The organism is Burkholderia ubonensis (genome assembly GCF_902833085.1).
Taxonomy (GTDB): domain Bacteria; phylum Pseudomonadota; class Gammaproteobacteria; order Burkholderiales; family Burkholderiaceae; genus Burkholderia; species Burkholderia ubonensis.
The window spans coordinates 165,302-393,595 of record NZ_CADFEB010000008.1; the positions used below are offsets into that span (position 1 = coordinate 165,302).

Genomic DNA, 228,294 nt, shown 5'->3' on the forward strand with positions numbered 1-228,294 from the left:
GGATGCCCGCGATGCCGTGCGCGCCGTGGCGGCGCGCGTCGGCGAGCTGGTCGCGGGTCATTCCGCCCAGAGCATAGACGGGCACCGCGACCTGCGCGGCCCATTCCGCGAAGCGGGCCCAGCCGAGCGTCGGCGCGCCGGGATGGCTGAGCGTCGGCAGCACCGGCGACAGCGTGACGAAGTCCACGCCGATGTGCTCGGCATGCTTCAGGTCGTCGAGCGTATGGCACGCGGCGGACACGAGCCGCGCGGGCGGCAGCGGCCGCCGTGCGGCCGCGCGCAGCGCGGCGCCGTCGAGGTGCCAGCCGGCGCCGCCGAGTTGCGTCAGCGTTTGCGCATCGATCCTGCCGTTGAGCACCAGCCGGGCGCCGCTCGCTTCGCAGCGCGCGAGCGCGTCCGCCGCGAGCCGCGCGAACGCCGCCGCGTCGAACGACTTCACGCGCAGCTGCACCAGCGTCTCGCCGCGCGCGAGCACGGCCGACAGCCGGTCGAGGAACGCGCGGCAGTCCGCGTCCGACGCGGAGGCCGGCTCCGGCGTGATCACGCAGCAGGGCGGCAGCGGCGTGCTCATCGCGCGCCGCGCCGGCGGCCGGGGCGGCGGGCGCGTGCCGTCATTCGTCGGCTTCCTTCGCGACCTTCGGATACACGCGCACGAGCACGATGCGCGGCCCGTTCATCTTCTTCACGACGACGTCGAAGCGGTCGAACGACACCCGCTGGCCTTCGCTCGGCAGGTCGCTCAGCGCCTGGATCACGAGGCCGCCGACGGATTCCGCGCGCCCCTCGTCGATGTCGATGCCGAGCGCCTGCTCGAGCGACACGACGGGCAGGCTGCCCCTGCCCATCAGCGTGCCGTCGTCGAGGCGGGCCCAGTCCGAGTCGCCCTGGCGGAATTCGTCGTGGATCTGGCCGACGAGCGCGCCGAGCAGGTTGTCGAGCGTCAGGTAGCCGATCGGCTTCTCGCCCTTCTTGCCGACCAGCGCGAAATGCGGCGCGCCCTTGCGGAAGCGGCGGAACAGGTCCAGCGCCGGCGTGTCCGGCTTCACGTACTGCACCGGCCGCACGTAGTCGGACAGGTCGTCGAGCGCCGCGCCCGCGTGGCGCGCGAGCAGCAGGTCCTTCAGGTGGATCAGCCCGCTCACCTGTTCGCGCGACGCGTCCTCGAACAGCGGGTAGCGGCTGAACCGGTGCCGCGCGACGATCTCCATGTTGTCCGGCAGCGGGATGTCGCGACGCAGGCCGATCATCTCGTGGGCCGGCCGCATCAGGTCGGACACGGTCATCGACGAGAAGTCGAGCGAATGCGCGAGCGTGTTCCACTCGTCGTTGCTGTACGCGCCGCGGGCCGGCTGCGACGGGTTGCCGGCGGTGCTGCGGCGGCTGCGCAGGATCAGCTTCAGCTCGTCAGTCGAGTAGTGCGCGTCGCCGCCGTGGTCGGCCGACAGGCCCGCGAGCTTCAGCACCGCGTTCGCGCTGTTGTTGAGCACCCAGATCGCCGGGTACATCGCCCAGTAGAACGCATAGAGCGGCAGCGCGACCCACAGGCCGACCTTCTCGGCCTGACGGATCGCCATCGATTTCGGCGCAAGCTCGCCGACGACGATGTGCAGGAACGAGATCAGCGAGAACGCGAACGCCAGCGAGATCAGGTGCACGAGCTGCTCCGACTGCACGCCGATCAGGTCGAGCAGCGGGCCGATCAGTTGCGCGAACGCGGGCTCGCCGATCCAGCCGAGGCCGAGCGATGCGAGCGTGATGCCGAGCTGGCACGCGGAGAGGTACGCATCGAGACGGCCGTGCACGACGCCGAGGATGCGGCCGCGCAGGCCGTGCTTGCGGGCAAGTGTCTTGACGCGCGTCGCGCGCAGCTTGACGAGGCCGAATTCGGCCGCGACGAAAAAGCCGTTGAGGGCTACCAGGAACAACGCGCCGATCAGCGCGAAGATCTGAACCAAGGATTTGCTCCGGAAATGTCAGGCCCGTCAGTATAGGGCCGGAAAGGTAAACGTAATATTGGATGTCGCTGCAGGCTTACACGGGCGCCTCGCACGGGAAGTCGAGCGCGAGGGTGACCGCCGCGCCGTCGGCGAACCGGTCGTGCGTGAACGTGCCGCCGTGCGCGAGCGCGACGCGCTGCGCGAGTGCAAGCACCCATGCAACGCGTTTCGCATCGCGTTCGCGCAGCATCTCGCGGCGCGCGAAGGTCTCGAACACGTGCGGGCGGGCCGGATCGGCGAGCGCCGCGGCATCGACGCCGCAGGCCACGCGCGCGACGAGCCGCGCGCCGTCGCGCGCGCACGAGAACGCCACGCGGCCGCCGGCGGGGCTGGCCTCGACGGCGGCGACCAGCATGGTCCAGAGCGCCTGCGCGAGTCGTTCGCGGTCGGCGGTGAGCGACGGCGCGCCGTCGGGCGTCGTCACGTCGAGCGTCACCTGCCGCGCGTCGGCGAGCGCGAAGCGGGCGAGCGCGAGCACCTCGTCGAGCAGCGGGCACAGCGCGAACGGCTGCGGCGCGAGCACGAGCGTGCGCGTCTCGGCGCGCGGCGCGTCGAGCGCGTCGTCGATCAGCTTCACCTGCTGGTCGATGCCGGTGCGGATGCCGGCGAGCGCGCGCTGCAGGCCGGGATCGGCGTTGGCGAGCTGGCGCTCCAGCACATACGCCCAGCTGTGCATCGCGTTGAGCGGGCTGCGCAGGTCGTGCGACGCGGTCGACAGCGCCTGGTCGCGGAGGAACAGCGCCGCCTGCGCGGCATAGTGCGCTGCGCGATCGCGCAGCGGGTCGGCGGGGTCGGGCGTCAAGGGGCGGGCCTGTCGGAAGCGGTTGGACGTGAATCGTGAAGTGAATCGGGAACCGCCATTATAGGGATCGGGCGCGTCACGCCGGCACCGCGTCCTCGTCCTTCTTCTCCACGTCGCCGCGCGGCAGCAATTGGCACGCGAGCAGGCCGGCGAGCATCAGCGCGCAGCCGACCAGCGCGCGCAGCGTCAGCGTTTCGCCGAGCGCCGCCCAGCCCGCGATCGCGGCGAACACGCCTTCCATGCTGAAGATCACCGCCGCATGAGCGGGCGCGGCGTCGCGCTGCGCCACCACCTGCAGCGTGTAGCCGACGCCGACCGACAGCAGGCCGCCGTACAGCAGCGTCGGCAGCGCGCCGCGCAGCATCGCGCCGTTGAGCGGCTCGACGGCGAGGCCGACCGCGAGGCACAGCACGCCGCAGGTCGCGAACTGCAGGAACGCGAGCACGAGCGGATCGTGGCGCCGCGCGAGGTGGCCGACCGCCATCACGTGCGCGGCGATGATGACTGCGCCGGCCAGCTGGAACCAGTCGCCGTACAGGATCGAGAAGTGTTCGTCGATGCTCAGGAAATACAGCCCGATTGCCGCGAGCAGCGCGCCGAACCACGTGCCGGCGCCGATCCGGTGGCGCGCGAACACGCCCATCAGCGGCACGAGCACGACGTACAGCGAGCTGATGAAGCCGGCGTTCGCGATCCGCGTGTATTGCAGGCCGACCTGCTGCAGCGAGATCGACGTCGCGAGCAGCGCGCCCAGCGCGAGGCCGGGCAGCAGCAGCGCGGGCGCACGGCGGATTGCCGCGAGGTGCGTGCGCGACGCCGCGTTGAGCGCCAGCAGCGGCACGAGCACCAGCGCGCCGAGCAGGAACCGCAGCCCCGTGAACAGGAACGGCCCGATCACGTCGAGGCTCAGCCGCTGGGCGACGAAGGCCGATCCCCAGATCGCGGCGGCGCCGAGCATCAGCAGGTTGGCGCGGAGGTGTTGGCGTGCGGTGGGCGTCATGACGAAATGTAAGCCGGAGGACTGACGAAACCTGTCAGTTTACGCCGAGATTGCAAGGCTGTCGGCAAATCGCCGCAGCGCGGCCACCGAGCGGGCGTCGCGCACGCGTGCATAGAGCATGACCTGCGAGTGCGGCAGCGGCGGCAGCCCGAATTTCGCGCCGACGTCGACCAGCGTGCGCGGCGCGACGCGGCGCGCCAGCGGGCAGACCGCGAGCCCCGCGGCGGCGGCCGCCGCGACTGCCGCGACGCCGCCGCCCGTGAAGCGTTCGCGCCACGGCTGCCCCGCGCGGTCGAGCGCGCGCAGCGCGGCGGCCCGCACCCCGCACGGGCCGGCCAGCACCGCGAGCGGCAGCGGCTCGCCCGCGCGCGGCGCCCAGTCCGGGGCCGCGAGCCATGCGAGCGGCTCGGTGAACAGCAGCGTGCCGTCGTCGCGCGGCGGGTCCTCGCCGGGCTCGTGGCGCACGATCGCGGCGTCGAGGCGGCGCTCGTCGTACAGCGCGAGCAGGCTGGCGGACATGCCGAGATGCATCTCGAGCGACAGTCCCGGGTCCTGCCGGTGCAGGGACGTGAGCACGGCCGGCAGGTCCGGCACCGCGACGTGCTCGCTGACGCCGAGCGACAGGCGTCGCGTGCCGGCCGCGATCGCGCCGAGCGCGTCGTCGTGCGCATCCAGCAGCGCGCGGGCCGCGGGCAGGAAGGTCTCGCCGTCGGCCGCCAGCTTCACGACCCGCGGCGTGCGCTCGAGCAGCGGCTTGCCGAGATGGGCTTCAAGCCGCTTCAGCTTCAGGCTGACGGCAGATTGCGTGGTGCCGAGCGCGTCGGCCGCGCGCGTGAAGCTCGCGAGGTCGGCAACCAGCACGAACGCCCGCACCGCATCCAGGTCGAGGACTTTCATTTCAAATGAAAATGAATGAAATATGCATTGATGACTGTTAATTATAGTTCGGCGTCTTTAACCTGACGTGGCGTTTCCATCCCTCAACGTCACCGCCAGGAGAACCACCATGCCATTCACCCGTATCGCATTGCGCGAAGGCAAGCCGGCCGAATACCGCGCGGCGCTCGTCGACGGCGTGCACCGCGCGCTGATGCGCACCTTCAACGTGCCCGAGGACGACATCTTCATGGTCGTGACCGAGCATGCGAACGAGAACTTCGTGTTCGGCCGCCATTACCTCGACATCGAGCGCAGCGACGATCTCGTGATGATCCAGATCACCGCGAACAACACGCGCACGCTCGAGCAGAAGCAGGCGCTGTACCGGACGATCGCCGACAACCTCGCCGAGCGGCCCGGCGTGCGGCCGCAGGACGTATTCATCAGCCTTGTCGAGGTGCTGAAGGAGGACTGGTCGTTCGGCAACGGCATCGCGCAATACGTGGTCTGACGCACGGCAAGCGGCCGGCCGCGCCCGGCTCGCGTGCGGTTTTGTGCCGTGTACTATGAAGACTGCATCACGAACGACGCCGGCTCAGGGGAGACGCCGGCGATTCAATATGAGCGGGAGCCTCCATGTCGCGGGTGCTGGAAGTCGTGTTGTGCATGTCGTTGGAAGGTTGGCCGGCTGCATCGGGGAGCCGGGCCCGGAGCGCGCAGCGCGACTTCGGTGCCGAGCTTGGCCGTGCGTGGCGGATCTGTCCGCAGGTCAGGATGAAGCGCGGCCATGAACGCGTGACGATCGAGCCGTGCGAGGCCGTCGAGGCCGAGCCGAGCCCCGGCGAGAGCTGGTGGAACTGGGTCGAATCGACCGCGCGGGAGCGGCGCGTCGTCGCGGCGCGCACCCGGACGCTCGCGCCCGGCGTAACGTTGCGCGACGTGTTCGACACGGAACACGAGGGAATCGTCGTTGCGGCGCCGCAGCCGGAGGCGCCTGCGCCGGACGGTCCGTCCGATTCGAACCCGTCGTCCGATGCCGACGAGGCCGAGGCGGCGGACGTGGCCATTGCCGTCGCGAGCGAAACCCCCGTGCAGGCCGACGCTGCGGCCGCGCGCGTGCGGCTCGTCAGCACGCGGCGGCGCGGGCGGTGGGCCGACGACAGCGGCGTGGCGGTCGAGATGACGCTCGACGACGTCGAGATCCACGGTGTCGACGCGTCGCCCCGACGGTACTGCGAACTGCGTCTCGTCGCGCCCGACTGGGAGACGCCGGACGCACGCGCCGCCGCGCTGCGCGCGCTGTTCGCCGCCGCGCGCGAGCTGAGCGGCGCGTGGCCGGCGTTCGTCCAGCTGACGAGCGTGATCGACCGCGCGTGCGCGGGCGCGCTGGCCGACGCCGCGCCGGTGAAGGCGCAGCTCGTCGACCTGGGCGGTGTCCGCACGCAGCGCGCGGCGCTGTTCGCGCTGTCCGGCGACATCGCCGCGCAGTGGCTCGGCAACGAAGGCGGCGTGCTCGACCACGAGGATCCCGAGTTCGTTCATCAGATGCGCGTCGCGCTGCGCCGCCTGCGCACGCTGATGCGCTTCTTCCCGCGCTATGCGAACGAAGGCTGGAAAGACGCGTTCGGGGCGGACCTGCGCTGGCTCGCGTCGCTGCTCGGCACGGTGCGCGACTGGGACGTGTTCTCGACGGAAACCCTGCCCGCGCTGATCGCGGCCGACGGCGACAGCGCCGATTGGACGGGCACCCTCGACGCGGCGCGTGCGCAGTGCGCGGCGGCGCGCGTCGAGCTGCGCCAGGGGCTGCATTCGGCGCGGTACGCGCGGCTCACGCTCGGCTGGCTCGAATGGCTGAGCGCGTTCGCGCTGCCGCCCGCCGAGGGCGACGATGCGCCGTCATTGAAGCGGCACGTGACCAAGCGTGTGCGCCGGCTGTTCGGCCACCTGTACGGCGCGCCGTCGCTCGCGACGCTCGACGCCGCCGCGCGCCACCAGGTGCGGATCGACGCGAAGCGGCTGCGCTACGCGCTGGAATTCTTCGCGTCGCTGGCCTCGCACCGCACGCGCACCAAGACGACCAAGACACTCGCGCGCGTGCAGAGCGTGCTGGGCGAGGCGAACGACACGGTGGTCGCGCTGCATCGTCTCGAACAACTCGCGGCGCCGCCGTATCAGACCGGCTTCGTGCGCGGCTACGGCGCGGCGCTCGAACGGCGCGCGGTGCAGGACGCCGAAGCGCTGCTTGCCGGCCTGCGTCCGCCGAAGCTCGGCGGCAAGACGGTGGCCGGTCGCGGGCGCTGACTATAATGGCGGCCCGTCCTTGCCACGCCGACCGATGAGCGCCGAACCGTCACCGCCTTCCCGTACCGAGCCGCTCGAACTGGGCGGCGAGCTGTGGCTGCGCGCGGGCGCGCAGATGCTCGGCGGCTCGACGCGCATCGCGCTGCTGGCGGCGATCGGCGAGACCGGCTCGATCACGCGCGCCGCGAAGGCGGTCGGCATCAGCTACAAGGGCGCGTGGGAAGCGATCGACACGATGAACAACCTCGCCGGCGAGCCGCTCGTGCTGCGCGCCACCGGCGGCAAGGGCGGCGGCGGCACGACGCTGACGCCGCGCGCGGCGTCGCTGATCGCCGCGTTCCGGACGATCGAGCGCGAGCACCGCCGCTTCATCGATGCCGCGAGCGCGGCAGTGTCCGGCTTCGACGTCGACTGGGCGCTGATCGGACGAATCGGCATGAAAACCAGCGCACGCAATCAGCTGTTCGGGAAGGTCGCGTCGATGCGGCGCGGCGCCGTCAACGACGAAGTGGCGCTGACGCTGCCCGGCGGCCAGACGATCGTCGCGGTCGTCACGCATGAAAGCACCGAGGCGCTCGGCCTGCAGGTCGGCGCCGACGCCTGTGCGCTCGTCAAGGCGTCGTGGGTCATGCTCGCGGCCGACGACGGCGCGCCGGTCAGGGTGTCGGCGCGCAACCAGCTGCACGGCGCCGTCGAGACCGTGAAGGGCGGCGCGGTGAACAGCGAGGTGACGCTCGTGCTCGACGGCGGCGGCACGCTGACCGCGGTCGTGACGAACGACAGCGTCGACGCGCTGCAGCTCGCCGCCGGGCGGCGGGCGATCGCGCTGTTCAAGGCGTCAAGCGTGATTCTTGCGGTGACGGGCTGACGCCCGGCGCCCACGCCGGTTGCCCGGCTTCCGTTACACGTGTCTGTTACACGCGTCTGTTACACGTGTGTCGTTACACGACGCGCGTCGGCCACGCGGCGTGCGCGCTCGCGGTCCGCACGCGCCCGTCGCTCAATTGCACGACCTGGTCGCCGAACGCGGCGACGTCGTCCGGATCGTGCGTGATCAGCACCATCGGAATGTCGAGCCGCGCCTGCAGCTCGGCGAGCTCGTGGCGCATCCGCTGGCGCATCGCGCCGTCGAGCGCCGCGAACGGCTCGTCGAGCAGCAGGATGCGCGGCTGCGCGATCAGCGCGCGCGCGAGCGCGACGCGCTGCTTCTGGCCGCCGGACAATTGCGCCGGATACTGGCTCGCGAGCGCTTCCAGCTCGAACGCGTGCAGCCAGTACGCGACTTCCGGCGGCAGCGTCTTCGCGCGCGGATTGCGCAGCCCGGGCGTGAGCCCGAACGCGATGTTCTGGCGCACGTTCAGGTGCGGAAACAGCGCGTAGTCCTGGAACAGGTACGCGACCCGGCGAGCGCGGGTCGGGACGTCGATGCCGCGCGCGGCGTCGAACAGCGGCTCGCCGTCCAGCGCGATCGTGCCGGCGTCGGGCGCCAGCAGCCCCGCGATCGCCTGCAGCGTCAGGCTCTTGCCCGCGCCGGACGGCCCGAACAGCACGACGCGCTGCGACGTGGCCGCGAACGACACGTCGAGCGTGAAGCGGCGCTCGGCGCTCGCGTAAGTCTTGCGGATGTCGACGACGAGGCTCATGTCAGCCTCCGCCGGGCCGTCCCCTCGGGGGACAGCGCGTAAAGCGAGCGTGGGGGCCGTTTCATCATCGCGCTCCGCTCAACGCGCGCGACGGCACGAGCCGGCCCGCCGCGAGCAGCACGACCACGCACGTGATCGACGTCACCAGCACGAGCAGGTTGGCGGTGCCGTCGTCGCCCGCCTGCACGGCCGCATAGACGGCGACCGACAGCGTCTGCGTGCGGCCGGGCAGGTTGCCCGCGATCATCAGCGTCGCGCCGAATTCGCCGAGCGCGCGCGCGAACGCGAGCAGCGCGCCCGCGAGGATGCCGCGCGCGGCGAGCGGCAGCGTCACGCGGAAGAACACCGCGGCTTCTCCGAGGCCGAGCGTGCGCGCGGCGCGCTCGAGCTGCGGATCGACGCCTTCGAATGCCGCGCGCGCCGACTTCAGGATCAGCGGGAACGCGACGACCATCGATGCGATCACCGCGCCTTGCCACGTGAACACGAGCTGGATGCCGGCCGAATCGAGCCATGCGCCGAACACGCCGCGCCGTCCGAGCAGCACGAGCAGGTAATAGCCGAGCACCGTCGGCGGCAGCACGAGCGGCAGCGTCAGCAGCGAGTCGACCACGTCGCGCGCGGGCGAGCGCCAGCGCGCCAGCCCGAACGCGGCGGCGACGCCGAGCACGATGTCGAGCGCGGTTGCCCAGCCGGCCACCTTCAGAGACAGCAGCAGCGGAATCCACGCGTCATGCATGTCGCAACTCGCTTGTTACTTGCCGACGGCCGGCTTGAAGCCGAACGTCGCGAGCACCGCCTGACCTTGCGGCGACGTGACGAAATCGACGAACGACTGCGCCTGCGCGGCATGCCGGCTGTCCTTGACCACCGCGATCGGGTAGGTGATCGCGGTCTGGGTCGGCACTGTCAGCGCGACCTTCACGCGGCCGGGCATGACCGCCGCGTCGGTGCCGAACACGAAACCGGCGTCGACCTCGCCGCGCGCGACGTAATCGAGGCTCTGGCGCACGTTGGCCGCCAGCACGCCCTTCGCGCTGATCGCGTCCCAAACGCCCGCCGCGCGCAGCGCGCCTTCGGTGTAGCGGCCGACCGGCACCGACGCCGGGTCGCCGTACGCGATGCGCTTCACGCCGGGCGCGGCCAGGTCGCGCAGCGATGCCGGCGCGGGGGTGCGGCTATCGGCCGGCACGATCAGCACGAGCGAGTTCGCGGCGAAATCACGCCGCGTGCCGGGCGCGATCACCTTCTCGTCCGCCGCGCGGTCCATCGCCTTCTGGTCGGCGGACGCGAACACGTCGGCCGGCGCGCCCTTGACGATCTGCTGCATCAGCACGTCCGACGCGCCGAAGTTGAACAGCACCTTGGTGTCAGGATGCTGCTTCTCGTATGCGTCGCCGACGGCCTTGAACGCGTTCGTCAGGCTGGCGGCCGCCGACACGACCAGTTCGTCGGCGGCGCAGGCGGGCGCGTTGAGCGCGATGCCGCCGGCGAGCGCGGCGAGCGGCAGCAGGCGAATCAGGGTGCGACGGAGCGGGCGGACGGGTGAGCGCATGGCGAATCTGGTTCGGATGACGGAAACCGTAATCGTAATATAGGGCGGGTTATAACGCTCGGCATAATGCACATTCAGTGAACGGCATGGTCATGTTGCGGAAGCGGGAAGCGGGCCCGATGGGCGCACGCCGCCGGCCGGGCTGCGGCGACGTGTCGCGGGTTACGCGTGCAGTGCGCCGGGCTGCGCGCCGGGCAGTGAGTTGGTGCGCTGCAGCGACGACGGCTGCGACGCGGGGCGGTAGTTCGGATTCGCCTTCCAGCGCGCGCGCACGAACGGCCGCTCGTGGCCGGACAGGTGCAGCGCGACCTGGGTCACCCAGCGATGCGACGGCACGGTGACGCCGTGCAGCGCGACGGTGACGAGCGCGAGGCTCACGATGACGGCCGGCACCGACCAGCGGTGCGGCTCGGCGCGCCACGAAGCGGCGATGAAGACCAGCGCGGCGAGCGCGCCGACGATGCAGCCCGTGACCGACTCGGATGGTGAATGCGCGGCGAGCGCGACGCGCGACACGCTGACCGCGACGCCCGCCGCCAGCCCGAGCGCGATGCCGAGCAGCCGCAGCGGCGTGCGCGCGCGAATCAGCGCCAGGAAGATTGCAACCGGATAGACCGACGTCGACAGCATCGCGTGGCCGCTGAAGCCGGTGAAGTCCCACGTGCGGATGCCGATGCCCCAGCCGAGGAACGCGATCTTCGTGAGGGCGACGACACCGATCGCGCACGCGAGGACCGCGAGCCATCCTGCGGCGCGCTGCCACGAATAGCCGAGTGCGAGCCAGACGGCGATCGTGATGGCGAGCGGCAGCGTCAGGCCGGCGCCACCGAACGCGGTGATCGAGATCCACAGGTGAGACGGCAGGTCGAACATCGGGCAGGAGAGCAAGCAGGGGCGGGACGAATGCTTAATTAACGCGCGAGCCGGGGAGAGCGACTACAACGGATACAAGCGGCGAAACACCAGTATAGCGTCGCGTATGCATGGAGCCCGATTTTTGCGCGGACGGGAACTATCCCCGCGCAGGATAAATCCCACAAACAGTGTTATTGTGCATTGCACAAACTCCGAACGATGCGCTCTTTGTAGCGTCCCCAATTCCTGACTGCGAGCCCGATCAATGACCAAAAGTCTGACGAAGATGTGGCTGGGCGGCGTAAAACGCATGCTGTCCCCGCCTGCCAAAGGCGCGGCGCGCGACGCGCAGCGCATGGCGCTCGACGTGATCGAAGCCGCCGCGCCGCCCGCCGCCGCCGATTCGCCGCCCGTGCGCGAGTCGCGGGTCCGGCCACGTGCGGCCGCGTGGGCGGCCGGCGAGTGGACGCGCGGCGAACATCCGATGGCGCCCGCGATCGGGCGCCTCGTCCAGCAGCTCGCGTACGCGCTGTACGTGCCGCCCGGCCGCCGGCGCGGCGGCATGCCGCTCGTCGTGATGCTGCACGGCTGCACGCAGACCGCCGACGGATTCGCGCAGGGCACCCGGATGAACCTGCTGGCCGACCGGTACGGATTCGCGGTGCTGTATCCGGAGCAATCGCTGCGTGCGCATTCGCACGGCTGCTGGCACTGGTACGAGGACACCGACCGCGCGGGCCGCGGCGAGGCCCACGCGGTCGCGTCCCTCGTCGATGCGCTGGTCGACGCGCGCGGCTTCGACGCGTCGCGCGTCTATGTCGCCGGGCTGTCGGCCGGCGCGGGCCTCGCGTCGCTGCTCGCGCTGCATTTCCCGGACCGCTTCGCGGCGATCGCGCTGCATTCCGGGCCGGCGTTCGGCGAAGCGAATTCCGGCATCACCGGGATGGACGTGATGCGGCGCGGCCTGCGCCAGAACCCGGTCGCGGCCGTGGACGCACTGATCAGCGCGAACGACGCGCATCCCGGCATGCCCGCGCTGATCGTGCACGGCGACGGCGATCACGTGGTATCGCCGAAGAACGCCGATCAGCTTGCGATCCAGTTCCTGCGGCTGAACGGGCTGGCTGACAGCCGCGGCGCGTTGCGGGGCGGCGAGCGGGTCGACCTGCCCGAGCGCGGCGCGCAGATCCGCGACTATCGCCGCGGCGGCGCCTCCGTCGTCCGGCTGTGTCACGTCAAGGGGCTCGACCACGCGTGGGCGGGCGGCGACGAAGCCGTGCCGTTCCATGCGGCGGTCGGTCCTGACGCGAGCGAGATGATCTGGTCCTTCTTCGACGCCCATCGCCGCACTGTGGCGGCAGAACGACGCACCGTCTGATCGACGCTGGTCAGATGCTAGGGTTTTCCCTATAATTCGGGAAAACCCTAGTCCAAGACCTTTAGATTTGCGAGATCGATCATGTTCATGCTGAGCCGTCTGTTCCTGATGCTGACCAAGAATGCCGAGCAGGCCGCCAAAGAGCGCGCCGATACTTACCTCGCCGGCGCTTCCGACCTGTATGACCTCGAATTCCGCATGCGCAAGCTCGATCGCGAAGGCGTGTCGGGCCGTCCGTCCTGGATGACCGCGCGTTAATCGTCAGGCGGGGCGCAGCCCGCCATCCGATCCGGCATTGCGCAAAAAAGGGCGCGTGCGGCATGCAAGCCGCACGCGCCCTTTTTGCATTTGGTGCCGCTGGCGTCAGATGACCGTCAGGCGCACCGGCACGTTGTTGCGCGTCGCGTTCGAGTACGGGCACACCTGGTGTGCCTTGTCGACGAGCGCCTGCGCGGCGGCCTTGTCGAGGCCCGGCAGCGACACGCGCAGTTCGACGTCGAGCGCGAACCCGCCCGCGTCGTTCGGGCCGATGCCGACTTCGGCCGTGACCTGCGTGTCGGCCGGGATTGCCTGCTTGCTCTGGCCGGCGACGAATTTCATCGCGCTCAGGAAGCACGCCGAATAGCCTGCCGCGAACAGCTGCTCGGGATTCGTGCCTTCGGCGCCGGTGCCGCCCAGCTCGCGCGGCGCGGCGAGCTTCACTTCCAGCTTGTTGTCTGCCGATACTGCGCGGCCGTCGCGGCCGCCCGTGCTCGTTGCGCTCGTCTTGTACAGAATGTTCATGGTGCAGCTCCTGTCGGGATAGAGGGAAGCGGTCCGGTCAGATACGTTGCTACCGGCCACGGACAAAATATAGAACACAAATGATTTGCGTGCAAACTAAATTTCAAAAAAATTGCCCGGCGAGGCCGGGCTCGGTGGTCAGCGGTCGTTGGAGGCCGCCAGCGCTTCGCGCAGCTGCTTCAGATCAGTGCGCAGCCGGACCAGGAATTCCGGCGTCTGCTGCATTGCGCAAAACAGGTCGGCGGGCACCGAGCGCGCCTTTTCCTTGAGCGCGCGGCCGTCCGTTGTCAGGCGTACGTTCACGACACGCTCGTCGGCCGCGCTGCGCACGCGTTCGACGTAGCCGAGCGCTTCCAGCCGCTTGAGCAGCGGCGTGACCGTGGCCGGATCGAGATCGAGCCGGGCGGCGATGTCCTTGACTGCGATGTCGTCGCGCTCCCACAGCACCAGCATCGCGAGATATTGGGGATAGGTCAGCGACAGCTTGTCGAGCAGTGGCTTGTACGCTTTCGTCATCGCGTGCGAAGTCGCGTAGAGCGCGAAGCACAATTGCTCGTCGAGCGTCTGCGGCAGGGTGGGCGGGCGGTCCATGATGCGGCGTGCGGTGTCGGCGCAAAAGATTTGCATGCAAATGATTTTGCGCGCAAATGATTCGCTTGAACAGGGGCGAAGCCGGCGACGGATGCGCCGGCCGTGGGGGAGGATCAGCGGCCCGACGACGGCGTGGCCGGCGCGTCCGGCTCCTGCACGCCGAAGCAGCCGCGATAGGTCGCGTAGAACGAGCAGTAGACCATCGCGCCGATGATGGCCATCAGCACCGGCATCATGAGCTTGAGCGTATCGATGCCGGCGCCGACCGCCTGCAAGACCAGCGACAGGACGAGCGACGTGCCGAGCATGACGCCGAACCACACCAGGCCGTAGACGACGAACGCGCCCCGGTTGCGCCAGCAGCTGACGATGCTGAAGAACATCGCCTTCACGGGCGGGATGTCGTGCCATGCGCTGAGCACGGGCGCGAACCAGAACAGCATCGAGACGGGCACGTAGACCAGCGACGCGACCAGCAGCGAGAGGAGCGTGCCCGGCGGCACCACGAGCGCGTCCGGGCTCGTGTTCGTGCTCGTGCTTGCGTCGCTCGTTGCGCCGACCATCGCGTTCAACATCGCGCCGCTGTCCACCATTGCCGCTGCCGCGACCACGAGCACCATCGCCGCGACATAGATCGCGCCGAGCACGAGCAACCGCTGGGTCGCGACGGCGCCGTACGAATGGAAGCCGTCGACGAGAATCGTCGGCAGCACGTGCTTGCCGGCCACGGTGTCGCGGCACGCGGCCATGAAGCCGACCGTCAGGCCGGGAATGAGCAGCGGCGGCAGCGCCGCGCCGATCACGGGCACCCTCGATACGAGCGCAATGGCGAGCATGTACGTCACGAACAGCGTGATGAACGCCAGCGGGTTCCGGCGGAACAGCCAGATGCCTTGACGGAACCAGACGTAGCCGGTCTTCGCGGGGACTTCGATCAGTTGCATGCGGGTTGGGTCTCGGGAAGCGCGGGCATATGCGCGATACGCTCGCGCAGGATGCGTTCGAAATGGCCGGGATCGTGCGGCTTCAGCATCTCGGCCGCACGGGGCAGGTAGAAGTCGTACAGGCGCGACACCCAGAAGCGGTACGCGCCGGCGCGCAGCATGTCGCCCCAGTGGTGGCGCTCCTCGGCCGTGAACGGCCGCACCGTCTGGTACGCACGCAGCAGCGCGTCCGCGCGTGCGTGGTCGAGCACACCCGTCGCGAGGTCGACGCACCAGTCGTTGACGGTCACCGCGACGTCGAACAGCCACTTGTCGCAGCCGGCGAAATAGAAGTCGAAGAAGCCGCCGAGTGTCACGTTATGGCCCGTGTCCGGCGCCGCGTGCGCGAACAGCGCGTTGTCGCGGAACAGGTCGCAGTGGCACGGCCCGCCCGGCAGCGCCGCATAGTCGGCGGACGCGAAGAAGCGCGCCTGATGCGCGAGTTCGCCTTCCAGCAGCGCGAGCTGCCCGGCGCTCACGAACGGCGCGATCGCCGGCACGTTCTCCTGCCACCACGGCAGGCTGCGCAGGTTCGGCTGCGTGCGCGGATAGTCGCGGCCCGCGAGGTGCAGCCGCGCGAGCATCTGCCCGACCTCGATGCAGTGCTCGACGCCCGGCGCCAGTTCGGCCGCGCCGTCGAGCTTCGTGACGATCGCGGCCGGCTTGCCGTGCAGCTCGCCGAACAGCGCGCCGTCGTTGCGCGGGACCGGGTCCGGCACCGGCACGCCGTGGCCGGCCAGGTGGCGCATCAGGTCGAGATAGAACGGCAGTTGTTCGGCCGTGAGCTTCTCGAAGATCGTGAGGACGTATTCGCCGCGGGTCGTCGTCAGGAAGAAGTTGCTGTTCTCGATGCCGGACGGAATGCCGCGGAACGCGACGACGTCGCCCAGTGCGTAGTGGCGCATCCAGTGCGCGAGATCGGAGTCGGAAACAGCGGTGAATACAGCCATGCGAGGTGCGTCGAGTCAGGTTGGGCGGGCACGCGTGCCGCGTGCGTCGCGAAAGGGAAGCGGGGAGAGCCCGTGCGCCGCTGCCGGGGCCGGCGCGGCGCGGGCGGAGCGTCAGTAGTGCAGGTTGATCGACGGCAGGCGCGTGATCGGAATGCTCGCGTCGTGCGGCTTCGGCGACGTGTCCGGCGACGCGCTCATCTGGTAGCGGGTGCCGAAGTTCGACTTCACGTCGATTTCGACGGGCTTGCCGCGATCGCGATATTCGGTGACTTCGGTGCCGTTCTTGCTTTTTTCATGGAAGCTCGGCGTGCGGCGGACGTCGGCGAAATCGACTTTCGACGTGACTTCGGCGCCGGGCCGGTTGATCTTCCGGAGGTCCGGCAGGCCGGCGGCTTCGTTGGCGTCGGCCTGGGCCTGAGCATCGGCGCTCGGCGTGCCGCCGGCGGCGTGGGCGACGCTGGCGACGACAAACGCGGCGGCAGCGGCGACGAGAATGAGCGGCTTCATTGTGACTCTCCCAATTAACTGCTCAATTTTAGCAAATACTGCGCGCTGTCCGGCTGTCGGCTTGGCGGGGCGCGACCGTCTGCGTGACAAGGTTCCGTGGTAATGTCGACTGATCAGACGAGGTGATGAACATGAAGAACGATTTGAGCCGCAGACACCGGATGCTGACCCCGGAAAGCCCGCCCGTCGAAGGATTCGACGACCCGATCGCCGCCGTCGCCCGGCTGTCCGCGATCTACGAGGCCAACGCCGGCTTCCTGCGCGACGCCTTCGCGCGCTATCGCCGCCACGAACCGATCACCGAGCACGTGCGCGCATGCTATCCGTTCGTGCGGGTGCGCACCGAGGTCAACACGCACGTCGATTCGCGCCGCTCGTACGGCTTCGTCGCCGGCCCGGGCGTGTTCGAGACGACGGTGACCCGCCCCGATCTGTTTGCGAACTACTATCGCGAGCAATTGCGGCTGCTTGCGAAGAACCATCAGGTCAAGATCGAGGTCGGCGTGTCGTCGCAGCCGATTCCGATCCACTTCGCGTTCCCCGAAGGCATCCACCTCGAAGGCGAGCTCGACCGCGACAGCCTGCTCGCGATGCGCGACGTGTTCGACACGCCCGACCTGTCGTATCTCGACGACCGCATCGTCAACGGCACGTTCGAGCCGGCGCCGGGCGAGCCCCATCCGCTCGCGCTGTTCACGGCCGCGCGGGTCGACTTCTCGCTGCACCGGCTGCGCCACTACACCGCGACGTCGCCGACGCACTTCCAGAACTATGTGCTCTACACGAACTACCAGTTCTACATCGACGAGTTCGTGAAGCTCGGCCGCACGATGATGACGGAAAGCGACGACCCCGAGGTGCGCGCGTACCGCAGCCAGTACAGCGCGTTCGTCGAGCCGGGCGATGTCATCACGTACAACGAGAACCTCGGCAGCGAGCCGTCGGAAGGCGCGGCGCCGCCGCGTCTGCCGCAGATGCCCGCCTACCACCTGAAGCGCGCGGACGGCAGCGGGATCACGATGGTCAACATCGGCGTCGGGCCGTCGAACGCGAAGACGATCACCGATCACATCGCGGTGCTGCGTCCGCATGCGTGGGTGATGCTCGGCCACTGCGCGGGCCTGCGCAACACGCAGCGTCTCGGCGACTACGTGCTCGCGCACGGCTATGTGCGTGAGGATCACGTGCTGGATGCCGACCTGCCGCTGTGGGTGCCGATTCCGGCGCTCGCCGAAGTGCAGCTTGCGCTCGAGCGCGGGGTCGCTGACGTCACGCGGCTCGACGGCGCGGAACTGAAGCGCGTGATGCGGACCGGCACGGTCGCGAGCGTCGACAACCGCAACTGGGAGTTGCGCGATCATCGCGAGCCGGTGCAGCGTCTGTCGCAAAGCCGCGCGATCGCGCTCGACATGGAAAGCGCGACGATCGCGGCGAACGGCTTCCGCTTCCGCGTGCCGTACGGCACGCTGCTGTGCGTGTCCGACAAGCCGCTGCACGGCGAGCTGAAGCTGCCGGGGATGGCCGATCAGTTCTATCGCGCGCAGGTCGACCAGCATCTGCAGATCGGCGTGAAGGCGATGGAGATTCTGCGGACCAACGGGCTCGACAAGCTGCATAGCCGGAAGCTGCGCAGCTTCGCGGAAGTGGCGTTTCAGTAAAGCGTACGGCCTGCGGGGATGTCGATGCCCCGCAGGCCTTCACGGCGGCTGACGCGCGCCTGCGTCACCCGCCTGACCGCGTTGATGCTCGCCGCGTTTTTGGCGATTTTACTATTTGTAGTTCTTATCATTACGAATAGGCTCTCCTGCGTGGCGTTATCCGACGCCCGCACCAAGGACCGACGAACCGTCGAATCCGGTTGATTCTCATCTTATTGAGAGTGGAGATATCCTATGAAAATCAAAATCCTGCTGGCTGCCCTGATGCTCACTTCATCCATGTCGGCCATGGCCGCGTGCGCGGTGGTAGGGCCGTCCAAGGACCCTTGCAAAATCGCGGTAGTCGGCCCTAGCAAGTGCAAGTGCCCTTGGCCGGGCAGGTGATGAAACAGGCGCGCCCGTCCTGGGCGCGCCTCACGTTTTCTTTCTCGGTTCCTCGTCAGCGACCGCCACGGTTTCCGTCTTGAGCGACGCCATGTAGGCGTGCCTGCCGGCATTATCCGTGCATGCCGCGGCGCACCGCATTTACCGCGACGGAGTCGCCATGTTGATGGACTTTCTGGCCGCACGGCCTGGCGCGCATCCCGACCTTGCGCCGCTCGCGCTGGCGGATGCGGGCGCGTGACGCCGCCGGGACATGCGGGGATCGGCGTGCCGCCGAACACGACAAGGCCGCCCGGCGCCGAAGCGCGCGGGCGGCCTTGCTGTCTGTCGGCCGATCGAGCCGTGTCGCTCAGCACTCGCCCTTCTTCGCGTGTCCCGGCGGGCAGTGGTAGCCGCCGTGGCCGCGATGGCGCTCGTGATCTTCCCACTCGCGGCGTTCCCAGTAGCGGCGGCCGTCCCAGTAGCGGTCGCCGTGCCAGCCGATGATGACGGCGGGTGCAGGCGCGACCACGACGGGCGCGGGCGCCGGCGCAATGATGACCGGCGCGGGCGTGCCGATGTTCACGTCGACGTTCACGGCATGGGCGAGACCGGACAGCGAGAGGCCGAGACCGGTGAAGGCAAGGGCGATCAGCGAGCGTTTCATGTTGTTTTCCCGAATGGCGTGGAGTTCGCGGCGCGACGAAGCGGATCGCCGGAGGCAGCGGATCTGTTCCGCGCCGCAATGCGCACCGTTGGACTGCAGTGTGCCGTTGCGTGGCGGGAAAAGCGAACGGGTTCTGTTACCGCAGATTGACGGCGCGTCGCCGACGCGGGGCCGGGCGGGACGAGGTGATTTGACAATGGCGCGCTGCAATGCTGCATTTGCTGTAGCGCAGCATGCGGCGAACGGCAGCCGGATTTGACGTTTTCGCGCCGAACGGCTTCGCGCGGCGTTACAAAATGACGCAAATCGCACGCTGCCGGGCACGGCGTGGCGGGCAACCGCGCAGCGCGAGCCCGGCGAGCCCCGGTGGCGAGGCTCGGGCCGGGCGATTTACAGATAGAACATCCGGTCTTCTTCCGGACGCGGCGGATGCGCGTCCTCGCCTTCCTCTTCGCCGCGGTCCTCGTAGAACGCGAGCACGGCGTCGAGCACCTGGTCGGGATCGTCGATCACCTGCATCAGGTCCATGTCTTCCGCATTGATGAGGCCGTTCGGGATCATCTGGTCGCGGAACCACTGCAGCAGCCCCTGCCAGAACGTGCTGCCGACGAGGATGATCGGCACGAGGCGCGACTTCTTCGTCTGGATCAGCGTGAGCACTTCGGACAGCTCGTCGAGCGTGCCGAAACCGCCCGGCATCACGATCACCGCATCGGAGTTCTTCACGAACGTGACCTTGCGCGTGAAGAAGTGGCGGAAGCGCAGCGAGATGTCCTGGTAGTGGTTGCCGGCCTGCTCATGCGGCAGCTCGATGTTGAGGCCGACCGACGGCGCCTTGCCGGCGTGCGCGCCCTTGTTCGCCGCTTCCATGATGCCGGGGCCGCCGCCGGAGATCACCGCGAAGCCGGCGTCGGACAGCTTGCGCGCGATCTGCACCGCGAGCTTGTAGTGCGGCGTATCGGGCTTGAGACGGGCAGAACCGTAGATGCTGACGGCCGGGCGGATCTCCGACAGGTACTCGGTCGCCTCGATAAACTCTGCCATAATCGTGAACATCTGCCACGATGCGCGCGCCTTCTTGGCGGTCGCGCGTTCTTGATCTGCGAGCGAACGCAGACTCGGAATCACTTTTCTCTTGTTCATAATGCCTGAAGAACGAAATCTGGAAGGTAAGACCCTGCTATTGGTTGACGGTTCGAGCTATCTGTATCGGGCTTACCATGCGATGCCTGATTTGCGTGGCCCTGGCGGGGAGCCGACCGGAGCGCTCTACGGAATCATCAACATGCTGCGCCGTATGCGCAAGGAAGTCAGTGCAGAGTATAGCGCTTGCGTGTTCGATGCAAAGGGCAAGACGTTCCGCGATGACCTCTATGCCGACTATAAGGCAAACCGCCCGTCGATGCCGCCCGATCTCGCGTTGCAGGTCGAGCCGATCCATGGCGCCGTGCGCGCGCTCGGCTGGCCGCTGCTGATGGTCGAGGGCGTCGAAGCCGACGACGTGATCGGCACGCTCGCGCGCGAAGCCGAGCGGCACGGGATGAAGGTGGTCGTGTCGACGGGCGACAAGGATCTCGCGCAGCTCGTCACCGATCGCGTCACGCTCGTCAACACGATGACCAACGAGATACTCGACCGCGACGGCGTGACCGCGAAGTTCGGCGTGCCGCCGGAGCGGATCATCGACTACCTGGCGCTGATCGGCGATACCGTCGACAACGTGCCGGGCGTCGAGAAGTGCGGGCCGAAGACGGCCGTGAAGTGGCTGACGCAGTACGACAGCCTCGACGGCGTGATCGAGCACGCGGGCGAGATCAAGGGCGTCGTCGGCGACAACCTGCGCCGCGCGCTCGATTTCCTGCCGCTCGGCCGCAAGCTCGTGACCGTCGAGACCGCCTGCGATCTCGCGCCGCATCTCGAATCGATCGAGGCGACGCTCGCGACCGACGGCGAGGCGCGCGAGCTGCTGCGCGACATCTTCGCGCGCTACGGTTTCAAGACGTGGCTGCGCGAGATCGACATCGCGCTCGAGCAAAGCGGCGACGCCGATGCGCCGGAAGGCGAGCCGGCGCCAATCGTGACGGCTGTCGCCGTCCGCGAATACGAAACGATCCAGACCTGGGCGCAGTTCGACGCATGGTTCGCGAAGATCGACGCGGCCGCGCTGACCGCGTTCGACACCGAGACGACGTCGCTCGACCCGATGGTTGCGCGGCTCGTCGGCCTGTCGTTCTCGGTCGAGCCCGGCAAGGCCGCCTACCTGCCGGTCGCGCACCGCGGCCCCGACCTGCCCGAGCAGCTTCCGCTCGACGAGGTGCTTGCACGCCTGAAGCCGTGGCTCGAATCGGCCGATCGCAAGAAGGTCGGCCAGCACCTGAAGTACGACGCACAGGTGCTCGCGAACTACGGGATCGAGCTGAACGGCATCGAACACGACACGCTGCTCGAATCGTACGTGCTCGAATCGCACCGCACGCACGACATGGACAGCCTCGCGATGCGTCATCTGGGCGTCAAGACGATCAAGTATGAAGACGTCGCGGGCAAGGGCGCGAAGCAGATCGGCTTCGACGAAGTGGCGCTCGCGCAGGCCGCCGAATACGCGGCCGAAGACGCGGACATCACGTTGCAGCTGCATCACGCGCTGTACCCGCAGGTCGCGCGCGAACCGGGCCTCGAGCGCGTGTATCGCGAGATCGAGATGCCGGTGTCGATCGTGCTGCGCAAGATGGAGCGCACGGGCGTACTGATCGACGACGCGCGCCTGCAGGCGCAGAGCACCGAAATTGCGAGGCGCCTCATCGAGCTTGAGGCGCAGGCGTACGAACTGGCCGGCGGCGAATTCAATCTCGGTTCGCCGAAGCAGATCGGCCAGATCTTCTTCGAGAAGCTGCAGCTGCCGGTCGTGAAGAAGACGCCGAGCGGCGCGCCGTCGACCGATGAAGAAGTGCTGCAGAAGCTCGCGGAGGATTATCCGCTGCCGAAGCTGCTGCTCGAGCATCGCGGGCTGTCGAAGCTGAAGTCGACCTATACCGACAAGCTGCCGCGGATGGTCAACCCGGAAACGGGGCGCGTGCACACGAACTATGCGCAGGCGGTCGCGGTCACGGGCCGCCTCGCGTCGAACGATCCCAATCTTCAGAACATTCCGGTGCGCACCGCCGAAGGCCGGCGGATCCGCGAGGCGTTCATCGCGTCGCCGGGCCACCAGATCGTGTCGGCTGATTATTCGCAGATCGAACTGCGGATCATGGCGCACATCTCGGGCGACGCGTCGCTGCTGCGCGCGTTCTCGAACGGCGAGGACATCCACCGCGCGACCGCGGCGGAAGTGTTCGGCGTGACGCCGCTCGAAGTGACGACCGACCAGCGCCGGATCGCGAAGGTGATCAACTTCGGTCTCATCTACGGGATGAGCGCGTTCGGGCTCGCGTCGAACCTCGGCATCACGCGCGACGCGGCGAAGCTGTATATCGACCGGTATTTCGCGCGCTATCCGGGCGTCGCGCAATACATGGTGGACACGCGCGAGATCGCGAAGGAGAAGGGCTACGTCGAAACCGTCTTCGGCCGCCGTCTGTGGCTGCCGGAGATCAACGGCGGCAACGGTCCGCGCCGCCAGGCGGCCGAGCGTGCGGCAATCAATGCACCGATGCAGGGCACCGCGGCCGACCTGATCAAGCTGTCGATGATCGCGGTGGACGACTGGCTCACGCGCGACGGCCTCGCGTCGCGGATGATCATGCAGGTGCACGATGAACTGGTGCTCGAGGTGCCCGAGGCCGAGCTGCCGCGCGTGCGCGAGAAACTGCCGGAAATGATGTGCGGCGTCGCGAAGCTGAAGGTGCCGCTCGTCGCCGAGGTCGGCGCCGGCGCGAACTGGGAAGAGGCCCACTGACCGGCGCCGCTACGCGCCCCCTGTGACCTGCGACATATTGTTGCAGAAGCATCACTTCTTGAAACTGTTTGCTTGTGGTCAACGCGCAAGCTCCCGGACAATGCAAGTCAGGCATCGCCTGACGGCGAAGCGCGGCGCGCTTCGTGCGCCGGGAGCGGGCGCGCGGATGTCGTTCGAACTGCACATCAATGATGTTCGAACTGGTTCGCCACGGAGTCGCATAGCCGCGATCGGTATCGCGCGGCCGCGGCCGGTTTTGAACAGCAAGGGGGAATCAGATGCATCGGATCATCATCGTAGGCGGGGGCGCGGGCGGCCTGGAACTGGCGACACGGCTCGGCGATCGATATGGCGCGCGCGGCAACCGTCCCGCGCAGGCGCTCGTCACGCTCGTCGATCGTTATCCGACGCACATCTGGAAGCCGCTGCTGCATGAAGTGGCGGCCGGCAGCATGGATCCCTTCACGCAGGAGCTCGAATATGCGGCGCAGGCGCGCTGGCACGGCTTCGAATTCCAGCAGGGCGAGCTGATCAACCTCGATCGCGTAATGAAGCGGATCACGCTGTCGCCGGTCAACGACAGCGACGGTGCGGAACTGCTGCCGCAGCGCACGCTCGACTATGACACGCTCGTGATCGCGATCGGCAGCACGACGCATTTCTTCGGCGTGCAGGGCGCGCAGGAGAATGCGATCGCGCTCGACACCGTCGCGGAGGCGGAGCGGTTCCGCAAGCGGCTGATCGCCGCGTGCATGCGCGCCGAGCATCAGAATCCCGCGCCGGCGGAAGCGTCGGGCGACCCGTCGGCGCCGGCCGAGCCGCGCATCCAGGTGGCGATCGTCGGCGGCGGTGCGACCGGCGTCGAACTGTCGGCGGAACTGCGCAATACCGCGCAGGTGCTGTCCGCGTACGGCCTGCACAAGCTCGACCCGCGGCACGACGTCGGCATCGTGCTGATCGAATCCGGTCCGCGGATTCTCCCTGCGCTGCAGGAGCGCGTTTCGACCGCGACGGCCGAGCTGCTCGAAAAGCTCGGCGTGCGGCTGATGCTGAGCGAGCGCGTGACCGAAGTCGCGCCGGGCGTCGTGCGCACTGCGAGCGGCAAGTCGGTGCGTGCCGACCTGACCGTCTGGGCGGCCGGCATCAAGGCGCCGGCCGTGCTGGCGCGGCTCGACGGCCTGCAGGTCAACAAGCTCGGCCAGCTGGACGTGCGCCGCACGCTGCAGACCGCCAATGACGACAACGTGTTCGCGCTCGGCGATTGCGCCGCATGCGCATGGCCGGGCAACGAACGCAACGTGCCGCCGCGCGCGCAGGCCGCGCACCAGCAGGCGAGCTTCCTGCTCAAGGCGATCGGTTGCAAGCTGGAGGGGCGGCCGCTGCCCGAGTTCACCTATCGCGACTTCGGCTCGCTCGTGTCGCTCGGCCACTTCAGCGCGGTGGGCAACCTGATGGGCGGGCTGATCGGCGGCAACATGCTCATCGAAGGGCTGTTCGCGCGCTTCATGTACATGTCGCTGTACCGGCTGCACATCGCGGCGCTGCACGGCTATCCGCGGATGATGCTCGATACCGTCGCGCACTGGCTGCGGCGTACGACGCTGCCGCGCGTCAAGCTGCACTGACGACGGCGTGATGCGGTCCTGGCGGGCGGGGAATGCGCGACGAGCGGATTCCCCGCCCGTCGCCGTTTTGGGGCGTACGCGCGCCACCGGCTTCAGTCGTTCCGGCGACGCGTGCCGAGTGCGTCGGGCCTGATCGGGCGATACGTCGATTGCACGTATCGAGATGGTCTCTTGCGTTCGGACAGTTGACGTGACAACCGATTATTGGGCATCGTGTGCGGGTTTCCGCTTGCGGCGTGTGCCGACAACCGCGGCGCCCGCGTCGCGGGCCGGCGCGATGCCCCGTCATGCCGAAGCCGTCGGCGTGACGGCGGCGCTCAATCGAGGAGTGCATTCATGTTGAAACCCGAAGTCGACAGCCTGGTTCCCCACGTTCCGTTTTCGCGCCGCAAGTTCATGCAGGCTGCGCTCGGCGGTGCCTTCGCGGCGGCGGTGCTGCCCGTGTCGGCGCAGACGATCACGACCGACAGCGCCGGGCTGGACGCCGGCACCATCGAGATCCGCTCAGGCGATTCGAGCGTGCCGGCCTATCGCGCGCAGCCGGCGGACAAGACCAACCTGCCCGTGGTGATCGTGATTCACGAGATCTTCGGCGTGCATGCGCACATCGCCGACGTCTGCCGCCGTTTCGCGAAGCTCGGCTATCTGGCGATCGCGCCCGACCTGTTCGCGCGGCAGGGCGATGCATCGAAATATCCGACGATCAAGGAACTCGTCGACCACGTCGTCAGCAAGGTGCCGGACCGGCAGGTGACCGAGGATCTCGATGCGACGCTCGCGTGGGCGGGCAAGAACGGCGGCGACCTGGCGCGCGTCGGCGTGACGGGGTTTTGCTGGGGCGGCCGTCAGGCGTGGCTGTATGCGGAGCACAATCCGGGCGTGCGCGCGGCGATCGCATGGTACGGGTTCGTCGAAGGCAAGACCGACGAGATGACGCCGTTCAATCCGGTCGATCGTGCGTCGATGCTCAAGGTGCCCGTGCTCGGCCTGTACGGGGAGAAGGACACGAACATCACGCAGGCATCGCTCGCGGACATGCGTGCGCAGATCCAGAAGAGCGACTCGAAGCTTGCGCGCGAGTCGGAGATCGTCGTGTATCCCGATGCGGGCCATGCGTTCTTCGCGGATTACCGGCCGAGCTATGTGAAGGCCGATGCCGAGGACAGCTGGAAGCGCGCGATCGCGTGGTTCCACAAGTATGGCGTGATGTAAACGGAACGCGGCGGCCGAGGCCGCCGCGTCGTCGACGTGAGTCCGCCGGATGGCTTATGGATTCGGGCCGGTCGCGATCGGCCGCGACGGATCGGCGCACCATTCGCTCCACGAGCCGGGATAGAGCGACGCGCCGTGCAGGCCCGCGATTTCCATTGCGAGCGCGTTGTGGCAGGCGGTCACGCCCGAGCCGCATTGCAGGATCGCGAGGTTCGGCTCGGTGCCGGCCAGCAGCGCGGAAAACGTCTCGCGCAGTTCGTGGCCGGTCTTGAAGCGGCCGTCCGCGGCCAGGTTGTCCTTGAAGAAGCGGTTGCGCGCGCCCGGAATGTGGCCGCCGACCGGATCGATCGTTTCATTCTCGCCGCGATAGCGGTCCGCCGCGCGCGCATCGATCACGAGGCGCGCATGCGACGTCAGGTTCGCGAGCACGGCCTGCGCATCGACCGTCGATTCGAGCGGCGCCTGCGCGCGGAAGTCGCCGCGCGACGGATGCCGTGTTTCGGGCGTCAGCGGCTGGCCGGCCGCTTGCCACGCCTGCAGCCCACCGTCGAGGACGGCAACCGAATCGTGGCCGAGCCAGCGCAGCATCCACCACAGGCGCGCCGCATAGGAGCCGCCCTGCGCATCGTATGCGACGACCTGCTGGCCTTGCTTGAGCCCCCGGTCGACGAGCGTGGCGACGAGCGCGTCGCGCGTCGGCAGCGGGTGGCGGCCGTTGGTGCCGGTCTTCCGGCCGGACAGGTCGCGATCGAGATGCAGGTACTGCGCGCCCGGGATGTGTCCGGCTGCATACGCGGTTTCGCCCGCGCCGATATCGGCGAGATCGAAGCGGCAATCGAACAGCGCGACGCTGTCAGGCGCGGCCGCGAGGCGTTCGGCGAGATTGGCCGCGGAGATGAGCGTGGTGTAATGGGTATGTGGCATGACGGCTCCTGATTGAGCAAACGGCCTGATGTTCTAAGTCTAAACAAAAAAAGACGGGTCGCAGCCCGTCTTTTCGTCATGCATCGTGATGCTTGAACAGCATGCCGGCGTCAGATGTCGCCCAGCTGGCGGCGCAGGAATTCGTGGAAGTGCTGCATGCCGTCTTCCATCGGGCTCTGGTACGGGCCGACCTGCGATTCGCCGCGCTCCATCAGCGCGCGGCGGCCGGCGTCCATGCGCATCGCGATCTCGTCGTCCTCGATCGCCGTTTCCATGTATGCGGCGCGTTCCGCCTCGACGAACTCGCGCTCGAACAGCGCGATTTCCTCGGGATAATAGAACTCGACGATGTTGGTCGTCTTCTGCGGCCCGCGCGGAATCAGCCACGACACGACGAGCACGTGCGGATACCACTCGATCATCAGGCCCGGGTAGTAGACCATCCAGATCGCGCCGAACTCCGGCGGCACGCCGTTGCGGAACTTCAGCACCTGCTCGTGCCACTTCTTGTACGTCGCGCTGCCCGGCTTCGCGAGCGCGTTGTGCACGCCGACCGTCTGCACGCTGTACCAGTCGCCGAACTCCCACTTCAGGTCGTCGCACGACACGAAGCTGCCGAGGCCCGGGTGGAACGGGACGACGTGGTAATCCTCGAGATAGACCTCGATGAAGGTCTTCCAGTTATAGTCGCACTCGTGGACTTCGACGTGATCGAACTGGTACTCCGAGAAATCGAAGTGGTGTTTCGTGCCGAGGTTCGCGAGATCGCGCGCGACGTTGCGGCCTTCCGCCTCGAACAGCAGCCCTTGCCAGTTCTGCAGCGGCGACTTGCCGAGGTTCAGGCAAGGCTTGTCGGGGAAGTGCGGTGCGCCGAGCAGCTGGCCTTCCAGGTCGTACGTCCAGCGGTGCAGCGGGCACACGATGTTCTGCGCGTGGCCGCGTCCGTTCAGCATGATCGCCTGCCGGTGGCGGCACACGTTCGACAGCAGTTCGACCTGGTTCGCCGGGTTGCGGACCAGCACGCGGCCTTCCTTCTCGGACGGCAGCGCAAAATAATCCCCCGCCTCGGGCACCATCAAATCGTGCCCGACGTAGCGAGGTCCTTTCTTGAAGAGTGTTTCGATTTCGCGCGCTAGCAGCGCCTCATCGAAGTATGCAGTGACTGGAAGCTGGCTGTGAGCCGACTTCAACTGAAGCGCATCGCTCAGATTGGACATTCCCACTCCCGGTGATAGCGTGAAAGCAGTGAACAACCCAACCATCGAAAAATCGATTTAGGGAAACGGAGAATTATACCCGGTTCCCTCGGCAAGGCCAGTATTAAGTGCCTGATTTGTGTCAATTTTTTGTCGGGCGGCCATTCGGTGGGGCACAATTTGCACTAAAGGTGGGGCCGGAGCGTGCGCCTGGCGCACCAAGTCGGCAGGTCGGAAAATTCTCTTTTGCCGTAGAATGTCCGACTTGTTTTGAAATTTGACACTTTGTCCATGGCGAAAACCGCATCCCCAGGCGCCACGCCGCCCGGCAATGGCAGCGAGCCGTTGCCGGACAATTACGAGATGGCGCTCGCGGAGCTCGAGACGCTGGTTGCCCGGATGGAAGGCGGCGCGTTGAGCCTCGAGGATTCGCTCGCGGCCTATCGCCGTGGGGCCGCACTTGTTGCGTTTTGCCAACAGCAGCTCGAAAAAGTGGAGCAGCAGGTGCGCGTGCTTGACGGCGCGACCCTGAAGCCGCTTTCGGCCGGAGCGGCCGCCACGGACGGCGAAGACGACGATCTATGACATTCGAACAATGGATGCGGTCTGTGCTTGACCGTGTCGAGGATGCACTCGGCCACTACCTGCCGGCCGAAACTGTAGTGCCCGCACAACTCCACGAAGCGATGCGCTACGCGGTCCTCGGGGGCGGCAAGCGCGTGCGTCCGCTGCTGTGCCATGCAGCGGGCGAGCTGACCGGCGCCACCGAGGCGGCGCGCAATGCGGCGGCAGCGGCGCTGGAGATGATTCACGTCTATTCGCTCGTGCACGACGATATGCCGTGCATGGACGACGACGCGCTGCGGCGCGGCAAGCCGACCGTGCACGTGCAGTACGACGAGCCGACCGCGCTGCTGGTCGGCGACGCGCTGCAGTCGCAGGCGTTCGTCGCGCTGACGGACGCCGACGCGCTGGCGCCGGCGCAGCAGGCCGCGCTCGTGCGCGAGCTGGCGCTGGCGAGCGGCTCGATCGGCATGGCCGGCGGGCAGGCGATCGACCTGGCGAGCGTCGGCATGAAGCTCACGCGCGAGCAGCTCGAGACGATGCACCGGATGAAGACGGGCGCGCTGCTGCGCGCCGCCGTGCGGATGGGCGCGCTCGCGGGCGAGACCCCGTCCGCGGACGCGATGGCTGCGCTCGACGTCTATGCTGCCGCGGTCGGCCTGGCGTTCCAGGTCGTCGACGACATTCTCGACGTGACGACCGACTCGGCGACGCTCGGCAAGACGGCCGGCAAGGACGCCGCGAACGACAAGCCGACTTACGTGTCGATTCTCGGCCTCGATGCGTCACGCGAGCTGGCTGCGCAACTGCGCGCCGACGCGCACGCCGCGCTGCAACCTTTCGGCGCGCGCGCGCAGCGTCTCGCCGAACTTGCCGACCTGGTGGTGAACCGGGTCAGCTGACGCGAAAGCCCGCCGCCGCGCACACGCTACGGTGCGTGCAAAAGAATGCGGGCGCGTTTGATTTCCTACAATGGAACGACGATGTACGACTTGCTGAAAACTATCGACGATCCGGCCGACTTGCGCCGTCTCGATCGCCGCCAACTTCAACCGCTCGCCGACGAGCTGCGCGCGTTCGTCCTCGACAGCGTGTCGAAGACGGGCGGCCATCTGTCGTCCAACCTCGGGACGGTCGAGCTGACGATCGCGTTGCACTACGTGTTCAACACGCCGAACGACCGCATCGTCTGGGACGTGGGTCACCAGACCTATCCGCACAAGATCCTGACGGGCCGCCGCGACCAGATGCATTCGCTGCGCCAGTTCGACGGCATCTCGGGCTTCCCGCGCCGCTCGGAATCGGAATACGACACGTTCGGCACCGCGCACTCGAGCACGTCGATCTCCGCCGCGCTGGGCATGGCGATCGGCAGCCAGCTGAACGGCGACGACCGCTTCTCGATCGCGGTGATCGGCGACGGCGCGATGACCGCCGGCATGGCGTTCGAGGCGATGAACAACGCCGGCGTGAGCGAGGACGCGAAGCTGCTCGTGATCCTCAACGACAACGACATGTCGATCTCGCCGCCGGTCGGCGCGCTGAACCGCCATCTCGCCCGCCTGATGTCGGGCCGCTTCTATGCGGCCGCGCGCGCGGGCGTCGAGCGCGTGCTGAGCGTCGCGCCGCCGGTGCTCGAGCTCGCGCGCAAGCTCGAGGAGCACGCGAAGGGCATGGTCGTGCCCGCGACGCTGTTCGAGGAGTTCGGCTTCAACTACATCGGGCCGATCGACGGCCACGATCTCGATTCGCTGATCCCGACGCTGCAGAACATCAAGGAACTGCGCGGTCCGCAGTTCCTGCACGTGGTGACCAAGAAGGGGCAGGGCTACAAGCTTGCCGAGGCCGATCCGGTGCTGTACCACGGCCCGGGCAAGTTCAATCCGGCCGAAGGCATCAAGCCGTCGGCGACGCCCGCGAAGAAGACCTACACGCAAGTGTTCGGCGAATGGCTGTGCGACGAGGCCGAACGCGATTCGCGCGTCGTCGGCATCACGCCCGCCATGCGCGAAGGCTCGGGCATGGTCGAATTCGAGAAGCGCTTCAAGGATCGCTACTACGACGTCGGCATCGCCGAGCAGCATGCGGTGACGTTCGCGGGCGGCCTCGCGACCGAAGGGCTGAAGCCCGTCGTCGCGATCTACTCGACGTTCCTGCAGCGCGCGTACGACCAGCTGATCCACGACGTCGCGCTGCAGAACCTGCCGGTCGTGTTCGCAATCGACCGCTCGGGCCTCGTCGGCGCGGACGGCGCGACGCACGCGGGGGCATACGACCTCGCGTTCATGCGCTGCATCCCGAACATGACGGTCATGGTGCCGTCCGACGAGAACGAATGCCGCCAGATGCTGCACACCGCGCTGCTGCAGCCGAACCCGACCGCGGTGCGCTATCCGCGCGGCGCGGGCACGGGCGTCGCGACGGTGAAGGAATTCACCGAGATCCCGCTGGGCAAGGGCGAAGTGCGCCGCCGCACGTCGCAGCCGCAAGGCAAGCGGATCGCGATCCTCGCGTTCGGCACGATGGTCGCGCCGTCGCTCGCCGCGGCCGAGGAACTCGACGCGACCGTCGCGAACATGCGCTTCGTGAAGCCGGTCGACGCCGCGCTCGTGCGCGAGCTGGCCGAGACGCACGACGCGCTCGTCACGATCGAGGAAGGCTGCGTGATGGGCGGCGCGGGTTCCGCGTGCGTGGAAGCCCTGATGGAGAGTGGGGTTATCCGACCCGTACTACAATTGGGCCTCCCTGACCGCTTCATCGATCACGGTGACCACGCGAAGCTGTTGTCGCAATGCGGCCTCGACGGCGCGGGCATCGCGAAATCGATTCGTGAACGCTTCCTGAATCCGGCGGCCGACGTCGCCGACCAGGCCAAGCGCGTCGCGTAAGCCGGCGCCGCCGCAAGGCGGCGTCGACGCGACTGGCGCAGCACGGTCTTTCATTGATGCGGAAAACATGGGCCTGCGGGCCCATGTTGTTTTTCCGGCCTGCCGCTTGCGGCGGCGCGCGCGAAGTCCCGCGCGCGGCTTAAAAGGATTGAACAAGATGAACCAGATGAATCCCGCCTTCGTGATGCCCGACGTGCAGAGCACGGTGGATACCCGCCAGATTCCGATTCAGCGCGTGGGCGTGAAGGCGGTCCGGCATCCGTTGACGGTGCGCACGGAGAGTGGCGACGTGCAGCCCTCCGTCGGTCTCTGGAACCTCGACGTCCATCTGCCGGCCGACCAGAAGGGTACGCACATGTCGCGTTTCGTCGCGTTGCTGGAAGAGCATCGCGCGCCGCTGACGACCGGGCTGTTCCGCACGATGCTCGCGTCGATGCTGGAGAAGCTCGAGGCCGAGGCGGGCCGCATCGAGGTGACGTTCCCGTATTTCGTGAACAAGACGGCGCCCGTGTCGGGCGTGCAGAGCCTGCTGGACTACGAAGTGACGCTCGCGGGCGAAAGCCGCGGCGGTGTGACCCGGCTGTTCCTGAAGGTGCTGGTGCCGGTCACGAGCCTGTGCCCGTGCTCGAAGAAGATCTCGCAGTACGGCGCGCACAATCAGCGCTCGCACGTGACGATCGATGCCGAGCTCGCGGCCGACGTGCCGGTCGAGGCGCTGATCCGGATGGCCGAGGAAGAGGCGTCGTGCGAACTGTGGGGGCTGCTGAAGCGTCCGGACGAGAAGTTCGTCACCGAGCGCGCGTACGAGAACCCGAAGTTCGTCGAGGACCTCGTGCGCGACGTCGCGCAGCGGCTCGATGCCGACGAGCGCATCGTGGCCTACGTGCTCGAAGCCGAGAACTTCGAGTCGATCCACAATCACAGCGCGTATGCGCTGATCGAGCGCGACAAGCGGCTGGCCGCATAACACGCCGTTTCACGTCGTTTCGTTCGCTCAGGCAGAAAGAGAAAGGCCGCTCATTCGAGCGGCCTTTCGTTTGTGCAGGCTGTTTGCGCGATGCGGGTCGGTGCGCTCAGCGCGCGAGCGACGCGAGATCCCAGCGCGGCTTCACGGTGAACGCATAGTCGGCGTTCGCCTGCTCGGGCCAGCGCGCGAGCCGCAGCGCGCCGGCGAGCGCGATCATCGCGCCGTTGTCGGTGCACAGCGCGAGATCGGGGTAGTGCACGTCGAAGCCGCGCTTCGCGGCGGCGGCCGACAGCGCGGCGCGCAATTGACGGTTCGCGCCGACGCCGCCCGCGACCACGAGGCGCTTGAGCTTCGTCTTCTTGAGCGCCGCCAGCGATTTCGCGACGAGCACGTCGACGGCTGCGTCGACGAAACCGCGCGCGAGGTCCGCCTTCGCGCGCTCGAGCGCGTCGCCGGTCAGTTTCGCGGCCTCGAACTTCTTCATCTGCGTCAGCACGGCGGTCTTCAGGCCGCTGAAGCTGAAGTCGAGATCGCCGGAGTGCAGCATCGGGCGCGGCAGCACGACGGCGCCCGGCGTGCCGGTTTCCGCGAGCTTCGACACTTCCGGGCCGCCCGGGTAGCCGAGGCCGATCAGCTTCGCGGTCTTGTCGAACGCTTCGCCGGCGGCGTCGTCGAGTGTCTCGCCGAGCGTTTCGTACACGCCGACGTCGGTCACGCGCATCAATTGCGTATGGCCGCCCGACACGAGCAGCGCGACGAACGGAAACGGCGGCGGTTCCGCGACGAGCAGCGGCGACAGCAGGTGGCCTTCGAGATGATGGATGCCGACGGTCGGCTTGTTCCACGCGAGCGCGAGCGCATTCGCGATGCTCGCGCCGACGAGCAGCGCGCCGGCCAGCCCCGGACCCTGCGTGAAGGCGATCGCGTCGATGTCCTCGCGCTTCGTGCCACTTTGCGCGATGACTTCCTCGAGCAGCGGCAGCGCGCGGCGGATGTGGTCGCGCGATGCGAGTTCGGGCACGACGCCGCCGTAGTCGCGGTGCATCGCGATCTGCGAATGGAGGGCGTGCGCGAGCAGCCCGCGCTGCGTGTCGTAGAGCGCGAGGCCGGTTTCGTCACAGGAGCTTTCGATGCCGAGAACGAGCATGGTATGGAGCAGGGCGTGCCGCGTCGCGCGGCGTCACCGGAATGTCAACGTAACCGAAAAGTATAGCAGGCGCGCGCTTCCCGCCGCCGGCCGCGGCGCTAGCCGGGCCGGGTACAATCCGCGCCATGGAAACTTTTGATATCGCCGTGATCGGCGCGGGTGCCGCCGGCATGATGAGCGCGGCGGTGGCCGGGCAGCTCGGCCGCCGCGTCGTGCTGGTCGACCACGCGCCGCGACTCGCCGAGAAAATCCGCATCTCGGGCGGCGGCCGCTGCAACTTCACGAACCTGTACGCGGGCCCCGACAACTACCTGTCGGCCAACCCGCATTTCGCCCGCTCGGCGCTTGCGCGCTACACGCCGCGCGATTTCCTCGGCCTGCTCAAGCGCCATCGGGTGACCTGGCACGAAAAGCACAAGGGCCAGCTGTTCTGCGACCACGGCAGCGACGCGATCATCGACGTGCTGAAGCACGAGTGCGATACCGGCGGCATCGCGTGGCGCCGGCCGGTCGTCGTCGACGCGGTGCGCCATGCGCCGGCCGACGGCTTCACGCTGGACACGCAGGCGGGCCCGATCGCGGCGCGCGCGCTGATCATCGCCACCGGCGGCCTGTCGATCCCGAAGATCGGCGCGACCGACTTCGGCTACCGGATCGCGAAGCAGTTCGGCCACAAGCTCGTCGATACGCGGCCCGCACTCGTGCCGCTCACCTTCGCGCAGCAGGACTGGGCGCCGTTCGCCGCGCTGTCCGGCGTATCGCTCGAGGTGCGCGTGTCGACCGGCGACCGCAAGCGCGGCGGCGAATTCGTCGAGGATCTGCTGCTGACGCACCGCGGGCTGTCTGGGCCCGGCATCCTGCAGATTTCGAGCTACTGGCAGCCCGGCGAGCCGATTCGCATCGACCTGCTGCCGCAGCGTGACGTCGTCGCCGATCTGCTCGAAGCGAAGCGCGCGTCGAAGCGCCAGGTCGGCTCGCTGCTCGCCGAGTGGGTGCCGTCGCGCCTCGCGCACGCGTGGCTCGACACGCATCGGGTGGCCGCCGACATGCGACTCGCCGATCTTCCGGACAAGACGCTGCGGCAGGTCGGAGAGGCGCTCGGCGGCTGGACGCTGACGCCGAACGGCACCGAGGGCTACAAGAAGGCCGAGGTGACGCGGGGCGGCGTGGATACGCGCGAGCTGTCGTCGGCGACGCTGATGAGCGCACGGGTGCCCGGCTTGTTCTTCGTCGGCGAAGCGGTGGACGTGACCGGCTGGCTGGGCGGCTACAACTTCCAGTGGGCGTGGGCGTCCGGCATGGCCGCCGGGCAGGCGGCGGCGGAGTTCGCACGCGGTGCTTGACGCAATAATGCGATTGTGTAAAGGGTCTGCTATACTCAATAACCTTTCCCTGCAAACTTTTTTACGTGTCGGGTCATGACGATCATTCGCGTTAAAGAAAATGAGCCGTTTGAAGTTGCCATGCGTCGCTTCAAGCGCACGATCGAAAAGAACGGTCTGCTGACCGAACTTCGTGCGCGCGAGTTCTATGAGAAGCCGACTGCCGAGCGCAAACGCAAGAAGGCTGCAGCAGTGAAGCGTCACTACAAGCGCATCCGCAGCCAGATGCTGCCGAAGAAGCTGTACTGAATGATGTAGCGCCGCGCGGTTCGCTGAGCGGCGCACCGGCGGTTCCGTCGCGAGTCGCCGATGCCGGATTCGAGCAACCCGCTTGAGACAGTGTCCCAAGCGGGTTTTTGTGTTGACGTCCGTCAATGGGCGTCGAATTCACGTTTCCATTCCCGGGTGAAAGATGAGTTTGAAAGACCAGATCAGCGAAGACATGAAGGCGGCGATGCGCGCGAAGGAAGCCGAGCGTCTCGCGACGATTCGCCTGCTGCTGGCCGCGATCAAGCAGCGTGAGGTCGACGAGCAGATCACGCTCGACGATGCCGCCGTCACGGCCGTGATCGACAAGATGATCAAGCAGCGCAAGGATTCGATCAGCCAGTTCCAGGCGGCGGGCCGCGACGATCTCGTTGCGAAGGAGCAGGCCGAGCTGACGGTGCTGAGCGGCTACATGCCCGCGCAGCTGTCGGACGCCGAGGTGGCCGCCGAAGTCCAGGCCGCGGTCGCGCAGACCGGTGCGGCAGGCCCGCAGGACATGGGCAAGGTGATGGGCGTGCTGAAGGGCAAGCTCGCCGGCCGTGCCGACATGACCGCGGTTTCCGCGCTCGTCAAGGCCGCGCTCTCGAAGTAAAGTCCGTGCCCGGCGCGCGCTGACATCGCGCGCGCCGGGTCGCTCCGCATCGTATTTTTCCGTTCGATCCCACGGTGATTCCGCATTCGTTCCTGCAGGATTTGCTGAACCGCGTCGATATCGTCGACGTGGTGGGCCGGTACGTGCAGCTCAAGAAGGGCGGCGCCAATTTCATGGGGCTGTGCCCGTTCCACAACGAGAAGAGCCCGTCGTTCACCGTCAGCCCGACCAAGCAGTTCTATCACTGCTTCGGCTGCGGCGCCCACGGCACGGCGATCGGTTTCCTGATGGAGCATGCGGGGCTGTCGTTCCCGGAAGCCGTGCAGGAGCTCGCGCAGTCGGTCGGCCTGACCGTGCCGCACGAGCCGTCGCCGATGCGTGGCGGCGGCGGGGGCGGCGGCGATTACCCGTCGCAGCCGGCCGTATCGAAATCGGTGGCGACCGCGCTCTCCGACGTGATGGCCGCCGCGTGCGACTACTACCGCAAGCAGCTGCGCGGCGCGCCCACGGCGATCCAGTATCTGAAGAAACGGGGGCTGACCGGCGAGGTCGCGGCCCGGTTCGGCCTCGGCTATGCGCCGGACGGCTGGCAGAACCTCGAGGCGGCGTTCCCCGACTATCGGGACGATGCGCTGGTCGAGTCCGGGCTCGTGATCGTCAGCGAGAAGACCGACGCGCAGGGCGTCGCGCGGCGCTACGACCGCTTCCGCGAACGGATCATGTTCCCGATCCGCAACGTGAAGGGGCAGGTGATCGGCTTCGGCGGCCGCGTGCTCGGCAGTGGCGAGCCCAAGTATTTGAATTCGCCCGAAACGCCGCTATTTAACAAGGGCAGCGAGCTGTACGGGCTGTTCGAGGCGCGGCTCGCGATCCGCGAGCGCAAGTACGTGCTCGTCGTCGAAGGCTACATGGACGTCGTCGCGCTCGCGCAGCTCGGTTTCCCGAACGCGGTCGCGACGCTCGGCACCGCTTGCACGCCGATCCACGTGCAAAAGCTGATGCGGCAGACCGACACGGTGATCTTCAGCTTCGACGGCGACGCGGCCGGGCGCCGTGCGGCGCGGCGAGCGCTCGAGGCGTGCCTGCCGCACGCGGCGGACAACCGGACGATCCGGTTCCTTTTTCTGCCGACCGAGCACGACCCGGACAGCTATGTGCGCGAATTCGGCGCGGACGCGTTTTCCGGGCAGGTCGAGCGGGCGATGCCGCTGTCGCAGTTCCTGCTGAATGAGGCGATCGCCGGCAAGGCGCTCGACCAGCCGGAGGGCCGCGCGAAGGCGCTGTTCGATGCGAAGCCGCTGCTGCAGGCGCTGCCCGCGAATGCGTTGCGCGCGCAGATCATGCACATGTTCGCGGACCGCCTCGACATTCCGTTCGAGGAGGTCGCGGGGCTGTCCGACGTCGATACGCGGCTCGCTGCACCGCCGCGCCAGGCGCCCGCGCGCAGCGATCGGCGCCGCGTGACGGACAACGAGAAGCGCGCGTTGCGCAACCTCGTGATGCATCCGCGCGTCGCCGTGCAGCTCGACGACGAGCAGGTTGCGACGCTGCGGGCGCTGCCGCGCATCGGCGAGCTGTTCGGTGAAGTCGTCGACCATGCGCGTGCGCTGGGCGACGGGGCGGAGTTCAGATTGTTGTCGGATGTGCTGAGGACATCCTCGAATGCGGCGACTTACGAGGAAATCTTCCGCGAAATTCTGGACTATGATGAAAACGTCCGCGATCTGCTGTTACAGAATCCGGACGACGAGACGGTGCCCGAACGGCAGCGTGAGCAGGAACGGATCGCGGGGGAGGAGCTTCAGGCGGCTGTGCTCAAGATGCGCTACGACGCATGTTGCGATCGGCTCGACCGGCTTTCGCGGCAATCCGCCTTCACACCCGAGGAGTTGGCTGAATTGACGGAATTGAACCAGCAGCGGGCCGACATGAAGCGTCGGCTCGGGCTGTAGGCGGCCGGGGCGCCAAGAGAGGGCTCCCCAGCGTGCTATAATATAAGGTTTCCAGCGGTTTGTTTTCTAAGCAGAGGCGAGATTCGCGATGGCAAAGACGACAGGCGGAAAGAAAGCAGCAGGCAAGGGCTCGACGGAGCCGACCAAGAAGGTCACAGCGGCCAAGTCTGCTTCTTCCGCCAGGACGGTGTCTTCCGCCACGACGGCCCCAGCAAGAAAAAAAACCGCGGCCGGCACCGCTCAGGCTGCGCCGGCGCAGGCAGCCAGAACACGGGCTGCCGCCAGACCCGACTCCGGGCCGGCCAAGCCGGTGGCGAAGCGGGCAAGTGCGAAAAGCGCAAGGGACGCGGCTGCCGCGGCGGACGAAACGGCAGTACGTAATACTCATGCACCCACGGTTCAACCGGCTGTCGTCCAGCAGCCGCGAGTCGATTTAGCCGGTACGGCGAACTCCATGACGAAAAAGCTGAACGAAGTATCCGTCGATGACGACGCAAATCAGAGCGACGAGCAGCCTGCTGCGGCTGCCACTGGCAAATCCAAGGTGCGCGATCGCCGTGCCAAGGAGAAGGCGCTGCTGAAGGAAGCGTTCGCGACGAGCACGCCCGGCACGGCCGAGGAGCTCGAAGAGCGCCGCGTGAAGCTGCGCGCGCTCATCAAGCTCGGCAAGGAGCGCGGCTTCCTCACGTATGCCGAAATCAACGACCACCTGCCGGACAACTTCACCGAGACCGAAGCCCTCGAAGGCATCATCGGTACGTTCAACGACATGGGCGTGGCGGTCTATGAGCAGGCGCCGGACGCGGAAACGCTGCTCTTGAACGACAACGCGCCGGCGGCGTCGTCGGACGATGAAGTCGAAGAGGAAGCGGAAGTTGCGCTGTCCACCGTCGATTCCGAATTCGGCCGCACGACCGATCCGGTCCGGATGTACATGCGCGAAATGGGCACGGTCGAGTTGCTCACGCGCGAAGGCGAAATCGAGATCGCGAAGCGGATCGAGGACGGCCTGCGCCACATGGTGATGGCGATTTCCGCGTGCCCGACGACGATCGCCGACATCCTCGCGATGGCCGAGCGCGTCGCGAACGAAGAGAGCCGTGTCGACGAGCTCGTCGACGGCCTGCTCGATCCGAATGCGTCGGATACCGACACCGACGGCTTCTCCGCGAAGGCGGCGGAAGAGATCGAGAACGAGGACGAGGAAGCCGAAGAGGAAGAGGAAGAAGAGGAAGAGGAGGACGATGACGGCGCCGCGCAGGCGACCGCCAACGCCGCCCAGCTCGAAGCCCTCAAGCGCGCATCGCTCGAGAAGTTCGCGCAGATCAGCGAATGGTTCGACAAGATGCGCCGCGCGTTCGAGAAGGAAGGCTACAAGTCGAAGTCCTACCTGAAGGCGCAGGAAACGATCCAGACCGAGCTGATGACGATCCGCTTCACCGCGCGTACCGTCGAGCGTCTGTGCGACACGTTGCGTGCGCAAGTGGACGAGGTGCGTCAGGTCGAGCGCCAGATCCTGCACATCGTCGTCGACAAGTGCGGGATGCCGCGTTCGGAATTCATCGCGCGCTTCCCCGGAAGCGAGACGGATCTCGACTGGGCCGAGAAGGTCGCAGCCGAAGGGCATCCGTACAGCGCGGTGCTGTCGCGCAACATCCCGGCGATCCGCGAACAGCAGCAGCGCCTGCTCGATTTGCAGGCGCGCGTCGTGCTGCCGCTGAAGGACCTGAAGGAAACCAACCGCCAGATGGCGGCGGGCGAACTGAAGGCGCGTCAGGCGAAGCGCGAGATGACCGAGGCGAACCTGCGTCTCGTGATCTCGATCGCGAAGAAGTACACGAACCGCGGCCTGCAGTTCCTCGACCTGATCCAGGAAGGCAACATCGGCCTGATGAAGGCGGTGGACAAGTTCGAATACCGTCGCGGCTACAAGTTCTCGACGTATGCGACGTGGTGGATCCGCCAGGCCATCACGCGTTCGATCGCGGACCAGGCGCGCACGATCCGGATTCCGGTTCACATGATCGAGACGATCAACAAGATGAACCGCATCTCGCGGCAGATCCTGCAGGAAACCGGTCTCGAGCCGGATCCGGCAACGCTCGCCGAGAAGATGGAAATGCCGGAAGACAAGATCCGCAAGATCATGAAGATCGCGAAGGAGCCGATCTCGATGGAAACGCCGATCGGTGACGACGACGATTCCCATCTCGGCGACTTCATCGAGGACAACAACACGGTCGCGCCGGCGGATGCCGCGCTGCATGCGAGCATGCGCGACGTCGTGAAGGACGTGCTCGATTCGCTGACGCCGCGCGAGGCGAAGGTGCTGCGGATGCGTTTCGGTATCGAGATGAGCACCGATCACACGCTCGAGGAAGTCGGCAAGCAGTTCGACGTCACGCGTGAGCGGATCCGTCAGATCGAGGCGAAGGCGCTGCGCAAGCTGCGTCACCCGAGCCGTTCCGACAAGCTGAAGTCGTTCCTCGAAGGGAACTGATCTCCAGCGTTTCCCCTCTGAACGCCACCGGTATCGATACGGTACCGGTGGCGTTTGTCCCTTTTATTGATACAATGCCGGCCCGGCGTCTTTGCCCGGGTGGCGTGCAGCACGCTTCTCTTCTCATCAGGGCCTGTAGCTCAGCGGTTAGAGCAGTCGACTCATAATCGATTGGTCGCGGGTTCGAACCCCGCCGGGCCCACCATCTCCTTCTTCCGCCAGGTTCCACGGCATTCCGCCAGGGTTCCCAAGCCCTTGCTGCAAATGCGTTTCCGCACATCCCCGGTTCTCGGAACGATTGGCTGGTTCCGTTGATTTCCTCCGTTCGATGGGGGTAGCTTTACGGGTAACTCGATGCGGTGGAAAGGAGTTGCCCCATGCGTCAACGGCTGCGGCAGGTGGGCATTCGATCGATCCGGCTGACTACCGGGCTGGTCGTGTTCACCTACGTCGGTACGCACCTGGTGAATCATGCGCTGGGGAATGTCTCGCTCGCGTGGATGGAGCGCGATCTGCTCGTGCAGAAGTTCGTCTGGCAGGGATGGCTCGGCACGACCGTGCTGTATGGCGCACTGGCAACGCATTTCTTCCTCGGTCTATGGGCGCTATACGAACGGCGCGCATTGCACTGGACGCCGGCCGAGCTGGCGCAACTCGTGCTCGGCCTGTGCATCCCGCCGCTGCTCGCCAACCATCTCGTGAACACGCGGATCGCCTTTGCCGAGTTCGGCCTGAACAAAGGGTATGCGCAGCTGCTGTACGCATTCTGGATCGATTCGCCGTTCTTCGGCGGCGTGCAACTGACGCTCCTGGTTGTCGCATGGCTGCATGGGTGCTACGGCATCTGGTTCTGGCTGAGATTGAAGCCATGGTTTGGCGCATGGCGGAGCGTGCTGCTGAGCGCCGCCGTTCTGCTCCCGGTGCTCGCACTGCTCGGCTTCCTGCAGGGCGGACGGGAAGTGGTAGCGCTTGCGCAGGATCCCGTCTGGCGCGCCGCGGCGATTCGGCCGGCCAAGGTCGGCACCGGATCGCAGAACCGGTGGCTCGCCGAATTGCGCAACGACTTCCTGATATTCGATGGCGGGGCGCTGTTGCTGGTGCTCGGTGCGAGACTGGTGCGCACGGTGCGTGAACGCCGCGCAGGTCGGTTCAGCGTCCTGTATCCGGATGGACGAAAGGTATGGGCGCCGCTTGGATTCTCGGTGCTCGAGGCAAGCCGCATGGCCGGCATTCCCCATGCCAGCAGTTGCGGCGGGCGCGCCCGATGTACGTTGTGCCGGGTGCGCGTACTCAGCGATGCGCCGCTGCCCGAGCCGGGCGACGCCGAGCGCCGCGTGCTGGAGCGGCTGGGCGCCGACCTGCAGGCGGTGCGCCTTGCCTGCCAGTTGCGGCCAGCGCACGATCTCTCCGTGTGGCCGCTGGTGCCGCCGGCGGCCTCCGCGGCCTTCCTGCAGCGGCGCCAGCGCGATGTCATGCCGCAAGAGCGATTCGCGGCGTTCATGTTCGTGGACATGCGAGATTCCACGAATCTTGCAGCGGCGCAGCTGCCGTTCGACAGCCTGTTCGTGGTCAGCCGCTTCCTGAGCGCAGTCAGTTCCGCGGTGGTCCAGGCCGGCGGCCTGCCGAACCAGTTCCTGGGGGATGCGGTGCTCGCGATATTCGGCTTGAGCAGCGATCCAGCCGCCGCGTGCCGTCAGGCGCTCGACGCGGTGCCGCTGGTGGCGGCCAATATCGACGCGCTCAACACCGCGCTCGAGCAGCAGCTGAAAGCGAAGATCCGGTTCGGCATCGGATTGCATTGCGGTCGCGCAGTCATGGGCGAGATCGGTTTTCGCGAGCACGTTACCTTCACCGCGATCGGCGATCCGCTGAACGTGGCGTCGCGACTCGAGCAATTGACCAAGGAGGTCGCCTGCGAGGCGATCGTCTCGGACCTGGTCTTCGTGCATGCCGGCATTTCAGCCGAGGGGCTGCCGCAGCTTGCCGCGCGCGTAAGAGGCCGCGATGACCTGGTGCCCGTGCGGGTGCTGTCCAAGGCTGCGCAGATGCCTCGACGCTGATCCTTGATCGGCCGCGCCGGGGCGATTTCGCGATGTCGCCCCGAGCGCGACAAGGTCAATGGCCGGAATAGATGGAACGCAACGGATTCCCCGCCGTTGGCTTCCCGCCTTCGGATGCGCCGTGCTCCGGCATTCCGCCCATCGATTCGGTCGCCACCTGCTGGTTGCTGCTGGCGGCGTCCTGAGCCGCTGCCTTTGCCTCCGCGGCCTGGATATCCGCAGGATAGTTCGCGTCGTCGCTGGCCGACGGATTGTAGCCGGCCCGTTCGAGCCGGATGAGATCGGCGCGCACCTGTGCTCGGGTGAGCGGGGCGGACACGGACTGTGCAAAAGTCGATGTGGAGCTGATGACGACGCCGAACGTCAGCGCCAACAGGGCGATCTTCTTCATGGTTCGGACTCCTTTCAATAAAGCGCTCAATCTTCAAGGGACTGAGCGGACCAGTGGCATGCGGCTCAAGAGCCGGAATAGATATCGCAGAAGCTGACCGGTCCGACGCAGGTCGACGGATCGGACGGAGGCGTTTGCCGTTTGATGCGCCCGGTCTCACTTGTGCCGGTCATGGCGGCGCCCATGCCGCTGTCGCTGCTTTGCTGCTTGAGCCGGTTGACTTGCTGTTCGAAGATCGGTGCAACGACCGGGTACGACGTGTCTGTTATGAAATTCAGGCCGTTGCGCTGAGCGTCGATCAGTTCCTGGCGTACCTGTGCTCGCGTCTTTTCCTGGGCTGGTGCGCTGACGGCAATGCCCGCTCCGGCGAAGAGCATCAGGGCGGCAATCATGGTTCGCTTGTTCACTTTGGACTCCGATATAGATGGCGGGAAGGTGGCGACTTTGAAACAGGAAGTGCGCGGAAATACGAGCGGCTTCGCCTATAAAAGGCAGACCCGACGCAAAGCGACCGTTCGCTGGTACACGGATTGATTGAGCCACGGCACAAACACATACTCGTCGTATGCGTCGCAGCCGATCAGAATCCAGTGGGACAGAACGTTGGACACGGCGGTCTCCTTTTCTCTGCGCGCTTCAATGTGAGGGAACCGAAACGCTGCAGTCGTCATCCGGCGTGCTCACACGACGGTATACCCGGCACGGTCGCCACTTATTCCTGTAGTTCCGCGGGCTTGTACACCCCCCACCTGTCAAAGCGGTCCGCAGTGCCGGCACGCGGCAAATGCGCCGCAGATCGCTGGAATAAATCGACCCGCTATCCGGTATGTCGATCAGGCGCCGAGAGCACACTGGGGGATACGCCGATGAGCGACGAGAAGAGGCTGGCCGCCATGAAGCCCGGGAATGGCACAGATGCCGGAAAGCCGACACCGGGGCATGGCGTGATGCGACAGACCGCAAGAAGGCTGCAACTAGGTTCGGGCATCTTGCTGTGGATTTATATTTCCGTTCACCTGGTCAATCACGCGCTCGGCATCTGGTCGATCGATATCGCGGAGAACGGGCTGACCCTGGCGATCGGACTCTGGCAAAGCCTGCCCGGGACGATCCTGCTATACGGCGCGGCCGGCCTGCATTTCGCGCTGGCGATCCGCACCATCTACAGCCGACGGCATTGGGTGCTGCCGCCCGCCGAATGGCTCCGCCTCTGGGCGGGACTCAGCCTGCCCATGCTGTTGATACGCCATGTAGTCGGAACGCGCGTCGCCACATCGTTTTACGGCTTCGATCCAAGTTACGAGCGGGTCATTGTGTCGCTGCTCACGAGCGGCACGCAGGGCTTGCAGATCGCACTGCTCGCGCCAGGGTGGGTGCATGGCAGTCTTGGCCTCTGGTTTCATTTGCGCCGCCATGCGCTTGTGCGTCGCGCGAAGTTTGTGCTGCTGGCCGTGCTCGTTCTCTTGCCGCTGTTGTCGGCGGCGGGATTCGTTCAGATGGCGCGCGCGATTGCGCCGGGAAATCTCGCCGTACCGGCACCCGACGCGGTGCTGGTCGCGCACCGCACCGGGCTCGACACGTGGCGACATTTTCTCGTCGTCAGCTATCTGTCGCTGATTGGGGCTGCCTTTGCAGGAGGCCTGTTGCGAAACGGATTCTCCAGAGTCGATTCGCACGACGTGCGCAGCGAGCAACGGTGATCGGCGACTGCCAGGATAGTTTCGACAGACAAAACTAAAACACCGTGAGCTCGTATCCAGATTGACCAAGAGAGGGTCAGCGGAATAATTGCGAAAGCGCAAATATCGCTGCGGCGAGTCGAGCGTTGCGATTTTCGAACGACAGTGCTAAATTTTTCGACAGCACTTCCAGCCGCAAAGCCAAGCAAGAAGTTTCGATAGACGGAACTCTCAGGCTGTACGCCACCGTACCGCCCGACAGGAGACAACTGATGGAACATGCCTCGATCGAGCGCGTGCAGGCCGAGCCGCATGCCCGTGGAGCACGATGCGAGCGATGGTCTGCCGCGGTTCACCCATACCAGGAGGCCGCGCAATGAGCCTGCTGATGTCGCGGCGCGATCTCGCGTTCCTGCTGTACGAATGGCTCGATGCCGAAGCGCTCGCGGCGATGCCGCGCTACGCGGAGCACAGTCGCGAGACCTTCGATGCGGTGCTCGACACCAGCGAGCGGATCGCGACCGACCTGTTCGCGCCGCACGCGGCGCGCGGCGATCGCGAGGAGCCGCATTTCGACGGAGAGCGCGTCACGCTGATTCCCGAAGTCGAGCCGGCCGTGCGCGCATTCGCAGACGCCGGCCTGATCGCCGCGGGCCATGACGAGGCGCTCGGCGGCATGCGGCTGCCGAAGCTCGTCGAAGCGGCGTCGTTCCTGTTCTTCCAGGCCGCGAACATCGCGACGTCGGCCTATCCGTTCCTGACCGCCGCCAACGCGAACCTGCTCGTCGCGCACGGCAGCCCCGCGCAGATCGACGCGTTCGTGCGCCCCGAACTGGATGGGCGCTTCTCCGGCACGATGTGCCTGTCCGAACCGCAGGCGGGGTCGTCGCTGTCCGACATCGCGACGCGCGCGGACTTCGAGTGCGAATCGCCGCTCGGCCCGCGCTACCGGCTCACCGGCAACAAGATGTGGATCTCGGGCGGCGAGCACGAACTGACGGAGAACATCGTCCACCTGGTGCTCGCGAAGATTCCCGACGAACATGGCCGGTTGATGCCCGGCACGCGCGGCATCTCGCTCTTCATCGTGCCCAGGTATCTGCCGGGCGCCGGCGACACGCGCGGCGAGCACAACGACGTGGTGCTCGCGGGGCTGAACCACAAGATGGGCTATCGCGGCACGACCAACTGCCTGCTGAACTTCGGTGAAGGCACCCGGTATCGTCCGGAGGGCCGCGCAGGTGCGATCGGCTATCTGGTCGGCGCGCCGAATCACGGCCTCGCGACCATGTTCCACATGATGAACGAGGCGCGCATCGGTGTCGGCGCGGGCGCGGTGGCGCTCGGCTACACGGGCTACCTGCATGCGCTCGACTATGCGCGCAACCGGCCGCAAGGGCGTCCGCTCGGGCCGGCCGGCAAGGATGCCGCCGCGCCGCAGGCGGCGATCGTCGCGCATCCGGACGTGCGCCGGATGCTGCTCGCACAGAAGGCCTATGTGGAAGGCGGCCTTGCGCTGGTCCTGTACTGCGCACGGCTCGTCGACGACGGGCGCGCGCATCGCGACGCGGATGCCCGTGCCGAAGCCGGGCGCCTGCTCGACATCCTGACGCCGATCGCGAAGAGCTGGCCGTCGCAGTGGTGCCTCGCCGCGAACGACCTCGCGATCCAGGTGCACGGCGGCTACGGCTACACGCGCGACTATGCGGTCGAACGGCTCTATCGCGACAATCGTCTCAACCCGATCCACGAAGGCACGCACGGCATCCAGGCGCTCGACCTGCTGGGCCGCAAGGTCGTGCAGGACGACGGCGCAGCGCTGCGCGCGCTCGACGTGCGCATCGCGGCGACCGTCGCACGCGCACGGGTGACGGACGGTGACGCGCGTGTGCAGGCCGATGCGCTGGCGCGGCGCTGGACCAGGCTTTGCGCCGTCACGGATCAACTGGGCGCGCTCGACGATCCGCAGGTGCGGCTCGCGAATGCGAGCGTCTATCTGGAGGCGTTCGGCCATCTCGTCGTCGCGTGGCTGTGGCTCGACGTGACACTTGCCGCGCATGGGCGCAACGGCGAATTCCACGACGGCAAGCGCGCCGCCGCCCGCTACTTCTTCCGCTGGGAGCTGCCGAAGGTGGACGCCCAGCTCGATCTGCTCGCGAGTGTCGACACGACGACGCTCGACATGCGTGATGCGTGGTTCTGAGCGCGCGCCGATGCCGGCACGGCGACTAGAAATGCCCGCCGACGCGCGCGAACACCTCGTCGCGCAGCGCGACGAGCCGAGGGCCGAAATCGTCGATCAGGCGCGCGCGCGTGACGGTCGACACGCGGCCGCTGCAACTGAAGGCGAGGATGCGCGAGCGATCGGCCGACACCATCGGCACGCCGACCGCGAACAGGTCGGGCATCCAGTCGCCGAGCGACAGGCAAAAGCCGAGCTTTTCGTAGTCGTCGCGCGCGGCGACGATCCCGGCCTCGAGTTGCGGCCACTGGTCCGGCGGGCTGCTCGCGCGGGTGGTTCGCAGATAGCGCTCGAACAGCTCGTCCGGCAGCGCCGCGAGATGCGCGCGGCCGAGCGCGGTCGCGCCGTGCGGAACGCGCGAGCCGGGTTCGAACCGCAGCTGGAACAGCGGATCGCCCTGGCACACGTCGAGCAGGATCATCTGCTTGCCGTCGAACTCGCCGAGCATCGCCGCCGCCTGCGTGTACTCCGCATAGGACTGCAGGAACGGGCGCGCGATGTCGACGACCTCGTTGCTCTGCAGGAACGCGTGCCCGAGATTCAGCACGCCGATGCCGAGCGAGTATTTCTCCAGCTCCGCCGAGTAATGCAGGTAGCCGAGTTGCGTGAGCGTGAACGTGACGCGCGACACGGTCGGCTTCGGCAGGTGCGTGCGCCGGGCGATGTCCTGGTTGCCGAGAAAGCGCTCGCCGCGCGTGAAGCAACGCAGCACCGCCATCCCGCGCGCGAGCGCGGTGATGAATTGCGGATGGTCTTCATTGGGGGCGGACAGCAGCGTGATGGCGTCGCGCTTCGGATTACCCATGCGTGTGCGGTGCGGGATGGAGGTGGCCCGGCGCGGCCGGCGAGTGCCGGGCTGCGGGGATTCTACCGGAAAGCGTCCGGCACGCGCGCGGGCGCCGTCCCGACGTCCGCGCTTCGATTGACCGCGCCCGCCGCTGAAACAGGAGCCGAACCATGCCCATCGAAAGGTCGCCGAACTGGCCGGCGCATCTGTCCGGCCATCTGACGTTGCCGGAAACGAACCTGTTCCACAACGCGGAGGTGGCGGCGGCGCGCTATCCCGACAAGCCGTTCATCGTCTTCTACGACACGGCGGTCACCTTCGCGGAGTTCAAGGACGAGGCCGAGCGCATCGCGGGATTTCTGCAGCAGCGCTACGGCGTGCGCACGGGCGACCGGGTGCTGCTGTATATGCAAAACAGCCCGCAATGGATGATCGCCTACTACGGCATCCTGCGCGCCGGCGCAGTCGTCGTGCCGATCAATCCGATGAACCTGACGGACGAGCTGCAGCATTACGTCGAGGACAGCGGCGCGCGCGTGATGTTTGCCGCGCAGGACCTGTATCCGCGCGTACGGCCGCTCGTTGGCGCGAGCGGGCTCGACCACGTCGTCGTCGCGACCTACAGCGACTACCTCAAGCGGCCGTCGGGCCTCGTGCCGCCGGATTTCATCACGGCGCCGCGCAACGCGAGCGGTCCCGGCGCGACGCACTGGCGTGACGTACTGGCTGCGCAGCTCGCGCCGGGGCCGCTTACGGCCGGGCCGGACGACCTGTGCGTGATGCCCTATACGTCGGGCACGACCGGCAGGCCGAAGGGCTGCATGCATACGCATCGCAGCGTGATGTGCACGGCTGTGGGCGGCGTTCAGTGGTTCGGCTGCACGCAGGATGCGACCATGCTGTCGGTGCTGCCGCTGTTCCACGTGACCGGCATGCAGGGCGGCATGAACGCGCCGCTGTACATCGGCGCGACGGTCGTCGTGCTGCCGCGCTGGGACCGCGACGCGGCCGCGTGGGCGATCGAGCGCTATCGCGTGACCAACTGGCAGTCGATCTCGACGATGGCGGTCGACTTCCTTTGGAACCCGCGGCTCGACGAATTCGACCTGTCGAGCCTGCGCTGGATGAGCGGCGGTGGCGCGGCGATGCCGGACGCAGTCGCGCAGCGACTCGCGGAGCGCACCGGTATCGACTACATCGAAGGCTACGGGCTGTCGGAGACGATGGCGGCCACCCATATCAATCCGCCGCAGCGGCCGAAGCGGCAATGCCTCGGCATTCCGGTGTTCGACGTCGACGCGCGGGTCGTCGATCCCGTCACGTTCGACGCGATGCCGCGCGGAGAGACGGGCGAGATCGTCGTGCACGGCCCGCAGGTGATGCGCGGCTACTGGGGGCGCCCCGACGCGACGCGCGACGCGTTCGTCGAGATCGACGGGAAAGCGTTCCTGCGCACCGGCGATCTCGGCTACATGGACGAGGACGGCTACTTCTTCATGGTGGACCGCCTCAAGCGGATGATCAACGCGTCCGGCTACAAGGTGTGGCCGGCGGAGGTGGAGGCGATCCTGTACGGTCATCCGGACATCCGGGAGGTCTGCGTGATCGGCTCGGTCGACCCGTATCGCGGCGAGACGGTCAAGGCGCTCGTCGTGGCGGACCCGACGCAGCGCGGGTTGCTGACGGAAGACGCGATCGTCGCGTGGGCGCGCGAGCACATGGCGTCATACAAGGCGCCGCGCATCGTCGAATTCGTGGATGCGCTGCCGAAGTCGGGCACCGGCAAGATCCAGTGGCGCCGGTTGCAGGAACAGGAAGCGGCTCGCCGGGCCGCGCAAGGAGAGAGGAACGCATGAAAGCTCTGTTGTGTACCGCATTCGGTCCGATCGACCGCTTGCGGATCGAGGATGTGGCGACTCCCGAACCGGCCGCGGGCCAGGTGCGGATTCGCGTGAAGGCGGCGTCGCTCAATTTCCCCGATGCGCTGATCGTTCAGGGGCTGTACCAGGTGAAGCCGGCGTTGCCGTTTTCGCCCGGTGCGGAGTTGGCCGGCGTGATCGACGCGGTCGGCGACGGCGTGACCGGGTGGCGGCCCGGCGACGCGGTGATCGCGTCGACCGGCCACGGCGGCTTTGCGCAACAGTGCGTGGCCGACGCGCGCCAGATCGCCGCGCTGCCGCCGGGGATGGCGTTCGACCAGGGCGCGGCGTTCGTGCTGACCTACGGCACGTCGCTGCACGCGCTGCAGCAGCGCGCGCGCCTGCAGCCCGGCGAGACGCTGCTCGTGCTGGGCGCGGCGGGCGGCGTCGGGCTCGCGGCGATCGAGATCGCGAAGGCGCTCGGCGCGCGCGTCATCGCGGCGGCATCGACGGCCGACAAGCTGGCGCTGTGCCGCGAGGCCGGCGCCGACGAGACGATCGACTACGCGACCGAGGACTTGCGCCGCCGCGTGGACGAGCTGACCGGCGGGCGCGGCGCCGACGTCGTCTACGATCCGGTGGGCGGCGCGTACAGCGAGGCGGCACTGCGCGCGACCGCGTGGCGCGGCCGGTATCTCGTGGTCGGTTTCGCCGCCGGCGAGATTCCGAAGATCGCGCTGAACCTCGCGCTGCTCAAGGAGCGCGACATCCTCGGCGTGTTCTGGGGCGACGCGGTGCGCCGCGACCCGGCGCAGCATGCGGCCAATATGCGCGTGCTCGCCGAATGGTTCGCGGCGGGCAAGGTGCGGCCCGTGATTACCGAGCGGGTGCCGCTCTCCGGCGCGGCCGACGCGATTGCCCGGATGGCGAACCGGCAGGTCAAGGGCAAGGTGGTGATACTGCCGGACGCGTGATCCGGCTTCGTTGCGCGGCCGGGCGATCCGCGCCGCGCGACGCGGGCTTTCGGCAGCGCCGCGCCGCTGATGTGGGCACATAGAAATGCTAATCATGGTCGACGCGGGTGCGTGAATCGCAGACAATTGCCGCCGGATCCGGAATCGGGTCAATCGCATATCGACAGGCCGATAAGAGAGCTGGCGGATGAAACTGACATACGCAAGTGTGACCCACGACGATGCCGAGACGCTGGTGCAGATGCGCATCGCCGCGATGCGCGAAAGTCTGGAGCGCGTCGGCCGATTCGATCCGCAGCGTGCGAGGGCGCGTTTCCTGTCGTCCTTCGATCCTGCATGCTGCCGGTTCATCGTGGCAAACGGCATCACCGTCGGCTTCCTTCTGGTGAGGCCGGCCGACGAGCATCTGATGCTCGAACACCTGTACATCCTGCCCGCGCATCAGGGAAGGGGAATCGGCTCGGCCGTGCTTGAATCGATCTTCGCCGATGCCGATTCGCGCGCGCTGCCGATCAAGGTCGGCGCGCTACGCGGCAGCGATTCGAACCGCTTTTATCTGCAGCATGGCTTTGTGAAAGTCGCTGACGCGGAATGGGATATCTACTATGTCAGACCGCCTTGTGGAACGCGTCAGCAGGATGCTGCACCGATCTGATGCTTTCCTTGTGCAGCGTCGCCAGGCTTTCCCGGCTCCGGTGACCGATGGTGCGCGCCGTGCGTGCTTTACTTTTGCACAAAAACTGAACTATAAAGAGGCCTGTTTTGATTTCAGGTCAACAATGAAAGTCACGCTCGACGAACTCCAGGCATTCGCGACCGTGGTCGACACCGGATCGATCACGTCGGCCGCGCAGCAGCTCGACCTCACCGTATCGGCGACGAGCCGCACGCTCGCGCGGCTGGAGGAAAAGCTGAAAACCACGCTGCTGCGCCGGACCACGCGGCGGCTCGAACTGACCGAGGAGGGGCAGGCGTTCCTGCAGAATGCGCGCGCGATCATCGAGTCGGTCGAGAGCGCCGAAGAGCAGATGACGGCGCGGCGCGAGAAGCCGTCGGGGCGCTTGCGGGTCGATGCCGCGTCGCCGTTCATGCTGCACGTGATCGTGCCGCTCGTGCGCGGCTATCGCGAGCGGTTTCCGCAGGTCGAGCTGGAGCTGAACAGCAACGAAGGGATCATCGACCTGCTCGAAAAGCGCACCGACGTCGCGATCCGGATCGGCCGGCTCAAGGATTCGACGCTGCACAGCCGGCACATCGGCAACAGCCGGTTGCGCCTGCTTGCGAGCCCGGCCTATCTCGACGCGCACGGACACCCGCGCAAGGTCGAGGATCTCGCGAAGCATGCGCTGCTGGGCTTCAATCAGCCGGAGTCGCTGAACGTGTGGCCGGTCCTCGGCACCGACGGCGAGCCGTATCGGATCGAGCCGGCGATCTGGTCGTCGAGCGGCGAGACGCTCAGGCAACTCGCGCTCGACGGCGCGGGCATCGTCTGCCTGTCGGACTTCATGACCGTCCACGATCGCGAAGCGGGGCGGCTCGTGCAGCTCCTCGCGCGCCAGACGCAGGACGTGCGGCAGCCGATCAATGCGGTCTATTACCGGAACACGGCGATTTCGTCGCGGATCGCGTCGTTCGTCGATTACCTGATCGACGCGATCGACGCCAACGGAGCGACGCGGCAGCCGTCCGGATGGGCGTCGCGCCCGTAAGCCGGCGAGTGCGGGAAGCGATGCCGCGCGGGCCTGCCGCTGGGGCGGCCGCTTCGAGAAATAGCGGGCCGGCGAGTCGCCAGCGATGCTCGGCACCGCGTCGTTCCTGCGCGTTTCCGAAACGATTTTCCCGGCACCCTGTTTCAACTCTGAAACATTCCGTCCCTTCGGACCCACGCGTTCCGCGACGTCCGATCACGGAGGCCCGCCAGACATGGCGTTGCGCCAGATGGTGCGTTCCTTGCATATATCCGGGTGCCGCCAGCGTGCATGTCGACCGAACCGGATCGACGATCGCAAGCCGGCGGTCAGGGAGTACTTCTAATCGGGGACAAGATAATGAAAAAAGATCGAGTCGCAAGGCACTGCGTTGCAAGCATGAACCGCCGAAAACCTCGGGTGCCCGTGTCGCTTCCGTCCGAAGTGACCTGATCACGCTCGGCACCGAATCCCGTCCGACAATCCGCGCTCGCTTCATCCGTTCGCCACGCGCATGACCATCCGGCCAGGCGCAAATCGCCGGCGTTAACGGACATCGACGCAGGCTTCGGCCGACGGACGGTCAACCACGAAATTTGCTTTGTCATCCTGATGAACTGGGTGCGGGTCTCGCATGCCGTGCGCCATGCCGGCGGGCGGTGCGGCAGACCCGAACCGGCATCGAGCGCGACGGCCGGGCGGTGTGATTCAAAACCGAAACCGAACGCGCCTGCCGAAGGGAGGCACCTTGAAAGACCTCGGGAGACGACAACCGGAGCGAGCAGGGAGGGGAGGCAGCGTGCGGCGACGCGCATGACACACAAGAATTGGCGTTGACCGGGGATCATCCGCCGAACATGGCTTCGCGGATGCGACAACGCCAGGTTTCCAGTTGATCCACAACCCCGATGGATCAATTGTTCAAGCGCCCATCACCCTTTGGAGGATGGGCGCCTTTTTTTGTGGCGGGCGGATCCGGCATGCCGAGGGCCGCCGGCACCGGGCGCGCCGCGGTTCGGTATCATGTGCAGACATGCAGGCCCGCCGGTGCGCGTTCCCGGCTGGCCGATCCCGCCCGCTCATCCGCCGCCGTCATGACCGATTCCGCCGCGCCCGGCCCGTCTTCCGCCGTTTCCATCGATCCCGCTGCGCTCGATGCGCTCCATGCGTTCGTCGAGCGCCATCCGCGCCTGCTCGTGCTGACGGGCGCGGGCATCAGCACGGATTCCGGCATTCCCGGCTATCGCGACCGCAACGGACAGTGGATGCGGTCCGCGCCGATCCAGCTTCACGAATTCCTCGGTTCCGACGCCGCGCGGCGGCGCTACTGGGCGCGCAGCATGATCGGCTGGCCGGTCGTCGGCAATGCGCGGCCGAACCGGTCGCATGCCGCGCTCGCGCGGCTCGGCGCAGCCGGCCGGATCGAGCGCCTCGTCACGCAGAACGTCGACGGCCTGCATCAGCGCGCAGGCAGCACGGACGTGATCGAACTGCACGGGGGCATCAGCGGCGTGACCTGTCTCGATTGCGGCGCACACCATGCGCGGGCCGCGATTCAGACCGTGCTCGAAGCGGAGAACCCCGAGCTGCTGGGCGCACAGGCGCAGCCCGCCGCCGACGGCGATGCGCATCTCGAATGGCATGCACTCGACGCGTTCCGCATCCCGGCCTGTCCGGCATGCGGCGGCCTGCTCAAGCCGGCGGTCGTGTTCTTCGGCGAGAACGTGCCGCGCGAGCGCGTCGCCGTCGCCGCCGCGGCGCTCGACGCGGCGGATGCGCTGCTGGTCGTCGGCTCGTCGCTGATGGTGTATTCCGGCTACCGTTTCTGCGTATGGGCGCAGGCGCAGCACAAGCCGGTCGCGGCGCTCAATCTCGGCCACACGCGCGCCGATCCGATGCTGACGCTGAAGGTCGAGGCGCCGTGCGCGTTAGCGCTCGACGCGCTGAACGCGCGGCTGGGCATTGCCGATTCCGAAACGGAGTGTTGCGCACCATGACCGGCACGACCCCCGACGATCCGTCGCTGCGGCTATCCGCGCCCGCGGCCGAGCGCAACCGCGGGCCGATCCTCGACGTGCTGCGCCGCGTGCTGCCGGCCCGCGGCGACGTGCTCGAAATCGCCAGCGGCACCGGCCAGCACGTCGTGCATTTCGCGGCGGGGCTGCCCGGCCTGCATTGGCACCCGAGCGACCCCGACGCGCAGGCGCGGCGCTCGATCGCCGCGTGGATTGCGCAGGCGGGGCTGCCGAACATCGACGCGCCGCTCGCGTTCGACGTGCGCGACGCGGCGTGGCCGTTCGCGGCGCTCGACGCGATCGTCTGCATCAACATGATCCACATCGCGCCGTGGGCATGCGCCGAGGCGCTGTTCGCCGGCGCGTCGCGCGTGCTGCGGCCGGGCGGCGTGCTGGTCCTGTACGGCCCCTATCGCCGCGAAGGCCGGCACACCGCGCCGTCGAACGCGGCGTTCGACGCGCAGCTCAGAAGCCGCGACCCGTCGTGGGGCGTGCGCGATCTCGAGACGGTCGTCGCGCTCGGCCTCGATCGCGGACTCGACTGCATCGAAGTCGTCGAGATGCCCGCCAACAACCTGAGCGTCGTGTTCCGGCGCCTGCCGCACGTCGACCAATGACACTTGCCCGCGCATCGCGGCCGGGTTTCCCTTATCCTTTCGCCTGTGCGCGCGACCCCGATCGGGTCGCGCCCTGTTTTTTCCGGAGAATTGACTAATGGGCAAACAAGCAATCGGTGTGATCGGACTCGCGGTGATGGGCCGCAATCTCGCACTCAATATCGAGAGCCGCGGCTACGCGGTATCGGTGTACAACCGCAGCCGCGAGAAGACCGACGAACTGATCGCCGAATTCCCCGGCCGCAACCTGGTGCCGACCTACACGCTCGAGGAATTCGTCGCGTCGCTCGAAACGCCGCGCCGGATCCTGATGATGGTGAAGGCGGGCACCGCGACCGACGCGACGATCGCCGCGCTCAAGCCGCTGCTCGAGAAGGGCGACGTGCTGATCGACGGCGGCAACACGCACTTCACCGACACGATCCGCCGCAACCAGGAACTCGCGCAATCGGGCCTGCATTTCATCGGCACCGGCGTGTCGGGCGGCGAGGAGGGCGCGCTGCGCGGCCCGTCGATCATGCCTGGCGGCCAGCGCGACGCGTACGACCTCGTCGAGCCGATCCTCAAGCAGATCGCCGCGAAGGCGCCGTCGGACGGCGAGCCGTGCGTCGCGTACATGGGGCCGGACGGCGCGGGCCACTACGTGAAGATGGTCCACAACGGGATCGAATACGGCGACATGCAGCTGATCGCCGAGAGCTACGCGGTGCTGAAGGACGTTGCCGGCCTCACGAACGACGAGCTGGGCGCGGTCTACACCGACTGGAACCAGGGCGAGCTGGACAGCTACCTGATGGAGATCACGTCGAAGATCTTCGGCAAGAAGGACGACGAAACCGGCAAGCATCTGGTCGACGTGATCCTCGATCGCGCGGCGCAGAAGGGCACCGGCAAGTGGACGAGCCAGAACGCGCTGGATCTCGGCGTGCCGCTGCCGCTGATCACCGAGTCGGTGTTCGCACGCGTGCTGTCGTCGCTGAAGACGGAGCGCGTGGCGGCCAGCAAGGTGCTGTCGGGGCCGTCCGCGACGCCGCTGCAGGGCGATCGCGCAGCGTTCGTCGAGGCCGTGCGCCGCGCGCTGTACCTGAGCAAGGTGATCTCGTACGCGCAGGGCTTCGCGCAGCTGCGCACCGCGTCGGAGGAATACGGCTGGAACCTCGACCTGGGCACCATCGCGAAGATCTTCCGCGCGGGCTGCATCATCCGCGCGCGCTTCCTGCAGAAGATCACGGACGCGTATGCGACGGATCCGGCGCTCGCGAACCTGCTGCTCGATCCGTACTTCCAGGACATCGCCGCGAACTACCAGGCGTCGCTGCGCGAGGTCGTGATCGCTGCGGTGAAGGCCGGGGTGCCGGTGCCGGCGTTCGCGTCGGCGGTCGCGTACTTCGACAGCTACCGCTCGGAACGGCTGCCGGCGAATCTTGTGCAGGCGCAGCGCGACTTCTTCGGCGCGCATACGTTCGAGCGTACCGACAAGCCGGGCAGCTTCCACGCGAACTGGTCGTAACGGACCCGCGAGGGCGGCAATTGTTGCGAAAACCTATCGTATCGATAGGGTCTTTTCGCATCAGATCGTGACATTGTTGGCTCCGGCGAAACAGTGTTTTCGCGGTTTCATGGTTTTCCCTAGGTGATCTCGGGACTAAACTCTGTTCCATCGCTGCAGACATGGTGTGTGCGGCGGAGCAAAAAATCACGGAGGTAAGTCATGAAATCGCTGATCGCAACGTTCGCTGCTGCTGCCGTTCTCGCTGTTCCGGCCGTCTCGTTCGCCCAACAAAACGGCCCGGTCACCCGCGACCAGGTCAAGGCCGAACTGTCGGCGCTGCAACAGGCCGGCTACAAGCTCGGCAGCGACCGCACCAACTATCCGGAAGGCATCCTCGCCGCCGAAGCGCGCGTGCATCCGCAGCAGAACGTCGCCGCGGCCGATACGAGCGGCTACGGCGCGCAGCCGGCAGCCCGGCAGGAATCGGGCGCGCCGTCGGGCGCCCCGGCCGCAGGCTGGCCGAACGGGATCAAGCGCGTCGCCGACGGCGCGCCGGTCTACAAGGGTCATTGATCGACGCGGCCGCGAGGCCGCGACCGGCTGCCCGCCGGATTCGATTCCCCCGTCCCGGTTGTCTCCCGCAGCCCATCGTTCCGCGATAAGGAACGATGGGCTGTTCTCTTTTGTGGCGCGCGCGGACTGCGCCGACGACCCGGCGTACCGCAAGACTGTTGCCGGCCGCAGGCGCCTGACGCAGCCCCGACCGCCGCAAATGGTATCTTTGCCGGTTGGGACGACGCAAAACGGGCTCACGAACCCGCGCGTCGTTTCCGATTCGGAAACTGCCGGCCGCATCCGCGGTCGGATACTGGTTGGTCCGGCCGCTGCGCCGGACGCCGTGCGACGCACGCCGGAGGGCGGTGAGCGGCGCACGAGGCAAATCCGGGCAAATCCGGGAGGTACGCTTGAGAGAACACAATCCCATCCACTTTTCCCCGCAACGCTGGCTGCCGCGGCTGGCGCTGGCCGCGGCGGCCGTCGCACTGACGGGCTGCACGATGACGCCGTGGACCGATACCTGGCAGCCGTACCGGCCGTCGACGCCGGCCGCGCCGGCGGGCAGCGTGATAGCGGGCTACTACCGCGTGAACCCGGGCGACACGCTCGCGGGCATCGCGGGCGCGTTCGGCCAGCGCGTGCAGGACGTGGCCAGCTGGAACCACATGGCGCCGACCGACACGGTCAAGCCCGGCCAGGTGCTGCGCGTCGCGCCGCCGCCCGCGGCCACGTCGATCACGCCGCCAGCTGCCGCGCCGGCGGCCCAGCCGGGTACGCTGGCGTGGCCCGCAACGGGTGTCGTGATAGCGCCGTTCTCGGCCGGCAAGACGCGCGGGATCGTCATCGCCGCGTCCGGGCCCGACCGGACGGTGCGCGCCGCGGCGAACGGGCGGGTCGTCTATGCGGGGTCCGGCGTCAAGGCGTACGGTCCGCTCGTGATCCTGAAGCACGAAAACGGCCTGATCACGGCCTACGGCCACAACGGCAAGCTGCTCGTCAACGAAGGCGACGCGGTGCGGACCGGCCAGCCGGTCGCCGAGATGGACACCGATGCGAGCGGGCGGGCGACATTCGAATTCGAAGTCCGGCAAAACGGCAAGGTGGTCGATCCGCTGGGCTTCCTGCCGAGGAACGGCGGCTGACCGGGCTGGCCGGGGCGTGCGCGCCGCAGCATGCGCATGCGTCGGCCGCCGCTCATCCCTCTCCCGTCACGGGCACTTCGGCGGCCGGTTTCGAGCGGTTGCCGAGCCAGCAGATCGCCAGGGCGAGGGCGGCCGAGCCAAGCGCGATCAGCGTGCATTGCATCGCGACGGGCAGATAGCCGTGCGGCCGCGGGTCGACGAACGGATACGGATACCAGTTTTCCCAGGCGCCGCGCAGCAGCGTGTACGCGAGGTAGACGATCGGAAAGCCGAGCCACGTGACCGCGCTCTGCCACTGGATCGGCGAGCGCGGCTCCACATACAGCCAGTCGCCGAGCACGACGAGCGGCACGATGCGGTGCAGCACCCAGTTGTTGTAGGCCGGTGTGATGTGCAGGAGCGCGTCGGGCCGAGCGAGCAGCAATTCGTAGACGATTGCGGTGATCAGCATGTACAGCACCGCCGCGCCGCGCATCGACTCGTAGCGCGCGGACCCGATGCGAGCCGCGCGCCGCAGCCCCGCGAACAGCATCGCGGCCGCGTACAGGCTGCTCAGCTGGGTGAAGTAGCTCAGGTAGTTGCCGACGTGAAACATCGGCATGTCCAGGCGGCCTGCGATGCCGTGCAGCGTCGTCGAAAGCGCGAGCAACGCGGCCGTCAGCCGGTAGGCTGCAACGAAGAACGCTTTGCTCATGATGCTGTACGACGGACGACGCTGGAAACTCCATCGTGCCACAGTCGCATCCGCATGGCGCACAATTCTGCACCCTCGTCGCGCAATGCCGGCGCGACCGAATCGTCGGATATTTGATCCTGACCGTCGAATCCCGCCGCTCGTGCCGCTACAATCGCTGCAGCATGCCGTGCACCGGCCGGCCCACGGCAGCCGTCCCACCCCCGCATTCGATACGAGACCGAGCATGAGAAACATCCTCGCGAGACAGGCGCGCTACAGCAGCCCAGCCATCTTCTTTCATTGGGTCATCTTCCTGCTCGTGGCGCTCGCCTATCTGGCGATCGAGATTCGCGGGCCGAAGGGCAGCGACAGCCGCGCGTTCTGGATGAACGTGCATCTGACCGCGGGGACGCTCGTGCTGGTGCTGTCGGCGCTGCGGATCGTCTGGCGGGCGGTCAGCCGCGTGCCGGAGCCGATGCGGCAGCACGCACTGCTGCAATGGCTGTCGCGGCTGACCCACGTCGCGCTGTACGCGTTCATCATTGCGCAGCCGTTGCTGGGCATCATCATGATCAACCTGGGCGGCAAGCCGGTCTCGCTCGACTGGCTCGGCATCTCGTTCACGCTGCTCGGGCCCGACAAGGCGCTGCGGCCGGCCATCAAGGATGCGCACGAGCTGATCGGCAACGCGTTCTATTTCGTGATCGGCCTGCACACGGTGGCCGCGCTCTACCATCACTTCTTCCTGCGGGACGGCACGCTGAAGCGCATGGCGCCCTGATCCGCGGGCGGGCCAGCCGCACAAGCGAACCGGGGGCGCATGGTTGCATGAACAACCATGCGCCCCCGATTCGCATCGTGGATGCGCAGGCTGGCCATTGCGCTGAACATTCTGTAACATCCCGTCTGATTTACATTCCGCTTACCCGACGCCACGCATGCCGAACCGACATCGCACACTGACTGCCTGGCTGGGCATGCTCGCGATCTGGTTCGCGATCGTCGCGCCGCTGGCGTCGCAGTGGCGCGTCGCCGACGCGTCGACGCCCGACGCGATCGTCTGCAGTGCAGAGCATGGCGGCCATCGCGCATCCGGCGCGGGCAGTGCACACCATGCGCTGCATCTCGATGCGTGCGGCTACTGCAGCTTCTTCACGCACAGCCCGGCGATCGGCGGCGTTTCCGCCGCGCCGGCGCCTCTCTCCGTCATTTCCGCCACGTCCGCTGCCGCGCCTGTCGCCGTCGCCGCGAGCGTCGCACGCTATCCGCGGGCCTATCCACGCGCGCCGCCCGAGAACGCCTGACGCGTTTTCTTCCGTTTTCGTTCTTTTGCCGCCATCCGTGCGATCCGTCGATCGCGTGGAGGGCGTTACTCGGGCTTTCGATCATGATTCACTTCCCCTTGCGCGCGCAATCGGCGTCGCGCAATGCTTCGCGCATTACCCGCAATACCACTCGCAATACCACTACGCGGCGCCTGCCGCTGATGCTGAAACTCACGATGCCCGCGCTGGCCGCCAGCGCGATGACGGCCGCCTGCGCGGCGACCGGCGCCGCGCGCGCGGACGACGCGGGGCCGGCCGCGCAGGCCGGCGCAGCCGACCTGCTGCCGCCCGTCGAGGTCGTTGCGTCGCCGCTGAGAACGCCGCTCGTCGTCGTCACGAATCCGAAGACGCCGCGCCAGCCGCTGCCCGCCAGCGACGGCGCGGATTACCTGAAGACGATTCCGGGCTTCGCGTCGATCCGCAGCGGCGGCACGAACGGCGACGCGGTGCTGCGCGGCATGTTCGGCTCGCGGCTGAACATCCTCGCGAACGGGATGCCGACGCTCGGCGCCTGTCCGGGCCGGATGGACGCGCCGACGTCGTACATCGCGCCGGAAAGCTACGACAAGCTCACCGTGGTGAAGGGGCCGCAGACGGTGCTGTACGGCCCCGGCGCATCGGCCGGCACGGTGCTGTTCGAGCGCACGACGCGGCGCTTCGACAAGCCCGGCATGCGTTTCGACGGCAGTCTCGTCGGCGGCTCGTACGGGCGCAACGACCAGAACATCGACGTGACGGCCGGCACGCCGGACGTGTACGGCCGCGTGACCGCGAATCACGCGCATTCGGACGACTACAAGGACGGCAACGGCCGCACCGTGCCGTCGCAGTGGGACAAGTGGAACGCGGACGCGGCGCTCGGCTGGACGCCCGACGACCATACGCGGGTCGAGCTGACGGCCGGCGGGGGCGACGGCTATGCGCGCTACGCGGGGCGCGGGATGGACGGCGCGCATTTCCGCCGCGAGACCTTCGGCCTGTCGTTCGACAAGCAGCACATCGGCGACGTGCTCGAGCGCATCGAGGCGCGCGTGTACTACAACGAAGCCGATCACGTGATGGACAACTACACGCTGCGGATGCCCGACCCGACGAGCAGCATGCCGATGCGGATGGCGTCGGAAGTGCGGCGCCGCACGCTCGGCGCGCGGGCCGCGGCGACGTTGCGCTTCGGCGACGACTTCAAGCTCGTCGCGGGCGTCGACGCGCAGTCGAACCGGCTCGATTCGCGCTCGGCGATGGGGCGGCAGGACTATGCGGACAAGCCGTGGAACGCGCAGACGACGATGTGGAACACGGGCGCGTTCGGCGAGCTGACCTGGTACGCGAGCGACGCGTCGCGCGTGATCGGCGGCGCGCGCGTCGACTATGCGAGCGCGCGCGACAAGCGGCCGACGACGGGCGGCATGATGGGCAAGCCGAATCCGACGTTCGACGACGACCGCTCGCGCGTGCTGCCGAGCGGCTTCATCCGCTACGAGCGGGATCTTGCGGCGCTGCCGGTCACGTGGTACGCGGGGATCGGCCACGCCGAGCGCTTTCCCGACTACTGGGAGCTGTTCTCCGCAAAGCGCGGGCCGGCCGGCGCGGTCAATGCGTTCTCGGCGGTCAAGCCCGAGAAGACCACGCAGCTCGACATCGGCGCGCAGTACCGGAGCGAGCGGCTCGATGCGTGGGTATCGGCGTACGCGGGCTACGTGCAGGACTTCATCCTGTTCAATTACGCGGCCGGCATGATGGGGTCGACCACACAGGCGACCAACGTCAATGCTCAGATCATGGGCGGTGAGGCCGGTGTCGCATGGCGGCCGGTCGCGCCGTTGCGCGTCGAGACGTCGCTCGCGTATGCGTGGGGGCGCAACGTGGCGACCGGCGATCCGCTGCCGCAGATGCCGCCGCTCGAGGCGCGTTTCGGCGTTGAATACACGCACGGCGCGTGGTCGGCGGGCGGCCTGTGGCGCGTCGTTGCATCGCAGCATCGCTACGCGCTCAACGAGGGCAACGTGGTGGGCAAGGACTTCGGTCCGAGCGCCGGGTTCGGCGTGCTGTCGCTGCACGCGCAATACAACGTGAGCAAGACCGTGCAGGTGTCGGTCGGCGTCGACAACGTGCTCAACAAGGCCTATACGGAGCACCTGAACCTCGCCGGCAACGCGGGCTTCGGCTATGCGGCCAACACGCCCGTGACCGAGCCGGGGCGCACGGCGTGGGTGCGCGTCAGCGCGAAGATGTGAACGATGCGCATGCTGTGTGTGCGGCGCAGCATGCGCGCCCGCGGGCGGAGGCCCGCCGGTTTCGGCCGCCCGCGTCAACCGACTAGAGAGCCGTGTCTAAAGGGGGCGCAAACGTTCATCAGCCATGCTTAACTCCCGCATTCGACGCGTGGGCCGGACGAGGGCGCCTGTCGCGTCGAGACGATCTCTCTCGCACCAGCAGGATATAAACAGGAGAACAAGCATGGCCAGATCAATGCGTTCCAGGGTGGTGGCAGGGGCAGTGGCATGCGCGATGAGCGCCGCGCCGTTCGCGGGCATGACCGCGCTCGCGACGGTTGCGACGACGCGCGCGGCGGTGGCGGCAACCGCACCGGCCGACGATTACGCGACGACGCGTTATCCGATCATTCTCGTGCACGGGCTGACGGGCACCGACAAGTATGCGGGCGTGCTCGATTACTTTTACGGCATCCAGCAGGACCTGCAGCAGCATGGCGCGACCGTGTACGTCGCGAACCTGTCCGGCTACCAGAGCGACGACGGCCCGAACGGGCGCGGCGAGCAATTGCTCGCGCAAGTGAAGCAGGTGCTTGCGCAGACCGGCGCGGCCAAGGTCAACCTGATCGGCCACAGCCAGGGCGGCCTGTCGTCGCGCTATGTCGCCGCCGTCGCGCCGGAGCTGGTCGCGTCGGTGACGACGATCGGCACGCCGCACCGCGGCTCGGAATTCGCGGACTTCGTGCAGGGCGTGCTCGCGTACGACCCGACCGGTCTTTCGTCGACAGTGATCGCGGCGTTCGTCAATGTGTTCGGCATGCTGACGAGCAGCACCCACAACACCAACCAGGACGCGCTCGCCGCGCTGCAGACGCTGACCACGGCGCGGGCCGCGACCTATAACCAGAACTTCCCGAGCGCGGGGCTCGGCGCGCCCGGCTCGTGCCAGAGCGGCGCGCCGACGGAGACGGTCGGCGGCAACACGCACCTGCTGTACTCGTGGGCCGGCACCGCGATCCAGCCGACGTTCTCCGCGCTGGGCGTGACGGGCGCGAAGGATACGAGCACGATCCCGGTCGTCGATCCGGCGAATGCGCTCGACGCGTCGACGCTCGCGCTGCTCGGCAGCGGCACGGTGATGATCAACCGCGGCTCGGGCGAAAACGACGGCGTCGTGTCGAAATGCAGCGCGCTGTTCGGGCAGGTGCTGAGCACGAGCTACAAGTGGAACCACGTCGACGAGATCAACCAGCTGCTGGGCGTGCGCGGCGCGTATGCGGAAGACCCGGTCGCGGTGATCCGCACGCACGCGAACCGGCTGAAGCTCGCGGGCGTGTAAGCGATGGCCGCACGTGACGATCGTGCGCCGCGCCGGCGGCGCGCCGCAGCGGTGGCCGTCGTGGCGCTGGTCGTCGCGGGCGGCGTGTGGGTCGTGCGCGGCGCCGCGTCGCATCACGACGCGGAATCCGCGCGCGCGCCGGCGGACGCAATGACGCTCGGCGGTGCGGCCCCGGCGCTGCCGCCGGACGCGGCGAGCGCGGGCCTGCCGTCGTCGCTGGCCGGCTCGAGCGCGCCGCGCCTGCCGCTCGAGGCGGGCGGCCATCTGGCGAAAGCGCGCGCGGTGCGCGATTTCTTCGACTATTGCCTGAGCGCGCAGAGCGACCTGAGCGCGACCGCGCTCGACGCACTGGTCGCCCGCGAGATCGCCGCGCAGCTCGACGGCACCGTTGCGCAGCCGGAAGCGCTCGACGTCTGGCACCGGTACCGCACGTACCTGGCCGAACTGGCGAAGCTGCCGGCCGCGGGGGCCGTCGCCGACAAGTCCGATATCGGCGCGCTGGAGCTCGCGCTCGACCAGCGCGTGTCGATCGCGCGGCGCACGCTTGGCGAATGGAACGAACCGTTCTTCAGTGACGAGCAGTGGCGGCAGCGCTTCGATCTCGCGCGGCTGAAGATCGCGCAGGACCGCACGCTGACCGATGCGCAGAAGGCCGAGCGGCTTGCCGCGCTCGAGCAGCAGCTGCCGCCCGGCGCACGCGCCGAACGGCAGCGCGTCGCGCAGCAGCAGGCCGCGATCGCGCAGATCGCGCAGCTGCAGAAGTCGGGCGCGACGCCGGACGCGATGCGCGCGCAATTGACCCAGTCACTCGGCCCGGAGGTGGCGGAGCGCGCCGCGCGCATGCAGCAGGACGACGACGCGTGGCAGCGCCGTTACACCGACTATGCGGCGCAACGCGACCAGATCGCCGCGTCGGGGCTGCCGCCGCAGGAGCGCGACGCGCAGATCGCGGCGCTGCGCCAGCGGCTGTTCACGAAACCGGGCGACGCGCTGCGCGCGGCGTCGCTCGATCGCGGCGCGGCGTCCCCGCGCTAACCGCGCTAACCGCGCTAACCGCGCCGCGCGGGGGGGCTCATGCCGCGCGCGTCGCGCGTTGCGGCAGGTGGCGCTCGATCGTCGTCGCGAGCGTGTCGAACGCGGGGCCGATGCTCTCGTGCGCGACGCATGCATAGCCGAGCAGCAGGCCCGGCCGCGCGGCGTCCGCGCTGCTGTAGTAGCTCGTGAGCGGGCGCACGATCACGCCGGCGTCGAACGCGCTCTGCGTGACCGCGCGATCGTCGCAGGCGTCGGGCAGGCCGAGCACGAGATGCAGGCCCGCCTCGTCGCCCATCACCGGCAGCGCGTCGCCGAAGCGGGCATGGATCGCGTCGATCAGCAACTGCCGGCGCTCCCCGTACAGCGTGCGCATGCGCCGCACGTGCGAGGTCAGGTAGCCGTCCATGATGAATTCGGCGAGCACGGCCTGCTGCATCAGCTGGCCCTCGCGATACAGCTCCGACAGCCCGGTGCGAAACGTGTCGACCAGGTGCTCCGGCACGACCATGTAGCCCATCCGCAAGCCCGGGAACAGCATCTTGCCGAGACTGCCGACGTAGATCACGCGGCCGCCGTCGTCGAGCCCCTGCAGCGACGCGAGCGGCCGGCTGCCGTAGCGGAATTCGCTGTCGTAGTCGTCCTCGATGATCCAGCAGCGGTGCTGCCGCGCGTATTCGAGCAGCATCCGGCGCCGCGCGAGGCTCATCACCATCCCGAGCGGATACTGATGCGACGGCGTGACGAGCACGAGCCGCGGCGGATGCTGCAGGTCGCTCACGCGCGGGTCGAGCCCTTCCTGGTCGACCGGCACCGGCGTAAGCGTCAGCCCGGCCGCCTGCAGCACGCTGCGCACGCCCCAGTAGCACGGCTCTTCCACCCACGCGCGATCGCCGATGTCGGACAGGAGGCGCACCGCCAGATCGATCGACTGGTGGATCCCCGTCGTGATGATCAGCTGGTCCGGCGAGCATTTCACGGAGCGCGCGACGCGCAGGTAGTCGGCGAGCGCGCGCCGCAGCGGCCGGTAGCCGCCGCCCGGCGCGTAGGTCAGCAGTTCCGGGTTCGCTTCCTTCCACAGCCGCGCCTGCAGGCGGCTCCATGTGCGGCTCGGAAATTCCGCTACGTCCGGCACGCCCGGCATGAACGCGCCCCACTGGCGGCGCGACACGCCCGCATGCTCGATCAGCTGCCGGCCGCGCATCGACAGGCCGCCCTGCGCGTCGTCCTGCTGCGCCGCCGCATCGACGGCGGAAGGCGACGGCGGCGGGCTGCCCGGCGCCAGCATCGCGGCGGCGTCCGGGCGCGTGTCGGCGACATAGGTGCCGCTGCCGGTGGTCGTCAGCACGTAGCCTTCGGCCGTCAGCTGGTCGTACACGTGCAGCACGGTATTGCGCGCGATCGACAGGTCGGCGGCGAGCGTCCGTGAACTCGGCAGCTTGGTTCCTGGCCCCAATTCCCCGGTCAGGATGGCCTGCTGCATCAGCTGCAGCAACTGGCGATACATCGGCTCGGACGAGCCGCGGTCGAGGCGCGCGGAGAGCCAGTCGGCAAGGATCACGGTATCCAAAGTGGTCCTACTAGGAATATTGAAATGGTTCCCTAGTATAGAACCGTGCCAGCCGTATAGTCGTCTGCATCTCAATAAATGCATGGCGCGTTGCAAGGGGACAGCCACGATGAAGACCGATGAAGTGATCGTCAGCTTTCGCGGCGTGCGGAAGACCTACGACGGCGAGACGCTCGTCGTCAAATCGCTCGACCTGGACATCCGCCGCGGGGAATTCCTGACGCTGCTCGGGCCGTCCGGCTCCGGCAAGACCACCTGCCTGATGATGCTGGCCGGCTTCGAGTTTCCGACGGGCGGCGAGATCCGCCTCGAAGGCGAGCTGCTGAACAACGTGCCGCCGCACAAGCGCAACATCGGCATGGTGTTCCAGAACTACGCGCTGTTCCCGCACCTGACCGTCGAGCAGAACGTCGCGTATCCGCTGATGGTGCGCAAGCTGCCGGCCGGCGAGCGCGCCGAGCGCGTCGCGCATGCGCTGAAGATGGTGCAGATGGAGCGCTTCGCGAAGCGCTACCCGGCGCAGCTGTCGGGCGGCCAGCAGCAGCGCATCGCGCTGGCCCGCGCGCTCGTGTTCGAGCCGCAGCTCGTGCTGATGGACGAGCCGCTCGGCGCGCTCGACAAGCAGCTGCGCGAACACATGCAGTACGAACTGAAGGCGCTGCACGAGAAGCTCGGCGTGACCTTCGTGTACGTGACGCACGACCAGGGCGAGGCGCTGACGATGTCGGACCGCGTCGCCGTGTTCGACAAGGGCATCGTGCAGCAGCTCGACACCGTCGACCGCCTGTACGAATCGCCGTGCAACGAATTCGTCGCGAACTTCATCGGCGACAGCAACCGGCTGCGCGGCACGGTCGCACGCGTCGACGGCGAGTTCTGCGAGTTCCGGCTCGACGACGGCACGAAGCTCGTCGGCCGCAACATCGGCAACGCCGCGGCAGGCGCGGCCGCGGTCGCGTGCATCCGTCCCGAGCGCATGAGCCTCGCGCTGCAGCACGGCAACGGCCACGCGAATGGCCACGCGAACGGCGCGGCCGCGAACCTGCTGGCGGGCGAGGCCCGCAGCCTCATCTATTTCGGCGATCACGTGCGCATGCGCTGCGCGGTGCCGGGGCAGGACGAATGCTTCGTGAAGGTGCCGCTCGGCACCGGCGCGCTCGATGCGTTCTCGCCCGGCGCGCCGGTCGGGCTCGCGTTCGCGCCCGAGCACCTGCGCGTATTCGCCTGAACACGGCTTCACGGTTTTTCGCAGCACGTCGTCCATAACAACGGCGCACTTCCACCACGAGAGGAACCATCATGAATCGAGCAAGCTTTACCGCGCGCCGCACCGCCTTCGCGCTGGCGCTGGCCGTGTTCGGCGCATCCGCGTCGGCGGCGGAGATCACGGTCGTCAACTTCGGCGGCGCGAACGGCGATGCGCAGAAGGTCGCGTTCAACCAGCCGTTCGAGAAGTCGACCGGCAACAAGGTCACCGCCGTCGAATACAACGGCGAGCAGGCCAAGGTGAAGGCGATGGTCGAGGCGAAGCACGTCAACTGGGACGTGGTCGAGGTCGAATCGGGCGACCTGAACCGCGGCTGCGACGAAGGGCTGTACGAGAAGCTCGACTGGTCGAAGATCGCGAAGAAATCCGACCTGATTCCGGAATCGCCGCAGACCTGCGGCGTCGGCTTCTTCGTGTGGTCGACCACGCTCGCGTACAACGCGGACAAGCTGAAGGCCGCGCCGGCCGGCTGGGCCGATTTCTGGGACGTGAAGAAATTCCCGGGCAAGCGCGGGATGCGCAAGGGCGCGCGCTACAACCTCGAGTTCGCGCTGATGGCCGACGGCGTCGCGCCGAAGGACGTCTACAAGGTGCTCGGCACGAAGGCCGGCCAGGATCGCGCGTTCAAGAAGCTCGAAGAGCTGAAGCCGTACATCCAGTGGTGGGAGGCGGGCGCGCAGCCGCCGCAGTTCCTGGTCGCCGGCGACGTCGTGATGTCGACCGCGTACAACGGCCGCATCAGCGCCGCGCAGAAGGAAGGCAAGAACCTGAAGGTGGTCTGGAACGGCAGCATCTACGATCTGGACTACTGGGCGATTCCGAAGGGCACGCCGAACAAGGCGCTTGCGGAGAAATACATCGCGTACACGCTGTCGACGAAGCCGCAGCAGGATTACGCGCAGCACATCTCGTACGGCCCGGCGAGCGTCGCCGCGATCAAGTCGCTCGACGCGAAGACGCTCGCGAACCTGCCGAACTCGCCGACCAACGGCAAGAACGCGGTGCTGCAGGACATCGGCTTCTGGACCGACCACAGCGACGAGCTCGAGCAGCGCTTCGCCGCATGGGCATCGAAGTAAGCGCGTCGCAGTCGTGACGCAACCGGCCGCGCGACGCGCACGCGTCGCGGCGCTTCGCGCGGCATGCCGCCGGACTCCGGTCCGGCCGGAGACACCCGTTGGATACGATGACGATCGCCACTTCTTCGTCGACGCAGTCGACTGCCACGCTGAAACGCGAGCTGAAGGCCGCCGAGGCCAGGAAGCGCGCGATGGCGCTGCTGCTGGTCGCGCCGCTCGCGATCTTCCTGCTGCTGATCTTCGTCGTGCCGATCGGCGCGCTGCTGACGCGCGCGGTGCAGAACCCGGAGATCGCGACCGCGCTGCCGAACACGGTCGCCGCGCTGTCCGGCTGGGACCGCAAGACGCCGCCCGCCGACGCCGCGTATGCGGCGCTCGCCGCCGACATGACGCGGGTTGCCGACAGCGAGGCGATGGGCGCGCTCGCGCGGCGCCTGAACACCGAGATTCCCGGCTACCGGTCGCTCGTCGCGAAGACGGCGCGCGCGATGCCGCTCAAGGGCGATAACGGCGAAGCGCTCACGCCCGCGCAGCAGCGCGGCAAGCTCGTCGAGCTCGACGCACGCTGGAGCGACCCCGTGTACTGGCAGGCGATCGCGAAGAACGGCAGCGCGTACTCACCGTTCTACCTGCTCGCGTCGCTCGATCACAAGCAGGACGGCTTCGGCCACGTCGTGCCCGCCGATCCGGACCAGTCGATCTACCTGGCGATCTTCGGCCGCACGCTCGTGATCGGCGTCGCGGTCACGCTGTTCGCGCTGCTGCTCGGCTATCCGCTCGCATACTGGATCTCGACGCTGTCGGAGCGGCGCGCGAACCTCGTGATGATCCTCGTGCTGATTCCGTTCTGGACCTCGGTGCTGGTGCGCGTCGCCGCGTGGATCGTGCTGCTGCAGAGCGAGGGGCTCGTCAACAAGGCGCTGATCGGCAGCGGGCTGATCTCGCATCCGCTCGCGCTGCTGTTCAACCGGGTCGGCGTGTACATCTCGATGACGCACATCCTGCTGCCGTTCATGATCCTGCCGCTCTTCAGCGTGATGAAGTCGATCCCGCCGACCTACCAGCGCGCAGCCGTGTCGCTCGGCAGCCATCCGTTCGCGGCGTTCTGGCGCGTGTACGTGCCGCAGACCTACCCGGGCGTCGGCGCGGGCGCGCTGCTGGTGTTCATCCTCGCGATCGGCTACTACATCACGCCGGCGCTGCTCGGCGGGCCGAACGACCAGATGGTCAGCTACTACGTCGCGTACTTCACGAACGTGACGATCAACTGGGGCATGGCGTGTGCGCTCGGCGGGCTGCTGCTCGCGGCGACGCTCGTGCTGTACGCGGTCTACAACCGCTTCACCCGCTCGAACGTGAGCCTCGGCTGAGCCGCGGGAAACAGGGAAGGGGATTCGATCATGAAACTGCTCGCCAGGCCGCTGTTCGCGCCGCACATGTCGTTCGTCGAGCGCGCGTGGTACGTCGCATTGCGCGTGCTCGTCGTGCTGACGCTGCTGTACCTGATCCTGCCGGTGCTCGCGATCGTGCCGCTGTCGTTTTCGTCGAGCACGTTCCTCGTCTATCCGATTCCGGGCTTCTCGACGCGCTGGTACGAGAACCTGATCGCGTCCGACGAGTGGCGCATGGCGGCGAAGAACAGCTTCATCGTCGCGCCGTCGGCCACCGTCGTCGCGACCGTGCTCGGCACGCTCGCCGCGATCGGGCTCACGAAGGCCGACTTCCGCGGCAAGGGGCTGCTGATGGCGGTGCTGCTGTCGCCGATGATCGTGCCGGTGGTCGTGGTCGGCGTCGGCATGTACCTGTTCTTCGCGCCGCTCGGCCTTGCAAACACCTATACCGGGCTGATCGCCGCGCATGCGGCGCTCGGCGTGCCGTTCGTCGTTACGACGGTGGCCGCGACGCTGCAGGGCTTCAACCACAACCTCGTGCGCGCGAGCCTGTCGCTCGGCGCGAATCCGGTCACGACGTTCTTTCGCGTCACGCTGCCGGTGATCGCGCCGGGCGTGATGTCGGGCGCGCTGTTCGCGTTCGCGACGTCGTTCGACGAAGTGGTCGTCACGCTGTTTCTCGCCGGCGCGGACCAGACCACGCTGCCGCGCCAGATGTTCACCGGCATCCGCGAGAACATCAGCCCGACGATCGCCGCGCTCGCGACGATCCTGATCATCTTCTCGACGAGCCTGCTGCTCGCGCTCGAATGGCTGCGCGGGCGCAATGCGCGGCGGGCGGTTGCGTGACGAGGTGATGCACCGAGGGCGGCGCCTGCTTTCGTTTGGCTGACTGGCGAAGCGGCCGCCTGCAGGATCGATGCGGCTCTGCAACAATACGGAACGCGGCGGCGCGCGCACCGGTTGCACCGGACGACACGCGCGATGCCGAGCCGGTCCAACCGCGACGCATCGCATTGCGTCGCCCGTCAGCAGAGTCACATCTTGTCCGAAACCGCTTCCGCCGCCCGCACCCCGGAGCAGGCCGTCAACTGGCGCGCGATGGCCGCCGTGCTGCTGGCCGTCGCGCTCGCGACGCTCGACACCGCGATCGCGAACACCGCGCTGCCCGCGATCGCCGCCGACCTGCGCGCGGCGCCGGCCGCATCCGTGTGGATCATCAACGCATACCAGCTCGCGATGGTCGCGACGTTGCTGCCGCTTGCAGCGCTCGGCGACATCGTCGGCCACAAGCGCGTGTATATCGCCGGCCTGGTCATCTTCACGCTGGCGTCGCTCGGCTGCTCGCTCGCGTCGACGCTGCCGCTGCTGACGGCCGCGCGGATCGTGCAGGGCCTGGGCGCGAGCGCGATCATGAGCGTCAACGTCGCGCTGATCCGCAGCCTGTATCCCGCGCACCGGCTCGGGCGCGGCGTCGGCCTCAACGCGCTCGTCGTCGGCGTGTCGTTCGCGGTCGGCCCGACGATCGCGTCGCTGATCCTGTCGGTCGCCGCGTGGCCGTGGCTGTTCGCGGTGAACGTGCCGCTCGGCGTGTGTGCGTTCGCGGTGGCGATTCCGTCGCTGCCGCAGACGGCGCGCGGCCGCCACGCGTTCGATCCGGTGGCCGCGCTGCTCAACGTCGTCACGTTCGCCGCATTGATCTTCGCGCTCGGCGAGGCCGCGCAGCGCGGGCCGCTCTCCATCGTGCTCGCCGCCGCCACGCTCGCGCTCGGCTTCGGCTTGCTGCTGATCCGCCGCGAGGCCGGGCATCCTGCGCCGATGCTGCCGGTCGACCTGTTTCGCCGGCCCGTGTTTGCGCTGTCCGCGCTGACCGCGGTCTGCGCGTTCGCCGCGCAAGGGCTCGCGTTCGTGTCGCTGCCGTTCTATTTCGAAACCGTGCTGCATCGGAGCGCGGTCGAGACGGGTTTCCTGATGACGCCGTGGTCGATCGTCGTCGCGCTCGCCGCGCCGCTCGCGGGGCGCTTGTCGGACCGCTACCCGCCCGGGCTGCTCGGCGCGGTCGGCCTTGCGCTGCTGTGCGCGGGTATGGCGTCGCTCGCCACGCTGCCGGCGGCGCCGCACGTGTTCGACATCGGCTGGCGGATGATGCTGTGCGGCGCGGGCTTCGGCTTTTTCCAGTCGCCGAACTTGAGAGCGCTGATGTCGAGCGCGCCGCCCGAACGCAGCGGCGGTGCGAGCGGAATCATCGCGACCGCGCGGCTGATCGGGCAGGCGACCGGCGCGGCGCTCGTCGCGCTGTCGTTCGGGATCGCGGGCCGTCACGGGCCGACGCTCGCGCTGGTGCTCGGCGCGTGCTTCGCGGGCGCCGCGAGCATCGTGAGCGGATTGCGGCTGTTCGTGCCGTCGCATCGGGCCGGCGTAGCGGTTGCATCGGAGCGGGCGACGAAGTGACGCCCGGTCGGTCCGGTGCATCCACGTGAAAAAGCAAAAAAACCGGCGCGCGGAGCAACGTCCCGCGCGCCGGCTCTACACACCTCGCTCAGAACCCGCCTGACTTGACCAGCTGGTTCAGGTTCGCGATGTTCAGGCTGCCGAAGCCGGTCGTGTAGTCCCAGCCCGTGCCCGCGTTGTAGCCGTAGCCCTGGTAGCCGTTGTTGCCCGACGTGACGTCATAGCGGACGAGTGACGGGTGCGACGGAATCGCGTTGTAGAGATTCCCGGCCGGGAACCCGAGGCCCGTGCCGTTCGCGGCCAGGATGCGCGCCCAGAAGCCGGAGAACAGCGGCGCCGACAGGCTCGTGCCGCCGATCTGCTGCAGCTGGCCATAGTTGTAGATGTACGCGCCGGTGCTCTGCGCGGCATCGAACGACACGTCCGGCAGCTGGCGGTTGCTGCCCGACTGCCACGACGGGGCGGGCAGGATCGTGCTGACGCCGCCGCCCGTCGCCCACAGCTTGCCGTTGCCGTCGAGCCCTTCGTTCCAGACCGTTTCGTTCGAGAACGCGCCCGACGAGCTCGTGTACAGCGTCGTGCCGCCGATCGCGAGCACGTGCGGCGACGAGGCCGGCCACGACACCGTGTAGTTCGAGCCGTCCGGATAGCCGCGGTTGTTGCACTCGTACACGCCTTCGTCGCCGGACGACACCGAGAACGTCTGGCCTTGCGCGGCGGCCGTCGTGAAGATCTGCTCCTCGGCATCGAGCGTGCCGTCGGCGTTCGCGTCGGTCTCGCACCAGCCGAGCGACACGTTGATCACCTTCGCGACGTTGTCCGACACCGCGCGGTTGAACGCCTGCGTGAGCCCGGTGTTGCCCGACGCGTTCAGGTCCGCCATGTAGAACACGAGCTTGCCGACCTGGCCGCCTGCCGCGCCCACGATCGACTGGCTGTCGAGATCCCATTCGCCCTGACCGTCCTGGTCGTCGGTGTAGTTGCCGCCGGAGCCGCCGGTTTGGACGGTCTGGGTCGAGACCGCGCGATAGCCATTGCTGGACGTAAAGGTACTCAGGTCCTGCAGCGTTTGCGCAACGCCGCCGATGGTCATGATGCCGACCGAGACGCCGGCCGCAGTCGGCACGCCGGTCGCGCTGTAGAGCGCCGGGAATTCCTTCGGATAGTGGCCGGTCGCGGTGCCCGCGGCGAGCGCCGTCGGCTTCGCTACGTTGCCGATGCGCAGCAGCGGATGCGCGCGCGCGACGTTCTGCAGCCCCAGCACCGAGCCGACGACGTCGCCGAGCGCGCGCGGCACCTGCGCGGTGGACGCGTTCGCGAAGCCCGAGCGGCCCGCGTACTGGAAGTGCACGAGCGACGTGTTGAACGCGGTCTTGACCGTGCCGGCGGTGCCGCGCGCGGAAACGAGCAGCCGGTTCGGCGCAACCTCGATGTCGACGAAGCCGCTCTTGCGCAGATGGTCGACGACCGACTTGACCTGCGCGTCGGTCGGCGCGTAGTTCGCGAGGAACTGGTCATGCGTGAGGAACTTGCGGTACTGCGCACTGCCGGGCCGGTTGACGTCGCGCGCGAGCTGCTTGAGCTGCGCGGCATTGCGCAGCTTCAGGCTGACCACGACGTTGGTCGTTTCGCCCGCTGCCAGTTCGAGCGACGGCGCCGCACTGCGCGCCATCAGCTGCGGGCCGGTCAGGAAGGCCTTCGTATGTGTGTCGACCCAGTCCGTCGCGCCGTGTGCCGCGCCGGCGGCAAGTACGAGCGGCCATGCGCAGGCGAGACGGCGGGGCGACGGCAGAGGCAGGGAAAACCAGGTGTTCCTTTTCATCGGGTGTCCTTTTGAGGAGAGACGACGTTGCTGGAACCCCCGGCCCTTGTGGGGCCGCGAGCGCAAAGGAGCGTAGGACGCCATAACACTTCGGGTAGCTGAGAGAAACATCAGCTGTCAGTTCTGACAAGGCGCCTCCCGCGCGACGGTCGCGCGGGACAGTGGAGGGCGGCGCATCGGGGCGGACTGCGGAACCGGTTCGCGCGTGCACCGCATGGCAGCGGGCGGCGCGTGCGCCAATCGAGCAGGCGCGGCAGCCGCGTGGGCGGCGAAGCGTGCGTTGCGGCGGCGTGCGTGGGTTCGCCCGGCGGTTCGGGCCGTGCGTCGCGTGCGCCGTGCCGCGTCGCACTATGTGGTCGGGGCTTGCGGCAAGCTTTCCGCCATCGCGTGTCGACGTCGCCGGAACATGGAGAAATCCGCGAGAAATCCGCCTGAACGGGGCGGGGCGTGCCGAATGGTGGAACAGCGCGCGGCGCAGTCTTGCAGGCGGCTTTCGGGTTGCGCGTCCGGACCCCACTTTAGAGTGAACGCTCTATCGAGCGCGCGGACGAAAAAAAGCCCGGCACGAGGCCGGGCTTCCAAATCGGCCGCACCCGCCGAAGCGGGATACGGCACCTGCAAAAGCGGAGCGCTTACGCTGCGAGCAGCGAGCGCAGCACGAACGGCAGGATACCACCGTGCTTGTAGTAGTCGACTTCGATCGGCGTATCGATGCGCAGCAGCACCTGCACGCGCTTCGTTTCGCCGTTCTTGTGGTTGATCACGAGCGTGACGTCCTGCTGCGGCTTGAAGTCGTCGCCGAGGCCTTCGATGTCGAACGTCTCGTCGCCGGTGATGCCGAGCGACTGGATGCTGTCCGCGCCCTTGAACTGCAGCGGCAGCACGCCCATGCCGACCAGGTTCGAACGGTGGATACGCTCGAAGCTGCGTGCGATCACGGCCTTCACGCCGAGCAGCTGCGTGCCCTTCGCCGCCCAGTCGCGCGACGAGCCGGTGCCGTACTCTTCGCCCGCGAACACGACGGTCGGCGTGCCGGCGTCGACGTACTTCATCGCCGCGTCGTAGATCGACAGCTGTTCGCCGCTCGGCTGGTGGATCGTCAGGCCGCCTTCGACGCGCGTGCCGTCCGCCTTCGCCGGGATCATCAGGTTCTTGATCCGGACGTTCGCGAACGTGCCGCGCATCATCACGTCATGGTTGCCGCGGCGCGAGCCGTAGCTGTTGAAGTCGGCCTTCTGCACGCCGTTCTCCTTCAGCCACTTGCCTGCCGGCGAGTCTTCCTTGATCGAGCCTGCCGGGCTGATGTGGTCGGTCGTGACCGAATCGCCGAAGATGCCGAGCGCGCGCGCGCCCTTGACCGTGACGATCGCGTCGGTTGGTTCCATCGAGAATTCCTTGCCGAAGAACGGCGGCTCCGCGATGTACGTCGACTTCGGCCAGTCGTAGACCTGGCCCGACTCGCCCTCGATCTTGCTCCAGAGGTCGCCCTTCTTGGTCAGCTTCGCGTAGTTGTCCTCGAACTTCTTCGGATCGAGCGCGTACTTGAGCAGCGCGTGGATCTCGTCGCTCGTCGGCCAGATGTCGCCGAGGTAGATGTCCTTGCCGCCCTTGCCCTGGCCGACCGGCTCGGTCATCAGGTCGCGCGTGATGTTGCCGGCGATCGCGTAGGCGACGACGAGCGGCGGCGAGGCCAGGAAGTTCGCGCGGATGTTCGGGTGGATGCGCGCTTCGAAGTTGCGGTTGCCCGACAGCACGGCCGCCGCGACGATGTCGTTCTTGACGATCGCTTCGTTCAGTTCCGGCGTCAGGTCGCCCGCGTTGCCGATACAGGTCGTGCAGCCGTAGGCGGCGAGTTCGAAGCCGAGCTTCGACAGGTAGGGCAGCAGGCCCGTCTTCGTCAGGTACTCGGTGACGATGCGCGATCCCGGGGCGAGCGACGTCTTGATGTGCGGCGCGACGCTCAGGCCGGCTTCGACGGCCTTCTTCGCGAGCAGGCCCGCAGCCAGCAGCACGCTCGGGTTCGACGTGTTCGTGCACGACGTGATCGCGGCGATCAGCACGTCGCCGTTCTTCACGTCGACGCCGTTGCTCGTCGTGTAGCCGGCGTCCAGGTCTTCCGCCTTCTTCGCGAAGCCGTTTTCCGCGACCGGCTTCGAGAACAGCTCGGTGAACGTCGACTTGACGTTGCCGATCTCGATGCGGTCCTGCGGGCGCTTCGGGCCGGCCAGCGACGGCGCGACCGTTGCGAGGTCCAGCGTCAGCGTCTTCGTGTAGTCGATCTCGCCGGCCTTCGGGATGCCGAACAGGTCCTGCGCCTTGAAGTAGTTCTCGAACGCGGCGATTTCCGCCTTCGTGCGGCCCGTGCCCTTGAAGTAGTCGATCGTCTTTTCGTCGACCGGGAAGAAGCCCATCGTCGCGCCGTATTCCGGCGCCATGTTCGCGATCGTCGCGCGGTCCGGCAGCGCGAGCGTCTTCGTGCCTTCACCGAAGAACTCGACGAACTTGCCGACGACCTTTTCCTTGCGCAGCATTTCGGTGATGGTCAGCACCAGGTCGGTGGCCGTCACGCCTTCGCGCAGCTGGCCCTTCAGCTCGACGCCGACCACGTCCGGCGTCAGGAAGTACACCGGCTGGCCGAGCATGCCGGCTTCCGCCTCGATGCCGCCCACGCCCCAGCCGACCACGCCGATGCCGTTGATCATCGTCGTGTGGCTGTCCGTGCCGACGAGGGTGTCCGGGTAGAAGACCGTGCCGTCTTCGTCCTTCTTCTTGTGGACGCCGCGCGCGAGGTACTCGAGGTTCACCTGGTGGACGATGCCGACGCCCGGCGGCACGACCTTGAACGTGTCGAACGCCTGCATGCCCCACTTCATGAACTGGTAGCGCTCGTTGTTGCGCTGGAATTCCAGCTTCATGTTCAGGTCGAGCGCGTCCTTCTGGCGGAAGTAGTCGATCTGGACCGAGTGGTCGACGACGAGATCGACCGGGACCAGCGGCTCGATCTTCTTCGGGTTCTTGCCCGCGCGCTTCGCGACGCCGCGCATGGCCGCGATGTCGGCGAGCAGCGGCACGCCCGTGAAATCCTGCAGCACGACGCGCGACACGACGAACGGAATCTCGTCGACGCGCTTGGCGGCCGGCTTCCAGTTCGCGAGCTGCTCGATGTGTTCCTCGGTGATCTTCTTGCCGTCGTAGTTGCGCAGCACGGACTCGAGCACGATACGGATCGACACCGGCAGGCGCTCGATCTTCGTCTTCAGTTCCTTGCCGAGCTGCGGCAGCGAGTAGAACTTGCCTTTGCCGGAACCGCTGTCGAATTCCTTGAGGGTCTTGTGGAGATTGTGGGCCATGGTGATTTTCCTGGGTTTGAGGCTAGGAAAGAAACTCCTTGTTCTGTACCTGACGGCTAGATCACATACAGATCGACGTACTCATTGACCGGCATCGCTTCGAGCTTTGCCTGGTCCAGCGACACGTCGAGAATCGCTTGTTGCTGCTTTGCCGGGAAGCGGCGGGCGAGGTTGGTCCTGAACTTCTCGACCAGGAGCGGGATGCCGTCGGCGCGGCGTCGCTGATGGCCGATCGGATACTCGACCGCCACTTCGGCAAGCTTCGATCCGTCCGCGAACTCGATTGTCAGCGCATTCGCGATCGATCGCTTGTCCGGATCGTGGTAATCCTTCGTGAACTGCGGGTCCTCGACGCACGTCGTCTTCGCGCGCAGCGCGTCGATGCGCGGGTCCGCGGCGACCGCGTCCTCGTAGTCGGCCGCGGTCAGCCGGCCGAACAGCAGCGGCACCGCGACCATGTACTGGATGCAGTGGTCGCGGTCCGCCGGGTTGGCGAGCGGCCCCTGCTTGTCGATGATGCGGATCGCCGCCGCGTGCGTGCGGATCGTGATCCGGCTGATGTCGTCGGTCGATTTCCCTGCCGCGGCGAGCTGCGCGTGCAGCTGCATGGCCGCTTCGGCGGCCGTCTGCGCGTGGAATTCCGCCGGGAACGCGATCTTGAACAGCACGTTCTCCATCACGTACGTGCCGTACGGGCGCTGGAAGCGGAACGGCTGTCCGTTGAACAGCACGTCGTAGAAGCCCCAGGTCGGTGCGGTCAGCGCCGACGGGTAGCCCATTTCGCCCGTCTTCGCGATCAGCGCGAGGCGCACCGCGCGTGACGTCGCGTCGCCGGCCGCCCACGACTTGCGCGAGCCCGTGTTGGGCGCGTGCCGGTAGGTGCGCAGCGCGTGGCCGTCGACGAACGCGTTCGATACCGCGTTGATCAGCTCGTCGCGCGTGAGCCCGAGCAACCGGCCGACGACGGCGGTCGATGCGACCTTGACGAGCAGCACGTGGTCGAGCCCGACCTGGTTGAATGAATTTTCGAGTGCGATGCAGCCCTGGATCTCGTGGGCCTTGATCATCGCGATCAGCACGTCGCGCATCGCGAGCGGCGTCTTGCCGGCGGCGACGGCGGTGCGCGACAGCCAGTCGGCCGTCGCCAGGATGCCGCCGAGATTGTCGGACGGATGGCCCCATTCGGCGGCGAGCCAGGTGTCGTTGAAGTCCAGCCAGCGGATCGTCGCGCCGATGTCGAATGCGGCCTTGACCGGATCGAGCTGGAACGACGTGCCCGGAACCTTCGCGCCGTTCGGCACGATCGTGCCGGGTACGACGGGGCCGAGCAGCTTGGTGCAGGCGGGGTAGGACAGCGCCTCGAGTCCGCAGCCGAGCGTGTCGATCAGGCAATGACGCGCGGTCTCCAGCGCGAGCGCGCTGTCGATCCCCGCATTCAGCACGTAGTCGACGATGTCGACGAGTACCGGATCCGGGGCAGGGCGGACGCTGGAGGTCGGGGCGGACATCGAGGGGCCTGGGTGAACGGGCTTAGTTCGTTGCCGGCTTCAGCTCGTTCGATTGCGTCGGCGCCGGCGTGCCTTGCGCCATTTCCGGCGTCACGCACTCGTCCGCGAGGCGCTCGCCGCCGTTCGCGTCGCTGAACAGCATCGCCTTGGTCGGGATCACGACCAGCTTGAAGCCGTTCGCCGGATCGTAGAACGTGTCGGCGCCCGTCGTCGTTGCCTGGCGCGGCAGCTTGTAGTTCCGCTTCGCCCAGTGAACCGTGACGATCTGGTCGCGCTTCATGTCGCCGGCGAGGTCGAACGACAGGCCGTCCTTGCACGCCCACTTCGCTGCGCCTTCCGGCACCGTATCGACCTTGGCCGCGGCACGCGCCTGTGCCTTCTTGCTGCGCGGGATGATGCGCTTGGCCGGCGCCGGGCGCTTGGCCGTTGCCTTCTTCGCGGTCGTGCCCGCTTCCTGGGCGAACGCGCTCGGAGCCGAGACCAGCATCGTGGCGGACAAGGCGCCGATGGCGGTAGCGATCAGGAGTTTCTTCATGGAGTCAGAACCTTTCGATAATCAGTTGACATGGGCCGGCGGCGTGGGGCCTCCGGCCGGGTAGAACTGCACGCGCCCCGGAAGCGCGCAGCGGCCGCTATTTTCACCTATTTGGGCGCGCAAATTTCAGGTTTTCAGGCTCCGTTACGTTTTTTGTCGTTTAGCAAACCGGCGATCGGCTCGCGCTCACGGCGCGTCTGCCGCGGCGGCCGGGCCGAACAGCGGCGCCGCCTCGGCGGGCACCGGCTGGCCGGTGGCCCGCGCGCGGCGCAGCACCGACCAGTAATAGCGGTAGCTCGCGCGGTCGTGCAGCGTGTCGCCGTGCCGTGTCGGACCCCAGTCGGCGGCCTGCGCGGCCAGCAGGATCTCCGCGGCGAGCGCGACTTCGTCGATGCGCGGCGCGAACGCGTCGACGATCGGCCGGATCTGCGACGGATGGATGCTCCACATCCGCGTGAACGCGAACTCGTCGCGGGCGCGGCGCGCGTCGTTCGCGACGACGCTCATGTCGCGCACCTCGGTCGTCACGTTGTGCGACGGCGTCTTGCCGTGCGCATGGCAGGCCGCGGCGATCTCGAGCTTCGCGCGGTGCACGAGCGGATGCTCGAACTGGCCGGGCGAGCGCATCGCGCTGTCGGGAATCGCGCCGTGATGCGCGGAGACGAAGTCCATCAGCCCGAAGCTCAGCGTGCCGACGAGCGGCAGCGCGGCGAGGGCGGCGGCGTGAGCGAGCGCGCCGTGGGTCTCGACCAGCACGTCGACCGGAATCGGCCGCGCGATGCCGAGCTCGCGGCGCGTGCCTTCGATGAACGCGCACATCTCGGCGGCGTCGGCGGCGTTCGCGATCTTCGGCAGCGTGAGGTAGGCCGGCGCCCGCGCCGCGCGCAGGATGATCCGCACGTCGTCGCGCCAGTGGGGGTGGGAGAAATCGTGGATCCGCGCGCCGACCCGCCCGAAGCGGTTGTCGGCGCTGCCGAGCAGGCCGGCGACCAGCTCCGCGTGCGCGGCTTCCCGGCCGACGGCCGCGCCGTCCTCGCAGTCGAGCGTGATGTCGAACACGGGGCCCGTCTCGGCCTGCAGCGCAAGCGACTTGCGCATCAGCTTCTCGCTGCCGGCGTAGTGATCGCAGCATGGCAGGATCGCGGGCGGGGACGCACCGTCGTACAACACTTCTGCAGGAGTAAGCGCGGACATCGTCTCTACGTCTAGAAGGCAGGCCAGCGTGAAAAATCGGATGCGGGCGCGTTCTGGGCCGGTGGCGGCAAAACGCGTCCGGATCGGATCGGGGGCGCAGCGGGCCGGCGGCATGCCGCCGGCCCGCTGCGCAGCCGTGCCGCCCGCGGGCGGCACGGCCGGCGCCTTACTTCAGCAGGTGGGCGACGCCGTCGCGCTCTTCGAGCAGCTCGGCCAGCGTGCCGTCCATCTTCTCGCGCGAGAACGCGTCGATTTCCAGGCCTTCGATGCGCTTGTACTCGCCGTTTTCGCACACGACCGGCACGCCGTAGATGATGTCTTCGGGGATGCCGTACGAGCCGTCCGACGGAATGCCCATCGTGACCCACTTGCCGTTCGTGCCGAGCACCCAGTCACGCACGTGGTCGATCGCCGCGTTGGCCGCCGACGCCGCCGACGACAGGCCGCGCGCTTCGATGATCGCCGCGCCGCGCTTGCCGACGGTCGGGATGAACGTGTCGCGGTTCCACACGTCGTCGTTGATCAGTTTCAGCAGCGATTCGCCTTCGGCGGTCGCGAAGCGGAAGTCCGGGTACATCGTCGGCGAGTGGTTGCCCCACACCGCGAGCTTCTCGATCGACGCGACCGGCTTGCCCGACTTGGCTGCGAGCTGCGACAGCGCGCGGTTGTGGTCGAGGCGCAGCATCGCCGTGAAGTTCTTCTTCGGCAGGTCCGGCGCCGACTTCATCGCGATGTACGCGTTGGTGTTGGCCGGGTTGCCGACGACCAGCACCTTCACGTCGCGGCTCGCGACTTCGTTCAGCGCGGCGCCCTGGACCGTGAAGATCTCGGCGTTCGCCGACAGCAGGTCCTTGCGCTCCATGCCCTTCGAGCGCGGACGGGCGCCGACCAGCAGCGCGACGTCGGCGTCCTTGAACGCGACCTTCGGGTCGTCGGTGATCACGACGCCCGCGAGCAGCGGGAACGCGCAATCGTCCAGTTCCATCACGACGCCTTTGACGGCGGCTTGGGCTTGCGGGAGGTCGAGCAGTTGCAGGATGACCGGCTGGTCCTTGCCGAGCAGGTCGCCGTTCGCGATGCGGAACAGCAGCGAGTAAGCGATTTGACCTGCGGCGCCGGTGACGGCAACGCGCTTTGCGGGCTTAGCCATTGAAAATCTCCAGGACGGGTGAAGCGTGGGACGCTAGGGAAAACGCCATTCTATGCGCGTTATGCGAAGCGTTGCTTTGAAGCAGGGCGGAGGACTCGCGGTTGCATGCGTGGTGAACCTGGAGACGGGCCGAGGCACGTGGCCGGGGACGCGCTTTGCCACCCGCGAACCCTTGCTCGACCCGGAGTTTAGGAGCCGAGGAACGCAAAGTCAAACGGTATCATATGTCTTATATAAGACAGATGTTTTGCGGAATTTGAGTGGACGGAAAAGCGCGGTTTGTGATGAAATGCGCGCCATGACATCGAACCAGGCGAACAACGCGAATCCGACCGGCGCAGGCGGCCCAGGGCAGCCGGGCGCGGCCGAGCTCGCGCCCACGCCGTCCCCGACGTTCAGCCCTTTATACCAGCAGATCAAGGCATTGATCACGCAGAGTCTCGAGTCGGGCGAATGGAAGCCGGGCGAGATCATTCCGAGCGAAGTGGAGCTCGCCGGCCGCTACAAGGTCAGCCAGGGCACCGTGCGCAAGGCGATCGACGAGCTGGCCGCCGAGAACCTCGTGGTTCGCCGGCAGGGCAAGGGTACGTTTGTTGCGACGCACAATGAAGACCGCGCGCAATTCCGGTTCCTGCGCCTGCTGGCCGACGACGGCGCGGAGCACGCGCACGTGAGCCGCCTGCTCGAGTGCCGGCGCACGCGTGCGCCGGCCGAGATCGCCCGCCAGCTTGACCTGAAGCCGGCCGACCCGGTGGTGCAGGTGCGGCGCCTGCTCGAATTCGAGGGCGAGACGACGGTGCTGGACGAGATCTGGCTGCCGGGCGCGATGTTCCGCGGCCTCACGTTCGAGCGGCTCAGCGAGTACAAGGGGCCGCTCTACGCGATGTTCGAGACGGAGTTCGGCACCCGCATGATCCGCGCGTCGGAGAAGATCCGCGCGGTGGCGGCGGAGCCGGCGGTGGCCGACCTGCTGCATGTGCCGACGGGTTTTCCGTTGCTGTCGGTCGAGCGCGTGTCCTATACATATGGTGACCGGCCGGTGGAAGTGCGGCGCGGCTGGTATGTCACAACCGGGTATTACTATCAGAACGACTTGAGCTGACGGTGCGGGTATCGGCTCGTGTCTCGTGCATTCGCGCTCCCCACACTGTCCGCGAAGCACGTTTCGGTGCGCTTTTGTTCGCGTTTGCGTAACGCTCCTGAGCAGGTTTTCGCTGCAGCGCGATATAAAAAGGCGCTAAAATCGCGGATTAGTGTCACAACATAAGTAGGGGTCTAGCATGACTGACGCAGTAAGAAAGCCGAGGCCGGAATACCGGAACATCGGGTTCGGCGACATCACGATGAAATATCGCCTGCCGCTAGCGGCGAAGGTTTCGATTCTCCATCGAGTCAGCGGTGCGCTGCTGTTCCTGTTCCTTCCGTTCCTGCTGTTCCTCTTCGACCAGAGCCTCACCTCCGAGCTCAGCTTCGAAGGCTTCAAGTACTTTCTTTCCAACGTCATCGTCAAGCTCATCGTCCTCGTGTTGTCGTGGGCGTTCTTCCTCCATTTCTGCGCCGGCATCCGCCACCTGCTGATGGACATCAACCACGATGCCGTCACCAAGGAGCGCGGCAAGTCGACCTCGGTCGTCGTGATCGCCGTCTCGTCGCTGCTGACCATCGCCATGGCCCTCAAACTGTTCGGAGCATTCTAAGAAATGGCAGCCAACAACCGAATCGGCTCGAAGCGCCTCGTCGTCGGCGCGCACTACGGCCTGCGCGACTGGATCGCGCAACGCGTCACGGCCACGATCATGGCCGTCTACACGATCATCCTGCTGGTGCTGTTCTTCGGCGCGCACGATTTCTCGTACGAAGGCTGGGCGTCGATCTTCGCCGCGCAATGGATGAAGCTTGCCACCTTCGTGACGCTGCTCTCGCTCTTCTACCACGCATGGGTCGGCGTGCGCGACATCTGGATGGACTACGTGAAGCCCGTCGGTGTGCGCCTGCTGCTGCAATCGCTGACCATCGTCTGGCTGCTCGCATGTGCGGGCTACGCCGCGCAGATTCTCTGGAGAGTGTAAAGAATGGCTGCAATCAAAACTTCCCTCCCGCGTCGCAAGTTCGACGTCGTGATCGTCGGCGCGGGCGGCTCCGGCTTGCGCGCGGCGCTGCAACTGTCGCGCGCGGGCCTGTCGGTCTGCGTGCTGTCGAAGGTGTTCCCGACGCGTTCGCACACGGTCGCCGCACAGGGCGGGATCGGCGCATCGCTCGGCAACATGAGCGAAGACAACTGGCACTATCACTTCTACGACACGATCAAGGGCTCCGACTGGCTCGGCGACCAGGACGCGATCGAGTTCATGTGCCGTGAAGCGCCGAACGTCGTGTACGAGCTCGAGCACTTCGGCATGCCGTTCGACCGCAACGCGGACGGCACGATCTACCAGCGCCCGTTCGGCGGCCACACCGCGAACTACGGCGAGAAGCCGGTCCAGCGCGCGTGCGCGGCCGCCGACCGTACCGGTCACGCGCTGCTGCACACGCTGTACCAGCAGAACGTCGCGGCGAAGACGCAGTTCTTCGTCGAATGGATGGCGCTCGACCTGATCCGCGACGCGGACGGCGACGTGCTCGGCGTGACGGCCCTCGAAATGGAAACGGGCGACGTCTACATCATCGAAGGCAAGACCACGCTGTTCGCGACGGGCGGCGCAGGCCGGATCTTCGCGGCGTCGACCAACGCGTTCATCAACACCGGCGACGGCCTCGGCATGGCGGCCCGCTCGGGCATCGCGCTGCAGGACATGGAGTTCTGGCAGTTCCACCCGACCGGCGTGGCCGGCGCGGGCGTGCTGATCACGGAAGGCGTGCGCGGCGAAGGCGGCATCCTGCGCAACGCGAACGGCGAGCGCTTCATGGAGCGCTATGCGCCGACGCTGAAGGATCTGGCGCCGCGCGACTTCGTGTCGCGCTCGATGGACCAGGAAATCAAGGAAGGCCGCGGCGTGGGCCCGAACAAGGACCACGTGCTGCTCGACCTGTCGCACATCGGCGCCGAGACGATCATGAAGCGTCTGCCGTCGATCCGCGAGATCGCGCTGAAGTTCGCGAACGTCGATGCGATCAAGGAACCGATTCCGGTCGTTCCGACCATCCACTACCAGATGGGCGGCATCCCGACCAACATCCACGGCCAGGTCGTCGGCACGTCGCGCGACCACAAGGAGCCGATCAACGGCTTCTACGCAGTGGGCGAATGCTCGTGCGTGTCCGTGCACGGCGCGAACCGCCTCGGCACGAACTCGCTGCTCGACCTCGTGGTGTTCGGCCGCGCGGCCGGCAACCACATCGTCGAGCACGTGAAGAACCAGCGCGATCACAAGCCGCTGCCGGCCGATGCAGGCGAATTCTCGCTGGCGCGCCTGAACAAGCTCGAGAAGTCGTCGTCGGGCGAATACACGCAGGACGTCGCGAACGACATCCGCGCGACGATGCAGAAGCACGCAGGCGTGTTCCGCACGTCGGCGCTGCTGAAGGAAGGCGTCGAACAGATGGCCGGCCTGAAGGAACGCGTTGCCAGCATCCACCTGAAGGACAAGTCGAAGGTGTTCAACACCGCGCGCGTCGAAGCGCTCGAGCTGGAGAACCTGATCGAGGTCGCCCGCGCGACGATGGTGTCGGCAGAGGCTCGCAAGGAAAGCCGCGGCGCGCACGCGCACAGCGACTACGAGCACCGCGACGACGAGAACTGGCTGCGCCACACGCTGTGGTACAGCGAAGGCGATCGCCTCGACTACAAGCCGGTCCAAATGAAGCCGCTGACGGTCGAATCCGTGCCGCCGAAGCCGCGCACGTTCTAAGCCGAGTCAAAGGAATCCGAAATGGCAAAACGCATTTTTGAAGTCTACCGCTACGATCCGGACAAGGACGCAGCACCGCGCATGCAAACGTACGAGCTGGAGCTCCAGCACGAGCGCATGCTGCTGGACGCACTGGTCAAGCTGAAGGCCGTCGACGAGACGCTGTCGTTCCGCCGTTCGTGCCGCGAAGGCGTGTGCGGTTCGGACGCGATGAACATCAACGGCAAGAACGGTCTCGCGTGCCTGACGAACCTGAACGACCTGCCGCAGAAGATCGTGCTGCGCCCGCTGCCGGGCCTGCCCGTCGTGCGCGACCTGATCGTCGACATGACGCACTTCTTCAACCAGTACCACTCGATCAAGCCGTACCTGATCAACGACGCGCCGCCGCCCGAGAAGGAGCGCCTGCAGTCGCCGCAGGAACGCGACGAGCTCGACGGCGTGTACGAGTGCATTCTGTGCGCGAGCTGCTCGACGTCGTGCCCGAGCTTCTGGTGGAACCCGGACAAGTTCGTCGGCCCGGCCGGCCTGCTGCAGGCTTACCGCTTCATCGCGGACAGCCGCGACACGGCGACCGGCGAGCGCCTCGACAACCTTGAAGATCCGTACCGTCTGTTCCGTTGCCATACGATCATGAACTGCGTCGACGTGTGCCCGAAGGGCCTCAATCCGACGAAGGCGATCGGCAAGATCAAGGAACTGATGGTTCGCCGCGCGGTGTGATATGACGACCCCCAAGCTCACTGCGTTCGCTGCCCCCCGTGGGGGCGTCGACACCCTTGGGGCGGCCCGGCGGGTGTCTCGATGAGCGACACCGCACATCAATCCGACCCGCACCGCCGCGCGCGCCTCCGCTGGCGCGCGCGGCGGGGTCTGCTGGAGAACGATCTGATCTTCGATCGTTTCTTCAGCCGATACGAGCATGACCTCACCGATGCAGACGTAGGTGCGATGACGCGCCTGCTCGATCTGAGCGACAACGACCTGATGGACTTGCTCCTCGCGCGCAAGGAACCAGAAGGCGACCTTGACAGCCCGGAAGTCCACCGGCTGTTGGAGATGCTGCGCAACGTCTAACCGCGTTACGCCCGTTATCGAATCCCGTTTCTATATTTCGATTGAGGATGTGCCATGACTCCGTCTGATGTAAAAGCCACGCTATCGTTCAGCGACAACTCGCCTAGCGTCGAACTGCCGATCTACAAGGGCACGATGGGCCCGGACGTGATCGACATCCGCAAGCTGTACGGCCAGACCGGCAAGTTCACGTACGACCCGGGCTTCATGTCGACGGCCTCGTGCAATTCGGCGATCACGTATATCGACGGCGACAAGGGTGAGCTGCTGTATCGCGGCTACCCGATCGACAACCTCGCGCAGAACGCCGACTTCCTCGAGACCTGCTACCTGCTGCTGAAGGGCGAGCTGCCGAACGAAGCGCAGAAGAAGGAATTCGTCGCGACCGTCACGAAGCATACGATGGTGCACGAGCAGATGCAGTTCTTCTTCCGCGGTTTCCGCCGCGACGCGCACCCGATGGCGATCCTGGTCGCCGCAGTCGGCGCGCTGTCGGCGTTCTACCACGACTCGCTCGACATCAACGACCCGCGTCACCGTGAAGTGTCGGCGATCCGCATGATCGCGAAGCTGCCGACGCTCGTCGCGATGGCGTACAAGTACAGCATCGGCCAGCCGTTCGTGTATCCGCAGAACGATCTGTCGTACAGCGCGAACTTCATGCGCATGATGTTCGCGAACCCGTGCGAGGAATACCAGGTCAACGACGTGCTCGTCCGCGCACTCGACCGCATCCTGATCCTGCACGCCGACCACGAGCAGAACGCATCGACGTCGACGGTCCGTCTGGCCGGTTCGTCGGGCGCGAACCCGTTCGCGTGTATCGCGGCCGGTATCGCATGTCTGTGGGGCCCGGCGCACGGCGGCGCGAACGAAGCCGCGCTGAACATGCTCGAGCAGATCGGCACGCCGGACAACATCCCCGAGTTCATCAAGCAGGTGAAGGACAAGAACTCGGGCGTGAAGCTGATGGGCTTCGGTCACCGCGTGTACAAGAACTACGATCCGCGCGCGAAGCTGATGCGCGAAACGTGCTACGAAGTGCTGAACGAGCTGGGCCTGCACGACGACCCGCTGTTCAAGCTCGCGATGCAGCTCGAGAAGATCGCGCTGGAAGACGAGTACTTCGTGTCGCGCAAGCTGTACCCGAACGTCGACTTCTACTCGGGCATCGTCCAGCGCGCACTGGGCATCCCGACGTCGATGTTCACGTGCATCTTCGCGATGGCGCGTACGATCGGCTGGATCGCACAGTGGAACGAAATGATTGCGGATCCGGAGCAGAAGATCGGCCGTCCGCGGCAGCTCTTCATCGGCGACACGCCGCGCGAAGCGAAGCCGATCGGCGCACGCTGAGCCGTATGCGGCGCGAATGGCCGGCAGGCCGTTCGCGTCGGATGATCGCCATGCCAAGACACCCCGGCGGGTTTGCCCGCCGGGGTGTTTTCATTTGCGCGGCGTTGTTGCCGTCGTGGCCGCGCGTTCCAGCGACGGCGGGCGCGTGTCGAGATCCGCACGCGCATCGTCCGCGGGCGGATGGCCGTGACGCAGGAAGAACTGCCGGTACGCGCCGGGCGTCATCCCGCGGGTCGCGAGGAACTGCCGGTTGAAGTTCGCGGCGTTCGGAATCCCGCAGCGCGCGGCGACGGTCGCGATCGGCCAGTCGGTGCCGACGAGGTGCCGGCACGCATGCGCGATCCGCAGGCGTTGCACGTAGCGGCCGACGCTTTCGCCGAGATGCCGGACGAACAGCCGCTGCAGCGTGCGCTCGGACAGGTGCGCGACGGCGGCGAGCGCGTCGACGCGCAGCGATTCGTGGAAGCGCCGGTCGATCACGTCGAGCACGCGGTCGAGGCGCTCGGCTTCGGGCGCGCCGGAGGCGGGCGTGCGCTCGTCGGGCCGGTCGTACGCCGGTGCGGTCGCGAGCGGCTCGCCATCCGCTTCGGCCAGTTCGGCGAGCGTGTCGAGCGTCGCGGCGAGCCGTTCGCGCGGCGACGGATCGAGCAGTCGAGGCAGCCGGGCCCGCATCGCGCGCGCGGCGTCGGCGTCGAAGCGCAGGCCCGGCGCCGCGCGCCGCAGCAGCGAACGCAGCGGCGCGTATTCGGGGCAGCAATCGACGAGCCGCCGCACCCAGTCGCCGTCGAACCAGACCACCAGCGCGACCTGCGGCGCGTGCGGATCGATGCGCTCGTTCGACGACCACGTGTGCGGCAGGTTCGGCGGCACGAGCACGAGGTCGTCGTCCGCATAGCTCGCGATGTGATCGCCGATGAAGCGCTTGCCGCGGCTGTTGAGCGTCAGCGTCAGTTCGTACTCCGGATGGCGATGCCATTCGAACGGGATGCGCGCAAGCTTGCGGTGATAGACCCGGATCGAACAGCCGGGCGCGAACGTCACGTGCTCGTATTGCGGTTTCATCGCGATCTCCGGGCGACGGCAGGCGGCGCGCCGTGGCATGATCGTGCGTGATCGTCACGACGGAGCAAAGCCGATGTTTTCACACATTTGCGTGGGCGTCAGCGATTTGGCGCGCGCCTACGATTTCTATGCACCGCTGTGCGACGCGCTCGGCCTGCGGCTGAAATTCCACGAGCCGGACGGCTGGACCGGCTGGATGCCGGCCGACACCGACCGGCCGCTGTTCTTCATCGGCCGGCCGCTCGACGGCAGCCCGCCCGCGCCGGGCAACGGCCAGACGATCGCGTTCGACGCCGCCACGCGCACGCTCGTCGATCGCTGTCACGCGCTTGCGCTGCAGCGCGGCGGCACTTGCGAAGGGCCGCCGGGCCTGCGCCCGCACTATCACCCCGACTATTACGGCGCGTATTTTCGCGATCCGGACGGCAACAAGCTCTGCGTGGTTTGCCACCGGCCGGAGTGATGCCCGGTTGTCAGGATTGTATCGATAGTTGACCGGATCGCGGTAAGGGACGGGATGCGGCGGCAATAAGCTTGCATCACGTTCCAACCCCACGACTGGAGACAAAGATGCCACTGACGATCGACGACCTGCCGGCCGCGATTCGCACCGCGAAACGGACGCTGCGCGCGGACTTGCCCGGCTATGCCACCGCGTTCAGGGAACTGGAGGGCGACATCGCGCGACAGGTCGATGCGATTCGTCGCGCGCACGCACGCGGCGACGACGTGATTCCGGTGCTGCCGTTCGCGCATATCGCGAACGGGACGGTCGACCCGCTCGTGATCGATGCGCTCCGCGCGCGCGGCGCGTGCGTGATTCGCGGCGTGTTCGACGCGCAGCAGGCGCGCGACTGGAACGACGAGATCGGCGCCTATCTCGACACGAATCGCCTGGCGGACCGGCTGCACGCACGCGCCGAGGACCGCTACTTCGGCAACCTTGCGTCCGGCAAGCCGCAGATCTATGGCGTCTACTGGTCGAAGCCGCAGCTGGCCGCGCGCCAGTCGCCGGCGCTCACGCAGGCGCGCGTGTTCCTGAACCGGCTGTGGCGTCATGCGGACGGCGCGCGTGCGCACTTCGATCCGGAGCAGGTGCCGGCCTATGCGGACCGGATTCGCCGCCGGCCGCCCGGCTCGACGTCGCTCGGACTGTCGCCGCACGTCGACGGCGGGTCCGTCGAGCGCTGGCTCGGCGCGAACTTCCGCCGGGTCTACCGGCACGTGCTGGCCGGCAACTGGCGCGCGTACGACCCGTTCGACGCGGAATTCCGTCCCGACGTCGAGGAGATTCCGTCGCCGGCCGTGTGCTCGATGTTCCGCACGTTCCAGGGCTGGACCGCACTGACGCCGCAGGGGCCCGGCGACGGCACGCTGCAGCTCGTTCCGGTCGCGAACGCGATGGCGTACGTCGTGCTGCGCGCGCTGCAGGACGACGTGGCCGACGACGACCTGTGCGGCGCGCGCCCCGGCCGCGCGCTGTCGATCCTGCCCGAGTGGCATGCGCCGCTGCTCGACGCGCTGGTGCCGATTCCGCACATGGAGCCGGGCGATGCGGTGTTCTGGCATGGCGACGTCGTACATGCGGTCGAGGATGCGCATCGCGGCAGCGGCGACAGCAACGTGATGTATATCGCCGCCGCGCCGGGCTGCGCGAAGAACGACGCGTATCTGCGTCGGCAGCTGCCCGCATTCCTGCACGGCGAAAGCCCGCCGGATTTTCCGGCCGATCACTTCGAGGTCGGGTTCGACGGGCGGGGCGGGGAAGGGGACCTGACGCTGCTCGGCCGCGCGCAGATGGGGTTCGGGCTGTAACAGCCGGCGCGCCGCCGAATCGGCTGCGCGCCTACGTCAATTCGACGCAATCGGCTGTCCGCGCAGCGGAAATCGACGCAACCGGCCTATTTTGACTCCCGATAATGGTCTGGAACACAGGGCGGCGGCACGGCGCTTCGCGCCGGCCGCCGCTCATGACCAAGGAGGAGTCGATGCAGTTCACGCAAGCCATCGTTCGTCGCCCGGCCGCATCGTGCGCCGCCGGCCTCACGACCGCGCAGCTCGGCGCACCCGATTACGACAGGACGCTGACGCAGTTCCACGCGTACTGCGACACGCTGCGCAAGCTCGGCGTCGCGCTCGTCGAGCTGCCGCCGCTCGACGCGTTTCCGGATGCGCACTTCGTCGAGGACGTGGCCGTGGTCACGCCGGAATTCGCGGTCGTCACGCGTCCGGGCGCGCCCGCGCGGCGCGGCGAAACCGCGCACATCGAAGCGCCGCTCGCCGCGCATCGCGACCTGCTGCCGATGCGCGACGGCCGTCTCGACGGCGGCGACGTGATGCTGGTCGGCAAGCGCTTCTACATCGGGCTGACCGGCCGCACCGACGCCGACGGCATCGCGGCGTTCGAGTCGCTGGTCGCGCCGTATGGCTATACGGTCGTCGCGGTGCCGGTCGGCGAGGGGCTGCATCTGAAGTCGGTCGTCAACTGCGTCGGCGACGACACGCTGCTCGTCAACGAGGCGCTGGCCGGGCACGCCGCGTTCGCGGGGTTCCGGCGGATCGTGGTCGCGCCGGCCGACGAATACGCGGGCAACACGCTGCGCGTGAACGACGCGCTGATCACGCCGGCCGGCTATCCGCGCGTTCATGCCAGCCTCGAACCGCTGGGCCTGCCGCTGCACGTGATCGACACGAGCGAGTTCCGCAAGATGGACGGCGGCCTGACCTGCCTGTCGCTGCGGTTCTGACCGGATGGCATGCGCCGCGGTTCGGCCGGATAATGGGGCGCGCGTGCGAAGCCGGATCGGCTGCGCGCGCCAGCCATCACCCGACTGGAGCGAACGCGGATGCCCGACAAGAAGATGCAGCTCGACAAGATCGATCTCCGGATCCTCGACATCCTGCGCAATGAAGGACGAATCTCGTACCGGCAGTTGTCGGAGCGCGTGAACCTGACGCCGCGGCCATGCCAGGCTCGCGTGGAGCGGCTCGAGGCGCTGGGGATCATCGCGGGCTACCGCGCGGTGATCCACGCGCCGCGCGACAAGAAGTCGATCGTCGTGCTCGCGCAGATCGTGCTCGCCGATCACGGGCGCTCGCAGACGCCGTTCGAAGAGGAGATGCGCACGAATCCGGCGGTGCTCGACTGCTGGCTCGTCAGCGGCACGTTCGACTTTCTCGTGCGGCTTGCTTGCGAGGATCTCGACGAGTATCGCCGGATCGCGAACGCATGGCTCGAGAGCCGGCGCTTCAGGATCGAGAAGATCGTCACGACCGCGGAGCTGCAGGTGATCAAGCGCAGCGGCGCGTAACGTCGCGCGCTGCTTCGAGTCTGAATCCGCAGGCAATCGACGCAAAAGATCATGCCGGTTAATTTGCATACCGAATCAAAATAATCGAATCGGATTTTCCCGGGGTGAACGACATGGATGCATTGCAAGCGACAGAAGGGGCGGCCGCGCCGTCGACGACGACGCTGAAGCGCCGCCTGCAGGGCCGCCACATCGCGATGATCGCGATCGGCGGCTCGATCGGCACCGGGCTGTTCGTCGCGTCCGGCGCATCGGTCGCGCAGGCGGGGCCGGGCGGGGCGATCGCCGCTTATGTCGTGATCGGGCTGATGGTCTATTTCGTCGTCACGGGGCTCGGCGAAATGGCCGCGCTGATGCCGGTATCGGGATCGTTCGCGGTCTACGGCGAGCAATACGTCGACGCAGGCTTCGGCGTCGCGCTCGGCTGGACCTACTGGTACAGCTGGGCCGTGACGATCGCGATCGAGCTCGTGGCCGCACAGATCGTGATGCGCTACTGGTTTCCCGGCGTGCCGGGCGTCTGGTGGGGCGCGGGCTTCCTGGTGCTGATCTTCCTGCTGAACACGCTGTCCGTGCGCGGCTTCGGCGAATCCGAATACTGGTTCTCGCTGATCAAGGTCGTCACCGTCGTCGCGTTCATCGCGGCCGGGCTGCTGATCGCGGCCGGCCTGCTCGGGAACGGGCACGCGGTCGGCTGGCGCAATTTCACGACGGGCGATGCGCCGTTCGTCGGCGGCGTGCACGCGATGATGAGTGTCGCGCTGATCGCCGGGTTCTCGTTCCTCGGCACCGAGCTGGTGGGGATCACGGCCGGCGAATCCGAGCATCCGCGCAAGACGATCCCGCGCGCGGTGAAGCAGATCTTCTGGCGCATCATGCTGTTCTACGTGCTCGCGATCTTCGTGATCGGCCTGCTGATTCCGTACACGGACCCGAACCTGCTGAAAAGCGACGTCACCGACATCGGCGTGAGCCCGTTCACGCTGGTCTTCAGCCATGCCGGTTTTCCGCTTGCCGCGGGCGCGATGAATCTCGTGATCCTGACCGCGGTGCTGTCCGCCGGCAATTCCGGCACGTATGCGGCGACGCGAATGCTGTACACGCTCGCGAGCGAAGGCCGCGCGCCGGCGATGTTCGCGACGCTGTCGCCGGGCGGCGTGCCGCGCAATGCGCTGTACGCGACGATGGCGGTCGGCGGGCTGTGCTTCCTGACGTCGCTGGCCGACAACCAGCGGATCTATCTGTGGCTGCTGAACACGGTCGGCATCACCGGCTTCATCGCGTGGCTCGGCATCGCCGTCTGCCACTACCGGTTTCGCAAGGGCTTCCTGACGCAGGGCTACCGGCTCGACCAGCTGCCGTATCGCGCGAAGTGGTTCCCGTTCGGGCCTTTGTTCGCGATCGCGGTCTGTCTCGCGATTTCGCTCGGGCAGGACTATCAGGCGTTCTTCGCCGAGAAAATCGACTGGATGGAGGTGCTGTCGATCTATGTGTGGATTCCGCTGTTCGTCGCGATCTGGTGCGGCTATCGGCGCGTCCGCAAGAGCCGGCTGGTGCGCTACGAGGACATGGAGATCGGCCCGTGGCTGAACCGGTCCGTCGAAGCGGTCGATGCGGCGTCCGGCGCGAAGCGTTGACCGTACGCCGGGTTTCGGGGCATCGCCAACGCCGCCGCGTCAGCGGGCCTTCTTCAGGTACGCCTTCATGAAATCCACCCACGCGCGCACCTTCTGCGGCACATGTCGCGTCGACACGTACAGCGCGTACACGCTTTGCGGCGGAAAGCGGTAGCCCGGCAGCGCATCGACCAGCACGCCGCGCGCGAGATCGTCGCGCACGAGCCATTCCGGCAGCAGCGCAACACCGCTGCCTTGCCGGGCCAACTCGCGCAGCACCGACGCGTTGTCGACGACGAGCCGTGGTTTCGCGCTCGGCCGGAACACGTGCTCGCCGCCGTCGCGGCTCACGAGGGGCCACGCGGCAACGCGCTCGAGCTGGCTGTGCCCGAGCTGGGGCAGGCGGGCGAGCGCATCGGGCGTGTCGATGCGCGCCGCGCCGGCCGTCGCGAGCAGTGCCGGGGATGCGACCGGCCGGACGTCGTAGCTGCTGAGACACACGCCGCGATACGGCAGGTCCGCGAACTGCTCCGCGCGGCCGAGCCGGATCGCGACGTCGAAGCGGTCGCGCACGAGGTCGACCTGCGACGTATGCGTCTCGAGCCGCACCCGCAGCGCGGGGTGCTGCTGCGTGAACGCGTGCAGCGCCGGCGCGACGACCATCGACGCATATTCGACCGTCGACGTCACCCGCAGGCTGCCGTGCATGCCGCCGTGCTCGCCGCGTGCGTCGTCGATCGCGCTGTCGGCTTCGTCGAGTACGCGCAGGCAGCGCTTGTAGAAGCGCTCGCCCGCGTCGGTCAGCTCGACCCGTCGGGTCGTGCGCGTGAGGAGCGTGACGCCCAGCTCGGCTTCGAGCTGCTTGATGTTGAAGCTGACGGCCGCGCGCGCCTGGTTCAGCGCGGCCGCGGCGGCCGTGAACGAACCCGCTTCGGCCACGGCGCGGAAGACGGCGAAACGATCCAGGCTCACCATGGTTGTGTCGATCTCCGTGCGAAAACGATATCCGGATCGAAGGGTACCGGGAATGCGCGGCGGCGCGCGCGGATTGTCAAAATTTTTCGACCGGACCGTTCGCATCGCCGGCCTTATCCGCGCGGCCTTCGGACCTTACACTGCGGCGTTTCGTTCGAGTTCCGCCGACATGTCCGACCGCTCCAGGATCGCCGCCGTCTATCTGCTCGGCTTCGCGATCGATCTCGCCAACATGTTCATGCTCAACGCCGCGTATCCGGCGCTGCAGCGCGAACTGCACGCGTCGGTCGCGCAGCTCGCGTGGGTCGGCAACGCGTACGTGCTCGGCCTGACCGTCGTGATCCCGCTCGGCGCATGGCTCGCGCGCCGGGTCGGCGAGCGGCGCGTGCTGTCGGCGTCGCTGCTGCTGTTCGGGTGCGCGAGCCTCGGTGTCGCGCTGTCCGCGTCGATCGGCGCGCTGCTCGCATGGCGCTTGATCCAGGGGCTCGGCGGCGGCCTGCTGATCCCGGTCGGGCAGGCGATGACGTATCGCGCGTACCCGCCGGACGCGCGCGCGCATCTGACGTCGGTCGTGATGATGGTCGCGCTGCTCGTGCCCGCGCTGTCGCCGGCGCTCGGCGGCATCGTCGTCGACCGGGTGTCGTGGCGGGCGATCTTCGCCGGCATGCTGCCGCTCGCGGTCGCGACCTGCGGCCTCGCGCTCGCGTGGCTGCCGCCCGACGGCGCGCGTGCGCGGCCCGAGCCGCTCGACTGGCCGGGATTCGGCCTGAGCGCCATGGCGCTCGTCGCGCTGCTGTTCGGCCTGACGTTCGCCGGCCAGCCCGGCGCGGGCCGGCTCGCGATGCCGACGCTCGCGGCCGCGCTCGCCGCCGGCATCGGCTACGCGTGGCACGCGCGCCGCGCCGCCGCGCCGCTGCTCGATCTCGGCCTGCTCGCGCAGCCGCTGCTGCGTGTCGGCGTCGTCATCTATCTGTGCGTGCCGGGAGTATTCGTGGGCGTCAATCTCGTCGCCGCGCTGTACTTGCAGAACGGCCTCGGGTTGAGTGCCACGCATGCGGGCGCGCTGATGGCGCCGTGGGCGATCGCGTCGTTCGCCGCCATCGCGACGACGCGCCGGGGCTTGCCGCGCTGGGGCGCGAAGCCGCTGTTCGTCGGCGGCATCGTGGTGGACTGCGCGGGCATCGTGCTGCTCGCGACGCCGCTGGCCGCGATCGACGCGGGGCGCGTGGCCGCGTTCGCCGCGATGGGGTTCGGCGCCAGCCTGTGCACGAGCACCGCGCAGAGCGCGGCGTTCGTCGACGTGCCGGCGGAGCGCATGGGCGACGCGAGCGCGCTGTGGAACCTGAACCGGCAACTGAGCTTCTGTGTCGGCGTCGCGGTGCTCGGCAGCGCGTTCAACGGGCTGCTGGCGCTCGACGCGGGCGGCCCGGCATTGCTGCCTTACCGGCAGAGCTTCGCGCTCGCGGCCGCGCTGACGCTGATCCCGCTGTGGCTCGTCGCACGGCTTGCAACACGTCCCGCCGTGGTCGCGCAACCGGTTTCCCAACGATCCTGAGGAGCTTGCCTTGAAACTGTCGAATCCGTATTTCCAGGAAGTCGTCGACGCGCACGTCGACATCGAAGCATGGCTGTCCGGCCGCGCGGAGCCCGGGCGGCTCGCGACGCTGCTGGCGCGTTTTTCGCCGCAGTTCTCGATGATTACGGTGCAAGGTGCGCCGATCGGTTACGCGGGCGTCGACGCGCTGTTTTCGCAGGGATGGAATGCGCGCCCCGGGCTGCGGATCGAGATCGACGAATGTCGGGAAATCGCCGCATGCGATGGCGGCGCGGTGATCGGCTACCGCGAGACACAGACCGACGGGATGGGACGATGCACCGTCAGGCGCTCGACCGTCGTATTCGAGCGCGATGCGCACGGGCGCATCGTGTGGCGGCATCTGCACGAAACGCCGGTTGCGGGCTGATGCCGCGTCGGGTGGCCTCCAGCTTGCGCATCGGCAAGAGGAGGACCGGACCTCGACGACGTCATTCCGACTCCGTCCGGGCCGCCCCGCCCATTTGCTTCAGGAATCGCCGCTGCGCGGCGATCAGCTCGCGGTAGGTGAGCACCCGGTATGGCACGCCGTGGCGCGCGGCGATCGGCGCGGCGAGCGCCGCGAGCGCGTCGCAGTGGCGATGGTGCCAGGTCGGGAACAGATGATGGGTCGCGTGGCGGTGCAGCCCGCCGAGCCAGAACGCGAGCCAGCGCGGCTCGGGCAGCCAGTCGACTGCCGTATGCAGTCCATGCTCGCGCCAGCCGTGCGGCAGCGGCTCGCAGTCGGGCGCGCGGTAGAACGCAACGTCGGCCCAGTGCGTGCCGAGCAGCAGCCCGACGACGAAGCACGATGCGCACATCTGCGCGATCACATATGCGGCGATGACACCGCCCCATCCGATGCCTGTTCCGTGTAGTGCCCAGACGGGCAGCGCGAGCATCAGCGCGAAGTGCGTGAGCTTCGCGCCGACGAACGTGAGCCAGCCGCGCACGCCGGGCAGCGGGCGGTGCCGCGCGACGGGCGTCTTGCCGAGCCGATCCGACCAGTCGTAGATCCAGCCGATGTACGGCATCGACAGTGCCGCGATCAGCGGCCAGTACAGGTGCTGGTAGCGGTGGTGCGGGCGGCGCGTCTGGAACGGCGTCTGGCACAGGAAGAAGTTTTCCTCCAGATCGAGATCGCGGCCCTCGATGTTCGCGTACGGGTGATGAAACGCGATGTGGCGTACGCGCCAGTACGCCGGCTCGATCCCGAGCGGCACGGTGACCGCGCGCGCGATCCACGCGTTCAGCCGGCGGCCCGCGGCGGGCGAGACGCGAGGCGGCCCGATCAGCGTGCCGTGCGCGGCGTCATGCATGAAGTTGATCGCGAGCACTGCGAACAGCATCACGAACGCGACGTACCCGAGCGCGAAGCGTGCCGGGCCGCCGGCCGTCAGCGCGACACCGCCTGCGCCGAGTGCGGCGCTCAGCAGGACGGCGCCCTTGAGCCATTGCCGCGCGTCCGCGTAGCGGTGATCGTTTGCCCCGCGCAGGTAGGCGGCGGATGCGATGCGCAGCTCCGCGTCGAACGGCGGCGTGCCTTCGGGCCACACGTGGGTGGCGGGTCGCGGGTCCATCAGCGTGCTCCGAGCATCGCGCGGTGCCGCTCGCGCGCGAACAGGCAGGCGGCGCCGTGCAGTCCGACCAGCGCGACGAGCGCACAGCCGAGCGGATCGCGCCAGCCGAACCCGACGATGAAACAGGCCGGCATCGCGAGCGCCGCGACGCTCCATGCGGTGCGCGCCCACGCGCGTCCGTCCGACAGCGCGCCGAGCGCGATCGTCTGCGCGGCGATCCAGCCGAACAGCAGCGGCTGCTGCGGCGCGGGGAAGGTGCCTTGCCGGTGCACGTAGTAAATGACGACCGCGAACAGCGCGAGCCCGCCCGTCGCGATCCAGCCGTCGCCGATCCGCAGCGGATCGCGCGCGGGCAGCCGGGGCGCCGCGAGCCCGAGGTAGCGCAGCACCGGGATGTTGTTCGCCCAGAACGGATTGTCGGAGCGCACCGCGTCGTGCACGCCGTAGCGGATCGGCGCATGCGGCAGTTCGCGCTGGTAGGTGCCGAACAGCTTGTCCCAGATCAGCAGCGTGCCGCCGAAGTTCTTGTCGATGTATTCCGGGTTCAGGCCATGATGGACCCGGTGGTTCGCCGGCGTCACGAAGAAGCGGTCGAGCCAGCCGGACCGGTAGATCGTGCCGCAGTGGTTGTAGAACTGCACCGAATAGTGAAACCCGCCCACCAGCACGAACGCCTCGACGGGCACGCCGAGCATGGCGAGGCCCGCGAAGAACGGGATCGACGTAAGCGACGAGTACCACGAATTGCGCACGCCGAGCGACAGGTTGAAATGCTCGCCTTCGTGGTGGACGACGTGGACCGCCCACATCAGCGGAATCTTGTGATGCAGCCGGTGCAGCCAGTAGAAGCAGAAATCCCACGCGAAGAACGTGAAGATCCAGACGCCGGGCACGCCGAGCCGGTCGACCCAGTGCAGGTTCGCGTGCGCGGACAGCCACGCGAACACCGCGACCTCGGCGCCGCGGAACAGCCACAGCACGATGTGCCCGGAATTCAGGTTGAAGATCACGTCGCGCCACGGCGCGCGCTGCCCGCGCAGCCAGCGCAGGCCGGCCACGTCGGCGACCACGAGCGCCACCATCACGGCGAGCGGTAAAGCGAACACATTCATCAAGCGGTCCTCCGGGAGAACGCGGGCAGCCTTGCGGCGAGCATCCCGCAGGCGAGCGCGACGAGCACGCCCGCCGAAATGTCGAGCGCCAGGTGGCGGCGCGTCTGTACGATCGAGTAGGTGATCGCCGCGCTCCACAGCACGACGAGCGTGCTGCGCCACGGACGGCGCGTGTCGACGAGTGCGCGCGCCGCGAGGCAGGTCAGCGCCGCGTGCAGCGACGGCAGGCAGTTCTGCGCGGAATCGCCCGCCGCGAGGAGCCGCAACGCGGCGGCGCTCAACGACGCGCCGGTGACGGGCGGGTAGTGCAGCGTGGTCGGGAACAGCACGAAGACGATGCCGGACACGAGCGCGCCGAACTGCATCGCGCGCATCAGCCAAGCCACGCGTGCGGCGTCCGCGCGAAGGTACGCATACGGGATCAGCGCAAAGAACGACAGGTAGAGCCACACGCCGCTCGGATCGAATGGGACGAGCCGGTCGAGCGCGCTTTCGGTGAGTACCGTCCCGGGGCCCTGCAGCAGGCTGGACAGGGTATAGGCAACGCCGACCGCGCCCCAGCCGAGCGCCAGCGCGCGCAGTCGCGGCGGCAGCGCGATCATCGCGCCTCCTTCGCGCGGACGATGCGGCGCCGCTTCTGCGTGAAGTCGCGCGCGGGCACGACCGGGCTCAGGGTCCACGTGAGCGCGTCCGTGGCGACGCCGAGCCGCGCGAACACGTCGACGAGATGCTGCCGGCACGCGGCGAGCGCGCCGGAGCCCGCACCGTCCACGCCCGTGTCGACCGCGAGCGAGAGCGCGGCGGGCGCCGTCTGCGTCAGCCGGTAGTCGGCGTGCAGCGGCAGCGCCTGCGCGAGCGCCCGCGCGCAGACGTCGGCGAACACGGTGCGCGGCGTGCCGTCGTGGCCGGGCAGCACCAGCATGTCGTCGCAGCGCCCCTCGATCCGCTCGATCGCGAGCGCCGGGCTGCCGCAAGGGCAGGGTGTGCGGCGCACCGCGAGCACGTCGTCGAGCCGGTAGCGGACGATCGGCTGCGTGGAACGCGTGAAGTCGGTGATGACCGGCACGAAGCGCGTGTCGTCGAGCCACTGCGGTTCGACGTGGAGGAATTCCTCGTTCAGGTGCAGCGTGCCGTGCGCGCACGTCGCGCCGAGGAAGCCCTCGGTCGCCTGGTAGACCTCGTCGACGCGGCCGAACGTCTCGGCCAGCAGCACGCGGTCGAGCGGCTCCAGCACTTCGGCGACCGCGATGACGCGAGCCGGCCGCACGGCCAGCCGGCCTTCGCGCACGGCGATCGCGAGCGAGCACAGCACCTGGGCCGGCGCGACGACGATCGTCGGCCGGTACGCATCGAGCTGCGCGACCAGCGACTCGAACGGCTCGAACAGGTCGAAGAACCCGAACGACAGCCACGGCGTGCGGACCGCCGTGTACAGCCGGTTGTTCGCGCGCAGGAACAGCGCGACCCGTTCGCGATGCAGCAGCCCGTGCGGCAGCAGCTTCGCGAGCAGCACGCCGGCCCATGTCGCGCGCTCGGCCGGGCTCGCGACGAACACGCCGCGGCTGCCGGACGTGCCCGACGACAGGCCGACGCTGTAGCGCCCGAGCATCGGGCTGAAGTCGCGCGACTGCTCGGCGCGATGCGCGCACGCGAGCACCTCGTCGAGCGTCAGCCCCGCGGTGTTCATCGCGTCGAAGTGCGCGAGCATCGCCGCCTTGTCCATCAGCGGCCATGCGTCGCGCGGCTGGCTCGCGTACGGCGCGAACCACGGGCTGCGCGCGAGCACGGTGCGCGCGAATCGTTCGAGCCCGCGCGCCTGGTGGCGTTCGAGCGCCGCGCGGTCCGCGAAGCGGCGCGTGCGAGTGCGGGCGTAGGCCCACAGCAGGCGGTGCGGCTGCATCACAGTGCGCCCTCGTGTGTAAGCAGGATCGTCGCGCGGCCGCCGGCGTCGAGCTGATGCAGCCGGTCGAGCGTCGCGTAATAGGCGCGCGGATCGTCCATGATCAGGTGCGCGATCCGCGACGGTCCGCGCGGCTCGCGGTAGCCCTGCGGCGACCACGCCGAATCCGACGCGAGCAGCACCCAGCCGCTGTCGGTCGCGACGAACGCGCCGAGATGGCCCGCCGCGTGGCCGGGCAGTTCGACCAGCAGGATGTCGCCGCCGGCGTTCGGCAGCGCGTAGGCGTGCTCGAACGGCGCGAGCTCGGCGGGCAGCGCGACGCGCTCGAAGCTTTCGACGAAGCACGCGCGTGCGTCGAAGTCGTCCGGCATCAGGCCCGGCACGAAGCCGCGCCTGAGCGCCGCGATGCCGCGCAGCGGGCGCGTCGCGCGCCAGCCGTCCCCGGAACAGATCATCGGCACGCCCGGGAAGTCGCGCAGGCCCGCGATGTGGTCGCCGTGGAAGTGCGACACCACGACGCCCGCGAGATCGGCGGGGCGCAGGCCTTCGCGCGCGAGCTGCGCGGCGATCGCGTCGGTGGCGTTGAAGTACACGGGCGTCACCTTGCGGTACAGCGCGAACACGCCGCGCCGCGTGTGGTCGAGGAAGTGCGACGCGTAGCCGGTGTCCCACAGCCAGCGCCGGCCGTTCGCCTGCAGCAGGTAGCAGCGCGACGGGAACGCGCACGCGGAGAAGCCTGCGCCTCGCAGCGCGACGCAGCCGGGATGGGTGCAGTAGCCTGCCTCAAATGCCGTAATGGTTGCCATGCGTACGAATCCAGTCCGCGGTGAGACGTATGCCGTCGTCGATCGAGATCGGCGGCCGGTAGCCGAGCAGTGCGGCGGCGCGCGTGTTGCTGAGCGTCATGTCGAAATGAAGCGCGCCGATCCCGTAGCGCGTGAGCAGCGGCTCGCGGCCGCGCGCGTGGCCGCCCAGCTCGGAAACGCGTGCGAGCGCGTCCAGCAGCGGATACGGCAGCGCGCGGATCCGGTAGCGCAGCTGAAGCGTGTCGCCGAGCAGGCGTTCGAGCAGCGACGCGAGCGTGCACGGCTCGAAGTTCGTGATGTTGAATGCGGCGCCCGATGCGACCTGCGCGTGCGTCGCGACGCGCAGCGCATGCACGACGTTGCCGACGTAGGTCAGGTCGACGAGCGCGGCGCCGCCGCGCGGCAGCGGCAGCACGCCGCGTCGCGCGTGCAGCAGCTGCAGGATGCGCGGCACGATCACGCGGTCGTGCGGGCCGAACAGCCCGCGCGGGCGCAGCAGCACGAAGGTCGTGCCGGGATGCGCGCCGGCGAGCGCGCACAGCTCGTCTTCTGCCTGCGCCTTGGTCGCCGCGTAGTGATTCACGAAGCGCGCGGCGCGATACGACTCGTCGATGTCTTGGTGATGCCGGTAGTCGAAGTAGATCGACGGCGTCGATACGTGCACGAAGCGCGGCACGCCGCGCGCGGCGGCCGCTTGCGCGAGCCGGCGGGTTGCGGTCACGTTCGACGCGACGAAGTCGTCGCGCCGGCCCCACGGCGACGACAGCGCCGCGCAGTGCCAGACCGCATCGACGTCGCGCAGCAGCGCGTCGGCCTGCGCGTCGTCGAGCGTCGCGAGCTCCGCCGGCACGAACTCGGCGCCGGCCGCGCGCAACGCCTCACCCGCTTCGAGATTGCGGCCGGTTGCGCGCACGGCGCGGCCGTCCGCCAGCAGTGCGTCGACGGCGTTGCGGCCGAGCCCGCTCGTCGCGCCGGTCACGAGGATCTTCATGCGACGAGCACCATCCCGCCAACCGTCAGTCCGGCCGCGGTGCCGATCAGCAGCGCGCGGGTGCCGCGCGTGAAGCGTCCCTGCTCGATCGCTTCGTGCAGCGCGGTCGGGATCGACGCCGCGACCTGGTTGCCGTGCTGCGCGTAGATGTCGACGAGCGACTCGGGGCGCATGCCCAGACGCTTGCGGATGTGTTCCATCGCGAGGTGGCTCGCCTGATGCGGGATCACGACGTCGACGTTGCGCGCCGCGTGCGCGTTGCCGCCGAACAGCTGCTCGAGGAAGCCGCCGATCACCGTGGACGCGAGCCGGAACACGCGCTTGCCGTCCATCCGGAACAGGTAGTCGGCCGGCTCGGCGCCGATGCGCGGATTGCGGCGCGTGCCGCCTGCGCGGACTTCGCAGAACGCGTTGCCTGCGGGGTAGGTTTCCATCCGGAACGCCTCGATGCCGGTTGCCGCATCGCCGCGCTCGACGATCGCGGCGGCCGCGCCGTCGCCGAAGATCAGCGATGCTTCCGGGTCGTTCCAGTCGATGCCGCGTGACGCCAGGTCCGACGCGACGATCGCGATGCGCCGGTATGCGCCGCTCGCGAGCAGGCTTGCCGCGACCTGCAGCGCGGCGACGAAGCTCAGGCAGCTCGCGTTCACGTCGAACGCGGCGGTGCCGGCCGGCAGCCCGGCCGGCCCGAGAATCCGGCTCGCGGTGCTGGGCAGCGCCTGCTCGCCGACGCCCGACGCGGACAGCAGCAGGTCGATCGACGCAGGCGCGACCTGGCCGCGCTGCAGCGCGTCACGCAGCGCGGTCGCGGCCAGCCCGGATTGCGTTTCGGCGTCGTCGGCGTAGTAGCGGACGTCGATGCCCGACTTCTTGCGCGAGAAACCCGGCTTGTGCTCGAGCAGCGCGTCGAGCTCGCTGGACGTGACGCGCCGCGACGGCAGCGCCTTGCCGGTGCAAATGATTCGAATGGGAAGCATGGCGTGGGACAGTGGAAGCGGGGTGCCTGCGGTCACGCGCGAACGCGGCGCGCGATGCTTGACTTCGAGGGCCGATGACCGATTCCTGCGGAATGGATGTCAGGCGGGAAGCATTCGATGAAACAGGACACCTTTCTTTCTCTCAGTTTGATTATCTTGATCGTTATCGCGCTGGTGCGGGGAGCGCGCGCTGCTGACGGTTCCCTCTGACGCCGTTGGCCGACGCATGTCGTTCGCGACAGGGAAGCCATGTTGCAGGCCGGCCGAATGCTACCAAAATTGGTCGCCGACAGGGCGGCGTCGTTGTGCAGGGCCGTCTCACGTTACTCGGCGGCACGCATTGTGGTGCTGGCCGGCGTCCCGGGGCAGAAGTCATCGGCGCTGCGCATGAGCACGCACGCGATTGCCGGGTAATGCCGATACAGGTATTGCCACTACCAGCCAAGATGCTGTTTTTATTGGGTTTTTTCTCGTCGTGTGCGCACCGGAGCGCAATCTGCGTGGCATAATCGACCGCATCCGCAAGGCTTGTAAGTCACAACGACCCCGCATACCCATGGCACAGACTCTCTACGACAAACTGTGGAATACCCACGTGGTCCACACCGAGGACGACGGCACGGCATTGCTCTACATCGACCGCCAGCTGCTGCATGAAGTCACGAGCCCGCAGGCGTTCGAAGGGCTGAAGATCGCGCACCGCCCGGTGTGGCGCATCAGCGCGAACCTGGCCGTGTCGGACCACAACGTGCCGACGACGGACCGCAGCCACGGCATCGCCGATCCGGTCTCGAAGCTGCAGGTCGACACGCTCGACGCGAACTGCGACAGCTTCGGCATCACCCAGTTCAAGATGAACGACGTGCGCCAGGGCATCGTCCACATCATCGGCCCGGAGCAGGGCGCGACGCTGCCCGGCATGACGATCGTGTGCGGCGACTCGCACACGTCGACGCACGGCGCGTTCGGCGCGCTCGCGCACGGCATCGGCACGTCGGAAGTGGAGCACGTGCTCGCGACGCAGACGCTGCTGCAGAAAAAGAGCAAGAACATGCTCGTGAAGGTCGACGGCGCACTGCCGCGCGGCTGCACCGCGAAGGACATCGTGCTCGCGATCATCGGCAAGATCGGCACCGCGGGCGGCACCGGCTACGCGATCGAATTCGGCGGCTCGACGATCCGCGCGCTGACGATGGAAGGCCGGATGACGGTCTGCAACATGGCGATCGAAGCGGGCGCGCGCGCCGGCATGGTTGCCGTCGACGACACGACGATCGACTACCTGAAAGGCCGTCCGTTCGTGCCGACCGGCGCGGAATGGGACCAGGCCGTCGAGTACTGGCGCCAGTTCACGTCGGACGACGGCGCGCAGTTCGACCGCGTGGTCGAGCTGAACGCGGCCGAGATCGTCCCGCAGGTCACGTGGGGTACGTCGCCGGAAATGGTCACGTCGATCGACGGCCGCGTGCCCGATCCGGAACGCGAGAAGGATCCGGTCAAGCGCGACGCGATGGAGCGCGCGCTTGCCTACATGGCGCTCGAGCCGAACACGCCGATCGAATCGATCAACGTCGACAAGATCTTCATCGGCTCGTGCACGAACGCGCGCATCGAGGACATCCGCGCGGCCGCGTACGTCGTGAAGAAGCTCGGCCGCCGCGTCGCGCCGAACGTGCGGCTCGCGATGGTCGTGCCGGGCTCGGGCCTCGTGAAGGCGCAGGCCGAGCACGAAGGGCTCGACAAGGTGTTCACGGACGCCGGCTTCGAATGGCGCGAGCCGGGCTGCTCGATGTGCCTCGCGATGAACGCCGACCGGCTCGATCCGGGCGAGCGTTGCGCGTCGACGTCGAACCGCAACTTCGAAGGCCGGCAGGGCGCGGGCGGCCGCACGCACCTCGTCAGCCCGGCGATGGCGGCGGCGGCGGCGATCGAAGGCCACTTCGTCGACATTCGCAAGCTGGGGTAACGGGACACGGATCATGGAAAAATTCACAGTGCATACCGGCGTCGTGGCGCCGCTCGATCGCGAGAACGTCGACACGGACGCGATCATCCCGAAGCAGTTCCTGAAGTCGATCAAGCGCACCGGCTTCGGCCCGAACGCGTTCGACGAATGGCGTTACCTCGACCACGGCGAGCCGGGCCAGGACAACTCGAAGCGTCCGCTGAACCCGGACTTCGTGCTGAACCAGCCGCGCTACCAGGGCGCGTCGGTCCTGCTCGCACGCAAGAACTTCGGCTGCGGCAGCTCGCGCGAACATGCGCCGTGGGCGCTGCAGCAGTACGGCTTCCGCGCGATCATCGCGCCGAGCTTCGCGGACATCTTCTACAACAACTGCTTCAAGAACGGCCTGCTGCCGATCGTGCTGACCGAGCAGCAGGTCGATCACCTGTTCAACGAGACGGTCGCGTTCAACGGCTACCAGCTGACGGTGGACCTCGACGCGCAGGTCGTGCGCGCGCCGGACGGCCGCGAATACGCGTTCGACGTCGCCGCGTTCCGCAAGTACTGCCTGCTGAACGGCTTCGACGACATCGGCCTGACGCTGCGTCACGCGGACAAGATCCGCCAGTTCGAAGCCGAGCGGCTCGCGAAGCAGCCGTGGCTGAACAACAAGCTGGTCGGCTGACGTCGTCCTTCGAGCGGGCGCACGCCGCGCGTGCGCCGCTTCGCATCCACAACCTACCCAGTCAGGAATAACGCATGAAGATTGCAGTGCTGCCCGGCGACGGCATCGGTCCGGAAATCGTCAAGGAAGCGGTGAAGGTGCTGAACGCACTCGGCGAGACGTTCGAGCTCGAGGAAGCGCCGGTCGGCGGCGCGGGCTACGAGGCAAGCGGCCATCCGCTGCCGGACGCGACGCTGAAGCTCGCGAAGGAAGCGGACGCGATCCTGTTCGGCGCGGTCGGCGACTGGAAATACGACTCGCTCGAGCGCGCGCTGCGCCCCGAGCAGGCGATCCTCGGCCTGCGCAAGCATCTCGAGCTGTTCGCGAACTTCCGCCCGGCGATCTGCTATCCGCAGCTCGTCGATGCATCGCCGCTGAAACCGGAGCTGGTCGCGGGCCTCGACATCCTGATCGTGCGCGAGCTGAACGGCGACATCTACTTCGGCCAGCCGCGCGGCGTGCGCGCAGCGCCGGACGGCCCGTTCGCCGGCACGCGCGAGGGCTTCGACACGATGCGCTATTCGGAGCCGGAAGTGCGCCGCATCGCGCACGTCGCGTTCCAGGCCGCGCGCAAGCGCGCGAAGAAGCTGACGTCGGTCGACAAGGCGAACGTGCTCGAAACGTCGCAGTTCTGGCGCGACGTCATGATCGACGTGTCGAAGGAGTATGCGGACGTCGAGCTGTCGCACATGTACGTCGACAACGCGGCGATGCAGCTCGCGAAGGCGCCGAAGCAGTTCGACGTGGTCGTGACCGGCAACATGTTCGGCGACATCCTGTCCGACGAGGCGTCGATGCTGACCGGCTCGATCGGCATGCTGCCGTCGGCGTCGCTCGACAAGAACAACAAGGGCCTGTACGAGCCGTCGCACGGCTCGGCGCCCGACATCGCGGGCAAGGGCATCGCGAACCCGCTCGCGACGATCCTGTCGGCCGCGATGCTGCTGCGCTACTCGCTGAACCGCGCGGAGCAGGCCGATCGCATCGAGCGCGCGGTGAAAAAGGTGCTCGAGCAGGGCTACCGCACCGGCGACATCGCGACGCCGGGCTGCCGGCAGGTCGGCACGGTCGCGATGGGCGACGCGGTGGTTGCGGCGCTGTAAGAAGGCAGTAAAGGGTGCGAACGCGGCCGTGAAAAACGGCCCGTTCGCGCCGGGTTGGCCGTTGTGCGGCCAGACAGGTTTGTGTAGACTCGTGCGATGGCGCTGATTTCCCTGATCTCCCCGGTCTTGAAACTCCACGGCAACACTGCCCGTGCGGTTACGCGCGCCATCGTCATCACGAAAACCATTACCACGAAAACGATCATTAAACGCTGATCGCCGTCGTGCCCGCCTGTTTCCCCGCGCGGTCACGCGGGGACGGAAATGGCGGGGAAGCTCCATTCAAAGCAAAGGGTTAGTCATGAACGTAGGTCTCGTAGGTTGGCGCGGCATGGTCGGCAGCGTCCTGATGCAGCGCATGCAGGAAGAGGGCGATTTCGACCTGATCGAACCGGTGTTTTTCAGCACCAGCAACACGGGCGGCAAGGCGCCGTCGTTCGCGAAAAACGAGACTACGCTCAAGGACGCGACCAACGTCGACGAGCTGAAGAAGTGCGACGTGATCATCACGTGCCAGGGCGGCGACTACACGAACGACGTGTTCCCGAAGCTGCGCGCGGCCGGCTGGAACGGCTACTGGATCGACGCGGCGTCGTCGCTGCGGATGAACGACGACGCGGTCATCATCCTCGATCCGGTCAACCTCGACGTGATCAAGGACGCGCTCGTCAAGGGCACGAAGAACTTCATCGGCGGCAACTGCACGGTCAGCCTGATGCTGATGGCGCTCGGCGGCCTGTTCCGCGAGAACCTCGTCGACTGGATGACGGCGATGACCTACCAGGCCGCATCGGGCGCGGGCGCGCAGAACATGCGCGAGCTGCTGTCGCAGATGGGCACGCTGAACGGCGCGGTGCAGGAACAGCTGGCCGATCCGGCGTCCGCGATCCTCGACATCGACCGCCGCGTGCTGGCCGCGATGAACAGCGACGCGATGCCGACCAGCCACTTCGGCGTGCCGCTCGCGGGCTCGCTGATTCCGTGGATCGACAAGGATCTCGGCAACGGGATGTCGAGGGAAGAGTGGAAGGGCGGCGCGGAAACCAACAAGATCCTCGGCAAGCCGGCGATGGGCGAGCCGGGCTCGATCCCGGTCGACGGCCTGTGCGTGCGGATCGGCGCGATGCGCTGCCACTCGCAGGCGCTGACGATCAAGCTGAACAAGGACGTGCCGCTCGACGAGATCAACGGCATCCTCGCGTCGGCGAACGACTGGGTGAAGGTCGTGCCGAACGAGCGCGAAGCGTCGATGCGCGACCTGTCGCCGGCGAAGATCACGGGCACGCTGTCGGTGCCGGTCGGCCGCCTGCGCAAGCTCGCGATGGGCGGCGAATACCTGTCGGCGTTCACCGTCGGCGACCAGCTGCTGTGGGGCGCGGCCGAGCCGCTGCGCCGCATGCTGCGCATCCTGCTCGACAAGTAAGCCCGAAATGCGGAATCCGGCCCGCGGGCCGGATTGTCCACGCCAGCGCGCCGCGCCGGCCGTGACGATGTCACGGTCCGGCGCGGCGCGTTTTTCATATACGCGTCAGCGCATGTTCAGTACCGCCTGGTCGACCGCCTGCTGGGTCTTGATCGTCTGCGCGTTCGCCTGGTAATTGCGCTGCGCGGTGATCAGGTTCACGAGCTGGACCGTCAGGTCGACGTTCGAGTTTTCCAGCGCGCTGCCCTGCAGCACGCCGTGGTTCGTGCTGCCCGGCGCGGAAATCTGCGGCACGCCCGACGCGGAGCTCTCGGCGTACTGGTTGCCGCCGAGGTTCGTGAGGCCGTTCGGGTTGTTGAAGTTCGCGAGCGCGATCAGGCCGAGCGTCTGCGTCTGGCCGTTCGAGTAGTTGCCGGTCAGCTTGCCGTCCGCGCCGATCGTGAAGGTCGTCAGCGTGCCGCTCGCGAAGCCGTCCTGCGCGAGGTTGTTCACGCCGTCCTTGCCGCCGTACTGGGTCGTGCCGGTCAGGTCGAGCGTCAGCTTCTGCGGCGTCAGGGAGCCGCCGGTGGCCGGGATCGTGAACTGGAACTGGCCGGTCGAGCCGGTGACGGGTGCGACCGGCGTCGTGCTTGCGATCTGGCCCGACGTGTTGAACGCCACCGTGCCGAGATTGGTCGGCGTCTGGCCCTTGACGCCCGAGTAGACTTCCCACTGGCCGGCCGTCGCGCTCTTCACGAAATACATGTCGACTTGCTGCGCGCCGCCGAGCGTGTCGTACACCTGGATCGACGTCGAGTAGTTGTACGACGTGTTGACCGTCGGGCTGAACGGCGTCGTGGCCGGCACCTTGTCCTGCGAGTTCAGGTTGAACTGGCCGGTGATCTTGGTCGTCGCGGTCGGCGCGAGGTTGGTGGTGGGCGCCTGCATCGGCACGGTGGCCGCGGTGTTGATCACGCCGCCCGCGGTCGCGTTATAGCCCATCAGGTTGCGGCCGTGCGAGTCGACGATGAAGCCGTTCTTGTCGCGATGGAACGTGCCGTCGCGCGAATAGGTGACCACGCCGTCGTTCGACATCTGGAAGAAGCCGTTGCCGTTGATCGCGACGTCGAGCGCGTTGCCGGTCGTATTGATCGTGCCCTGGCCGAACTGCTGGTCCACCGACGCGAGCCCCGAGCCGATGCCGATCTGGGTGTTGACCGACGTCGCGACCGAGTTCGCGTACATGTCGGAGAAGTGCGCGCGGCTTTGCTTGAAGCCGACCGTGTTCGCGTTCGCGATGTTGTTGCCGATCACGTCGAGATTGTTCGACGCCCCGGCCAACCCGCTTAAGCCTTGCTGATAGCCCATGTTCGGTCCCCGTAACGAGCTGGTAAAGGAATGCAGTCGTGCGACTGCGCGGTAAAACTCCCTGAAATCTCGCCGCGTCAGTCCGGCCGATCGTAATGGTCGAATCGCGCTGATTCTTGTTTTCGGTTGATCGTAGCGGTGATCGTTATCGAATTTGTGTAGATTTGTGTAATGTGGGTGAATTACAAACGAAAGGTCGTTTTTGGAGGGATTTCGGGGCTCTATGATGAGCTTGAAATCCTTGCTGGGCGGGGGATTTGGTAGGATGAATGGTCAATTCGCCGATTAGATGGGAGGATTGCCTTCTTATCGATAGATTGAAATTATTTTGAATGTGATTGGGGGTGCTGGGGCGGGATTTATTTGAATTTTCGGCCGTGATTTCATTAACGGCAGGTGCGGCGAATTATTGATGGTGACGACGACGCTTTATTTTCGGGCTGCGGGTTTTTCGCCGGCGGTTTGGAGGCGGCGCCGGTCGCGCGCGAAATGCCCGGTGCAAAAACGTGAAAGCCCCGAACCGCTTGCGCGGCCGGGGCTTTCTTGCATCGATTCCTTTGGCACGAGGAGAGGATGCGTCGCGAAGTATAAGCCGGTGGATTCGTTCCCGGCAGGAGGTTAATGTAGGGAGTTGCCGCAATTGCTGAAGTTTTGTTTGCGAACCGGCGGGATGGCCCCGATTGCGCCGCCGGCCGTGCAGGCGCCGCCCGAAACGCCGCGTGCGTGCCGGCCGGTGCGCGGCAACCGGGGACGAATTCGGCCCGAATCCGGGCGCGTGAAGTAAACTACGCGGTTACGACGCGCAGACCAGCGGAAAGCGTCGCGTTCTGCGCGGCGCTTTTGCATTTCTGCGGCGACTTTTTTTGACGCTTCCAAACGCGAATCCGAGCCGCGCGCCAGCGCGGCGATAGAGCCAACGATGTCCCGAATTTTCTTGTTTCCGCGTCAGTCCCGTCTGTCGCGCGCCGTGAGCGGCGTGCTGGCGATCCTCGCGCTCGGCGCTGTCGCGCCCGCCTGGGCGGCCGGCGCCAGCGACGCTGCGGCGCCCGCTGCCGGCGCTGCCGCGCCGCTCACGATCACGGTCCAGCCGGGCCAGTCCCTCAACGACATTGCGATTGCGGCCACGCAGTCGCACGATCCCGGCGTGATCGCCCGGGCCGGGCGCGCGCTGTTCGACGCGAATCCGCAGGCGTTCATGAAACGCGATCCGAGCCGCCTGAAGGTCGGCTCGGCGCTGACGGTGCCGGCGCTCGATGCGACGGGCGCGGCGATCCCGTCCGGCGCGTCGGCGGCTTCCGTGGCGCCGGCCGCGTCCGCCGGCGCGGCGTCCGCGCCGCATCCCGCGTCGGCGGCGCATGCGGCGTCGGCGGTGCAGGGCGCGCCCGCGACGTCCGCCGTTCATCCGGCGCAGACGAGCGACGCGCATGCGGCGGCGGCAACGGCAGGCGCGTCGGCCGCCGTCGGCGCGTCCGCCGCGCACGGCGCGTCCGGGCCCGGCGCAGAGCCTGCGGCGCAGCAGGCCGGCGCGAGCGGGCCGCACGTGTGGAGCGGCTCGATCCAGGCCGCGCCGTCGTCCGCCAGCGAAGCGGCTGCGCCGTCGACGCCGGGCGTTCCGGCGGCCGGCTCGCATGCCGCCCCGGGCGCGGCGCCGGTGGCGGCCGCGTCGCAGGCGCGTCCGTCCAGTCTGCAGCAGTTGCTTGCACTGAAGAATCGCGTGCTGATGGAACTGCAGAAACACGGGATCGGCAAGCCGGCCGCAACCGGCGCGGCGGCCGATGCGGGGCGTCCGCAGACGCCTTCCGCGCCGCGTCCGGCGGCCGGCGACGCAGGCGCGTCCGCCACTGCGCCGGGGGCCAGCGAGGCCGCGGCGACCGGTGGCGCGGCAAGCGCGGCGCAACCGCAGACGCCGCCGGTGCGCCCGGTGAGGACGACCGGCGCGGCCGGGCAGGTCGACTGGCGCCCGGTTGCCGCGGCCGGCGCGGCAGCGGCGCTGCTGGTGGCCGGTCTCATGTGGCGCAAGCGTCGCAATGCGCGGCGCGGCGCTGCCGAGGCAGCTTCCGGCGCCGGCGACGTGAAGCCGTCGGTCGTGGAGGAGTTGCCGATCCAGCCCGAGACGCCGGTGTCGCGCGATGCGGCGGCCGACGTGCATCTGGCGGCCGCGACCGCGGCGGCGGTGGAGACGGTGGAGGCGCACGAAGCCCATGAAGCCCATGAAGCCCATGAAGCCCATGAAGCCCATGAAGCCCATGAAGCCCATGAAGCCCATGAAGCCCATGAAGCCCATGAATCTCACGATGCGCAGGTAGCGCCGCCGTCCGCCGAGCCTGCCCATGCCGATTCCACGCCGCACGCGCAGGAGGCGGGCGAGGTGGCGGAAGGGGTGGACGCCGGCCACGACAAGCAGCCGACCGACGCCCTGGTCGAAGCCCCGGTCAACGCGCCGGCCGACAAGCCGCTCGAAACGCCTGCCCACGCACCGGCCGACACGCCGGCCGCCCCGGCGGCGGACACGCAGCAAGCAATCATGCAGAGCGCGATCGCCGCGCTCGATAGTCTCGATATGCCGCTGCCGCCGCGCGTATCGGACGAAGCGTCGCTGTCGACGACCGAAACAGCCCCGAAGGCAGGGCTTTTTGTCGACGACAAGAGCGCAACTAACGGTCAACCCGCCCCGCGCCCGCCGGTTGGCGATGATGATCAGACCCCGGAACACCTTGCCGAGCAGGAAGAAGAGCCGGAATGGGACGGCGGCGCGACCCTGCACGGCCATTCGGGGGCGACGACCTCGGCATCTGCGTTCGCACCGCTCGGCGGCGCGCAGTTCGGCGCGCTGAAGCTAGACTTCGATCTCGACCTGCCGGCCGCGCCCGGCGCGGTGCCCCCGGCGCTCACGCCGGACGAGCTGGCGCGCATCGCGCGCAACAAGCTCGAACTCGCCGGCGAATACGTCGAGCTGGGCGATCTGGCCGGCGCACGGACGCTGTTGCAGGAAGTGGTCGACGCAAACGACGCCGCGACGCGCGACGACGCGCGCGCGCTGCTGGCGAAACTGGCGGACGAGGCGTGATGCGGATCGCGCTGGGCATCCAATACGACGGCGCGGCGTTTTGCGGCTGGCAGTCGCAGCCGCACGGCAAGACCGTGCAGGACGCGCTCGAGCGCGCGCTGGCCGAGTTCGCGCAGACGCCGCTGCATACGACGGTGGCGGGGCGCACCGACACCGGTGTGCACGGCCTCGGGCAGGTCGTGCACTTCGACACCGAGCTGGACCGCACCGACTTCTCGTGGGTCCGCGGCACCAACGCGTTCCTGCCGTCGACGGTTGCGGTGCAATGGGCGAAGCCGATGCCGGACGCGTTCCACGCGCGCTTCTCGGCGTTCGAGCGCACCTACTACTACGCGCTGTACGTGCATCCGGTGCGCTCGCCGATGCTCGACGCGCGCGCCGGCTGGATCCACACGCCGCTCGACGACGACGCAATGCGCGCGGCCGCGGCGCACCTGATCGGCGAGCATGACTTCTCGGCGTTCCGGTCGTCGGAATGCCAGTCGAAGACGCCGGTCAAGCACCTGTACCAGATCGACATCCGGCGCGCGGGCCACTTCGTGCATTTCCGGTTCCGCGCCAACGCGTTCCTGCACCACATGGTGCGCAACCTGATGGGCTGCCTCGTCGCGGTCGGCCGCGGCCGCTATCCGGCCGAGTGGCTCGCGGACGTGCTGGCCGGGCGCGACCGTAACCGCGCGGCGCCGACCTTCATGGCCGACGGGCTGTATCTTGCCCATGTCGGCTATCCTGCGGAATTCGCCGTTCCGCCCGCGCAGCTCGGCAGCGTGCCGTGGAGCGGCGTCTGGGCTGATCTGGATCCACAACCATGACCGACATCGCGCTCTCTTCCGATCCCGCCGCCGCGCCGCCGCGCACGCGCATCAAGCTGTGCGGCCTGTCGCGCCCCGACGACGTGCTGCACGCGGCGGCGCTCGGCGCCGACGCGATCGGCCTCGTGTTCTATCCGAAGAGCCCGCGCGCGGTGACGATCGCGCAGGCGGCCGAGCTGGCGCGCCTCGCGCCGCCGTTCGTGTCGGTCGTCGGCCTGTTCGTGAACGCGACGGTAGACGAGATCGAGGCGGTGGTGCGCGACGTGCCGCTGACGCTCTTGCAGTTCCACGGCGACGAAACGCCCGAGCAATGCGACGCGCTCGGCCGCGCGGCGCGGCTGCCGTGGCTGCGCGCGGTGCGCGTCGGCCCCTCGACGCAGTCGGCCGATTTGGTAGAATCGGCACTTCATTATTCGAAAGCGCGCGGCCTCCTGTTCGACACCCTCGTGCCGGACTACGGCGGCAGCGGCAAGGTCTTCGATTGGTCACTTATTCCCGCAGAGCTCGCGCGTCGGGCCGTTTTGAGTGGTGGCTTGAACGCGCAAAACGTCGGTGACGCGATCCGCCAGCTGCGTCCATTCGCTGTCGATGTCTCGAGCGGCATCGAAGTGGAGGGCGCAAAGGGCGTGAAGGATCACGCCCGGATGGCGGCGTTCGTGCGCGCGGTGCGCGAAGCGGACGCCGGGTGATGCATGCCGGTGCGGCGCCCCCAGGAACCGGGGCGCGCACCGACCGATCGAGAGTGACACCATGTACAACCTTCCTGATGATCGCGGCCACTTCGGCCCGTATGGCGGCGTGTTCGTCGCCGAGACGCTGATTCACGCGCTGGACGAGCTGCGCGCGGCGTACGAGAAATTCCAGCACGATCCCGACTTCGTCGCCGAATTCGAGCGCGAGCTGAAGCACTTCGTCGGCCGTCCGTCGCCGATCTACCACGCGCAGCGCTGGAGCGACACGCTCGGCGGCGCGCAGATCTACCTGAAGCGCGAAGACCTGAACCACACCGGCGCGCACAAGATCAACAACGTGATCGGCCAGGCGCTGCTCGCGAAGCGGATGGGCAAGAAGCGCGTGATCGCCGAGACGGGCGCCGGCCAGCACGGCGTCGCGACCGCGACGATCTGCGCGCGCTTCGGGATGGAGTGCGTCGTCTACATGGGCGCCGAGGACGTGCGCCGCCAGGCTGCGAACGTCTACCGGATGAAGCTGCTCGGCGCTACGGTCGTGCCGGTCGAATCGGGCTCGCGCACGCTGAAGGACGCGCTGAACGAAGCGATGCGCGACTGGGTCACGAACATCGAGAACACGTTCTACATCATCGGCACGGTCGCGGGCCCGCACCCGTACCCGATGATGGTGCGCGACTTCCAGCGCGTGATCGGCGACGAGTGCAAGGTGCAGATGCCCGAGCTCGCGGGCCGGCAGCCGGACGCGGTGATCGCCTGCGTCGGCGGCGGCTCGAACGCGATGGGCATCTTCTATCCGTACATCGACGACGCGTCGGTGCAGCTGATCGGTGTCGAGGCGGCCGGTGACGGGCTCGACACGGGCCATCACGCGGCGTCGCTGATCGCCGGCAGCCCGGGCGTGCTGCACGGCAACCGCACGTATCTGCTGCAGGACGACAACGGCCAGATCATCGAGACGCATTCGGTGTCGGCGGGCCTCGACTATCCGGGCGTCGGCCCCGAGCACGCATGGCTGAAGGACAGCGGCCGCGCGCAGTACGTGCCGATCACCGACGAGGAAGCGCTGAAGGCGTTCCACGACTGCTGCAGGATCGAGGGGATCATCCCGGCGCTCGAATCGAGCCACGCGATCGCGTATGGCGTGAAACTCGCGCCGACGCTGCCGAAGGACAAGATCCTGCTCGTCAACCTGTCGGGCCGCGGCGACAAGGACATGCACACGGTCGCCGAGCGATCGGGCATTTCGCTCTGACCCCGACCGATGCGTGACCTGATCGAAGAGCCGGCGGGCGGCGCCGCGAGCGAAGCGCAGGCGGTGCAAGCCGCCGTCGCCGAGCCGCGCGCGCTGCGCGCCGGCATCGAATTGCACAACCGCGATTTCCTGACCGAAGCCGCGCGCCTGCCGGACGCGTCGATCGACCTGATCGTCGCCGATCCGCCGTACGGGCTCGGCAAGGACTACGGCAACGACTCGGACAAGCGCTCGGGCGACGACCACCTCGCGTGGACGATTGCATGGCTGGAGCTGGCGATTTCGAAGCTCAAGCCGACCGGGTCGATGTACGTGTTCTGCACGTGGCAGTATGCGCCGGAGATCTTCAGCTTCCTGAAGACGAAGCTCACGATGATCAACGAGATCATCTGGGACCGGCGCGTGCCGAGCATGGGCGGCACGACGCGCCGCTTCACGTCGGTGCACGACAACATCGGCTTTTTCGCGGTGTCCAAGGCGTATTACTTCGATCTCGATCCGGTCCGCATCCCATACGACGCCGATACGAAGAAGGCCCGCTCGCGCAAGCTGTTCGAAGGCAGCAAGTGGCTGGAGATGGGCTACAACCCGAAGGACGTCTGGTCGGTCTCGCGCCTGCACCGGCAGCACGCGGAGCGCGTCGATCATCCGACCCAGAAGCCGCTGGAAATCATCGAGCGGATGGTGCTCGCGAGCTGCCCGCCGGGCGGCCGCGTGCTCGATCCGTTCATGGGCAGCGGCACGACCGCGGTGGCCTGCGCGAGGCAGGGGCGCGACTTCGTCGGCTACGAGATCAACGAAAGTTATTGCGCGATCGCGCACGAGCGCATTGCCGCGCTCGATGCGCAGGCGTGCGCGTGAGTCGCGCCGCCGTTTCGCCGAACGAATCGAGGAAAATTGCCATGTCCCGTATCCAGCAGACCTTCGCAGCGCTCGCCGAACAAGGCCGCAAGGGCCTGATTCCGTTCATCACCGCGGGCGACCCCGATCCCGCGAAGACCGTCGACTTCATGCACGCGCTCGCCGAAGGCGGCGCGGACGTGATCGAGCTCGGCGTGCCGTTCTCGGACCCGATGGCCGACGGCCCCGTGATCCAGCGCTCGTCGGAGCGCGCGCTCGAACGCGGCGTCACGCTGAAGAGCGTGCTCGCCGACGTGAAGCGCTTTCGCGAGACCAACCAGACAACCCCCGTCGTGCTGATGGGCTATGCGAACCCGATCGAGCGGATGGGTGTCGACGCGTTCGCCGAGCAGGCGCATGCGGCCGGCGTCGACGGCGTGCTCGTCGTCGACTATCCGCCGGAAGAGGCGGGGGTGTTCGCGGAAAAAATGCGCGCCGCGCAGATCGATCCGATCTTCCTGCTCGCGCCGACGTCGACCGACGAACGCATCGCGGACGTCGGCAAGATCGCGAGCGGCTACGTGTATTACGTGTCGCTCAAGGGCGTGACCGGCGCCGGAAATCTGGATGTTTCGAGCATTGCGGGTAAAATCCCGGCCATCAAGTCGCGTGTGCCGGTTCCGGTGGGCGTCGGCTTCGGCATCCGCGACGCCGAAACGGCGCGCGCGGTGGCCGAAGTGTCGGACGCCGTCGTGATCGGCAGCCGTCTGGTGCAGCTCCTCGAGAGCGCCGCGCCGGAAGGCGCCGTCGCCGCGCTGAAGGCGTTCGTCGCCGAGGTGCGCGCCGCGCTGGACGGCGCGGGCAGGACGGCCGCGTAAGTAAACAACCTAGCTACCTAGGAAAGCGGGCCCGGGCGCATGTTGCCCGGCCTGCCACGGAACAGGAAACCAAACGATGAGCTGGCTCGACAAACTGTTGCCGCCGAAGATCAAGCAGACCGACCCGAAAAGCCGCAAGGGCATTCCGGAAGGCCTGTGGGTCAAGTGCCCGTCCTGCGAGGCCGTGCTGTACCGCAACGACGTGGACGCGAACCTGCACGTGTGCCCGAAATGCGATCATCACATGCGGATCGGCGCGCGCGAGCGCCTCGATGCGCTGCTCGATCCGGAAGGCCGCTACGAGATCGGCCAGGAGATCGTGCCGGTCGACACGCTGAAGTTCAAGGACAGCCGCAAGTATCCGGATCGTCTGAAGGAAGCGATGGAAGACACCGGCGAGACCGACGCGATGGTCGTGATGGGCGGTGCGATCCACACGCTGCCGGTCGTCGCCGCGTGCTTCGAGTTTTCGTTCATGGGCGGCTCGATGGGCTCGGTGGTCGGCGAGCGCTTCGCGCGCGGTGCGCAGAACGCGCTCGAGCAGCAGGTGCCGTTCATCTGCTTCACCGCTTCGGGCGGCGCGCGGATGCAGGAAAGCCTGCTGTCGCTGATGCAGATGGCAAAGACCACCGCGATGCTGACCAAGCTGGCGGAAGCGAAGCTGCCGTTCATCTCGGTGCTGACCGATCCGACGATGGGCGGCGTGTCGGCGAGCTTCGCGTTCCTCGGCGACGTCGTGATCGCCGAGCCGAAGGCGCTGATCGGCTTCGCCGGCCCGCGCGTGATCGAGCAGACGGTGCGGGAGAAGCTGCCGGAAGGCTTCCAGCGCGCGGAATTCCTGATTAAAACGGGTGCGATCGACATGATCGTCGACCGTCGCAAGCTGCGCGACGAGATCGCGCAGCTGCTCGCGCTGCTGCAGCGCCAGCCGGCCGACGCGCTGGCCTGATCGGCGCCCAGGGTGTGAACCGCGCGCGTCGCCTGGCTCGATCGCCAGGCGGCGCGCTTCGTTTTTTTGCGTAGTGGCGGTACCGATTCAGATTTGATCCGATGAGCACTTTTCCCACTCTCGACGCGTGGCTTTCGCATCTCGAGCGCGCGCACCCGGTCGGCATCGACATGGGCCTCACCCGCATCGGCCAGGTCAAGGCGGCGCTCGGGCTCGAATTCGCGTGCCCGGTGATCACGGTCGGCGGCACCAACGGCAAGGGCTCGACCTGCGCGTTCCTCGAGACGATCCTCGTGCGCGCCGGCTACAAGGTCGGCTGCCACACGTCGCCGCACCTGCTCGCGTTCAACGAGCGGGCGAGGGTGAACGGCGAGACGGTCGCCGACGACGAGCTGCTGCCGCATTTCGAGGCCGTCGAAGCGGCGCGCACGTCGCTGCCGGAGCCGGTGTCGCTCACGTACTTCGAATTCACGACGCTCGCGATCCTGCACCTGTTCGCGGCGCGCGGGCTCGACGCGGTGATCCTCGAAGTCGGCCTCGGCGGCCGGCTCGACGCGGTCAACATCATCGACACCGACTGCGCGATCGTCACGAGCATCGACATCGATCACACCGAATACCTCGGCGACACGCGCGAAAAGATCGCGTTCGAGAAGGCCGGGATCTTCCGGCCGGGCAAGCCCGCGATCTGCGGCGATCCGGCTGTACCGCAAACGCTGATCGACCACGCGGACGCGATCGGTGCGGACCTGTGGCTCGTCGGCCGCGATTTCCGCTACGAGGCGCAGCCCGGCGCGGAGCGCCAGCAGTGGAGCTACCTCGGCCGCGACAAGCGCTATCCGGCGCTCGCATACCCGGCGCTGCGCGGCGCGAATCAACTGATCAATGCGTCGGCGGCGCTCGCCGCGCTCGAATCGCTGCGCGCGGTGCTGCCGGTGTCCGCGCAGGACATCCGGCTCGGGCTCGCGAACGTCGAGCTGCCGGGCCGCTTCCAGGTGCTGCCGGGCAAGCCGGCGATCGTGCTCGACGTCGCGCACAATCCGCATGCGGCGGCCGTGCTCGCGCAGAATCTCGGCAACATGGGCTTCTTCCCGTACACGTACGCGGTGTTCGGCGCGATGCACGACAAGGATATCGACGGCGTGCTGCGGCACCTGAAGGGCGAGATCGACCACTGGTGCGTGACGGACCTGCCGCTGCCGCGCGCGGCGAGCGCTGAACAGCTGGAAGCCGCGCTGCGCCACGCGGGCGTCGAGGACGGCCCGGATTCGAGCGTCACGCGCCACGCGTCGCCGGCCGATGCGTTTCGCGATGCACTAAAAAGAGCATCGGAGAATGATAGAATCGTGGTTTTCGGCAGTTTCCATACGGTAGCTGGCGTGATGGCCTATCGTAAATCGCAGCAACACTGACTGACGGGCAGTTTCGGACTCAGCCATTCATGGGAATTTTCTCGTTCGGCAAGAAAGACGACGACGCGCCCACCCGGCGCGGCGGTCGTACCGGGACCTCCCGGAACGTGCGTAGCGAGCGCACTGAACGCACAGAACGCGTCGAGCGGCGCTCGCGCCGCACCGAGCGTCCGGAATCGGACGCACTGCTCCTCGATCCGACCCTTCCAGAAAAGCAACGCGCGCGCCGCCGCCTCGTCGGCGCGATCGCGCTCGTGGTGGCCGCCGTCATCGTGCTGCCGATGGTGCTCGATTCGCACCCGAAGCCGGTGACCGACGACATCGCGATCGACATTCCCAACCGCCCCGCGCACCATGCGGCCCCGTCGCGCGACGAGGATGCGTCCGACGTGCAGGCCGGCGTCGCGCACGACGAGCCGCCCGCGTCCGACACGGCCGCGACGGCCAATGCCGGCGCGGCCACGGACGTCGCGAAGGATGCCGCCAGGCCGGCGGCGAAACCCGACACCGCCACGACCACCGCAAGCGTCGCGCCGAAGCCCGCTCCGGCGGCGGCCGCACCTGCTCAACCAGCCAAGCCGGCCAAGCCGGCGGCGCCGAAGCCCGCGCCCGCGGCCGTCGCGAACGCCGATGCCGGCGGTGCGGACGGCGGCGACGCGGCGACGCCGTCGTCGCCTGCCGGCGCGCGGTTCGCGGTGCAGCTCGGCGCGTTCAAGGACGACGCGACGGCCCGCTCGTGGGCGACCAAGTTGAAATCGGCGGGTGTGCCCGCATATGTCGAACACCGCAAGCAGGCGGACGGCAGCACGGCTACACTGTTGCGTGCCGGTCCGTTCGCGGATCGCGCGGCGGCGTCCGCGGCGATCGCGAAGGTGCGCGAAGCCGGGCTGACCCAGTAACGCGCGATGCTGACGGCTTTCGACTACGCTGTATTGGCGGTGATTGCGTTGTCGGCGCTGCGCGGTGCGTGGCGCGGCTTCGTGTCGGAGATTTTCGGGCTGATCGGCTGGATCGCGGCGATCGTGATCGCCAGCCGCTACGTCGGGCTCGTGGTGCCGTATATCCCGGCAACCTGGCCGGGCGGCGCGCTGACGCAGTGGGTGCTCGCGTTCGCGCTGCTCGTGATCGGCGTCGTGTTCGTCGCCGGCGTCGCGAACGCGCTGCTGTCGCGGATCGCGCAGGTAACGGGGCTCGGCGGGGTCGACCGGTCGCTCGGCATGATGTTCGGGCTCGTGCGCGGCGGCGTGATGGTAGTGCTGCTGGTCGCCGCGGCGGGGCTGACCGAGCTGCCCAAACAGGAATTCTGGCGCAATGCGCTTTTGCGTCCGCTGGCCGAAGAGGGCGTGCATGGGCTGAAATCGCTCTTGCCCGACGGCATGGCCCAGTACGTGCGCGTGTGATCACCGCGCGGCCGGGCAGGACGGAACCGTTTTTGTATTCTCAGAAGGACATGCCATGTGCGGCATCGTAGGCGTTATTTCCCAATCCCCGGTCAACCAGCTGATCTATGACAGCCTGCTGCTGCTGCAGCACCGCGGTCAGGATGCGGCGGGCATCGCGACGGCGGACGGCAGCAATTTCCATATGTACAAGGCGAACGGCATGGTGCGCGACGTGTTCCGCACGCGCAACATGCGCAGCCTGCCCGGCACGTACGGGATCGGCCAGGTCCGCTATCCGACCGCCGGTTCGGCGTCGAGCGAGGCGGAGGCGCAGCCGTTCTACGTGAACGCGCCGTTCGGGATCATCCTCGCGCACAACGGCAACCTGACGAACTGGCAGCAGCTCAAGGACGAGATGTTCCGGATCGACCGCCGGCACCTCAACACCAACTCCGACAGCGAAGTGCTGCTCAACGTGTTCGCGCACGAGCTGCAGCTGTCGACGACGGGCCTCGAGCTCGATCCGGCCGCTGTGTTCAAGGCGGTCGCGGGCGTCCATCGCCGCCTGGAGGGCTCGTACGCGATCGTGTCGCTGATCGCCGGCTACGGCCTGCTCGCGTTCCGCGATCCGTTCGGCATCCGTCCGCTCTGCATCGGCAAGCTGGAAACCGAGCACGGCACCGAATGGATGCTCGCGTCGGAATCGGTCGCGGTCGAAGGCATCGGCTTCGAGTTCGTGCGCGACGTGCAGCCGGGCGAGGCGATCTTCATCGACCAGGCCGGCAACTTCCACAGCCAGCAGTGCGCGGAGGCGCCGACGCTCAACCCGTGCATGTTCGAATACGTGTATCTCGCGCGTCCGGATTCGTGCCTCGACGGCGTGCCGGTCTACAACGTGCGCCTGCGCATGGGCGACTATCTGGCCGAGAAGATCAAGCGCGAGCTGCCGAACGTGCCGATCGACGTGGTGATGCCGATTCCCGATTCGTCGCGGCCGGCCGCGATGCAGGTGGCCGCGAAGCTCGGCGTCGAGTATCGCGAAGGCTTCTTCAAGAACCGCTACGTCGGCCGCACGTTCATCATGCCGGGCCAGGCGGTGCGCAAGAAGTCGGTGCGCCAGAAGCTCAACGCGATGAGCATCGAGTTCAAGGACAAGCACGTGCTGATCGTCGACGATTCGATCGTGCGCGGCACGACGTCCCACGAAATCGTGCAGATGGCGCGCGACGCGGGCGCGAAGTCGGTGATCTTCGCGTCGGCGGCGCCGCCGGTGAAGTTCCCGAACGTGTACGGCATCGACATGCCGACGCGCGGCGAGCTCGTCGCGCACGGCCGCAGCGACGAAGAAGTCGCGAAGATCATCGGCGCCGACCACCTGATCTACCAGGACGTCGACGACCTGCGCCGCGCGGTGCGCGACATCAACCCGAAGCTCGAGCGCTTCGAGGCGTCGTGCTTCGACGGCAACTACATCACCGGCAACGTGACGCCCGAGTATCTCGATTCGATCGAGCGCGCGCGTCTCGCACCGGCGTCGCAGGCCGACCGCGACACGAGCGGCGAAGGCGCCGCGCGCTCGCAGATGAACCTGCAGCTGTCGGTCGAGTGACGCCGCTGCACGCCGTCGTACAGGCGTGATAGGATGTGGCCTTGCGTCGATTTGATTTCAGCTTGCGGACGCGGGGTTTCATCCCAAAACAGCTAAAGCGAAGGCCGGCGGCAGCCGGCCTGAGTCGACCGCTGTCGTACCGCACGAAGCCCGCTGATGCCGATGCATAGCGGGCTTTTTTGTTTGGTCTGGTCCGTGCGGCGCAGCACGGACATCGAAAACGGAAAAACGGAACATGGACGACTCCCTCAACTTCGACACGCTTGCCGTGCGCGCGGGCACGCTGCGCAGCGACTTCAACGAGCACTCGGAAGCGCTGTTCCTCACGTCGAGCTTCTGCTTCAAGAGCGCGGCCGAGGCGGCCGAGCGCTTCGCGAACTCGGAAGACTATTTCACGTATTCGCGCTTCACCAATCCGACCGTGACGATGTTCCAGGACCGTCTCGCGGCGCTCGAGGGCGGCGAGGCGTGCATCGCGACCGCGTCCGGAATGGCCGCGATCATGTCGGTCGTGATGGCCGCGCTGCAGGCGGGCGACCACCTGGTCAGTTCGCGCAGCCTGTTCGGCTCGACGCTGGGGATGTTCTCGCAGATCTTCAGCAAGTTCGGCATCACGACGACCTTCGTCGATCCGACCGACCTGAACGCGTGGCAGGAAGCGGTGCGGCCGGAAACGAAGATGTTCTTCCTCGAGACGCCGTCGAACCCGCTGACCGAGCTTGCGGACATCGAAGCGATCGGCAAGATCGCGAAGGCCGCGAACGCGCTGTTCGTCGTCGACAACTGTTTCTGCAGCCCCGTGCTGCAGCAGCCGCTGAAGCTCGGCGCGGACGTCGTGATGCACTCGGCGACGAAGTTCCTCGACGGCCAGGGCCGCGTGCTCGGCGGCGCGCTGGTCGGCTCGAAGGAATTCATCATGGGCAAGGTGTTCCCGTTCGTGCGTAGCGCCGGGCCGACGCTGTCCGCGTTCAATGCGTGGGTGCTGCTGAAGGGGATGGAGACGCTGTCGCTGCGCGTCGAGCGGCAGTCGGCGAACGCGCTGGAGATCGCGCGCTGGCTCGATGCGCATCCGGCCGTCGCGCGCGTGTTCTATCCGGGGCTCGAATCGCATCCGCAGCACGCGCTCGCGAAGCGCCAGCAGAAGGCGGGCGGCGCGATCGTGTCGTTCGAGTTGAAGGGCGACACGCCCGAGCAGCAGCGCGCGAACGCGTGGCGCGTGATCGACGGCACGAAGCTGATTTCGATCACCGGCAACCTCGGCGACACGCGTACGACGATCACCCATCCGGCGACCACCACGCACGCCCGCGTCACACCGGAAGCGCGCGCGGCGGCGGGGATCACCGAAGGGCTGATCCGGCTCGCGGTCGGTCTCGAGGATGCGACGGACTTGCGCAACGATCTCGCGCGCGGGCTCGAAGGCTGAGCTCGGCGCGCGGCGTGGTGGGCGGTTGACCGACGCTCGCCACGCCGCCGGAACGCGTCAGACGTGCGCGGCCTGCGCGCCGCGCATCGCGTCCACCATCCACCGCAAGGTCTCGTCGAGCGGCGTGACGGACAGTTCGCCCACCGCGCGCCGCAGCCTGGCGCGCGAGCCGCTCAGGCTCTTTACTTCGTTGTCCCGCACGAAGCGTGGATCGACCGTCACGTCGATCACGTAGCCCGCGATGCGCGACAGCATCGCCAGCACTTCCTTCAGCGAATACGCGCGCTCCGAGCAGACGTTGAACGTCTCGCCGGCCGGCGCCGCCTCGATCAGCCGCAGGTAGGCGGCCGTCACGTCGCGCACGTCCGAGAAATCGCGGCTCACGTCGAGATTGCCGAGCGAGATGCGCGGTTCGTTGCGCGCATAGTGCGCGACGAGCTTCGGCAGCAGGTACGCTTCGCTCTGGCCGACGCCCGTGTAGTTGAACGGGCGCGCGATTACGATCGGCAGCCGGTCGTGCCACAGTTTCGCCGCATATTCCATCGCGAGCTTGCTGACTGCGTAGTCGTTCGCGGGCGCGGGCGCGACGGTTTCGTCGAGCACGCCGGGCGTCGCGTTGCCGTAGACGTTCGCGCTGCTCGCGAGCAGCACCGCGGACGGGCGGCGGTCGAGGCCCGCGACGGCGGCCAGCAGGTTGCGCGTGCCGACGATGTTGACCTGGTACGTCTGCGCCGGATCGTCCTGCGCGACGTGCGCACGGGCGGCGAGGTGCACGACCGCGTCGGGCCGCGCATCGGCGGCCGCGGCGCGCAACGCGTGTGCATCGAGCAGGTCGACGGACAACAGCGTGCAGTTCGCGAGCGCCGGATCGTCGGGCCGCGGCGCGCCGGGCGCCGTCGTGCCCCACACCTCGTAGCCGGCCGCTTCGAGGCGTTGCGCCATGTAGCGGCCGGTGAAGCCGGTCAGGCCCGTGATGAACGCACGGCGCGACGAGGGTTCAATACGTGTCATGGTGGCGATTGCGCATCAGATCCGCTTCGACCATCATCTGGCAAAGTTGTTCGAGCGTCGTCTTCGGCGCCCAGCCGAGCTTGGCTTTGGCCTTGTCCGCGCAGCCGATCAGCAGGTCGACTTCGGCCGGCCGGTAGAACTTCGGATTCACCTCGACGAGCGCGTTGCCCGTCGCCGCGTCGAGGCCGCGCTCTTGCTCGCCCTTGCCGGTCCATTCGATCTGATAGCCGGCGGCCGCGAACGCCATCCGCACGAAGTCGCGCACGGTCTCGGTGCGGTTGGTCGCGAGCACGTAGGTGTCGGGCTCGTCGACCTGCAGCATCCGCCACATCCCTTCGACGTATTCGAGCGCGAAGCCCCAGTCGCGTTTCGCGTCGAGGTTGCCGAGCTCGAGGCGCGTCGCCTTGCCGAGCTTGATCTTCGCGACGGTGTCGGTGATCTTGCGCGTGACGAATTCGCGGCCGCGCAGCGGCGACTCATGGTTGAACAGGATCCCGCTGCTGCCGAACAGGCCGTACGACTCGCGGTAGTTCACGGTCGTCCAGTGCGCGAACAGTTTCGCGACGCCATACGGGCTGCGCGGGTAGAACGCGGTGGTTTCCGTCTGCGGAATCGCCTGCACCTTGCCGAACATTTCGGACGTCGAAGCCTGGTAGAAGCGCGTCTTCGGCGTAACGACGCGGATCGCCTCGAGCAGGTTCAGCGTGCCGAGGCCGGTCACCTCGGCGGTGGTCGACGGCTGGTCGAACGACACGCCGACGAAGCTCTGCGCGGCCAGGTTGTAGAGCTCGTCCGGCTGCGTGCGTTCGAGCAGGCGCAGGCTCGAGCCGGCGTCGGTCAGATCGTGCTCGACGAGGGTGAGGTTCGGATGCGTGTCGACGCCGAGCTCGGCGATGCGCCAGAAATTGACCGAGCTGGTGCGGCGATAGGTGCCCGTGACCTGGTAGCCCTTGTCGAGCAGCAGCTTGGTCAGGTAGGCGCCGTCTTGCCCCGTCACCCCGGTAATGATGGCCTTGCGAGTTTGGCTCATGGCGATGTCCTAGTCGAAACGATGGAAAAATCAGGCGGTGGTGCGCGCCGCCGCCGGCAATGCGCTGCGCACGGGGCCGCGCGTCAGGCGCCGCTCGAAGCCGTACCAGCTCGCGGTTGCATACGCGAGCGTGATCGCGAGCGCGAGCACGGCGGTGAGGTAGTGGTTCAGGTGCAGCGGCCACAGCGCGTACAGCACGCTCAGGTGGATCAGGTACACGGTGTAGCTGACGGTGCCCACGTAGACGAGCGCGGGGTTCGTCAGCACGCGCTGCACGAAGCCGCGGCCGCGCAGCGCGATCACGACGATCGACGTGCACAGCAGCAGCGAGACGCTGTAGAGCGCCGCGTTCGACAGCGGCGTGTTCGCCGCGCGAAAGCGCGGGAACGACAGGTGCAGCCAGCCGAGGATCGCGAGCGCCACGAGCGCGCCGGCGATCGCGAGCGGGTAGAACGGCTCCAGCGCGCGCCGGTCGCGGCGCAGCACGATCGCGAGCAGCGCGCCCGCGGCGAGCAGGTCCATGCGGAACGGCGTCAGGTAGTAGATCGGCCAGAACGAATCGAACCACGGCGTCGCGAGCGCGCGCAGCACCGGCGCCGCGACGATCAGCGCGGCCGCGATCCACAGCAGCGCGCGTTCCGAGCACCACAGCACGACGAACGGCCAGAAGATGTAGAACTGCTCCTCGACCGCGAGCGACCACAGCACGTTGAGGCTGTCGTGGCCGATGCTGCCGAGCGACAGCCCGATGTTGGTCGAGAAGAACGCGAACCACGGCCAGTGCGGCAGCCAGCTCGTGCCGAACAGCAGCGTCGACACGACGAGCAGCAGCGCGTACGGCGGCAGGATGCGGCGCACGCGCCGCGCGTAGAAATGGCTGAAGTAGGACTGCCCGCGCGCCTTGCGCTCGAGCAGGATGCCGGTGATCAGCAGCCCGCTCAGCACGAAGAACAGGTCGACGCCCATCCACAGCGGCGCCTTCAGTGAGTGCTGCAGGAACACCGCGCCCACGGCGATCGCGCGCAGCCCGTCGAGCTGGACGATGCGGCCATGGTGCGGCACGGGCGTGTCGGCTGCGCGCCGCGCAATCGATGCGTGAACGTCATTCATGCGATTTGCTCTGAGAAACCCCGTCGTTCCTCCGAAGGGGACTTCCTTCGGGGCGTAGGATGGGGAGTGAAAGGAGTGCGGCCGAGTGGCCGCTTTTCCCAGGCTTGAGGCCCACGCGAACCTATGACATGGTGTGATGCATGGACATCAAGCGTGCCTACCGATTCCGGTTCTACCCGACGCCCGAGCAAGCAGTGATGCTTGCCCGGACGTTCGGGTGCGCGCGCTTTGTGTATAACCACATGCTGCGGATGCGTACCGATGCGTGGCATCAACGCCAGGAACGTGTCGGCTATCACGAAACCTCCGCCGCGCTCACCGCGCTGAAGCAAACGCCCGAACATGGCTGGCTGAACGAAGTCAGCTCAGTGCCGCTCCAGCAGGCATTGCGCCATTTGCAGACGGCGTTCGCGAACTTCTTCGCCAAGCGCGCCAAGTACCCGAACTTCCGGCGCAAGGACGGTGCGCAATCGGCCGAGTACACGGCGAGCGCTTTCAGATGGGATGGCACTTCGCTGAAGCTGGCGAAGATGGATGCGCCGCTCGCGATCCGCTGGTCGCGCAGGATTCCGTCGGGGGCGAAGGTGACCACCGTCACGGTGTCAAAAGACACCGCAGGCCGATACCACGTATCCCTGCTTTGCGACGACGTGGTTTCCGCAAAATCGGAAGCAATCGGCAAGGTCGGCATCGACTTCGGGTTGACAGATTTTGTCGTTCTTTCGACGGGCGAGAAGATCGCTGCACCGAACGCGTTTCGCAAGAACGAATCCAGGCTCGTCAAGCTGCAACGACGGCTGGCAAGGAAGCAAAAGGGTTCCGCCAATCGCAGGAAGGCGAGACTCAAGGTCGCACGCATGCATGCCCGCATAGCAGATGCCCGCAGGGATTTCCTGCACAAGCTTTCGACGCGTTTGATCAACGAAAACCAAGTGATCGCGATCGAAAGCCTTGTCGTCAGCCACATGCTGAAGAATCGAAAGCTCGCGAAATCGATCAGCGATGCCGGCTGGTCGGAATTCGTGCGGCAGCTGACGTACAAGGCCAGATGGTACGGCCGCACGTTGATCGGCATCGATCGCTGGTATCCATCCAGCAAGCGATGCGCCGATTGCGGGCATACCGTCGCCAGCCTGCCGTTGAAGGTGCGCGCATGGGACTGTCCGGGATGCGGATTAACCCACGACCGCGACATCAACGCCGCGCGTAACGTTTTGGCCGCCGGACTGGCGGTGTCAGCCCATGGAGAAAGCGTAAGTCCCATGTCTCTTTGAGGCGATGTCGGGTTGCATTCGGTGAAGTGGGAATCTCCTTCCTTTGGGGTAAGGAGAGCAGTCAAGCGATTAGGTGATATATCGAATCGAAATCGATTCTAGGGAAAAGAAATCGGCAAAAAAACGCGCGTCATTGGGTTGACGGAAATCATCCGATTTCCTTTCATGCGCATTGCTCGAAGATAATTTCTCGGCCGAAATGCCCGGGCCGGGCGCTCCGGCGCGGCACTTTCTACAGCTTCACCCCCGTCGAGCGGTCGTTCTTGCCGCTTCGCCATGTGTTTCCGAATGGGTTCGGGCTCGATATTTCACGCAGAAACATCCTCAAATATTTCCAAATTTCTTGTGATTAATTTTGCTTGTAACCTGCATCGCGACGTTTGAAACCCATTTAGCGATGCGGCATTCGCGCGGCTGCGGCCGCCGCGCCGGATCGCTGAAGCATCGAGTGGAGAAGCGCATTGCAACGTCTGATACTGGCCGCCATCGCGATGTGCGCGGCATGGCTGACGTGGGCCGCGCCGGCTGAAACGGTGCTGCCCGCGACGACGTCCTGGATCGGCAATACGTTCGGCTACGGCGACGGCTCCTGGACGCAGATCGACATTCGCGCGATCGCGGTGACGCCCGACGGCAAGGTGTATACGAACGCGCCGTGGGACGAGAGCGGCGCGGAAGCAAGCGTCTACCAGGACGGCAGGATGCTCGGCTTCGCCGGCGGCACGCACGGCTGGGGCAACCTCGGCGGCAATGCGGTCGCGGTGAACGGCAAGTATGCGTACGTCGCGATCGGCGTCGGCAACGAGCGCGGCCACCTCGTGTCGCCCGGCATCTGGCCGGACAAGGGCAAGCAATGGTTCGGCATCTCGCGGCGCGCGCTAGGCGACATGAAGCAGCCCGCGCCGTTTCGCGCCGCGCCGCAGGTCGCGGCCGGCGGGCGCGCGGACGCCGGCCGCGCGCGGATGGCCGCGAGCTTCATGATGGTCAACGAAGTGCCGGCCAGCGCGAAGCCGGACGTGGGCGAGCTGAAGGCGGAAGTCGGTGGTCTCGCGGCCGACGACAGGACGCTGTTCGCGACCAATCCGGCGCATGACGAAGTCGTCGTGTACGACGCCGAGACGATGCAGAAGAAGGGCGCGTGGAACGCGCACGAGCCGGGCCGGATCGCGCTCGCGGCCGACGGCACGGTATGGCTGCTGACCGATACGCTGAACGGGCCCGCGCATCTCGTGCACCTGCGCGCGGACGGCCGCCGGATCGACGACGCGCCCGCGCTGCCGGACAACGCCGACGCGGTCGACGTCGCGGTCGACGCGAAAGGCCGCGTGCTCGTCGCCGACAACGGCCCGCGCCAGCAGGTCCTGATCTTCGCGAAAGGCGAAAAGGGCAATGAAAAGGGCAATGAAAAGGGCTACGCGCTGTCGGGCACGCTCGGCGAGCGCGGCGGCATCTTCTCGGGCGCGGTGCCCGGCCGGCCGGGGCCGCAGCGCTTCAACGGGCTGACCGGCGTGGGCGTCGATCGCGCCGGCAACATCTACGTCGCGACCAACGGCATCGGGCCGCGCCACGACACGATCGGCGCGGGCCTCGGCGCGACGCTCGAGAGCTATGCGCCGGACGGCAAGCTGCGCTGGCAAGTGCAGGGCCTGCTGTTCGTCGACGGCGCGTGGATGGACCCGGCGCGGCCGAACAGCGTGTATACGGGCAACAAGCGCTTCGAGCTCGACCTGTCGAAGCCGGCCGGCCAGGAATGGAAGTACGCGGGCTTCCTGTCGAACCGCTTCAAGTATCCGGACGATCCGGTGTTCCACACCGACCAGTGGCCGGGCACGCCGATGGCGCGCCGTCTCGACGGCCGCACGTTCCTGTACCTGACCGACATGTACGCGGATCACCTGAAGATCTACCGCTTCGATCCGAAGCGCGACGGCGAGGTCGCGCTTCCGTCGGGCCTGATCGCGGGCCGCGCGCGGCCGGTCGACAAGGTGCCGAACAAGCCGCCGGGCGGCGACTGGATGTGGCGCGACGCGAACGGCAACGGCCGCCTCGACGCCGACGAGTTCGACATCAACACGACGGGCAAGGCAAAGGCGGGCGGCTGGGGCTGGTGGGTCGACACGAAGGGCGACATCTGGCGCACGAGCGACGTGCGCGGCATCCACCGGTTCCGCTACGGCGGTGTCGACCGCGCCGGCAACCCGGTCTACGCGTACGACAAGGTCACGACCTATCCGATGCCGCAGCCGTTCACGCAGCTGCGCCGCGCGATCTACGAGCCGCAGACCGACACGCTGTACGTGACCGGCTACACGCCCGACGCGCCGCCGCAGCCCGGCATCAACAAGGAAGTCGGCCGCGTGCTGATCCGCTTCGACAAGTGGTCGACCTCGCCTGTCGCGCGCTACACGGTCGCGCTGCCGTGGCAGCCGGACGCGAAGCCGATCCTGACGCTGGCCAGCATCACGGTCGAGGGCCGCTACATCTTCGCGGTGGAGCCGGTCGGCAAGATCCACGTGTACGACAAGGAATCCGGCAAGGAAATCGGCGTGATGAATCCGGGGCCGGAGGTAGGCAAGGCATCCGGCTGGGTCGATGTGCCGTTCGGCATCAGCGCATCGAAGCGCGAGAACGGCGAGTACCTCGTGTTCGTCGAGGAAGACGCGCGCGGCAAGGTGCTGATGTATCGCTGGAAACCGTGACGGGCGGGAGCATGGACAAAGGCATTCTCAAGAACGTTTCGATCAATTTCATCGGGCTGATCCTGCCGACCTTCGTGTCGCTGGTGACGGTGCCCGCGTACATCCACGCGCTCGGCGTCGAGCGCTACGGCGTCGTCAGCCTCGTGTGGACGCTGATCGGCTATTTCGGGATTCTCGATCTCGGGATGAGCATGGCCGCGCAGAACCACATCTCGAAGGCGCTCGCGAGCGGCGACGACGCCGAAAGCGCGCGCGTGTTCTGGAGCGCGTTCTGGCTGAATCTCGGCACCGGCATCGTGGGCGGGCTGCTGATCTACTTCGGCGCGTTCGTCTACACCGCGTATTTCACGAAGGTGACGGCCGCGATGCAGCACGAGGTGTATCTCGCGCTGCCGTGGCTCGCGCTCGCGATTCCGCTCGCGAACGTGTCGTGGGTGTTCGCCGGCGCGATCAACGGCGCCGAGCGCTTCGGCGTGTTCAACACGAACCAGACGATCGGCACGTTCCTGTTCCAGCTGCTGCCGCTCGGCGCCGCGTGGTGGATCGCGCCGAACCTGCAGACGGTGCTCGCCGCGGCGGTCGTCGCACGCCTGATCGCGGCGGTGATGCTCGGCCACGCGAGCATCAAGGTGCTCGGCATCCGCCGCATCGACCCGCCGCAATGGGGCACCGCGAAAGGGCTGTTCAACTTCGGCGGCTGGATGCTGATCGCGAGCACGACCAGCATGATCGCCGACACGCTCGACCGCGTGATGCTCGGCGCGGGCATGGGCGCGAAGTTCGTCACCTATTACACGGTGCCGCAGAACCTCGTCACGCGCCTGAACATGCTGCCGAACGCGCTCGTGCGCACGCTGTTCCCGCGGTTGTCGGCGGTCGGCCGCGATCACGCGGATGCGCTCGCGCGCCAGTCGCTCGAATTCCTGAACGGCGTGTTCACGCCGGTCGCGGTCGTCGCGATCTTCGCGCTCGGGCCGTTCCTGGCGCTGTGGGTCGGCGCAGATCTCGCCGCGCAGTCGGCGCCGGTCGGGCGCGTGCTGGTGATCAGCGTGTGGCTCGTCGGGCAGGCGAGCGTCACGCGCATCCTGATCCAGTCGCAAGTCAATCCGTCCCGCGCGGCGTTCGCCGGGCTCGTCCAGATGCCGTTCTTCGTCGGCGGGCTGTGGCTGGGCATTCACTATTTCGGGCTGATCGGCGCGGCGGTCGTCGTTGCCGCGCGCGCGCTCGTCGATTACGGCGTGCTGCTTTACCTGTCGGCGATCCGGATGCGGGCGATCGTGCTCGACATGATCGCGCACCTCGCGTTCCTGCTCGCGAGCCTCTACCTCGCGCACGCGTGGCCGGGGCTCGTCGAATCGATCGTCATCTGCGCGGTCGTGCTGGTGCTGAACGTCGCGTGGTCGCTCACGATGACGCCCGGCTTACGTGCGATGGCCCGCGGCCTGATCGTCCGTCTCAATGCGAGGAAAACAGTATGAATCGCGATCTGGCGGAACACGCCATCCTGAACGCGGCCACGGCCGAAGCGTTGGTGACAGCCGAAGCGTCGGTGACGGCCGACGCCGTCGCGCCGCGCCAGGCCGCGCCCTACGAAACCGCGAGCGCGCGCCAACCGGCCCGGCCGCTGCGCGTCGCGATCGTCCACGACTGGCTCGTCACGTACGCGGGCGCGGAACGCGTGCTCGAACAGATCATCGCGTGCTTTCCCGACGCGGACCTGTTCAGCCTCGTCGATTTTCTCGACGACCGCGCGTTCGTGCGCGGCAAGCCGGTCACGACGTCGTTCATCCAGAAGCTGCCGTTCGCGCGCACCAAGTACCGCAGCTACCTGCCGCTGATGCCGCTCGCGATCGAGCAGCTCGACGTGTCGGGCTACGACCTCGTGATCTCGAGCAGCCATGCGGTCGCGAAGGGCGTGCTGACCGGGCCCGACCAGGTGCACATCAGCTACGTGCATTCGCCGATCCGCTACGCGTGGGACCTGCAGCACCAGTACCTGGAACAGTCGAACCTCATGCACGGGCCGAAATCGCTGCTCGCGCGGATGATCCTGCATTACATCCGCAACTGGGACACGCGCACCGCGAACGCGGTCGACGGCTTCGTCGCCAATTCCGCGTTCATCGCGCGTCGCATCAGGAAGGTGTACCAGCGCGACGCGGCGGTGATCTTCCCGCCGGTCGACGTCGACGCGTTCTCGCTGAACGCGGCCAAGGAGGATTTCTACCTGACCGCGTCGCGGATGGTGCCGTACAAGAAGATCGATTTGATCGTCGACGCGTTCGCGAAGATGCCGGACCGCAAGCTGGTCGTGATCGGCGATGGGCCGGAGATGCAGAAGGTCCGCGCGAAGGCCGGGCCGAACGTCGAGATCATGGGCTACCAGCCGTTCGCAGTGCTGCACGACCGGATGCGCCGCGCGAAGGCGTTCGTGTTCGCGGCCGAGGAGGATTTCGGCATCTCGGTGGTCGAGGCGCAGGCGTGCGGTACGCCCGTGATCGCGTACGGCAAGGGCGGCGCGCTCGAAACCGTGCTCGACCCGCAGTCGGGCGCACGGCCGACGGGCCTCTTCTTCGACGAGCAGACCGCGCGCGCGATCGTGTCGGCGGTCGACGATTTCGAACGCGCGCCGCAGCGCTTCACGCCGCAGGCGTGCCGCGCGAACGCGGAGCGGTTTTCCGCCGACACGTTCCGGCGGCGCTTTCTCGACTATGTCGAGGCCGCGCTGCCCGGCGCGACCGCGCAACAGGGCACGGGCGCCTCGCCGCCGCCTGTCGCGCGCGGCCCGGCGACGCTGGTGCTCGACCAGAGCGGCGTGCTGGGCGGCGCCGAGCTGTCGCTGCTCGAGATCATGAAGCACATGCGCGCGAACGCCGACGTGCTGCTGTTCGCCGACGGGCCGTTTCGCGCGGCGCTCGACGAGATCGGCGCGCGCGTCGACGTCGTCGAGCAGGGCGCGCTCGCGGGCGTGCGCAAGCAGGGCGGCGTGTCGGCCGGCGCGGTGAAGCAGCTGCTGCGGCTCGTGCGCGACGTCGCGCGCCGCGCGCGCCGCGCCGAGGTGATCTACGCGAACACACAGCGCGCGATGGTGGTCGCCGCGCTGGCCGGGCGGCTCGCGCGCAAGCCGGTGGTCTGGCATCTGCGCGACATCGTCAGCGACGATCATTTCGGCCGCAAGCAGCTGCTCGCGATCAAGGTTTGCGCGCGGCTCGGCGTGACGCGGGTGATCGCGAACTCCGACGCGTCCGCGCAGGCGTTCCGCGCGCTGACCGGCTTCACGCCGCAGCACGTCGACGTCGTGTTCAACGGCATTTCCGCCGAGCCGTTCGACGCGCTGGCCGGCGTCAGCCAGGCCGCGCTGCGCGCGCGCTTCGGGCTGCCCGAGCACGCGTGGCTGGTCGGCTCGTTCAGCCGGCTCGCGCGCTGGAAAGGCCAGCACCTGCTGCTGGAGGCCGCCGCCGGCCATCCGGACATGCACGTCGTGCTGGTCGGCGCGCCGCTGTTCGGCGAGGACGACTACGCGGTGCAGCTGCACGAAACCGTCGCACGGCATGGAATGGACGACCGCGTGCATTTCCTCGGCTTCCAGCGCGACGTGGCCGCGTGCATGAAGGCGGTCGACGTCGTCGCGCACACGTCGATCACGCCGGAGCCGTTCGGGCGCGTGATCGTCGAAGGGATGCTCGCGAAGCGGCCGGTCGTCGCGGCGCGCGCGGGCGGCGTCGTCGAGATCATCGAGCACGACGACAACGGCCTGCTGTGCGAGCCGGGCGACGTGCATGCGCTGGGCGTCGCGCTAGCCGCGCTGCAGTCGGATCGCGCGCTGCGCGAGCGCCTCGTCGCGAGCGGCTACGTGACGGCGCTGCGCCGCTTCGGCACGACGACCTACGTGGAACGCGTCGAGAAGATCCTCGCGGATACCGCGCGGGCGGCGAAGAAATAGCGGGAAGCGCGTCGCGTGCGGGGCCGGCGTTCGGCCCCGGCGGCGAGCGGCGGGATGAATGGGCGGGACGAATCGGCCCCCGCGCGGCGATGCGCTGCACGGGGGCCTTGTTCGTGTGAGGGCGTGCCGAAGGGCGCCGCCGCGGCGATCCGCTCCGGACGCGACAGTGGCCATGCAAAAGCCCCCGCGCAGCGATGTGCAGCGCGGGGGCTTGCTTGCAACCGGCAATGGTCAGCCGATCAGACGGCCCGTTCGGGCGCCGGCGCGACGACCCGCGCGCCGCGTGACGGCTTGAGGCTCGCCGACCACGTCATCGCGGGCCGTTCGAACAGCCGGTAGAACAGGTAGGCGACCGGAATCGCGAGCGCCATGAACGCGAACGACGGCCAGATCGACTGCTGCAGCTCGGAGCGGTAGAGCACCGAACCGAGGCAGACGAACAGCGGCAGATGGATCAGGTACAGCGAATAGCTGAAGTCGCCGAACCAGCCGAGCACGGCGAGCGGCGGCGTGGTGCGCGGCGGCCGGGCGAGCGCGCGGTACAGGAAGCACGCGAAGCCGGCCGCCCACAGCTGGAACGCGCCGTACTGACCATAGCGGAACGCTGCGCAGCCGGCGGCGAGCAGCACCGCGGCCGCGGCGTACCACGCGCGCGACGGCGCGGCGGCCGCATTCTTCTGCTGCGCGCGCACGTCCGCGATCCACGCGCCGATCGTCCACGACAGCCAGTACGACGTGAAGAACTGCAGGTCGTGCCGTTCGAGCAGCCAGGCCGACGCGACGTTGACGAGCGCGATGCCGGCCACGACGGCCGGCATCCCGATGCGCCGCCGGATCGCGAACAGCAGCGGATAGATCGCGTAGAACTGCACTTCGAGCGACAGCGTCCACAGCGCGCCGTTCGAGCCGTACGTGTAGCCGGCGACGCCCTGCAGCGAGAACAGGTTCACGAGGAACGCGCTCAGGCCGACGTCGCGGATCTTGTGGCTGACGGGCTCGATCTGCAGGCTGATCGCGTCGAGCGCGAGCGTGAACAGCAGCGCGGCGAGCAGCACCGGATAGATGCGCGCGAAGCGGCGCGCCCAGAAATTCGGTGCGTTCAGCCGGTAGGCGGGATCGGCGGCGAGCTTGAGCGCCGCGTTGCGGTGGATGCAGTAGCCGCTGATAACGAAGAAGATCGGCACGCCGGCCGAGCCCCACGCGAACGGAAACGTCAGGTAGCCGACGATCACGCCCGGGTCGAGCGCATGGCCGTAAGCGCGATGGAAGCTCTGCATCCCGACCCAGACGACTTGCCGGCAGTGGAAATAGGCGACTAGCAGCGCCGCGAAGCCGCGCATCGCGTCGATCACGTGCTCCTTGTGATCGGCGGCGGGCGGCGCATTCAAAGTCGATCCGCTGAATGCTTGCATGCGATTCGGTTCCTTGCGACGGATGAAGGGGAAGTTTCGCACCATCGTAATCCGCAAGAATTCGCGCAATGAATAAAAAAATCTCGTCGTGGAATAATCGCATTCCGGATTGCGGTTTTATGCAGGGACGATATCGGTTTCAGTGCGCGACCAATTATTTGTCGATTTTTTTCTGATAGCTTGAAGCTCCAGTTGATACACGCAAGGAGCGGCAAGATGGACATGCATTGGATCGCGAGCGCGGCGGTATTGGTGGTCATGGCCGTGGTGTCGGCATACCGCGAAGCGCTGAAGAACGAGCCGATTCGGCCGCGCTTCGAGTGGGGCGGCGCGCCCTATGTCGAGGAATTCGAATCGTAAAAATTTGTATCCGGAAAATCGGTAATTTGTCGCTGGTCGATACGGCTGACCGGCAATATCGACCGGTTGGGCGACGATTATCCATTAATCGAACCGGCAGTGCAATTAAGCGTTGCCGTAAATAGCGGCGGCGGGCTGATTTCAATGTGCCGTTGAATCGTGCCGCGCCATCCGGACATTCATTGTGCCGTGTCGTGAAACGATGCGACGCGGCGCGCTCAAAGCAATCAGGATGCAATCATGTTGAAAGTTACCAAGGCCGTGTTCCCCGTTGCCGGTCTCGGCACACGGTTCCTGCCGGCGACCAAGGCGAGTCCGAAGGAGATGCTGCCCGTCGTCGACAAGCCGTTGATCCAGTATGCGGTCGAGGAAGCGATCAATGCCGGCATCACGGAAATGATCTTCGTCACCGGCCGCAGCAAGCGCGCGATCGAGGATCACTTCGACAAGTCATACGAAATCGAGGCGGAGCTCGAGGCGCGCGGCAAGGAGAAGCTGCTCGACCTGGTTCGCAGCATCAAGCCGAGCCACGTCGACTGCTTCTACGTGCGCCAGCCGGAGGCGCTCGGCCTCGGCCACGCGGTGCTGTGCGCGGAGAAGCTGGTGCACGGCGAGCCGTTCGCGGTGATTCTCGCCGACGACCTGCTGCACGGCGAGCAGCCGGTGCTCAAGCAGCTCGTCGACGTGTTCAACCACTATCACAGCTCGGTGATCGGCGTCGAAACCATCGCGCGCGAGGACAGCCGCTCGTACGGCGTCATCGAGGGCCGCGAGTGGGAGGAGGACATCATCAAGCTGTCGGGCATCATCGAGAAGCCGTCGCCCGAGGATGCGCCGTCGAATCTCGGCGTGGTCGGCCGCTACGTGTTCATGCCGACGCTGTTCGATCACCTGCGCAAGATCAAGCCCGGTGCGGGCGGCGAGCTGCAGCTGACCGATGCGGTGCAGTCGCTGCTCGCGCACGAGCAGGTGCTCGCGTATCGCTACTACGGCACGCGTTTCGATTGCGGCAGCAAGATCGGCTACCTCAAGGCGACCGTCGAGCTGGCGCTCCAGCATCCGGAAGTGAGCCGCGAGTTCGAGGCGTACCTGCGGACCTGTTTGCCCGCGCTGGCTGCCGTCGCTTAGCAGCCCTGCGCGTCACGTTTCAGGTGGTGGTTGTTCCGTTGGCCCCGGCTCGCCCTGCGCGCCGGGGCGTTTTTCATGGGCGCGGGCCAGCCGCAATCCGCCAGGGCGTGTTCGCGCTAACGACGGGCTTGCGCTGGCCGCCAGAAGGGCGGATCGCCGCGTCATGCTCCTTGCGAATACGTTCAGTATCCGTTGCGTCCCATTCCTTGCGCTTGGCCCTTCTGGCGGCCAGCCCCGCGAAAGAATTTCTCGAAATCAGGGGAACGTGCCTTGCCGGCCGCATTGCGGCGTCGCGCGTCGCATGTTTGGCTCGGCCAAACGGCGCTCCTTGCTTCTTGCACTGCAGCCGGCATGGCACGTTCGCAAGCCCGTCATTAGCGCGAACAGACCCGCATGCATCACCGGCTCGTTGCAAGCCGGCCGGCGGGTGGGGTGCTGCCGTCAGCGCGCGGACGTGCGTTGCGGCGCCGCGAAATGGCGCGTCAGACGTTCGGCAATCGGCTTCTTGCGGTCCAGCAGCCGCTTTTCGAGATAGCGCCAGGAAAGATGCGCGAGCAGCACGGCGAGCCCGAATTGCAGCATTTGGGGCAGCACGTCGAGGGCGAACGGCGGCAGTCGCGTGTGCTGGTAGAGCGCCTGCGTCGCGCCGAAGCGAGCGGGAATCAGGTTGTGGAACAGGTAGAAGCCGTAACTGATCGTGCCGAGGTAGACGAGCGGCTGCCACTCCAGCAGCACGACGGCGGGATGGTCGGGCTCGCGGACGATCCACAGCAGCAGCGCGCCGAGCGACGCGGAGAGCGCGAGATCCACGAGCGCCGAAGCGGCGCCCGGCAGCGCGACGCACGCGGGCAGCACGAGGAACGTCACGACGCCCGCCGCCGCGAGCCAGCCGGGCGGCGCGTAGCGCGCCACCGCGGGGCCGTGCTCGGCGAGCGCCATCGCGCCGATGCCGCCGAGCGCGATCAGCGCGAAATTCCACGGGGAAAACGCGTAGATCAGCACCGGCGACGCATCGACGAGATAGAGGCCGAGATGCACGGCCGCGCAGAGCGCGACCGCCGCGACGCCGAGCGCGATGTGCCGCGACGCCCGCGTCGCGAGCAGCGCGAGCGGCGCAATCAGGTAGAACTGCTGCTCGACGGCGAGGCTCCAGAAATGCGACGTGGTGCCGGGCCAGCCGTTCTTGACGACGCCGATCCACAGGTTCGACAGGAACAGCGCATGCCATGCGAGACCGAGGTCGACGCCGCGCTGGTAGAACAGCGCATGCGCGATCGCGAGTGACGCGAGCAGCAGGTAATACACGGGGAAGATTCGCAGCGCGCGCTTGGCGAGGAACAGGCTGAGCGCATGGCGGCGCGACAACGTGCCGCGCTCGACCGCGTGGCGGCTGCGGTGCAGCTCGCCCACGATCAGGAAGCCGCTGATGTAGAAAAACGTCCACACGCCAAGCCTCCCCACGTCGATCGCGAGGACGTGGCCCTTGTGGGACAGGAAGACGAGAATGACCGCGATGGCTCGCAGGCCGTCGAGTCCCTTGACGTGTCTGACTTCGCGCATGAAGGCGTCCTGGCATGGGGCACGCCACTATAGGCGCACAAATATCGAACGTAATTCACGTTTCGATGCATACGTGCAGGCGTTTTCTTGCGTGCCGGGCGGTGTCGCAGTCAGCGGCACGCAACAAAACCTGCAGAAAACCCGCGGAAAACGCATAAAAGTACTCCACGAAGCGTCGACGCGCTTGTAGAATCCGGCGTTGAAGCGCGCACGTTGTGCGTTTCGTGTATCCAACGACCACACCTGGTAGGAGAAACATGGCGACTTCCGCAAAAAAGGTGGCCAAGAAGGCTGCCGCACCGGCCAAGAAAGTGGCTGCCAAAAAAGCAGCGCCCGCGAAGAAAGTAGTGGCCAAGAAGGCCGTCGCGAAGGCGCCCGCCGCTCCGACGCCGCTGAAGGACAAGTTCACGAAGGCATCGCTCGCAGTGCACATCGCTGAGCGCGCAGCTGTCGAAGTGAAGGCTGTGAAGGCAGTGCTGGCCGCACTCGAGAACGTCGTGCTGGGCTCGGTCCACAAGAAGGGCGCAGGCGAGTTCACGCTGCCGGGTCTGCTGAAGATCACGGCGCAAGCCGTGCCGGCAAAGAAGAAGCGCTTCGGCAAGGATCCGTTCACGGGCGAAGAGCGCTGGTTCCCGGCCAAGCCGGCCAGCGTGCGCGTGAAGGCACGTGCGCTGAAGAAGCTGAAGGACGCGGCTGCTTAACTGCGGCGCAACGGTTGCCTGCTTCGTGCAGGTGGCCGTCGAGTGTCCCACGATCCCCGTGCGCGAAAGCGCATGGGGATTTTTTATTGCGGCGCGCAACGGGAAGCGGTTGGGCGACGTGGCGAACGACGGCGGGTGCGATGCGTCGATGCACGCGCTGCCGCACGCGCCGCCATTCGATCAACCGTCCTGCGGTTGATCGGGCGTGTCCAGCGTGAGCTGGTAGAACGCCGCATCGAGCCAGCGGCCGAACTTGAAGCCGACCTGCGCGAGCGTGCCCGCATGCGTGAACCCGAGCCGCGTGTGCAGGCGGATGCTGCCGGCGTTGCTCGCATCGATGCACCCTACCAGGACATGGACCTGCGCATCGCGCGCACGGCGGACCAGCTCGCGCAACAGGCGCTCGCCGAGCCCGCGGCCACGCTGTTCGTGATGCACGTACACGCTGTGCTCCACCGTGTACTTGTACGCGGGGAACGCACGAAACGTGCCCCAGCTCGCGAAGCCCAGCAAGCGGCCCGACGCATCGACCGCGCCGACGACCGGAAAGCCGCCTGCGCGCTTCGTCGCGAACCATGTCGCCATCGCCTGCGTGGGGCGCGGCGCGTAGTCGTACAGGGCCGTGGAATTGACGATGGCCTCGTTCAGGATGTCGAGGATGGCCGCCGCATGCTCGGCCTCGCTGCAATCGACGAGGCGCACGTCGTCGTGGTGTTCGGAGAGGGTCATTAAAGCTCCTGTTGACTGGAGGAAGTGTTGCCCGGGCGGATGAACGCGGCGGCGTGTCCTTCGCACAGGACCACGACGTAGTGCGCGGGACGGGACGTCGGGTTGCTGAAGACCAGCGGCTGATCGAGCCGCATCGCGAGGCAGTCGCCGTCGCGAAGCGCGTGGACCTGATCGCCGAGCGTGACGTCGACGCGCCCGCGGATGACCCAGACCTGCTGATGCACGGCGCTCTCGCGTCCCGCCGCTTCGTACGCGACGCGTGCGCCGGCCGGGAACGTCACCTCGACGAGCTGGATCGGCGAAGGCCAGCCGGGCGGAGAGAGATTGCGCCGCACGTAGCCGGAAGCCGGGTCGCGCCACTGCGCTTGCTGCGCGCGGCGCGCGAGCGGCTGCGCGGGCGCGTCTTCGGGGGCGCCGTCGAACAGGCTGGCGAGCGATACGCCGAGGCCGGCGGCAAGCTTGTCCAGCACGACCGCCGTCGGGCTGGCCGCACCGCGCTCGATCAGCGAGATCATCGACCGGCTGACGCCGCTGCGGGCGGCCAGCGCATCGAGCGTGTGGCCGCGCGTCGCCCGCAATGCGCGCACGCGGCGGGCGATGCGCTCGTTGACGTCGGTGTCGGCAGGGGTGTCGGTGGACACGGGCGGCTCCATCATGATGAATTTGTGGTCCAGTATAGTGGAATATCGCGGCGACAAGCATCCCGGTTGGTTCGAGGCCGTTCGCGTCGGTGAGCGGTGGGGGAATTGCGGTCCGGGCATGAGCCCGCGAAATGCGGGGTGTATCGGCCGTGCTGCGACGGCGCGCGGCGGGAAGCAGGCAAGAAAAAAGCCAGCCATGGCCGAAACCGATGACTGGCTTTGCAGGCCGGCGGCACGGCGTCCGAAGGCGCCGCGTGCCGGGAATGTTGTTTTTAGAACTTGTGGCGGATGCCCAGTGCGACGATTTCCTGCGAGCTCGTGCCGGCGATGCCCGACGAAGAGATCGAAGCCTGAGCGGATTGCGTGCCGAGGGTCACGGAACCGTCGGGGTTGACCGTCACGGTGCGTTGCGACCCGCTTGCGTGCTGGTAAGCGCCGATCAGGTAGACGTCCGTGCGCTTCGACAGCGCATAGCTTGCGCTAGCCGAGACTTGGTGGTACTTCGCGTCCGTATCACCGCTCGCCTTCGTGTAAGCGTAGCCGAGGCCGAGCGTGGCAGCCGGCGTAGCCTGGTACGTCACCCAACCGCGACCCGTGTTGTATTTCTCGTTCGACAGGAACGCCGACGCGCCGTCACGATAGTACTGCGCGTTGCTGTAGCCGAGGCCGAACGCAAACGGGCCAAACGTGTACTGGCCTGCGACCTGTGCGATGCCGATCGAGCTTGCCGTTGCATAGCCGGAATTGATCGGGCCGTTGAAGGTCGCGCCTGCGTCGGCCGTCGGGCTCGTCCACCCTGCGGTGCGCGACGCACCGTTCGTCATGTGCAGGTAGCCTGCGGCAACACCCAGCGGGCCGTTGTTATACGCGAGCGCGGCCGACCACGTCTGGCCCGAGCCCGGCTTGCCGGCGACGCCGCTCAGCGAGTACATGCCTTCGAACTGGAAGCCGCCGAAGACCGGCGACGTGTACTTGACCGCGTTGTTGAAACGAGCGCTGTTGTCGTTGTTGTCGACGTCACCAGGCGTTGCGTATTGGAACGCGATGTTGTCGCCGGTCAGGCCTTGAACCAGGTCGGTGACCGGGTCGTATTGACGGCCCAGCGTCACAGTGCCGTATCGCTCGCTTTGCAGGCCAACGTAAGCTTGACGACCGAAGATGCCCTTGTTTTGGCCCAGGGCGCCGGTACCAGGATTGAAGCCGCTTTCCAATTGGAAAATCGCCTTCAGGCCGCCGCCCAGATCTTCGGCGCCCTTGAGGCCCCAGCGGCTGCCGCTCTCGTTGCCCGACATCATTTGCCACGAGTTATTGGCCTTGCCGTCATTGCCGTGAACCCATGCGATCGACGTATCGATCACGCCGTACAGCGTCACGTTGGATTGAGCGTGCGCAGCACCAGCGGTACCCAGCAGTGCGAGCGAGAGGGTAGACAGAGCGAGTTTCTTCATCGTTGAGTTTCTCCACGCGAGTGAGTCGTTATTTGTTGCGGGATGCAGAATAGCTCAGTGCTATCCACGCGAGAAAGCTCAAAAAATAAAGTGTCTCCAAAACATCACAGCGACGAAAAATCCATATAGATCAAGGACATCGCTGGTCATTCCGTTTTTTGAAATAGTTGACATTTGCTGCGATGCGATTGTTGCGTGTTCCATCGTGGTGCATGAGGGATGGACGGGTTTTGCCCAAGGATGCGAGGAAAGTGGCGTGAGCAAACGTTTGCGGTTGCGTTGGCGCGCGCGATGGATGCGGCCCGCTCGTCACGCGACTGCGTGACGACACGAAGAGACGTGAATGAGCGAATTGTGCTAGTCGCGCAGGCGGAATGCGCCGGCGTCAGTGCGACCGGTCACCCGGCGACGCGTCGGCCTGCGTTTCGGCCCGCCGCTCGCGCACCGCGCCGCGGGCCGCCGCGAACTCCGCGCCGAGCAGCAGCACGGCGGCGGAGAAGTACAGCCACATCAGCAGCACGGCGAACGACCCGGCCGCGCCGAACGCGCTCGCGGTGCCGGCATGCGCGAGATACAGCGCGAACAGCTTCTTGCCGCCGGAAAAGAGGATCGCGGACACGGTGCCGCCGATCGCGGCGTCGTGCCATGCGACGCGCGCATCCGGCAGGAACTTCATCAGCGTCGCGAACGCGCCCGCGAGGACCGCGATGCCGACGAGGAACTGCAGCAGATCGGTGATCACGACATAGGGCGAATCCCCCCACAGCCAGGTGCCGACGAACGTGATCGCGGTGTCGAGCACGAGCGACACGATCAGCAGGAACGCGACGCCGAGCACGAGCCCGAACGAGATCAGCCGCACCCGCACGAGGCCGAGGACGCTCGACCAGCGGCTCCCGGTCGCCGGCCAGATCACGCTCAGCGCGGAACTGAGCGACGAGAACGTGGCCGACGCGCCGAGCACCAGCGCGCCGAACGAGATCAGCGCCGCGAGACCGCCGCGGTTGCCGCTGCGGTGCGCGTTCTGGACGATGGTCTGCACGCTCGCCGCCGCATCGTTGCCGATCAGCTGGTGCGCCTGCTGGAACACCAGGCCGCGCGCGGCGTCGTCGCCGTAGAACCAGCCGGCCACCGCGATCACCATCACGAGCATCGGCGCGAGCGAGAACGCGGAGTAGAACGCGATGCTCGCGGCCATCGTCGTGCAGCGGTCGGACGAGAAGCGCCTGAACGCGTTCAGCGCCCAGTTGGCCTGTTGCCGGGCGAGGCGGGTTGCGTCGGAGGTGATCTGTCGTTTCATGCGTAGTCGGTCGCAGCGCAGTGTGCCGGTGAGGGTTGGAAGCGGGACAAGTTCGAGGCACTCGTTGTCTTTTAATAGGACAATTCCGTATTGATACGAGGATACGACCATAGTTGCGCGAACTGTCTATAATTCCTTTCAGTTTCCCCCCACGATAAAGCCGAGACCATCATGCTACAAATGTCCCGGCGCCAGTTCCTGAAAGTGACCGCCACGTCGCTCGCCGGATCGAGTCTTGCCCTCATGGGCTTCTCGCCGACCGAAGCGCTCGCGGAGGTCCGTCAGTACAAGCTGGCGCGAACCGTCGAAACGCGCAATACCTGTCCATACTGCTCCGTCGGCTGCGGCATCCTGATGTACAGCCTGGGCGACGGTGCGAAGAATGCGCAGTCCAGCATCATCCACATCGAAGGCGATCCCGACCACCCGGTCAACCGCGGCACGCTGTGCCCGAAGGGCGCGAGCCTGATCGACTTCATCCACAGCCCGAGCCGCCTGATGCATCCGGAATACCGCGCACCGGGCTCGGACAAGTGGGAGCGCATCTCGTGGAACGACGCGCTCGACCGGATCGCGAAGCTGATGAAGGCCGACCGCGACGCGAACTTCGTCGAGACGGCCGACGACGGCGCGAAGGTCAACCGCTGGCTCACGACCGGCATGCTGGCCGCGTCGGCGGGCAGCAACGAGGTCGGCTACCTGACGCACAAGGTCATCCGCAGCACGGGGATGCTCGCGTTCGACAATCAGGCGCGTGTCTGACATGGCCCGACGGTGGCAGGTCTTGCCCCGACGTTTGGCCGTGGAGCGATGACGAACCATTGGGTCGACATCAAGAACGCGGACGTGATTCTCGTGATGGGCGGCAATGCAGCCGAGGCCCATCCGTGCGGATTCAAGTGGGTGACGGAGGCGAAGGCGCACCGCAAGGCGCGGCTGATCGTCGTCGACCCGCGCTTTACGCGCACCGCCTCGGTGGCGGACTATTACGCGCCGATTCGCACCGGCACCGACATCGCCTTCCTGGGCGGCGTCATCAACTATCTGCTGACGAACGACAAGATCCAGCATGAGTACGTGAAGAACTACACGGACTTCTCGTTCATCGTGCGCGAGGATTTCGCGTTCAACGACGGCATCTATTCCGGCTACGACGCCGAGAAGCACGCGTACCCGGACAAATCGAGCTGGGATTACGAGCGCGGCGACGACGGCTTCGTGAAGGTCGACCCGACGCTCCAGCACCCGCGCTGCGTCTACAACCTGCTGAAGCAGCACTACGCGCGCTATACGGCCGAGATGGTCGAGCAGGTGTGCGGCACGCCGAAGGACAAGTTCCTGAAGGTCTGCGAGATGCTCGCGACCACATCCGTGCCCGGCCGCGCCGGCACGATCCTGTACGCGCTCGGCTGGACGCACCATTCGATCGGCGCGCAGATGATCCGCACCGGCGCGATGGTGCAGCTGCTGCTCGGCAACATCGGCATCGCCGGCGGCGGGATGAACGCGCTGCGCGGCCACTCGAACATCCAGGGGCTGACCGACCTCGGCCTGATGTCGAACCTGCTGCCGGGCTACATGACGCTGCCGATGCAGGCCGAGCAGGACTTCGACGGCTACATCAAGAAGCGCACGCAGCTGCCGCTGCGGCCGAACCAGCTCAGCTACTGGAAGAACTACAAGGCCTTCCACGTCAGCTTCATGAAGTCGTGGTGGGGCGACGCGGCGACCGCCGAGAACAACTGGGGCTACGACTACCTGCCCAAGCTCGACAAGCAGTACGACCTGCTGCAGACGATCGAGCTGATGAACCAGGGCAAGATCAACGGCTATATCGCGCAGGGCTTCAACCCGCTCGCGGCCGCGCCGTCGAAGGGGAAGACGTCCCAGGCGCTCGGCAAGCTGAAGTGGCTCGTGATCATGGATCCGCTCGCGACCGAGACGTCCGAGTTCTGGAAGAACCACGGCGACTACAACGACGTCGATTCGTCGAAGATCCAGACCGAGGTGTTCCGGCTGCCGACGTCGTGCTTCGCGGAGGAACGCGGCTCGCTCGTCAACTCCGGCCGCGTGCTGCAGTGGCACTGGCAGGGTGCGGAGCCGCCGGGCGAAGCGAAGAGCGACCTCGAGATCATGTCGGGGCTGTTCCTGCGGATGCGCGATGCGTACAAGAAGGACGGCGGCAAGTTCCCCGACCCGATCGTCAACCTGACCTGGCCGTACGCGAACCCGGCGAGCCCGACGCCCGAAGAGCTCGCGATGGAGTTCAATGGCCGTGCGCTTGCCGATCTCCCCGATCCGAAGGATCCGGCCAAGACGCTCGTGAAGAAGGGCGAGCAGCTCGCCGCGTTCGCGCAGCTGAAGGACGACGGCACGACGGCGAGCGGCTGCTGGATCTTCTGCGGATCGTGGACGCAGGCCGGCAACCAGATGGGACGGCGCGACAACTCGGATCCGACCGGCATCGGCCAGACGCTCGGCTGGGCGTGGGCATGGCCCGCGAATCGGCGGATCCTGTACAACCGCGCATCGTGCGACGTCAACGGCAAGCCGTTCGACCCGACCCGGAAACTGGTCGGCTGGAACGGCAGCGCGTGGTCGGGCCCGGACGTGCCCGACTACAAGGCCGACGAGCCGCCCGAGACCGGCATGGGCCCGTTCATCATGAACCCGGAAGGCGTCGCCCGCTTCTTCGCGCGCGCCGGGATGAACGAAGGTCCGTTCCCCGAGCACTACGAGCCGTTCGAGACGCCGCTCGCCGCGAATCCGTTCCATCCGAACAACCCGCAGGCGCTGAACAACCCGGCCGCCCGCGTGTTCCCGGATGACCGCGCGTCGTTCGGCAAGGTCGCGGAATTCCCGCACGTCGCGACGACCTATCGTCTGACCGAGCATTTCCACTACTGGACCAAGCATGCGCGGCTGAACGCGATCATCCAGCCCGAGCAATTCGTCGAGATCGGCGAAGACCTCGCGAAGGAAGTCGGCGTCGCGCATGGCGATCGCGTGAAGGTGTCGTCCAAGCGCGGCCACATCGTCGCGGTCGCGCTCGTCACGAAGCGGATCAAGCCGCTGACGGTCGACGGCAAGAAGGTCCAGACGGTCGGCATCCCGTTGCACTGGGGCTTCAAGGGGTTGACGAAGCCCGGCTATCTCGCCAATACCCTGACTCCGTCCGTGGGCGACGGCAACTCGTACACACCGGAATTCAAGTCGTTCCTGGTGAAGGTCGAAAAGGCGTAAGGGGAAAGAGATGGCTTTGCAATCGCTGGATATCAAGCGCGTCTCGGCCACCACCACGCCGCCGCCCACGGCGCGCGAGCCGGTGACCGGGAGCGTCGCGAAACTGATCGACGTGTCGAAGTGCATCGGCTGCAAGGCGTGCCAGACGGCCTGCATGGAGTGGAACGACCTGCGCGACGAAGTCGGCACCAACGTCGGCGTGTACGACAACCCGGCCGACCTGTCGGAGCACTCGTGGACGGTGATGCGGTTCGCCGAATACGAGAACCCGGACGGCAACCTCGAATGGCTGATCCGCAAGGACGGCTGCATGCACTGCGAGGACCCGGGCTGCCTGAAGGCCTGCCCGTCGCCGGGCGCGATCGTGCAGTACAACAACGGGATCGTCGATTTCCACGAGGAGAACTGCATCGGCTGCGGCTATTGCGTGACCGGCTGCCCGTTCAACATCCCGCGAATCTCGAAGCAGGACAATCGCGCGTACAAGTGCACGCTCTGCTCCGACCGCGTCGCGGTCGGCCAGGAGCCGGCCTGCGTGAAGACCTGCCCGACGGGCGCGATCGTGTTCGGCACCAAGGAGGATATGAAGCAGCACGCGGCCGAGCGGATCGAGGACCTGAAGGAGCGGGGCTTCGAGCATGCGGGGCTGTACGATCCGCAGGGCGTCGGCGGCACGCACGTGATGTACGTGCTGCACCACGCCGACAAGCCGTCGCTGTATCACGGCCTGCCGGACAACCCGTCGATCAGCCCGATGGTGAAACTGTGGAAGGGCTTCGCGAAGCCGCTGACGGTCGCGGGTATCGCGCTGACGGCGCTCGCGGGCTTCTTCCACTACATCCGGGTCGGCCCGAACGAGGTGACCGACGAAGAGGAAGCCGCCGCCCGCGACGAGGCGCGACGCATCAAGGAGGACGTGAAATGAAGCATGACGACCCCAACCTGATCGTGCGCTACACGGCGAACGAGCGGACCAACCACTGGATCACCGCGCTCACGTTCGTGCTGCTCGCGCTGTCCGGGCTGGCGATGTTCCATCCGTCGATGTTCTGGCTGAGCGCGCTGTTCGGCGGCGGCCAGTGGACGCGGATCCTGCACCCGTTCGTCGGCCTCGTGATGTTCGTGTCGTTCGCGGTGATGGTGGTGCGCTACTGGCATCACAACGTGCTCGACCGGGACGACGTGCAGTGGCTGCGCCAGATCGACGACGTACTCGCGAACCGCGAGGACAAGCTGCCGGAGATCGGCCGCTATAACGCCGGACAGAAGCTGCTATTCTTCGTGTTGGTGGCGTGTCTGGCGCTGTTGCTGCTGTCCGGCATCGTCATCTGGCGGCGGTATTTCTCGTTCTACTTCCCGATCGGGGTGATCCGGCTCGCGGCGGTAGTCCATGCCGTCGCGGCGTTCGTGCTGATTGCCGGCATCGTCACGCATATCTATGCGGCGTTGTGGGTCAAGGGCTCGATCGGGGCGATGGTGCGCGGCACGGTCACCCTCGGCTGGGCGCGCAAGCACCACCCGAAGTGGTTCCGTGAAAGCGTGAAGTAGTGCGCCGGGACGGGGTGGCGCGCCGCCCCGTCCGGCGTCGGAACCGCCCGAAGCGCCGATACGTCGGCGCTTGTTTTTTTGGAAGATCTCTCGTGACACAACGCATTCTCGATCCGAATGAAATCTCGGCGCTCGATCATTCGGCGATTCCGCGCTTCCGCCTGCCGGAACGCGCAACGGTTTTCTCCGCGCGTGCCGCGCGCCTGCGCCAGCTCGCCGACCTGAACCCGATCGGCGGCTACCTGCGGCTGATGGCGGTGGTCGCGGACGCGCAGCATGCGGTGCTGCAGGACTTCGCCGCGCAGATGCCGTCGCAGGACGCGATCGCGCGCGCGCAGCAGCATTCGATGCCGCTCGTGCCGGCGCTCGGCGGCGAGCGCGATCCGCAATGGCGGGCCGTGCTGTATGAACTGCTCGACCGTGTCGAAGGCGCCGGGCTCGTCAATCCGCCGCTCGCAAAGCTGCTCGACCGGCTCCGCCTGATGGCGCCGGCCGAGCTCGACGCGCAGGCCGACGCGATCCTCGCGCTGCGCTTCGCCGAAGTCGACCCGGCCATCGCGCCGTTCCTGATGGCCGCGCTGCAGGTGGTCTGGACCGACCTCGCGAGCCGCACGCAGGCGGCCGACGTGCCGTTCCTCGACCAGCCGGGGCTGTGCCCGGTATGCGGCACGCACCCGGTCGCGAGCGTGGTGCGCGTCGGCGGCCAGTACGAAGGCTACCGGTTCCTGCAATGCGGGCTGTGCACGACCGAATGGCACATGGTGCGGACCAAGTGCTCGCACTGCGATTCCACCAAGGGCATCGCGTATCACGGCATCGAGGGCGGCAGCGAAGCCGTCAAGGCCGAATCGTGCGACGAATGCAAGACGTACCGCAAGATCGGCTACCAGAACAAGGACTACGACTTCGAGCCGCTCGCGGACGATCTCGCGAGTCTCACGCTCGACCTGCTGATGAACGAGGCCGGCTACCAGCGCAGTTCGCCGAACCCGCTGCTGTGGCCTGAAGCGCCGCGCGAAGGTTGAAGGTTTTGCATGGAGCGCTCCCCACGTGACTGAACCAGGCCTCAACGAGCTGAACGCGCTGCTGGCGCGCGTGCCGTCCGTCGAGCGCGTGCTGTCGTCGGCGCCGCTCCAGCCGGTGCTGGACGAATACGGCCGCACGCGCGTGCTGCAGGCGGTGCGCACGGAACTCGAACGCTGGCGTACCGCCGCGCAGCATGATCCGGCGGCGGCCGAGCCGCTCGACGAAACGCGCATCGCCGCGGCGGTCGCGCGGACGCTGGCCGCGCAAAGCGCCGGCGCGGTGCGCCCGGTGTTCAACCTGACGGGCACGGTGCTGCACACCAATCTCGGCCGCGCGCTGCTGCCCGACGACGCGGTGCGTGCGGTGGTCGCCGCGCTCACGCAGCCGCTGAATCTCGAATTCGATCTCGCGACGGGCCGCCGCGGCGACCGCGACGACCTGATCGACGATCTGCTGTGCGAACTGACCGGCGCCGAGGCGGCGACCGTCGTCAACAACAACGCGGCCGCGGTGCTGCTGACGCTGTCGGCGCTCGCGCCGAAGCGCGAGGTGATCGTGTCGCGCGGCGAGCTGGTCGAGATCGGCGGCGCGTTCCGCATTCCCGACATCATGAGCCGCGCGGGCGCGCGGCTGCGCGAAGTCGGTACGACCAACCGCACGCATCTGCGTGACTACGCGGAGGCGATCGGCCCGCGCACCGCGCTGCTGATGAAGGTGCATTGCAGCAACTATGCGATCACCGGCTTCACGAAGGAAGTGACGCTGCCCGAACTCGCGCCGCTCGCGCGCGAGCACGGGCTGCCGGTCGCCGTCGATCTCGGCAGCGGCACGCTCGTCGACCTCACGCAATGGGGGCTGCCGCGCGAGACCACGGTGCGCGAAACCGTGGCCGGCGGCGCAAACGTTGTCACGTTCAGCGGCGACAAGCTGCTCGGCGGGCCGCAGGCCGGCCTGATCGTCGGCGACCGCGCGCTGATCGGCAAGATCAAGAAGCATCCGCTCAAGCGCGCGCTGCGCGTCGGCAAGCTGACGCTCGCCGCACTCGAGCCCGTGCTGCGCCTGTACCAGGCGCCGGAATTCCTGCGCGAACGGCTGACCACGCTGCGCCTGCTGACGCGCCCGCAAGCGGAGATCGCGGCGGCGGCCGCGCGCGTGCAGCCGGCGCTGCAGGCGGCGCTCGGCAGCGGCTACGCGGTCGGCGTCGAGGCGATGTTCAGCCAGATCGGCAGCGGCGCGCTGCCGGTCGACCAGTTGCCGAGCGCGGGGCTCGTCGTGCGCACGCCGGACGGCAAGCGCGGCGGCCGCGCGCTCGCGCAGCTCGAGAAGCGGCTGCGCGGATGGCCGCGCCCGGTGCTCGGGCGCATCGCCGACGGCGCGCTGCGGCTCGACCTGCGCTGCCTCGAAGCCGCCGACGAGGCGGCGTTCGTCGCGCAATGCGCGCGCATCGCGGAGCCGTCGGCATGATCGTCGGCACCGCGGGGCACATCGATCACGGCAAGACGACGCTGGTGCGCGCGCTGACCGGCGTCGACACCGATCGCCTGAAGGAAGAGAAGGCGCGCGGCATCTCGATCGAGCTCGGGTATGCGTATGCGCCGCTCGACAACGGCGACGTGCTCGGCCTGATCGACGTGCCCGGACACGAAAAACTGATTCATACGATGGCGGCCGGCGCGTGCGGGATCGACTTCGCGCTGCTCGTGATCGCCGCCGACGACGGCGTGATGCCGCAGACGCGCGAGCATTTCGCGATCCTGCAGCTGCTCGGCGTCACGCACGGCGCGATCGCGCTGACGAAGGGCGATCGCGTCGACGACGCGCGGCGCGCGCAGGTGCGCGACGAGATCGCCGCATGGCTGCACGATTCGACGCTGGCCGAGGCGCCGGTCTTCGAAACCTGCGCAACCGACGCGGCCGATGCCGGCGTCGCGGCGCTCAAGCATCATCTGGCCGATGCGGCGATCGCGTGGCGCGCGCGGCGCGACGACGGGCTGTTCCGGCTCGCGGTCGACCGCGTGTTCACGCTGGCGGGGCAGGGCACGGTCGTGACCGGCACCGCGTTCGCCGGCCATGCGAACACCGGCGAGACGCTCGCGATCGTGCGCACCGGCCGCGCGGCGCGCGTGCGCAGCATTCATGCGCAGAACCGGCCGGTCGACGTCGGACACGCGGGCGAGCGATGCGCGCTGAATCTCGCCGGCGTCGACAAGGCCGACGTCGAGCGTGGCGACACGGTTGCGGATGCGCGGCTCGTCGCGACGTCGCCGCGCATCGACGTCGAGCTGACGCTGCTCGCGGACGCGGGGTTGACGCTCACGCACTGGGCGCCGCTGCACGTCCATCTCGGCACGCTGCATCGCGTTGCGCACGTCGCGCTGCTCGACGGCGATTCGCTCGCGGCGGGCCAGCGGATGCGCGTGCAACTGGTGTTCGACGAGCCGGTGTTCGCGTTGCCGGGCGACCGCTTCATCGTGCGCAATCCGCAGGCGACGCGCACCGTCGGCGGCGGCCGCGTGCTCGATCCGTTCGGCCCCGCGCGCAAGCGCCGCACGCCCGCGCGCCGCGCGTGGCTCGACGCGCTCGCCGCGTGGCTCGACGAAGGGCGGCTCGACGCGCTGCTCGCGCAGGCGCCGCTCGGCCTTCCGCGCGCGACGCTCACGCACCTGACCGGTTTCGCGCCGGACGCGCTGACGTTGCCAGACGACGCGCTGGCGATCGGCCAGCACGGCCCCGCGGCGAACGACGGCTGCGTGATCGCGCGCGAGCACTGGCATGCGCTGCAGGCCAAAACGCTCGACACGTTGCGTGCGTATCACGAGCGCGTGCCGGACGAGCAGGGGCTCGATGCGGCGCGTTTGCGCCGGATGGCGGCGCCGCTCGTCGACGACGTGTTGTGGCGTGCGCTCGTCGATGCGCTGGTCGACGGCGGCGAAGCGGCGCGAAGCGGCCCGTGGCTGCATCTGCCGTCGCATGCGGTGAATCTGGATGCGCGCGAGGAGGCGCTTGCGCAGACGCTGTTGCCGCTTGCGCGCGCGGGACGATTCGATCCGCCGTGGGTGCGCGATCTCGCCGGCACGACCGGCGCGGCCGAGGAGGCGGTGCGCGTGCTGTTGCGCAAGCTCGCGCGGCGCGGCGACGTGCATCAGGTCGTGCGCGACCTGTTCTATCACGCGGACGTGGTGCGCGAACTGGCCGTGCTCGTTGCGCAGCTCGCGCAGGCGCGCGCGAGCGGCGTGGATGCCGCGACGTTCCGCGATGCGACGGGGCTCGGCCGCAAGCGCGCGATCCAGATCCTCGAATTCTTCGATCGGGTTGGGTATACTCGCTTCCACCGCGATCTTCACTTCCTGCGCCCTGATAGCGGCTGGCTCGACACGATGGCGTAGGTATCTGTTTTTCCCCCCGAGGAAGGCATTCGTATCCGGTGGTACGGCTGGACTTCAAATCCAGTTAGGGGCGTCAGACGCTCCTGGGTAGGTTCGACTCCTGCTGCCTTCCGCCACAAGACTTTTGACCGACGTCGCCGTCGCTCAGCGATTGACCAGCCTGGCCGGATACGCGAGCGCCAGCGCGCAGCCGACCAGCATGCACGCGGCGAAGCCGTACAGCCCCGCGCTTTGCGAATGGAACGTGTCGCGCAGCCAGCCGATGAAATACGTGCTGCCGAACCCGCCGAGGTTGGCGATCGAGCACGCGAACGCGATCCCGCCCGCCGCGGCGGACCCCTTCAGGAAGGTCGACGGCAGCGCCCAGACGACCGGCATCGCGGCGGCCGCGCCGGCGTTGATCAGCGAGAACAGCAGCACCGTCGCGAGCGTGCCGTGCGAGCCGGTTGCCGCGACGGCCAGCGCCGCGCCCGAGACGAGAAACGGCACGACGATGTGCCAGCGCCGCTCGCGCGCGCGGTCGGAGCTCGCGCCGCAGTACAGCGTGCCGATCACGGCGGCGGCGTTCGGGATCACCATCAGCCAGCCGATCTGGTACGCGTCCTTCACGCCCGTGTCGCGCAGGATGCTCGGCAGCCAGAAGCTGACCGCATACAAGCCGAGCAGCACACACAGGTCGATGAGGCCGAGCGCCCAGACCTTCGGGTCGGTGAACGCCTTGCCGAGCGCATGGTTCTTGTTGCCGGACGGTTCGCTGTCGAGATTCGCGCGCAGCACCTTCTTCTCGTCCGCGTTCAGCCACGCTGCCGACTCGATGCCGTTCGGCAGCCAGCGCAGCACCGCGAAGCCGAGCACGATCGACGGCAGCGCTTCGAGCAGGAACAGCCACTGCCAGCCGCCGAGCCCGTGCACGCCGTCGAAGAAGCGCATGATCCAGCCGGAGATCGGGCTGCCGATCATGCTCGACAGCGGCAGGCCGACCATGAAGAACGCGACGATCCGCGCACGGCGCGCGTCCGGAAACCATTGCGTGAGATACAGCAGCACGCCGGGCAGGAAGCCCGCCTCGGCGACGCCGAGCAGGAACCGCACGACGTAGAACTGCATCGGCGTGTGCACGAACAACGTCGCGCCGGACAGCAGCCCCCACGTGATCATGATGCGGGCGATCCAGAACTTCGCGCCGACGCGCTGCAGGATCAGGTTGCTCGGGACTTCGAACAGAATGTAGCCGGCGAAGAACAGGCCGGCGCCAAGGCCGTACACGGCGTCGCTGAACTTCAGCGCATCGAGCATCTGCAGCTTCGCGAGGCCGATGTTGATGCGGTCGAGATAGGCCGCGAAGTAGCACAGGCAGAAGATCGTGATCAGCCGGATCGCGACCTTGCGGTACAGGTTGCCGTGCTGCGCGTCGCGCGCAGGGACGGTGGCGCTGGAATGTACGGTAGACATGGGATTGCCCCCTGTTCTGATGTGGCGGTTGGGAAGAATGCCGGTCGACACGGGCGCGTGCTGAACGCGCGCTGGAGTCTGTATAGCACGCCAATTAAATAGCGTACACACTATAAAATGTGATTCGATCGAGACGCCTTGAAGCGGGCTTCGCGGAACGGGTCGATGAGCCTGATTCCATATGAATAAAGGTGTTTTTCGGGGTGTATTGGATCGTATTCCGGTGCGGGGCGAGACAGGGTGATATGCACGTGAATGGTGCGTGTGCGCTTCAAAAACGGGGTGTCGCCGAAGCGGCCATGATCTCCCGCAAGACGGGGCGGGGTACGCGGGCGATGCGTTCAAGTTCAGGGTGTACACTCGTTACCTTTCTGTTTCGGGCCGCGCCGGCCCCCTTACTTTCATGGCGTCTTCCAAGGATTCCTACGACTTTCACGACCAGATCGGGCATTTGCTGCGCCGCGCGTATCAGCGGCACGTCGCCATCTTTCAGGAGGCGATTCCCGATTCCGATCTCACCGCCGCGCAGTTCGTCGCGCTGTGCGCGGTCAAGCAACAGCAGGCGTGCTCGCTCAACGACATCGTCAAGGCGACCGCGATCGATCAGGCGACGATCCGGGGCGTCGTCGACCGGCTCAAGACGCGCGCGCTGATCGAGGTGCTGCACGATCCGAACGACGGTAGAAAGCTGCTGGTGCGCGCGACGGCGGCCGGCCTCGCGCTGATCGACCGGACGGTTCCGTTCGCGAAGCAGGTGACGGAGCGCACCTATGGGGCGCTGAACCCGGGCGAGCGCGTGGCGCTGCAATTCCTGCTGCGCAAGATGATGGAATCCGAAGAGGAATGAGCGATCGCCCCCGCGCGACGCTCAGGCGCAACCCGCCGCCGCGGGTCCGGCCGCTTCGGGCGCGAGCAGCCGGCCTGCCGCACGCAGGCCCGCGCGGATCGTCTCGGGCGTAAAGGGCGGCGCGTAGAAGCGCACGCCCGTCGCATCGAAGATCGCATTCGCGAGCGCCGCCGGCCCGGGCACCGATGCGGACTCGCCCGCGCCGAGCGGTGGCTCGCCCTGCCTCGGCATCAGCACGACGTCGACGGCCGGCACCTCGTCGAAGGTCAGGATCGGATAGCTCGCCCATTCGCGTGACGCGACCTTGCCGTCGACGAACCGCACGCGCTCCTTCAGCGTGCGGCTCAGCACCTGGATCACGTTGCCGTGGACCTGATGGCGCACGCCGTCCGGATTGATCATCGTGCCGGTATCCTGGCCGACGGTGATCCGCTCGACGCGGATCTCGCCCGTCACACGATCGACCGTCAGGTCGACGACCCACGCGGACCAGGCCGCGCCGAATCCCGGAAAGCGGCTGTGCACGTAGCGCGCATACGCGATGCCGCGGCCGTGCGCGACGCGCGCGTCGTCCGGCGCGCGCCGCGGGCGGGGCGTCCATTCCGCGCGCGCGGCGACCGCTTGCAGCAGTTCGGCGGCGCGCGGGTCGTTCAGATGGCGCAGGCGGAATGTCAGCGGATCAACGCCGGCGATTGCCGCGCATTCGTCGGCGAACGCATCGTGCGCGAACGAATTGGGCAGCGCCGACACGCCGCGAAACCACGAGGCGCGGACGAGCGGCGCGAGATCCTCGCAGACGAAACGGCGATTCGGGCACGCGTAGGGCGACACGGCGGTCCGATCGCCCATCTCGAACACGCGCGGCTCGGGCGCGACCACGCCGGTCAACAGCGACGCGAGCAGCGGCGCGTCGTTCGACGGATAGCGGGTCGAGAAGTCGTAGCCGAGCAACCGGCCGTCGCGGCCGACCGTGCCGGTCACCCGCATCACCTGGCCCGCGCCTTTCGGTTCCCACACATGCTCGTCCGCGCGCGACAACTGCACGCGCACCGGTTGCCCGACTGCGCGCGACAGCAGCAGCGCGTCGCCGCACACGTCATCCGCGCCGTTGCGGCCGTAGCAGCCGGCCGCCTCCATCCGCACGATGTCGAAGTCGGCTTCGTCGCGGGCGACGAGGGTCGCGAGGTCGCAGCGCAGCGACGCCGGGTTCTGCGTGCCGGACCACACGGTGGTCCGGCCGTCGCCCGGCGCGTGATAGTCCGCGACCGCGCACGACGGGCCGATCGAGCCGTGCATCTGGTACGGCCACGCATACGTGCGCGACAGCGTGATCGCGCCGGGCAGCGCGCGGGCGGCGTCGACGTCGCCTTCTTCCAGCAGCGGGCGACGCCGCGCCGGGGCGGCCGAGATCGCGGCGGCGTGCGTGTGGAGCGGCGGCAGCGCGGGATGCGGGCGCCACGTCACGCGCAACTGGCGCGCCGCGCGTATCGCGTGTTCCTCGCGTTCGGCGACGACGCCGACGAAATCGCCCGCGACGACGACCGCGCGCAACCCGGGCACGTCGGCGACCGACGCGCGATCGACGTCGACGAGCGACGCGCCGACGAACGGGCCGCTGTCGATTCCAGCATAGGGCGGCCTGACCACGCGGCCGTGCAGCATCCCCGGCACGCGCACGTCGTGCACGAACGTCAGTGCGCCCGTTGCCTTGGCCGGAATGTCGACTCGCGGCGACGCGCGGCCGACGATCCGGTACGTCGCCGGGTCCTTGGTGCGCGCGTTCAGGTCCAGCTCGAGCGCAATGCGCCGCCCGGCGACCAGCTCGGCGAACGTCGCGCGGCGCGCATCCGGCTCGCCTGTCACGAAGATGCAGCCGTCGTTGCTCGACAACCGTGCGGCGGCGACGCCGAGGCGCTCGGCCGCGAGCTGCAGCAGCGCGTGCCGCGCTTGCGCGGCCGCGCAGCGCAGCGGCACCGCGGAAATCTGGATCGTCGCGCTGGCGATGGTCGGGCCCTGGTTCGGCGTCGTCGCGGTGTCGCCGAGCACCATCGAGACACGCGCGGCGGGCACGTCGAGCTCCTCGGCGACGATCTGCGCGAGCGACGTGCGGATGCCGGTGCCGAGGTCGACGTGGCCGTTGAACCCGAGGATGCGGCCGTCGTCGAGAATCGCGACGAACGCCTCGGGCCGGTCGGGCACGTACGACGACAGGCTGCCCGGCTGGCCGGGCGCGGGCTTGACGGGCGGCGCGGGCTGCCGGATCACGGCCAGGCAGCCGTCGCGCGCGAGCAGTTCGGAAGGGTTCACGGTCAGGCGTTCCAGTCGGGCCGATAAGGGGGCCATCGGCGCATGACGCGCCGCGATGCCGCCGTGCCGCCGCATTCGACGCGAACGAATTTAGGCGGCCAAAAGCGGCGCGTCAATCACGCGGCTGCTGCCCTAGCGCGCGTGCGCCGCATCGATCGCCGCGATCGCGGTGTCGAGCGACATCACGGCCGCGTACTTCTGCTGCATGTCGAACAGGTTCGCGTCGTGCGGCGCGATCGCGCGGTCGCCGACGCAGTCGGACAGCACGAGCGGCCGAAAGCCGTGCGACATCGCGTCGACGACGCTCGCGCGCACGCAGCCGCTCGTCACGGCGCCCGCGACGAGCAGCGTTTGTACCGCGCGCTGCGTGAGCCACGCGCTCAATTGCGTGCCGAAGAACGCGGACGGCACGGTCTTGCGCACGACGAGTTCGCCTTTGGCGGGCGCGAGTTCGGGCACGATCGCGCTGTTCGGGTGATCCTCGGTCAATGTCGCCATCCCGGGCACCTTCAGCGAGAACACGTTGTCGTCGCTGCCGTCGTCCGCGTACACGATGCGGCTGTGCGCGACGGGCCAGCCGCGGCGGCGGGCGAGCGCGAGCGCGTGCGTCGTGCGCGCGATCGCCGGCGCGATGTTGCCGCCGCCGAACGTCGCGGGATCGGCGAAGCCGACGACGAAATCGACGATCAGGAGACCGATGTTGCCGTGCGGCGGCAGCGGCGTGCCGAAGCCCTGCTGCTGGTAGACGTGCGCTTCGGCGTGGCGGGAAAGGTCGTTCATCGCGGGTCTCGGTTCGTCAGGCGGGTTGGTCGATCACGCGGCCGTCGCGCACGACGGTCTCGCCGTCGAGCGCGACCGTGCAGCGGCGCAGCGGAATGTCGATGTGGCAGGTCGTCGTGCGGCTGCCGCCGCCTTCGTTGTTCGGGCCGAGCGAGAACAGGAAGTTGCCTTCGAACGCGCGCGCGTCCATCCCGATCGTCGCTTCGCGGTCGTACAGGCCGAGCGTCGACCAGCGCGCGCGCGGCTGCAGCCCCCAGCCGATGTGCGAGATCGCATAGCCCTCCGGGTCCGCGAAGGTCTCCATGTAGTCGCGCAGCAGGTCGGCATCGACGCCGCCTTCGATGCGCGTCGCGTAGCCGCCTTCGACGGTGAGCGCGATCGGCTCGCTGACGTAGTGCTTCTGCGGCAGCAGGATGTCGCCGCGGTCGATCACGATCGTGCCGCGTGCGGTGCGGTCGTTCGGGTAGGTCAGCGCGAAGCCGCTCGGCCAGTGGTCCCAGCGGCCCGGCGCGTCGACGAAGCCGTATTCGGCGGTCGGCGGGAAGTCGCCGAGCGGGCAGGTGAGCGCGGTACCGGCCGCCGAGGTCACGCGCATCTCGCGCGCGGCGGCGATTTTCGTGGCGGCGGCCAGCACGCGCGTGCGGTCGGCCTGCGTCGGCACCATTCGCGCGAGCACTTCCGGCGGCTCGACCGCGAGCAGGATCTTCGTGCCGGACTTCAGGATGTCGTGCTGCTCGGGCGAGAACAGCAGCGTCATCAGGTCGAGCACGAGGTCGCTCGCCTTCAGCGCCGCGATCGCCGCGCGGTTGCCGGTGAGCGGCGTCGTGCCGAGGTAGGCGAGCGGATCGCGGCTGAACGCCTTGTCGCCGTTGACGGGCGGCAGGTCGAGCCGGTTCACGATCGCGCCCATCATCTGCGTCGCGATCAGCGCGCACGACAAGGTTTGCGGGTGCGTGGCCGGGCTCGTCAGGATCGTGACGGTCTGGCCCGGTTCGAGGCGCGACAGCGTGAGCACCTGCTTCCACGCGTCGATCAGTTGGGTATCGCTGACTGGCATCGTCGGCTCCGGTATGTGCGTGAAGGAAAGGGGCAGGCCGCGAGCGGCGCGCCGAGGAATGCGCCGAACGCCGCGTAGAAGCCGGCCGCGTTGTCCCACGGGATCATGTGGCCCGCGCCGGGTACGCGCACGTGCCGCAGCGACGGCGTCGCGCGCTGCAGCTCCGCGACGTCGTCGTCGCGCACGACGTCGCCGTGCTCGGCCGTGATCAGCAGCGCGGGCACGTCGAGCCGCGCGGCGTCCGCGTGGAAATCGTCAGTGTGGAAGCCTTCGTACGACGCGCGCACCGCGCGCTCGTCGCAAGTGTGCAGCCATTCGGCGCGCAGTTGCCGCTCCGCGTCGGTCCAGGTCGGGCAGAACGCGCGCATCCCGTCGGCGTCGGTGCCGGCGCGCGCGAGGGCCATCGAGTCGATGTACCACGGCAGCTTGCCCGGATAGGGGCGGCGGCCGGGGCCCGACACGGGCGGATCGACGAGCGCGACCGCTTCGAGCCCGCGCGGGCGGCGCAGCGCGGCGCGCGCGGCGATCCGCGCGCCCATCGAATGGCCGACGAGGCTGAAGCGCGACAGGCCGAGCGCGGCCGCGAACGCCGCGACGTCGTCGGCCTGCGCGTCGAGGCCGTAGTCGAGCGCGGGCGACGCTTCGGACAGCCCGCGGCCGCGCACGTCGAGCACGTAGGTGTCGAACGCCGCGCCGAACACGTCGCCGACGAAGCCCCACGTGATCGCGGGGCTCGTGATGCCGGGGATCAGCACGACGGCGGGCCGCGCAGCGCGCGCGTGAGTTGCGCCGCCGTAGCGCAGGTAATGCTGGCGGATGCCGTTCGCGTGAACGTTCGCGCCGTACAGGAAGGTCGAGGGCATGAATGGGCTCCGTTCGAGAGGCGGCGCGCGTCAGTACGCGCCGGACAACAGCGCGCCCGCGCCCGGCACGACCGGCTCGAGGTCGAGCTCGCGCAGCATCGCGTAGGTCGTCGCGATCGCGGCCGTGATCACGGGCTTGCCCGTGATCGCCTCGACCTTCGCGACCGCCGGCAGCGACGGCATCTGCACGCATGCGGACAGCACGATCGCGTCGGCGTCCTGCCACGGCAGCGTCTTCACGATGTCGGGCAGGCGCGCGGGATCGTGGCGGCCGACGTCGAGGTTGTCCGGAATCTCCAGCGCGCGGTACGCGAGCACGTCGAAGCCTTCGTTGCGGATGTAGTCGACCACCAGTTCGGTGAGCGGCAGCATGTACGGCGCGACGACCACGATGCGCTTCGCGCCGATCACCTTCAGCGCGTCGACGAGCGCGCCCGCGCTGGTCAGCACGGGCGCCTGCGCGCCGTTGTCCGCGGTGTGCTTCGTCAGGCGCGCCTGCGACACGCGGTGATAGCCGTGGCCCATCGCCATGATCGCGACGAGGCATGCGTAGCCGAGTACGTCGACGCGCGCGTCGCTCAGCTCGAGCGCGCAGCGGTCGGATTCGGCGTCCATCGCCGCGAGTTCCTCCTTGACGACCTTCTTCATCCGCATCCGGCTCGAGTGATACGTGAAGCGTTCGGGGCGAATCGTTTCGCGCAGCCGCAGCATCGCGGGAATCTCGGTTTCCATCGTCGTGTTGGAACTCGGCACGATCTGGCCGATGCGGTAAGTCTTGCTCATGGCGGAAGGCTCCGTGGCGGGTAAGAGTGTCGAGCGCACTCGGGTTCGAACAAAGTCTAGTGTGTACATTTGAAAACTGCAACGTATCAAAAACTCTGAAGCGTGCTTGATGAGCCGTGTGGTGCGGTTTTAAATGGATTAATACGTGTTTTCCCGTATGCGAGGGCAGCAGAAAACAATTTCCTTGTTGGAATTATTATGAGTGTGTACGCTACATCAACACATCATCAACCAGCCCGCTCGAGGACCTTCGGCACAGCGGGATCACGATCAGGAGATCCGCATGAGCAAACCCCGTATCGCAATCATCGGCGCCGGTCTCGGCGGCACGGCCGCCGCCGGCCTTCTGCAGCGCAGCGGCTACGACGTCGCGTTGTACGAGCAGGCGCCCGCGTTCTCGCGCCTTGGCGCCGGCATCCACCTCGGTCCGAACGTGATGAAGGTCATGCGGCGCATCGGCTGCGAGGACGCGCTGAACCGGATGGGTTCGCATCCGGATTTCTGGTACAGCCGCGACTGGCGGACGGCCGACGTGATCGCGCGGATTCCGCTGGGCGACTACGCGCTGAAGACCTACGGCGCGAGCTACCTGACCGTGCATCGCGGCGATTTCCATGCGCTGATGACGCAGGCCGTCACGCCCGGCACGATCCGTTTCGGCAAGCGCCTGGCGTCGGTCGACGACACCGGCGACGCGGTGCGCCTGTCCTTCACGGACGGCAGCGTCGAGACCGCGGACATCGTGATCGGCGCCGACGGGGTGAATTCGCGGATCCGCGAGCACCTGCTCGGCGCCGAGCCGCCGCGCTACACCGGGTATGTCGCGCACCGGGCGGTGTTCCCCGCGTCGCTGCTCGGCAACAAGCCTTACGACATGTGCGTGAAGTGGTGGTCGGAGGATCGCCACATGATGGTCTACTACGTGACGGAAAAGCGCGACGAGTACTACTACGTGACCGGCGTGCCGCAGGCCGAATGGCCGGAAGGCGTGTCGATGGTCGACAGCAGCCGCGACGAGATGCGCGAAGCGTTCGCCGGCTTTCATCCGGACATCCAGCACCTGATCGACGTCTCGCCGTCGATCACCAAGTGGCCGCTGCTCGAGCGCGACCCGCTGCCTTTGTGGAGCCGCGGCCGCCTCGTGCTGCTCGGCGACGCGTGCCATCCGATGAAGCCGCACATGGCGCAGGGCGCGGCGATGGCGATCGAGGACGCCGCGATGCTCGCGCGCTGTCTCGACGAGGTCGGCGCCGGCGATTACCCGGCTGCGTTCGCGCTGTACGAGGCGAACCGCGCGGCGCGCGCGTCGAAGGTGCAGCGCGTGTCGCACGACAACACGTGGCTGCGCGCGAACGAAGATCCGTCGTGGGTGTTCGGGTACGATGTGTTCGACGTGCCGCTCGTGTCGCCGTCGCACGACAAGGTGGCGGCGACCACCTGACGCGCGCGGCGCGGACCGGCCGTCGGTGCGTGCGATTCCTGCCTGCGAGGGGTGGCCTCGCGCAATGCCGGGCGCTGTCGGCGGCACGGTGTGCTGCGAGGCCTCAAGCCCGTTTTCCGGATCAGCCCATGTCGCATTCCACTACCGTCGCGGGGCCGTTCGCGCTCTGCCTCAACGGCGTGCAGCGCGCCGTCGACGAAGCCGCGCCCGATACGCCGCTGCTCTACGTGCTGCGCAACGACTTCGCGCTGAACGGCCCGAAGTACGGCTGCGGGCTCGGCCAGTGCGGCGCCTGCACGGTGCTGATCGACGGGCAGGCGACGCGCTCGTGCGTGGTGCCCGTCGCCGCCGCGGCCGGGCGGACGGTCACGACGCTCGAAGGGCTCGGCTCGCTCGATGCGCCGCACCCGATCCAGCGGGCGTTCATCGACGAACAGGCGGCGCAGTGCGGCTACTGCCTGAACGGGATGATCATGACCACGAAGGCGCTGCTCGATCGCAACCCGTCGCCGGACGACGACGCGATTCGCGACGCGCTGCGCTTCAATCTGTGCCGCTGCGGCACGCATCTCGAGATCATTCGCGCGGTGCATCGCGCCGCGCGATATCTGCGACACGACGATGAACAGTGAACCGACGACGCACGCGCACGGCGCGCCCGACGGCGTGGACGTCGACGCGGCCAGCCCGGGCGGCGATGCGTCCCGATACCGGCACGTGCAATATCGATGGCCGACGGACGATCCGCACGCGCGCGCGGCGCTCGACGTCGAAACCCGTACCGCCTGCGATGGCCGCATGACGACGTGGCGCTATCGCGCGCAGCTCGATCGCTCGTCCGACGAATTGCGCGCGCCGGTTGCAGAGAGTCGCGCGGATGCACCGGCGACGTTCGTCTATCGGCACGCGCACGCGTCGGTCGAGATCGAGGATGCGGGCCGTGCGATTCCTCCACATGCGCACGTGTTCGCGCGTGAGTCGTTCGTCGACGAGTTGGCCGGCGACACGGGGCGCGATCCGGTCGCGCTGCGACTCCAGCATCTCGATCCGCGCGACGATGCCGGTCCGCGCGAAGTCATCCGCATGGTCGCGGAGCGGGCGGCATGGGGCGCGTCGGCCGGATCGGCGAACGCACGGCCGTCATCCTGGCTGCGCGGGCGCGGCTTTGCTTTCGATGGCGCGGTGGCGGCGGTGGGTGGGGCAGGCGTCGAGCGCGCCGGAGCCGGCCATGACGACGCGCACGCTCCCGCCGCGACCGATGATGGCGGGGCGGCAGGCAAGAGCGCGACGGATGACGGGCAGGCAAGCTGGACCGCGTGGGTCGTCGACGTGGACGTCGACCGTTCGACCGGCGACGTCGTCGTGCGGCGCGTCGTGGCGGGGCAGGGCTCGGGGCAGGCGGATAGCGCGACGCTGACCGGATTGCCCGCGTCGCTGATCGAGGCGACGATCTCGCGCGTGATGGGTGCACACCTGTCCGCGCGCCCCGCTCATGATGAGGCGGACAGGCACGCGCGAGCGGCCGTCTCGCACGAACTCGTGGCGATGCGCGACGTCGCGGCGGACGCGCGTCCGCTTGCGCTGTCGGCACGGGACGCGCAACGCATCGACGAGGCCGCCGCGCCTGCTGCGGCGGCGATCGCGAATGCGCTGTACGACGCGACCGGCGTCCGGTTTCGTGCGCCGCCGTTCGATGCCGAAAGCATTCGCGCCGCGTTGACGCGTGCCGTGCCGGTCGACGCGCACGAGCGCGCGTCGTCGAAGTCCGCGATGCATTCCGCATCGCCGCGCTGGCGTCGCTGGCTCGGCGGCGGCGGCGTGGTCGGCGGGCTGATCGGCCTCGCGTGCGCACTGCTGCCCGGCCCCGCGCCGATCGCGCCGGTTGCGGCGGGTGGGGTGGGTGGCGCGGACGGCGCGATGTGGAGCGCGGCGACGCTCGAGCGCGGCCGGCAGATCGCGCTCGCCGGCGATTGCGCGGTATGCCACACCGCGCCGAGTGGCCCGGTCAACGCGGGCGGCCTTGCGCTCGATACGCCGTTCGGCACGATCTACACGACCAACATCACGCCCGATCCGGAAACCGGCATCGGCGCATGGACGTATTCCGCCTTCGCGCGTGCGATGCGCGAAGGCATCGCGCGCGACGGCACGCATCTGTATCCGGCGTTCCCGTATACGGCGTTTGCGCGCATGAGCGAAGCGGACCTGCTGGCGTTGTATGCGTACCTGATGTCGCAGCCCGCCGTGAAGCACACGCCGCCCAAGACGAAGCTGCCGTTCCCGCTCGACCAGCGCCGGCTCGTCGCGGGCTGGAACTGGCTGTTCCACGACGCGCGGCCGTTCGCGCCGGCGCCGGATCGTTCGGCGATGTGGAATCGCGGCAAGTACCTCGTCGACGGCGCCGGTCATTGCGGTGCGTGCCATACGCCGCGCAACGCGCTCGGTGCGGAGCAGGGCGGGCTCGCGTATCTGTCGGGCGGCGTCGCGGAAGGGTGGGCGGCGCCGTCGCTGGTCGCGTCGAAAGCGTCGCCCGTGCCGTGGACCGAGGATGCGCTGTACGACTATCTGCGCACCGGGTTTTCGGCGCAGCACGGCGTTGCCGCGGGGCCGATGGCGCCGGTCGTCGCCGGACTGGCGGCGCTCCCCGAGTCGGACGTGCGCGCGATCGCGCACTACGTCGCGTCGCTGTCGCCGCGGGTCGACGCGATGGCGGCCGCCGCGGCGGCTGCGCGTCAGGCGCGCGGCGCGGAGGCGGCAGCGACACTGGGCTTCGAGAACGGTCGCCGCGCGTTCGGCGCCGCGTGCGCGGTATGCCATGCGGAGTCGGGTGGTGTCGGCCATTTCGGCGTGCGCCCGTTGATGGGGCTGAATACGAGCGTGAGCCAGGACGCGCCGGACAACCTGTTGCGCGTGCTGCACAACGGCATCGCTCATCCGGCGACCGCCGGGCTCGGCTACATGCCGGGTTTCGGCGACGCGTTCGACGACCGGCAAATGGCCGAGCTGGCCGCCTACATCCGCGCGCGCTACGCGCCGGGGCAGCCCGCCTGGCGGGATCTGGAGGCGGCGTCGGCGCGGATTCGCCGGGAGCATTCATGAGAATCGCGCCGGTCGATGACGGGCGCGCGAGTGTTGTCGCGCGGCGGCTTCGGACGCCTGCGCGATCAGGGGCGGGTAGTGAAGCGATTCGCATCACTCGCGGCATTGCGCCGGCGCCGGCGTAGATTTCGCCGGTCGGGCTTGCCGAACGACGCTGCGATATCGCGTCCCGTCTGCTCGGCTTCCTCGATCAGTCAGTCGAGGAATTGCCGGGCGGCAGGCGAGCCCGCGACCCATGCAGGACGGGTGCGGGCCTGCCCGCCGTGTCGCTCGATTGACGACGGCATTCAACAGGCAGCCGGCGAGCTGGTGCACGCGCTATTCACCAGGGGCACGATGTTGCCGCTCGTAAACGGCGACGCGCCTTGTTGTTTGATCGCCGGATCGGTATATCCCCAACTCGTCACGCCGACCACGGTGTTGCGAGCGGACGCACTGCCGAAGCTCGTGCCGTTGAGTACCGGTGCGATGCCAAGATTGACGTGCCACGGCCCGCCGCTCGAACCGCCGGTCATCAACGAACCGATGATCGTATTGTTCGACGAGCCGGAGGCGACGAATCCTTGAGAGTCGTTGCGCTGCATGAGGCCGCCGCCGTCAAGCGCAACCGGGTAGCCGAGCTGGTTGATCAGCGTCGTTCCGGATGGCGTAAAGCCGTAGCCGTTCCAGCCGTAGCCGAACCAGCCGGCACTGTTTCCCGCATACGAGCCTCCTTGCGGGATCAGGACCAGCACGGCCACATCGTCCTGGCAAATGACGCCCGCCTGGGCACATGGGTCCGTGCCGTTCAAGTACGACGTCATGACGGTCGCGGACGCCACGTTCCATGCACCATAGGGCGCCGTTCCATTGCTATACGCAGGCGTGAACACCCAGTTCGAGTAGAACTGCTGCTGACCGAAATTCGCGACGCAATGCGCGGCCGTGACGACGACTCCCGGCTTGATCAGCGAGGCGGAGCACACGTAGGTTGCCGTGCCGATATTGAAGAACAGTTTCCCGGCGGCCCGAAACGGGTAGTAGTACTGGGTATTGTCTCCGTTGGCATTGACCCGGTTCGTCGTGAACGGTTGATTCGACGTGCCGAATTCCTGTGGCTCCACGCCAGGCTGACTCGATTCGACGGCGGGGGCGAGCCGCACTGGCCGCAGCTTGCCGTCTCCGGTGCCGCCGCGTTCGACGCCCGGATTCCCGGGAAAGCGCGGTGGCCCGTACAGCATCGAATCGGTCGATGAGGCGGGCGCGACACTCGGCCTCGGCAGCGGCATCGGCAGCGCATTCTTGAAATCGATCGTAGCCCTCTGGAGTTTCTGTTCCGGCATGGTGATCTGCGTGATATTTCCTTGGATTCTTATTTGCTGCGCGTGAGGGCTCGTCGAAATTAATGAAATTGATGCTATCAAAATGAGTTGATGCCCGGTCCTGTTCATGTCGATCTCCTGCGATCTTGCAATCCGGCGCTTTGCGTGAGGGCGACCATTGGTCGAAATTTAAAGGCGGTGCTCAATGTGTGAGCAAGACTGATGCTCGACGCCGTCGAGGTGTCGTTCCGTGGGAATTTGGAATGCACCCCGTTTTGTGATGCGACGAACGTGGGTCGCAAAAAGATGAAAATTACTGTCGGCTCGGCGTTATTGGTTTTCGAGTGACGGATTTTTTGTGATGTGTTGCCGTGCGCTCGAAACGTTGCGGGTGAATTATTGGAGTAAATTTTTAATTTGAATCCCCGCTTTATTTTGCTTAAGTTGCGTTGAATGGATTCTATGGCAGATTTTATGGATTGAAGGGATTTAAATGTATGATTGATTTGTTGCGGTCGATTGCATTTTGTTGTGGTTGTGTGTCTCGTTTTTAATGGTGATTATTGTTGAGGTTTCGTGATTTTGTTTTAATTTTATCGATGATGATGCTTATTGTTTGATTGGCCGGCGCGTCGAGGGAGCCGAGCTGGAGATTGCGCGGTTGCCGCTTGCCGCTTGCCGAGCGAATGACCCGGCAAGGACGGCACGCCGCGCTCACCACCCGAACTTCAGCTCGACGCCCAGGTACTCGCTGTTGTGGCCGCCCGCGGCCCGGATCGTGTCGCCCACGGCGTAGTACACGCCTTCGACGGCCCCCGTCAGGTGGCTGTTGAACGTGTAGTCCGCGCGCACCTGCGCATACGCGCCGGTCCAGCGCGTGCCGCGTCCGGCCGTGCCCGCGACCGGGTTGACCGGCTGCGTGTAGATCGCGTCGTCCGTCGTCGCACGCCACTGGAGCGCCAGCGCGCCGAGCAGCGTGAGCTTCGGCATCGGCTTGACCGTGATCGACGGCTTCACGTGAATCAGGTTCGAATAGCCGGTGAAGCCGGCGAGCGTGAAATAGTAGCCGTTCGGAAACAGCGGATTGAACGTGCCGAGCGTGCCGTCGCCCGGATGCCGGTCGCCGGACGCCGCGTCGATCTGCAGCCCGATGCGGGGCGTCCACGCGGTCTTCGCGAACGTGTAGCCGAAGCGCGAGCCCGCCGCCCACGCGCGCACGTCCGCGGGGCCGACGCGGCCGGTCTGCCCCATCGCCTCGAGATCCCAGTCGATGCCGTTGGCCGCGCCCGCGAAGCGCGCGTCGAACACGTTGCGGCGTTCGTTGCCGCGCGCGCCGATGTAGCGGGCATTGTCGCGCTCGTACAGCGAGTAGTACGCGGACAGCTCGTTCTTGCCGAGCACCTGGCGCTCGATCCGGATCGTATGGAAGCGCATGTGCGGGTTCGACGTGTCGTCGAACGCCTTGTCGTCGCGATACTGGACCGGCTGGCTGACGAAGCCGATCACGCGCCACGGGCCGCTCACCCAGTTCGCCCAGACCGCGTCGAACGATTGACGCACGTTCGGGCCGTCGCGCGACGACACGAAGCGCTGCAAGTCGAACAGGAAATCCTGCCGCCCGACACGGAACTTGAGCGTGCCGGCATCGAACGGCTGCACGAACGACACGAACGCGAGCCGCAGGTCGAGCGGGTTCTTGTCGGTGGGCGTCACGGTGTTCTTGCCGAACGCGCGCGCGTCCTCGAACTCGGTGTACAGCTCGACGTGCCGGTTGAGGTGCACGTCGACGTTGAAGTGAAAGCGCTGGATCAGGTACGAATCGCCCGCCGTATGCCCGACGCCGAAATTGCCCGCGTCGCTCGATTCGAACCGCTCGCGCAGGCTCGCGCCCAGCGACACGTAGCTGTACGGGTCGGTCGACGACAACGGGATGTACTTGAGGCTGTCGAGCGGCTCGGTGCGCAACGCCGGATTCGCGAGCGCATACCAGCGTTCCTGCCAGCGGTTCGTCATGATCGCGGGGCGCTGCGTCGGCAGCGCGTCCGGCACGATCGGCGCGTCGGTTTCCTGCGCGGCGGCCGGCGTCGGCGAGAGCGCCAGCGCCGCGAGCAAGGGTACGCCGAGCAGCGCGGCGCAGACGCCGGCCGATGCGCGAGGCGGTCGAAACACGGCGTCGGCTGCGCGCATCACGGCTGCGTCACCTGATGAATCTCGGCGACGTAGCCGCCGGGGAACTGCACGATCGCGGCGTCGCGCCCGTCGGCCGAATACGGCGGCACGAGCACGGTCACGCCCGCGGCCTTGGCCTTGTCGAGCGTTTGCGCGAGGCTGGCGACCTCGTAGCCGGTGGTGTCGCGGCCGTACGGATAGGGCAGCTGGCCGTCCGTCACGAGGACGACCATCTTGCCGAACGGCGATTCGATCCGGACCCGGCGATAGTGATCGTCGGGCCGGCCGATCTCGACGCCGGGCGCCCGCGCGACGTCGGACACCACCTTGCCGTGCGAGAAGCGCACGAACCCGCGGATCAGCGCGTTCGCGACGTCGCGCGGCACGTAGACGCGGTTCTCCGGCACGCGCTCGAACGGCGCGTAGTTCGGCGTCGTCGTATGGATGTAGAGCTGCATGTTGACGCCGCCCGGCCACTGGATCACCGCGTCGCGGCCGATCGGATCCGGGAACGTCTCGACCAGCACGCTCGCGCCGGCCGCGCGCGCATCGCGGATCGCGCGGTCCATGTCGCTCACGAGGTAGCCGGTGCGTTCCGCGCCGAACGGGTAGGGCACGGGCGTCTTGAAACCGAACAGCGAGACCGTGCCGACCGGCGTCTGCAGCAGTTGCGACGTGGTCGAGCTCGGCGTCGGCGTGACCGTCGCGACGACCTGAGGCGTGCTCTTGCCGCCGAAGGTCGCGAGGAAGCTCGCGACGAAGCGGTCGACGTCTTCGGGGGCGACGTACACGTGGGTCGTGTCGTACTGCGGCGCGACCGCGACGGTTTGCGCCGCGACGGGCGGCTGGGCGGCGTACGACGTGCCGGTCGCGCCGATCGAAACGGCCAGGCCGAGTGCCGCGGACAGGAGAAGCGCGTTGAGTTTCATGACGGGTTTCTTTGCTTGGTTTGACATGACGGTTGGAGATATGGGGTGAGCCCGCTATCGGGAGCCGGTGGCGCGATCGTCTGCGCCGCGCTCACGCAGGTCGTGAAGCGCGAGCAGCACGAACGCGCACGCGAGGCCGACGTGTTCGAGAAACGCAGCGGTGAGCCCGAAGCGGGCATCGGGCGGTGCGTGCCAGAACGCGTTCGCGACGTACGCGGCGAACAGCGTGAAGCCCGCGAGCACGCCGGCGCCGAGCCAGCGCAGCACGCCGGTGAGAATCAGCAGCGGCGCGATCAGCTCGACCGCGATCACGAGCGCGGCGACCGGCGCGGCCGGCTCGACGCCGAAGTGCCGCATCTCGGCGACGGCCGCGCCGAAATCGCCGGCCTTGTGCAGGCCGCCTTGCAGATACGCGCTGCACAGGCCGAGCAGGGCCAGCCGGCGCACGACGCGGCTGTGCGCGAGCGGCCGCAGCAGCGCGGCCGCGCGTGCGTCGATCCGGCGGATGGCGCCGTTCATCAAACGGCCCAGCACGCGCAGCCGAGTGCGCCCCAGAACGATTTCAGGTCGGAGGCCGGTACGTCGCTCGACCACGCGCGCGCATGCGCGTGGCCGTGCACGCCGCACGCGCTCGCGCAGCCGCACAGTTGCGCGGCGGCCTGCTGCAGCGGCCGGCCTTCCGCGCCCCAGCCCGCATAGCCGCCGAACGCGCGCACGGGCGACCAGTCGGGCATCGCGGGCGGCAGCGGCGCATCGCGATCGGAGAACGGGCCCGCCGCGTAGACGACCTTGCCGCCGACCACGGTCAGCAGCGACGTCGTGTCGGCGATGTCGGCCTCGGCGCACGCGAAGAAGTCGCGGTCCGGCACGATCACGTCGGCGAGCTGGCCGACTTCGATGCGGCCTTTCTTGCCTTCCTCGTTCGAGAACCACGTGACGTTCTCGGTCCACATCCGCAGCGCCGTTTCGCGGTCGAGACAGTTCGCCTGCGGATACAGGCGCAGGCCGCCGACTGTGCGCCCGGTGACGAGCCACGACAGCGACACCCACGGGTTGTAGCTCGCGACGCGCGTCGCGTCGGTGCCCGCGGACACCTTCAGCCCCTTCGACAGCATCCGCGCGACGGGCGGCGTCGCCTCGCCGGCCTTCGCGCCGTAGCGCTCGACGAAATACTCGCCCTGGTAGGCCATCCGGTGCTGCACCGCGACGCCGCCGCCGAGCGCCGCGATGCGATCCATCGAGCGCTCCGAAATCGTCTCCGCGTGATCGAAGAACCAGTTGAGCCCCGCGAGCGGCGTGTCGCGGTTCACCTTCTCGAACACGTCGAGCGCGCGGCTGATCGTCTCGTCGTAGGTCGCGTGCATGCGCCACGGCCAGCGGTTCTGCGCGAGAATCCGCACCACGTCCTCGAGATCGGACTCCATCTCCGGCGCCATGTCCGGGCGCGGCTGGCGGAAGTCCTCGAAGTCGGCGGCGGAGAACGCGAGCATCTCGCCCGCGCCGTTGTGGCGGAAGTAGTCGTCGCCCTGCTTGTAGCGCGACGTCTTCGTCCAGTTCAGGAAATCGTCCTTCTCCTGCTTGGGCTTCTGCGTGAACAGGTTGTACGCGAGGCGGATCGTCAGCTGCTTCGCGTCGGAGAGCTGCTGGATGACTTCGTAGTCCTCCGGATAATTCTGGAAGCCGCCGCCCGCGTCGATCGCGCCGGTCACGCCGAGGCGGTTCAGCTCGCGCATGAAGTGGCGCGTCGAGTTGACCTGGTATTCGAGCGGCAGCTTCGGGCCTTTCGCGAGGGTCGCGTACAGGATCGCGGCGTTCGGCTTCGCGAGCAGCAGGCCGGTCGGATTGCCGTTGCCGTCCCGCATGATTTGGCCGCCCGGGGGCTCGGGCGTGTCCTTCGTGTAGCCGACGACGCGCAGTGCGGCGGCATTGAGCATCGCGCGGTCGTACAGGTGCAGGATGAAGACCGGCGTATCGGGCGCGACCGCATTCAGTTCGTCCAGGGTCGGCAGCCGCTTCTCGGCGAACTGGTGCTCGGTGAAGCCGCCGACGACGCGCACCCATTGCGGCGGCGGCGTGATCGCCACCTGCTGCCTGAGCATCTCCATCGCGGTCGCGAGCGAGCGCACGCCGTCCCAGCGCAGCTCCATGTTGAAGTTGAGCCCGCCGCGAATGATGTGCAGGTGATTGTCGATGAGGCCGGGCAGCGCCGCGCGGCCGCCGAGGTCGACGACTTCCGTGCGGCCCGCCGCGAGCGCCATCACTTCTTGGTCCTCGCCGACGGCCGTGAAGACGCCGTCGGTGATCGCGACCGCGCTCGCGGTCGGGCGCGACGGGTTCAAGGTCGTGAAGCGCCCGTTGCGGAGGATGAGATCGGGCGATTTCGCGCTTGAGGTGTTCATGAACGGTTCTCCGTGGATTGGCTGGCAACCTGGGTGGCCTGGTTCGCGTTGCGGCCCGGCAATGCGCCGAACATGTGCTGATTGCACTTCGAATCGCGCCATGCCGCGTGGAACGCGGTGCCCGACAGCATCTGCTTCGCGACCGGCACGATCTGCTCGCCGGCGAGGATGCCGAGCAGGCCGACCAGCGCGACGAGCGGCGGCGCGGGCGAGCGCACGTGCAGCAGGCTGTAGATCACGCCGACGAGCACGCCGGCGAGCAACGACAGGACATAGATCTTCATCAGCGGGTCCTTTGGCGGTAGGTCGATGGGATGGCCGCGTGCAGCGCGCGCCTGACAATCGCGTGCGGCAAGCGCCGCGACGAACGCATTGTAGGCAGGCAAGACGCCGTTGCGCCGCGCATTGAGGATGAATTAAGGAGGTTTAAGGATATTTAAGCGGGACGTTGCTAGCATGGAAATGACGCCGAAGGGATCGGCATCGTTGATGCGGCGCAAGCCTGCATCCCCCTGACGTTTTTGAAGATTGAGAGGATGAAGCAACCATGAGCAACCCGAAACTCGAAGTTCTCACCCCGGACAACTGCCAGATGATCTTCATCGATCAGCAGCCGCAGATGGCGTTCGGCGTTCAATCGATCGATAGGCAAGTGCTGAAGAACAACGTGGTCGCGCTGGCGAAGGCCGCGAAGACCTTCGACATCCCGACGATCATCACGACCGTCGAGACCGAGAGCTTCTCGGGCTATACGTATCCGGAACTGCTCGACGTGTTCCCGGATCATCCGCTGCTCGAGCGGACCTCGATGAACTCGTGGGACGACCAGAAGGTGCGCGACGCGCTCGCGAAGAACGGCCGCAAGAAGGTGGTCGTGTCGGGCCTGTGGACCGAGGTGTGCAACAACACGTTCGCGCTGTGCGCAATGCTGGAAGGCGGCTACGAAATCTACATGGTGGCCGACGCGTCGGGCGGCACGACGAAGGAAGCACACGACTACGCGATGCAGCGCATGATCCAGGCCGGCGTCGTGCCGGTGACCTGGCAGCAGGTGATGCTCGAGTGGCAGCGCGACTGGGCGCACCGCGGCACGTATGACGCGGTGATGGCGATCGCGAAGGAGCATTCGGGCGCGTACGGCATCGGCGTCGACTATGCGTACACGATGGTGCACAAGACGAAGCAGCGCACGGCGAACGCCCACGAGATTCTCGCGGCGGTTCCCGCGAACGTGAAGTGATGCCCGCACGTCGCGCCGGCATGCCGGCCCGACGTGCAAAAGCGATACAGAGGTAACGAAGCTGCCGCGTCGATGACGCGGCAGCTTTTTTTTCATCGATGCGCGCGCGGCCGGCGAGCCGCCCGCGCGCGGGGCAGGATCAGTGCGCGGCCGCCTCGGGTGCGGCGCGTCGCGCACCGGCCCACCCGATCATCACGAGCAGCGGCGGCAGGAACAGGCACCACAGGCCGGCGGCCAGATAGAGGCCTGCCGCCGCGCCGCAGCCCGCGGCGAACGCGGCGACGCTGACCGTCATCCGGCGCAGCCGCGCATCGTCGCCCGGCTTGCGCGGCGCGCGCGAGCCGATGCGCTCGCCGAGCGAGATCATGATCTGCGTGACGGTGCCCGTCATCAGCGTGGTCGGCGGCGCGTCGGACAGGTGCAGGCGGTGCAGCGCGTTCTGCACGGCCATCGCGACGACGAGCGTCATGCCGGTCGCGAGCGCGGGCAGCGCATCGCTGTCGGGGAACGGCCCGACGCCCACCGCGAGCGCTGCGCCGCTCGCCAGCAGCGCGGCCTGCGCGAACAGCATCACGCGCAGCGCGTTGGCGCCGCGCGCGTTCAGCCGGTTCGCGCAGACGGTCGCCAGCACGATCGCGATGCAGAACACGGGCAGTGCCGCGAGCTTCGCGATCGCGCCGGACGTGCCGGACACGAGCGTGGCGCCGAGCGTGACGAAGTTGCCGGTCACGTGCGCGGTGAAGAGGCCTTGCAGCGCGAGAAAGCCGGCCGTGTCGACGAAGCCGCCGTTGAAACTGAGCAGCACGGGCAGTTTGTTGTCGGTCATGTTCAATCCTGGACTTCAGCGGTTCATGTGCGCGGAACGACGTGCCGCGCATGGTGGGTGAGGGTGCCCGGGCGGGCACGCGGGCGCTCGTCGAGGATAGGCGAACCGGCGGACGCGGTCACATGAATTGTTCTGAATGCTGCGCGAGCCCGCGATGCGCGCGCTCAGCGGCCGGCGCCGCGCCGCCACGCGCCGGGCGCATGGCCGACGACCTTCGCGAACACGCGGCTCAGGTGGCTCTGGTCCGCGAATCCGCAGGCCGCGGCGATTTCCGCGAGCGTCATGCCGGTCGTCTCGATCAGCCGCCGCGCCTGCGTCACGCGCTGCTCGAGCAGCCACTGGTGCGGCGTGCGGCCGGTGGTCCGCGAGAATGCGCGGATGAAATAGCCGCGCGACAGGTCGCACGCTTGCGCGACTTCCGCGAGCGATACGCCCAGGTTCGCCTTTTCCATCAGGAGTTCCTTCGCGCGCGCCGCCGTCGCGGGCGACAGCGTGCCCTTGCGGTGGAGGTCGTCCGTGGCTGCATTGCCGTAGCGCCGCGTGAGGTGGGTGCCGATAGCGAGCCCGATCTGCTCGACGAACAGCGTGGTCAGCTCGCCCGGCGTGTCGAGGCTGTCGGCGACCGCGTGCGCGAGATGGCCGAGCACGGGGTCGCACTGATCGGCCGCGCAGGTCAGGCCGGCGATCAGCGCGCCGCCGTGTTCCTCGCCGAGCCGGTCGAGACAGGCGCGCGACACTTCCACGAGCACGAAGTCGAAATTGCCGTACAGATCCGCCCGGAATTGCTCGGAGAAATCCCGAATGTAGATCGAGTGGTGCTGGAACGCCCGCTCGACTCGCCGCGCACCCCGATACAGCGCGCGACGATGGCCGTCCTGCAGCGAAATGCCGATCAGGAAGCCGCGGTCGCAGGCCGGCATCACGATGCGCTCGAATTGCTCGCCCGGCATGCACTTGCGATGAAACGTCATGCCGTCCGCGGCGCGTTCGACATCCTTGGACAGCAGGCCCGACACGCAGCCGAGCGTGTCCTTCGACGGCGGCGCAGGGGGCGCGATGAGGGCACGGGACATGACGCAGTATCCTTGAAAGGCGCGCGACGCGCGAAAAAATCGGTCGCTAGTTTATACGGGACGCGTGACTGGCCCAAGTCTATTTGAACGAAAGTGCGCTGGCTATCGGGCGCGCAGGCGCCGATTTGTGCAATTCGCGACCGCGCGGCCCACGCGCGGGCTGCGCATTTTCCTTCAAGACATGCCGTTCGAGCCTGCTTACACTCGGATCGCGCGATGGGCGTTCGGCGTCAGGTTTGTGCAGAAGGGGGCGCGCCGCGCCGATTCCCGGCCCGGCGTTGCCGCGTTCGCCGGGTCGTCATCAAGAAGTCGCAGGGGGCAGCCATGGTCCGGATCGGGACGTTGTCGGTGGATTTCGAGCAGCGGGACCTGCGCCGGCATGGCGTGCCGCTGCGCATCGGCGCACGCGCGTTCGAGATTCTCGAGGTGCTGCATCGCGCGAACGGTTCCGTCGTGTCGAAGGACGACATCATGGACGCCGTCTGGCCCGGCGCGATCATCGAGGAGAACCTGCTCCAGGTGCACGTTGCTGCGCTGCGCAAGCTGCTCGGCGAGAGCCGGAACCTGATCAAGACCGTACCGGGCCGGGGCTACCTGCTGGTCGCCGGCTCGCCGGACCCGCGGCCGCAGGACGCGTCAACGCCCGGCGACGGCCCGCCTTTGCGGTCGGCGCCGCTGATCGGGCGGCAGGCCGAAATCGGGCAGATCATCGACATGCTCGACCGGATGCCGGTCGTCACGCTGGTCGGCGCCGGCGGCATCGGCAAGACGAGCGTCGCCGCGCAGGTCGCGCACGACATGTGCAGCCGCGCCCGGTGCGCCGTGCATTGGGTCGAGCTCGCGTGCGCAGCGACGCGCGATGACGTATTGCGCGTGCTCGCGGCCGCGCTTGGCGTGCCGGCGGACGGCGTGCCCGGCATCGACGCGATCGCCGGCGCGGTCGCCGCCGCGCGCTGCCTGCTGGTGCTGGACAACGCCGAGCACGTCGTCGACGTGGTCGCGTGGCTCGTGGAGACGCTCGCGGCGCGCACCGATACGCTGCGCATGCTCGTGACCAGCCGCGAGCCGCTGCATGTCCCGGCCGAGTGCGTGATGCGCCTCGCGCCGCTCGCGGTGCCCGACCGCGACGCGTGCGCCGACGCGATCGCCGGTTGCGCCGCCGTCCAGCTGTTTCTCTGCCGCGTTCGCGCGACGACCGCCGGCCGCGAGGTGGACGAAGGCGGCATCCGGCTGGCCGCAGACATCTGCCGGCGCCTCGAGGGGCTGCCGCTGGCGATCGAACTCGCGGCCGCGCGCGTCGCGACGCTCGGCATCGAAGGGGTCGCGTCGCGCCTCGACGATCGCCTGAACCTGCTGACCGGCGGCTTGCGTTCCGCGCCGCCGCGCCACCAGGCGCTGCGGGCGACGCTCGACTGGAGCCATGCGCTGCTGAATCCCGCCGCGCGTGCGCTGTTTCGGCGGCTCGGCTGCTTCATCGGCCCGTTCACGTTCGATGACGTGCGCGCCGTGGCGACGGCGCCCGGCATGCCGCTCGGCGAGACGATCTGCGGGCTCGGCGAGCTCGTTGCGAAGTCGCTGTTGAGTGTCGAGTTTCGGGGCGCTCGCGCGCAGTACCGGCTGACCGAAACGGCCCGCGCATACGCGCTGGAGAAGCTGCGCGACGCGGGGGAATTCGAACGCGTCGCCGCGTGCCATGCGCGCCATGAGCGCGAGCAATGGGGCGTGACGGCGGCGCTCGTGCCTGCCGGGCCGGGCCCGGCGTCGCAGCCGGAGGAAGGCGGCGAACACGCACAGCCGGCCGGTGCCGGGCCGGCACCGGAAGCCGCGCCGGCTTCATCGCGCACGAGCGTATGCGGCGCGCACCTGCACGGTGGCGCGTCACGTGCCCGGTCGTGCGCGCGGCCGACGCCTCGACGGTGATCGCGGCGCGGGCCATCAGGTTCTCGTGCCGGCCGGACGCGAAGCCGACGCCGCGGTTGTGCTCGCGACCGGCGTGTCGAGCATGCGCGCCGGCATGGCGCGCGGCGCCACGCCGGCGCGCGGCGCGTTACGCCTTCAGGAACGCGAGCAGCTCGGCGTTGATCTTGTCGGCTTCGACGACGCACATCCCGTGCGAGCCGCCCGGGATCACCTTGAGCTGCGCTTGCTTCACGAGCTTCGCAGACAGGCGCGCCGAATTGTCGATCGGCACGATCTGGTCGTCGTCGCCGTGCAGGATCAGCGTCGGCACGTCGAACTTCTTCAGGTCCTCGGTGTAGTCGACTTCGGAGAATTCCCGGATGCACTGATACTGGCCGTGGATGCCGCCCATCATCCCCTGCGCCCAGAACGCGTCGATCGTGCCCTGGGAAGGCTTCGCGTTCGGCCGGTTGAAGCCGAAGAACGGCACCGCGAGATCTTTGTAGAACTGCGAACGGTTTGCGGCGACGTTCTTGCGGATGCCGTCGAACACGTCGATCGGCAGGCCGCCCGGATAGGCGGCCGTCTTCGCCATGATCGGCGGCACCGCGCCGATCAGCACCGCCTTCGCGACGCGCCGCGTGCCGTGGCGGCCGATGTAGTGCGCGACTTCGCCGCCGCCCGTCGAATGGCCGACGAGCGTGGCTTCGCGCAGGTCGAGCGCGTCGAGCAGCGCCGCGAGGTCGTCGGCGTAGGTGTCCATGTCGTTGCCTTGCGACGGCTGGCCCGAGCGACCGTGGCCGCGGCGGTCGTGCGCGATCACGCGATAGCCGTGCTGCAGCAGGAACAGCATCTGCGCGTCCCATGCGTCGGCGCACAGCGGCCAGCCGTGCGAGAAGACGACCGGGCGGCCGGCGCCCCAGTCCTTGTAGTAGATCTGGGTGCCGTCTTTCGTCGTGATGGTGTTCATGGCATGAGCTCCGTGATGGGCAGAAGTGGCGGCCTGTTTCGGCGTGCCGGCGGCGTTTGCCGCCGTGGGCAGCGCGGCGGCGGCGACGGCCGTCGCGCCGGCAAACAGCATCTCGCGGCGCCGGGTCGATTCGACGGCGTCGGTTTGCGTGGAACGCATTGGGTCTCCTTGAGCGTGCGGTGGAACGACACCGCATGAAACGGATGATGAAGGTGATCGGTGCGTGGCGACTTCGCCCGACAACCGGCAAGCGCCCGCCGTCGCGATGCGGTCGCGACGGATACGAACACAGCGGGGAGCCTACACGCGAGCCCCTTGGCGCGTACTGAAGCGATCTGAATTTTCGTGAACGGGGCGTGTTCCGGATTAGAGGAATGATTCGGATTCCTGCCGGTGGTGCGGGAAGTGCCGGAAGTGCCGGAAGTGCGCACCAGAACGATTCAGATTCGCTAAAGGACTATTCATCGCGCAGCGGTTATCGTCGATCCCGTGCCGGCCCCCCGCCGCGCTGTCGGTGCCGGACAGCGATGCGAACGGGGGGCTGCGCCATTTCCAAGGACACGCCGCCATGAACGAATTCAGCCGTTGGGCACGGATGATCACGCTGCTCGACCCATCCGACGATGCCGGCCGCGCGCTGCCGGCATCGTTCCTCGACGCGAACGGTGCGGGCCGCCGCCACCGCAACGTCGCGCCGGTGCCGTCCAGCGGCGACGCGCGCCGCCGCGCCGCGGTCGTCGCGGCCGAGCGGCAGACCGGCTCGTCCGTGCTGCTGTCGTGGAGCGACCCGACGCGGTTCCGCTACGACGAGCAGCGCTGGATCAGCGCGAAATCGCGGATCAGCAGCAGCTGCGCGCTGAGCGGGAAGGGGATCCGGATCGGCGACGCGGTCTACAAGCCGCAGTGGCGCGGCGCGAAGCGGCCGGCGAACTGCGCGGACATGATCCTCGCGACGGAGCTCGACAGTCTCATCGCCCGGTTGGCCCGTCGCTGACGGCGCAGCCTTCAACCCGCAACGCGCGCCGACGACCTCGTGTAATCCAATCCGCTCCGCTAGTCTTTCCAGTTCGACCCGAGCACCCGGCCGCAGAAGTTCATGCGGCGATAGTTCGGGTCGTGGCGTTCCAGCACGTCGGCGCAGACGCTGCCGAACGTCGTTGCCGCGCGCTGCGCGATGCCCTCGGCGAGCGCTTCGAGGATCAGCTCCTTGAAGCCGGCGCCGCGGGGCCATGCATGCAGCACGGCATCGCGTTCGGCGCGGGTCACTTCGTCGAAGTGCGCGCCGAACAGGTCGGTTTCGACGCCCGCGCCGAGCAGCGCCGTCAGCGGCGCCATGTGCGGATGGATGCCGAATGACGTATGCAGCGCAATTGCGCGCCAGGTCTCGGCGGTCTCGGCCGCCGGCACCCCATGCCCGTCGAGGAACGCTTGCGCGGCGTTCGCGCTGTCCACCTCGAACCGGTGGCGCGAATCCCGGTAGCGCCGGGTCAGGCCGATGTCGTGAAACAGCGCGGCGACGTACAGCAGGTCGGCGTCGAACGCCAGCGCGCGACGCCGGCCGATGAGGGACGCGAACAGGAAGACCCGCATCGCGTGCCGGTACAGCAGCGCCGGCTCCTGCGCGGCCGCTGCCGCGGCCCGCGCGAGCGCGCTGTCGGGAATCCGGATGCCGGCGACGCTCTGGCCCATCGTCGGTGGCCTCATCGTGCGAACGGGGCGGTCGGTGCGTCGTTCATGTGGGCGGGCATGGTCCGAGGTCGGTGAAGGATTGCCGCCGGCGCGCGATGACGCGGGCGCGCCGGTGCGCCGAAGCTGGCAGGCAGTCTGCCCGGCCGGTCGCCGAAAGTCCTGAGCCGAACCTGAATTTTTATGAAGCCTGCAGCGCCATGCCGGCAAGAATTTTCATTCAAATTTCGAATAGTGGACGGCCGGACAATTCACCTGAATAAAAAAAGCACGCTTACTTCAAAAAATTCGACTAGATTATTCTGAATATTTAAAGCTTCGGGAAGCGCAAACGACGTAGCATGGACGTCCTGAGCGGCGGCACATCGGGCCGGCCGCCATTGACTCATCTCCGGAAAGACCGAATCGCCATGATCCGCATTGGACCACTTCAAGTCTTTCTCGATAAACGTGAAATTCAAGCGAACGGCCAGCCGGTACGCATCGGCAGTCGCGCGTTCGACATTCTCGAATTGCTGATCCGGGCGAATGGCGCGCTGGTATCGAAAGACGAGATCATGCAGCGCGTCTGGCCGCGCACCGTGGTCGAGGAAAACAACCTGCAGGTGCACATCGCCGCGTTGCGCAAGGCGCTCGCCGACCACCGCGACCTGATCGTGACCGTGCCGGGGCGCGGCTACCGGCTCGCGGTCCGTCGCCACGACGACGCGCCGGTTGCTCGGGACGAGGCGCCGCCGACGTTGTGGCTCGCCGCCACGGCGTCCGCGCTGATCGGCCGCGAGCGGACGATCGCCGAAGTGATCGCCGCGCTCGATGCCGCGCGCGTCGTGACGCTGGTCGGCGCGGGCGGCATCGGCAAGACCCGCGTCGCGGTCGAGGTGGCGCAGCAGGTCGCCGCGCGCTTCGCCCACGGCGTCGCGTTCGTGCCGCTGGCGGCGGTGTCGGACCCGCGCTTCGTGCCCGATGCGATCGCGGCCGCGCTCGGCATCGCGGAGCCGACCGGCTCGGCCACGCTCGAAACCGTCGCCGCGCATCTGGCGGAGCGCCGGATGCTGCTCGTGTTCGACAACTGCGAGCACGTGATCGATGCCGTCGCGCAGGTCGCCGGCGCGCTCGCGGACGCGCACCCGGACCTCCGCATTCTCGCGACCAGCCGCGAGGCGCTGCGCATCCGCGGCGAGTGGCTGCGTCCGGTGCCGCCGCTGAACGTGCCCGGCGACGACGACTGCGGCGATGCGATCCTGGCGACGAGCGCGGTGCAGCTGTTCGTCGCCCGCGCGCGCTCGGCGGATCAGGGCTTTCCGCTGGACCCGCGCAGCCTGCTGTTGATCGCGGCGATCTGCCGGCGCCTCGACGGCCTGCCGCTCGCGATCGAGCTTGCCGCGGCCCGCGCGGCGCTGCTGGGCGTCGAAGTGTTGGCCACCCATCTCGACGACCATTTCCGGCTGCTGACGGGCGGCTTTCGCACCGCGCTGCCGCGCCACCAGACGCTGCAGGCGATGTACGACTGGAGCTACCGCCTGCTCGGCGACCACGAGCGCATGCTGCTGCGCTGGCTCGGCGTGTTCCGCGACAGCTTCTCGCTCGAGGCGGTCGAGGACGTCGTCGAAGGGAAGGGGCTGTCGGAGCCGGACATCCTCGACGCGATCGCCGGCCTCGTCTCGAAATCGCTGCTGATCCGCGAGGACGCGCACGGCGCGCCGCGCTACCGGCTGCTCGCGACGACGCGCGCGTACGCGCTGCAGCAGCTCGAGAACAACGGCGAATGCAAGGCGGCGGCGCTCGCGCATGCGCGGTTTTTCCAGGCGCTGTTCGCGCAGGCGCCGGTCGGGCGCTTCGACGCGCGGTCGGCCGCCTGGCTCGACGCGGTGCGGCACGAGCTCGGCAACCTGCGCGCCGCGCTCGACTGGGCGTTCTCGCCGGTCGGCGACAAGGCGGTCGGCATCGCGCTCGCGGCGGTGGCGGTGCCGTGCCTGTTCGACCTGGCGCTCGTCGACGAATGCTGCGAGCGGGCCCGCGTCGCGCTCGACGCGACGCGCGACCCGGACATCGCGCCGGTGTCCGACGCCACGCGGATGCCGCTGCTCGCCGCGTTCGCGCTGGCGCTCGCTTATACGGCGGGCCCGACGCAGGCGGTGCAGGCGGCGTGGTCGGAGGTGCACGCGCTGGCCGTCGCGGCGGGGGACGCCGAATACGAGCTGCGCGCGCTGTGGGGCCGGTGGAACGCCAGCCAGCAGGCCGGCCACGCGCGCGACGCGTTGCGATGGGCGCGCCGCCTGCGCGCGCGTGCGCAGACGCTCGACCATGCGCCGGCGCAGATGCTCGCGCTGCACGCCGAGGCGACCGCGCTCCACTACGAAGGCGCGCACGAGGCCGCGCACCGCCGGTTCCAGCAGATGCTGAGTGTGTGCGCGTACGGCGAACGGCGCTGGCATGCGGCCGGCCTGCACCCCGAGCAAGGCATCGTCGCGCAGGCGATGTTCGCGCGCGTGCAGTGGGCGCTCGGTGCGCCGGACGAGGCGCTGTGCCTCGCGACGCAGGCGTTCGACCTCGCGTGCGACTACGCGCCCGACACCGTGATCGGCGCCGTGCTGGCCGAGGGGCTGATCCCCGTCGCGCTGCTCACGGGCGCATTCGACGTCGCCGAGCGCGGCATCGCCGCGCTGCGCGCGTGCGCGAGCCGCGCGGGCTTCAAGGTCTGGCTCGCGTGCTGCGAATGCTATGACGAATACCTGAAGTCGGCGGCCGGCGCGGGCGCGGCGTGGGCGCCGCGGTTCCGCGTCGCGCTCGACGCGCTGTCCGACACCGGCTACGGCGCGGTGCAGACGTTCCTGCTTGCGCAGTACGCACGCTGCCTGGCGGCCGACGGCCGCGCCGGCGAAGCGAAGGCCGCGCTCGAAGCGGCCTTGCAGCGCTGCGACGAAACGGGCGAACGCTGGTTCGTCGCGGAGCTCGAACGGCTCGGCGGGATGCTCGCCGGGATCGAGCGTCCGGCGGCCGCACGTTGCTGACCACCTGATGAGACTTGACGAGCGTTTTCGTCAGAGGCTTTCGGTGAACCGCTCGATCAGGTCCGGGCGGTCGAACTGCTCGATCCACCAGCCGAGCGCGCGGCCGATCTCGTCGTCGCGCCACGCGAGGAAGCACTGCGTGACGTCCCGCATCCCGTTGACCTTGCGGGTGATCAGCCGGCCGTCCGCGATCGCGCGCTCGGCGACGCACTCGGGCAGCGAGCCGACGCCGAGGCCCTCGCATTGCGCGGCGACCTTGGCGGCGAGGCTCGACACCGCGAGCACCTGCTGGCCGGGCTCGACGTCGATCGACCACGGCGCCAGTTCGCGCGACGTATCGCTGATGACGATGCGCCGGTGCCGCGCGACGTCCGCCATCGACAGCGGCTCGGGCACGGCCGCGAGTGGATGGTGCGGCGCGATCGCGAACACGTGCCGCATTTCGCCGATCGGGCGCGTGACGATGTTCGCGAGCGGCGGCGGCTCGCCCGGCGCGCCGACGATCAGGTCGGCGCGCCGGGTGATCAGCGCGTCCCAGGAGCCGCCGAGCACTTCGGTCGACAGGCGCAGGCGCGTGTCCATGTTCAGCTCGTCGAATGCGTGCACATAGGGCCACAGCGCCGCGAACGGCATGATCTCGTCGATGCAGATGCGCAGCTCGGCTTCCCATCCCGACTGGATCCGCTGCGCCCTCATTTCGAGCTGGCCGGCGGCGAACAGCAGCCGCCGGCCTTCGTCGACGACCACCCGGCCGGCTTGCGTGAGCTTCGCGCGGCGGCCGCTGCGGTCGAACAGCACGACGCCAAGATCGCTTTCGAGCTTCTGGACGAGATAGGTGAGCGCCGACGGCACGCGGTGCAGCAGTTCGGCCGCTTCGGCGAACGTGCCGGTGCGATCGATCGCATCCAGTGCCTCGAGCGCCTCGAAGGAAAGCTTCATCAGGGGATTCCCATAAAAACGATGCGCCCGTCCGACGGGCGCGTCAGTCGCCGTGTTGTACACGCGGTTGGGAAAAAAGTCGAGGCGTCGGGGCGGACCGGATGCGAACGCGTTCACAGCCCTCGCAGGCTGAGTTCGAGCCGATTCAGTTCGGGTGACGACGTCGCACGCGAGCGACGAGCTGGTTGACCGGCGGCGGTCGAGCCTTCGGTTCTCCGCCATGCGATTGCGTAGATGCCGTCGGCGACGGCTTGCCATGTGTATGCCGCTTCGGCAAGCGCGGGCGCGCGGAGGCCTTCGGCGGGGTGATCGCCGGCCCCGCTGCGGCACGGCTGGCGGTCGATCGGTGCGTTCATGTTGACGAGCTCCTGCGAAGACGTTTCGGTGGGCCGGTTCGAACGCGTTGGCGGTGCGTTCGACGGGACCGAGTGTGCCCGCTTTGCTCTTTAGTGAACACAGCGTCAAAAGCGAATTACTTTTGACTTGAAATCAAGAATTGCGCGCGCCGGGCGGCGTGCATCGTCATGCCGCCGGCGATCCGGTGTGCGAGTCGCCGCCGGATGCCGGATAAGGCGTGCCGTCCTTGTGCAGGAACCGGCCGTCCGCGCTCGGGCTCATCATGTCGACGTCGGAGCAGGTGATGACGTCGTCGGGCGAGCGCGAGCCGACTTCGAGATAGACGGCCATCGCCCCCGACCTGTTGACCAGGTGATGGCCGTTGCCGGCGTTTTTCGGGAACGCCGCGCAGTCGCCGGCGCGCAGCACCGTCTCGCCGCCGTCCTCGATCAGCGTCAGCTCGCCTGCGAGGACATAGACGAATTCGTCCTCGGCCGTATGCCAATGACGCTGGCTCGACCAGTTGCCGGGCGGCACGCGCATCAGGTTGACGCCGAAGTCGGCGAGCCCGCCCGCATCGCCGAGCCGCCGGCGAATGCGTTCGGCGCAGCGGGCATCGAACGGCGGCGGATAGCCGGAGCCCTTGCGCTCCGGGACATTGGCGAGATCGATCTTGGGCATGGACGGCTCCTCGATGTCACGCGGGCAACGCGCATGGCGTCGATTGTAGGCGGTTTCCGTTCCGCGTCTCGAAGGGCCACGACCTTGCGCCCATGACCTCGCGCGTGACTTTCGATCTATAGGCGCGATTGCCTTCGCTCGACACAATGGGACATCGCCGAATCGACATGCCGAGGCTGTCGAGCTGTCGGCCAATCATCCGGCGGTGCTCGCCGCAGTGATCTGAGGGGGCCCGGGCGTACCGCCGTTGTTTCAATACTGGTCCATGCGGATCAGCCAATCAGGAGAGCAAATCATGTTCAAGCGTTCCACTGCGAAGTATCTGTATGTGATGCTGGTTCTGTTCGCCATGGTGGGGAGCGCACAAGCCGAAAGGTGCAATTTTTCACCCCGCTATAAAGACAAAGGGGGGCTGAGCGGTTGGCCCGCCAGGATAAGGAATTCGAGCGACGAAGCGTTACGTAACGCATTCAAGAACGATAAGTGCACCTTCATCATGGGGGAGCACTCTGGTGGATACGTACCCAGAGGTGCGCCCAACAGCAGGCATATCACGGTGAGCCGAAACGGGAGGGCTTGCCACGTATTCAAGAAGCACCCCAACCTTCGGTGGGACGCCCGTTATCCCACGACCTGTTTTTGACGACGCGTGTTCCCGGCGGCGCACGCTGGACGGGGCGCGAAAATCCGCTTGAGCGTGTCGTGGATTTTGCGTCGGCAAGGCTTGCGGGATTTCATTTCGCAAGCCTTATCCGGGTGAAGACATGCCCAGGTTGCCTTCGGCCAGCGCACCGGCCTTGCCGATGGTGCGGGGCGTGTCGAAGTAGCAGGGCGCCGCACGATTGTCGCGAATGGGCTGGAACGATCCTGGAGAAAGATGGACGAAGCAGACACGGGCGTCATGCCCGCGCCCATGCGTCGGCCGCGTTCCGACGTTTTGTCGACACATCGATTCAAGCCCGACATGCATTCAAGCAAAGCAAGCGGCCGGTTCGAACTGCAGGCCGCACTCAACGAGGTAGGCATGGCGCCGAGCACACACAGTGCGCTGCAGGCTTATCGGCGCAATAGCGACCTGCTGGCGGACTGGCGGGTGATCTATGCCGACACCGAAGACCGATCGAACCTCAAGCTCAGGCGACAGCAGTTGTCCGAGACCGGATTCGTCGCGACCGTGTTCCGGGGCAAGTCGCTCTGGGTATTCGACCGGGAGGCGATCGCGACGGATGCCCTCGTTCATTTTGGAATCGGACACGGCACGTTCGTCGATTCCAATGCGGCGAGCTACATCCGATCGCTGGCCTACCGTGAACGGCCGCACGACGCGCTGCTCCAGTGGTGTCGTGCGCTATCCGCGACGATTCCCGCCGACGAGCTCGCCCGCCTGAATCCGTATCTGTATCTGTGGGAGAACCGGAACGACCGCAGCGCGAAGCGGGTGGCCCGGGTGCGCGAGTCGATCGCCGCGATACACGCGTTGTCGCTGATCCGCGAGCCGCTCGATGCGAATTGGGGAATTCGCTACAGGACTTCCTGCCGGGAAATGGCCGAAGCCGCCGCTGACCAGTTGCTTGCCGGGCTTTATCGCGATCTGGAGTCCGGGCTGGCCGATGCGATCGACAGCCAGGTCGATCTCATGGAGGCCGTGCTGGTCAGGACCAAGATCATCGAACTGGCGTCGGGAAAATCGCCCGGGCACAAGCTGGAAGAGCTGGTGCGGTTCATGCACGACGATCTTTCCACGTTCATGCTGCGCGAGCTGTTCGTGTGTGCCGACATTCTGAGCCGCGGCGGACGCTGCCAGCTTTCGGACAAGCTGAACGCGCTGCAGAACCAGGTCGAGCCGCTGGCTTTGCTCCGGAATGCCGCATGGGATCTCGCGATGCCGCGCTTCATGGAGGAATTGACCAACACGCTGAGCGGGCCGGAGCAATCGGCGTTCTACGTGCCGAGCCTGATCACGTTCGACCGCGACGTGGTCGATATCCTGAACCTGACGGCGCTGCGCGCGATTGCGTTGCCGCGCACGTCGCACGAAGCCTTTCCGTTCATTGACGAGCCGCTGCACGAATGGCTGGGCGAGCGCGTTGGAGAACGCCGGATGTCAGGGCTGGCCCCCTTGTTCGGAGAGGCCGCGTTCGACGCGCGAGCCCGACGCCGAAGCCGGTCCCACGTGCGCGACGTGCTTCGCGAGGATCGCCAGCGCTTGCTGTCGCTCCTGGCCCAGGCGAAGCGTTAGCGCGCCGCGAACGCACTTGACGCCCATCGGGAAACGCCGCATCTTCAGCGGATCGGTTCGAGCAGGATCATTCCGCTGCGCGATCGCCGCGACGCAAGCCGCCACGTCGCCCCGGCGCGCCACCCCATCAAGGAGCCCCCCGATGAACCCGTTTCAATTCCGCACCGTGCCGTCGCTGATCGTGGAGTTCGGTGCGGCGCGCCGGCTCGGCGTGCTGCTGCGCGAGCGTTTTCCGGCGCTGGCGCGGCTGTGCGTCGTCACAGATGCGTTCCTGCATCGCAGCGGCGTGCTCGCGCCGGCGCTCGAGAGCCTCGCCGCGCACGGCTGGCAGGTGACCGTGATCGACGACGTGGTTGCCGATCCGCCCGAGCACGTGGTGCTGGAGGCGACCGGGCGGGCGGTCGCGGCCGACGCCGAGATCGTGCTGGGCCTCGGCGGCGGCTCGTCGATGGACGTCGCGAAGCTGCTCGCGGCGCTCGTGCCCGGACGGCAGCCGCTCTCGGAAATGTACGGCGTCGACAAGGTCACGAGCGCGCGGCTGCCGCTCGTGCAGATGCCGACGACGGCCGGCACCGGCTCCGAAGTGACGGCGGTGTCGATCGTGACGGTCGGCGAAGCGCGCAAGATGGGCGTCGTGTCGCCGCACCTGCTGGCCGACGTCGCGATCCTCGACGCCGAGCTGACGCTCGGCCTGCCGCGCGCGGCCACCGCGGCGACCGGCATCGACGCGATGGTCCACGCGATCGAGGCCTATACGTCCGCGCGCCTGAAGAACCCGGTGTCCGACATGCTGGCGCGGCGTGCGCTGACGCTGCTGTCGCGCAACCTGCTCGCGGTCTGCGACGACGGCCGTGACCGCCGCGCGCGCGAAGCGATGCTGGTGGGCGCGATGTTCGCCGGCCAGGCGTTCGCGAACGCGCCCGTCGCGGCCGTGCATGCGCTCGCGTATCCGGTCGGCGGGATCTTCCATGTGCCGCACGGCCTGTCGAACGCGCTCGTGCTGCCGCACGTGCTGCGCTTCAATGCGCCGGCCGCCGCGCCGCTGTATGCGGAACTCGCGGCGATCGTCGCGCCGGCCGCCGCCGGCAGCGACGAAGCGAAAGCCCGCGCGCTGATCGACGAGATCGACCGGCTGATCGCCGCGACCGGCATTCCAAGCACGCTGCGCGAAGTCGGCGTGACGGAGGGCGACCTGCCGCGGATGGCGGCCGAGGCGATGCTGCAGACCCGCCTGCTCGTGAACAATCCGCGCGAGGTGACGCAAGCGGATGCGCTGGAGATCTACCGGCAGGCGTGGTGACGCGGGCCGGCGCGGGCGCCCACCCGCTGCGCCGCGCTCAGCGCGCGTTCGCGACCGTGACCTTGCCCGGAATCAGTTTCAGCGTGCTGAATGCATCGGCGATGCTCTGCTGGTACGCGAGCGTCGCATCCGTGATCGGCTGGACGCCGTAACCCGCGCGCTTGAGCGCGACTTCGAGCGTCGGCGCGTCGAGGCCGACGAGCGGCGACAGCTGCGCGGCGACGTCCGGCACGTGGTCGCGCGCCCAGCGATCGACCGCGTCCACTTCGTCGAGCAGCGCGCGCAGCACCTGCGGCTGCGCGGCCGCATACTTGCGCGCGGCGAGATAGTACTGCGTGTTGCGCACGAGCCCTTCGCCGTTCGCGATCGCGCGCGCGTTCAGCTGCCGTTCGGCGGCGGCGAGGTACGGGTCCCAGATCACCCACGCATCGACGTTGCGCTGCACGAACGCCGCGCGCGCATCCGCGGGCGTCAGGTAGACCGGCTGGATGTCGGCATACGCGAGGCCCGCGTGCTCGAGCGCCTTCACGAGCAGGTAGTGGACGTTCGAGCCTTTGTTGAGCGCGACCTTCTTGCCGCGCAGCTGCGCGACCGAGCGGATCGGCGAATCGGGCGGCACGACGATCGCTTCGCCGCGCGGCGCGGGCGGTTCGCTGCCGATGTAGACGAAGTCGACGCCCGCGGCCTGCGCGAAGATCGGCGGCGTTTCGCCGACCGTGCCGACGTCGATCGCGCCGGCGTTCAGCCCTTCGAGCAGTTGCGGCCCGGCGGGAAACTCGAGCCATTCGACCGCGACGCCCTGGCTCGCGAGCCGCTTTTCCAGCGTGCCGCGCGCCTTCAGGACGACGAAATTGCCGTATTTCTGGAAGCCGATCCGCAGCCGCGCGGCGTTGCGTTGCGCATAGGCGGGCGCACCGGCGAGCGGCGCGAGCGCGAGTCCTGCCAGCCCGGCGGCTGCGCCGTGCAGCAGCCGGCGGCGGCGCGAATCGGCCGGGGCGGTGTCGATCGGGGTGTGACGTTTGCTCATCGGGCAGTCTCGGGGCAGGGAAGCGGAAGCGCAGCGGGAGATGGTGCACTCCACGCGTGACGGACCCAAGACCTTACGTCGGCAGGCGGGCTGCACCAACCAATCTTTGCGCATATCCAAAGCAGCGAATCAGCGAACGCGTCGGCACGCTCCGACGCTTCCTCTGCGATAAGCAATGGCGAATTAATTGGTAAGTGATTGGCGTCGCGCGCGCGAAGATGAAGCGCAGTCCATCGCGCTTTCTCTCACCGTCATCGCCATCATGAAGACTCTTTTCGTTCCGTCCGTCGCGCGTCGCCTCAGGCTCGGTGTGCTCGCCGGCGCGCTGTGCGCGCTCGCGGCGTCGCACACGCTAGCCGCGCCGGCCGGCAAGACGCTCGTGTACTGCTCCGAAGGCAGCCCGGCCGGCTTCGACCCGGGCCAGCACACGACGAGCACCGACTTCGACGCGAGCACGTTCACGATCTACAACGCGCTCGTGGAGTTCAAGCGCGGCACGCTCGACCCCGAGCCGGGGCTCGCGACGAGCTGGGACGTGTCGCCCGACCAGCGCGTCTACACGTTCCACCTGAGGCGCGGCGTGAAATTCCAGACCACCGCATGGTTCAAGCCGACCCGGCCGTTCCAGGCCGACGACGTCGTGTTCACGTTCCGCCGGATGCTCGATCCGGACGATCCGTTCCGCAAGGCATATCCGACGAGCTTCCCGTACTTCAGCGATCTCGGCTTCGACCGCAACATCGAGCGCATCGACAAGGTCGACGATGACACGGTGCGCTTCGTGCTGAAGACGCCCGACGTGATCTTCGTGCGCAATCTCGCGATGGCCTTTGCATCGATCCTGTCGGCCGAATACGCGTCGCAGCTCGCGGCGCGCCATCGCGAGGCGGACATCAACCAGCTGCCGGTCGGCACCGGGCCGTTCCAGTTGCGCGCTTACCAGAAGGACGCGGTGATCCGCTACGATGCGAACCCCGATTACTGGAAGCCGGACGACGTGAAGCTCGCGCACCTGGTGTTCGCGATCACGCCCGATTCCGCGACGCGGCTGCACAAGCTCGCGAGCGGCGAATGCCAGGTGTCGGTGTTTCCGCGGCCCGCGGATCTCGACACGGTGAAGCGCGATCCGAAGCTCACGCTGTTCTCGGGGATGGGCTTCAACGTCGGCTTCGTCGCGTACAACACGCAGCATGCGCCGCTCGACCGCGTCGACGTGCGGCGCGCGCTCGACATGGCGATCGACAAGGCCGCGATCATCAGGACCGTCTTCGGCGGCGACGCGAAGATCGCGACCAACCCGATGCCGCCCGCGCAATGGTCGTACAACCCGCGGCTGAAGGACGCGCCGCGCGATCTCGCGGCGGCGAAGGCGCTGCTGGCGCGCGCGGGCTTTCCGAACGGCTTCGAGCTGACGCTGTGGGCGATGCCGGTGCAGCGCCCGTACAACCCGAACGCACAGTTGATGGCGCAACTGATCCAGCAGGACTGGGCGAAGCTCGGCGTGCGCGCGAAGATCGTCAGCTACGAATGGGGCGAATACAACCGGCGCTCGAAGCTCGAGGGGCAGCACGACGCGATCCTGTACGGCTGGTCGGGCGACAACGGCGACCCGGACAACTGGCTGGGCGCGCTGCTCGGCTGCGGCGCCGTGCACGGCAGCAACCTGTCGAAGTGGTGCAACGCGGAATTCGACCGGCTGATCGACCAGGCGCGCACGCACGCCGACGTCGCGCGGCGCACGGCGCTGTACGAGCAGGCGCAGGTCGTGTTCAAGGACCAGGTGCCGTTCACGCCGATCGCGCATTCGATCGTGTCGCTGCCGGTGTCGACGCGCGTGCACGGCCTCGCATTCTCGCCGCTGGGCGGACACCGGTTCGACGGCGTGTGGCTCGATTGACGCAATAGGCAGTAAAAACCGCACGAATAAATCGATCCGGCTTCGTCGTTTTTACCGAGCCGCGCGAGCGCATCGGTAATAAATCCAAGCCGACGCGCGGGCCCGAAAATGCAATGAAAATCGACGCGCTGCTCGCGCGCGGTGAACGGCCGATTCGCTCGTGAAGGGGCGAGCACGCGCCCGATCAACGATCCGGAATTGCGTTGCTTCGCGAGAAACAATTGCGGCGCAATGACAAATTGTTGGATTGTTGCGGGGTGCTATCCATAAATACACTCCGACGCCAAATAATTTGAATTCGTCCGGAAAATTGTCTATACCCAAGACGAATCAAGGTCGTCGGCAAGGTGCCTGCCGGCGGCGCAGCGATCGAGTTGACTCCGGGGATGCGAGCGGCCCGATGTGAGGGCCGCCGGAGTCACGCAACGCCATGACGTTCAACGGTCGATCACCGACCCCCTTGCAAGGAGGTTGCCATGCTGCAATACGCCAAGTCCCTGCTGCGTGACGAACGCGGCGTCAGCTCGATGGAATACGCGGTGCTTGCCGGCATCGTCGTGGTTGCGCTCGCGGCGGTCGGCGCGATCCTGAGCAGCACGTCGGGCGGCTTGCCGAGCCTGTTCACCGCGCTGATCACGAAAGTGACCGGCCTGATCTGATTCCCCGACCCCGCGCCGCCGACGCACACGGATCCGCAGCAGTCGAACGTATCTCGCGCGGAGGCGCGCCGACGGACGGCTTCGCTCATGCTCTATCTCGTGCAGTCGGTGGCCACGGCCGTGCTGGCTTCGCTCGCGGTGCAGGATCTGCGTGCGCGGCGCCTGTCCAATCGCGCGGTGCTGGCGTTCGCGACGCTGTACTTCGTCGCGGCGGCGCTCGTGCGCGACGGGTTCGCGCCGGTGGCCGGCCACGTCGCGACCGGCGCGGCGATGCTGCTGCTGTTCGGCGGGCTTCGCCACGCGGGCTGGATCGGCGGCGGCGACGTCAAGCTGGCGGCGGCCGTGTTTCTATGGGCCGGCCCGGCGTTGGCTGTCCCGGTGCTGACGATCGTCGGCGCGGGCGGTCTCGCGTGCGGCGTCGCGGTGCTCGCGGCCGACGCGCGGCAGCGCCGCACCGCGCCCGCGCGTCCCGTCGCGACGCGCGGCGTGCCGTACGGAGTCCCGCTCGCACTGGGCGGCGCGTTGTCGGTCTGGGCGGCGTTTGCGCACGCCGCCACGTTTACTTAGCCGGGGGACGCACGCCGCCATGCCCAAACCCCTGAGAATGGCCGCGCTGATCATTGCCGCCGGCATCGGCGCGTTCATCCTGCGCGAGCTGTACGTCGCCGCGTCCACCGCCAAGCCGCCCGTCGAGTCCGCGGAGGCGCGCGTGCGCGTCGCGGCCGCCGACCTGCCGGAAGGGCTGCTGCTGCGCGACAACGATCTCGCGTGGAAACGCGTCCCGCATGCGCAGGTGCCGCCGGGCGCGTTCGTCGAATCGCAGCCGGGCGCGGACCTGAAGGGCGCGCTGCTGCGCAACCGCGTGAGCGCGGGCGCGCCGATCCGCGCGGACAACGTGATCGCGGCCGGCGCGCCGGATTTTCTCGCGGCGGCGCTGAAGCCCGGCATGCGCGCGATCTCGGTGCCGGTCGACGACGTGTCGGGCAACGCGGGCCTGATCCAGCCGGGCGATTTCGTCGACGTGCTGCTGACCCAGCAGATCGGCGGCACGACGGCCGAGCCCGGCGCGTACGAGGCGGAGACGGTCGTGCGGCGCGCGCGCGTGCTCGCGGTCGGCTCGGAATTCCAGCGCGCGAAGGGGCCTGCCAGCGGCGCGGACGCGACCGTCCATGCGCGCACGGTCACGCTCGAGGTTGCGCCGCGCACCGCGCAGGTCGTGCTGGTCGCGACGCGGCTCGGCTCGCTGTCGCTCGCGCTGCGCAGCTTCGCGACGAGCGACCGGCGGCAGCCGGCGGGCGGCGACGAGCAGGAGCCCGACACGCCGCCGGTGTGGGCCGGCGACGTGTCGCGCGCGTTCCGCGACGCGATGCGCGCGCCGGCCGCCGCGCCGGCTGCCGGCGCGCGGCTGCCGCGGCAGAACAACACGGTGGTGATCTATCGCGGCTCGACGGTCGACGACGGGGCGCGCGGCGGCGGCATCGGCGTGGCCGGCGTGCCGCCGCTGCCGCCCGGGTTGCCGGGCCTGCCCGGCGTATCGAACGGCGCGTCGAACGGCGGCAATCTCGCCGCGCAGGCGCCGCAGCCGCCGGGGACGGCCACGCAGTAACGGATCGGACCGGCCGCGCGGCGGCCGGCATTTGGGCATTTGACGAGAAAACGCATGGTGCGCATGGTTCGTTGGATCGCTCTGTGGTGCATGGCTTGTGTTGCCGCGCCCGGCGTCGCGTTCGCGCAGCGCGCGAGCGCGACGGATGCGGGCGCGCCGCTGACGCTCGCGGCCGGCAAGGGCGACCTGCTGTCGCTGCCCGAGCCCGCGGCCACGATGTTCGTCGCCGATCCGTCCATCGCCGACATTCAGGTGCCGTCGCCGCGCACCGTGTTCGTGTTCGGCAAGAAGGCCGGCACGACGACGCTGATCGCGCTCGGCGCGAACCACCGGCCGATCCTGCGCAAGACCGTGATCGTGCAGGCCGATACGGCGTCGCTGCAGCGCGTGCTCGACAGCCGCTTTCCGCAATGGCAGCTCAAGGTGTCCGGCGCGCCGGGCTCGCTGATGGTGTCGGGCAAGGTGCCGAGCGGGGCCGACGCCGACGCGGTGATGCAGTCGCTCGCGCCGTACCTGCAGGACAAGGAAAAGCTCGTCAACCGGCTCACGCTGTCGCGCCCGATCCAGGTCAACCTGCGCGTCAGGGTGACCGAGGTGAGCCGCAACATCACGCAGCAGCTCGGCATCAACTGGAGCGGGCTCGGCGGGTCCGGCAACTTCATCGGCGGGCTGTTCAACGGGCGCACGCTGTTCGACCCGACCACGAGCCTGTTCAACCTGTCGCCGACGGGCGCGTTCTCGGTGCTCGGCGGGTTCCGCGCGGGGCGCTGGTCGATCGACGTCGTGCTCGACGCGCTCGACCAGGAAGGGCTGATCACGATGCTCGCCGAGCCGAACCTGACCGCGATGTCGGGCGAGACCGCGAGCTTCCTCGCCGGCGGCGAGATCCCGATTCCGGTCGCGCAGAGCGGCACCACGACCGGCGCGATCACGGTCGAGTTCAAGCCGTTCGGCGTGTCGCTCGACTTCACGCCGACCGTGCTCGCCGAGAACCGGATCAGCCTGAAGGTGCGGCCCGAGGTCAGCGAGATCGACCCGACCAACAGCGTGACGACCGGTGGCGTCAAGGTGCCGGCGCTGAGCGTGCGGCGCGTCGAGACGACGGTCGAGCTGTCGAGCGGGCAGAGCTTCGCGATCGGCGGGCTGCTGCAGAGCCAGACGAGCGACGTCGTGTCGCAGATCCCGGGGCTCGGCCGGCTGCCGGTGCTCGGCCGGCTGTTCTCGTCGAAGAACTTCCAGGACAACAAGACCGAGGTCGTCGTGATCGTCACGCCGTACATCGTGCAGCCGGCCGGGCCCGGCCAGCTCGAGCAGGCGATCGACACCGTCGCGCGGCCGAGCAGCGACCTGGAGTTCGCGGTGCAGCGCAACCTCGGGCTCGACCTGCTGTCGGGCGACACGCCGCGTCTGGTCGGCGCCGCGGGCTTCGTCTACTGACTTCGGGAGGGCGCTCATGCGAATTCGAACGACCGTCGCCGCGCTGGGCCTGCTGACGCCGCTGGCGCTCGCGGGCTGCCTGTCGGCGCCGCCGCCGCTGAGCCTGCCCGATACGACCGCGATCGGCTTCGACGGCGCGCGTGCGGTGCCGCCCGACTGCATGAAGCTGATGCAGCCGTCGCATCTCGTCGATGCGGGGTTCGGCCGCGCGGGCGTGCCGTTCGGCTGCGCGACCTACCGCAACCTCGCGGCGATGCTCGCGCGGCCCGAGGATCTCGTCGCGCCGGTGCCGTACGGCGGTGCCGATGCAGAAGCGGCGGCCGGCGCGGTGCGCCGCTACGTCGAGGATCGCGTCAAGCAGCCGGCGCCGGGCAAGACGCTGACGACGACCGGCTCGCCCGGCCGCTGATCCCACTCACGCTTCTCTCACGCCGCCATGAAAGTCCTCGCCAGCCGGAATCCCAAGCGCGCCGCCCCTGCCGGCGCGGCGGACCTCATTGCGGTCGTGTCCGACCCGGGCAGCGAGGACGTGATCCGCCGCGTCGCGAAGGATCTGTCGATCACGCGCGCGCACCTGCAGCCCGGCGGGTGCGACGACGCGATCCGCCTGCTGCAGCAGAACGAGCGCTCGCCGCGCCAGCTCGTCGTCGACGTGTCGGACTCGGTGCTGCCGGTGTCGGACCTGATGCGGCTCGCGGAAGTGTGCGACCCGTCGGTGCGGGTCGTCGCGGTCGGCACGCAGAACGACGTCGGGCTGTTCCGCAACCTGCTCGGCATCGGCGTGCAGGATTACATCGTCAAGCCGCTGACGGTCGAGCTGGTGCGGCGCGCGTTGACGGCCACCGAGTCGGTCGTGCAGGTGCGCACCGGCAAGACCGTGAGTTTCGTCGGCGCGCGCGGCGGCGTCGGCGCGACCACGATCGCGGTGAGCCTCGCGCGCTGCCTCGCGGGCGAGAAGCGCCGGCGCGTCGCGTACGTCGACCTGAACCTGCACGGCGGCGGCGCGAACTCGATGTTCGGGCTGTCGAGCAACAACGGCCTGATCGAGCTGCTGAACATGGAGCAGCGGCCGGACGACGCGCTGTTCGAGCGCATGTTCGTCACGAAGGGCGACCGGCTGCACGTGCTGTCGGCCGAGCTGGCCTACGGCGCGGACGTGGCGCTGCGCGACGAGGCCGTCACGGGTCTCGTCGACATGCTGAAGGACCGCTTCCACTACGTGCTGTTCGACGTCGGCAGCGCGGCCGGCCACCTGTTCGAGGACGCGCTCGAAGCATCCGATCTCGTGTACATCGTCGCCGACCGGTCGGTGCACGCGGCCTACGAAGCTGGGCGGCTCGCGCGCTTCACGCGGGAGCTGCCCGGCGAGCGGCTGCTGTCGATGGTGCTGAACAATCCGCTCGCGCCGGTGGCGGGGCGCGTCGAGCCGGCCGATTTCGAGGAGGCGTTCGGCAGCGTGAGGCTGCGCGAGCTGCCGCACGAGCCGCAGACGCTCGCCGTCGCGGAAAACCTCGGCGAGCCGATCGACGGCGCGAAGCGCCACGGCTTCCTGGACGAGATCCGGCAGCTGGCGAACGGCATCACCGGCGAATCGATGGCCGTGGCCGAGCCGTGGTACGCGCGGTTCGTCAGATGGAGGACAGGCACGTGATGAAATTCGGCACCCGCAACCGGCCGCCGGCGGACTCCGCGCCGGCCGAGCGCGCCGAGCGCGCCGAGCCCGTCAACGCGCCGCGCCCGCCCGCGCCCGCGCCGATGCCGACCCGCGCGGCGGCCGACCACCACGAGTCGCTGATCCGGTCCGGCAAGTTCGACGCGATCCGCACGGCCGTGTTCGCGTCGATGAACATGTCGGCGGCGCTGATGAAGTCGCGCGACGAGGTGCGCGCGGGCATCGAGCAGGTGGCCGCGCACACGGTGGAGCGCGAGCAGCTGAAGATCACGGCCGGCGAGCAGGTGCTGATCGTCGACGCGATTTTGAACGACATGTTCGGCGTCGGGCCGATCGAGCCGCTGCTCGCCGACGAGACGGTGACCGACATCCTCGTCAACGGCCCCGATCAGGTCTACGTCGAGCGCGCGGGGCGGCTCGAGCTCACGACGCTGAAGTTCCGCGACGACGCGCACGTGACGAGCGTCGCGCAGCGCATCGCGGCGGCGGTCGGGCGGCGCGTCGACGAGAGCAGCCCGATGGTCGACGCGCGCCTCGCCGACGGCAGCCGCGTGAACGTCGTGCTGCCGCCGGTCGCGATGCGCGGGCCGTCGATCTCGATCCGCAAGTTCGCGAAGCGCGACATCACGCTCGCGCGCATGGCGCAGCAGGGCAACATCTCGCCCGCGATGCTGCAGGCGCTGAAGGTCGCGTGCACGTGCCGGCTGAACGTCGTGATCTCCGGCGGCACCGGCTCGGGCAAGACGACGCTGCTCAACGCGCTGTCGCAGCATATCGAGGAGCACGAACGAATCGTGACGATCGAGGACGCGGCCGAGCTGCAGCTGCTGCAGCCGCACGTCGTCAGCCTCGAGACGCGGCCCGAGAACACCGAGGGGCTCGGCGGGATTTCGCAGCGCGACCTCGTGCGCAACGCGCTGCGGATGCGGCCCGACCGGATCATCCTCGGCGAGATCCGCGGGCCGGAGGCGTTCGACGTGCTGCAGGCGATGAACACGGGCCACGACGGCTCGATGACGACGATCCACGCGAACTCGCCGCGCGACGCGATCAGCCGGCTCGAAAGCATGGTCATGATGGCGAACGCGAACCTGCAGCTGCTGTCGATCCGGCGGCAGATCGCGAGCGCCGTGCACCTGTTCGTGCAGATCGAGCGGATGCGCGACGGCGTGCGCCGCGTCACGCGGATCACCGAGATCGTCGGGATGGAAGGCGAGGTGGTCATCACGCAGGACCTGTTCGCGTTCCGCCAGGACGGCGACACGACGCGCGACGCGGTGAAGGGCGTGTTCGAGGCGTCGTCGCTGCGGCCGGCGTTCGCCGCGCGCGCCGCGTACTACGGCGTCGACGACGCGCTGGCCGAGGTGTTCCGGCAATGAGCGCCGCCGACCTGTTCGCGGCCTGCGCGTTCGTCGCGCTCCTCGGGATCGGGCTCGCGATCTCGGCGCTGCTCGAGCGCGCGCGCAACGCGCCGGCGCAGCGCATTCGCGCGCGGATGCGCCGCCTGTCGCCGGCGCATGCGGGCGGCGACGCGGGCGCGGCCGACGGTTCCGGCCTCGCGCTGCTGAGCCTCGAGCGCCGGCAGAGCCGGGCGCGCGCCTGGCTGCAGCGCTACGTGTCGCGGGTGCGCGCGGTCAGCGGCGACGGCGGCGTGCGGATCGTGATCGCCAGCACGATCGCCGGCGCGCTCACGGCGCTCGTCGCGGTGAAGCTGATCGAGCCGCCGGGGTTCGTGCGCCCGTTCGTCTACGCGGGGCTGCCGCTCGTCGCGCTGCGCAGCAGCTATCTCGCGCTGATCCGGCGTTTCCGCCTGCGCTTCCTCGAAGCGTTTCCCGATGCGATCGACCTGATCGTGCGGGCGGTGCGCGCCGGCATTCCGGTCACGCAGGCGATCAGCACGGTCGGCGACAGCGCGGCCGAGCCGGTGCGCTCGACGTTCCGGACGATGGGCGACAGCCTGCGCGTGGGCGCGGACCTGAAGGACGTGCTGACGCAGGCGGCGGACCGGCTGATGATCGCGGACTTCTCGTTCTTCACCGTCTACCTGCTGCTGCAGCGCGAAACCGGCGGCAGCCTGGGCGAGACGCTCGACGAGCTGTCGAGCATCGTCCGCTCGCGCCGCGACATCCGCCTGAAAAGCCGCGCGCTGACCGCCGAAGGGCGGATCACGACCAACATCATTTCGGCGGTGCCGTTCGTGATGATCGGCGCGCTGTTTCTCGTGAACCGCTCGTACATCATGCTGCTGTTCACGACGCACGCCGGCCATACGATGCTGACGATCGCGGCCGTGCTGCTCGTGATCGGGCTGCTGGTGATCCGCAAGATCTCGAGAATGGAGACCGCGCGATGACGCTGTCGATGCTGGCCGCCCGCGGCCTCGAACTGCTGCTGTTGCTGGCCTGCGTCGCGCTCGCGCTGGCGCCGCCCGGCGGCGGCACGCGCAAGCGGATCGCCGCGCGCGTGCGGCAGGCGGCCGGGCAGCGCGCGGCGTCGCCGGCCGCGCTGTTCCTGCAGCCGGGCGACGTCCGCCAGGACGTGACGCGGCGGCTCGCGCAGCTCGGCGAGCGGCTGCCGGTGCTCGACCCGATGCAGCGCGTGAAGCTCGGCCTGCAGCTCACGCGCGCGGGTTTTCGCGAGCGCCGCGCGGTGTCGTCGATGATCGGGATCAAGCTGAGCGGCGGCGTGCTGTTCGCGTGCGTCGCGATCGTGTTCAGCCCGTACATTCCGCGGCTCGGCGAGTACTTCGTGATCCGCGCGCTGGCGATGGTCGCCGCGTTCGTGATCGGCGTGATCGTGCCCGAGTACGTGCTCGGCGCGATGATCCGGCGGCGGCGGCGGATCATCGCCGGGTGCCTGCCGGATGCGCTCGACCTGCTGGTGATCTGCACGATGGCCGGCAACAGCCTCGCGGCGGGCATCCGGCGCGTCGGGCAAGAGCTTTCGCGCATCTGCCCGCCGCTCGCCGACGAGCTGTCGGTGTGCGCGGACGAGCTCACGCTGAGCGGCGACGTGGCTGCGACGCTCACCCATTTCGCGACGCGCGTCGACCTGCCGTCCGCTCGCTCGCTCGCGACGACGCTCGCGCAGTCGCAGCGGTTCGGCACGCCGATCACGCAGGCGCTGCGCACGCTTGCGCGCACCGAGCGCACCGAGCAGATCGTCGCGCTCGAGGAGCAGGCCGCGAAGCTCGCGCCGAAGATCACGCTGCCGATGATGCTGTTCATCCTGCCGACGGTCTGCCTGATCGCGGCGGGCCCGGCGGCGATCCGCCTGCTCGAGGTGTTCAGATGACACGATCCGTCGCACGCGTGATCACGATCGCGCTCGCGGCCGTGCTGCCGGTGCTGGCCGGCGGCTGCGGCGCGCCGGGCATCCAGCCGAGGCCGGTGCTGTCGCACAAGAGCGACGATCCGCAGGCCGAGATGCGCATCGCGGACAGCGCGCTGGCCGGCGGCAACGTCGAGCTCGCGGCGACGCTGTACGAGAAGGTGCTCGCCGCGCATCCCGATGCGCTCGCGGCGCGCGTCGGGCTCGGCGACGTGAATTACCGCACCGGCAACCTGGAGCGCGCGCGAATTCTCTACGCGGAAGCGCAGCGGCTGGCGCCGGCGGAGCTCGGCCCGCAGCTCGGGCTCGCGCGCGTCGCGCTGCGGCAGCGCCGGCTCGACGAGGCCGGCGAGCGGTATCGCGCGCTGCTGGCCGCGCAGCCGAACCATCCGCTCGCGGCCGAAGGGCTCGGCACCGTGCTCGACCTGCAGGGGCGCCATGCGGATGCGCAGGCCGTGTATCGCGAAGCGCTGCGCGCGCATCCCGATGCGCAGGGGCTGCGCGTCGATCTCGGGCTGTCGCTCGTGCTGGGCAACCGGCCGCGCGAGGGCGTGAACGTGCTGCTCGACGTCGCCGGGCTGCCCGACGCGCCGTGGCAGGCGCGCCAGAATCTCGCGTTCGCGTACGGCGTGCTCGGCAACACCGATTCGGCGAAGAAGCTGCTGTCCGCCGACCTGCCGGCGTCGGCCGTGGCCGACAACCTGCGCTTCTACCAGGCGGTGCGCGCGCGGCTCGGGGCGCGCGGGAGCACGGCGGGTGCGCGGCCGGCGCTCGCGCAGCCGGCCGCGGAAGCCGCGCCATGACACGCCGGGCGACAGGCGAGCGCCACGCGCGCGGCGTCATCTCGCTCGAATTCGTGCTGATGCTGCCGTTCCTGCTGATGGTGCTGCTCGGCATCATCGACGTGAGCCTGATCCTGTGCGACAAGGCGGTCATCACGAACGCGAGCCGCGAGGCGGCGCGCGCGGGCGTCGTCGTGCGCTCGCCGATGCTGACCACGACGCAGGTCGCCGGCGTCGCGCTCAACTACACGCAGAACAGCCTGATCACCGGCGGCGCCGCGACGACGCCGACCGTGAACGTCACCCAGGCGAACGGCACGACGTCGGGCAGCGCGCTGACGGTGACCGTGACCTATACGTACTCAGGGCTCGTGCTGGGCTCCGCGTTCAGCGCGCTGACCGGCCCGGTCACGGTGTCGGCGACTTCGGTGATGCTGTATGAATGACGCGGGCCGCGAAAGTACCGCATCCGCGCGGCAGCGCGGCTCCGTCGCGCTGTTCTTCCTGCTGTTCCTGATTCCGCTGCTGATGTTCGGCGCGCTGGCGATCGACGTCGCGTGGGTGGCGGTGGTCCGCAACCAGTTGCAGAACGCCGCTGACGCGGCCGCGATCGCGGGGGCGGATGCGTTGATGGCGCCGAGCGGCGGCGCGCTGAACTGGTCGCAGGCGGCAACGGCGGCGAGCGGCGCGGTCGCGCAGAACTCGGCCGCCGGCAGCGCACTGTCGACCGGCACGGTCGCCGCCGGCTACTGGAACCTGGGGCGCAGCCCCGCGACGATGCAGGCGGCCACCATCACGCCCGGCACCTACGACGCGCCGGCGGTGCAGGTCACCGTGTCGCGCGCGCCGGGCGTGAACGGCGGGATGATTCCGCTGCTGCTCGGCGGCCTGCTCGGGATTCCCGGCGCGTCCGGCAGCGCGACCGCGGTGGCGGTGCTGGCGGCGCCCGGCGGGGTGGCGGCCGGCGGCCTGTTCCCGGTCGCGATCGACCAGTGCGTGTACAACCAGTACTGGAATGCGGCGACCAACCAGCCGCTGATCAATCCGCTGACGGGCCTGCCGTACGAATTCATCATCACGAACGGCCAGACCTACGGCGCGACGTGCATGGGCGGGCAGTGGACGTCGTTCCAGTCGACCGCGAACGACGTGACGACGATGGCGGGCCTGATGGCGACCGGCAATCCCGCGCAGCTCAGCATCGGCGACAGCATCTGGCTCGCGACCGGCGTGAAGGCCACGCTCTACACGTCGGTGCCGGTCGGCACGACGGTGGTGCTGCCCGTCGTCACGCAGACGGCCACCAGCACCTACGTTCCGGTCGTCGCGTTCGCGGCGTTTCACATCGACGTGTCGCTCGGCGGCACCTACAAGTACATCCAGGGCCACTTCGTCGCGGGCGTCAAGATGACCGGCGTCGCGAGCGGCGTCGGGCCGTACTACGGCGTGTATGCGCCGCCGAGGCTCGCGTTGTGAGCCAGGGTCTGTTCATGCATGGAATGCGCGCGGCGCAGCAGCATGAGCAGCGCCCCCAGCGTCACGGCCGGCCCGATCTGCGGCGCGTGGAACACCGGGTTCAGGTATTCGTACAGCGGCAGCGCCCACATCAGCGCGATCATCGCCTGCTCGCCGCGCAGCCAGCCGTCGCGCCAGCCGATCGCCAGCATGCACGCGAGCGCGACGCCGAGCCACGCGAGCTCGTAGTGCCACACGTACGGATTCGACGCGAGCGTCGCGACCATCAGCATCGCGGCGCGCAGGCGCGGGTCGCGCGAGCGCGCCCACACGACGCACGCGGCCGCGATCGCGATCGCGGCGACGCACGCCTGCGCGGCATACGCGGCCGCCACCGGCAGGCCCGCGAGGCGGAACGCCGCGAACGGCGTCGGCGACGCGAACCAGAACACGATGCCGTGCTCGAGGATCAGCGCGCGGGCGAGCCCCGTGCTGGCCACGAACAGGCGCAGCGATTCGACGCCGCACACCAGCACGCTGAGCGCGGCGAAGCCGGTCGTCGCGAGCGCGGCCCACGCGAACGTGCGCCACGCGCGCGCGGCCGCCAGCACGAACGGAAACAGCAGCGCCATCTGCGGCTTCACCGACAGCAGGCCGATGCAAAGGCCCGCCCACGCGGGCCGGCGGTCGGCCCAGCAGACGGCCAGCGCCGCGCACGCCGCGGTCAGGAACGCGTTCTGCCCGAACATCGCGGTGACGAACACGCACGGGCTCGCGACCAGCGCGAACGCGCCGACGCGCTTCATGCGGGGGCCGGCGCCGGGAATCGCGGCGAACCCGGACACGCGCCACACGGCGACCCCGAGCAGCGCGACGCCGAACGCGACGAACAGCGGATAGCCGAGTGCGAACGGCAGCAGCGACAGCGGCGCGACCATCATCAGGTAGGTGGGCGGGTACAGCCACGCGAGAAAGCCCTCGCGGTGGAAATGCGGGAACATCCGGGCCGACATCCGCGAGAAGGTCGGGAAATCGTAGGCCTGCCAAGGGTCGCCGTGCAGCATCACGTAGGACGCCGACCAGAACACCGAGTAGTCCGAGCCGGGGCGCGACGCGACGGGCCCGTGATGCGCGACCCACGCCCAGATCGACAGGAAGATCGCATAGAACGCCAGCACGAACGCGCTGTACGCGACGACCCGCGCGGGCGTCAGCCAGGCGCGCACGGGGTGGTGCGCCGCTTGCGCCGATTGTCGGGGGATGTCCATGGGCGGCATGCGGGCTTGCGGGGTTCCTATTTGGCCGAGAGCTTCCTGGCGGGGTGACCGGCCGTCGCCGGCGCGGCCGGCCGGCGGCGTGGGGCGGCCACGCGCTGGGCCGCGGTCCGCTTGACCGGAAACTGCAGCAGCTTCGACGCCGGATGCGCGTGGCCGTGACGCTCGGGCGGCGCGTCCGCGTGGCTGTCGGCGCCGTAGCGGCGCCGCACGAGATAGACGGGGCGTTGCTTCGACTCGTGGTAGATGCGGCCGAGGTATTCGCCGATCACGCCGATGCCGACCAGCTGGATGCCGCCCATGAACAGCAGGACGGAGATCAGCGACGCATAGCCGTGCACGGGGTTGCCGAACAGCAGCGTGCGCACGACGATGAACCCGCCGTACGCGAGCGCCAGCAGCGCGAACGCGAGGCCGACGTAGGTCCACACGCGCAGCGGCACGGTGCTGAAGCTCGTGATGCCTTCGAGCGCGAAGTTCCAGCGCCGCCAGCCGGAGAATTTCGAGCGGCCGCCGCTGCGCGGCGCGCGCGTGTATTCGAGGATCGCGGTGCGGTAGCCGACCCACGCGAACAGGCCCTTCATGAAGCGCCGCCGTTCCGGCAGCGCGCGCAGCGCGTCGATCACCTGCCGGTCCATCAGGCGGAAATCGCCGACGTTTTCCGGCATCTCGACTTCGGACAGCGCATTGTGCACGCGATAGTAGAGCGCGGCGGCCGCGCGCTGCATGAACGGATCGCACATCCGGTTGGTGCGCTTCGCGGCGACGACCTCGGCGCCGGCGCGCCAGTGCTCGATCATCGCGGGGATCAGCGCGGGCGGGTCCTGCAGGTCGGCGTCGAGCAGGATCGCCGCGGCGCCGGCCGCTTCGTCGAGGCCGGCGGTGAGCGCGGCTTCCTTGCCGAAGCGGCGGGTGAGGTCGACGATGCGCACGCGCGGGTCGCCGGCTGCGACGGCGATCAGCCGGTCGAGCGTGCGGTCGCGGCTGCCGTCGTTGACGCAGACGATCTCGAAGCGGACCGCTTCGACCGAATCGAGAATCGGCAGGGTGGCGGAGAAGAATGCGCCGATCGCTTCGTCTTCGTCATGAAACGGCACGACGAGCGATACCAGCGGTTTTCTGGCGTGCGTGGACATGCGTTCCCCCGAAAGATCGGTCGGCGCTGCAATGCATTGCGTGGCAGGCTTGCCGGCCATTGTACGCAGGAAACGGCGATTCGTAACATGGAAGCGCGGGTTTGTGCGGAGGCCGTTTCGGCGGTGAAGCCCTGTTTTACGGGCGGTCGCGGCGATGCTCGCGCTCGGCGCGCATGCGCGGTTCGAGGCGCACCCGGGCGTTCTTGGGGCGAAGGGAGAACCAGCCTTGCGGGGTCACCGGCCCCAGGATCGTCATGTCCCAGTGCTCGACCCAGTAAGCCAGCGAAACGGCCAGGTCCATCATGGCCATTCCGGTGCCGGGGCAGGCTCGCTCACCGACGCCGAATGGAAAATACGCACCCTGCGGCCAGGTCGGGGCTTCCAGGAAGCGCTCGGGCCGGAACGCATCGGGCTCGGGAAACCAGCGTGCGTCGCGATGCGTGATCCAGCTGGAAATCATCACGATATCGCCGCGCGCGAGCGGGGTTCCCGACACGGTCATGGAGCGCGACAGCTGGCGCGGCACCAGCGCATAAGCCGGCGGGTACAGGCGCAGGGTTTCCTGAATCACGGCGCGCAGCAACGGAGCCCGGTGCAGGTCCTGCAGTTGATTCACGCCGGACCAGTCGATCGCGGCGAGCTCCTTGCGTAGCGCGGCCAGCACCTCGGGATGCCGGGCCAGCAGCAATTGCGCCCAGGCCAGCGTTGCGCCGGTGGCCTGGTGCGAGGCCATCAGCAGCGTGGCGAGGTCGTCACGATGCATGACCAGCGGGCGTTGCGATTCCTTTGCGACCTGCTCGATCTGCGCACGCATCACGCGCAGGGCCCAGCGCTTGCGCGGGCACATCTTGCTCGGAAACCAGTGGCCGAGGGGAAGCCCCGTGCTGGATTCGAGCAAGGCGACGCGCGACAGGATGCGCACGGCCTTGGCAATGGTTTCCGCATTCGGACCAAGATCGATGTCGAACAATGCATGGCCGGCCAGCGTGACGCTGTAGGCGGCCATTTCCAGATCCAGATCGACCACCTGGCCCGGCGCGATACGCGCCGACCAGTGTCGGGCGATGCGCTGAATCTCCGGTACGGCCGGCGACTGGATATGCGGGCGCACCGTCTGGCGCTGACGACGCGCCGCTTCGCCTTCCTTCATCATGAAGCTGGACCCGTTCCACTGGCGCATGATGCACAGGCTGGGTTCCCAGCGCCGCAGGTCGGCGCGATGGGAGACCATCAGCTCACGGATCGCATCGGGATGAAACAGGCACCAGAGCCGCTTCACACCCATTCGCACGCTCGCGAGATCGGGCGAGGTCCGGTGCATGTCGGCCAGCCACTTCAACGGATCGCGCTGAATTTCCAGCCAGTGATTCAGGCCGGCATCCGGCAACTTCCAGGATTTGCGGCGCAAGGCCAGACGCTTGCGGACGGGGCAGGTCGTGACGGTCGAGGTGTCGGAGCTCATTCGACGGGTTCAGGAAGGCGTTCTCGGATTCGTCGGCCGCCTCTATGGGGCGGTGGGACGGGCGTCGTGAATTCTATTACAACAGGCTCGAACCGCATGTCGCGGGTGCGGCAGGCCCGGCGCTCATCCGGATCATTCGGCGCGCGCCACGCCCCGCAGGAACGCACGCACGGCGGGCGCCTTCTCGAAGCGCCGGCACGCGAGCGCGAGCTCGGACGTGATCGGCTTGCCCGCGAGCGGCCGGTAGACGACGCCCGGCAGCGACACGCAGCGGGCGAGCGCGTCCGGAATCACGGCGACCCAGCCGTTCACCGACACGCAGGCCAGCACCGCGAGCAGCCCGCCCGGGCGTGCGGCGATCATGGGCGCGAAGCGCCCGCGCCGCGCAACTTCCAGCGTGCCGAGCTCCTGCTCGGGCACCGCGAAGCGCGCGCCGGCCAGCGCGGCGGCCTTGATCGTCGCCATCTCGGCGAACGGCGAATCGGCCGGCACCGCCGCGACGAACACGTCGCGCTGCAGCGTGACGGTGCGGAGCTCGCCGGGCAGCGGCAGCGGCGGCCGCACGTAGGCGACGTCGAGCCGTCCCGCGTCGATCTGCTTCGCGACGTCGTCCATCGGCACCTCGCGCAGGTTGAGCTCGATGCGCGGATGCGCGGCGCGAAACGCGCCGACCGTGCGCTGCAGCGTGCCCGAATAGACCGCCGACGACACGTAGCCGACCTCGATTCGCCCCAGCTCGCCGCGCTCGGCCAGCGCCGCGAGCTCGCGGCCGCGCTGCAGGTGCTCGAGCGCGGCGCTCGCTTCGCCGAGGTAGGCCTCGCCCGCGGCGCTCAGCGCGACCGCGCGCCGCGACCGGTGAAACAGGCGCACGCCCAGCAGCCGTTCCGCTTCCTGGATCTGCCGCGTGAGCGCCGGCGGCGCCATGTCGAGTTCGTCGGCCGCGCGGGCGAAATGGAGATGGCGCGCGACGGCGAGGAACGCGCGGACGTGACGGAATTCGAGGCGGTCCATGATTGCGGAAATCGTCAATAAAACTGCGTGGGAATATCAATGACGGGCAATACGGGCCAAGCCTAGCATAGGGCTCGCCCTTTCTGTTCCGGAGCCCCCGATGTCCCAGTCCTCCCCGGCGCCGGCCGCGCCGCGCGCCGCCGTCCGCCTGCCCGCCGCCGCGACGCTCGCGGTCGCGTCCGCGACCTGTTCGCTGATCGTGCTCGACACCAACGTCGTCGCCGTGTCGCTGCCGAGCATCGCGCGCAGCTTCCACGCGAGCTTTGCCGACATCGAGTGGGTCGTGAGCGCATACATGACCGCGTTCGCCGCGTGCCTGCTGCCCGCCGGCGGGCTCGCGGACCGCTTCGGCCGCAAGCGGATGCTGGCCGCGGGCCTCGCGATCTTCTTCGTCGCGTCGCTCGGCTGCGGGCTCGCGCCGTCGGCCGGCTGGCTGATCGCCGCGCGCGCGGTCTAGGGCGGCGGCGCGGCGCTGTTGCTGACGGCGGCGCTCGCGGTGATCGCGAACCGCTTTCCGGAAGGGCGCGAGCGCGCGCGCGCGTGGGCGGTGTGGGGGATGTGCATGGGCGTCGCGACCGCGATCGCGCCGCTCGTCGGCGGCGCGATCACGCAGTGGATCGGCTGGCGCTGGGTGTTCCTGCTCAACCTGCCGGCATGCGCGCTGCTGGCCGTGGGCGCGCGCGTCGCGATCGACGAGTCGCGCGATCCGCACGCGAAGCGCGTCGACGCCGTCGGCAGCCTGCTGTTCGGCACGGCGCTCGCATGCGGGATCGCCGCGCTGATCGACGCGCCGTCGCACGGCTGGCTGTCGCCGGGCACGCTCGGCCGCTTCGCGCTCGGCGCCGCGCTGTTCGCGGGCTTCGTCGCCGCGGAGCGCTGGCAGGCGCGGCCGATGATCGACCTCGCGCTGTTCCGCGCGCCGCGCTTCGTCGGCGCGGTGCTGGCGATGTTCGGCTACGCGGCGTGCGCGCAGGTGATGATGACGTTCCTGCCGCTGTACCTGCAGAACGCGTTCGGCATGTCGGCGATCGACGCGGGGCTCGGCATGCTGCCGTTCGCGTTCGCGATGATCGTCGGGCCGTCGTTCGGCGCGGCGCTGGCGGCGCGCGTGTCGTCCGGCGGCGTGCTGGCCGGCGGGCTCGCGCTGATCGGCGCGGGCAACCTGCTGACCGCGGCGCTCACCGCGAGCGGCGACTATCGCCTCGTCGCGCTCGGGATGTTCGTGACGGGATGCGGCGCCGGCATCATGAACGGCGACACGCAGAAGGCGATCATGGCGTGCGTGCCGCCGCATCGCACCGGAATGGCGTCCGGCATCAGCACGACGACGCGCTTCTCCGCGATCGTGACGGCGGTTGGCGTGCTCGGCGCGGTGCTCGCCGCGCGCGCGCACGCGCAGCTCGACCGGCTGGTCGCGGCGACGCCCGGCCTGGGGCGCGTCGTCGATGCGCCGTTCATGTCGAGCCTGCTGGCCGGCGATCTGGCGCGCGCGCTCGAGCGCGTGCCGCCGCAGGCCGCGAAGGCGCTCGCGGCGGCCGCGCCCGCGGCGTTCGCGAGCGGGTTTGCCGATGCGCTGGTGTTGAGCGGCATGCTTGCGCTCGTCGGCGCGGTCGTCGTGATGAAGTTGCTTGCGCAACCGATGAAGCAGGGGTGATGCACGCGCGCTGCACATGCGTTGCCGACCCGATCGTCGCGATCAATGCGGTTTCGGCGCGCTGCGATGTGCGCGAGCGATGGTCGCCGGGCGTTGCTTCCCGCAGCGCGGCTCGTGTTTCCGCTCGTGATGCGGCGCGGTTTCCTCGCTCGGCGGCGCCTGCATTGCCGCCGCGCTGATCGCCGCGACGGCCGGCAGCGCCGCGTCGGCGTCGAGCCAGTCGCGCGTCGCCTGCGCGATCAGCGCGCGCAGCCAGCGCACGCCGTCGACGCATGGCCCGGCTTCGTCCCACGTCATCCGGTAGACGATGTCCGGCGGCTGGGCCGGCAGCGCGACGATCGCGAGCGGCAGCAGCTTCGCGTAATGCCGCGCGAGGCGAACCGTGGTCGTGAGGATCAGGTCCGAGCGGACGAGCGCATGCGCGGCGAGCTCGAAATGCGGCAGCGTGACCGCGATCCGGCGCTGCAGGCCGACGCGTTCGAGCTGCCGGTCGATCGCGCCGGACGCTTCGAGCCACGACGGCGTCGGGCACAGCTGCGGCGCGTGCGCGTAGTCGGCGGCCGTCATCGTCTCGCGCTTCGCGTGTCGGTGCGTGGCGCGCATCAGGCAGACGACGCGGTCGTCGAACAGGTCGTCCTGCCGGAATCGCGACGCACGGGCGGGGCGATTGTCGATCACGAGGTCGAGCTCGCCGTCGGCGAGCGCGCGCTCGGCGTCGAAGCCGTCGCCGAGCGGATGGAACACCAGCCTCGCGTGCGGCGCGTGCTCGCGGAACAGCGCGACGAGCTTCGGCACGAACAGCACGTTCAGGTAATCGGGGCAGCCGATCCGGTAGGTGCGCACCGACGTGCGCGCGTCGAAAATCGGCTGCTGGTTGCGGATGAAGTCGATCACACGCAGCGCGTTGCGCAGCGGCTCGACGAGCCGCGCGCCGAACTCGGTCGGCACCATCCCGTAGCGGCTGCGCACCAGCAGCGGATCGCCGAGCAGCGTGCGCAAGCGCTTGAGCGCCGCGCTCGTCGCCGGCTGGGACAGGTTCAGGCGCACCGCCGCACGCGAGACCGTGCGCTCGGTCAGCAGCACGAGCAGGAGCCGCATCAGCCGCGCGTCGAGCGCCTCGAGCACGCCGGCGGCAGCGGCGTGCGGCCGGTTCGCGTCTAGGTCGTCCTGCATCGCGGGCGGCCGAAACGTGACGCAAGGCGGCGCGCGAGGCCGGCGCGGCGAGTGGCTTCGGGTGGCACGCCGAGGTCTCCTTCCATGTGGGGCGCGAGCGCATGCGGCGCGTGCGCGCGGTTCGGGCCCGGATGCCGCGGAGCTTGTTTGCCGGATTCGTCCGCGAGTATGGGCAACCCGCGCAGCAATGGGAAATTAAATATTCGGGTGAATGGCATTTGGAATATGAATGGAGCCGGATCGGCTCCCGAGCGTGACGCCCATCACCCATGTGGCACGGGAGTTGCGCGTTCTGGTGTGCGGTTTTCTACAACACGGGAGGTGTCATGCAACATGATTCATTTCGTATCGTGTGGCGCGCGCTCGTCGTCGGCCTCGTCGCGGTCGGCTTCGCGGCAGGCGCGGGATGTTCGAAGCGCGGCGAAAACGCAACGGATTCGAATGCGACCTCGTCGAGCAGCATGGCGCCTGCCCCGGCCACGCCTCCGGGCGGCGGCACGCCGGGCAGCGCAGCGGCGGGCGGCGGCATGAGTGGCGGCGCGACTGCGCCGGGAGGCGCCACGTCCGCACCGGGAGGCGCGATGTCCGCGCCGGGAGGCGCAGCGTCCTCACCAGGGGCGAGCGGCGGCTAGTGATGATTCGCCGGGACCAGGGGAGAATGCAACGCCCGGCGCGGTCCGCGGTTGGGATGTCGCGCGTGAGAGCACGCGACGGCGGCCGCGCCGGCCTTGCATCCGGCACAACGAACGGGCGCATTGCATCAGCGCCCGCGCATCCGGGGGCATGACACGCAAAAACTTCAAAGGATTGCAGATATTGACCGCCGTCGCGCGCCGCAGAGCGCCTTGAAGCGACGGCGGCTTTTTTGTCTGCCCAACGCAGGGTCGCAGGGCCGCGATCGGTTCAGCGCATCAGCGCGAGCCGGTTGTAGAGCGTCTTGAGGCTGATGCCGAGCGCTTTCGCGGTGAGCGGCTTGTTGCCGCCGAAATGCGTGAGTGACGCGACGATGAAGCGCTGCTGCGCATGCGCGAGCGTCGCGCCGAGCGGCAGCGTGATCGCGCTGTCGTGCACCTCGTCGCACGCCGGCGCACGGCGCGGCGGATGGATGTCGATCTGCTCGTCGGCGAGGATGAACGCGCGCTCGATCGTATTGCGCAGCTCGCGCACGTTGCCCGGCCACGAGTAGCTGCGCAGTGTGCGCAACGCCTGGCCGGACAGCCGCTTGCGCGTGTGATGGCGTGCGTTCAGGCCTTCGACCAGATCCTGCGCGATGGCCGCGACGTCGTCCTCGCGCTCGCGCAGCGCGGGCACGCCCAGCGCGAACACCGCGATGCGATAGAACAGGTCCTCGCGCAGCCGGCCGTCGCGAATCGCTGCGGCCGGATCGTGATGGGTCGCCGCGACGACGCGCACGTCGAGCGGAATCGCATCGATGCCGCCGACGCGCGTGATCGTGCCGGATTCGAGCGCGCGCAACAGCTTGATCTGCAGTTCGCACGGCATTTCGGCGATCTCGTCGAGAAACAGCGTGCCGCCGCGCGCGGCTTCGAAAAAGCCGACATGCTGCGAGGCCGCGCCCGTGAAGCTGCCTTTCTCATGTCCGAACAATTGCGACTCGGCGATATCGGGCGGAATCGCGCTGCAATTGACCGGCACGAACGGCGACCGCCGGCGCGAGCTCAGATCGTGCACGAGCCGCGCGGCAATCTCCTTGCCGACGCCGCTTTCGCCGACGATCAGCACGCTGGCGCGCGTGGCCGCCACTTTCTCGATCTTGTTCAGCAACGCGCGTATCGGACGCGAATCGCCGAACAGTTGCTGGTTCTCTTTGCCGCGATTCGACATCGATGGCTCGCTGGACTGAAAGGGTCGCACGACAAATGCGCTGCGATGAAATCGGAAGAATTGCGTACGGAATCGCTTTTCGCTTTCAGTAGCGTAGCGAATTCAACTGCGGGGGGAATTGAATCTTGCAATGCGCCCGTAGCGACCGGATAGTAATTATCGATAACGGCTGACAGCGTAGCGTCGTTTCCTATACTGAAAGCGTTGACGGGAGGAAAGTCTTCTTCTCGAGCCGATCGCCGCGGGTGCGGCGGCCGGCTGTCCCATCGGCCGCAGCGCCGGCCGGTCCAGAACCGCCTCGCATTGCGAAGCGTGACAGTTGCAGCGTGCGACGCAGCGTGTGCAACGGAGAATCGATGCCCTACATCCTGATCGTCGAAGACGACGCCGACACGCGCGCGATGCTTGCGGCGCAGGCGCACATGCAGCATCTGACGTGCGACACGGCAGCCACGCTCGAGGAAGCGCGCGCGCTGATGTCCGCGCACACGCCGGACCTCGTGCTGTGCGATCTCGTGCTGCCCGACGGCAACGGCATGAAGCTGTTCGACGAACTGCCGAAAGACTCGCACTGCGAAATGGTGCTGACGACCGGCCACGCGAGTCTCGAGACCGCGATCGACGCGCTGCGGCGCGGCGCGACCGACTATCTGGTGAAGCCGATCAACATGCAGCGCCTGAACAGCATCTTCGCGCACGTGCCGCGCAGCGGCGTGCTGCATGCCGAGATCGACGAGCTGCGTTCGGAGCTGAAGCGGCTCGGCCGGTTCGGGCGGATGCTCGGCAGTTCGCCGCCGATGCAGGCGATGTACGACGCGATCGGCCGCGTCGCCGGCACCGAGGCGTCCGTGTTGCTGACGGGCGAATCCGGCACCGGCAAGGAACTCGTCGCGCAGACGATCCACGACCTGAGCCTGCGGCGGCGCGACCCGTTCCTCGCGATCAACTGCGGCGCGATTGCCGCGAACCTCGTCGAGAGCGAGATGTTCGGCCACGACCGCGGCAGCTTCACCGGCGCCGATCGCCAGCACAAGGGTTTCTTCGAGCGGGCCGACAACGGCACGCTGTTCCTCGACGAGATCACCGAAATGCCGGTCGAGTCGCAGGTCAAGCTGCTGCGCGTGCTGGAAACGGGCCGGCTGACGCGGCTCGGCTCCACGCACGAGATCGACGTCGACGTGCGCATCATCGCGGCCACCAACCGCGATCCGGACGAGGCGATGGCGCTCGGCAAGCTGCGCGCGGATCTCTATCACCGGATCAACGTGTTTCCGATCGCGCTGCCGCCGCTGCGCGAGCGCGGCGACGACATCCCGATGCTCGCGGAAGCGTTCCTGCGCGAGCTGGACAAAGGGAGCGGCCGCAACGTGCGCTTCGCGCCGGCCGCGCTCGCCGCGCTGAGGGGCTATGACTGGCCCGGCAACGTGCGCGAGCTGCGCAACTTCGTGCAGCGCGCGAGCATCTTCACCGACGGCGACGTGATCGACACGCTGCCGCCGCCGATCATGGAGGAAGCATCGGTCGCCGGCGAACCGCGCGACGACCGCGTCACGGTGCCGTTCGGCACGACGCTCGAGGAAGTCGACAGGCGCGTCATCCTCGGCACGCTCGCGCAGTGCGGCGGCGTGAAGGCGCAGGCCGCCGAGGTGCTCGACATCAGCCTGAAGACGATCTACAACCGGCTCGCGCGGCTTGAAGACGCGGGCGACGACGCGGCCGGCGACGCGGCAGGCGAGCCGGATACGTGATGCGGCGGCGTGCGCGCTCCCATCCGTGCCGCTCGCATCGCTACGCGCGCCGCCGGGAGAAGCCGCGATGATCCGCATCGAACGCGGCCGGCTCAAGCATTGCGCGACGGCGATCGTGATGGTTGCGGTCGCAACTGTGTTGCAGGCGATCGCGGTCCGGTTCGGCGGCGTCAACATGCCATTGCTGCTGTACTACCCGATGCTCGCGGGCACCGCCTGGATGACGTCGTTCGGCGCCGGGCTGCTCGCGACCGCGATCAGCACCGCGCTCGCGTGGATGCTGTTCCTGTCCGATCCCGCCGCCTACACGGGCTCGCTGGCCGAGCGGCTGGTCCGGCTCGGCACCTTCATGCTGGTCGGCGCGCTCGCCTGCGCGATCGCGTCGGCGCTGCGGCGCATGACCGATGCGCAGCGGTACCGCGAGTCGGCCGAGCGGGGGCATGACGAAACCGTGCTGGCGTCGCTTCCGCAAGGGGTGATCGCAACCGATCCGGGCGGGCGGGTCACGTTCATCAACGCGACGGCCGCCGAGCTGGCCGGGTGCCGGCCGGACGATGCGCTCGGGCGGCGCGCGCAGGACGTGCTGCGCGTGTGCGACGCGCAGGGCCGGCGCGTACTGGCGACGCCGCTCGAGCGCGTGCTCGACGGCGCCGCCGGCGCGATGTGCGACCGGCACTGGCTGGCCGGCGGCGTCGATCTGGTGCCGATCGTCGAGATCGCGGCGCCGATGCGCGACGCGGACGGCAACGTCGACGGCGCGGTGATGCTGCTGCGCGACGCGCGCATGGAGCGGATCCGCGCCGACGCGAGCCGGACCTTGCGCGCCGTCGTCGATGCGTCGCCGGATGCGCTCGTCGGCGTCGATGCGGCGCGCCGCATCGTCAGCTGGAATCCCGCCGCGCAGCGGATGTTCGGCTACGACGCGCACGAGGCGCTCGGGCGCGACGTCGCGATCCTGGTGGCGGCGCGCTGGTGGCGCCGTCATCCGCTGGCCGACGGATCGCGCCGCAGGCGCGACGACCTCGTTCCGACCGATTGCCTGTGCGTGCGCCGCGACGGCTCGCGGTTTCGCGCGACGGTCCGTGCCAGCCCGGCGCGAGGCGGGGCGCGGGATGACGCGTGCGAGCGCGTCACGCTGTCGCTGACGCTGCGCGCGGCGGACGAGCAGCGGCGGCGCGACCGGCGCACCCAGCGTTCGCTGCGCGGCGCGCGCGACGCGCGGCTGCAGGCCGACACGTCGAACCGGCTCAAGGACGAATTGCTCGCGACCGTGTCGCACGAGCTGCGCACGCCGCTCAACGTGATCTACGGCTGGGTCGAGGTGCTGCGCCATTCCAGCGACCAGGCGCTGCAGCAGCAGGCGATCGACGCGATCGATCGCAGCGCGCGGTCGCTGACGCGGATGGTCGGCGACATTCTCGACGCGTCGTCGCTCGCGACCGGCAAGCTGCGAATCGATGCGATGCCGGTCGATCTCGTGCGCATCGTCACCGAAGTCGCGGGCGGGTTTCGCTCGGCCGCGGCGGCGGACGGCGTCGTGCTCGATACGAACTGCGCGCTCGACGCATGCGTGGTGTCGGGCGACGGCGATCGGCTGCGGCAGATGCTGTCGAACCTGCTGTCGAATGCGCTGAAGTTCACGCCGCGCGGCGGGCGCGTGACGGTCAGCCTCGCGCGCAAGGACGGCCACGCCGAACTGACCGTCGCGGACACGGGGCAGGGCATCGCGCCGGAATTCGTGCCGCACGTGTTCGACGCGTTTCGCCGCGCGGACGATTCGCCGGCGTCGTCGCGCCGCGGCCTCGGCCTCGGGCTGTCGATCGTCCGCCATATCGCCGAGCTGCACGGCGGCACGGTGGCGGTGGACAGCGCGGGGCGCCATCGCGGCGCCACGTTCACGGTGACGCTGCCCACCGGGTGGCAGCCGGTCGGCCCGATGGCGTGGGCGGTCGAGCCCGCCGGCAACGGCGAGACGACGATGCTCGATGCGCAGCGCGTGCTGCTCGTCGACGATGACGCGACGACCCGCGTGAGCCTGGCCGCCGCGCTGAGGACGCTCGGCGCGGCGGTCGACGTCGCGTCGTCCGGCCGCGAGGCGTTCGCGAAGGCGGCCGGGATGCGGCCGACCGTCGTGCTGTCCGATCTCGCGATGCCGGACGGCGACGGCTACTGGCTGCTCGACGCGCTGCGCCGCGACGTCGCGCGCGGGCTGGCCGGCGTGCGGGTGCTGGCGGTCACCGCGCATGTCGGGCAGGCGGACGAGCGCCGCGTGCTCGCCGCCGGCTTCGACGGCTATCTGCGCAAGCCGGTCGACATCCGGCAGCTCGCGCGGGCGATCGCCCGCGCGACCGGCCGCCGCCGCGCGTGAGCCGGGCACTGAAAAATTTACAACGCGGCGCGTGACCCGCGCCGTGGCACCGCGCATCCAGACGCGGCACGCATCTTGCGTCCTCGTGACGTGGCCGGCACGACGCCGGCACGAAGCATGGAGGTCACGATGGACGCGACACAGTGGCGAGCCCGGTCCGGCCGGCCGGCGCGCCGCGCGGGGAAACGGCATTGTGCGGCGGCCGTCGTCCTGACGGCGATCGTTGGCGGCGCCGCGCCGCTCGGGATGGCGGCGGGCGACGACAGCTTTACGGCGTTGCTGGCGGCCGCCGGCACGGAGTTCCGCGACACGGCCATCACGGCCAAGGCCAAGGCGGCGCTCGCCGGCAAGGAAGACCTGTCGTCCGGCGACATCCACGTCACGACGCAGCGCGGCGACGTCGTGCTGACCGGCAGCGTGCCGGACACGAGCCAGCGCGCAACCGCCGTCAACATCGTGAGGCAGCTCGACGGCGTGAGGGACGTGCGCGACCAGCTCGCGGTCCGCGCGAAATGACGGCGACCGCCGGCACGACACAGCCGCAGGCGCGCCGCGCGGTCCCGTTTTCCCTTCAAATTTTTCGGGAGAACCCGCGATGGCATCGTATCTGCATGGCGTTCACGAACCCGGTCAGGCGCACGTCCTTGACGACGAACCGGTGCAGCAAGGTCACGACGCGGGTGCGAGCGGCAAGCCGCCGAGCCCGATCGACATCCAGAAGGCGCTGAAGGGGATGGCTTACCCGGCCGGCAAGGCGGACCTCGTGCGGTGCGCGGAGCACGCATGCGCGAGCCGCGACGTGCTCGACCTGCTCATGCGCATGCCCGAGCGGGAATACGGCACGCCGGCGGCGGTGTCGAAAGAGCTGGGCCGGCTGCCGACGCCGCGCAAGGAATGACAAGGAGGTAGGGATGAGAGCGAGTATCTGGACGATCGCGGCGTGTGCCGCCGGCGCGTTGCTCGCGCCGGCCGTCACGCCCGCGCAAACGTCGGGCGCGGCGCCCGCGTCGCCGGTGTTGGGTACCCATGCAACGCCCGACGTGATCCGGCCCGCGTCCGGGCCTGACGACGCGCAGATCACGAAACGCCCGCAGGGCGTCGACGCGGAATTCGTCGACAGCGCGGGGCAGGCCGGCAAGCGCCAGGTGCAGGCGAGCCAGCTCGCGCTCGAGAAAGCCGCGTCGCCGGACGTGCGCGCGTTCGCGAAGCGGATGGTCGACGATTACGGCGCGTTGAACGCACGGCTGCGCGGGCTCGGCGCGCGCAAGGGCCTGCCGGTGCAGACCGTGCAGATCGTCGATCCGGACGTCGAGGCGTTGCGCGGCCGCAGCGGCCCGGCGTTCGACGCCGCGTATGTCGCGGTGGCCGGGCCGGACGCGCATCGCCACGCGATCCGCCTGTTCGGGGACGAAGTGCACAACGGCCGCGACCCCGATCTGCGCGCGTTCGCGAGCGCGGCGCTGCCGACCCTCAGGCGCCACCTGGCGGCGGCGCAGGTGCTCGTGCACAAGGTCGGCGCGCGCTGACGCGCACGACGACACAGGAGTCTTTCGGAATGAATATTCAACGTAGCGACGACGACGTGCTGCTGTGGCGCTCGCCCGGCAGCGTGCCGGCGCGACCGCGCCGCGTGCTGGTGGCCGACGACTATCGCGATGCGGCGGACGCGCTGCGCCTGCTGCTCGAGGCCCGCGGCTTCGCATGCCGGGTCGTCGACGATCCGTTCGCGGTCTGCGACGTCGCGCGCGACTGGCAGCCGTTCGCGGTCGTGCTCGACATCGCGATGCCGGGGCTCAGCGGCCTGCAGATCGCGCAACGGCTGCGCGACGATCCGCGCACGGCCGACATGCTGCTCGTCGCGTGCAGCGCGTTCGCGTCGACGCGTGACCGCGAGCGCGCGAAGGAAGCGGGTTTCGACGCGCATTGCGCGAAGCCGCTGACGCCGTACCGGCTGCTGAACTATCTCGAAGCGGCGAGCAGGAACGGTGCGCCGCCCGCGGCGGACACGGGCAGCGAACGTAGAACGTAGCGGCCCGTGCGGCTCAGCGCGGACCCGCGTCGCGCTCCGGCCGGTCCGGCGAGGCTTCGTGCGGCGGCGCATCCTGCTCCGAGTCGTAGTCGTCGTCGCAGCTCCACCAGAGCGTGCCGCTGCCGTCGTAGCGCGCCGCGCCGACCCATTGCGGGTCCGCGATGACCGGCCAGTGATCCTTGTCGAACCCCGGCGCGTTGCGAATCCGCTCGGACGACGCCCACAGCCGGAAGCAGCGGCGCTCGGTGTCGAGCGTGAGCGCATCCCACGGAATCGCGAGCAGCCTGTCGCCGATGCCGAACAGGCCGCCGGTCGACAGCACCGCGTAGGCGACGCGGCCCGAGTCCACGTCGAGCATGATTTCCTTGATCCGGCCGACGTCCTGGCCGTCGGCCGTGACGACCCGGTCGCCTTCCAGCGTGCCGGCGCCCATCACGTCCGGGCCGGGGCCGCGCGCCGTCTCGCGATCCTTGCGGATGATGCGGGTCGGGCCTTCGTCGGGGTTGTGCATGGGGTTGTACATGTCATGTGCTCCTGTCGGGGCGCGCACGCGGCCCGTGGCGGGCTGCGTGTCGCACGAGTGGATGTCCGGGCCTGCGCGCGCTTACGTCCGCTTCGGCTGCGATACGCGCTCGAGCGTGTTCACGAGTTCGTCGCGCGACGTGTCGGCGGCGCGTGTCGCGATGTCGCCGAGCGACAGCATGCCGACGAGCCGCCGGTCGTGATCGACGACCGGAATGCGGTGCAGCTGCGCGTCGGCCATGTAGCGCTGGATCTCGTCCAGCGAGTCGTCGTCGAAGCACCATTCGATCGGCCCCGACGCGACCTCGCGCACCCGCGTTTCGGGCGGCTTGCCCGCGGAGACCGCGCGCACCGCGAGATCGCGGTCCGTCAGCATGCCCACCAGGCGGTTGTGGTCGCACACCGGCAGCGCGCCGATGTCGTAACGCGCCATCAGTTGCGCGGCGTGGCGGATGGTGTCGGTCGGCGCAACGCGCACGACGTCCTTCGACATGATTTCGTTGACGCGATGCATGAGCGGTTCTCCTGGCTGGCTTGCGCAATGCGCAAGGCGTTCGTTGCGGCATGCGGCCACGGTCGCGCCGCGTGCGCCGAGCGGGCGGGGTGGGCCTACAGGCCGCCGTGCGGAAAGCCGATCGCGGCGATCAGGCCCATGACCAGCGCACATTCGACCGCGGCGAGCGCGGTCACGGCGAGCGCGTCGTGTACGGCGCGCCATCTCTTCGGGTTGCGATGCATGTTTTTCTCCTGGCGAATGAGCGCGCGATCATCGGTGGAACGCGCGCGCCGGATGGATTCATGCGGACCTTGCCGCAAGCTGCGTTCCCGCGCCGCCCGGGCACACGGCTTGCCGCACGGGTGCAGGCCCGCCGCGACGCTGCGCGCGCCGGCGGCGCAACAACGAGGAGGGGGTGATGACATTGCGGAAGCGGGCGCCCGAGGTGCACTTCGAGGTCAACGTATGCGGCGGCGGTTTCGACGTAGTCGGCAACCGCTTTCTCGCGTGGAAGGAGGAGCCGCTGATTTCGCGGCCCGACCGTCTGATGTTCGAGGGCAAGACCGACGTCCGGCGGCTGAACGACCGGACCTTCGACAGCACCGAGGTGGCGCGTCGCGCGCTGGAGCGTGCCAGCCGGCCGCAGGACGATTTCGCGCTCGCGGCGCCCGTGAATGAAGAGGGCCGCGCGTTCTGGATCGTGCTGGCGGCCTACGAGGCATGAACCGGCGGTGCGGCGTGAAAGATTTGCAGCGGCGCATGTAGCGATTTCAATCGCGGGCGGCGCGCGGCATCCGGCGCGCGTCCGCGGGGCGGCACGCGGATTGCGGATTGCGGCATGCCCGTCACGACCGGAGGACGCATGGAATTTCGATACCTGACATCGCTGCACCGGCCCGAACCGCCGATGCCCGATGTCGATCCGGACCCGGACCCCGAACTGCCGGATCCCGACGACGACCCGCCGCCCGATGAGCCGGAGCCGTACCGGTATCCGGAGGGCGATCCGCCGCACCGCCGGCCGCCGCTGCATGCGCCGCCCGCGGGCGCGGCGGCGCGGCAGGCACGCACGCGATGAGCATTCGCGTCGTGCCCGGCCTCAAGCGCGAGATCGCGGAAACGCTCGGCCGGTACTTCGAGGCGCGCGGCGTGCCGTTCCATATCGAGGAGCGGCCCGCCGGCGTGCTGCATGTCGGTTTCGAGGCCGACGGCCATCCCGCGGCCGTGACCGTGACGTTCGACGAGGACGCGTTCGCCGCGTTCGAGCAGTGGGACATCGAACAGAAGCGGCGGGCGCTGCTGCGCCTCGCGGTCGAGTTTGCCGAGCTGATGGCGCGGCGCAGCCCGACCGCGTGTGCGGGGGATTTTCACGTCAACCGGTTCTAGTGTTCTGTCCCAGAAATAACTTTACATTTGATTGTGTTGCTCTATGATCAAGCGAAATTGAGTGGAGGCGATCATGGCGCGCAAGAGAATCGAGGTGGCGGTCTCAGAACTGGAGCGGGAGCAATTGCTGTCGATGAGCCGCTCGCGTTCGCTGCCTCATTCGCTGGTGCGCCGAGCAAAGATTGTCTTGATGGCAGCGGAAGGTCATACGAACCAGGAAATCGCGGTGCAATGTGAAGTAACGTCCCCTGCGATCACGCACTGGAAGAAGCGGTTTGTCGCGCATGGGCTTGCCGGTCTGCATGACGAAGCACGCCCGGGGCGACCGCGCGCACATGACGATGAAGCCGTGGCGGAGTTGCTGGCGAAGGTGCTGCATGAGAAGTCGGACGGGGCAACGCACTGGAGTGTGCGTTCTGCTGCTGCGCAAACGGGTATTTCGAAGAGCTCGGTGGCTCGGTATCTGTCGCTGTTCGGTGTGCAACCTCATCGCTCGAAGAGCTTCAAGCTTTCGACTGATCCGTACTTCGTCGAGAAGGTGCGCGATATTGTCGGGCTGTATCTGAGCCCGCCGACCAACGCCTTGGTGCTGTGTGTCGACGAGAAGAGCCAGTGCCAGGCGCTCGAGCGTACGCAGCCGGTGTTGCCGATGGGGCTGGGCTACCTCGAAGGTGTTACGCATGACTATATACGGCATGGCACGACAACCTTGTTTGCTGCGCTCAATGCGGCAACGGGCGAGGTCATCGCGCAATGCAAGTCGCGTCATCGACATCAGGAGTTCCTGGCGTTTCTGAATCACATTGACCAGGCGGTCCCGGAAGATCTTGACGTGCATCTGATCGTCGATAACTACGCAACGCACAAGCACCCGAAGGTCAAGGCATGGCTGGCGAAGCGCCCGCGTTATCACATGCACTTCACGCCGACGTATTCGAGTTGGCTCAATCAGGTGGAGCGCTGGTTTGGCCTGATCACGCAGCAGGCTATCCGGCGTGGCTCTTTCAAAAATGTGCGCCAGCTGATTGCCAGCATCGAGCGCTATGTTGAGCAGTACAACCAGCACAAACGTCCGTTCGTCTGGACGGCAACCGCCGATTCCATCCTTCAGAAAGTGGCTCGGCTATGCAAAGTTATTTCTGGGACGGAACACTAGCGGGTGCCGAACGGCGGGCCCGCGGGCCGTCATTTTTCAGGAGAATTTCGATGAAACCGAACTCCGCGCCGACACAGGCCGCGCGCCCGGCCGGCACGCCGGAGCCGCTGTCGCCGGAAGCCGTCGCCGCGAAGACGCCGACCGGGTGCCGCCGATCGACGTCGACGCCCGCACGAGCGACAGCGGCGATCCGGTGCGGCGAGCCGCGAGCCGGATCGTCACGCTGGACAACGCGAACATGGCGGCGACCGACAACACCGTCGACGTCGACGGCAAGGGCATGGAGGCGCGCCAGGGCGCGTCGAAGTGGCAGGACAACGTGATCTATTCGAACGCGTCGCTCGACGACAGCGTCGACACGCCCGATGAGGGGCTCGGCGGGTTCGAGAGCCGCCCGGAAGGCAGCCTGCCGCAGATCGCGCCGCGCGACGGCTGGCGGGTTCGCCACGTCGGCGTCGTCGAGATCGAGCACGGCGACGGCACGCGCGTGGAGCACGTGATTCGACTCGAGCGGGTCGACTGACGCGCGCCGCGCCGCATGACATCCTGACATCCGGTTGAAATGCTTGCATGGGTCCGGCTCACGCGCGAGGCGTGCGCGTGAGCCGGATCAGGTCGGCGCGTGAATGAACCACGAACGCGAACAACGAACGCGCGAACCGGCGCTTCCCGTCAGATCGGCAACTGCGGCACCGTCACCGACGTGCCGGCCGGATCAAGCGACAGCTCGGTGCCGGGCGTCGGCCGCAGCGTCGCCTCGTTGTCGCTCGACAGCACCACGAGCCCGAGCCGATGGCCCGCTTCGAGCCGGTAGTCGCGCGGCATGAAGGTCAGGCGCAGGTCGTACGGCATGCCGGGCAGGACCGGCTCCGAGAACCAGCTCGACACGCGGTTGCGCGGATCGGTCCACGCGCGGGTGACGATCGTCGCGCTACCGTCCGGCGCACGGTCGACCAGCAGCGCGGTCACGTTCGCCACCGCCGAGAACGTCAGCCGCACGCGCGCGGTCGCGGTGCCCGAGAGCCGCGTCGCACTCGCGAACGGCGCCGTCTCGAAGCGGGAGCGATGCTCGCCGGTCGTCGCGTTTGCCAGCGTGAGGGCGGGGACACGCGCATCGTCGGTGAACTTCACGAGCGGACCGCCGCTCGGCGTGCTCAGCAACGTGCCGGTGCCCGCGCCGTCGCCGCCCGCGAAATACGCGACGCTCGCCGCGCCGCGCGCGGGCCAGCTCGCATCCTTCAGCAGCGTGCCGTCCGCCTGCTCGATCACCGCGCCCGGATCGCGCTCGACGCCGTTGTCGTAGCCGAGCAGGTAGCGCGTGAACCAGCGGTTCACCTGCGCCGTCCACGCGTCGGCCATCGCCGGCACGCGGGTCGGATCGGTGTGCTTCAGGCGGTGCAGCCACAACTGCGCCGGCACGCCCTGGCGCCGCATCGCGAGATACCACGAGGTCGACTGGTCGACCCTGACGTTGTCGTCGGTCAGCCCCTGCGCGACGAGCGCGGGCGCGACCGCGAGCGCCGTCGGAATGTCGCGCGCCGCCCAGAACGCCGAATAGTCGCCCGAGGTGCGATCTTCCTTCTTCAGCGCGTCGTCGACGAGGTGCGTGCAGCGCTCCGGATGCGGATTCGTCAGCAGCGCCTTGATGTAGACGTCGACGTCCTCGCCCTGGTAGCCGTCGGGCGCGCGCACGAGCCCGCCTGAGCGGTAGTAGCCGTACATGTTCGACAGGCCGGCGACCGGCACGATCGCGTCGAGGCCGCGCGTGCGCAGGCTCGCGACCATCTTCGGCAGCGTGCCGTCGTACGACACGCCGTACATGCCGACGTGGCCCGTCGACCAGCTCGCGACGACCGGCTTGCCGCTCGCGTCCTTCGCGCTCGCGCCGCGGCCGAGCCAACGGATCACCGACGCCATCGCCACCGATTCGTCGCGCGTCAGGATCGTCGGGCAGCCGTCCGAGCCGGCGGTGCCGAGCGAATCCGCGTACACGACCGTGAAGCCGCGCTGCACGAAATATCCCTCGATCCACGAACGCCCCGCGGCGGCCGCTTCGACCTGCTGCAGGATCCGCGTCTGCGGTGCGGCGGCCATGATGCGCGCGGCGCCGGAAGCGGCGGGGTGCGGCGTGCCGTCGAGCTCGACGTCGACGTTGTGGTTCGGGCTGTCGGCGAGATTGTTGTAGTAGGGGCTTGCCAGCACGATCACCGGCGTGCGCGCGCCCGACGCGGTTTCGGTCGGCCGCACGACGCGCACGTGAATCCGGTCCTTCGCGCCGTCGCCGTCGGAGTCGACGGGCGTCTCGACCCACGCCTCCTCGTTGATCGTGGTGCCCGACAGCGACGGCTGCACCTGGCCGTTCCGGATCACGGGCCGGTAGCGGCCGCCCGACAGGTCGGCATACGGCACGCCGGACGGCGAGAAGCGCGCGGCGAGCGCCTTCGCGTCGGCCGCGGGCGCGGCGGCCCCCTCCTGTCGGCCCTGGGCGAGCGCGGATGCGCCCGGCACGCCTGCGCCGTCCTCGCCGCCGCACGCGGCGAGCGTCGCGGCGGCAACCAGCGCGGCCAGCCACGCGCGCCGCGGTTCGATTCGTTGAAATCGCATTGTTGTCCTCGTTCTTCTAGTTTTCGATGCTCATGTGGAAACGCGCGTCCCGGGCGGGACGGCGGGGTGCAGCACGGGCCGGCGGACGCTGCCGGCCGCAGCGCGTCGCGCGGCGTCGCCCGGACCAGTCCGGGCGCGTTCGCGACGCGTTGCTTCGGCGCCGCCGGCGCGACATCACCGGCGGCGCCGGAACAACCTGACGCGGGCGTTGCAGGCGACGGCGGCGTGCGCCGGTCGCCCGCAGCCGGTCGCCCGCAGCCGGTCGCGCTCGCTTACTTCGTCGCGGCGGCGACCGCGTTGCCGGCGTCGAGCAGCCCCGCGCCGCAGGTGCTCGTCGAGCAGTTCGAGCCGCTCGAGAACGGCCGCGCGCTCGACTGCAGCCGCTGCAGGACCTGCGCCGGCGTGAGCGCCGGATTGACCGCGAGCATCAGCGCGACGGTGCCCGCGACGTGCGGCGTCGCCATGCTGGTACCGTTGTAGCTCGCGTAGCTGTCCGCGGCCGGCGACGTCGTGCCGGCGTTGAGCGTCGACAGGATGCCGACGCCCGGCGCCGCGATCTTCACGGCCGGGCCGTAGTTGCTGAAGCTCGCGCGCACGCCGCTGCTGTTGACCGCGGCAACCGCGATCACGCCCTGGCAATTCGCGGGCTGGCTGTTCGCGACCGGGCCGCCGCTGTTGCCGGCCGCGACGACGACGTTCGCGCCGCGCGCCGTGATCGCGTTGATCGCGTTCTGGTACGTCGTGCTGCAGCTGCGGCTGTTGCCGCCGAGGCTCAGGTTCAGCACTTTCGCCGGCGTCGGGTTCGACGGCGCGCCCGGCACCGGCAGGCCGGCGGCCCAGCGCATGCCGTCGGCGATGTCGCTCACCGTCCCGCCGCACTTGCCGAGCACGCGCACCGGCTGCACCTTGCCGCTCCACGAGATGCCCGCGACGCCATTGCCGTTGTTCGTCACCGCGCCGATCGTGCCCGCGACGTGCGTGCCGTGCCACGAGCTGTTGCGCGCGCCGCAGCCGTAGAACGGGCCGTTCGGGTCGGCATCTTCCTGAGCAGTCACCCAGTCGCCCGGATCGGACGCGTTGTTGTCGCGGCCGTTGCCGTCGTTCGCGGTCGCCGGATCGGAGATGAAGTCGTAGCCGGGCACCAGGTTCGCGGCGAGATCCGCGTGCGGGCGATAGCCGGTGTCGATGACGCCGACGACGATGTTCGGGGAGCCGGTCGTGCGATCCCATGCCTTCGGCAGGTTCGCGCCGCCCGCCGGGCTGAAGTAGCCCCACTGCTCGCCGTAGCGCGTGTCGTTCGGCACGAGCAGCGGGTACATCCGCGCGTCCGGCTCCGCGTACTCGATCGCGCCGTCCGCCGCGAAATCGCGGGCGAGCCCTTCGGCCTCGGCGAGCGACACGCGACGCTGCAGCGACAGCACCGTCGCGCCGCCCGACATGTCGCGCTTGATGCGGATGCCGGCGGCCGGGTCGGCCGGGTTGCCGGGCGCCGAGGCGGCGGCCGCACCGAACGCCTTGCCCGCTGCGCGCGCGCGGCGGGCCGCGAGCACGCGATCGATGGCCGCCTGGACGTCCGCGTGCTCGGCGGTCGCGGCCGAAGCGGCGGACGTAGCGGACAGCGTCTTGGCGGCGCGCATCTTGACGATCAGCTGGTTCACCGCGTCGGCCGGCCCGGGCACGGGCGCAGCCGCGGTTTGCGCGTGTGCGGCGCAAGCGAAGCCGGCCAGCGCGGCACCGAGGACGGTCGCCTTAAACGAAGCAGTACGAATCAATTTGGACATGCCGATACTCCCCCGACAGGATTGAACGGAATGAATCGATGCTGCTCGTCTTGTTGCTGTCTTGTTTCTGCTTGCTTCGCTGCGCTGCCGGCAGGAATCGGATTCGCGTCATGGGAGCCGGGTGAAGCGGCGATCCTTGTTCACGCTGGGCCGCGCCGTTTCTTTCCGGAAGCTTGCGCAGAAATTAGCTCATTGAAATGCTTGCGTCAAACATTTTTAATTTAAATCAAAAAAAGTTTGATTCTTTCGCAATCTGGAACGCAGACAGCCGGACTCGCCGGTGCGGAACGGTGATCGTTTAACCATTGGAAACAATCTGTTCACTTTAGGGGGCATGATCTTCGGTGAATGAGCAGGCATACTTGCGGAAATGATGTGAAATGCCGTTGATCCGGCGCATAACCGCTTCCCATGACGACTCCTGTCCCTTTCCGATCCCTGCGCTGGCTGCCGCTCGTGGCCGCGGCCTGCCTGCTTGCGGCCTGCTCGACCACGTCCGATGTCGCGGCGACGTCGAATCCGAACGTGTTCACCGTGTCCACGCACACGGTCGGCGTGTCGACCAACTGGGCGACCGCGCACGAGAACGCGGTCAACGAGGCGATGAACTTCTGCTCGCAGCGCGGGATGCGCGCCAGCATGAAACAGGAGTCGCTGAGCGCCGGCCGCGGCGTGAGCGGCCGCTCCGAACTCGCGTTCGAGTGCCACCCGACCTTCGAGACCATGGCGGGCCCGCGCGGCTGAGCGATTCCGGCGAGACGCGACGGCGGGGCGGCGGGGCGGCACATGACGCCGCGCCGCCGCCGTCAGGTTTGCGCGCCGCCGGCTCGGCGCCGCCGTCCCGCCGTCACGCGGCCTGCGCCTGCGCCTCGTACAGCTTCACGCACGCGGAGAAGTCGAGTCCGCCGAGCCCCTGCTGGCTCATCGACTGATAGAGCTGCTGCGCGAGCGCGCCCATCCACACCGGCTGGCGCGCCTGCCGCGCCGCTTCGGTCGCGAGCCCGAGGTCCTTCAGCATCAGGTTCGCGGCGAACCCGCCGCTGTAGCCGCGCGCGGCGGGCGCCGCGGGCAGCACGCCCGGGTACGGGTTGCAGCTGTCCGAGCTCCAGCAGCGGCCGGTCGACGTGTTGA

200 protein-coding genes, 2 tRNA genes and 3 pseudogenes (2 of these 205 only partly in view) are annotated in these 228,294 nt (G+C 68.1%); 124 read left to right on the forward strand and 81 right to left on the reverse strand.

The annotated features are described in order from the left end of the window. The 5 genes from HWX31_RS22945 to HWX31_RS22965 form a co-directional block, all read right to left on the reverse strand. Positions 1-571: the 5' portion of a thiamine phosphate synthase gene (locus HWX31_RS22945; protein WP_174965961.1), read on the reverse strand. It extends 14 nt beyond the left edge of the window; the window shows 571 of its 585 coding nt (coding positions 1-571); the start codon lies at positions 569-571; its stop codon lies beyond the left edge, outside the window. Between the two features lie 40 nt (positions 572-611). After that, complete coding sequence (locus HWX31_RS22950; RefSeq protein WP_174965962.1) at positions 612-1,955, reverse strand: hemolysin family protein; 1,344 nt, start codon at positions 1,953-1,955, stop codon at positions 612-614. A gap of 76 nt (positions 1,956-2,031) precedes the next feature. Then, complete coding sequence (locus HWX31_RS22955) at positions 2,032-2,799, reverse strand: sensor histidine kinase (protein WP_174965963.1); 768 nt, start codon at positions 2,797-2,799, stop codon at positions 2,032-2,034. 76 nt (positions 2,800-2,875) lie between these two features. Continuing rightward, positions 2,876-3,799 carry a DMT family transporter gene (locus tag HWX31_RS22960; protein ID WP_174965964.1) on the reverse strand — a complete coding sequence of 308 codons (924 nt, stop codon included), beginning with the start codon at positions 3,797-3,799 and terminating at the stop codon, positions 2,876-2,878. A gap of 39 nt (positions 3,800-3,838) precedes the next feature. After that, entirely contained in the window at positions 3,839-4,696 is an 858-nt protein-coding gene (locus HWX31_RS22965; protein WP_175933967.1) for a LysR family transcriptional regulator, read from the reverse strand. Between the two features lie 109 nt (positions 4,697-4,805). Between HWX31_RS22965 and HWX31_RS22970 the strand changes: the two genes are divergently transcribed. The 3 genes from HWX31_RS22970 to HWX31_RS22980 all read left to right on the forward strand — a co-directional run bounded on the left by HWX31_RS22970 (position 4,806) and on the right by HWX31_RS22980 (position 7,847). Next, positions 4,806-5,189, forward strand: a complete 384-nt coding sequence (locus HWX31_RS22970) for a tautomerase family protein (RefSeq protein WP_059610835.1) — start codon at positions 4,806-4,808, stop codon at positions 5,187-5,189. Positions 5,190-5,314: 125 nt separating this feature from the next. Then, positions 5,315-6,979 (forward strand): CHAD domain-containing protein, encoded by a 1,665-nt coding sequence (locus HWX31_RS22975; RefSeq protein ID WP_174962801.1) that lies wholly within the window; start codon positions 5,315-5,317, stop codon positions 6,977-6,979. Positions 6,980-7,013: 34 nt separating this feature from the next. Then, positions 7,014-7,847, forward strand: a complete 834-nt coding sequence (locus HWX31_RS22980; protein WP_174962803.1) for a TOBE domain-containing protein — start codon at positions 7,014-7,016, stop codon at positions 7,845-7,847. A 73-nt stretch (positions 7,848-7,920) separates the two neighbouring features. Here HWX31_RS22980 and HWX31_RS22985 read toward each other — a convergent pair whose 3' ends face one another. The 4 genes from HWX31_RS22985 to HWX31_RS23000 all read right to left on the reverse strand — a co-directional run bounded on the left by HWX31_RS22985 (position 7,921) and on the right by HWX31_RS23000 (position 11,050). After that, positions 7,921-8,622 (reverse strand): sulfate/molybdate ABC transporter ATP-binding protein, encoded by a 702-nt coding sequence (locus HWX31_RS22985; protein WP_174962805.1) that lies wholly within the window; start codon positions 8,620-8,622, stop codon positions 7,921-7,923. A 64-nt stretch (positions 8,623-8,686) separates the two neighbouring features. Continuing rightward, on the reverse strand, positions 8,687-9,361 hold the full coding sequence (gene modB / locus HWX31_RS22990; RefSeq protein WP_174962807.1) for a molybdate ABC transporter permease subunit: 675 nt from the start codon (positions 9,359-9,361) through the stop codon (positions 8,687-8,689). A 15-nt stretch (positions 9,362-9,376) separates the two neighbouring features. Continuing rightward, on the reverse strand, positions 9,377-10,177 hold the full coding sequence (modA, locus tag HWX31_RS22995) for a molybdate ABC transporter substrate-binding protein (RefSeq protein WP_174962809.1): 801 nt from the start codon (positions 10,175-10,177) through the stop codon (positions 9,377-9,379). Positions 10,178-10,339: 162 nt separating this feature from the next. Beyond that, complete coding sequence (locus HWX31_RS23000) at positions 10,340-11,050, reverse strand: phosphatase PAP2 family protein (RefSeq protein ID WP_174962811.1); 711 nt, start codon at positions 11,048-11,050, stop codon at positions 10,340-10,342. A gap of 247 nt (positions 11,051-11,297) precedes the next feature. Here HWX31_RS23000 and HWX31_RS23005 point away from each other — a divergent pair, with 247 nt between their 5' ends. Both HWX31_RS23005 and HWX31_RS23010 read left to right on the forward strand, forming a co-directional pair. Further along, positions 11,298-12,410: an extracellular catalytic domain type 1 short-chain-length polyhydroxyalkanoate depolymerase gene (locus tag HWX31_RS23005; RefSeq protein WP_174962813.1), complete on the forward strand. Its 1,113-nt coding sequence runs from the start codon at positions 11,298-11,300 to the stop codon at positions 12,408-12,410. Between the two features lie 81 nt (positions 12,411-12,491). Further along, complete coding sequence (locus HWX31_RS23010; protein ID WP_080423512.1) at positions 12,492-12,668, forward strand: DUF3563 family protein; 177 nt, start codon at positions 12,492-12,494, stop codon at positions 12,666-12,668. A 105-nt stretch (positions 12,669-12,773) separates the two neighbouring features. On the opposite strand, the gene HWX31_RS23015 is transcribed toward HWX31_RS23010, so the two are convergent. The 5 genes from HWX31_RS23015 to HWX31_RS23035 form a co-directional block, all read right to left on the reverse strand. Next, the gene (locus tag HWX31_RS23015; RefSeq protein WP_010089118.1) at positions 12,774-13,193 is read right to left on the reverse strand and encodes an organic hydroperoxide resistance protein; all 420 of its coding nucleotides are present in this window, start codon (positions 13,191-13,193) and stop codon (positions 12,774-12,776) included. Positions 13,194-13,331: 138 nt separating this feature from the next. Continuing rightward, on the reverse strand, positions 13,332-13,784 hold the full coding sequence (locus HWX31_RS23020) for a MarR family winged helix-turn-helix transcriptional regulator (protein WP_174962935.1): 453 nt from the start codon (positions 13,782-13,784) through the stop codon (positions 13,332-13,334). A gap of 113 nt (positions 13,785-13,897) precedes the next feature. Beyond that, positions 13,898-14,728, reverse strand: a complete 831-nt coding sequence (locus HWX31_RS23025; RefSeq protein WP_174962815.1) for a BPSS1780 family membrane protein — start codon at positions 14,726-14,728, stop codon at positions 13,898-13,900. Beyond that, entirely contained in the window at positions 14,719-15,717 is a 999-nt protein-coding gene (locus HWX31_RS23030) for a homoserine kinase (protein WP_174962817.1), read from the reverse strand. Before HWX31_RS23030 ends, HWX31_RS23025 begins: the two co-directional genes overlap by 10 nt. 111 nt (positions 15,718-15,828) lie before the next feature. After that, on the reverse strand, positions 15,829-16,224 hold the full coding sequence (locus HWX31_RS23035) for a hypothetical protein (RefSeq protein WP_174962819.1): 396 nt from the start codon (positions 16,222-16,224) through the stop codon (positions 15,829-15,831). A gap of 131 nt (positions 16,225-16,355) precedes the next feature. On the opposite strand from HWX31_RS23035, the gene HWX31_RS23040 reads away from it, so the two are divergent. Next, positions 16,356-17,882, forward strand: coding sequence for an AMP nucleosidase (locus tag HWX31_RS23040; RefSeq protein ID WP_174962821.1), 1,527 nt, complete (start codon positions 16,356-16,358; stop codon positions 17,880-17,882). A 234-nt stretch (positions 17,883-18,116) separates the two neighbouring features. Then, positions 18,117-18,266, forward strand: coding sequence for a PA0050 family protein (locus tag HWX31_RS35405; RefSeq protein WP_415493167.1), 150 nt, complete (start codon positions 18,117-18,119; stop codon positions 18,264-18,266). A gap of 349 nt (positions 18,267-18,615) precedes the next feature. Here HWX31_RS35405 and HWX31_RS23045 read toward each other — a convergent pair whose 3' ends face one another. Both HWX31_RS23045 and HWX31_RS23050 read right to left on the reverse strand, forming a co-directional pair. Further along, positions 18,616-18,912 carry a hypothetical protein gene (locus HWX31_RS23045; RefSeq protein ID WP_174962823.1) on the reverse strand — a complete coding sequence of 99 codons (297 nt, stop codon included), beginning with the start codon at positions 18,910-18,912 and terminating at the stop codon, positions 18,616-18,618. 390 nt (positions 18,913-19,302) lie between these two features. Beyond that, positions 19,303-20,055 carry an LOG family protein gene (locus HWX31_RS23050; protein WP_174962825.1) on the reverse strand — a complete coding sequence of 251 codons (753 nt, stop codon included), beginning with the start codon at positions 20,053-20,055 and terminating at the stop codon, positions 19,303-19,305. Between the two features lies 1 nt (position 20,056). Here HWX31_RS23050 and polA point away from each other — a divergent pair, with 1 nt between their 5' ends. The 3 genes from polA to HWX31_RS23065 all read left to right on the forward strand — a co-directional run bounded on the left by polA (position 20,057) and on the right by HWX31_RS23065 (position 25,647). Further along, the gene (gene polA, locus HWX31_RS23055) at positions 20,057-22,810 is read left to right on the forward strand and encodes a DNA polymerase I (RefSeq protein WP_174962827.1); all 2,754 of its coding nucleotides are present in this window, start codon (positions 20,057-20,059) and stop codon (positions 22,808-22,810) included. Positions 22,811-23,088: 278 nt separating this feature from the next. After that, the gene (locus tag HWX31_RS23060; protein WP_174962830.1) at positions 23,089-24,435 is read left to right on the forward strand and encodes an NAD(P)/FAD-dependent oxidoreductase; all 1,347 of its coding nucleotides are present in this window, start codon (positions 23,089-23,091) and stop codon (positions 24,433-24,435) included. A 336-nt stretch (positions 24,436-24,771) separates the two neighbouring features. After that, positions 24,772-25,647, forward strand: a complete 876-nt coding sequence (locus HWX31_RS23065; RefSeq protein ID WP_174962832.1) for a dienelactone hydrolase family protein — start codon at positions 24,772-24,774, stop codon at positions 25,645-25,647. A 54-nt stretch (positions 25,648-25,701) separates the two neighbouring features. On the opposite strand, the gene HWX31_RS23070 is transcribed toward HWX31_RS23065, so the two are convergent. Then, entirely contained in the window at positions 25,702-26,571 is an 870-nt protein-coding gene (locus HWX31_RS23070) for a sulfurtransferase (RefSeq protein ID WP_174962834.1), read from the reverse strand. 110 nt (positions 26,572-26,681) lie between these two features. Beyond that, complete coding sequence (locus HWX31_RS23075) at positions 26,682-27,788, reverse strand: aromatic ring-hydroxylating oxygenase subunit alpha (RefSeq protein WP_010089139.1); 1,107 nt, start codon at positions 27,786-27,788, stop codon at positions 26,682-26,684. A gap of 270 nt (positions 27,789-28,058) precedes the next feature. On the opposite strand from HWX31_RS23075, the gene HWX31_RS23080 reads away from it, so the two are divergent. The 4 genes from HWX31_RS23080 to folE2 all read left to right on the forward strand — a co-directional run bounded on the left by HWX31_RS23080 (position 28,059) and on the right by folE2 (position 32,186). Beyond that, on the forward strand, positions 28,059-28,352 hold the full coding sequence (locus tag HWX31_RS23080) for an exodeoxyribonuclease VII small subunit (protein ID WP_045564596.1): 294 nt from the start codon (positions 28,059-28,061) through the stop codon (positions 28,350-28,352). After that, positions 28,349-29,233, forward strand: a complete 885-nt coding sequence (locus HWX31_RS23085; RefSeq protein WP_010089141.1) for a polyprenyl synthetase family protein — start codon at positions 28,349-28,351, stop codon at positions 29,231-29,233. Before HWX31_RS23080 ends, HWX31_RS23085 begins: the two co-directional genes overlap by 4 nt. 81 nt (positions 29,234-29,314) lie before the next feature. After that, positions 29,315-31,219 (forward strand): 1-deoxy-D-xylulose-5-phosphate synthase, encoded by a 1,905-nt coding sequence (dxs, locus tag HWX31_RS23090; RefSeq protein ID WP_076474448.1) that lies wholly within the window; start codon positions 29,315-29,317, stop codon positions 31,217-31,219. Between the two features lie 157 nt (positions 31,220-31,376). Continuing rightward, on the forward strand, positions 31,377-32,186 hold the full coding sequence (folE2, locus tag HWX31_RS23095; RefSeq protein ID WP_042587380.1) for a GTP cyclohydrolase FolE2: 810 nt from the start codon (positions 31,377-31,379) through the stop codon (positions 32,184-32,186). Between the two features lie 106 nt (positions 32,187-32,292). Here folE2 and tsaD read toward each other — a convergent pair whose 3' ends face one another. Next, on the reverse strand, positions 32,293-33,333 hold the full coding sequence (tsaD, locus tag HWX31_RS23100) for a tRNA (adenosine(37)-N6)-threonylcarbamoyltransferase complex transferase subunit TsaD (protein WP_010089144.1): 1,041 nt from the start codon (positions 33,331-33,333) through the stop codon (positions 32,293-32,295). 116 nt (positions 33,334-33,449) lie between these two features. Between tsaD and HWX31_RS23105 the strand changes: the two genes are divergently transcribed. The 7 genes from HWX31_RS23105 to HWX31_RS23135 all read left to right on the forward strand — a co-directional run bounded on the left by HWX31_RS23105 (position 33,450) and on the right by HWX31_RS23135 (position 42,086). After that, complete coding sequence (locus HWX31_RS23105) at positions 33,450-34,676, forward strand: BaiN/RdsA family NAD(P)/FAD-dependent oxidoreductase (protein WP_279613156.1); 1,227 nt, start codon at positions 33,450-33,452, stop codon at positions 34,674-34,676. A 75-nt stretch (positions 34,677-34,751) separates the two neighbouring features. Further along, positions 34,752-34,964 carry a 30S ribosomal protein S21 gene (gene rpsU / locus HWX31_RS23110; RefSeq protein ID WP_004190342.1) on the forward strand — a complete coding sequence of 71 codons (213 nt, stop codon included), beginning with the start codon at positions 34,752-34,754 and terminating at the stop codon, positions 34,962-34,964. Positions 34,965-35,127: 163 nt separating this feature from the next. Then, positions 35,128-35,574 (forward strand): GatB/YqeY domain-containing protein, encoded by a 447-nt coding sequence (locus tag HWX31_RS23115; RefSeq protein ID WP_174962838.1) that lies wholly within the window; start codon positions 35,128-35,130, stop codon positions 35,572-35,574. Positions 35,575-35,648: 74 nt separating this feature from the next. Then, complete coding sequence (gene dnaG, locus HWX31_RS23120) at positions 35,649-37,526, forward strand: DNA primase (RefSeq protein ID WP_059631245.1); 1,878 nt, start codon at positions 35,649-35,651, stop codon at positions 37,524-37,526. An 88-nt stretch (positions 37,527-37,614) separates the two neighbouring features. Continuing rightward, positions 37,615-40,026 carry an RNA polymerase sigma factor RpoD gene (rpoD, locus tag HWX31_RS23125; protein WP_174962840.1) on the forward strand — a complete coding sequence of 804 codons (2,412 nt, stop codon included), beginning with the start codon at positions 37,615-37,617 and terminating at the stop codon, positions 40,024-40,026. A gap of 129 nt (positions 40,027-40,155) precedes the next feature. Continuing rightward, a tRNA-Ile gene (locus HWX31_RS23130) sits at positions 40,156-40,231 on the forward strand. Positions 40,232-40,403: 172 nt separating this feature from the next. Next, complete coding sequence (locus HWX31_RS23135; RefSeq protein WP_174962842.1) at positions 40,404-42,086, forward strand: adenylate/guanylate cyclase domain-containing protein; 1,683 nt, start codon at positions 40,404-40,406, stop codon at positions 42,084-42,086. A gap of 55 nt (positions 42,087-42,141) precedes the next feature. On the opposite strand, the gene HWX31_RS23140 is transcribed toward HWX31_RS23135, so the two are convergent. Next, positions 42,142-42,477, reverse strand: coding sequence for a DUF4148 domain-containing protein (locus HWX31_RS23140; RefSeq protein ID WP_174962844.1), 336 nt, complete (start codon positions 42,475-42,477; stop codon positions 42,142-42,144). 65 nt (positions 42,478-42,542) lie between these two features. Next, positions 42,543-42,869: a DUF4148 domain-containing protein gene (locus HWX31_RS23145; RefSeq protein ID WP_174962937.1), complete on the reverse strand. Its 327-nt coding sequence runs from the start codon at positions 42,867-42,869 to the stop codon at positions 42,543-42,545. A 555-nt stretch (positions 42,870-43,424) separates the two neighbouring features. Here HWX31_RS23145 and HWX31_RS23150 point away from each other — a divergent pair. Further along, positions 43,425-44,177, forward strand: coding sequence for a hypothetical protein (locus tag HWX31_RS23150; RefSeq protein WP_174962939.1), 753 nt, complete (start codon positions 43,425-43,427; stop codon positions 44,175-44,177). 355 nt (positions 44,178-44,532) lie between these two features. Beyond that, complete coding sequence (locus HWX31_RS23155; RefSeq protein ID WP_174962846.1) at positions 44,533-46,359, forward strand: acyl-CoA dehydrogenase; 1,827 nt, start codon at positions 44,533-44,535, stop codon at positions 46,357-46,359. Positions 46,360-46,384: 25 nt separating this feature from the next. On the opposite strand, the gene HWX31_RS23160 is transcribed toward HWX31_RS23155, so the two are convergent. Next, positions 46,385-47,203, reverse strand: coding sequence for an IclR family transcriptional regulator (locus HWX31_RS23160; RefSeq protein WP_059713224.1), 819 nt, complete (start codon positions 47,201-47,203; stop codon positions 46,385-46,387). Positions 47,204-47,355: 152 nt separating this feature from the next. Between HWX31_RS23160 and HWX31_RS23165 the strand changes: the two genes are divergently transcribed. The 9 genes from HWX31_RS23165 to HWX31_RS23205 all read left to right on the forward strand — a co-directional run bounded on the left by HWX31_RS23165 (position 47,356) and on the right by HWX31_RS23205 (position 57,530). After that, positions 47,356-49,041: a long-chain fatty acid--CoA ligase gene (locus HWX31_RS23165; protein WP_174962848.1), complete on the forward strand. Its 1,686-nt coding sequence runs from the start codon at positions 47,356-47,358 to the stop codon at positions 49,039-49,041. Next, on the forward strand, positions 49,038-50,018 hold the full coding sequence (locus HWX31_RS23170; RefSeq protein ID WP_059727577.1) for an NADPH:quinone oxidoreductase family protein: 981 nt from the start codon (positions 49,038-49,040) through the stop codon (positions 50,016-50,018). The genes HWX31_RS23165 and HWX31_RS23170 overlap by 4 nt, the downstream gene beginning before the upstream one ends. A gap of 187 nt (positions 50,019-50,205) precedes the next feature. Continuing rightward, complete coding sequence (locus HWX31_RS23175; RefSeq protein ID WP_174962850.1) at positions 50,206-50,673, forward strand: GNAT family N-acetyltransferase; 468 nt, start codon at positions 50,206-50,208, stop codon at positions 50,671-50,673. 124 nt (positions 50,674-50,797) lie between these two features. Beyond that, complete coding sequence (locus HWX31_RS23180; protein WP_059610771.1) at positions 50,798-51,727, forward strand: LysR family transcriptional regulator; 930 nt, start codon at positions 50,798-50,800, stop codon at positions 51,725-51,727. A gap of 1,073 nt (positions 51,728-52,800) precedes the next feature. Then, positions 52,801-53,703 (forward strand): NAD-dependent protein deacetylase, encoded by a 903-nt coding sequence (locus tag HWX31_RS23185; protein WP_174962852.1) that lies wholly within the window; start codon positions 52,801-52,803, stop codon positions 53,701-53,703. Further along, positions 53,700-54,338, forward strand: a complete 639-nt coding sequence (locus tag HWX31_RS23190; RefSeq protein ID WP_174962854.1) for a DUF938 domain-containing protein — start codon at positions 53,700-53,702, stop codon at positions 54,336-54,338. Before HWX31_RS23185 ends, HWX31_RS23190 begins: the two co-directional genes overlap by 4 nt. Positions 54,339-54,435: 97 nt before the next feature. Continuing rightward, positions 54,436-55,848, forward strand: coding sequence for an NADP-dependent phosphogluconate dehydrogenase (gene gndA / locus HWX31_RS23195; RefSeq protein WP_174962856.1), 1,413 nt, complete (start codon positions 54,436-54,438; stop codon positions 55,846-55,848). 201 nt (positions 55,849-56,049) lie between these two features. Beyond that, positions 56,050-56,403 carry a DUF4148 domain-containing protein gene (locus tag HWX31_RS23200; RefSeq protein ID WP_059610763.1) on the forward strand — a complete coding sequence of 118 codons (354 nt, stop codon included), beginning with the start codon at positions 56,050-56,052 and terminating at the stop codon, positions 56,401-56,403. A gap of 392 nt (positions 56,404-56,795) precedes the next feature. Then, positions 56,796-57,530, forward strand: a complete 735-nt coding sequence (locus HWX31_RS23205) for a peptidoglycan DD-metalloendopeptidase family protein (protein WP_174962858.1) — start codon at positions 56,796-56,798, stop codon at positions 57,528-57,530. A 52-nt stretch (positions 57,531-57,582) separates the two neighbouring features. Here the strand turns inward: HWX31_RS23205 and HWX31_RS23210 are convergent, their stop codons facing one another. Continuing rightward, the gene (locus HWX31_RS23210; protein ID WP_174962860.1) at positions 57,583-58,224 is read right to left on the reverse strand and encodes a Pr6Pr family membrane protein; all 642 of its coding nucleotides are present in this window, start codon (positions 58,222-58,224) and stop codon (positions 57,583-57,585) included. A gap of 226 nt (positions 58,225-58,450) precedes the next feature. Between HWX31_RS23210 and HWX31_RS23215 the strand changes: the two genes are divergently transcribed. The 5 genes from HWX31_RS23215 (at position 58,451) to HWX31_RS23235 (ending at position 64,118) form a co-directional block, all read left to right on the forward strand. Beyond that, complete coding sequence (locus tag HWX31_RS23215; RefSeq protein WP_174962862.1) at positions 58,451-58,987, forward strand: cytochrome b; 537 nt, start codon at positions 58,451-58,453, stop codon at positions 58,985-58,987. 157 nt (positions 58,988-59,144) lie between these two features. Continuing rightward, on the forward strand, positions 59,145-59,510 hold the full coding sequence (locus HWX31_RS23220; protein WP_174962864.1) for a DUF2946 domain-containing protein: 366 nt from the start codon (positions 59,145-59,147) through the stop codon (positions 59,508-59,510). Positions 59,511-59,593: 83 nt separating this feature from the next. Next, positions 59,594-61,765: a TonB-dependent copper receptor gene (locus HWX31_RS23225; RefSeq protein WP_174962866.1), complete on the forward strand. Its 2,172-nt coding sequence runs from the start codon at positions 59,594-59,596 to the stop codon at positions 61,763-61,765. Positions 61,766-61,988: 223 nt separating this feature from the next. After that, on the forward strand, positions 61,989-63,083 hold the full coding sequence (locus HWX31_RS23230; RefSeq protein ID WP_174962868.1) for a triacylglycerol lipase: 1,095 nt from the start codon (positions 61,989-61,991) through the stop codon (positions 63,081-63,083). Between the two features lie 3 nt (positions 63,084-63,086). Continuing rightward, complete coding sequence (locus tag HWX31_RS23235) at positions 63,087-64,118, forward strand: lipase secretion chaperone (RefSeq protein ID WP_174962870.1); 1,032 nt, start codon at positions 63,087-63,089, stop codon at positions 64,116-64,118. Positions 64,119-64,155: 37 nt separating this feature from the next. Here HWX31_RS23235 and pdxR read toward each other — a convergent pair whose 3' ends face one another. Continuing rightward, a complete protein-coding gene (gene pdxR / locus HWX31_RS23240) occupies positions 64,156-65,685 on the reverse strand; it encodes a MocR-like pyridoxine biosynthesis transcription factor PdxR (protein ID WP_174962872.1) in 1,530 nt (509 codons plus the stop codon). Positions 65,686-65,794: 109 nt separating this feature from the next. On the opposite strand from pdxR, the gene HWX31_RS23245 reads away from it, so the two are divergent. From HWX31_RS23245 to HWX31_RS23265, 5 genes are all read left to right on the forward strand, one after another. Next, positions 65,795-66,913 carry an ABC transporter ATP-binding protein gene (locus HWX31_RS23245; RefSeq protein WP_174962874.1) on the forward strand — a complete coding sequence of 373 codons (1,119 nt, stop codon included), beginning with the start codon at positions 65,795-65,797 and terminating at the stop codon, positions 66,911-66,913. A gap of 71 nt (positions 66,914-66,984) precedes the next feature. Then, on the forward strand, positions 66,985-68,031 hold the full coding sequence (locus tag HWX31_RS23250) for an ABC transporter substrate-binding protein (protein ID WP_174962877.1): 1,047 nt from the start codon (positions 66,985-66,987) through the stop codon (positions 68,029-68,031). 98 nt (positions 68,032-68,129) lie between these two features. After that, positions 68,130-69,401 (forward strand): ABC transporter permease, encoded by a 1,272-nt coding sequence (locus HWX31_RS23255; protein ID WP_174962879.1) that lies wholly within the window; start codon positions 68,130-68,132, stop codon positions 69,399-69,401. Between the two features lie 30 nt (positions 69,402-69,431). Then, positions 69,432-70,271 (forward strand): ABC transporter permease, encoded by an 840-nt coding sequence (locus HWX31_RS23260; protein ID WP_059615036.1) that lies wholly within the window; start codon positions 69,432-69,434, stop codon positions 70,269-70,271. Positions 70,272-70,466: 195 nt separating this feature from the next. Then, entirely contained in the window at positions 70,467-71,873 is a 1,407-nt protein-coding gene (locus HWX31_RS23265; RefSeq protein ID WP_415493168.1) for an MFS transporter, read from the forward strand. 88 nt (positions 71,874-71,961) lie between these two features. Here the strand turns inward: HWX31_RS23265 and HWX31_RS23270 are convergent, their stop codons facing one another. The 6 genes from HWX31_RS23270 to HWX31_RS23295 form a co-directional block, all read right to left on the reverse strand. After that, complete coding sequence (locus HWX31_RS23270; protein ID WP_174962884.1) at positions 71,962-73,695, reverse strand: S53 family peptidase; 1,734 nt, start codon at positions 73,693-73,695, stop codon at positions 71,962-71,964. A gap of 632 nt (positions 73,696-74,327) precedes the next feature. Further along, positions 74,328-77,045 carry an aconitate hydratase AcnA gene (gene acnA / locus HWX31_RS23275; protein ID WP_174962886.1) on the reverse strand — a complete coding sequence of 906 codons (2,718 nt, stop codon included), beginning with the start codon at positions 77,043-77,045 and terminating at the stop codon, positions 74,328-74,330. A gap of 56 nt (positions 77,046-77,101) precedes the next feature. Then, the gene (locus HWX31_RS23280) at positions 77,102-78,553 is read right to left on the reverse strand and encodes a bifunctional 2-methylcitrate dehydratase/aconitate hydratase (RefSeq protein WP_174962889.1); all 1,452 of its coding nucleotides are present in this window, start codon (positions 78,551-78,553) and stop codon (positions 77,102-77,104) included. A 22-nt stretch (positions 78,554-78,575) separates the two neighbouring features. Continuing rightward, entirely contained in the window at positions 78,576-79,088 is a 513-nt protein-coding gene (locus HWX31_RS23285; protein WP_174962891.1) for a hypothetical protein, read from the reverse strand. A gap of 186 nt (positions 79,089-79,274) precedes the next feature. After that, the gene (locus tag HWX31_RS23290; RefSeq protein ID WP_174962893.1) at positions 79,275-80,282 is read right to left on the reverse strand and encodes an HpcH/HpaI aldolase/citrate lyase family protein; all 1,008 of its coding nucleotides are present in this window, start codon (positions 80,280-80,282) and stop codon (positions 79,275-79,277) included. A gap of 166 nt (positions 80,283-80,448) precedes the next feature. Continuing rightward, positions 80,449-81,432 carry a malate dehydrogenase gene (locus tag HWX31_RS23295; RefSeq protein WP_059566007.1) on the reverse strand — a complete coding sequence of 328 codons (984 nt, stop codon included), beginning with the start codon at positions 81,430-81,432 and terminating at the stop codon, positions 80,449-80,451. Positions 81,433-81,730: 298 nt separating this feature from the next. On the opposite strand from HWX31_RS23295, the gene HWX31_RS23300 reads away from it, so the two are divergent. The 7 genes from HWX31_RS23300 to gltA all read left to right on the forward strand — a co-directional run bounded on the left by HWX31_RS23300 (position 81,731) and on the right by gltA (position 87,713). Then, positions 81,731-82,534 carry a GntR family transcriptional regulator gene (locus HWX31_RS23300; protein ID WP_188217567.1) on the forward strand — a complete coding sequence of 268 codons (804 nt, stop codon included), beginning with the start codon at positions 81,731-81,733 and terminating at the stop codon, positions 82,532-82,534. A 178-nt stretch (positions 82,535-82,712) separates the two neighbouring features. Continuing rightward, the gene (gene sdhC / locus HWX31_RS23305; RefSeq protein WP_059761297.1) at positions 82,713-83,129 is read left to right on the forward strand and encodes a succinate dehydrogenase, cytochrome b556 subunit; all 417 of its coding nucleotides are present in this window, start codon (positions 82,713-82,715) and stop codon (positions 83,127-83,129) included. Positions 83,130-83,132: 3 nt separating this feature from the next. Then, positions 83,133-83,501, forward strand: a complete 369-nt coding sequence (gene sdhD, locus HWX31_RS23310; RefSeq protein ID WP_059616561.1) for a succinate dehydrogenase, hydrophobic membrane anchor protein — start codon at positions 83,133-83,135, stop codon at positions 83,499-83,501. A 3-nt stretch (positions 83,502-83,504) separates the two neighbouring features. Further along, positions 83,505-85,280, forward strand: a complete 1,776-nt coding sequence (sdhA, locus tag HWX31_RS23315) for a succinate dehydrogenase flavoprotein subunit (protein WP_174962895.1) — start codon at positions 83,505-83,507, stop codon at positions 85,278-85,280. Between the two features lie 21 nt (positions 85,281-85,301). Beyond that, entirely contained in the window at positions 85,302-86,003 is a 702-nt protein-coding gene (locus HWX31_RS23320; protein WP_059609254.1) for a succinate dehydrogenase iron-sulfur subunit, read from the forward strand. A gap of 81 nt (positions 86,004-86,084) precedes the next feature. Next, positions 86,085-86,357, forward strand: a complete 273-nt coding sequence (locus tag HWX31_RS23325; protein ID WP_174962897.1) for an FAD assembly factor SdhE — start codon at positions 86,085-86,087, stop codon at positions 86,355-86,357. Between the two features lie 54 nt (positions 86,358-86,411). Further along, positions 86,412-87,713: a citrate synthase gene (gltA, locus tag HWX31_RS23330; protein ID WP_045564625.1), complete on the forward strand. Its 1,302-nt coding sequence runs from the start codon at positions 86,412-86,414 to the stop codon at positions 87,711-87,713. A 90-nt stretch (positions 87,714-87,803) separates the two neighbouring features. On the opposite strand, the gene HWX31_RS23335 is transcribed toward gltA, so the two are convergent. After that, positions 87,804-88,775, reverse strand: a complete 972-nt coding sequence (locus HWX31_RS23335; RefSeq protein WP_174962899.1) for a helix-turn-helix domain-containing protein — start codon at positions 88,773-88,775, stop codon at positions 87,804-87,806. Positions 88,776-88,848: 73 nt separating this feature from the next. Between HWX31_RS23335 and HWX31_RS23340 the strand changes: the two genes are divergently transcribed. The 5 genes from HWX31_RS23340 (at position 88,849) to HWX31_RS23360 (ending at position 93,723) form a co-directional block, all read left to right on the forward strand. Next, positions 88,849-89,238, forward strand: a complete 390-nt coding sequence (locus HWX31_RS23340; RefSeq protein WP_174962901.1) for a VOC family protein — start codon at positions 88,849-88,851, stop codon at positions 89,236-89,238. Between the two features lie 107 nt (positions 89,239-89,345). Continuing rightward, positions 89,346-90,590, forward strand: a complete 1,245-nt coding sequence (locus tag HWX31_RS23345) for a DUF1479 domain-containing protein (RefSeq protein WP_174962903.1) — start codon at positions 89,346-89,348, stop codon at positions 90,588-90,590. Between the two features lie 173 nt (positions 90,591-90,763). Further along, a complete protein-coding gene (locus HWX31_RS23350; protein ID WP_174962941.1) occupies positions 90,764-91,522 on the forward strand; it encodes a dimethylarginine dimethylaminohydrolase family protein in 759 nt (252 codons plus the stop codon). 99 nt (positions 91,523-91,621) lie between these two features. After that, entirely contained in the window at positions 91,622-92,086 is a 465-nt protein-coding gene (locus tag HWX31_RS23355; protein ID WP_174962905.1) for an Lrp/AsnC family transcriptional regulator, read from the forward strand. A 113-nt stretch (positions 92,087-92,199) separates the two neighbouring features. After that, positions 92,200-93,723: an amino acid permease gene (locus HWX31_RS23360; RefSeq protein WP_174962907.1), complete on the forward strand. Its 1,524-nt coding sequence runs from the start codon at positions 92,200-92,202 to the stop codon at positions 93,721-93,723. A gap of 39 nt (positions 93,724-93,762) precedes the next feature. Here the strand turns inward: HWX31_RS23360 and HWX31_RS23365 are convergent, their stop codons facing one another. Beyond that, complete coding sequence (locus HWX31_RS23365; RefSeq protein WP_174962909.1) at positions 93,763-94,677, reverse strand: LysR family transcriptional regulator; 915 nt, start codon at positions 94,675-94,677, stop codon at positions 93,763-93,765. Between the two features lie 169 nt (positions 94,678-94,846). On the opposite strand from HWX31_RS23365, the gene HWX31_RS23370 reads away from it, so the two are divergent. Further along, positions 94,847-96,232: an MFS transporter gene (locus HWX31_RS23370; protein ID WP_174962911.1), complete on the forward strand. Its 1,386-nt coding sequence runs from the start codon at positions 94,847-94,849 to the stop codon at positions 96,230-96,232. A gap of 10 nt (positions 96,233-96,242) precedes the next feature. After that, positions 96,243-96,641, forward strand: a complete 399-nt coding sequence (locus HWX31_RS23375; RefSeq protein ID WP_174962913.1) for a DUF4440 domain-containing protein — start codon at positions 96,243-96,245, stop codon at positions 96,639-96,641. 61 nt (positions 96,642-96,702) lie between these two features. Here the strand turns inward: HWX31_RS23375 and HWX31_RS23380 are convergent, their stop codons facing one another. From HWX31_RS23380 to HWX31_RS23410, 7 genes are read right to left on the reverse strand one after another with little or no spacing between them, the layout of a single operon-like run. Further along, positions 96,703-97,830, reverse strand: coding sequence for a fatty acid desaturase family protein (locus HWX31_RS23380; protein WP_174962915.1), 1,128 nt, complete (start codon positions 97,828-97,830; stop codon positions 96,703-96,705). Then, positions 97,830-98,942: a sterol desaturase family protein gene (locus HWX31_RS23385; RefSeq protein WP_174962917.1), complete on the reverse strand. Its 1,113-nt coding sequence runs from the start codon at positions 98,940-98,942 to the stop codon at positions 97,830-97,832. Before HWX31_RS23385 ends, HWX31_RS23380 begins: the two co-directional genes overlap by 1 nt. Then, a complete protein-coding gene (locus HWX31_RS23390) occupies positions 98,942-99,544 on the reverse strand; it encodes a phosphatase PAP2 family protein (RefSeq protein WP_174962919.1) in 603 nt (200 codons plus the stop codon). Before HWX31_RS23390 ends, HWX31_RS23385 begins: the two co-directional genes overlap by 1 nt. Next, positions 99,541-100,842, reverse strand: a complete 1,302-nt coding sequence (locus HWX31_RS23395; RefSeq protein WP_174962921.1) for a F390 synthetase-related protein — start codon at positions 100,840-100,842, stop codon at positions 99,541-99,543. Before HWX31_RS23395 ends, HWX31_RS23390 begins: the two co-directional genes overlap by 4 nt. Further along, positions 100,842-101,648, reverse strand: a complete 807-nt coding sequence (locus HWX31_RS23400; protein WP_174962923.1) for an MBL fold metallo-hydrolase — start codon at positions 101,646-101,648, stop codon at positions 100,842-100,844. Before HWX31_RS23400 ends, HWX31_RS23395 begins: the two co-directional genes overlap by 1 nt. Next, complete coding sequence (locus HWX31_RS23405; protein WP_174962925.1) at positions 101,626-102,639, reverse strand: NAD-dependent epimerase/dehydratase family protein; 1,014 nt, start codon at positions 102,637-102,639, stop codon at positions 101,626-101,628. Before HWX31_RS23405 ends, HWX31_RS23400 begins: the two co-directional genes overlap by 23 nt. After that, on the reverse strand, positions 102,636-103,616 hold the full coding sequence (locus HWX31_RS23410; protein WP_174962927.1) for a 3-oxoacyl-[acyl-carrier-protein] synthase III C-terminal domain-containing protein: 981 nt from the start codon (positions 103,614-103,616) through the stop codon (positions 102,636-102,638). The genes HWX31_RS23405 and HWX31_RS23410 overlap by 4 nt, the downstream gene beginning before the upstream one ends. 556 nt (positions 103,617-104,172) lie before the next feature. Between HWX31_RS23410 and leuC the strand changes: the two genes are divergently transcribed. The 5 genes from leuC (at position 104,173) to asd (ending at position 108,811) form a co-directional block, all read left to right on the forward strand. Further along, the gene (gene leuC, locus HWX31_RS23415) at positions 104,173-105,582 is read left to right on the forward strand and encodes a 3-isopropylmalate dehydratase large subunit (RefSeq protein WP_059609238.1); all 1,410 of its coding nucleotides are present in this window, start codon (positions 104,173-104,175) and stop codon (positions 105,580-105,582) included. A gap of 13 nt (positions 105,583-105,595) precedes the next feature. Beyond that, positions 105,596-106,246 carry a 3-isopropylmalate dehydratase small subunit gene (gene leuD / locus HWX31_RS23420; protein WP_059609237.1) on the forward strand — a complete coding sequence of 217 codons (651 nt, stop codon included), beginning with the start codon at positions 105,596-105,598 and terminating at the stop codon, positions 106,244-106,246. A gap of 74 nt (positions 106,247-106,320) precedes the next feature. Continuing rightward, on the forward strand, positions 106,321-107,388 hold the full coding sequence (leuB, locus tag HWX31_RS23425; RefSeq protein WP_174962929.1) for a 3-isopropylmalate dehydrogenase: 1,068 nt from the start codon (positions 106,321-106,323) through the stop codon (positions 107,386-107,388). 96 nt (positions 107,389-107,484) lie between these two features. Further along, a complete protein-coding gene (locus HWX31_RS23430; RefSeq protein WP_059528214.1) occupies positions 107,485-107,604 on the forward strand; it encodes a hypothetical protein in 120 nt (39 codons plus the stop codon). A gap of 85 nt (positions 107,605-107,689) precedes the next feature. Beyond that, on the forward strand, positions 107,690-108,811 hold the full coding sequence (gene asd, locus HWX31_RS23435) for an aspartate-semialdehyde dehydrogenase (protein WP_174962931.1): 1,122 nt from the start codon (positions 107,690-107,692) through the stop codon (positions 108,809-108,811). A gap of 105 nt (positions 108,812-108,916) precedes the next feature. On the opposite strand, the gene flgE is transcribed toward asd, so the two are convergent. After that, positions 108,917-110,158, reverse strand: coding sequence for a flagellar hook protein FlgE (flgE, locus tag HWX31_RS23440; RefSeq protein ID WP_175933968.1), 1,242 nt, complete (start codon positions 110,156-110,158; stop codon positions 108,917-108,919). Between the two features lie 919 nt (positions 110,159-111,077). Between flgE and HWX31_RS23445 the strand changes: the two genes are divergently transcribed. The 12 genes from HWX31_RS23445 to HWX31_RS23500 all read left to right on the forward strand — a co-directional run bounded on the left by HWX31_RS23445 (position 111,078) and on the right by HWX31_RS23500 (position 124,477). Continuing rightward, positions 111,078-113,225 carry a FimV/HubP family polar landmark protein gene (locus tag HWX31_RS23445; protein WP_175933969.1) on the forward strand — a complete coding sequence of 716 codons (2,148 nt, stop codon included), beginning with the start codon at positions 111,078-111,080 and terminating at the stop codon, positions 113,223-113,225. Beyond that, positions 113,225-114,037 carry a tRNA pseudouridine(38-40) synthase TruA gene (gene truA / locus HWX31_RS23450; protein WP_174963845.1) on the forward strand — a complete coding sequence of 271 codons (813 nt, stop codon included), beginning with the start codon at positions 113,225-113,227 and terminating at the stop codon, positions 114,035-114,037. The genes HWX31_RS23445 and truA overlap by 1 nt, the downstream gene beginning before the upstream one ends. Continuing rightward, entirely contained in the window at positions 114,034-114,726 is a 693-nt protein-coding gene (locus HWX31_RS23455; RefSeq protein WP_174963846.1) for a phosphoribosylanthranilate isomerase, read from the forward strand. Before truA ends, HWX31_RS23455 begins: the two co-directional genes overlap by 4 nt. A gap of 61 nt (positions 114,727-114,787) precedes the next feature. Then, positions 114,788-115,981: a tryptophan synthase subunit beta gene (gene trpB / locus HWX31_RS23460; protein WP_059616596.1), complete on the forward strand. Its 1,194-nt coding sequence runs from the start codon at positions 114,788-114,790 to the stop codon at positions 115,979-115,981. Between the two features lie 9 nt (positions 115,982-115,990). Next, the gene (locus HWX31_RS23465; protein ID WP_174963847.1) at positions 115,991-116,842 is read left to right on the forward strand and encodes a DNA-methyltransferase; all 852 of its coding nucleotides are present in this window, start codon (positions 115,991-115,993) and stop codon (positions 116,840-116,842) included. Between the two features lie 41 nt (positions 116,843-116,883). Then, positions 116,884-117,699, forward strand: a complete 816-nt coding sequence (trpA, locus tag HWX31_RS23470; protein ID WP_174963848.1) for a tryptophan synthase subunit alpha — start codon at positions 116,884-116,886, stop codon at positions 117,697-117,699. Between the two features lie 76 nt (positions 117,700-117,775). Beyond that, positions 117,776-118,648, forward strand: a complete 873-nt coding sequence (accD, locus tag HWX31_RS23475; protein ID WP_174963849.1) for an acetyl-CoA carboxylase, carboxyltransferase subunit beta — start codon at positions 117,776-117,778, stop codon at positions 118,646-118,648. A gap of 101 nt (positions 118,649-118,749) precedes the next feature. After that, positions 118,750-120,060, forward strand: coding sequence for a bifunctional tetrahydrofolate synthase/dihydrofolate synthase (gene folC / locus HWX31_RS23480; protein WP_174963850.1), 1,311 nt, complete (start codon positions 118,750-118,752; stop codon positions 120,058-120,060). Positions 120,061-120,089: 29 nt separating this feature from the next. Continuing rightward, on the forward strand, positions 120,090-120,959 hold the full coding sequence (locus HWX31_RS23485) for an SPOR domain-containing protein (RefSeq protein WP_174963851.1): 870 nt from the start codon (positions 120,090-120,092) through the stop codon (positions 120,957-120,959). Between the two features lie 6 nt (positions 120,960-120,965). Then, positions 120,966-121,460, forward strand: coding sequence for a CvpA family protein (locus HWX31_RS23490; protein WP_059609225.1), 495 nt, complete (start codon positions 120,966-120,968; stop codon positions 121,458-121,460). 55 nt (positions 121,461-121,515) lie between these two features. Next, on the forward strand, positions 121,516-123,051 hold the full coding sequence (purF, locus tag HWX31_RS23495; protein WP_174963852.1) for an amidophosphoribosyltransferase: 1,536 nt from the start codon (positions 121,516-121,518) through the stop codon (positions 123,049-123,051). A gap of 235 nt (positions 123,052-123,286) precedes the next feature. Beyond that, positions 123,287-124,477 (forward strand): O-succinylhomoserine sulfhydrylase, encoded by a 1,191-nt coding sequence (locus tag HWX31_RS23500; protein WP_174963853.1) that lies wholly within the window; start codon positions 123,287-123,289, stop codon positions 124,475-124,477. 57 nt (positions 124,478-124,534) lie between these two features. On the opposite strand, the gene HWX31_RS23505 is transcribed toward HWX31_RS23500, so the two are convergent. Genes HWX31_RS23505 through HWX31_RS23515 form a run of 3 tightly spaced genes read right to left on the reverse strand, consistent with a single transcriptional unit; the run spans position 124,535 to position 127,628 of the window. Then, on the reverse strand, positions 124,535-125,488 hold the full coding sequence (locus tag HWX31_RS23505) for an NAD-dependent epimerase/dehydratase family protein (protein WP_174963854.1): 954 nt from the start codon (positions 125,486-125,488) through the stop codon (positions 124,535-124,537). Then, positions 125,475-126,518 (reverse strand): GDP-mannose 4,6-dehydratase, encoded by a 1,044-nt coding sequence (gmd, locus tag HWX31_RS23510; RefSeq protein WP_174963855.1) that lies wholly within the window; start codon positions 126,516-126,518, stop codon positions 125,475-125,477. Before gmd ends, HWX31_RS23505 begins: the two co-directional genes overlap by 14 nt. Before the next feature lie 30 nt (positions 126,519-126,548). Then, entirely contained in the window at positions 126,549-127,628 is a 1,080-nt protein-coding gene (locus HWX31_RS23515; protein ID WP_174963856.1) for an acyltransferase family protein, read from the reverse strand. Between the two features lie 140 nt (positions 127,629-127,768). Between HWX31_RS23515 and HWX31_RS23520 the strand changes: the two genes are divergently transcribed. From HWX31_RS23520 to HWX31_RS23535, 4 genes are all read left to right on the forward strand, one after another. After that, positions 127,769-128,902, forward strand: coding sequence for an RNA-guided endonuclease InsQ/TnpB family protein (locus tag HWX31_RS23520; RefSeq protein WP_174963857.1), 1,134 nt, complete (start codon positions 127,769-127,771; stop codon positions 128,900-128,902). 461 nt (positions 128,903-129,363) lie between these two features. Next, positions 129,364-131,601, forward strand: coding sequence for an NHL repeat-containing protein (locus HWX31_RS23525; RefSeq protein WP_174963858.1), 2,238 nt, complete (start codon positions 129,364-129,366; stop codon positions 131,599-131,601). Between the two features lie 11 nt (positions 131,602-131,612). Next, the gene (locus tag HWX31_RS23530; RefSeq protein ID WP_174963859.1) at positions 131,613-133,079 is read left to right on the forward strand and encodes an oligosaccharide flippase family protein; all 1,467 of its coding nucleotides are present in this window, start codon (positions 131,613-131,615) and stop codon (positions 133,077-133,079) included. Further along, positions 133,076-135,544: a glycosyltransferase family 4 protein gene (locus tag HWX31_RS23535; RefSeq protein WP_174963860.1), complete on the forward strand. Its 2,469-nt coding sequence runs from the start codon at positions 133,076-133,078 to the stop codon at positions 135,542-135,544. Before HWX31_RS23530 ends, HWX31_RS23535 begins: the two co-directional genes overlap by 4 nt. A 239-nt stretch (positions 135,545-135,783) precedes the next feature. Here the strand turns inward: HWX31_RS23535 and HWX31_RS23540 are convergent, their stop codons facing one another. Further along, entirely contained in the window at positions 135,784-136,956 is a 1,173-nt protein-coding gene (locus tag HWX31_RS23540) for an acyltransferase family protein (RefSeq protein ID WP_174963861.1), read from the reverse strand. Positions 136,957-137,172: 216 nt separating this feature from the next. Between HWX31_RS23540 and HWX31_RS23545 the strand changes: the two genes are divergently transcribed. After that, positions 137,173-137,316, forward strand: coding sequence for a hypothetical protein (locus HWX31_RS23545; RefSeq protein WP_010099202.1), 144 nt, complete (start codon positions 137,173-137,175; stop codon positions 137,314-137,316). Between the two features lie 240 nt (positions 137,317-137,556). Beyond that, positions 137,557-138,444 (forward strand): UTP--glucose-1-phosphate uridylyltransferase GalU, encoded by an 888-nt coding sequence (gene galU, locus HWX31_RS23550; RefSeq protein WP_010099203.1) that lies wholly within the window; start codon positions 137,557-137,559, stop codon positions 138,442-138,444. A gap of 441 nt (positions 138,445-138,885) precedes the next feature. On the opposite strand, the gene HWX31_RS23555 is transcribed toward galU, so the two are convergent. Further along, the gene (locus tag HWX31_RS23555; RefSeq protein WP_174963862.1) at positions 138,886-140,004 is read right to left on the reverse strand and encodes an acyltransferase family protein; all 1,119 of its coding nucleotides are present in this window, start codon (positions 140,002-140,004) and stop codon (positions 138,886-138,888) included. A 257-nt stretch (positions 140,005-140,261) separates the two neighbouring features. Between HWX31_RS23555 and HWX31_RS23560 the strand changes: the two genes are divergently transcribed. Next, entirely contained in the window at positions 140,262-140,705 is a 444-nt protein-coding gene (locus HWX31_RS23560) for an HU family DNA-binding protein (protein ID WP_042587451.1), read from the forward strand. A 180-nt stretch (positions 140,706-140,885) separates the two neighbouring features. Here HWX31_RS23560 and HWX31_RS23565 read toward each other — a convergent pair whose 3' ends face one another. The 4 genes from HWX31_RS23565 to HWX31_RS23580 form a co-directional block, all read right to left on the reverse strand. Further along, positions 140,886-141,434 (reverse strand): GNAT family N-acetyltransferase, encoded by a 549-nt coding sequence (locus HWX31_RS23565; RefSeq protein WP_174963863.1) that lies wholly within the window; start codon positions 141,432-141,434, stop codon positions 140,886-140,888. Continuing rightward, positions 141,434-142,087, reverse strand: coding sequence for a helix-turn-helix domain-containing protein (locus HWX31_RS23570; protein WP_088505933.1), 654 nt, complete (start codon positions 142,085-142,087; stop codon positions 141,434-141,436). The genes HWX31_RS23565 and HWX31_RS23570 overlap by 1 nt, the downstream gene beginning before the upstream one ends. A gap of 260 nt (positions 142,088-142,347) precedes the next feature. Further along, complete coding sequence (locus tag HWX31_RS23575) at positions 142,348-143,523, reverse strand: porin (RefSeq protein WP_174963864.1); 1,176 nt, start codon at positions 143,521-143,523, stop codon at positions 142,348-142,350. A gap of 385 nt (positions 143,524-143,908) precedes the next feature. Then, entirely contained in the window at positions 143,909-144,823 is a 915-nt protein-coding gene (locus tag HWX31_RS23580) for a YihY/virulence factor BrkB family protein (RefSeq protein WP_244143816.1), read from the reverse strand. A gap of 171 nt (positions 144,824-144,994) precedes the next feature. Between HWX31_RS23580 and fdnG the strand changes: the two genes are divergently transcribed. The 7 genes from fdnG (at position 144,995) to HWX31_RS23615 (ending at position 154,142) form a co-directional block, all read left to right on the forward strand. Next, entirely contained in the window at positions 144,995-148,066 is a 3,072-nt protein-coding gene (gene fdnG, locus HWX31_RS23585) for a formate dehydrogenase-N subunit alpha (RefSeq protein ID WP_174963865.1), read from the forward strand. Positions 148,067-148,076: 10 nt separating this feature from the next. Then, positions 148,077-148,991, forward strand: coding sequence for a formate dehydrogenase subunit beta (gene fdxH / locus HWX31_RS23590; RefSeq protein ID WP_174963866.1), 915 nt, complete (start codon positions 148,077-148,079; stop codon positions 148,989-148,991). Next, complete coding sequence (locus HWX31_RS23595) at positions 148,988-149,614, forward strand: formate dehydrogenase subunit gamma (protein ID WP_059755702.1); 627 nt, start codon at positions 148,988-148,990, stop codon at positions 149,612-149,614. The genes fdxH and HWX31_RS23595 overlap by 4 nt, the downstream gene beginning before the upstream one ends. A gap of 92 nt (positions 149,615-149,706) precedes the next feature. Then, positions 149,707-150,639: a formate dehydrogenase accessory protein FdhE gene (fdhE, locus tag HWX31_RS23600; protein ID WP_174963867.1), complete on the forward strand. Its 933-nt coding sequence runs from the start codon at positions 149,707-149,709 to the stop codon at positions 150,637-150,639. A 25-nt stretch (positions 150,640-150,664) separates the two neighbouring features. Beyond that, entirely contained in the window at positions 150,665-152,104 is a 1,440-nt protein-coding gene (selA, locus tag HWX31_RS23605) for an L-seryl-tRNA(Sec) selenium transferase (RefSeq protein WP_059713297.1), read from the forward strand. Further along, complete coding sequence (gene selB, locus HWX31_RS23610; protein WP_174963868.1) at positions 152,101-154,026, forward strand: selenocysteine-specific translation elongation factor; 1,926 nt, start codon at positions 152,101-152,103, stop codon at positions 154,024-154,026. The genes selA and selB overlap by 4 nt, the downstream gene beginning before the upstream one ends. Before the next feature lie 20 nt (positions 154,027-154,046). Beyond that, positions 154,047-154,142, forward strand: a tRNA-Sec gene (locus HWX31_RS23615). A 28-nt stretch (positions 154,143-154,170) separates the two neighbouring features. Here HWX31_RS23615 and HWX31_RS23620 read toward each other — a convergent pair. After that, on the reverse strand, positions 154,171-155,478 hold the full coding sequence (locus tag HWX31_RS23620; protein ID WP_174963869.1) for an MFS transporter: 1,308 nt from the start codon (positions 155,476-155,478) through the stop codon (positions 154,171-154,173). 403 nt (positions 155,479-155,881) lie between these two features. Here HWX31_RS23620 and HWX31_RS23625 point away from each other — a divergent pair, with 403 nt between their 5' ends. Continuing rightward, positions 155,882-156,325, forward strand: coding sequence for a MarR family winged helix-turn-helix transcriptional regulator (locus HWX31_RS23625; protein WP_010099627.1), 444 nt, complete (start codon positions 155,882-155,884; stop codon positions 156,323-156,325). A 21-nt stretch (positions 156,326-156,346) separates the two neighbouring features. Here the strand turns inward: HWX31_RS23625 and HWX31_RS23630 are convergent, their stop codons facing one another. From HWX31_RS23630 to HWX31_RS23650, 5 genes are all read right to left on the reverse strand, one after another. Next, complete coding sequence (locus HWX31_RS23630; RefSeq protein ID WP_174963870.1) at positions 156,347-158,632, reverse strand: xanthine dehydrogenase family protein molybdopterin-binding subunit; 2,286 nt, start codon at positions 158,630-158,632, stop codon at positions 156,347-156,349. Positions 158,633-158,764: 132 nt separating this feature from the next. Then, a complete protein-coding gene (locus tag HWX31_RS23635; protein ID WP_174963871.1) occupies positions 158,765-159,412 on the reverse strand; it encodes an isochorismatase family protein in 648 nt (215 codons plus the stop codon). Between the two features lie 16 nt (positions 159,413-159,428). Next, entirely contained in the window at positions 159,429-160,469 is a 1,041-nt protein-coding gene (locus HWX31_RS23640; protein WP_059648403.1) for a 2,5-dihydroxypyridine 5,6-dioxygenase NicX family protein, read from the reverse strand. After that, entirely contained in the window at positions 160,445-161,332 is an 888-nt protein-coding gene (locus HWX31_RS23645; protein WP_174963872.1) for an alpha/beta fold hydrolase, read from the reverse strand. The genes HWX31_RS23640 and HWX31_RS23645 overlap by 25 nt, the downstream gene beginning before the upstream one ends. A gap of 30 nt (positions 161,333-161,362) precedes the next feature. Next, entirely contained in the window at positions 161,363-162,115 is a 753-nt protein-coding gene (locus HWX31_RS23650) for a maleate cis-trans isomerase family protein (RefSeq protein ID WP_059481956.1), read from the reverse strand. 283 nt (positions 162,116-162,398) lie between these two features. Here HWX31_RS23650 and HWX31_RS23655 point away from each other — a divergent pair, with 283 nt between their 5' ends. From HWX31_RS23655 to HWX31_RS23665, 3 genes are all read left to right on the forward strand, one after another. Beyond that, complete coding sequence (locus tag HWX31_RS23655; protein ID WP_174963873.1) at positions 162,399-163,556, forward strand: FAD-dependent monooxygenase; 1,158 nt, start codon at positions 162,399-162,401, stop codon at positions 163,554-163,556. A gap of 128 nt (positions 163,557-163,684) precedes the next feature. Beyond that, complete coding sequence (locus HWX31_RS23660) at positions 163,685-164,188, forward strand: (2Fe-2S)-binding protein (RefSeq protein WP_174963874.1); 504 nt, start codon at positions 163,685-163,687, stop codon at positions 164,186-164,188. After that, positions 164,178-166,655 (forward strand): cytochrome c, encoded by a 2,478-nt coding sequence (locus HWX31_RS23665; RefSeq protein ID WP_174963875.1) that lies wholly within the window; start codon positions 164,178-164,180, stop codon positions 166,653-166,655. The genes HWX31_RS23660 and HWX31_RS23665 overlap by 11 nt, the downstream gene beginning before the upstream one ends. A 287-nt stretch (positions 166,656-166,942) precedes the next feature. Here HWX31_RS23665 and HWX31_RS23670 read toward each other — a convergent pair whose 3' ends face one another. The 6 genes from HWX31_RS23670 to HWX31_RS23695 form a co-directional block, all read right to left on the reverse strand. After that, positions 166,943-168,085, reverse strand: a complete 1,143-nt coding sequence (locus HWX31_RS23670) for a trypsin-like serine peptidase (protein WP_174963876.1) — start codon at positions 168,083-168,085, stop codon at positions 166,943-166,945. A gap of 585 nt (positions 168,086-168,670) precedes the next feature. After that, positions 168,671-170,125, reverse strand: coding sequence for an alginate export family protein (locus HWX31_RS23675; RefSeq protein ID WP_244143817.1), 1,455 nt, complete (start codon positions 170,123-170,125; stop codon positions 168,671-168,673). A gap of 17 nt (positions 170,126-170,142) precedes the next feature. Then, entirely contained in the window at positions 170,143-171,054 is a 912-nt protein-coding gene (locus HWX31_RS23680) for a VOC family protein (RefSeq protein WP_174963877.1), read from the reverse strand. Between the two features lie 54 nt (positions 171,055-171,108). Further along, entirely contained in the window at positions 171,109-171,573 is a 465-nt protein-coding gene (locus HWX31_RS23685) for a DoxX family protein (RefSeq protein WP_174963878.1), read from the reverse strand. Further along, positions 171,573-173,453 carry an amidohydrolase gene (locus tag HWX31_RS23690; RefSeq protein WP_174963879.1) on the reverse strand — a complete coding sequence of 627 codons (1,881 nt, stop codon included), beginning with the start codon at positions 173,451-173,453 and terminating at the stop codon, positions 171,573-171,575. The genes HWX31_RS23685 and HWX31_RS23690 overlap by 1 nt, the downstream gene beginning before the upstream one ends. Further along, positions 173,450-173,737, reverse strand: a complete 288-nt coding sequence (locus HWX31_RS23695; RefSeq protein WP_174963880.1) for a XapX domain-containing protein — start codon at positions 173,735-173,737, stop codon at positions 173,450-173,452. The genes HWX31_RS23690 and HWX31_RS23695 overlap by 4 nt, the downstream gene beginning before the upstream one ends. 263 nt (positions 173,738-174,000) lie before the next feature. Between HWX31_RS23695 and HWX31_RS23700 the strand changes: the two genes are divergently transcribed. After that, on the forward strand, positions 174,001-174,693 hold the full coding sequence (locus HWX31_RS23700; protein ID WP_059613782.1) for a hydrolase: 693 nt from the start codon (positions 174,001-174,003) through the stop codon (positions 174,691-174,693). Between the two features lie 139 nt (positions 174,694-174,832). Here the strand turns inward: HWX31_RS23700 and HWX31_RS23705 are convergent, their stop codons facing one another. Together HWX31_RS23705 and HWX31_RS23710 are read right to left on the reverse strand one after the other, a co-directional pair. Beyond that, complete coding sequence (locus HWX31_RS23705) at positions 174,833-175,519, reverse strand: YoaK family protein (protein ID WP_059613784.1); 687 nt, start codon at positions 175,517-175,519, stop codon at positions 174,833-174,835. 164 nt (positions 175,520-175,683) lie between these two features. Further along, positions 175,684-176,592 carry a helix-turn-helix domain-containing protein gene (locus tag HWX31_RS23710; RefSeq protein WP_174963881.1) on the reverse strand — a complete coding sequence of 303 codons (909 nt, stop codon included), beginning with the start codon at positions 176,590-176,592 and terminating at the stop codon, positions 175,684-175,686. A 324-nt stretch (positions 176,593-176,916) separates the two neighbouring features. Here HWX31_RS23710 and HWX31_RS23715 point away from each other — a divergent pair, with 324 nt between their 5' ends. Continuing rightward, on the forward strand, positions 176,917-178,512 hold the full coding sequence (locus tag HWX31_RS23715; protein WP_174963882.1) for an ATP-binding protein: 1,596 nt from the start codon (positions 176,917-176,919) through the stop codon (positions 178,510-178,512). A gap of 127 nt (positions 178,513-178,639) precedes the next feature. Here the strand turns inward: HWX31_RS23715 and HWX31_RS23720 are convergent, their stop codons facing one another. Next, positions 178,640-179,620, reverse strand: coding sequence for an alpha/beta fold hydrolase (locus HWX31_RS23720; RefSeq protein WP_174963883.1), 981 nt, complete (start codon positions 179,618-179,620; stop codon positions 178,640-178,642). Between the two features lie 409 nt (positions 179,621-180,029). On the opposite strand from HWX31_RS23720, the gene HWX31_RS23725 reads away from it, so the two are divergent. Continuing rightward, positions 180,030-180,455, forward strand: a complete 426-nt coding sequence (locus HWX31_RS23725) for a DUF3331 domain-containing protein (RefSeq protein ID WP_174963884.1) — start codon at positions 180,030-180,032, stop codon at positions 180,453-180,455. 59 nt (positions 180,456-180,514) lie between these two features. Here the strand turns inward: HWX31_RS23725 and HWX31_RS23730 are convergent, their stop codons facing one another. Further along, positions 180,515-181,150 (reverse strand): HD domain-containing protein, encoded by a 636-nt coding sequence (locus tag HWX31_RS23730; RefSeq protein ID WP_174963885.1) that lies wholly within the window; start codon positions 181,148-181,150, stop codon positions 180,515-180,517. 407 nt (positions 181,151-181,557) lie between these two features. Here HWX31_RS23730 and HWX31_RS23735 point away from each other — a divergent pair, with 407 nt between their 5' ends. Then, positions 181,558-184,158: an ATP-binding protein gene (locus HWX31_RS23735; RefSeq protein ID WP_174963886.1), complete on the forward strand. Its 2,601-nt coding sequence runs from the start codon at positions 181,558-181,560 to the stop codon at positions 184,156-184,158. A gap of 30 nt (positions 184,159-184,188) precedes the next feature. Here the strand turns inward: HWX31_RS23735 and HWX31_RS23740 are convergent, their stop codons facing one another. From HWX31_RS23740 to HWX31_RS23750, 3 genes are all read right to left on the reverse strand, one after another. After that, complete coding sequence (locus HWX31_RS23740; protein WP_174963887.1) at positions 184,189-185,097, reverse strand: LysR family transcriptional regulator; 909 nt, start codon at positions 185,095-185,097, stop codon at positions 184,189-184,191. Between the two features lie 113 nt (positions 185,098-185,210). Next, on the reverse strand, positions 185,211-185,453 hold the full coding sequence (locus tag HWX31_RS23745; RefSeq protein WP_174963888.1) for a hypothetical protein: 243 nt from the start codon (positions 185,451-185,453) through the stop codon (positions 185,211-185,213). A gap of 166 nt (positions 185,454-185,619) precedes the next feature. Beyond that, entirely contained in the window at positions 185,620-186,114 is a 495-nt protein-coding gene (locus HWX31_RS23750; protein WP_174963889.1) for a cupin domain-containing protein, read from the reverse strand. Positions 186,115-186,409: 295 nt separating this feature from the next. On the opposite strand from HWX31_RS23750, the gene HWX31_RS23755 reads away from it, so the two are divergent. The 3 genes from HWX31_RS23755 to HWX31_RS23765 all read left to right on the forward strand — a co-directional run bounded on the left by HWX31_RS23755 (position 186,410) and on the right by HWX31_RS23765 (position 189,653). Then, positions 186,410-186,757 carry a hypothetical protein gene (locus HWX31_RS23755; protein WP_174963890.1) on the forward strand — a complete coding sequence of 116 codons (348 nt, stop codon included), beginning with the start codon at positions 186,410-186,412 and terminating at the stop codon, positions 186,755-186,757. Between the two features lie 234 nt (positions 186,758-186,991). Beyond that, entirely contained in the window at positions 186,992-188,353 is a 1,362-nt protein-coding gene (locus HWX31_RS35015; RefSeq protein WP_244143818.1) for a hypothetical protein, read from the forward strand. Between the two features lie 142 nt (positions 188,354-188,495). Continuing rightward, on the forward strand, positions 188,496-189,653 hold the full coding sequence (locus tag HWX31_RS23765) for an iron-containing alcohol dehydrogenase (RefSeq protein WP_174963891.1): 1,158 nt from the start codon (positions 188,496-188,498) through the stop codon (positions 189,651-189,653). A gap of 37 nt (positions 189,654-189,690) precedes the next feature. On the opposite strand, the gene HWX31_RS23770 is transcribed toward HWX31_RS23765, so the two are convergent. Beyond that, positions 189,691-190,680, reverse strand: coding sequence for a sulfonate ABC transporter substrate-binding protein (locus tag HWX31_RS23770; protein ID WP_174963892.1), 990 nt, complete (start codon positions 190,678-190,680; stop codon positions 189,691-189,693). A gap of 262 nt (positions 190,681-190,942) precedes the next feature. Between HWX31_RS23770 and HWX31_RS23775 the strand changes: the two genes are divergently transcribed. From HWX31_RS23775 to HWX31_RS23835, 13 genes and pseudogenes are all read left to right on the forward strand, one after another. After that, on the forward strand, positions 190,943-192,577 hold the full coding sequence (locus tag HWX31_RS23775; RefSeq protein ID WP_174963893.1) for an ABC transporter substrate-binding protein: 1,635 nt from the start codon (positions 190,943-190,945) through the stop codon (positions 192,575-192,577). Between the two features lie 476 nt (positions 192,578-193,053). Continuing rightward, positions 193,054-193,236, forward strand: coding sequence for a Flp family type IVb pilin (locus tag HWX31_RS23780; RefSeq protein ID WP_059613819.1), 183 nt, complete (start codon positions 193,054-193,056; stop codon positions 193,234-193,236). Positions 193,237-193,323: 87 nt separating this feature from the next. Further along, entirely contained in the window at positions 193,324-193,803 is a 480-nt protein-coding gene (locus HWX31_RS23785; protein WP_059871246.1) for an A24 family peptidase, read from the forward strand. A 19-nt stretch (positions 193,804-193,822) separates the two neighbouring features. Continuing rightward, positions 193,823-194,842, forward strand: coding sequence for a Flp pilus assembly protein CpaB (cpaB, locus tag HWX31_RS23790; protein ID WP_175933970.1), 1,020 nt, complete (start codon positions 193,823-193,825; stop codon positions 194,840-194,842). A 54-nt stretch (positions 194,843-194,896) separates the two neighbouring features. Beyond that, on the forward strand, positions 194,897-196,279 hold the full coding sequence (locus tag HWX31_RS23795; RefSeq protein ID WP_174965243.1) for a type II and III secretion system protein family protein: 1,383 nt from the start codon (positions 194,897-194,899) through the stop codon (positions 196,277-196,279). A gap of 13 nt (positions 196,280-196,292) precedes the next feature. After that, a pseudogene (locus HWX31_RS23800) lies at positions 196,293-196,688 on the forward strand (CpaD family pilus assembly lipoprotein); the annotation flags it as partial. 27 nt (positions 196,689-196,715) lie between these two features. Beyond that, on the forward strand, positions 196,716-197,930 hold the full coding sequence (locus HWX31_RS23805) for a CpaE/TadZ family protein (RefSeq protein WP_174965244.1): 1,215 nt from the start codon (positions 196,716-196,718) through the stop codon (positions 197,928-197,930). Beyond that, on the forward strand, positions 197,930-199,330 hold the full coding sequence (locus HWX31_RS23810) for a TadA family conjugal transfer-associated ATPase (RefSeq protein WP_174965245.1): 1,401 nt from the start codon (positions 197,930-197,932) through the stop codon (positions 199,328-199,330). Before HWX31_RS23805 ends, HWX31_RS23810 begins: the two co-directional genes overlap by 1 nt. Further along, positions 199,327-200,304, forward strand: coding sequence for a type II secretion system F family protein (locus HWX31_RS23815; RefSeq protein WP_174965246.1), 978 nt, complete (start codon positions 199,327-199,329; stop codon positions 200,302-200,304). Before HWX31_RS23810 ends, HWX31_RS23815 begins: the two co-directional genes overlap by 4 nt. Then, positions 200,301-201,245, forward strand: a complete 945-nt coding sequence (locus HWX31_RS23820; protein WP_174965247.1) for a type II secretion system F family protein — start codon at positions 200,301-200,303, stop codon at positions 201,243-201,245. The genes HWX31_RS23815 and HWX31_RS23820 overlap by 4 nt, the downstream gene beginning before the upstream one ends. Next, positions 201,242-202,084 carry a tetratricopeptide repeat protein gene (locus HWX31_RS23825; protein ID WP_174965248.1) on the forward strand — a complete coding sequence of 281 codons (843 nt, stop codon included), beginning with the start codon at positions 201,242-201,244 and terminating at the stop codon, positions 202,082-202,084. Before HWX31_RS23820 ends, HWX31_RS23825 begins: the two co-directional genes overlap by 4 nt. After that, positions 202,081-202,509 (forward strand): TadE/TadG family type IV pilus assembly protein, encoded by a 429-nt coding sequence (locus tag HWX31_RS23830; protein WP_174965249.1) that lies wholly within the window; start codon positions 202,081-202,083, stop codon positions 202,507-202,509. Before HWX31_RS23825 ends, HWX31_RS23830 begins: the two co-directional genes overlap by 4 nt. Next, positions 202,502-203,539 carry a TadG family pilus assembly protein gene (locus tag HWX31_RS23835; RefSeq protein WP_174965250.1) on the forward strand — a complete coding sequence of 346 codons (1,038 nt, stop codon included), beginning with the start codon at positions 202,502-202,504 and terminating at the stop codon, positions 203,537-203,539. Before HWX31_RS23830 ends, HWX31_RS23835 begins: the two co-directional genes overlap by 8 nt. Here the strand turns inward: HWX31_RS23835 and HWX31_RS23840 are convergent. The 4 genes from HWX31_RS23840 to HWX31_RS23855 form a co-directional block, all read right to left on the reverse strand. Next, a complete protein-coding gene (locus tag HWX31_RS23840) occupies positions 203,503-204,786 on the reverse strand; it encodes a glycosyltransferase family 87 protein (RefSeq protein ID WP_174965251.1) in 1,284 nt (427 codons plus the stop codon). The genes HWX31_RS23835 and HWX31_RS23840 overlap by 37 nt on opposite strands. 26 nt (positions 204,787-204,812) lie before the next feature. Beyond that, positions 204,813-205,928: a glycosyltransferase family 2 protein gene (locus HWX31_RS23845; protein ID WP_174965252.1), complete on the reverse strand. Its 1,116-nt coding sequence runs from the start codon at positions 205,926-205,928 to the stop codon at positions 204,813-204,815. Positions 205,929-206,064: 136 nt separating this feature from the next. Further along, the gene (locus HWX31_RS23850; RefSeq protein WP_174965253.1) at positions 206,065-207,390 is read right to left on the reverse strand and encodes a cytochrome P450; all 1,326 of its coding nucleotides are present in this window, start codon (positions 207,388-207,390) and stop codon (positions 206,065-206,067) included. Positions 207,391-207,522: 132 nt separating this feature from the next. Next, a complete protein-coding gene (locus HWX31_RS23855; RefSeq protein WP_174965254.1) occupies positions 207,523-208,401 on the reverse strand; it encodes a LysR family transcriptional regulator in 879 nt (292 codons plus the stop codon). A gap of 100 nt (positions 208,402-208,501) precedes the next feature. Between HWX31_RS23855 and HWX31_RS23860 the strand changes: the two are divergent. Continuing rightward, positions 208,502-210,055 (forward strand): annotated as a pseudogene (locus HWX31_RS23860) (MFS transporter). Positions 210,056-210,097: 42 nt separating this feature from the next. Here HWX31_RS23860 and HWX31_RS23865 read toward each other — a convergent pair. Next, positions 210,098-211,228 (reverse strand): LysR family transcriptional regulator, encoded by a 1,131-nt coding sequence (locus HWX31_RS23865; protein WP_174965255.1) that lies wholly within the window; start codon positions 211,226-211,228, stop codon positions 210,098-210,100. 903 nt (positions 211,229-212,131) lie between these two features. Further along, positions 212,132-213,073: a sigma-54 interaction domain-containing protein gene (locus tag HWX31_RS23870; protein WP_059658409.1), complete on the reverse strand. Its 942-nt coding sequence runs from the start codon at positions 213,071-213,073 to the stop codon at positions 212,132-212,134. A 356-nt stretch (positions 213,074-213,429) separates the two neighbouring features. Between HWX31_RS23870 and HWX31_RS23875 the strand changes: the two genes are divergently transcribed. The 6 genes from HWX31_RS23875 to HWX31_RS23900 all read left to right on the forward strand — a co-directional run bounded on the left by HWX31_RS23875 (position 213,430) and on the right by HWX31_RS23900 (position 219,218). Further along, the gene (locus HWX31_RS23875) at positions 213,430-214,821 is read left to right on the forward strand and encodes a sigma-54-dependent transcriptional regulator (protein ID WP_174965256.1); all 1,392 of its coding nucleotides are present in this window, start codon (positions 213,430-213,432) and stop codon (positions 214,819-214,821) included. Positions 214,822-214,888: 67 nt separating this feature from the next. Then, on the forward strand, positions 214,889-217,189 hold the full coding sequence (locus tag HWX31_RS23880; RefSeq protein WP_174965257.1) for a hybrid sensor histidine kinase/response regulator: 2,301 nt from the start codon (positions 214,889-214,891) through the stop codon (positions 217,187-217,189). Between the two features lie 129 nt (positions 217,190-217,318). Further along, positions 217,319-217,705 (forward strand): BON domain-containing protein, encoded by a 387-nt coding sequence (locus HWX31_RS23885; protein ID WP_244143819.1) that lies wholly within the window; start codon positions 217,319-217,321, stop codon positions 217,703-217,705. Positions 217,706-217,784: 79 nt separating this feature from the next. Further along, the gene (locus HWX31_RS23890; protein WP_174965258.1) at positions 217,785-218,087 is read left to right on the forward strand and encodes a DUF2795 domain-containing protein; all 303 of its coding nucleotides are present in this window, start codon (positions 217,785-217,787) and stop codon (positions 218,085-218,087) included. Positions 218,088-218,100: 13 nt separating this feature from the next. Next, a complete protein-coding gene (locus tag HWX31_RS23895; RefSeq protein ID WP_174965259.1) occupies positions 218,101-218,715 on the forward strand; it encodes a DUF4142 domain-containing protein in 615 nt (204 codons plus the stop codon). Positions 218,716-218,744: 29 nt separating this feature from the next. After that, positions 218,745-219,218: a response regulator gene (locus HWX31_RS23900; RefSeq protein WP_174965260.1), complete on the forward strand. Its 474-nt coding sequence runs from the start codon at positions 218,745-218,747 to the stop codon at positions 219,216-219,218. 13 nt (positions 219,219-219,231) lie between these two features. Here the strand turns inward: HWX31_RS23900 and HWX31_RS23905 are convergent, their stop codons facing one another. The 3 genes from HWX31_RS23905 to HWX31_RS35205 form a co-directional block, all read right to left on the reverse strand. After that, complete coding sequence (locus tag HWX31_RS23905) at positions 219,232-219,729, reverse strand: PRC-barrel domain-containing protein (RefSeq protein WP_174965278.1); 498 nt, start codon at positions 219,727-219,729, stop codon at positions 219,232-219,234. A gap of 93 nt (positions 219,730-219,822) precedes the next feature. Further along, positions 219,823-220,254, reverse strand: a complete 432-nt coding sequence (locus HWX31_RS23910; protein ID WP_059613859.1) for a CBS domain-containing protein — start codon at positions 220,252-220,254, stop codon at positions 219,823-219,825. A 95-nt stretch (positions 220,255-220,349) separates the two neighbouring features. After that, positions 220,350-220,478 carry a hypothetical protein gene (locus HWX31_RS35205; protein WP_010096982.1) on the reverse strand — a complete coding sequence of 43 codons (129 nt, stop codon included), beginning with the start codon at positions 220,476-220,478 and terminating at the stop codon, positions 220,350-220,352. A 176-nt stretch (positions 220,479-220,654) separates the two neighbouring features. Here HWX31_RS35205 and HWX31_RS23915 point away from each other — a divergent pair, with 176 nt between their 5' ends. The 5 genes and pseudogenes from HWX31_RS23915 to HWX31_RS23935 all read left to right on the forward strand — a co-directional run bounded on the left by HWX31_RS23915 (position 220,655) and on the right by HWX31_RS23935 (position 223,301). Continuing rightward, positions 220,655-220,960: a hypothetical protein gene (locus HWX31_RS23915; RefSeq protein ID WP_059613944.1), complete on the forward strand. Its 306-nt coding sequence runs from the start codon at positions 220,655-220,657 to the stop codon at positions 220,958-220,960. A 114-nt stretch (positions 220,961-221,074) separates the two neighbouring features. Then, complete coding sequence (locus HWX31_RS23920) at positions 221,075-221,314, forward strand: hypothetical protein (RefSeq protein ID WP_174965261.1); 240 nt, start codon at positions 221,075-221,077, stop codon at positions 221,312-221,314. Further along, positions 221,311-221,622, forward strand: a complete 312-nt coding sequence (locus HWX31_RS23925) for a hypothetical protein (protein WP_174965262.1) — start codon at positions 221,311-221,313, stop codon at positions 221,620-221,622. The genes HWX31_RS23920 and HWX31_RS23925 overlap by 4 nt, the downstream gene beginning before the upstream one ends. Before the next feature lie 73 nt (positions 221,623-221,695). Further along, positions 221,696-222,778, forward strand: a complete 1,083-nt coding sequence (locus HWX31_RS23930) for an IS630 family transposase (protein WP_175933971.1) — start codon at positions 221,696-221,698, stop codon at positions 222,776-222,778. A gap of 50 nt (positions 222,779-222,828) precedes the next feature. Then, a pseudogene (locus HWX31_RS23935) lies at positions 222,829-223,301 on the forward strand (DUF3005 domain-containing protein). A gap of 149 nt (positions 223,302-223,450) precedes the next feature. On the opposite strand, the gene HWX31_RS23940 reads toward HWX31_RS23935, so the two are convergent. Together HWX31_RS23940 and HWX31_RS23945 are read right to left on the reverse strand one after the other, a co-directional pair. Next, positions 223,451-225,382: a Xaa-Pro dipeptidyl-peptidase gene (locus HWX31_RS23940; protein ID WP_174965264.1), complete on the reverse strand. Its 1,932-nt coding sequence runs from the start codon at positions 225,380-225,382 to the stop codon at positions 223,451-223,453. Between the two features lie 272 nt (positions 225,383-225,654). Further along, positions 225,655-227,163 (reverse strand): S8 family peptidase, encoded by a 1,509-nt coding sequence (locus HWX31_RS23945; RefSeq protein ID WP_174965265.1) that lies wholly within the window; start codon positions 227,161-227,163, stop codon positions 225,655-225,657. Positions 227,164-227,574: 411 nt separating this feature from the next. On the opposite strand from HWX31_RS23945, the gene HWX31_RS23950 reads away from it, so the two are divergent. Then, positions 227,575-227,907 carry a hypothetical protein gene (locus HWX31_RS23950; protein ID WP_174965266.1) on the forward strand — a complete coding sequence of 111 codons (333 nt, stop codon included), beginning with the start codon at positions 227,575-227,577 and terminating at the stop codon, positions 227,905-227,907. Positions 227,908-228,010: 103 nt separating this feature from the next. Here the strand turns inward: HWX31_RS23950 and mmsB are convergent, their stop codons facing one another. After that, positions 228,011-228,294 carry the 3' portion of a 3-hydroxyisobutyrate dehydrogenase gene (gene mmsB, locus HWX31_RS23955; RefSeq protein WP_174965267.1) on the reverse strand. It continues 613 nt past the right edge of the window, so the window shows 284 of its 897 coding nt (coding positions 614-897); its start codon lies off the right edge, out of view; its stop codon occupies positions 228,011-228,013.

Excerpts from the sequence above, each read along its gene's own strand:
- HWX31_RS23915 (WP_059613944.1), top strand. The coding sequence starts at position 220,655 with ATGACATTGCGGAAGCGGGCGCCCGAGGTGCACTTCGAGGTCAACGTA.
- HWX31_RS23030 (WP_174962817.1), bottom strand. The coding sequence starts at position 15,717 with ATGGCTGTATTCACCGCTGTTTCCGACTCCGATCTCGCGCACTGGATG.
- HWX31_RS23850 (WP_174965253.1), bottom strand. The coding sequence starts at position 207,390 with ATGAGCTCCGACACCTCGACCGTCACGACCTGCCCCGTCCGCAAGCGT.
- HWX31_RS23565 (WP_174963863.1), bottom strand. The coding sequence starts at position 141,434 with ATGACCCTCTCCGAACACCACGACGACGTGCGCCTCGTCGATTGCAGC.
- HWX31_RS23545 (WP_010099202.1), top strand. The coding sequence starts at position 137,173 with ATGGACATGCATTGGATCGCGAGCGCGGCGGTATTGGTGGTCATGGCC.
- HWX31_RS23805 (WP_174965244.1), top strand. The coding sequence starts at position 196,716 with ATGAAAGTCCTCGCCAGCCGGAATCCCAAGCGCGCCGCCCCTGCCGGC.
- HWX31_RS23655 (WP_174963873.1), top strand. The coding sequence starts at position 162,399 with ATGAGCAAACCCCGTATCGCAATCATCGGCGCCGGTCTCGGCGGCACG.
- HWX31_RS23410 (WP_174962927.1), bottom strand. The coding sequence starts at position 103,616 with ATGCTTCCCATTCGAATCATTTGCACCGGCAAGGCGCTGCCGTCGCGG.
- HWX31_RS23910 (WP_059613859.1), bottom strand. The coding sequence starts at position 220,254 with ATGCATCGCGTCAACGAAATCATGTCGAAGGACGTCGTGCGCGTTGCG.
- tsaD (WP_010089144.1), bottom strand. The coding sequence starts at position 33,333 with ATGCTCGTTCTCGGCATCGAAAGCTCCTGTGACGAAACCGGCCTCGCG.
- HWX31_RS23540 (WP_174963861.1), bottom strand. The coding sequence starts at position 136,956 with ATGCAAGCATTCAGCGGATCGACTTTGAATGCGCCGCCCGCCGCCGAT.
- HWX31_RS23200 (WP_059610763.1), top strand. The coding sequence starts at position 56,050 with ATGAAATCGCTGATCGCAACGTTCGCTGCTGCTGCCGTTCTCGCTGTT.
- HWX31_RS23285 (WP_174962891.1), bottom strand. The coding sequence starts at position 79,088 with ATGAAGAAACTCCTGATCGCTACCGCCATCGGCGCCTTGTCCGCCACG.
- HWX31_RS23215 (WP_174962862.1), top strand. The coding sequence starts at position 58,451 with ATGAGAAACATCCTCGCGAGACAGGCGCGCTACAGCAGCCCAGCCATC.
- HWX31_RS23490 (WP_059609225.1), top strand. The coding sequence starts at position 120,966 with ATGCTGACGGCTTTCGACTACGCTGTATTGGCGGTGATTGCGTTGTCG.
- HWX31_RS23070 (WP_174962834.1), bottom strand. The coding sequence starts at position 26,571 with ATGCCACATACCCATTACACCACGCTCATCTCCGCGGCCAATCTCGCC.
- HWX31_RS23505 (WP_174963854.1), bottom strand. The coding sequence starts at position 125,488 with ATGACACGTATTGAACCCTCGTCGCGCCGTGCGTTCATCACGGGCCTG.
- HWX31_RS23185 (WP_174962852.1), top strand. The coding sequence starts at position 52,801 with ATGACCGATTCCGCCGCGCCCGGCCCGTCTTCCGCCGTTTCCATCGAT.
- HWX31_RS23220 (WP_174962864.1), top strand. The coding sequence starts at position 59,145 with ATGCCGAACCGACATCGCACACTGACTGCCTGGCTGGGCATGCTCGCG.
- HWX31_RS23335 (WP_174962899.1), bottom strand. The coding sequence starts at position 88,775 with ATGAAACCGCAATACGAGCACGTGACGTTCGCGCCCGGCTGTTCGATC.
- HWX31_RS23900 (WP_174965260.1), top strand. The coding sequence starts at position 218,745 with ATGAATATTCAACGTAGCGACGACGACGTGCTGCTGTGGCGCTCGCCC.
- folC (WP_174963850.1), top strand. The coding sequence starts at position 118,750 with ATGAGCACTTTTCCCACTCTCGACGCGTGGCTTTCGCATCTCGAGCGC.
- HWX31_RS23785 (WP_059871246.1), top strand. The coding sequence starts at position 193,324 with ATGCTCTATCTCGTGCAGTCGGTGGCCACGGCCGTGCTGGCTTCGCTC.
- HWX31_RS22980 (WP_174962803.1), top strand. The coding sequence starts at position 7,014 with ATGAGCGCCGAACCGTCACCGCCTTCCCGTACCGAGCCGCTCGAACTG.
- HWX31_RS23245 (WP_174962874.1), top strand. The coding sequence starts at position 65,795 with ATGAAGACCGATGAAGTGATCGTCAGCTTTCGCGGCGTGCGGAAGACC.
- HWX31_RS23345 (WP_174962903.1), top strand. The coding sequence starts at position 89,346 with ATGCCACTGACGATCGACGACCTGCCGGCCGCGATTCGCACCGCGAAA.
- HWX31_RS23225 (WP_174962866.1), top strand. The coding sequence starts at position 59,594 with ATGATTCACTTCCCCTTGCGCGCGCAATCGGCGTCGCGCAATGCTTCG.
- HWX31_RS23445 (WP_175933969.1), top strand. The coding sequence starts at position 111,078 with ATGTCCCGAATTTTCTTGTTTCCGCGTCAGTCCCGTCTGTCGCGCGCC.
- HWX31_RS23380 (WP_174962915.1), bottom strand. The coding sequence starts at position 97,830 with ATGGACCCGCGACCCGCCACCCACGTGTGGCCCGAAGGCACGCCGCCG.
- HWX31_RS23500 (WP_174963853.1), top strand. The coding sequence starts at position 123,287 with ATGGACGACTCCCTCAACTTCGACACGCTTGCCGTGCGCGCGGGCACG.
- HWX31_RS23730 (WP_174963885.1), bottom strand. The coding sequence starts at position 181,150 with ATGGGCCAGAGCGTCGCCGGCATCCGGATTCCCGACAGCGCGCTCGCG.
- HWX31_RS23020 (WP_174962935.1), bottom strand. The coding sequence starts at position 13,784 with ATGGACCGCCCGCCCACCCTGCCGCAGACGCTCGACGAGCAATTGTGC.
- HWX31_RS23745 (WP_174963888.1), bottom strand. The coding sequence starts at position 185,453 with ATGAACGCACCGATCGACCGCCAGCCGTGCCGCAGCGGGGCCGGCGAT.
- HWX31_RS23325 (WP_174962897.1), top strand. The coding sequence starts at position 86,085 with ATGAGCGACACCGCACATCAATCCGACCCGCACCGCCGCGCGCGCCTC.
- HWX31_RS23890 (WP_174965258.1), top strand. The coding sequence starts at position 217,785 with ATGGCATCGTATCTGCATGGCGTTCACGAACCCGGTCAGGCGCACGTC.
- HWX31_RS23950 (WP_174965266.1), top strand. The coding sequence starts at position 227,575 with ATGACGACTCCTGTCCCTTTCCGATCCCTGCGCTGGCTGCCGCTCGTG.
- HWX31_RS23930 (WP_175933971.1), top strand. The coding sequence starts at position 221,696 with ATGGCGCGCAAGAGAATCGAGGTGGCGGTCTCAGAACTGGAGCGGGAG.
- HWX31_RS23845 (WP_174965252.1), bottom strand. The coding sequence starts at position 205,928 with ATGTCCACGCACGCCAGAAAACCGCTGGTATCGCTCGTCGTGCCGTTT.
- HWX31_RS23870 (WP_059658409.1), bottom strand. The coding sequence starts at position 213,073 with ATGTCGAATCGCGGCAAAGAGAACCAGCAACTGTTCGGCGATTCGCGT.
- trpA (WP_174963848.1), top strand. The coding sequence starts at position 116,884 with ATGTCCCGTATCCAGCAGACCTTCGCAGCGCTCGCCGAACAAGGCCGC.
- HWX31_RS23485 (WP_174963851.1), top strand. The coding sequence starts at position 120,090 with ATGGGAATTTTCTCGTTCGGCAAGAAAGACGACGACGCGCCCACCCGG.
- HWX31_RS23145 (WP_174962937.1), bottom strand. The coding sequence starts at position 42,869 with ATGATTGCCGCCCTGATGCTCTTCGCCGGAGCGGGCATTGCCGTCAGC.
- HWX31_RS23780 (WP_059613819.1), top strand. The coding sequence starts at position 193,054 with ATGCTGCAATACGCCAAGTCCCTGCTGCGTGACGAACGCGGCGTCAGC.
- HWX31_RS23150 (WP_174962939.1), top strand. The coding sequence starts at position 43,425 with ATGCGACAGACCGCAAGAAGGCTGCAACTAGGTTCGGGCATCTTGCTG.
- HWX31_RS23355 (WP_174962905.1), top strand. The coding sequence starts at position 91,622 with ATGCCCGACAAGAAGATGCAGCTCGACAAGATCGATCTCCGGATCCTC.
- galU (WP_010099203.1), top strand. The coding sequence starts at position 137,557 with ATGTTGAAAGTTACCAAGGCCGTGTTCCCCGTTGCCGGTCTCGGCACA.
- HWX31_RS23810 (WP_174965245.1), top strand. The coding sequence starts at position 197,930 with ATGAAATTCGGCACCCGCAACCGGCCGCCGGCGGACTCCGCGCCGGCC.
- HWX31_RS23045 (WP_174962823.1), bottom strand. The coding sequence starts at position 18,912 with ATGAAACGCTCGCTGATCGCCCTTGCCTTCACCGGTCTCGGCCTCTCG.
- HWX31_RS23530 (WP_174963859.1), top strand. The coding sequence starts at position 131,613 with ATGGACAAAGGCATTCTCAAGAACGTTTCGATCAATTTCATCGGGCTG.
- purF (WP_174963852.1), top strand. The coding sequence starts at position 121,516 with ATGTGCGGCATCGTAGGCGTTATTTCCCAATCCCCGGTCAACCAGCTG.
- HWX31_RS23880 (WP_174965257.1), top strand. The coding sequence starts at position 214,889 with ATGATCCGCATCGAACGCGGCCGGCTCAAGCATTGCGCGACGGCGATC.
- HWX31_RS23060 (WP_174962830.1), top strand. The coding sequence starts at position 23,089 with ATGCATCGGATCATCATCGTAGGCGGGGGCGCGGGCGGCCTGGAACTG.
- HWX31_RS23400 (WP_174962923.1), bottom strand. The coding sequence starts at position 101,648 with ATGGCAACCATTACGGCATTTGAGGCAGGCTACTGCACCCATCCCGGC.
- HWX31_RS23155 (WP_174962846.1), top strand. The coding sequence starts at position 44,533 with ATGAGCCTGCTGATGTCGCGGCGCGATCTCGCGTTCCTGCTGTACGAA.
- HWX31_RS23560 (WP_042587451.1), top strand. The coding sequence starts at position 140,262 with ATGGCGACTTCCGCAAAAAAGGTGGCCAAGAAGGCTGCCGCACCGGCC.
- HWX31_RS23050 (WP_174962825.1), bottom strand. The coding sequence starts at position 20,055 with ATGAACAAGAGAAAAGTGATTCCGAGTCTGCGTTCGCTCGCAGATCAA.
- HWX31_RS23705 (WP_059613784.1), bottom strand. The coding sequence starts at position 175,519 with ATGACCGACAACAAACTGCCCGTGCTGCTCAGTTTCAACGGCGGCTTC.
- HWX31_RS23750 (WP_174963889.1), bottom strand. The coding sequence starts at position 186,114 with ATGCCCAAGATCGATCTCGCCAATGTCCCGGAGCGCAAGGGCTCCGGC.
- HWX31_RS23210 (WP_174962860.1), bottom strand. The coding sequence starts at position 58,224 with ATGAGCAAAGCGTTCTTCGTTGCAGCCTACCGGCTGACGGCCGCGTTG.
- sdhD (WP_059616561.1), top strand. The coding sequence starts at position 83,133 with ATGGCAGCCAACAACCGAATCGGCTCGAAGCGCCTCGTCGTCGGCGCG.
- HWX31_RS23520 (WP_174963857.1), top strand. The coding sequence starts at position 127,769 with ATGGACATCAAGCGTGCCTACCGATTCCGGTTCTACCCGACGCCCGAG.
- truA (WP_174963845.1), top strand. The coding sequence starts at position 113,225 with ATGCGGATCGCGCTGGGCATCCAATACGACGGCGCGGCGTTTTGCGGC.
- HWX31_RS23865 (WP_174965255.1), bottom strand. The coding sequence starts at position 211,228 with ATGCAGGACGACCTAGACGCGAACCGGCCGCACGCCGCTGCCGCCGGC.
- HWX31_RS23140 (WP_174962844.1), bottom strand. The coding sequence starts at position 42,477 with ATGAAGAAGATCGCCCTGTTGGCGCTGACGTTCGGCGTCGTCATCAGC.
- HWX31_RS23135 (WP_174962842.1), top strand. The coding sequence starts at position 40,404 with ATGCGTCAACGGCTGCGGCAGGTGGGCATTCGATCGATCCGGCTGACT.
- selB (WP_174963868.1), top strand. The coding sequence starts at position 152,101 with ATGATCGTCGGCACCGCGGGGCACATCGATCACGGCAAGACGACGCTG.
- HWX31_RS22960 (WP_174965964.1), bottom strand. The coding sequence starts at position 3,799 with ATGACGCCCACCGCACGCCAACACCTCCGCGCCAACCTGCTGATGCTC.
- HWX31_RS23580 (WP_244143816.1), bottom strand. The coding sequence starts at position 144,823 with ATGAAACGACAGATCACCTCCGACGCAACCCGCCTCGCCCGGCAACAG.
- HWX31_RS23340 (WP_174962901.1), top strand. The coding sequence starts at position 88,849 with ATGTTTTCACACATTTGCGTGGGCGTCAGCGATTTGGCGCGCGCCTAC.
- HWX31_RS23115 (WP_174962838.1), top strand. The coding sequence starts at position 35,128 with ATGAGTTTGAAAGACCAGATCAGCGAAGACATGAAGGCGGCGATGCGC.
- HWX31_RS23670 (WP_174963876.1), bottom strand. The coding sequence starts at position 168,085 with ATGAACAGGACCGGGCATCAACTCATTTTGATAGCATCAATTTCATTA.
- HWX31_RS23830 (WP_174965249.1), top strand. The coding sequence starts at position 202,081 with ATGACACGCCGGGCGACAGGCGAGCGCCACGCGCGCGGCGTCATCTCG.
- sdhA (WP_174962895.1), top strand. The coding sequence starts at position 83,505 with ATGGCTGCAATCAAAACTTCCCTCCCGCGTCGCAAGTTCGACGTCGTG.
- acnA (WP_174962886.1), bottom strand. The coding sequence starts at position 77,045 with ATGGCCCACAATCTCCACAAGACCCTCAAGGAATTCGACAGCGGTTCC.
- HWX31_RS23925 (WP_174965262.1), top strand. The coding sequence starts at position 221,311 with ATGAGCATTCGCGTCGTGCCCGGCCTCAAGCGCGAGATCGCGGAAACG.
- HWX31_RS23625 (WP_010099627.1), top strand. The coding sequence starts at position 155,882 with ATGGCGTCTTCCAAGGATTCCTACGACTTTCACGACCAGATCGGGCAT.
- HWX31_RS23920 (WP_174965261.1), top strand. The coding sequence starts at position 221,075 with ATGCCCGTCACGACCGGAGGACGCATGGAATTTCGATACCTGACATCG.
- HWX31_RS23295 (WP_059566007.1), bottom strand. The coding sequence starts at position 81,432 with ATGGCTAAGCCCGCAAAGCGCGTTGCCGTCACCGGCGCCGCAGGTCAA.
- HWX31_RS23515 (WP_174963856.1), bottom strand. The coding sequence starts at position 127,628 with ATGAATGACGTTCACGCATCGATTGCGCGGCGCGCAGCCGACACGCCC.
- HWX31_RS23640 (WP_059648403.1), bottom strand. The coding sequence starts at position 160,469 with ATGCCAGTCAGCGATACCCAACTGATCGACGCGTGGAAGCAGGTGCTC.
- HWX31_RS23250 (WP_174962877.1), top strand. The coding sequence starts at position 66,985 with ATGAATCGAGCAAGCTTTACCGCGCGCCGCACCGCCTTCGCGCTGGCG.
- HWX31_RS23270 (WP_174962884.1), bottom strand. The coding sequence starts at position 73,695 with ATGAAAAGGAACACCTGGTTTTCCCTGCCTCTGCCGTCGCCCCGCCGT.
- HWX31_RS23635 (WP_174963871.1), bottom strand. The coding sequence starts at position 159,412 with ATGAACGACCTTTCCCGCCACGCCGAAGCGCACGTCTACCAGCAGCAG.
- HWX31_RS23885 (WP_244143819.1), top strand. The coding sequence starts at position 217,319 with ATGGACGCGACACAGTGGCGAGCCCGGTCCGGCCGGCCGGCGCGCCGC.
- HWX31_RS23645 (WP_174963872.1), bottom strand. The coding sequence starts at position 161,332 with ATGCCCTCGACCTTCCTGTACGGCGCGAACGTTCACGCGAACGGCATC.
- gmd (WP_174963855.1), bottom strand. The coding sequence starts at position 126,518 with ATGAGCCAAACTCGCAAGGCCATCATTACCGGGGTGACGGGGCAAGAC.
- HWX31_RS23835 (WP_174965250.1), top strand. The coding sequence starts at position 202,502 with ATGAATGACGCGGGCCGCGAAAGTACCGCATCCGCGCGGCAGCGCGGC.
- HWX31_RS23905 (WP_174965278.1), bottom strand. The coding sequence starts at position 219,729 with ATGCACAACCCCGACGAAGGCCCGACCCGCATCATCCGCAAGGATCGC.
- HWX31_RS35405 (WP_415493167.1), top strand. The coding sequence starts at position 18,117 with ATGAAAATCAAAATCCTGCTGGCTGCCCTGATGCTCACTTCATCCATG.
- leuD (WP_059609237.1), top strand. The coding sequence starts at position 105,596 with ATGGAAAAATTCACAGTGCATACCGGCGTCGTGGCGCCGCTCGATCGC.
- HWX31_RS23235 (WP_174962870.1), top strand. The coding sequence starts at position 63,087 with ATGGCCGCACGTGACGATCGTGCGCCGCGCCGGCGGCGCGCCGCAGCG.
- accD (WP_174963849.1), top strand. The coding sequence starts at position 117,776 with ATGAGCTGGCTCGACAAACTGTTGCCGCCGAAGATCAAGCAGACCGAC.
- HWX31_RS23700 (WP_059613782.1), top strand. The coding sequence starts at position 174,001 with ATGAGCAACCCGAAACTCGAAGTTCTCACCCCGGACAACTGCCAGATG.
- HWX31_RS23660 (WP_174963874.1), top strand. The coding sequence starts at position 163,685 with ATGTCGCATTCCACTACCGTCGCGGGGCCGTTCGCGCTCTGCCTCAAC.
- polA (WP_174962827.1), top strand. The coding sequence starts at position 20,057 with ATGCCTGAAGAACGAAATCTGGAAGGTAAGACCCTGCTATTGGTTGAC.
- HWX31_RS22970 (WP_059610835.1), top strand. The coding sequence starts at position 4,806 with ATGCCATTCACCCGTATCGCATTGCGCGAAGGCAAGCCGGCCGAATAC.
- HWX31_RS23775 (WP_174963893.1), top strand. The coding sequence starts at position 190,943 with ATGAAGACTCTTTTCGTTCCGTCCGTCGCGCGTCGCCTCAGGCTCGGT.
- HWX31_RS23405 (WP_174962925.1), bottom strand. The coding sequence starts at position 102,639 with ATGAAGATCCTCGTGACCGGCGCGACGAGCGGGCTCGGCCGCAACGCC.
- HWX31_RS23190 (WP_174962854.1), top strand. The coding sequence starts at position 53,700 with ATGACCGGCACGACCCCCGACGATCCGTCGCTGCGGCTATCCGCGCCC.
- HWX31_RS23815 (WP_174965246.1), top strand. The coding sequence starts at position 199,327 with ATGAGCGCCGCCGACCTGTTCGCGGCCTGCGCGTTCGTCGCGCTCCTC.
- HWX31_RS22985 (WP_174962805.1), bottom strand. The coding sequence starts at position 8,622 with ATGAGCCTCGTCGTCGACATCCGCAAGACTTACGCGAGCGCCGAGCGC.
- HWX31_RS23455 (WP_174963846.1), top strand. The coding sequence starts at position 114,034 with ATGACCGACATCGCGCTCTCTTCCGATCCCGCCGCCGCGCCGCCGCGC.
- HWX31_RS23820 (WP_174965247.1), top strand. The coding sequence starts at position 200,301 with ATGACGCTGTCGATGCTGGCCGCCCGCGGCCTCGAACTGCTGCTGTTG.
- HWX31_RS23160 (WP_059713224.1), bottom strand. The coding sequence starts at position 47,203 with ATGGGTAATCCGAAGCGCGACGCCATCACGCTGCTGTCCGCCCCCAAT.
- modB (WP_174962807.1), bottom strand. The coding sequence starts at position 9,361 with ATGCATGACGCGTGGATTCCGCTGCTGCTGTCTCTGAAGGTGGCCGGC.
- gndA (WP_174962856.1), top strand. The coding sequence starts at position 54,436 with ATGGGCAAACAAGCAATCGGTGTGATCGGACTCGCGGTGATGGGCCGC.
- HWX31_RS23170 (WP_059727577.1), top strand. The coding sequence starts at position 49,038 with ATGAAAGCTCTGTTGTGTACCGCATTCGGTCCGATCGACCGCTTGCGG.
- HWX31_RS23015 (WP_010089118.1), bottom strand. The coding sequence starts at position 13,193 with ATGAACATTCTGTACAAGACGAGCGCAACGAGCACGGGCGGCCGCGAC.
- HWX31_RS23000 (WP_174962811.1), bottom strand. The coding sequence starts at position 11,050 with ATGTTCGACCTGCCGTCTCACCTGTGGATCTCGATCACCGCGTTCGGT.
- HWX31_RS23260 (WP_059615036.1), top strand. The coding sequence starts at position 69,432 with ATGAAACTGCTCGCCAGGCCGCTGTTCGCGCCGCACATGTCGTTCGTC.
- HWX31_RS23680 (WP_174963877.1), bottom strand. The coding sequence starts at position 171,054 with ATGAAACTCAACGCGCTTCTCCTGTCCGCGGCACTCGGCCTGGCCGTT.
- HWX31_RS23735 (WP_174963886.1), top strand. The coding sequence starts at position 181,558 with ATGATCCGCATTGGACCACTTCAAGTCTTTCTCGATAAACGTGAAATT.
- HWX31_RS23175 (WP_174962850.1), top strand. The coding sequence starts at position 50,206 with ATGAAACTGACATACGCAAGTGTGACCCACGACGATGCCGAGACGCTG.
- HWX31_RS23570 (WP_088505933.1), bottom strand. The coding sequence starts at position 142,087 with ATGGAGCCGCCCGTGTCCACCGACACCCCTGCCGACACCGACGTCAAC.
- HWX31_RS23365 (WP_174962909.1), bottom strand. The coding sequence starts at position 94,677 with ATGGTGAGCCTGGATCGTTTCGCCGTCTTCCGCGCCGTGGCCGAAGCG.
- HWX31_RS23895 (WP_174965259.1), top strand. The coding sequence starts at position 218,101 with ATGAGAGCGAGTATCTGGACGATCGCGGCGTGTGCCGCCGGCGCGTTG.
- HWX31_RS23535 (WP_174963860.1), top strand. The coding sequence starts at position 133,076 with ATGAATCGCGATCTGGCGGAACACGCCATCCTGAACGCGGCCACGGCC.
- HWX31_RS23360 (WP_174962907.1), top strand. The coding sequence starts at position 92,200 with ATGGATGCATTGCAAGCGACAGAAGGGGCGGCCGCGCCGTCGACGACG.
- HWX31_RS23180 (WP_059610771.1), top strand. The coding sequence starts at position 50,798 with ATGAAAGTCACGCTCGACGAACTCCAGGCATTCGCGACCGTGGTCGAC.
- HWX31_RS23855 (WP_174965254.1), bottom strand. The coding sequence starts at position 208,401 with ATGGACCGCCTCGAATTCCGTCACGTCCGCGCGTTCCTCGCCGTCGCG.
- HWX31_RS23695 (WP_174963880.1), bottom strand. The coding sequence starts at position 173,737 with ATGAAGATCTATGTCCTGTCGTTGCTCGCCGGCGTGCTCGTCGGCGTG.
- HWX31_RS35205 (WP_010096982.1), bottom strand. The coding sequence starts at position 220,478 with ATGCATCGCAACCCGAAGAGATGGCGCGCCGTACACGACGCGCTCGCC.
- HWX31_RS23555 (WP_174963862.1), bottom strand. The coding sequence starts at position 140,004 with ATGCGCGAAGTCAGACACGTCAAGGGACTCGACGGCCTGCGAGCCATC.
- flgE (WP_175933968.1), bottom strand. The coding sequence starts at position 110,158 with ATGGGCTATCAGCAAGGCTTAAGCGGGTTGGCCGGGGCGTCGAACAAT.
- folE2 (WP_042587380.1), top strand. The coding sequence starts at position 31,377 with ATGAACCAGATGAATCCCGCCTTCGTGATGCCCGACGTGCAGAGCACG.
- HWX31_RS23005 (WP_174962813.1), top strand. The coding sequence starts at position 11,298 with ATGACCAAAAGTCTGACGAAGATGTGGCTGGGCGGCGTAAAACGCATG.
- rpsU (WP_004190342.1), top strand. The coding sequence starts at position 34,752 with ATGACGATCATTCGCGTTAAAGAAAATGAGCCGTTTGAAGTTGCCATG.
- HWX31_RS23595 (WP_059755702.1), top strand. The coding sequence starts at position 148,988 with ATGAAGCATGACGACCCCAACCTGATCGTGCGCTACACGGCGAACGAG.
- HWX31_RS23385 (WP_174962917.1), bottom strand. The coding sequence starts at position 98,942 with ATGAATGTGTTCGCTTTACCGCTCGCCGTGATGGTGGCGCTCGTGGTC.
- dxs (WP_076474448.1), top strand. The coding sequence starts at position 29,315 with ATGTACGACTTGCTGAAAACTATCGACGATCCGGCCGACTTGCGCCGT.
- HWX31_RS23320 (WP_059609254.1), top strand. The coding sequence starts at position 85,302 with ATGGCAAAACGCATTTTTGAAGTCTACCGCTACGATCCGGACAAGGAC.
- HWX31_RS23010 (WP_080423512.1), top strand. The coding sequence starts at position 12,492 with ATGTTCATGCTGAGCCGTCTGTTCCTGATGCTGACCAAGAATGCCGAG.
- HWX31_RS23370 (WP_174962911.1), top strand. The coding sequence starts at position 94,847 with ATGTCCGACCGCTCCAGGATCGCCGCCGTCTATCTGCTCGGCTTCGCG.
- HWX31_RS23720 (WP_174963883.1), bottom strand. The coding sequence starts at position 179,620 with ATGCGTTCCACGCAAACCGACGCCGTCGAATCGACCCGGCGCCGCGAG.
- HWX31_RS23280 (WP_174962889.1), bottom strand. The coding sequence starts at position 78,553 with ATGTCCGCCCCGACCTCCAGCGTCCGCCCTGCCCCGGATCCGGTACTC.
- HWX31_RS23035 (WP_174962819.1), bottom strand. The coding sequence starts at position 16,224 with ATGAAGCCGCTCATTCTCGTCGCCGCTGCCGCCGCGTTTGTCGTCGCC.
- HWX31_RS23690 (WP_174963879.1), bottom strand. The coding sequence starts at position 173,453 with ATGAACACCTCAAGCGCGAAATCGCCCGATCTCATCCTCCGCAACGGG.
- leuC (WP_059609238.1), top strand. The coding sequence starts at position 104,173 with ATGGCACAGACTCTCTACGACAAACTGTGGAATACCCACGTGGTCCAC.
- fdxH (WP_174963866.1), top strand. The coding sequence starts at position 148,077 with ATGGCTTTGCAATCGCTGGATATCAAGCGCGTCTCGGCCACCACCACG.
- HWX31_RS23740 (WP_174963887.1), bottom strand. The coding sequence starts at position 185,097 with ATGAAGCTTTCCTTCGAGGCGCTCGAGGCACTGGATGCGATCGATCGC.
- HWX31_RS23725 (WP_174963884.1), top strand. The coding sequence starts at position 180,030 with ATGAACGAATTCAGCCGTTGGGCACGGATGATCACGCTGCTCGACCCA.
- HWX31_RS23795 (WP_174965243.1), top strand. The coding sequence starts at position 194,897 with ATGGTGCGCATGGTTCGTTGGATCGCTCTGTGGTGCATGGCTTGTGTT.
- rpoD (WP_174962840.1), top strand. The coding sequence starts at position 37,615 with ATGGCAAAGACGACAGGCGGAAAGAAAGCAGCAGGCAAGGGCTCGACG.
- cpaB (WP_175933970.1), top strand. The coding sequence starts at position 193,823 with ATGCCCAAACCCCTGAGAATGGCCGCGCTGATCATTGCCGCCGGCATC.
- HWX31_RS23465 (WP_174963847.1), top strand. The coding sequence starts at position 115,991 with ATGCGTGACCTGATCGAAGAGCCGGCGGGCGGCGCCGCGAGCGAAGCG.
- sdhC (WP_059761297.1), top strand. The coding sequence starts at position 82,713 with ATGACTGACGCAGTAAGAAAGCCGAGGCCGGAATACCGGAACATCGGG.
- HWX31_RS23165 (WP_174962848.1), top strand. The coding sequence starts at position 47,356 with ATGCCCATCGAAAGGTCGCCGAACTGGCCGGCGCATCTGTCCGGCCAT.
- HWX31_RS23395 (WP_174962921.1), bottom strand. The coding sequence starts at position 100,842 with ATGCAGCCGCACCGCCTGCTGTGGGCCTACGCCCGCACTCGCACGCGC.
- HWX31_RS23825 (WP_174965248.1), top strand. The coding sequence starts at position 201,242 with ATGACACGATCCGTCGCACGCGTGATCACGATCGCGCTCGCGGCCGTG.
- HWX31_RS23290 (WP_174962893.1), bottom strand. The coding sequence starts at position 80,282 with ATGTCCGCGCTTACTCCTGCAGAAGTGTTGTACGACGGTGCGTCCCCG.
- HWX31_RS23025 (WP_174962815.1), bottom strand. The coding sequence starts at position 14,728 with ATGCAACTGATCGAAGTCCCCGCGAAGACCGGCTACGTCTGGTTCCGT.
- HWX31_RS23685 (WP_174963878.1), bottom strand. The coding sequence starts at position 171,573 with ATGAACGGCGCCATCCGCCGGATCGACGCACGCGCGGCCGCGCTGCTG.
- HWX31_RS23770 (WP_174963892.1), bottom strand. The coding sequence starts at position 190,680 with ATGAGCAAACGTCACACCCCGATCGACACCGCCCCGGCCGATTCGCGC.
- HWX31_RS23430 (WP_059528214.1), top strand. The coding sequence starts at position 107,485 with ATGGCGCTGATTTCCCTGATCTCCCCGGTCTTGAAACTCCACGGCAAC.
- HWX31_RS23665 (WP_174963875.1), top strand. The coding sequence starts at position 164,178 with ATGAACAGTGAACCGACGACGCACGCGCACGGCGCGCCCGACGGCGTG.
- modA (WP_174962809.1), bottom strand. The coding sequence starts at position 10,177 with ATGCGCTCACCCGTCCGCCCGCTCCGTCGCACCCTGATTCGCCTGCTG.
- HWX31_RS23230 (WP_174962868.1), top strand. The coding sequence starts at position 61,989 with ATGGCCAGATCAATGCGTTCCAGGGTGGTGGCAGGGGCAGTGGCATGC.
- HWX31_RS23945 (WP_174965265.1), bottom strand. The coding sequence starts at position 227,163 with ATGTCCAAATTGATTCGTACTGCTTCGTTTAAGGCGACCGTCCTCGGT.
- HWX31_RS23765 (WP_174963891.1), top strand. The coding sequence starts at position 188,496 with ATGAACCCGTTTCAATTCCGCACCGTGCCGTCGCTGATCGTGGAGTTC.
- HWX31_RS23840 (WP_174965251.1), bottom strand. The coding sequence starts at position 204,786 with ATGGACATCCCCCGACAATCGGCGCAAGCGGCGCACCACCCCGTGCGC.
- HWX31_RS23940 (WP_174965264.1), bottom strand. The coding sequence starts at position 225,382 with ATGCGATTTCAACGAATCGAACCGCGGCGCGCGTGGCTGGCCGCGCTG.
- HWX31_RS23085 (WP_010089141.1), top strand. The coding sequence starts at position 28,349 with ATGACATTCGAACAATGGATGCGGTCTGTGCTTGACCGTGTCGAGGAT.
- HWX31_RS22975 (WP_174962801.1), top strand. The coding sequence starts at position 5,315 with ATGTCGCGGGTGCTGGAAGTCGTGTTGTGCATGTCGTTGGAAGGTTGG.
- HWX31_RS22965 (WP_175933967.1), bottom strand. The coding sequence starts at position 4,696 with ATGAAAGTCCTCGACCTGGATGCGGTGCGGGCGTTCGTGCTGGTTGCC.
- HWX31_RS23350 (WP_174962941.1), top strand. The coding sequence starts at position 90,764 with ATGCAGTTCACGCAAGCCATCGTTCGTCGCCCGGCCGCATCGTGCGCC.
- HWX31_RS23755 (WP_174963890.1), top strand. The coding sequence starts at position 186,410 with ATGTTCAAGCGTTCCACTGCGAAGTATCTGTATGTGATGCTGGTTCTG.
- leuB (WP_174962929.1), top strand. The coding sequence starts at position 106,321 with ATGAAGATTGCAGTGCTGCCCGGCGACGGCATCGGTCCGGAAATCGTC.
- HWX31_RS23075 (WP_010089139.1), bottom strand. The coding sequence starts at position 27,788 with ATGTCCAATCTGAGCGATGCGCTTCAGTTGAAGTCGGCTCACAGCCAG.
- HWX31_RS23040 (WP_174962821.1), top strand. The coding sequence starts at position 16,356 with ATGAAGAACGATTTGAGCCGCAGACACCGGATGCTGACCCCGGAAAGC.
- HWX31_RS23390 (WP_174962919.1), bottom strand. The coding sequence starts at position 99,544 with ATGATCGCGCTGCCGCCGCGACTGCGCGCGCTGGCGCTCGGCTGGGGC.
- HWX31_RS23650 (WP_059481956.1), bottom strand. The coding sequence starts at position 162,115 with ATGAGCAAGACTTACCGCATCGGCCAGATCGTGCCGAGTTCCAACACG.
- gltA (WP_045564625.1), top strand. The coding sequence starts at position 86,412 with ATGACTCCGTCTGATGTAAAAGCCACGCTATCGTTCAGCGACAACTCG.
- trpB (WP_059616596.1), top strand. The coding sequence starts at position 114,788 with ATGTACAACCTTCCTGATGATCGCGGCCACTTCGGCCCGTATGGCGGC.
- HWX31_RS23300 (WP_188217567.1), top strand. The coding sequence starts at position 81,731 with ATGACATCGAACCAGGCGAACAACGCGAATCCGACCGGCGCAGGCGGC.
- HWX31_RS23710 (WP_174963881.1), bottom strand. The coding sequence starts at position 176,592 with ATGTCCCGTGCCCTCATCGCGCCCCCTGCGCCGCCGTCGAAGGACACG.
- HWX31_RS23875 (WP_174965256.1), top strand. The coding sequence starts at position 213,430 with ATGCCCTACATCCTGATCGTCGAAGACGACGCCGACACGCGCGCGATG.
- HWX31_RS23080 (WP_045564596.1), top strand. The coding sequence starts at position 28,059 with ATGGCGAAAACCGCATCCCCAGGCGCCACGCCGCCCGGCAATGGCAGC.
- HWX31_RS23620 (WP_174963869.1), bottom strand. The coding sequence starts at position 155,478 with ATGTCTACCGTACATTCCAGCGCCACCGTCCCTGCGCGCGACGCGCAG.
- HWX31_RS23575 (WP_174963864.1), bottom strand. The coding sequence starts at position 143,523 with ATGAAGAAACTCGCTCTGTCTACCCTCTCGCTCGCACTGCTGGGTACC.
- HWX31_RS23065 (WP_174962832.1), top strand. The coding sequence starts at position 24,772 with ATGTTGAAACCCGAAGTCGACAGCCTGGTTCCCCACGTTCCGTTTTCG.
- HWX31_RS35015 (WP_244143818.1), top strand. The coding sequence starts at position 186,992 with ATGGACGAAGCAGACACGGGCGTCATGCCCGCGCCCATGCGTCGGCCG.
- asd (WP_174962931.1), top strand. The coding sequence starts at position 107,690 with ATGAACGTAGGTCTCGTAGGTTGGCGCGGCATGGTCGGCAGCGTCCTG.
- HWX31_RS23715 (WP_174963882.1), top strand. The coding sequence starts at position 176,917 with ATGGTCCGGATCGGGACGTTGTCGGTGGATTTCGAGCAGCGGGACCTG.